Origin of the sequence: Rubrivivax gelatinosus IL144, assembly GCF_000284255.1 — a bacterium.
GTDB lineage: Bacteria > Pseudomonadota > Gammaproteobacteria > Burkholderiales > Burkholderiaceae_C > Rubrivivax > Rubrivivax gelatinosus_A.
The window spans coordinates 3,234,549-3,462,187 of the sequence record NC_017075.1; the positions used below are offsets into that span (position 1 = coordinate 3,234,549).

Below are 227,639 nucleotides of genomic sequence, written 5' to 3' on the forward strand. Positions count from 1 at the left end.
GGTTGCGGCCCTCCTGCGGGTCCAGCGTCTTGCCGGCTTCGGTCTGCGCCGACTGCGGCATGAAGATCGTCGTCCCGCTGGCGTAGAGCGAAACACGCTTGTCCAGGTCGTAGACCGCGCCCAGATAAGGCACGACCACGCCCGACTCGTCGATGTCCGGGCCGTCGTAGTTCAGCACGCGCGCGCCGCTGATCAGCTTCAGGTCGTCGCGCAGGTTCCAGCGCACGGCGCCGTACAGGCCGTTCTCGCGCGTGGTCTCGCGGTTGCGCGACGGCGTCAGCGCGTCCCAGTCGGGTTCGGGCAGCCGGCCGTTCCAGGCGTCGTAGTCGGCGATCTCGGTGCTGCCGGCCCAGTAGCCGCGGTTGGTCCAGCGGCGCTTGCTGAGGCTGCCGCCGGCCACCAGCTCGTGGCGGCGGCCGAGCAGCTGGAACGGGCCGCTGGCGTAGAGGTCGAGCGCGTCGGCCACCGTCTTGCCGACGTACTTGCCTTCCCAGGTGGACACGCCGCTGCCGTTCAGCGGATCGGGAAAGCCCGAGGCCGCCGAACCCAGCTCGGCGTCGTAGCCGTTGATCTGGTGGTTGAACTGCGCCTTGAGCACCCAGTCGTTGTCGAAGAAGTGCTCGACGGTGGCGAAGACGGTGCGCGTGTACTGGTCCCAGTGGCTCCAGTCGGCGCCGTTGTTGAACGACCGCGGCCGGTCGTTGAAGCTGCCGTCGGCCTTGAAGATCGGGATGCCGCCCCAGGTCGAGCGCGTCGGGTCGTTGTTCTGCAGGTCGGCGCCGACGGTCAGCAGCGTCGACGGCGTCAGGTCGGCCTCGACGACGCCGTAGAGCACCGCGGTCTTGCGTTCGTGGCCGTCGAGCTGCGAGTCCTTGTGCTGGTAGGCGGCGACGCCGCGGGCGCGCACGCGGCCGGCCTCGTCGATCGCACCGCCGACGTCGACCTGGCCACGCAGGTCGCTCCACGAGCCGAGGCCGAGGCTGGCCTGGCCCTGGAACTCGCGCGTCGGCTTCTTGCGGATCAGGTTGATCGTCGCACCCGGTTCGCCGCTGCCGGTGAGCAGGCCGGTCGCGCCCTTCAAGACCTCGACACGGTCGTAGATCGCCATGTCGCTGAGCGTGTTGCCGGCCGAGTACGAGGAGTCGCGGCGCATCGGGATGCCGTCGTACTGGAAGTTCTGGATCGCGAAGCCGCGTGCGAAGTACTCGGTGCGCTCGGTGTCGTAGGTGACGATGCTGACGCCCGGCGTGTGCGCCATGACCTCGTCGATCGTCGTCAGGCCGAAGTCGTCCATCTCCTGGCGCGTGACGACGCTGACGGTCTGCGGCGTCTCGCGCGGCGTCAGCACCAGGCGCGTGGCGGTGGCGATGGCGCCGGGCGTGTAGTGGCCGCTGCCTTCGGTGACCTCGCCGAGCTGGTTGGCGACCGCGGTGATCGTCGGCAGCGCGGCCGCATCGGCTTGCACCACCGCCGGCGCCTGCGCCGGCGCGGCACGCAGCAGCCAGCCGCCGCCGGCCTGGCCCACGGCCTGCAGGCCGCTGCCGGCGAGGATGGTCGACAGGCCGTCAGCGACGCCGTAGCGCCCGGCCAGCCCCGGGCTGGACTTGCCGGCGGTGAGCGCGGCGTCGATCGTGATCATGAAACCGGCGCGCGCGGCGAAGCGGTTCAGCACCTGGTCCAGCGTACCGGCGGGGATGTCCACCTGGACGGCGGCCGCCGGCGCGGCGGTCTGGGCGCGCGCCGCGGGCAGCGCGGCACAGGCAAGGCAGGCGAGCACGACGGCATGTGCCAGCGGATGGCGCACGAACGGGCGGTGCGCGGCGAGAGATGGGCCGGAAGACATCGGGTTTCCTTTTCGACGGGAGACGAAGCGGCCCGCTGTCGACGCAGGGGCCTCATCCTCATTCCCGGACGAGAGGAGAAAAGTGCTACGGCCGGCGCCAACTTTCATCGCCCGGCCCCGGAGATGCGGACCCAGTAGCGCGTGGCCAGCGTCACGCGCACCGGCAGCGCACGCACCAGCGAGCGCAGCACGGCGTCGGTATCTCCGGTCGGGAAGACGCCGGAGACGCGCAGTTCGGCGACCTCGGGGTCGCAGCGCAGCACGCCGCGGCGGTAGCGGCCCAGTTCGGCGGCGAAGTCGGCCAGGCGCAGGCGTTCGGCGATCAGCAGGCCACGCATCCAGCCCGAGGCGCTGTCGTCCAGCGTCTCCGGCGCATGCGCCGCCTGGGCGTCGAACACACCTTGCTCGCCGGCGGCCAGCCGGCGCGGCGCACCGCCATTGCGCGGGCGGACCTCGACCGCGCCGTCGAAGACCTGCACGCGCACGCCGGCGTCCAGCAGGCGCACCGTGAAGCGTGTGCCCAGCGCCTGCACGCTGCCTTCGCGCGTGTCGACGTAGAACGGCCTGTGCGCCGGGTCGGGCGCGGTGGCGACATGGACCTCGCCGGCACGCAGCAGGACGCGGCGCACGGCGGCGTCCAGGCGCAGGTCGAGCGCGGTCGCCGTGTTCAGCGTCAGCCGGCTGCCGTCGGCCAGCGTCAGCTCGCGGCGTTCGCCGGGCGCGGTGCTTTCGGCCGCGGCCGCCAGCTGCCACTGCGGGGTGCGGCGCACGACGGCTGCCGTGCCGCCGGCGCCCACCAGCAGCAGCAGGCCGCGCAGCACGCGGCGGCGGCCGGCGGGCGCGCCCGCCGCACGCAGCGCCGCGGCGGCGGCATCGCCCTGCAGCGCGTGCAGCCGGCCGCCGACGCGCTGCACCCGCGCCCAGGCCTCGCGGTGGCGAGGGTCGGCCGCGAGCCAGGCGTCGAAGGCACGCTGCTCGGCTTCGCCGGCCTGGCCCGACCAGAAGCTCACCTGCCACTCGAGCGCGGCGCGCTGCACCGGGTCGAGCCGGCTGTCGGCGGCCTCAGTCATCGCCGTCGAAGGCGAGAAAGCAGGCTTCCAGCGCCTTCAGCATGTACTTGCGCACCGTCGCCACCGCGATGCCCTGGCGCGCGGCGATCTCGGCGTAGGTCAGGCCGTCGAACTGCGACAGCAGGAATACCTCGCGCACCGCCGGTGCCAGCGCGCTGAGCGCGGCGTCGATGCGCAGCAGCGCCTGGAGCGCGATCGCACGCGCCTCGGGCGACGGTGCCAGCGCCGACGGCTGGGCCGCGATCGCATCCAGGTAGGCCTGCTCGACGAGCTGGCGCCGGTGGCGGTCGATCACCAGGCCCTTGGCGATCTGCATCAGGTGCGGCCGCGCCTGGCCCGGCGGCGGCGTGCGGCCGCTGACGAGCAGGCGCAGATAGGTGTCGTGCGCCAGGTCGGCGGCGTGGTCGGCACAGCCCAGGCGCCGGCGCAGCCAGCCGTGCAGCCAGCCGTGGTGCTCGCCGTAGAGCGCGCGGACTTGCTGTTGCAGGGCGGGTTCGGCGACGGCGTGCACGGATGGGAAGCGGCCGGCTGGGCTTGTTAATGGGAATTGTTCTCATTCTATGACAAGCCCCCTGCCCGGCCGCTGTGCACCTCAGAACCGGTAGGCCGCGCTCAGAGACGCCTTGCGCCGGCTGCCGTAGTAGCAGTAGCCGCTGCTGCAGTTGGTGATGACGTCCTTGTCGGCGAGATTGGAGACGTTGAGCGCCAGGCTCCAGGCGCGCCAGTCCCAGCCCAGCATCGCGTCGTACAGCGTGTAGCCGGGCACGTCGCGCGCGGCGGTCTCGCCGATGCCGCGGTGCGGGCCGACGAGGCGCGCACCCAGGCCGAGCTTCAACCCCGAGGTGAAACGCTGGTCGGCCCACAGCGACAGCCGGTGGCGCGGCACCGCAGTCGCCTGCTTGCCGACTTCGGCCGGGTTGGCGCTGCGCGTGACGTCGGCCTTGGGCGTGAAGGCGTAGGACGCCGTGAGGTTCATGCCGGCACGCGGTTCGGCCACCGCCTCCAGCTCCAGCCCGCGCACCGTGACCTCGCCGTCGGCCGAAGGCACGTAGTCCAGGTCGTAGCTGACGTAGTTGCGGCGGCGCAGCTCGAAGACCGCGGCGCTGTAGCTCGCGGCGTGGCCGGCGGGCTCGAAGCGCACGCCGGCTTCGAGCTGGCGCCCGGTCTCGGGGTCGAAGGGCTTGCCGGTCGCGGGGTCGACGACGGTCGACGGCGCGAACGAGCTGGAGTAGCTGGCGTACGGTGCCCAGCCGCCGGCGGCACGGTAGACGACGCCGGCGCGCGCGCCGGTGTGGTGGTCGCGCTGGCGTGTCGAGCTGCCGGCCAGGCGGTCGTCGGTGTCGACGCCGGCGCGGTCGTGGCGCGCGCCCAGCGTCAGCACCCAGGCGCCGTGGCGGATCTGGTCCTGCAGGTACAGGCCGGTCTGGCGCAGCACGGTGCGGGTGTCGACCGACGGGTCGTCCAGCACGACGTCGACGCCGTAGACCGGGGCGTAGAGATCCAGCGGCGGCACCGTGGCGCCGAAGACGCTGACCTGATCGGCACGGCTGCGCTGCAGGTCCAGCCCGGCGAGCAGCGTGTGGCGCCAGTCGCCGAACACGAACTCGCCCTGGATGCGGCTGTCGACCACCAGCGAGTGGATCTTCTCGCGGCTGGTGGTGGCCGTGCGGCCGAGCACGCGCCAGGACGCCGGGTCCAGCGGGTCGGCGGGGTCGGGGTCTAGGTAGCCGGTCTGGTAGGCGTTGCGCATGTCGGCGTCCAGGCGCGCCCAGCGCAGACTCTGCGAGAGCGTCCAGCGCTCGTCGAGCCGGTGCTCGATCTCGTAGCCGAGCATCGCCTGGTCCTGGTCGAAGCGGTTGAACCCGGGGTCCTCGGCGAAGACCGTCGCCGGCAGGTGCGTGCCGGCCGGCGTGGGCACCAGCGTGCCCAGCTCCGGGAACACACGCGCGTAGACGCCGGCACGCGTGCGCAGGAACTGCGACAGCAGCGTCAGCCGGGTGTCGGCGCCGAACTGCAGCGTCAGCGACGGTGCGATGTACTGGCGGTCGTCGCGCATGCCGCCGGCCGGCAGTTCGGCGTCGCGCAGCAGGCCGACGAGGCGCCATTGCGCTGCACCGCCCTCGCCGAACGCACCCGAGAGGTCGGCCGCGAGATCGCGCCGGGCGTCGCTGCCCAGCGTCAGCCGCAGCTCCTGCGGCAGGTCGGCGCCGGGTCGTTTGCTGACCATGTTGACCATGCCGCCGGGCCCGTTCTGGCCCCACAGCACCGAGGCCGGGCCGCGCTGGATCTCGATGCGCTCGACGCCGTAGTTCTCGGTCTGCCAGACGGCCCACCAGGCGTTGTTGCGCAGCTGCAGGCCGTCCAGGTAGTAGCCCGGCGTCAGGGTCTCGAAGCCGCGCACGGCGATCCAGTCGTAGCGCGAGTCGTTGCCGTAGATCGTGGCGTCGACGCCCGGCGTGTAGGCCAGCACCTCGCCCAGGCGCGTCGCGCCCAGCGCCTCGATGCGTTCGGCGCCGACGACCGAGACCGACTGCGGCGTGTCCAGCAGCGCGGTGTCGGTCTTGGTGGCGGTGGCGCTGCGGCGCGCGACGTAGCCGCGCACCGGGCCGGTGGCGGTCTCGGCGGCGGCGCGTGCGGTGATCGCGGGCAGCGCCTCGGCGGCGGCGCCGTCGGCGCCGCGCCGCACCAGCGCCCAGCCGCCCTGCGGCTGTTCGCGCGCCTGCAGCCCGGTGCCGCGCAGCAGCAGCTCCAGCGCTGCGCCGACCTCGTGGCGGCCGCGCAGCCCCGGGCTCTGCCGCCCGGCGACCAGTTCGCTGGGGAAGGACAGCAGGATGCCGGCCTCGCGGCCGAAGCGGTTGAGCGCCGTCTCCAGCGGCCCGGCGGGGATGTCGTAGTCGGCGCTGGCGGCCTGCGCCGCGGGCAGCAGCGTGGGCGCCAGCGGCAGCGCACAGGCCAGCGCGGCGGCCAGGGCCAGACTGGCCAGCGGCCGGCGGGGACGGTCGGTGATCGAAGACATGCGGTTCCTCTCGGACGTCAGGGGTTCGTCCTGCTTGTCACGCGAGAAACGAAAACGGCTCAGGTTTTGGCGTGCAGCGTCAGCCACCAGCGCGTGCGCCAGACGGCGCGCACCGGCAGCACCGCCGGCAACGTCGCCAGCACGCGGTCGACGTCGGCCAGCGGGTAGCTGCCCGACACCCGCAGCGCCGCGACCTCGGGCGCGCAGTCCAGCCGGCCGCGGCGGTGGCGGCCGAGTTCGGCGAGGAACTCGTCCAGCCGCAGGCCGCTGGCGACCAGCATGCCGTCGACCCAGGCCGCGGCGTCGGCATCGGCCGCCTGGCGCGGGCCGACGCCGGCGGCGTCGAAACGCGCCTGCTCGCCGGCGGCCAGCACCCGCGCGGCGCCGGTGGCCGGGCGCAGCTCGACCGCGCCTTCGTGGACCGCGAGCTCGAACTGGTCGCCGCGATCACGGACACGAAAACGTGTGCCCAGCGGGCGCAGCTCGCCGGCGCCGGTCTGCACGACGAAAGGCCGGCGCGCCGGGTCGGGCGCGGTCTCGACGAGGATCTCGCCGCGGCGCAGCACGAGGCGGCGCTCGGTGGTGCCATAACGCAGGTCGACGGCGCTGCCGCTGTTCAGCGCCAGCCGCGTGCCGTCGGCGAGCACGAGGCGGCGGCGTTCGCCGACGCCGGTGCCCAGATCGGCCAGACGGGCCTGCACGGCCGGGTCGCCGTGCAGCTCCCAGGCGGCACCGCCGGCCAGCACCGCCAGCAGCGCCGCACCCAGGGCCCGCCGGCGCGACGGCGCGGCTTCGGCAAGCGCCACCTGCACCAGCGCCGACGCCCCGGGCACGCCGGCCAGGCCCTGGTGCACGCGGCCGTTCAGGCGCGCGCCGACGGCTTCCAGCCGCGCCCAGGCGCGGCGGTGGACCTCGTCGCGCGCCAGCCAGCGCTGCCAGCGCCGGCGCAGCGCCTCGTCGGCGTCCTCGGACTGCAGGTCGACCCACCAGGCGACGGCGCGGCGCGCCACGGCCGGCGGGATCGGCGCCTCGGCGGCGTCCATCAGCGCAAGGCGAAGAAGCAGCGTGCGCCGGCGCGCTGCAGATGGCGTTTGACGGTCGCCAGCGACAGCCCCAGCTCGGCGGCGATCTCGGCCAGCGGCAGGCCGTCGAGCTGGGCCATCAGAAAGGCGCGGCGCACGACGGCGGGCAGGCCGTCGAGCAGGCGGTCGATCTCCAGCAGCGTCTCCAGCAGCATCGCGCGCTCCTCGGGCGACGGCGCGACGATCTCGGGGCGCGCCGCCAGCGCCTCAAGGTAGGCGCGTTCGAGCTGCTCGCGCCGCCAGTGGTTGCCCAGCACCCGCTGCGCCACCGTCGTGAGAAACGCACGCGGCTCCTGCAGCACCAGCGGCTCCTCGCGCGCTAGCAGGCGCACGAAGGTGTCGTGCGCCAGGTCGGCGGCGCGTTCGCCGCAGCCCAGGCGGCGGCGCAGCCAGCCGTGCAGCCAGCCGTGGTGCTCGGCGTACAGCGTCTGGACCTGCGGATGGAGCGCGGAATCGGTCGCCATGGCCACAACAAATGAGAATCACTCTCATTGTAAAGCCCTGGCGGACGCGCCTCAGTAGCGCAGGTTCAGCCCGACGTTGACGCTGCGCGGCGCGCCCCAGGTGTAGTGCAGCGCGCCCCAGTCGGTGACGCCGGCGAAGTACTTCTTGTCGAAGACGTTGGCGACGTTGGCGCTGACGCTCAGGCGGCGGTCGATCTCCCAGCGCGCCATCAGGTCCCAGACCCAGTAGGCGTCCTGGCGCAGCCGGGTGGCCTCGGTGCCGGCCGAGATCGTGCTCTGCCAGCGGGTCGCCGCGCCCAGCGTCAGGCCGTCGAAGGCGCCGCCGCTCCAGCGGTGGCTGCCGGCCAGCTTGAACTGGTGGCGCGGGCTGCTGCCGGCGCTTTCCAGGCTGCTGTCGTTGAGCACGTAGCTGCCCTGCGCCTGCCAGCCCGGCGCCGGCGACCCGGCAAGCTCGAACTCGTAGCCGTGGCGGCGTGCGCCCGAGACGGCGCGGTAGATGCTGTCGCCGCCCGGCGTCAGCCCCACTTCCTCGGCTTCGTTGTCGGTCTTCATCCAGAAGAAGGCGGCGCTGGCGATCAGGCGCTTGGCGAAGAACTCGCCCTTGGCGCCGATCTCGTAGGACAGGCCTTCCTTCGGCGGCAGCGTGCGTTCGGCAGCGTCCTTGGCGCTCTGGGCCTCGAAGATGCTGGCGTAGCTGGCGTACAGCGAGACCTGGCGCGAGACGTCGACGACGACACCGGCATACGGCGTCGTGACGCCGTGTTCGGTCATGCGGTAGTTGTACCAACCGATGTCGGTGACGTCTTTCTGGCCGTAGTCGGTGACACGCACGCCGGTGATCAGCTTCACCGGGTCGGCGAGGTTCCAGCGTGCGGCGCCGTAGGCGTAGCGGCGGTGGCGGCTGAAGAGGTCGTCGGACGCGGTGAAGCCGCTCCAGTCGGGCTGGGCGATCGCACCGCCGCCGGCGGCGTAGTCCAGCGCGCTCGACTCGTTGGCGTTGGTGCGCTTCAAGGTCGTCCGGCTGCTCGACGCGCCGGCGCCCAGCAGCAGCTCGTGGCGGCGGCCGAGCAGCTCCAGCGGCCCCTGGACGTCGAGCGCGATGCTCTTGTTGCGCGCCTCGACGTCGCGGTAACGCGCCAGCCCGACCGCCCCCGACGCGTCGCGCAGATAGCCGAAACGCACGTCGGGCGTGTCGACGCTCTCGTGTGCCAACTGCAGCCTGGCATTCCAGCCGCCGTCGAAGCGGTGTTCCAGGCGCGCGAACAGGTTCAGCGTCTCCTGCTCGTAGCCGGCCCAGGACGCCCCGAGGTTGAACGAACGCGGCTGCAGGCCGAGGTAGCTGCCGTCGTCGGTGTAGGCCTGGATCGGCGTCGTGCCGCCGGCGCCGCGCAGTTCACGCTGGCGCCAGCTGAGGCCCGCGGTCAGCAGCGTCGACGGCGCGAGGTCGAACTCCGCCGTGCCGTAGACCAGCGAGCTGCGTGTCTTCTGGCGGTCGCGGAACGAGCCGGCGTCTTCGTGCGAGGCGACCAGGCGCGCACGCAGCCGGCCCTCGCGGTCCAGCGGGCCGGAGACGTCGGCTTCGGCGCGGTAGCGGTCCCAGCTGCCGGCCAGCACGCCGGCCGAAGCCTGGAACTCGGCCGTGGGCCGCTTGCGCACGAGGTTGACCGTCGCGCCCGGGTAGCCGTCGCCGTTGACCAGGCCCGACGAGCCCTTCAGCACCTCGACGCGGTCGATCTCGGCCATGTCGTCGTTGGAGTAGAGGATGTGGGTGTTCCAGCCCCAGCCGTTGCGCGCCTGGCGCAGGCCGTCGGTCTGCAGGTTGACGTCGGCACCACGCACCGTGAAGGTCGTCATGTCGTTCTGGCGGCTGACGGTGACGCCGGGCGTCTGGTCCAGCACCGCGCTCAGCGTGTCCAGGCGGAAGTCGTCCATCAGCTGGCGCGTGACGACGGTGATCGACTGCGGCGTCTCGCGCGGCGTCAGCGCCAGGCCGGTGGCCGCGGCGCTGCGGCCCGGCGTGGCGTAGCCGGCGCCTTCGCTGCGGTCGTCGGTGATGGCTGCGGCACGCGCCTTCAGCGCCGGCAGCGCGGGCTGGTCCGGCGACATCGGCGGCACGGCGCGCAGGCCGTAAGCGCGGGCGCCCTGCGGCTGCAGCTCCAGCCCGCTGCCGCGCAGCAGGCGCTCGAAAGCCTCGTCCAGCGTGTGGCGGCCCTGCAGCCCGGCGCTGTGGCGGCCGGCGACCAGCGCCGGGTCGAAGGCCAGCTGCACGCCGAAGGCCGCGGCGCACTGCGCCAGCGCCTCGTCCAGCGGGCCGGGCGCGATGCGCAACTCCTGCGCGCCGGCCTCGGCGGCGAAAGCGGCCGGCGGTGCCGCGACCAAGACCGCGCCGCAGAGCAAGGCGATCGCCGCCTGGATGGCCACGCCGGCGGCGCCGGCCTTCAGGGCAAAGGCGCGCTGGCGGCGCCCGGAGGTCTGCTTCATGTTCTTCCTGTGCTTGGGATGCGGCGGCCCCGCGGCACGCCTTCAAGCACTACACCGGACGAGCGCCGGAAAGTGATCACCTGCGCTTCAGCGCGGCGCCAGGGTCACCCAGAACCGCGTGCGCCGCTCGACGCGCAGCGGCAGCGTGCGCGCCAGCAGCGCCAGCGCGGCATCGGTGTCGTCCAGCGACAGCGCGCCCGAGACACGCAGCGCGGCCACCGCCGGGTCGCAGCGCAGCAGGCCGCGGCGGTGGCGCGCCAGTTCGGCCGCCACCTCGTCGAGCCGGCGGCCACGCGCCAGCAGCATGCCGCGCTGCCACAGCGTGTCGTTCTCGTCGGCCAGGCCGACGCCGAGAACGCCGCCGGCGTCGAACTCGGCCTGCTCGCCTGCGTCCAGCCGCCGCGGCGTGCCGGCCGCCGGCTGCAGCTCGACCGCGTGTTCGTAGACCGCGACGCGACAGCGATCACCGTCCAGCCGCACCGAGAAACGGGTGCCCAGCGCCCGCACGCGGCCGGCCGGCGTCTCGACGACGAAGCGCCGCGGCGAGGCCTCGTGCCCGGTCGTCACCAGGATCTCACCGGCCCGCAGGCGCAATCGGCGCTCGCCGGTGCCGAAGAGCACGTCGACCGCGCTGGCGGTGTTCAGCACCAGCCGCGTGCCGTCGGGCAGCACGGTGTCGCGGCGTTCGCCGGTGGCGGTGGCCAGATCGGCGCGCCATTCGCGCCACGGCGCCTCGTGCCAGGCCAGCCAGGCGGCCGGCAGGCCGACGGCCAGGCCGCCGAGCGCGGCCAGCGTGCGCCGCCGCCCGGCCCGGCCCAGGGCATGCAGCGCCTGGCGGCCGGCGCCGTCGGGCACACGCCCGAAGACCTCGAACACCGCCTCGGCACGCGCCCAAGCCGCGGCGTGCGCCGGGCTGCGCTCGCGCCAGCGTTCGAAGGCTTCGTGTTCGGCCGCCCCGCCCTCGCGCAGCGTCAGCGCCCAGTCGGCGGCCTCGGACAGCAGCGCCGCGGACGGCTCGCCGGGCGCCATCAGACGCAGGCCATGCAGGCGACCAGCGCCTTGTGCACGTGGCGGCGCACGGTGATGACCGACATCGCCAGGCGTTCGGCGATCTGCGCCAGCGTCAGGCCGTCGAGCTGGGCGAGCAGGAAACACTCGCGTGTGCGCGGCGCGAGGCCGGCGAGCAGCGCATCGATCTGCACCAGCGTCTGCAGCAGCGCCAGCCGTGTCTCGGGCGACGGCGCCTGGGCCTCGGGCATCGCCGCCAGCGCCTCCAGGTAGGCGCGCTCGACCTCGCGCCGGCGCCAGTGGTCGACGACCAGCCCCTTGGCGACGTGCGTCAGCAGCGCACGCGGCTCGTCGCCGAAGTGCTCTCGCCGCCCGGCGAGCAGGCGCACGAAGGTGTCGTGCGCCAGGTCGGCGGCCTGCTGCGAGTCGTCCAGCCGGCGCCGCAACCAGGCCTGCAGCCAGCCATGGTGCTCGAGGTACAGCGTCTGGACCGGGTGGACGGAGGTGGCGGAGGCAGACATTGCAAAGGCGGGACGCCAGCGCTAATGAGAATGTTTCTCATTATAAAGAGAACCCCGCCCTGCCCGGCTCACCAGCGATAGGACACGCTGCCCGTCACCCGCCGCGGCTCGCCGTAGAAACACAGATAGGTGCAGGACGCGACGTAGGTCTTGTCGCCCAGGTTGGCGACGTTGAGCGCCAGCCGCCACGGGCCTTCGCTCCACGACAGCATCGCGTCGACGACGGTGTAACCCGGCACGTCGACATCGAGCCAGACACCGGGCGCCGAGCCGACGTAGCGCAGGCCGGCGCCGGCTTTCAGCGCCGGCAGGCCGAAGGCGCCAAAACCGTAATCGGCCCAGACCGAGGCCTGGTGGTACGGCACGGCGCCGGTGCGCCGGCCCTCGGCCTCGGGCGTCAGCGGGCTGCTCTTCAGCGTGCGTGCGTCGGTGTAGGCGTAGGCGGCGACGAGGTTGGCAGCGCCGACACGCGTGCGCGCCTCCAGTTCAAGACCGCGCGAGCGCACCTCGCCGAGCTGCACCGAGTAGTTCGTGTCGACCGGGTCGGTGACCAGCACCTTGCGCTGCGTGAGCTGGTAGAGCGCCGCCGACAGCAGCGTCTGGCCGCCTTCGGGCTGCCAGCGCAGGCCCAGCTCCCACTGCGTGCCGCGTGTCGGGTCGAAACGCTGGCGCTGGCGGTCGGTGCCGGTCTGCGGCTCGAAGGACTGGCTGAAGCTGACGAAGGGCGCCAGGCCGTCGGGCCCGAGGTAGACCAGGCCGGCGCGGCCGGTGGTCGCGCTGCTCTTCTCGCCGTCGGCGGCGACGTCGTCGCTGAAGACCGCGCTCTCGTCGTAGCGCACGCGGTCGTGGCGCAGCCCGGCGACGGCGACCCAGCGGCCGTCGATCTTGGCCCGCTCCTGCGCGTACAGCCCGACGCGGCGCAGCTCCGAGCGCGACGAGAACGAGGCCGGCTCGGGCGCGCCGAAGCCGCCGCCGTAGACCGGGTCGTAAAGGTCCAGCGGCTCGGCGCTGCGGTCGTAGCGCACGGTGCGCAGACGTTCGCGCACGAAGTCCAGGCCAACCAGCGCCGTGTGTTCGACGCTGCCGCTGCGCCAGGTCGACTGCAGCGAGGTGTCGGACATCAGCGCGCGCGAGCGGTCTTCGCGGTCCTGGGCGCCGCGGTAGGCCGTGGTGCGGCCGTCGGCTTCCAGGCCGGAGATCCAGACCGAGGGCATGTCGACGTCGGCGCGGTAGCTGCGCAGCGAATGGCGCAGCGTGAAGTGCTCGTCGAATCGGTGCTCGAACAGATAACCCAGCGAGCGCCGATCGAGGTCATAGCGGTCGTAACCCGGCTCGCCGACGAAGGTGTCGCGCGGCAGTCGGCCGTTGGGGTTGGCGAGCACCGTGCCTTCGGCCGGCAGGCCGTAGACGTAGGCCGTGTGGTCGTCCTGCAGGTCGGCCTGCAGCGTCAGCGAGGTCGCGGCGTCGGGCTGCCAGCGCAGCGAGGGCGCGAAGTAGCGGCGGTCGTCGTCGACGTGCTCGACAAAGCTGCCGCTGTCGCGCACCAGCGCGGTCAGCCGGTACGACCAGACGCCGGCGTCGTCCAGCGCGCCGCCGAAGTCGCCCGACAGCTGGCGCCGGTCGAACGAGCCCAGTTCCAGGTTCAGCTCGTGCAGCGCCTCGTTCGTCGGGCGCTTGCTGACGGTGTTGATGATGCCGCCGGGCGCCGAGTTGCCGTACAGCACCGAGGCCGCACCCTTCAGGATCTCGATGCGCTCCAGCCCGTAAGGCTCCTGGCGGCCGTCGTAGAGGTTGACGCTGTACTTGCTGCCGTCGCGGTAGAGGTTGCCCTGGCTGGCCGTGGCCTGGAAACCGCGCATCACGAAGCCGTCGCCGGTGCGGTCCACGCCTTCGGAGCGCAGCACCGACGCGGTGTAGCCCACCGCCTCGGCCAGGCTGTCGGACTTGCGCACCTCGATCTCCTCGGCGCCGACGACGGTCAGCGTCTGCGGCGTCTCGAGCATCGGCGTGTCGGTCTTGGTCGCGGTGGCGCTGCGCCGCGCCGCGTAGCCGGCGAGCGGCCCGGTGGCGCTCTCGCCGGCGGCACGCGCGGTGATCGCCGGCAGCGAATCGGCCGCGGCCTGCGGCCGGCGCTGCACGGTCCAGCTGCCGTTGGGCTGGCGCACGGCCTGCAGCGCGTGGCCGGCGAGCAGCGCGGCGAAACCGTCCTCGGCGCCGTAGCGGCCGTCGAGCCCGTTGCAGCGCAGGCCGTCGAGCAGCGCCGCGTCGACGCTGAGTTCGACACCCAGCGCCGCGGCGAAGCGGTTCAGCGCCGCGCCCAGCGGGCCGGGCGCGATCTTCAGCGCACGCGGTGCCTCGGCGGCCGGCTGTGCCGACACGGCGCGCGGTGCGAGCGGGGCCGCGGCGGCAAGCACGAGGGCCAGGCAGGCGGCGGCGGTGGGACGTTGGCGGAAGAAGGCGGTGTGCTGCATCGGAGGGCCGAAGTGGTGGGGGTTCATCCCGTCTTCCGGACGAGAACGCAAAACCCTCAATCGCCCGGCGGGCGGGCGTTCAGCGGCGCTCCGGGGCGGCCTCGACCGTGATCCACCAGCCGCCGACCCGGCGCAAGCGCAGCGGCAGCGCCAGCGTCAGGTTCAGCAGCGCACGGTCGGGGTCGTGCAGCGGGAAGACGCCGCTGACGCGCAGCGCGCCGACCGCCGGGTCGCAGCGCAGCACGCCGCGGCGGTAGCGCGCGATCTCGGCGACGAGCTCGTCGACCCGCCGGCCGTCGGCCAGCAGCAGGCCGCGGGTCCAGGCGGTGTCGGCTTCGTCGGCCGGGCCGCCGGGCGTGACGCCGTCGTCGGCCAGCCGCGCCGACTGGCCGGCGTCCAGCCGTTGCCCCGCCGCGCCGCCGGCCGGCTGCAGCTCGACCGCGCCTTCGTAGACCACGACCTGGCTTGCCGCGCCGAGATCGCGCACGAGAAAACGGGTGCCCAGCGCGCGCACCAGGCCGTGGCGGGTGCGCACGGCCAGCGGCCGCCGCGCCGCGTCGTGCGCGCTGGTGACGAGGATCTCGCCGGCGCGCAGCACGATCAGGCGCTGCCCGGCGTCGTAGTGCAGGTCGACGGCGCTGGCGCTGGCCAGCACCAGCCGCGTGCCGTCGGGCAGCACCAGCGTGCGCACCTCGCCGGTGGCGCAACGCTCGTCGGCGGCCCACAGCGCCCAGGCCTCGCTGCGGCGCGCGGCCTCGCCGCTGCCGAGCACCGCCACGGCCAGACCCAGCGTGCGCAGCACGCGGCGGCGCGTCGCCGCGGGCGCCTGCAAGGCGCGGCGTGCGGCCTCGCCGGGCACGCTGCGCAGCCGGGCGTCGAAGCCTTGCATCGCCTGCCAGGCGCGTTCGTGTTCGGGATGCGCGGCGCGCCAGCGCGCGCAGGCGGCGTGGTCTTCGGCGGCGGCGTCCTCGGCCCACAGCCGCGCCATCCAGCGCGCCGCCTGGCGCGCGACCTCGGCGTCTTCGGCGGCGGCGCTCACGGCTGCAGCGCCCGGTGGCAGGCCAGCAGCGCCGCGGCGACGTACTTCTCGACCGAGGACACCGAGACGCCCAGCCGCGTGGCGATCTCGCGGTAGCCCAGGCCGTCGAGCCGGCACAGCAGCAGCGCCTCGCGCGCCTTGGGCGCCAGCGACTGCAGCGCGGCGTCCAGCTGCACCAGCGCCTCGACGGCCAGCGCACGCTCCTCGGGCGAGGGCATCAGCGCCGGGGGCAAGGCCGCCAGCGCGTCGAGGTACGCGGCCTCGATCGCCCGCCGCCGGTACAGGTCGACGACGAGGCCGTTGGCGACCTGCGCCAGATGGCGGCGCGACGCGTCCTGCGGCGGCACGTGGCCGCTGCGCAGCAATCGCAGATAGGTGTCGTGCGCCAGGTCGGCGGCGTCGTGGGCGTTGCCCAGCTTGCGGCGCAGCCAGTCGCGCAGCCAGCCGTGGTGCTCGGCGTACAGGCGCTCGAACGGTGGCGGTGAGGCGAGGTCGGTGGCCGGCACGGGTGGGGAACCCGGGCGCGGCCGGGTGGGCTAGGGCAACGAATGAGAATCGTTCTTGATTGTAGCTTTGCCGCCCTGCCCCGCAAGCCGGGACCGCGGCCGCCAGCGGCGCAGCAGCGCCACGAGGCCCAGCGCCGCCAGCAGCAGCAAGGCCAGCCCGGCGTCCGGCGGCCAGGGCCAGGCCTCGCGCCCGGTGGCCGCGACCAGCGCCTCGGCACGTTCGCTGGTCCAGTGCCAAGCGACGTGCGCGGCCAGCGCGGCGACGACGATCGTGATCGCCCGGTCGGCCTGCGGCCGGCGCGCGCGCCAGGCCACGAGCAGCGGCAGCAGAAGGGCCAGCACCAGCAGCTGGCCGAGCTCGACACCGACGTTGAAGGCCAGCAGCGACAGCAGCAGGTTGGAGCCGGCGAACTGCAGCTGCGACTGCAGCAGGAACGAGAAGCCGAAGCCGTGCACCAGCCCGAAGGCGGCGCTCCAGATCCAGCGCCGCTCCAGCCGCGGCTGCAGCAGGTTCTCGATCGCCATCCAGAGAATCGACAGCGCGATGCCCGTCTCGACCAGCGGCGGGAACCAGGCGCCGGGCGGTGCCAGGCCGTAGGCCGAGCCGATCAGCGTCACCGAATGCGCGACGGTGAAGGCGCTGACGACGCCGACGAGGTAGCCGTCCAGGCGCCGGAACGGCAGCACCAGGCAGAGCAGGAACAGCAGGTGGTCGGGGCCGTCGAGGATGTGCGCGAAACCGGCCTTCAGGAAGGTCCAGGCCGCCTGGTGCCAGCGCGGGTCCAGCGTCACCGGGCCTTGCGAGGTGACGAGCTCGAAGCCGCGTTCGCCGCCGTCGGCCAGGCCGTAGCGCAGGTCCAGCCGCACGCGGTCGCCGAGCGCCGGCGCGACGCGGAAGTCCAGCGCCACCGAGGCCTGCGGCGACGGCAGCGCGTACTCGTAGTGCACGTCGACGTAGCCCTGGTTCCAGAAGACGTAGTTCGTCGGCGCAAGCGGCGGGCCGTGGATCAGCGCACGCGCCTGCTCGAAGCTGGCGAACGACGGATCGGCCGGCAGCGAGATGCGGGCACGCCGCGCCTCGGGCTTCAGCTCGCGGCCGTCGGCCGACCAGGCGACGCCGTCGGCGATGGCGTCGGCGGCACGCGCCAGGCCGTCGTCGATCTGCGCCAGCGCCAGGTAACCCGGCCCCTGCTTGGGCAGGTCGGCGTTGAGCAGCAGCGCCAGCGGCATGCGCACCAGCACCTGCAGCCGGTCGCCCTGCACGCGGGCGAAGGCGTGCACGCGGGTGTCGGTCGGCAGGTCGTGCGCGCCGGCGGCCGGCAGCAGCGCGGCCCACAGCAGCAGCCACGCGGCGGCACGCCCGAAGGCGGCCGCCGCGGCGGCGCCGGTCCCGCGGCGCGGGGCGGCGGCGCGCGGGCTCACGGCTGCTGCTGCCGGCGGCCCATCGGCACGAACTTCTGCGCCCGTTTGCCGGTGTCGACCTCGGCGGTATAGATGTTGCCCTTGGAGTCGACGGCGAGGTTGTGCACCCAGTGGAACTGCCCGGCCTGGCGGCCGTTGCGGCCGAAGGTGTCGGCATAGGCGCCGGTGGCGCGCTCGAGGATCCAGACGACGTTGTTCTCGCCGTCGGGGTTGTAGAGCCACTTCTGGCTGCCCGGCGACAGGTCGACGTCCCAGACCGAGCCATTGCCCAGCGTCGCGCGGTCGGTGAAGAACTCCTTCACGAACGTGCCGTTCTTCTGGAACACCTGGATGCGGTTGTTCAGCCGGTCGCAGACGTAGACCAGCCCGTCCTTGGCGATGCGCACGCAGTGCACCGGGCTGCGGAACTGCGGCGCCGGCGGCTGGCCGGCCTGGTAGGGGCCGGGGTCGACGTCGCTGGGCACCGAGCCGTAGGCGCCCCAGTGGCGCTTGTACTGGCCGGTCTGGCCGTCGACGACGACGACGCGCTTGTTCTGGTAGCCGTCGGCGATGTAGGCCTCGTTGTTCGCCGGGTCGACCTCGACGTCGGCCGGCTGGCCCAGCAGCGGCGTGCCGCCCAGCCCGCCGGTCGTCGCATTGCTGCCGCCGGTGCTGCCGGCCTTGCCGACCTGCAGCAGGAAGCTGCCGTCCATGCTGAACTTCAGCACCTGGTGGTTGACGGCGCCGTTGCCGGCGATCCAGACGTTGTCGTTGTGGTCGACGAAGATGCCGTGTTCGTTGGTCGGCCACTCGCAGCCCTTGGCCGGCGTGCAGCGCTCGGTGAGGAAGCCCGGGTCGGCCGGCCCGCCCCAGGCCATCAGCAGCCGGCCGTCCTGGTCGAAACGCATCACCGACGGCGCCGGCACGCAGCAGTTCGAGCGTGGCGGCGTCTGCGCCGCGCCGGCTTCGTCGGCGGTCAGCGACAGCGGGCGCTGGATGATCCAGATCGTGTCGTGGCGGTCCACCGCGACGCCGGCCACCTGGCCCAGCAGCCACTGGTTGGGCAACGGCTTGGGCCACTGGGCGTCGACGCGGAACTGCGGCGCACCGGCCATGCGTGCGAAGCGCGACGCCGGTTCGTGGTCCTGGGCCTTCATCTGCGCCAGCGCCGGCACGGCGCACACGGCAGCTGCGGCGCACACGAGGGCGCGCCCGAGGGTTGCATTCATCGTCTGTCTCCTGCGTTCGTGGTCTTGGTCGCGGCAGGGACGCTGGTGCCGCCCGGATCTGCCGCACTTTTGGCAGCTCCCGGAGGCGGGAGCCGGCTGCCGGGCCGCGGCGCGCGAGCCGTGGCGACAGCGGCGCCGGCGGGGCAAACGCATCGCCCGATGCACCGACGAACGTGGTGGCCTTGTGCGAATCGGTGTATTCGCGATATTCGCAATTGCAATTCCAGCGAATCCTCTTTGCGCCGGATCAGACGCCAGCAATTGCGTTTATTGCAATTCGATTTCGACGTGAATTAGTGCCGCACCGATGACCGACCTTTACACGCCGGAACCGCGCCGGCGCCTCACGACGGCTGCCGCGGGGCCGAAATCGGGACATCGGAATTCCTGCCATGCAACCCGCCATGACCCAACTGAGAATCGCCGTCCGCCTCGGCCTCGCGTTCGCCCTCGTGCTCGCGATCACCGTCGCCATCGCCGCCGTCGCCGTCTGGCAGCTGCAGGTGCATCGTGACGCCACGGCCTCGATGGTCGAGCGCGAGATGCAGCGCAACGAGTCGACGCAGCAGTGGGCCTCGCTGCTCCGCGTCAACCTCTTCCAGGTGACCTCGGCGCTGAAGACCAGCGACGCCGCCTACGCCGCGAGGCTGCAGGCCGACGCGCTCGAAGGCTCCAGGAGCGCCGCGCCGCTGCGCGAGAAGGTGGTGCAGCTCACCGACGACGACGAAGGCAAGGCGCTGATCGCGGCCATCAACGCCGAGCGCCAGAAGTACCTGGACGTGCGCGCCGATCTCTTCAAGCGCAAGGAGGCCGGTGGCGAGGTCTCGGCCGCCGTCGACCACGAGCTGCAGCCGCTGGCCGAGGCCTATCTCGCGCGGCTGCAGGAGGTCGTCGAGCACTCGCACCGCGTGCTCGACCGCAAAGTCGAGGCGCTGGATGCCGCCACCCAGCTCAGCCAGTGGGCGCTCGCCGCCGGCGCACTGGTCGCCGTAGCGCTGGGCGCGATGTTCGCCGCGCTGGTCAGCCGCTCGATCACGCGGCCGATCTCGCGCGCCGTCTCGGCCGCCGAAGCGATCGGCGCCGGCGAGCTGAACACGGCCATCGACGCGCGCGGCAGCGACGAGTCGGCGCGCCTGCTGCAGGCCCTGGCCGCCATGCAGGCCAATCTGGCGAAGACCGTCGCCGAGGTGCGCGGCTCGGCCGACAGCGTCGCCACCGCCAGCCATCAGATCGCGCACGGCAATGCCGACCTGTCGGCCCGCACCGAGCAGCAGGCCAGCGCGCTGCAGCAGACCGCCGCGTCGATGGAGCAGCTCAACGCCACCGTGCGCCAGAACGCCGACAACGCGCTGCAGGCCAACCAGCTCGCCGCCGCGGCCAGCGCCGTCGCCACCGAAGGCGGCCAGGTCGTCGCCCAGGTGGTGCGGACGATGGACGGCATCAGCGAGAGCTCGCGGCGCATCACCGAGATCATCAACGTCATCGACGGCATCGCCTTCCAGACCAACATCCTGGCGCTCAACGCCGCGGTCGAAGCGGCGCGGGCCGGCGAGCAAGGCCGCGGTTTCGCCGTGGTGGCCGGCGAGGTGCGCACGCTGGCCCAGCGCAGCGCCGAGGCGGCACGCGAGATCAAGGCCTTGATCGGCACCAGCGTCGAACGGGTCGACTCCGGCAACGCGCTGGTGCACAAGGCCGGCACCAAGATGGACGAGGTGCTGGCCTCGATTCGCCGCGTCGCCGACATCGTCGGCGAGATCAGCAGCGCCAGCGCCGAGCAGAGCGACGGCGTGACCCAGGTCGGCGAAGCCGTCGCGCAGATGGACCAGGCGACGCAGCAGAACGCCGCGCTGGTTGAAGAAAGCGCCGCCGCCGCCGACAGCCTGCGCACGCAGGCCCGCCAGCTCGTCGATGCGGTGGCCGTGTTCCGGCTCGGCAACGAAGGCGCGCGACGCGAGGCGGCGCCGGCGGCGAGCGTGGCCCCGGTGGCCGTGTCGGCGCCCAAGGCCCCGGCCCGCCCGGCAGCCCGCGCCGTGGCCCACCCGGCCAGCGCCGAAGCGGCCTGGGAAACCTTCTGAGGCCGGGCCGGCGCACGCCGGCTTGATCGCCCGCAAGGGCCCAGGGCGGGTGCCGGCCGAGACTGGGCCGACTTCCGCCAGCCAGCCTTCGCCAGCCAGCGCATCGTGTCGCGCGCCTCCGGTGCGCCGTACGTAGACGAGCGTTGGCGCCTGCCTCCCGGCAAGGCGGCCCCCGGCCTCGACGCCGGCGGGGCCCTGTCCAGCATCACGGTCTTCCACGTGCGGTACGCCGCAGCCGCGGCACACCGACCGGAGACCCGAGATGCTGCAACTCTTCCCCTTCGCGGCCGGCATTGCCGCCGGCGCACTCGCCGTGCGCTGGTTCCAGCGCCGCCGCGCTCCCGAGGCCCAGGCCGCAATGCCGGCCGCCGAACCCGCGCCCCCGCCGGCACCCGAGCCGGCGCCCGCTGCGGCAGCCAAGACGCCGCGCCGCCGCACACGCAAGACCGGGGACACGGCGTGAAACGCACGCGCATGGCGGCCGCCGACGGCAGCTTCACACGCGGCTTCGTCGCCGCGGCCTGTCTGTCGGCCTTCCAGGACCGGCCCGGCTTCGACGGCCGGCGCGTGCTGCGCCATGCGCTGCAGGGCGGCGCCGCGCTGACCGCCGGCACGCAGGCCGCGCACTCGCTGCAGCGCGGCCAGTGGGGGGGCGCGCTCGCCGCCGTGGTCGCCGGTGCGGCGGCCGTGCAGATCATCGAAACCCTGCTCGGCGACGCCGGGCGCGAGGAGAAGGACCTTGGCTAAGAAAACGAAGAAGAAGAACAAGCGGGCCTGCGCGGGCTGCCCGGCCTGCGGCTGGAACGGCGGCAATGCGACCAACACCGCCAACGCCGGCAACGGCGGCGGCCTGTTCGGCCATCTGCCGTCGTGGATCCCGGGCACGCCGGCGCAGCAGCAGTTCCTCGTCGGCCTGGCGCTGGGTGCCGGCGCGGCCTGGGTGCTGGGCGACGAAGACCGCCGCGCGGCGCTGCTGAAGACCGCGATGAAGCTCTATTCCGGCCTGGCCGGCGGTTTCGAGGAGCTGAAGGAACAGGCGGCCGACATCCGCGCCGAGATGGACGCCCAGCTGCACCAGAACCCGTGAGCGCCGGCCGCTGGATCGCGGCGCTCGAACCGGCGCACGCCTGTGCCGGCCGCGTGCGCTGGCGCTACCGCGTCGAACGCGGCGGCGTGCTCGACGCACGCGCGCTGCGCCGTGCCGCCGAGGCGCTGCGCGGCGTGCGCGAAGCCCGCGTCAACGCCGCGGTGCGCTCGCTGGCGCTGCGTTACGACCCGGCGGCGACCGACGCCGCGACGCTGGCCCGGCAGCTGCTGGCGCTGGCGCCGCCGGGGCGTGCGCCGGCCGCCGGCGCCGCGCCCGACCCGGCGCTGGGCAACGTGCTCGGCACCGGCGCCGCGCTGCTGCTCGGGCCGGCGCTGCCGCTGGCGCTGCGCGGCCCGGTGGCCGCCGCCAACGCCGTGCCGCTGCTCGGCGAGGCGCTGGAGGACTTCCTGCGCGCCGGCATCACCTCGCACGTGCTGGAAGCAGCGGCGGTGGCGATCTCGATCGGCCGCGGCGACCACGTCGCGGCCAACACCACGTCCTTCCTGCTGGCGCTGGGCGAGTACCTCGAGCACTCGATCGAACGCCGCTCCGACGCCCTGCTGTCGCAGCTGCTGCGCCCGGCAGACACCGAGGTCTGGGTCGAACGCCAAGGCCGCGAGACGCGCATCGACGCCGACGCGGTGCAGGTCGGCGACACGGTCATCGTCGCCACCGGCGCGGTGATACCGGTCGACGGCACGGTGCTCGGCGGCGAGGCCCTGGTCAACGAGGCGACGATGACCGGCGAGAGCGTGCCGGTGGCGCGCCGCCGCGGCGACCACGTGCTCTCGGGCACGCTGGTCGAAGAAGGCCGGCTGCGCGTCTACGCCGAACGGGTCGGCCGCCAGGCGGCGGCGGCGCGCATCGCCGACTTCGTCGCCCAGTCGCTGGAGGCCAAGGGCCAGACGCAGCTGGAAGCCGCGCGCCTGGCCGACCGCCTGGTGCCGATGGTGCTGGCGCTGGCCGCCGGCACCTGGGCGCTGTCGCGCGACGGCCGGCGCGTCGCCGCGGTGCTGCAGGCCGACTACTCCTGCGCGCTGAAGCTGGCGACGCCGGTGGCCTTCAAGTCGGCGATGGCCGAGGCCGGGCGCAGCGGCATGCTGATCAAGGGCGCACGCGCGCTCGAACGCCTGGCCGCGGCCGACACCTTCGTCTTCGACAAGACCGGCACGCTGACCACCGGCCGGCTGCGTGTCACCGACACCATCGCGCTCGACCCGGCGCTGAGCGCGGCCGACCTGCTGAACCTGGCGGCCTCGGTCGAGGAGCACTACATGCACCCGATGGCGCTGGCCGTCGTCGAGGCCGCGCACCGCCTGCCCGAACGCGAGCACTTCGACCACGCCGAGGTCGAGTTCATCGTCGCCCACGGCGTCGCCAGCGAGATCGACGGCCGGCGCGTCGTCGTCGGCTCGCGCCACTTCGTCGAGGACGACGAAGGCATCGCCGTCGCGCCGCACGCGCCGCGCCTCGAGGCGCTGGAGGCCGACGGCAAGACCCTGCTCTACATCGGCTGGGGCGGCGCGCTGATCGGCGTGCTGGCGATGCGCGACCAGCTGCGGCCCGACGCCGCGGCCACCGTCGCGCGGCTGCGCGAGCTGGGCGTGAGCCGCATCGTCATGCTGACCGGCGACCAGGCCGAACGCGCGCGCGAGACCGCCGCAGCGCTGGGCCTGGACGACTACCGCGCCGGGCTGATGCCCGAAGACAAGGCGGCGGTGCTGCGCGAGCTGGCCGCGTCCGGTGCCCGCATCGCCTTCGTCGGCGACGGCGTCAACGACGGTCCGGCGCTCAGCGGCGCGCACGTCGGCATCGCGATGCAGCGTGGCGCCGACGTCGCGCGGCTGGCCGCCGACCTCGTGCTGCTCGAAGACCGCATCGGCCACGTCGCCGACGCCAAGGCGCTGGCGCTGGCCACGCGTGCGCTGATCGACAGCAACTTCCGGCTGACGATGGGCCTGAACTCGACGATCCTCGGCGCCGCCGCGCTGGGCGCGCTGAGCCCGGTGGCGGCGTCGATGCTGCACAACGGCAGCACGATCGCGATCCTGCTGCGCGCGCTGGCCGGCGCCGGGCTGCCGCGAGGACAGCGCCGCAAACGCTGATCAGCGCAGCAGGCTGCGCCGGTGCGTGGCCAGGTGCACGCCCAGCAGACCGAGAAAGACCGTGCCGGTGGCGACGTGCGCGGCCTTCGCGCCGGCCGCGGCGAAAGCCAGCGAACCGCCCAGGCTGGCGAGCATGCCGAGGTTGTTGGCACGCGCGAACTGGCGCCGGCGGCTGGCGCGGCGCGGCTTGGGTGCCGCGGCCGGAGGCACGGCGGCAGCCAGCCACGGCGCGACGGCCTCGATCACCTCGCGGCACATCGCCGCTTCGTCGATGCGCGTGCCGTCGTACTCGACGACGACGCTGCCGGCCGCCGCATTGGCGCGCAGCCGGCGCAGCGCCGGCAGCGTGTCCAGCCGCGCCAGCACCGCCTCGCGCAGCGCCTCGCGGCGCAGCCGGGCGTCACGCAGGCGCAGGCGCCCGGGCAGGGAGTAGACGATCGGAGGGAAGCAGGCGGCGTCCATGCGGCTCTTGTACTGCGGCGCGGCGGGCAGACGGTGCGGCGGCGTCAACTGCCGGAAGGGCGGGCTGCGCGATGACACATAATAAGAACCATTCTTATCTAACGCACCACAGACCAGCCGCCGCCAGTCTTCCCGCCCGCCGGTGCCGGGCCCGCAGAAGAGTTCGGCCGTGCTGGAGCGTCATTACCGCGAGTTGCTCAACTTCCTCGTCCGCCTGGTCGGCGACCGCCATGCCGCCGCCGACCTGACCCAGGAGAGCTACGCCCGCGTGCTGGCGCTGCAGCAAGGCGGCGCCACCGTCTTCGACGGCCGCGCCCTGCTCTACCGCACGGCACGCAACCTCGTCGTCGACCGCCACCGCCGCGCTGCGCTGCGCCAGCACGACGCGCTCGAAGAACTGGCCGACGACGAACACCCGAGCGCGCCGCCGCGTTCGCAGCCCGAGGAGGCCCTGGCCTCGCGCCAGGACGCCCAGGCCTGCCTGGCGGCGATCGAGGCGCTGCCGCCGCGCTGCCGCGAGGCTTTCGTGCTGCACCTGTTCGACGAGCTGAGCCACGCCCGGATCGCCGAGCGCATGGGCATCTCGGTCAGCATGGTCGAGAAGCACGTCGCACGCGGGCTGCTCGCCTGCCGCGCGGCACAGGGCACGAGGTGAACGCCCCCGCGCCCCACGACGAAGAGGCGGCGCGCTGGGCGCTGCGCCGGCGCCAAGGGCTGGACGCCGAAGGCCGCGCGGCGCTGCAGGCCTGGCTGGACGCCGACCCGCGCCATGCGCAGGCGTTTGCCGAACTCGAGGCCACGCTGGCCCAGGTCGCGCGGCTGCCGCCCGCCGGGGTCCAGCGGCTGCGGGCCGGGCTGGCGCCGCGGCGGCCGGCGCGCCGTCTGCCGCATGTTTTGAGCGCGGTGGTCGCGGTGGCCAGCTTCGGCGTCGCCTGGACCGCCTGGGACCGCTGGTCGATGCAGCCACGCTTCGAGCAGCACTACGCGACGCAGCGCGGCGAGCAGCTCGCCGTCACGCTGCCCGACGCCGCCGACGACGGCAGCCGCGTGCGCCTGGACACCGCGACGCGGCTGGACGTGCGCCTGTACCGCGACCGGCGCGAACTGCTGCTGCACGAAGGCCGCGCCAGCTTCGCCGTGCACCACGATGCGAAGCGGCCGTTCCACGTGCGCGCCGGCACGCTGGACGTCGTCGTCACCGGCACACGTTTCACGGTGCGCCTGACGCGCGACGGGCTGGACGCCGGGCGCAGCGTCGTCGAGGTCGAACAAGGCCGGGTGCGGGTCTCCGCCGGCGACGGCGCGCCAGCCGTGGAGCTGCACGCCGGCGATCGCCTGGCCACCGATGCCGCCGGCGCGCCGGGCCCGGTGCAGCACGCCGCGGCGGCGGCCTGGCGCGAAGGCCGCATCAGCTTCGACGGCGTGCCGCTGGCGCAGGCGCTGGCCGAGTTCGAGCGCTACGGCAACACCGGCATCGTCGTGCGCGACCCGGCGGTCGCGGCGCTGCGCGTCGGCGGCAGCTGGCCGGCCGGCGACGCGCGCGGCTTCGCCGAGAGCCTGCCCGAGCTGCTGCCGGTGCGGCTGCTGCCGCGCGACGGCGTGCTCGAACTCGTCGCCCGGCCGGCGGCGACGGGTCACACGAAATAACGAGAAATATTCTCATTTGCATGTGAGGGTTCGGCGCGGTCGTGCGTCTGCATCGGCAGGAGCGGGCCGGCCACGAGGGCACCCGCGATGAAAACCCGATCGAGGACCCTGCGATGCGCCGAGCGCGATTCACCCCTGCCCCCCTGGCCCTGGCGGCTGCTGCCGTCGTCCTGAACCTGGCGAGCACCCTGCCCGCCCAGGCCCAGGCCAGCACCACCGCGGCCGCGCCGCTGACGCTGGACCTGCCGGCGCAACCGCTGGGCCAGGCGCTCAACGAACTGGCGCGCCGCGCCGACCTGCAGCTCAGCTTCCCGGCCGACGCCGTGGCCGGCAAGACGGCGCCGGCGGTCTCCGGCCGCCTGACGCCGGAACAGGCGCTGCAGCGCCTGCTGGCCGGCAGCGGCCTGGCCGCCACCGTCGACGGCCAGCGTGTCGTCGTCAAGCCGGCCGACGCGGCGCGCGAATCGGCGCTGCCGGCGGTCAAGGCCAGCGCCGGCGCGCTCGCCAGCGAGCTGCCGGCAGCGCACGCCGGCGGCCAGGTGGCACGCGGCGCCCGCGTCGGCGCGCTCGGCAACCTGTCGGTGATGGACACGCCGTTCAGCAGCGTGGCCTACACCGCCGAGCTGATCGCCGAGCAGCAGGCGCGCAGCGTCGCCGACGTGCTGGTCAACGACCCGGCGACACGTTTCACGACCTCGGCCGGCCACGCCTACGAGAACTTCCGCGTGCGCGGCTTCGACGTCAACGCCGGCGATCTGGCGATCGACGGGATGTACGGCCTGGCGCCGGTCGGCCACTCGCCGGTGGAATACCTGGAGCGGGTCGAGCTGCTGAAAGGCCCGAGCGCGCTGTTCAGCGGCATGCCGCCGGGCGGCGGCGTCGGCGGCGTCGTCAACCTGGTGCCCAAGCGTGCCGGCGACGAGCCGCTGACGCGCGCCACCTTCGGGGTGCAGTCGGAGTCGCAGGCCGAGCTCGCGCTCGACCTCGGCCGGCGTTTCGGCGAGCAAAAGCAATGGGGCCTGCGCGTCAACACCGCCTACGGCGACGGCGACACGACGCTGGACGAGCAGAGCAAGAAGCGCGAGTTCCTGTCGGCCGCGCTGGACTTCCGCGGCGAGGCGCTGACCGCGACGCTGGACGCCTACACCAGCACCGAGAAGTTCGACGGCGGCACGCCGGCGATGTACTGGTTCGCCACGACCGACATCCCCGGCGCGCCCGACCCGAGCACCAACCAGTTCCGCAACGGCTGGGGCGAACTGAAGAGCAAGGCCGTCATCGCGCGCGCCGAGTACGCGATCAACGAGCAGCTCGACGCCTTCGCCGGCCTCGGCCGGCGCAACCACGACTACTCCGGCTTCATCAACGGCACGCACGCGCGCCAGATCGCCGCCAACGGCGACTACACCGGCCGCATGGTCGGCCAGCTGGGCTACAGCGACTCGAGCTCGGCCGAGGCCGGGCTGCGCGCGCGCTTTGCCACCGCCGGCGTCAAGCACGAGCTGGTGCTGCACGCGACGCGGCTGACGCAGGAAGACGGCTCGGCGGTCAACATGGCCACGTTCGCCTCCAACATCTACCGCCCGGTGACGCCGACGATGGTGGCCGTGCCGGGTGCGGCGCCCAAGACCGGCGAGACGACGCTGGACAGCCTGGCGCTGGTCGACACGCTGTCGTTCCTGGACGACCGCCTGCGCCTGACGTTGGGCGCACGCCACCAGGGCGTCGAGACCAAGAGCTTCGCCAGCACCGGCGCGCTGACCGCGCACTACGACGAGAGTGCGCTGACGCCGGCCGTCGCCGTCGTCGCCAAGCCCTGGGGCCAGGCCATCTCGCTGTACGCCAACTACGTGCAGGGCCTCACCAAGGGCGACACCGTCACCGATACCGCGGCGACCAACTACCAGCAGGTCTTCGAGCCCTACAAGACCGAGCAGATGGAGCTCGGCGTGAAGTGGACGACCGGCACCTTCACCAACACCGTGAGCCTGTTCGAGATCACCAAGCCGACGATGATGGCCACCGGCAGCAGCGCCGCGCCGACCTACAGCGACGACGCCGAGAAGCGCGTGCGCGGCGTCGAGTGGAACAGCTTCGGCGAACTGGCCCGCGGCCTGCGCGTGCTCGGCGGCGCCAGCTGGAACCAGGGCAAGCTGACCAAGACCGCCTACGGCCAGTACGACGGCAACGACGCCGTCGGCGCGCCGCACTGGCAAGGCAACCTCGGCGCCGAATGGGACACGTCGTGGCTGCCGGGCCTGACGCTCAGCGCCCGCCTCGCCGCCACCAGCAAGCAGTACCTGGACGCGGCCAACACCCAGCGCATCCCCGGCTGGAGCCAGATCGACGTCGGCGCGCGCTACGCCACCCGGCTGATGGGCCGGCCGACGCAGTGGCGCCTGGGCGTGAACAACCTGTTCGACCGCCACTACTACGCCGGCAGCTTCAGCGACAGCACGCCGATCGCCACGCTGGGCCCCAAGCGCAGCGTCGCGGCGTCGATGACGGTGGACTTCTGAGCGCCGTGCCCGCCTCCACCCTGAGGCGCGCGCTGGGCGCGCTGGTGCTGGTGCTGGCCGCCGGCAGCGCGCCGGCGGCCGACGCGCCGGTGAAGCTGCCCGGCGCGCGCCAGTTCGAGCTGGCCTCCGAAGCCACCGGCCAGCGCTACCGGGTCTTCGTCTCCGAACCCGACGCGCCGCCGCCGGCCGCGGGCTACCCGGTGCTCTATGTGCTGGACGGCAACGCCGCCTTCCCGGTGGCCGCCTTCCTGGCGCGTTCGGTGGCGTCGCGGCGCGAGGTCACCGGCCAGCCGCCGGTGCTCGTCGTCGGCATCGGCTACCCGGGCGACGCCGACTTCGACGTCGCCGCACGGCGGCGCGACTACACGGTCGGCGTCGCCGAGCCCGGTGCCCAGGCCCTCGAAGGCGGCGCCGACCGTTTCCTCGACTTCGTCGAACGTGAGCTGAAGCCGCGCATCGCCGCCCGTCACGCGGTCGATGCACGACGCCAGGCGCTGTTCGGCCATTCCTTCGGCGGCCTGCTGGTGCTGCACGCGGCCTTCACGCGGCCGGCGAGCTTCACGACATTTCTCGCTTCCAGCCCGTCGATCTGGTGGAACGAGCGCCGTGTGCTCGACGGCCTGGCGCGCGCACCGGCTGCCGCGCCGCGGCTGCAGATCAGCGTCGGCGCGCTCGAAGACGCGCCGCCGCCGGGCCGGCTGTCGGCCGAGACGCTGGCGCTGCTGGCGCGGCGGCCGATGGTCAGCGAAGCGCGTGCGCTGGCCGCGCGGCTGCAGGCGCAGCCGGCCTGGCAGGGGCGCATCGCCTTCCACGAGTTCGAAGGCGAACACCATGGCTGGGTCTGGCTGCCGGCGCTGTCGCGCGGGCTGCAGTTCTTCCTCGATCAACCCGCGCAAGGCGAACCGACACGATGAGCTTCACGCTGCTGGGTCTGGCGACCACGTTCGCCGGCTGCACCTGCCTGTACCTGGCGTCGCCGCACCAGCGCTGGCGCGCGCGCCCCTGGCCCGCCGTGCCGGCGCGCGCCGCCGCGGCGCTGCTGTGGGCGCTGTCGCCGCTGCTGATGGCGCAGACGCTGCAGCCGCTGGCCGCGGCCTTCTGCTTCGCCACCGCGCTGATGCTGGCGCTGGCGCTGCTGCCCTACTCGGGCGCGCTGCTGACCGTGCTGCGGGGGGCGCCCGATGGCCCGCGCTGAACCGATGCGCCGCGACTGGCTGGCCAAGACGCTGGCCGGCAGCCTGCTCGGGCTGACGCTGGGCCTGGGCTGCAGCGCCGTCTTCAGCCTGCTCGCCACCGGTCTGCCGCTGGCCGTGCGCGCGCAGCTGGCGATGTGGATGGTGGCGCCGATCTGGCTGGGCACGCTGTCGGGCTGCTTCTGCTTCGCCGACGGCTGGCGCGCCTGGCGCACGCTGGGCCTGGCCAATCTCGCCGTCTTCGGCGCCTGGGCGCTGCTGCGCCTTGTTTCCTGAACCCCGATGCGAGCCGAGATCCTGCGTGTCTACAAGTCGGTCCACACCTGGACCGGCATCGTCTCCGGCATGGCGCTGTTCATCGCCTTCTATGCCGGCGCCCTCACCGTCTTCAAGGAACCGCTGGCACGCTGGGCCAGCCCACCGGCGCAGCAGGCCGCGGTGCCGCTGGCGCAGGCGCAAGACCTGATCGTGCGCACGCTGCGGGCCGAGCCTGCTGCCGCGCGCGACTTCACGCTGCACCTGCACGACGCCGAGAACCTGCCCGGCCGGCTGAGCTGGCAGGTGCGCGACCCCGGGGCCGACGACCACGACGGCCGCCACCTGCGCCACTTCGTCGCCACGCTGGACGCCGAGGGCCGTGTCGCCGCCCAGCCGGTGGCGCCGACGCAGCTCGGCGACTTCATCGACGTGCTGCACCGCGTCGTCGGCCTGCCGGTGGACAACGACCCCAACCGCTGGCTGATGGGCGTCGTCTCGGCGCTGTATGCGCTGGCGCTGGTGTCGGGCGTCGTCGTGCTGCTGCCCTCGCTGGTCAAGGACTTCTTCGCGCTGCGCGTCGGCCGCAACCTCAAGCGTTTGTGGCTGGACGCGCACAACGTCGTCGGCATTGTCAGCCTGCCTTTTCACCTCGTGATGGCGCTGACCGCGGTGGTCTTCGCCTTCCACGACGGCATCTACGCCCTGCAGGACCGGCTGCTGCACGAAGGCCGGCTGGCCGGCGCCTTCCAGCGCCCGGCGGCCAGCGCCGGCGCGGCGCCGCGCGACCCGGCGACGATGCGCGCGCCGGCCGAGCTGCTGGCTGCGGTGCGCGCCATCGCGCCCAGCTTCGTGCCGACGGCGCTGCAGTACCAGCAGGCGGCGGGGCCGCGTGCCATCGTGCGCGTCTGGGGCCAGGACGAGAGCGCGGTGGCGCCGCGCGCACGCGGCGGCTTCGTCGCCGTCGACCCGTACAGCGCGCGCATCGTCAACCACGACTCGCTGCCCGGCCACCAGTCCGCGGCCAACCAGCTTATCAGCAGCTTCTTCGCGCTGCACATGGCCTCGTTCGCCGGCGACCCGGTGAAATGGCTGTACTTCGTGCTCGGCCTGGCCGGCGCCTGGCTGTTCTACAGCGGCAACCTGCTGTGGATCGAGAGCCGGCGCAAACGCGGCGCCGAGCCGCCGCGGCGCACGCGCTGGATGGCCGCCGGCACGATCGGCGTCTGCCTGGGCAGCGTCTGCGGCATCTCGGCGACGATCGCCGCGGCCAAGTGGCTGCCGGGCCTGGTGGCCGACGTCGCGGCCGGCCACCGCGCGCTGTACTACGCGGTGTTCTTCGCCGCGATCGGCTGGGCCTTCTGGCGCGGCAGCGCACGCGGCTCGGTGCAACTGCTGTGGGCGGCCGTCGTGCTGACCGCGGCGATCCCGGCCAGCTCGCTGCTCGGTGTTCTCGCGCCCGGGCTCGGGCCGTGGCCGCCGGCCTCGGCCGCGGCGCTGGGCGTGGACCTGACGGCCGCCGTCGGCGCCGCCCTGCTGGCCTGGATGGCAGTGGCGACGGGACGCCGCGTGCGCCACGGTCCGGCGCCCAGCGTCTGGGCCGCGCCCGCGGCCGGCACGCTCAGCGGAACTGGGCGATGAACGGTTCCAGTTCCTGCTGCACCTGCGTGGCGTCGAAGACCAGGCGGCCGTCGGGCTGCGGGTCGGCCAGCAGCCGCACGCGGGCTCCGTACAGCAGCTTGTGCATCGGCATCGGCGCCTTCACGAGGTCGACCGGCTTGTCGAGGCGGAACCCGCGCGCGCCCTTCTCCAGCGCCAGCGTCGCACAGCGGTAGAGCACGAACTTGCGGCTGCGGTCCTCGGGGGTGCTTATGCCGGCCTCGTAGATGACACGGTAGTCGTCGGGACCCAGCTGCTCGACCTCGTAGCCGCCCTGGCGGAAGAGAAACAGCTCGCCGAGCGCGGTGCGCTCGTGGTAGCCGGTGCCCGTGCCGGCGCAGCCGGCCAGCGCCGCGCACAGCAGCAGCGCCGGCAGCGCGGCGCGATGGTTCCTGAAACTCATGGACTGGTGCCTCCCTCGCACGCCGATCGTCCACGCCGAGCATAAGGAGCACGCCGACAAAACGGCTGGCGTGGATCAAGCGGCCGAGGCCGCCCCCCGGAACCTCAGACCGGCTGCCAGCGCCCGGCGATGTTCTTCAGCAGCTGGTTCACCGCGGCGAGCTGGCGGTTGCGCAGCGCCAGCCAGCTGCTTTCGCTGGTGTAGGCCGCGGTCTGCGCCGTGACGACGGCGAGGTAGCTGGCGGTGCCGGCGCGGTACTGGTCCAGCGTGATCTCGCGGTTGCGCCGCGCCGCCTGCAGCGCCTGCTGCTGCCATTCGGCTTCCTGGCGCAGCTGGTCGGCGAGCACGAGGTTGTCTTCCACTTCCTGCAGCGCCGTCAGCACCGTCTGGCGGTAGCTGGCGGTCGCCTGGTCGGCGCCGGCACGCGCCTGGGCGCTGGCGAGCCGCTGTGTTGCTGCCGGCCCCCGATCGCGTCAGGCCGGGCGCCGCTGCACCAGGCTCAGGGCCTCTTCGAACGAGTAGGCGGTGTGGTGGTGGCGCTCGGACGACAGCGGGTCGCGCGGCGGCTGCGCCGCCATCTGGGCCGGCAGCAGCGCGACGACACGCGCCTGCGGCAGCTGCGCCAGGCAGACGTCGAGCGCACCGACGTCCTCGGCCGAGGCCTCGCCGCTACAGACCACGAAGACCACGCCGACGGCGTCGGCGCGTGCGTCCGGCGGCACCTCGGCGAGCTCTTTGACGGTCGCGTGGCGGGCGTCTAAGCGCTCGCTGCGCAGCACGCGCACCAGCAGCTCGGCGCTGAGCTCGGAGCCGGGGTCGGGCAGGCTGACGCAGAGCATCAAGGAGCCCGGCGGCACGTCCAGCGGGCCCTGCCAGCGCCCTTCGACGCTCTCGCGTTCGCGGCGCAGGCGCAGGCCCAGGCCGCTGCCGTCGAGCACCGCGGCGCGGCGGCGTGCCGGCAGCGGCGAGCGTGTCAGCTCGGCCAGCACCTGCAGGATCACGCGCTGCGCCGCGGCCTGCTGCTGCGGGCTGATCTGCTGGCGCTCGAAGTCCTGCCGCGCCAGCTCGAAGGCCGGCATCACGACCTTGTCGCAGTACGCCGCCAGCGGCTTGCGCTTCAGGAAGGCACGGGCGTCGGCCAGGATCTCCACCGCGTCGCCGCTGATCGAGCGCTGGTAGAAGCGCTGCGACAGGTCCAGCGCCGGCGCGTCGCCCAGCAGCAGGTCGAGGAAAGCCAGCGAGGGCACGTGGCGCCCGGCGACCACCAGGCACAGCGTCAGCGGCGTCGACAGCAGCAGCCCGACCGGCCCCCACAGCGCGCCCCAGAAGATCGCCGCGACGACCACCGAGAACGGCGACAGCCCGGTCGTGTGGCCGTAGAGCTGCGGCTCGACGACGTAGGCCGCGACCAGCTCGACGGCGAGGAACACGGCCAGCGTCTGCAGCATCAGCTCCCAGCCCGGCACCATCGCCGCGGCCATCGCGCCGGCCAGCAGCGCCGCCGCCGGGAAGCCGACGTAGGGCACGAAGCGCAGCAGGCCGCCGAGCACCGCCCAGACCGCCGCGTGCGGCACGCCCAGCAGCGCCAGCAGCCCGCCGATCGCGAGGCCGACGCCGGCGTTCACCGAGAACTGCGAGATGAAGTAGCGCGACAGGCGCTGGCCGGCGTCGTCGAGCGCGCTGGTCGCCGCACGCACGTCGCGCCCGCCGATGAGCCGGATGAGGCGGTCGCGCAGCGCGTCCTGCTCGAGCAGCGCGAACACCAGCACCAGCACGACGACACCGACGAAGCCCAGCGGCCCCCAGACGGCGGCGGCCAGCTGGCCGGCCAGCGAGACGCTGGCGTCGTCGGCCGTGGCCGGCGACGCGGGCTCGGCCGGTTGCGCCGGCGCCGGCCCGAGGTCGCCGACGAGGCGGCCGGCGCGGCCCTGCACCTCCTGCAGCGGCCGCAGCATCGTCTCGCGCAGCGTGCCGATCTTCTGGCGCACGTTGTTCTCGTAGCGCGGCAGCTCCTGCGACAGGTCGCCGAGCTGGCCGACGATGACGCTGCCGAGCGCGCCGACCACCGCGCCGACGAGCAGCAGCGCGACGATCGCCGCCGGCGCCTGGCCCAGCCCGAGACGGCGCATGCGGTGCACGATCGGCGCCATCACGAAGCCCAGCGTCATCGCCAGCGCGATCGGCTCCAGCACGTCGCGGCCCATGTAGAGCAGGCCCAGCAGCGCGACGCCGACCAGGATCTTCAAGGCCAGGGGCTGCGGTGTCGGCGAAGTCATCGAGGGAATCGGAACGGCATGGACGCGAGTATCCCAACAGATCGCGATGGCGTACGCTCGCCCGCGCCCGGCGCCGGCGCGCCGGCGGAGTGCCCGACCGATGCCACGCTTGATCCTCCCCCGCCCCGCCGCCTGGATGCTGGCGGCCTGCACCTGGCTGCTGGCGCCCCCCGCGATGGCGGCCACGCCGCCGCAGCACGTCGAGATCCCGGGCGCCGGGCTGTCCTCGTCACCGGCGCCGCTGAACGGTTTCGTCTTCGCACCCGACGGCGCCGGCCCGCACCCGGCCGTCGTGATGATGCACGGCTGCGGCGGCGCCTATGGCCGCGACGGCACGCTCAACCCGCGCCACCGCATGTGGGGCGAGTTCCTCGCCGCGCACGGCTACCTGGCGCTGATGCTCGACAGCTTCGGCCCGCGCGGCGTGCGCGAGCTCTGCACCCAGCCGATGAAGGAGCGCACGCTGAAGGAACACGACCGCGCCGGCGACGCCGACGCGGCGCTGGCCTATCTGCGCACGCGGCCGGAGGTGGCGGCCGGACGCATCGCGCTGCTGGGCTGGTCGCACGGCGCCGGCAGCGTGCTGGCGACGATCACCGGCCAGCGCCCCGGCGCGCCGCGCTACGACGCCGCGATCGCCTTCTACCCCGGCTGCAGCGCCCGCGCCCGCCATCCCGAGGACTTCCACCCGGCGGTGCCGCTGCTGCTGCTGATCGGCGAGGCCGACGACTGGACCCCGGCCGAGGCCTGCCGCGTGCTGGCCGCCAGCGCCAATGCGCGCGGCGACTCGGTGCGCCTGGTCACCTACCCCGACACCTTCCACGACTTCGACAACCCGGCGCTGAAGGCGCCGCACCGGCGCACCGAGGTGCCCAACGGCGTGCACCCCGGCCAGGGCGTCACGGTGGCGCCCAACCCCGCGGCGCGCGCCGACGCCCAGCAGCAGGTGCTGCGTTTCCTGGCCGACCGCCTGGGCAGCACGCCGACGCTGGCCGAGGTCGGCTTCGAGTTCCACCGCCACAGCGTCGTCGTCCAGGCGATGCTGGCCGGTTCCGGGCCTTACGAGGTGCTGCTGGACACCGGCGTCAACCCGTCGGGCATCGACGCCGCGACGGCCCGCGAGCTGGGCCTGCAGACCACCGGCCCGGCAGCCGAGGTGGCCGGCGGCGGCGCCGGCCGCAACCCGGCGCGCGAGACGCGCATCCCCAGCGTGGCCCTGGGCGCGCTGCAGGCCCGCGACGTGGACGCGCTGGCGCTGGACCTGTCCCAGGTGCGCGAGGCGCTGGGCCGCCCGATCCGCGCGGTGCTGGGCTACAGCCTGCTGGCCGGGCGCGTCGTGCAGTTCGACTACGCGCAGCGGCGCATCCGCTTCCTGGCCGCGATGCCGCCCGCGCTGGACGCGGCGGCGCTGCCGTTTCGCGACGAGGACGAGATCCTGATCGACGGCGCGCTGGTCGACGGCCACCGGCTGGTCGCCAACCTGGACACCGGCTCCAACGCCAGCCTGCAGCTGACGCCGCGCGCCGCCGCGGCGCTGGGCCTGGACGGGCGCCTGGACGAACTGCCCGCGGCGAGCTCGGTCGGCATCAACGGCGCGGCCACGCACCGCCGCACCGAGGTGGGCGAGTTCCGCCTGGGCCCGGTGGCGGCGCGCCGGGTGCCCGCCGTGCTCTACGCGCCGGGCTCGGGCCACGACGACGAGCGCTGGGACCTGCGCATCGGCAACGCCTTCCTGCAGGACTACATCGTCACGATCGACTACCCCCGGCGGCGCATCAGCCTGCAGCCGGCCGCCCCGGGCCGCTGAGATCCGGCGGCCCCGCGCCGCGTTTTCACGAGGAGACGAGATGCCATTCGCGGAGCTTCATCCGGTCGCGCTGGTCTGCACCGCGCTGCTCGGCCTGCTGCTGTTCGGGCTGGGCCTGGCGGTGTCGGGCGCCCGCGGCCGCAGCCGGCGGCTGATCGGCGTGGACGACGATCCCGACAGCCTGCTGAACCGGCTGGTGCGGGCGCACGGCAACACCGCGGAGTACGCACCCTTCCTCGGCCTGCTGTTCCTGCTGCTGGGCAGCCGCTCGCCTTCGGGCCTGGTGCTGGGGCTGATCGTCGCGGCCACCGCCGCGCGCCTGCTGCTGGCGCTGGGGCTGCTGACGGCCAGGACGCTGTCGCGGCCGTCGGCGCTGCGCTTCGTCGGCGCCGCCGGGACCTACGTCACCGGCGCCTGGCTGTCGCTGCTGCTGCTGACGGGCGCGTAGGCGGCGCGCGGCAAGGATCCGGCGCGCGGCTCCACGGCCTCAGGGCGCGGCACCGGGCCAGTAGTGACCGTCCGGCAGCGCACGGGCGCCGAAGATCGCCTGGCCGACGCGCACGACGGTGGCGCCCTCCTCGACGGCGATCTCGAAGTCGCCGGACATGCCCATCGACAGCTCGTCGAACACGAGCCCTGACGGGGCGTCCTGCCGCAGGCGCTCGCGCAGCCCGTGCAGCAGACGAAAGCACTGGCGCACACGCGCCGCGTCGCTGGAGAACAGCGCCAGCGTCATCAGCCCGCGCACGCGCAAGGCACTGAACGCCGGCAGCGCCCGGACGAAGGCCGGCAGGTCTTCGGGCGCCAGCCCGTACTTGCTCGCTTCGCCCGAGGTGTTGACCTGCACGAAGACGTCCAGCGCCCGCCCTTCGAGCTGCAGGCGGCGGTCCAGCGCCGCGGCCAGGTGCAGGCTGTCCAGCGCCTGGAACTCGCTGGCGAAACGCGCCACCAGCCCGGCCTTGTTGGTCTGCAGATGGCCGATGAGCGACCAGCGCAGATCGGCCAGGTCCTGCATCGCCTGCCATTTGAGATGCGCTTCCTGGACCTTGTTCTCGCCCAGCAGGCGGCAGCCCGCGGCATGCGCCAGGCGCAGGCGGCTCTCGGGTTGGGTCTTGCTCACCGGCAGCAGGCGCACGCCGGCCGGATCGCGGCCGGCACGCCGGCAGGCGGCGGCGATGCGCGCGCGCACCTCGGCGAGGTTACGGCCGATGTGCTCGACGCTCGTCGCCTCGGGATAGAGCCCGTGGCGGTCGTGGCCGGTGGGCGTGTCCATCAGACAGCCCGCCTGTCGGCCGGCAGTGCCACGGCGGCGGCCGGTTGCCGCTGCGGCCAGCGGCCGTTGAGCAGTGCGTGCGCGGCCAGCCCGATCACCAGGCCCCAGAAGGCGCCGCCGACGCCCAGCAGCTGGATGTTGGCTGCCGCCGCCAGGAAGGTGATCAGCGAGGCCTCGCGGGTGCGCGGCTCGGCCATCGCCGCGGCCAGGCTGCCGGCGATCGTGCCCAGCAGCGCCAGGCCGGCCAGCGTCGTGATGAAAGTCGACGGGAAGGCCATGAAGACCGCCGCCAGCGTCACCCCGAAGACGCCGACGAGGATGTAGAAGACGCCGGCGGCGATGCCCGCGATCCAGCGTTTGGACGGGTCTTCGTGCGCCTCGCGGCCGGTGCAGATCGCCGCCGTGATGGCGGCGATGTTGAAGGCGTGCGAGCCGAACGGCGCCATCAGCAGCGAGCCGAAGCCGGTCAGCGCGACGATCGGGTTGGCGCTGCAGCGGAAACCGTCGTTGCGCAGCACCAGCATGCCGGGCATGTACTGGCCGGTCAGCGTGATCAGGAACAGCGGCAGCGCGACGCTCAGCAAGGCGTTGAGCGAGAACGCCGGCATCGTGAACACCGGCCGGGCCAGCGTCAGGCTCAGGCCGCCGAGGTCGACACGCTGCTGCAGCAGCAGAAAGGCCAGCCCCAGCACCAGGATGCCGACCACCGCATACCGCGCGGAGAAACGTTTGAAGCCCACGTAGGCCAGGATCAGCAGGCCGGCGAGCAGCGGGTCCAGGCTCATGCCGCCGAAAGCGCCGATGCCGAAAGGCAGCAGGATGCCGGCCAGCAGCCCGGCCGCCACGCCCGGCGGGATCAGCCGGATGACACGCTCGAACCAGCCCGACAGGCCCAGCAGCACGAAGGCCGCGGCCGAGACGAGGTAGGCGCCGACCGCCTCGGCGTACGGCGTGCTCGCCAGCGCCGTGACCAGGAAGGCCGCCGCCGGCGTCGACCAGGCGGTGATGACCGGCTCGCGCGACAGCCAGCTGAGCACGATGCCGGTCACGCCGACGCCGATCGACACCGACCACACCCAGGACGCCGTCAGCTCCGGCCCCAGGCCCGCCACCCGGGCCGCCTGGAACACCAGGATGAACGTGCCGCCGTAGTTGACGATCACCGAGATCAGCCCGGCGACGACGGGATGCGCGACATCGCGCCAGCGAAACGGCGAAGAGGACGGGACGGACGGCATCGGGCGAAAGCTCCTGGCGGCGACATGCCGCGGCGGTGACGCCGTTTATAGTTTTGCAATGGCCGGATGAGCCCCGCCATTTTTTCAACACGCACCAGACCAATTGTTCAAACACGCCCAGCTCGAGTCGGTGAAAGCCTGGATCGGTGACCCGGCGCAGCGCGCGCTGCCGCTGCATGCACGGGTGCAGCGCGCGCTGCGCCAGCTGATCCTCGACGGCGTGCTCGACGTCGGCCGGCCGCTGCCGGCGTCGCGTGCACTGGCGCGCTCGCTGGGCGTGTCGCGCGACACCGTCGAATCGGCCTACGCGCAGCTGCATGCCGAAGGCTTCATCGAGCGGCGCGTCGGCAGCGGCAGCTTCGTCTCCGAACGCGCCCGCCGCCTGCCGGGGCGCGGCCAGCCGCGGCCCGCGCCTGCGGCCGCGGCGCCGGCGCTGCGCCTGAGCCGGCGCGGCCACGCGATGTTCGACGGCGGCGGCGTGCACGACTTCCCGGCGCCGCGCCCGTTCGCGCCCGGCGTGCCCGATACGCGCGGCTTCCCGCTGCAGACCTGGGAGCGGCTGGAGCGCCAGGTGCTGAAGGAACACGGCGCCCGCGCGCTGCTGCACAGCCCGCCGCAGGGCGTGGAAGCGCTGCGGCGCGCCATCGCCGACTACGTCAACCTCGAACGCGGCGCACGCGCCAGCGCCGAGCGCGTGCTGGTGCTGACCAGCTCGCAGCAGGCCCTGGCCTTGTGCGCCCAGGTGCTGCTCGACGCCGGCGACCCGGTCTTCATCGAGGACCCGGCCTATCACGGCGCACGCAAGGCCTTCGACGCCGCCGGGCTGGCCTGCGTGCCGGTGCCGGTGGACGCCGACGGCCTGTGCGTCGAGCGGCTCGTCGCCGCGCCCTGCCCGCCCGGCGGCGCGGCGCCGGCCGTGTTCCTGACGCCGTCGCACCAGTTCCCCACCGGGGCGACGCTGGCGCTGGACCGGCGCCTGGCGGTCATCGAATGGGCGCGGCAGCGGCAAGGCTGGATCATCGAAGACGACTACGACAGCGAGTTCCACTACGCCGGCAAACCCACGGCCTGCGTGCAAGGCCTGGACGCGCACGAGCGCACGATCTACATCGGCACCTTCACCAAGTCGCTGTTCCCGGGCCTGCGCATCGCCTACATGGTGCTGCCGCCGCCGCTGGTGGCGCCGATGACCGTGGCGCGCACGCTGATGGACGGCCACAGCGCGCCGATCCCGCAGCTGACGCTGGCGCGTTTCATCGAAGGCGGCCACTACGGCGCCCACGTGCGCACGATGCGCGCCGTCTACGCCGAACGGCGCGACGCGCTGGCGCGGCTGCTGCGCGAGCATCTGGCCGACCTCGTCGAAGCGCGTGTGCCGGCCGGCGGCCTGCAGATGCCCTGCGTCTTCGTGCGCGACATCCCCGAACGCGAAGCCGTGGCCGCGGCGCGCCGCGCCGGCATCGACGTTCTGGGGCTGACGGCGCTGCACGCGTCGGGCCGGCACGAGGCCGGTTTCCTGATGGGTTATGCGGCCCACGCCCCGCACGAGATGGAAGCGGCGGTGCGCACGCTGGCCGAGGTGTTGCGGCCGCTGTGCCAGCGCCCCGGCGCAGCGAGCGCGGCCGGTTCGTGAACGATGCCCGCCCGGCCGGCGAAAGCAGCTTGCCCATCGGGTTTGAGCACGCGCCGATCGTGTGATACGCACGGGCCGGACGATCAAGCGGACTGCGGATCGGCCGAAGAAACCGACGCCATCCGGAGGAGTAATAGATGAGCGTCCTGAATCGGTTCAGCATTTCCCAACGGCTTTACGCGGTCTCGGGGGCTCTGATCCTCGCGTTGGCGAGCCTGACGGTTTCCAGCTGGGTGCAGCTCGGGCAGGTGTCGGCCCTGGCCAAGGACGCCGGCGCGGTGAAGATGCGGCAGCTCGAACGCATCGCCAGCACCGAGCTGAGCGTGACCCAGGTGATGGCCGCGATCCGCCATGCGCTGCTGGTGAACACGCCCGCCGAGGTCGAGGCGGCCGCCAAGGAGATCGCCGAGAAGCGCGAGCAGATCACGCGCAACGACAACGCCTTCCTGGCCGACATCCCGACCGAGGAAGGCAAGCAGGCCTTCAAGCAGGTCTGGCTGGCGATGCAGGACCGCACCTGGCCGGTCGCACAGGCCAACATGGAGCTGGTGAACAAGGGACAGAAGGACGCGGCCTTCGAGATGCTGCTGAAGAAGACCGTGCCGACCTTCGCCGACATGCAGCGCTGGCTGAGCGAGGAACGCGCGCGCCAGAGCACGCTGCTGTCCGACGAAGTCTCGCTGGTCGAGCACAAGGCCGACGCGACGCGGCTGCAGTTCATCGTGCTGGTGGCGCTGATCACCGTCGGCCTGGTCGTCTTCTCGTGGAGCATCGCGCGCCGCCTGAAGACGCGCGTGGCCGCCGCCCGCGAAGTCGTCGAACGTGTCAGCGCCGGCGACTTCACGGTGCCGGTGAACGACGACGTGCGCGACGAGCTGTCGCCGCTGCTGCAGACCATGTCGCAGATGCAGGACTCGCTGGCCAAGGTGGTGCACAGCGTGCGCCAGAACGCCGACAGCGTGGCCACGGCCAGCGTGCAGATCGCGCAGGGCAACCAGGACCTGAGCCAGCGCACCGAGCAGCAGGCCAGCGCGCTGCAGCAGACCGCGGCGACGATGGAAGAGCTCGGCGGCACGGTGCGCAACACCGAAGGCAACGCCAAGCAGGCCAACCAGCTCGCCCAGGGCGCGGCCGACCTGGCCGGCCGCGGCGGCGAGGTCGTCACTCAGGTCGTCAGCACGATGCAGGGCATCAACGGCTCCAGCCGCAAGATCGGCGACATCATCGGCGTCATCGACGGCATCGCCTTCCAGACCAACATCCTGGCGCTCAACGCCGCCGTCGAGGCGGCGCGTGCCGGCGAACAGGGCCGCGGCTTCGCCGTGGTGGCCGGCGAGGTGCGCACGCTGGCCCAGCGCAGCGCCGAGGCGGCGCGCGAGATCAAGGCGCTGATCACCCGCAACGTCGAACAGGTGGAGCAAGGCAGCGCGCTGGTCGACAAGGCGGGCCAGACGATGGAAGACATCGTCGCGTCGGTGCGCCGCGTCAGCGACATCGTCTCGGAGATCACCGCGGCGACCGTCGAGCAGAGCAGCGGCGTGCAGCAGGTCAGCGGCGCGGTCGGCCAGATGGACCAGGCGACGCAGCAGAACGCCGCGCTGGTCGAAGAGAGCGCCGCCGCTGCCGAGAGCCTGAAGATGAAGGCCCAGCAGCTGGTCGAGGCGGTCTCGGTGTTCAGGCTGTCGGCGGGGACGATCGCCTGAGGCCCGCGGCCGGCGCCGCGTTCGGCGCCCGTCGGCGCGGCGTCACTCGCCCGCGGCGAGCGTCTGGCCGTGGGTCCGCATCCAGCCGGCCAGGGACTCCAGCGTCGGCCGCAGCGAGCTGCCCAGGGGGGTAATCTGGTACTCCACGCGCGGAGGCACTTCCGCGTAGACGCGACGCTGCTGCTGGCGATCCGTTGCGACGCCGGCAGCAGCGGCGCCCAGAGAGCTGCGGGTCGATGGTGGGTTGACGGGGTTGTAGGGCCGGTGGTTCACGAACAGCTTCGTCGTCCGTCGGCTGGGAAAGCGCGCGTCGCGTGGGGCAAGGGGCAAGCCGGGGGCGCGTCGAGGGCTAGGGGTTGGCGCGGTGGCGCGCTGCCTTCTTACTGCAGGCCGCGGGGCCTTGCGCCTGCACGGAAGGAACACGATGCCGCACACGTTCTCGTTTCGACTGGCGTGTCTCGTTGCTGCGGCGGCGATCGTGCCGACCGCAGTCAACGCCGAAACAGCCGTCGTCTGGTCGTCGTCGAACCCCGCGCTCGTCACCAACGCATTCGCGATCAGCCAGGTCGTCGATGGTGTCGAGGTAACGGCACGCGGCTACGTAGCGGAGTACGACGACACCGACCCGTCGAAGTCGACGATCATCGGGCCGTTCTCGACTTCGTTCGCGGACAACCACCAGATCTTCGGCCCCCGCACCGCGAGTGCCGGCGACAACGACTCCTACGGCTTGGGGCTGTTCGTCGCGCCGACGCCGGGCGTCGCGCCGACCGGCGTCGACTACGGCGGCTCGACGTACATCGCGGGCTTCGACAGCGGGCTCTGTTGCAGCGAGGCCTACCTCGGCGACAACCCCGACGTGCCCGGACCGCCGCGCCACCAGAAGACCGACTTCACGCTGATCTCGTTCAGCCAGCCCGTCGATGTCGCGCGGTTCAACACCGCGACCGCGAACGCGTGGTGGGCAGCAGGATGGACCGCGGCTCCCGACCTCTCGGGCGGGTTGCTGGCGGCACTTTCAAACGCCAGCGTCGTCCAGGGCAAGGGCACGCAGACCGATCCCTTCACGCACGAGCTCGCCGGCTTCGACGCGGTGAGCTGGCTCGCGATCGGTTATGCGCCGCGAGTCCCCGGCTACGAGGCGCTCGGCCCGTACTCGCCGGGCGACTTCTTCCTCTACAGCGTGACGATGTCGCCGGTGCCCGAAGCCGCGAGCGCGATCCTCGAAACGATCGGGCTGGCCTTCGTCGCCGCGGCGGTGCGGCGACGCTCATTGCCGACGGGCGGGCGTCGAGCGCTTGTGGTCCTTCGCTGACTCAGGCCGGCGACAAGCGATCGCTTCCTAAAGTCGACCTCGGCGCGGTGACTGTCGCTCTTGGGTCGACAGCGGCCCGAGGCGGGGGCAGATGACGGACCAGCGCCTCCTCCCTGCACCTCACCTCAACCTGACGCTTTCAGCCGGGACACCGCCAACGCGATCCGGTCCAAGGCCTTCACCAGCGACGCCTCATCCGCCGCGAACGACAGCCGGAAAAACGGCGACAGCCCGAACGCCGAGCCCGGCATCGTCGCCACGCCGGCTTCTTCGAGCAGGTACTCGGTGAAGTCGACGTCCGACGCGATCAGGCCGCCGTCGGGGCGCACGGTGCCGATCAGCCCGGCGCAGCCGGCGAAGGCGAAGAAGGCGCCGGCCGGCGCGGCCAGGCTGAGGCCGGGGATCGCGCGCAGCCGCTGGGTCACGATCTCGCGCCGGGCGGCGTAGGCGGCCAGGGCCTGCACGACGAAGTCCTGCGGCCCGGTCAGCGCCGCCAGCGCACCGGCCTGGGCGACGGTCGACACGCCGGCCGTGAACTGCGACTGCACCACCGTCATCGCGCGGATCAGCGGGCGCGGGCCGGTGGCGTAACCCAGCCGCCAGCCGGTCATCGCGTAGGTCTTGGACACGCCGCTCACCAGCAGCACACGCTCGTACAGGTCGGGCGCGACCTGCAGCAGGTGCGGCGGCGGCCGGCCGTAGCGGATCTGCTCGTAGACCTCGTCCAGCAGCACCAGCACGCCGGGGTGGCGGCGCAGCACCGCGGCCAGCGCCGCCCAGTCCTCTGCGCCGTAGTCGGCGCCGGTCGGGTTGCAGGGCGCGTTGAGCACCAGCCAGCGGGTCGCCGGGCCGAGCGCGGCGTCCAGGTCGGCCGGGGCCAGGCGGAAGCCGCGGGCTTCGGCACAGGGCACGAAGACCGGCGTGCCGCCGGCATAACGCACCGCGTCGGGGAACGAGGGCCAGTACGGCGCCGGGATCACGACCTCGTCGCCGGCCTCGACGGTGGCGGCGAAGGCGTTGGCGATCAGCTGCTTGGCGCCGTTGCCGACGAGCACCTGCGCCGGCTCGACCGCCAGGCCGGTGTCGCGCGCGACCTTGGCCGCGACCGCCGCACGCAGCGCGGCGACGCCTTCGGTCGGCGGATAGCGCGTGTCGCCGCGCGCCAGCACCTGCTCGGCCGCGGCGCGCACGTGTGCCGGGGTGTCGAAGTCGGGCTCGCCTATCGTCAGGTTGACGATGTCGCGCCCGGCCTCGCGCAAAGCCTTGGCGCGTGCGCTGGCCACCGCGTTGGGTGACATACGCACGCGGGCGACACGCGCCGAAGGGCGGAACTCGCTGGCCGGTGCGCTCATCGCGCCAACACCTTGCCGGGGTTGAGCAGCCCGTGCGGGTCCAGCGCGGCCTTGATGCGGCGCATCAGCGCCAGCTCCAGCGCCGGCTTGTACTCGTGCAGCACGCCGGCCTTGAGCTGGCCCACGCCGTGTTCGGCGCAGATCGAGCCGCCGCGCTCGGCGACGGCGCGCTGCACCAGCGCACGCACCGCCGTCTCGTGCGTCTGCCAGTACTCGGGGCCGGTGCCCAGCGGCCGGGCGACGTGCACGTGCAGGTTGCCGTCGCCGGCGTGGCCGTGCACGAAGAGGCGGATGCCCGGGAAGGCCGCGGCCAGCGCGGCCCCGGTCTCGGCGACGAAGTCGGGGATGCGCGAGATCGGCAGCGAGACGTCGTGCTTGGCGTTCCAGCCGTCGCGCCGCTGCGCCTCACCCAGGCCGTGCTCGCGGATGCGCCAGAAAGCCTGGCGCTGGGCGAGGCTCTCGGCCACCACGGCATCGTCGACGAGGCCGTCGTCGACCGCGGCGACGATCACCTCGGCCAGGCGATCGCGGGCCTCGGCTTCGCGGCCTTCGTCGGCGGTCTCGATCAGCACGTGCCAGACGTCGTCGTGCTCGTCGGCCGGGAACGGCAGGCGGTATTCGGGCGCGTGCGTGGCCACCAACTGCCAGATCGTCGGCGACATGATCTCGAAGCCGGTCAGCGACGCACCGAAACCCTGGCGCGCGCGGCGCAGCAGCGCGATCACGCCGGCGATGCCGCGCACGCGCAGGATGGCGGTCTGCAGCACCGCCGGCAGCGGGAACAGCTTCAGCGTCGCCGCGGTGATGATGCCCAGCGTGCCTTCGCTGCCGATGTAGAGGTCGCGCAGGTCGTAGCCGGCGTTGTCCTTGCGCAGGCCGCGCAGGCCGTCCCAGACCTCGCCTTCGGCGGTGACGACCTCGATGCCCAGCGTCAGCGCACGCGTGTTGCCGAAGCGCAGCACCTGGGTGCCGCCGGCGTTGGTGGCCAGGTTGCCGCCCACCGTGCAGCTGCCGCCCGAAGGCAGGCTGAGTGGGAACAGCCGGCCCTCGCGTTGCGCCGCCTCGCGCGCCGCGTCCAGCAGCACGCCGGCTTCGAGGGTCAGCGTGTCGTTGTCGAGGTCGATGGCGCGGATGCGGTCCAGCCGGGCCAGCGACAGCACGACGGCCTCGCCGCTGGCGTCGGGCGTCGCGCCGCCGGCCAGGCCGGTGTTGCCGCCCTGCGGCACGATGGGCACGCGGTGCCGGTGCAGCAGGCGCACGACGGCCGCCACCTCGGCGGTGCTGCCCGGTCGCACGACGGCGCGGGCACGGCCGCGGTACTGCTGCAGCATGTCCACCAGCGCCGCCGGGGCCGCGTCGCCCGGCACGGCGTGGGCGGCGCCGACGATGGCCCTCAGGTCCGCCAGCAGCGGGTCGCCTTCATGTTCGGCTGGGGGTGTCTCGCCCCGGGCCGCCGGGTTTGTGTCGGTATTCGCGACGCGGATCGCCTGGTCTTCGGAATCGGTAGCGGACATGGGATGGGGGATGCACAAAGCCCGGCAAGCGTAGCGACGGCGCGCCGTTTCCCGGCTCCGGCGCTTCGCAGGATTTCGAACTTCGATATCGGGAAGCCTTCGTTGGACGGAGCCGGCACACCCGGCCCAATGGCCGTCCGGTTCATCTCGGAGCAAGGTTTCGGCGTCCCGTCTCGACTTGGCACTGTCGTCGCCCCCGCACCGGGATCGGACCGTCCGGCCCGGAAGCCCGCCGCATCTTCCGCCGCCGTGTTCCAGCTGCGGAGGATGAGCGAATGATCATGTTGAAGACCTTGGGTCGGGTTCTGGCGGTTGCGGCGTTGCTCGTGGCCGGTGGCGTGCAGGCGGCGGAGCCGGTGCATCTGAAAGTGGGCATCCGCGGCGGCATCGGCGAAGACCTGTGGGCCGTGGCCGCCAAGGTCGGCGAGCGCTACGGCCTGAAGATCGAACCGGTGGTGTTCGGCGGCACGCTGAGCCCCAACGAGGCGCTGAACACCGGCGAGATCAACGCCAACGCCTTCCAGCACGTGCCCTTCTTCCGCGACCAGATCAAGCAGCGCGGCTACAAGCTGGCCGTCGTCGGCAACACCTACCTGTCGCCGGTGGCCTTCTATTCGAAGAAGTACAAGTCGCTGAAGGAGCTGCCGGCGGGCGCCAAGGTCGGCGTGCCCGACGACCCCAGCAACGAGAGCCGCGCGCTGATCATCCTGCGCGACGAGGGCCTGATCACGCTGCGCGACGGCCTCGACACCTACAACGAGATCGTCGGCCTCAAGGACATCAAGAGCAACCCGCGCAAGCTGGAGATCGTCGAGGCCAAGTCGGTCGTGCTGGCGCGCGCCTACCAGGACCTGGACGCCGCCGCGGTGATCTCCTCCTTCGGCTCGCAGGTCGGGCTGAACGCCGCACGCGACGGCATCGCACAGGAACGTTTCGAGCGCAACCCGAACGTCAACATCATCGTCGTGCGCGAGCAGGACAAGAACGCGCCCTGGGTGCAGCCGCTGGTGAAGTCCTTCCAGTCGCCCGAGGTGCGCAGCTACATCGAGACCCACCTCAAGGGCGTGCTGATCCCGGTGTTCTGAGCGGGGGCCAGGATGCTGCAACCCCTTGTCCCGGCGGCGCCGGCCGCCGCCCTGCCGCCGCACGCCGACGCGCCGCCGGCCGAGCCGCACCTGCGCTTCGAGCGCATCGAGAAGACCTACGCCGGCGGCGTGCGCGCGCTGCGCGGCGTCTCGTTCGAGGTCCGCCGCGGCAGCGTCTTCGGCGTCATCGGCCGCTCGGGCGCCGGCAAGTCGACGCTGCTGCGCGCGATCAACATGCTCGAGCGGCCCAGCGCCGGCACGGTGCGCATCGACGGCATCGACGTCGGCGCCCTGCCCGAGGCCGAGCTGCTGCGCCTGCGCCGGCGCATCGGCATGATCTTCCAGCACTTCAACCTGCTCGCGGCCAAGACGGTGCGCGACAACGTCGGCCTGCCGCTGAAGGTGGCCGGCGTCGGCGCGGCCGAGCTGCGGCGCCGCGTCGACGCGCTGCTGGAGCTGGTGGGCCTGGCCGACAAGGCCGAGGTCTACCCGGCCAAGCTCTCGGGCGGCCAGAAGCAGCGCGTGGGCATCGCGCGCGCCCTGGTGCACGAGCCCGAGATCCTGCTCTGCGACGAGGCCACCTCGGCGCTGGACCCCGAGACCACGCACGCCATCCTCGGCCTGCTGCAGGACATCAAGGCCAAGCTCGGCCTGACCGTGGTGCTGATCACGCACGACATGGCGGTGATCCGCGCGGTCTGCGACGAGGTGCTGGTGCTCGACGGCGGCGACATCGTCGAGCAGGGGCCGGTGTGGAAGGTCTTCGGCGACCCGCGCGCCGCGGCCACGCGAGCGCTGCTGTCACCGCTGCGCCATGGGCTGCCCGAGGACATCGCCGTGCGGCTGCAGCCCGAGCCGCCGCCACGCGGCGGCCGTGCCGTGCTGGCGCTGCGCTTCACCGGCCAGAGCCACGCCGACGGCGTCTCGCTGCCGGCGCTGCTGGCGCTGGCGCCCGAGGCCCGGCTGCTGCAGGGCAACATCGACCGCATCCAGGGCCATGCCCAGGGCGACCTGATCGTCGCGGTGCCGGTGGCGGCGATGCGCAGCGCGGTCGACGCGCGGCTGTCGCCCGATTCGTTCAAGGTGCTGGGTTATGTCGCAGACGATGTTTGACCGTTATGTCGCCGCCTTCTTCCAGACGCTGACGATGGTCGGCGTCTCGGTGGCGATCTCGATCGCCGTCGGGCTGGTGCTGGCGCTGGTGCTGGTGGCCACCGGGCCTGGCGGGCTATACCCGCGGCCGCGCTTCAACCGCACGCTGTCGGTCGTCGTGAACGTGTTCCGCGCGATCCCGTTCATCATCCTGCTGGTGGCGCTGCTGCCGTTCACGCGCTTCATCGTCGGCACGACGCTGGGCACCTGGGCGGCCATCGTGCCGCTGAGCATCCATCTCGTCGCGTTCTACACGCGCATCGCCCAGGTCAGCCTGAACGAGGTCGACCCCGGCCTCGTCGAGGCGGCACGCGCGATGGGTTTCCAGCGTCTGCAGATCGTGCGCCACGTGCTGCTGCCCGAGGCCCTGCCGGGCATCGTCGGCGGCATGACGGTGTGCGTCATCGCGATGATCAACTCGTCGGCGATGGCCGGCGCCGTCGGGGCCGGCGGCCTGGGCGACCTGGCGATCCGCTACGGCTACGAGCGCTACGAGACCGAGGTCCTGTTCCACATCATCGTCATCCTCGTCGTGCTCGTGAGCACCGTGCAGTTCGGCGGCGAATGGCTGTCCCGGCGGGTCGACCACCGCCGCTGATCCGGAGAACCCCATGACTTCCCCCACCGTGGCCATCGACGCCGCGCGCTACCTCGGCGTCGAACGCACGCAGCGCGTGAAGGACGAACTGGCGATCGTCGTCACGCCCAAGAGCTTCCCGCCCTATCTGGACGACCTCGCCGCCGACTGGGTGTCCAGCGTCGCCGTGCCCGCCTTCCGGCTGCTCGCGCAGCGCCGCGGGCCGGTGACCGGCTTCGCCTCGATCGGCACCGGCACCGGGCTGGACGCGCTCGGCGGCATCGAGGTCTTCGCGCCGCAACTCGTCGGCATCACCGACGTCGACGACGAGATCGTCGACTCGGCGCGCGCCAACATCCTGGCCAACCTGCGCGACGCCGGCGCCCTGCGCCTGCTCGCCGGCACCGGCGACCTGCTGTCGCCGCTGGCGGCGGCAGCGCCGCGTTTCGACGTCATCTACGAGAACCTGCCGAACGTGCCGAGCAACGGCAGCGCGGCGCTGGCCGGCGAGCGCGCCAGTTCCAGCTTCTTCGGCCCGCGCGCCGAAGCCGTGCCGCAAGCGGTGCAGTCGGCGCTGCTGACGCTGCACTACCTGGCGCTGCGGCAGGCGCACGAGTTCCTGGTGCCCGGCGGCGTCGTGCTGTCGATGCTGGGCGCACGCGTGGCGCTGCGCCATTTCCTCGAGATGTCGGCCGCGGCGGGCTACGAAGCGTCCTTCCTCAGCTACGGCTGGAAGCTGCAGGCCGAGGCGGTCGAGATCCTGAGCGGCCACGCCGAGTGGCAGCGACGCGGCCTGGGGCCGTTCCGCTTCTACCGCCTGGAGCCGCTGCAGGCGGCCTTCGCCGGCCTGCCGCCCGAGCAGGCAGCCCGGCAGGCGCTGGAGATCGAGGCCGGCCTGCTGCCGCACGCGCTGGACGCCGAGGCCGCGCTGGCGCTGCACCGCCAGGGCGTGACGATCGGCCACACCTACGCGGTGCTGCACTCCCGGCGGCCATGACGGCGCCCAACCCGCTCGCCGGGCTGCTGACGCTGATGCGCGAGCACTTCGCCGCCGGCGCGCGCAGCGGCAACGGCGAGGTGGCGGCGCTGAGCGCACAGGTGCTGCGCGAGCTGCCCGCCACCACAGCGCCGCTGGACCGGCCGCTGCCGGGCAGCCGCCACGCGCTGCTCGCCCAGGTGCCCGAGGCCGCACGCGCGGCCGGCGCGGCCTGGGAAGCGGCGCTGCTGCCGGTGGCGGCGCAGCTGCCCTGGCGCTACTCGTACGCCGCGCGCCGCGACGCCCCGGGGCTGGAGGACCGCATGGCCTGGGCCGAACTCGTCGGCCCCGCAGCGCCGATCCACAGCGATCGCGTCGGCTTCGGGCTCACCTTCCTGACGCGCGAGACCTTCTATCCGCCGCACCGCCATCCGGCGGTGGAGCTGTACGCGGTGGTCAGCGGCACCTCGCAATGGACGCTGGAGGGCCGCACACGGCTGTGCCAGGCGGGCGACTTCGTGCTCCACCCGGCCGACGCCGTGCACGCGATGCGCTCGCTCGGCACGCCGCTGCTGGCGATCTACTCCTGGACCGGCGACATCGTGTCGCCGACGGCCTACGTCTGAGGCCGGCACCCGCGCAGCGGGCGCCGGCCGCCGCCTTCAGCCCGGCGCTGCCAGCACTTCCAGCGTGCGCCGCGCCGGGTCCAGCCGCAGCGTCGCGCCGTGGGCCACCGCGGCGGTGACGTCGACGTCAAAGCCGGCCAGCAGCGTCACGCCGCCGAAGGCCGCGCCCTGGGCGAGGATCGGGTTCACCGTGTTCAGCACGATGGCACGCGGCACGACGCCGCGGCTTTGCATCTCGTGCAGCATCCAGGCGGTGGCAACGCCGCCCTTGGCGGTGTCCAGCACCAGGATGCGGTCGACGTAGGACTGGCCGGCCAGCGCGTGCGTCGGGCGCGAGAACACGCCGGCGATGCGGTCCAGGTCGTAGCGGGCCGAGAAGCCGTCGTGCGCCACCAGCGCCAGGCCTTCGACCACGCGCCCCAGCGCGTGCCGGGCGGTGAGGATGACGGCGCTCATGCCACCACCCCGGTCTCCGCCGCCTCGACGCAGGCCGCCATCGAGCGCAGCACCGGCGCATAGCCGTAGCCGCCGAGGATGTTGACCAGCTTGGCGCTGTTGGTCACCAGCCGCCGCCAGCCGCGCGCCAGGGCGATCTCGCGTGCATACGACTGGTAGAAGCACATGCCCGACAGCACGCTGCCGCCGGCGCCTTCGATCGCCGCGGTGAAGCCCAGCCGGTCGGACTCGGGCTTGACCTGCGGGCTGGTCACCGCCAGCAGCGGGCGCACGAAACGCCGGCCCTCGCACAGACCGGCCAGCGTGCGCAGCTCGAACAGGCTGAGCTGCGGTGCCGAGAAGACGACGACGTCGACGCCGCCGTCGCCGGCCCAGCTGCGGCGCAGCGCCCGCACCTCGTCCAGACCGAAACGCGCCGCCAGCGGCAGCCGCTCGCCGCCGACGTCGGCCAGCCGGCCGGCTTCGGGCGTCACGCCGACGAGGTGGAACAAGGCCGTCGAGCCGAAGCTGGCCATCGCCGCGGCGAAGTGCTTCAGCTCGTCGGAGCTCGGCGGCCGCTCCAGGCCTTCGAGCACCGGCACCTGCCAGTAGTGGCCGGCGTGGCGGCCGACGAGCGCGCCCAGCGCGCCCCAGTCGTCCAGCGTCGCCGGCGTCCAGTCGGTGCGCAGGCGCAGCGTGGCCTGGCGCTGGGCGTCCAGGTGGAAGCCGTAGCGCGGCGTGCGCCCGGTCAGCGCCGCGGCGATGGCCGACGGCCCGCCCTCGAAGTTGGAGCGAGCGCCGCAGACCGAGTTGGAGAACGACACGACGCCGGTGTCGCCGAAGGCGACGTGCTCGCCGCGTGTCGGCGCAGCGATGGTCTGGTAGTGGATGCAGGTGTCGGTCATCGTCACGCCCAGGCGGCGGAAGGCGGCGATCGCGCGCCGCTCCAGCGCCAGCATCCACTCGGCCTGGCCCAGCTCGGCGGCGCGCGCGAAGTCGGTGCCGCGCGGGTCGGTGATCGTCGGCACCCGCACCTGCGGCGGCGCGTGCGGGCCGGCCGAGAGCTGCTCCAGCCAGGCGACGCCGGCTTCGCCCAGGCTCTCGGTGTCGGCCATCACGTGGGCCTGGGTCACCGGCACGAAATCGGCGGCGCCGAAGAAGTCGCCGACGGCGATCTGGTGCTCGATGGCGCGGCGCACGGCCTCGCCGGCGGCGCCGGCGAGCAGCGCCTGTTCCTCGTCGTTCAGGCGCATCGTCAGTCCAGCGTCACGCCGGCGCCCTGCACCGCACGCGCCCATTTGCCGATCTCGGCCTTCTGGTAGGCCGCCAGCGCGGCCGGGCCTTCGGGCGCCGGGTGCACGCCCAGGTTGCCCAGCGCCTGGGCGAACTCGGGGCTGCGCGCGATGCGCTCGACCTCCTGCGCCAGCCGCGCGGCGACCTCGGCCGGCAGCCGCGCCGGCGCGAACACCGCCCACCAGGCGGTGGTCTCGAAACCGGGGTAGCCGGACTCGGCGACGGTCGGCACGCCCGGCAGCACGGCGGCACGCTGGCGGCTGCTGACCGCCAGTGCGCGCAGCTTGCCGGCGGCGATGTGCGGCAGCACCGACTGCACCGGGTCGAACATCAGCGGGATCTGGCCGCCCAGCAGGTCGGTCACCGCCGGGGCGCTGCCCTTGTACGGCACGTGCGTCAGCTTGAGCCCGGCGGCGCTCTCGAACAACGCGCCGGTCAGGTGGCCCGGCGTGCCGTTGCCGGCCGAGCCATAGGGTAACTTCTCCGGCGCGGCCTTGGCCTGGGCGACGAGCTCGGCCAGCGTGCGCACCGACGACGACGCCGGCACGACGATGGCCACCGGCGCGTTGGCGACCAGCCCGATCGGCGTGAAGTCGCGCACCGGGTCGTAAGGTAGCTGGCGGTACAGGCTGGGGTTGATCGCGTGCGTGCCGACGGTGGCGACGATCAGCGTGTAGCCGTCGGCCGGCGACTTGGCGACGGCATCGGCGGCCACCGAGCCGCCGGCGCCGCCGCGGTTCTCGACGACGACGCTCTGGCCCAGCGCGTCGCCGAGCTGGCGCGCCAGCGGCCGCGCGACGATGTCGGTCGGCCCGCCGGGCGGGAACGGCACGACGAGGCGCAAGGGGTGGGAGGGATAGCGCTCGGCGAAGGCGGCCAGCGGGGCGGCGAGCGCGGCGCCGGCCGCCGCGGCGAGCAGCCGGCGGCGGTGGTGATCGGGACGGGGCATCTTGTTGTCGGACGGCGGAGTCGGGGAGCACGCCGGCACGGCATGCCGACGCCGGCCCAGTCTGCCGAGCACCGCCTATCGGCGTTGCGCCGCTTGCGCATGTCGATCCACGGGCGGCGGATAAGGCCCGCCCCGCCGCGACGATCGCCAGCCCAGGCCGCCGCATGCCGCTCGCCGGGCGCACGCAGCGCAATCCGCAGGAGCTTATGCGCAGCGCTTCGTTGCAGGGCGCGGGCGCAACGCGGCAGCATCGCTCGCGTTATGAGCTTATTCCCAGCAGGAATTTCGAATTCCGGCCCTTTGCGTGTCGGCGTCGTCGGGGCCGGCTTCAGCGGCACCGCGGTGGCGGTCCACCTGCTCGCCGGGCTGCCCGCCGGCAGCCGGGTGGACCTGTTCGAGCGTGACGCCCGCTGCGGGCGCGGCCTGGCCTACGGCACCAGCTGCCCCAGCCACTGGCTGAACGTGCCCGCCGGCGGGCTGGCGCTCGATCCACAGCAGCCCGAGGGCTTCGTTCTGTGGCTGCAGCAGCGTTTCCCGGGCTTCGCGGGCGGCGACTTCGTGCCGCGCATGCTGCTGGGCCAGTACCTGGCCGACGAACTGGCGGCGGCGGAGGCCGCCGGCCGCAGCCGGGGCGTCTCGCTGCAGCGCCACCGCTGCGAGGTGCTGGACCTCGAGCGCGACGACGAGGGCTACCGTGTCTGCGGCCCCGGCGCACCGGCCACCACGCTCGACCGGCTGGTGCTGGCCACCGGCCACCTGCCGCCGCGGCCTCCGGTCTGGCCCGGCGCTGACTGGCAGCAGCCGGGTTTCGTCGCCGACCCCGGCGCCGCCGGCTGGCTGGACACGGTCGAACGCGAGGCCGAGCTGCTGGTGCTGGGCAGCGGGCTCAGCGCCGTCGACGTGGTGCTCGCGCTGCAGGACCGCGGACACCGCGGCGCGATCACGCTGCTGTCACGCCGCGGCCAGTGGCCGCAGGCCCACCGTGACCTCGCCGACCGGCCCGACCCCGGTGCGTCGCCCGCCCCGCTGCCCGACTGGAGCGGGCTGAACCGCGTGCGGCCGATGATGCGCACGCTGCGCCAGGCCGCCGCCGAGGCCGCCGCGCGCGGCTGCGACTGGCGCGACGTCATGGCCCGTCTGCGGCCCGAGATCCCGGCCGCCTGGCAGCGACTGGGTGAACGCGAGCGCCGCCAGTTCCTGCGCCACGTGCAGCCCTGGTGGGACAGCCATCGGCACCGCGTCGCGCCCGGCATCGCCGCCCGCCTGGCGGCCCTGCGCGCCAGCGGCCTGCTGCACAGCGCCGCGGGCCGGCTGCGCCAGACCGAGCACCGCGCCGACGGCCGCATCGAGCTGCTCTGGGACGCACGCGGCGGCGGCCCGGCCCGCATGACCGTCGACCGGGTGATCAACTGCACCGGCACCTCGACCGATCTCCGCGGCGGCGGCTCGCCGCTGCTCGCCCGCTTGCACGCCAAAGGCTGGCTGCAGGCCGATCCGCTGGGGCTGGGTCTGCAGATCGACGCCGACCTGTCGGTGCCCGGCCAAGCGGGCCTGTTCTACATCGGCCCGATGCTCAAGGCGCGCGACTGGGAGGCGATCGCGATTCCGGAGCTGCGCGTGCACGCCCTGCGGCTCGCCGGCGCACTGGCCGGCGCAGTGCCCGCCGTCACTCCCACTCGATCGTCGCCGGCGGCTTGCTGCTGACGTCGTAGGTGACGCGGTTGATGCCGCGGACCTCGTTGATGATCCGGCCGGAGACCTTCTTCAGCAGCGCGTACGGCAGCTCGGCCCAGTCGGCGGTCATGAAGTCGCTGGTCTGCACGGCGCGCAGCGCGACGACGTAGTCGTAGGTGCGGCCGTCGCCCATCACGCCGACGCTCTTGACCGGCAGGAAGACGGTGAAGGCCTGGCTGGTCAGGTCGTACCAGGTCTTGCCGCTGGCTTCGTCGCGGAAGTTGCGCAGCTCCTCGATGAAGATCGCGTCGGCGCGGCGCAGCAGGTCGGCGTATTCCTTCTTCACCTCGCCCAGGATGCGCACGCCCAGGCCCGGGCCCGGGAACGGATGGCGGTAGACCATCTCGTGCGGCAGGCCCAGCGCCACGCCCAGCTCGCGCACCTCGTCCTTGAACAGGTCGCGCAGCGGCTCCAGCAGCTTCAGGCCCAGCTGCTCGGGCAGGCCGCCGACGTTGTGGTGGCTCTTGATCGTCGTCGCCTTCTTCGTCTTGGCGCCGCCCGACTCGATGACGTCGGGGTAGATCGTGCCCTGGGCGAGGAAGCTCGCGCCCTTGTGGCCGCCGGTGCCGGCCTTGAGCTTGGCGGCCTCGGCCTTGAAGACGTCGACGAACAGGCGGCCGATGATCTTGCGCTTGGCCTCGGGGTCGGCCACGCCGGCCAGCTCACGCAGGAACAGCTCGCTGGCGTCGACGCGGATCACGCGTGCGTGCAGCTTGCCGGCGAACATGTCCATCACCATGTCGCCTTCGTTCAGGCGCAGTAGGCCATGGTCGACGAAGACGCAGGTCAGCTGCTCGCCGATGGCGCGGTGGATCAGCGCCGCGGCGACGCTGGAATCGACGCCGCCGGACAGGCCGAGGATGACTTCCTCGTCGCCGACCTGTTCGCGGATGCGGGCGACCGCCTCCTCGACGTGGTCGCGCATCACCCAGTCGGGCCGGGCGCCGGCGATCTGCAGCACGAAACGTTCGAGCAGCGCGCGGCCCTGCACGGTGTGCGTGACCTCGGGGTGGAACTGCACGGCGTAGTAGCCGCGTGCCTCGTCGGCCATGCCGGCGATCGGGCAGCTCGGCGTGCTGGCCATCAGCTTGAAGCCCGGCGGCAGCGCGGTGACCTTGTCGCCGTGGCTCATCCAGACCTTCAGCATGCCGTGGCCTTCTGCCGTGGCGAAGTCCTGGATGCCGGCCAGCAGCTTGGTGTGGCCGTGGGCGCGAACCTCGGCATAGCCGAACTCGCGCGTCTTGCCGCCTTCGACCGCGCCGCCCAGCTGCGCGGCCATGGTCTGCATGCCGTAGCAGATGCCCAGCACCGGCACGCCCAGGTCCCACACCGCCTGCGGCGCGCGCAGGTCCTCGGCCTCGTAGGTGCTGGCGTGGCTGCCCGACAGGATGATCGCCTTGGGCGCGAACTCGCGCACGAAGGCATCGCTGACGTCGTTGGGGTGGATCTCGCAGTAGACGTGCGCCTCGCGCACGCGACGCGCGATCAGCTGGGTGACCTGCGAACCGAAGTCGAGGATGAGGATCTTGTCGTGCATCGTCGGGCTCTGAAGCGAAGAAGGCCCGCCGCGCGCACCGCGTCTTGCATGACGTGGCGGCGAGGCAGGCGGGAGTCGGTCACGCGGCTTTGGCGGCCAGCCGCGCTCGGCGTTGTTTGCGGAAATGGGCGATCGCGAAGGCCAGCGCCAGGGCCTGCAGCGCCGCCGAGAAGAACATCGGCGTGCCGATGCGCCAGTCGCCGTGCGGCAGGTGCGACACCAGCCCCAGCAGCGGCGCGGCCAGCGTCGGCGCGACGACGGCCATCAGGCTGTTGAGCGAACTCACCGAGCCCATCGTCTGACCTTGGTTGTCGTGGTGCGCGGCACCCGAGACCAGGCCCTGAAGCGACGCGGTGATCGTGTTGCCCAGGATGTTGGCGGCGATCACGACGTACATCATCCAGCCCTCGGTGACGAGACCGAAGGCGACGAAGGACAGCGTCGACGACAGCAGCCCCATCACCGCCAGCCGCTTGGCACCGTAGTGCTTCAGCAGCCGGCCCAGCAGCCCGCCCTGCACGATCGCCGACACCAGGCCGATCGCGAACAGCGACCAGCCGTTCTGCGACGGGCCCCAGCCGAACTTGAAGGTCGTGTAGAGCACCCAGGTCGTGTACAGCGAGAACTGGGCGAGCGCAGCGCAGCCGAGCACGGCGACGAGCGCGCCGACACCCTTCAGCTGGGCCAGCTCCTTCAGCGCCGAGAACGGGTTGGCGCGTTTCCAGTCGAAGGCGCGGCGGCGCTCCAGCGGCAGCGACTCGGGCAGCACGAAGTAGCCGTAGGCCAGGTTCAGCAGCGCCAGCGTGCCGGCGACGAAGAACGGCAGGTGCGGGTCGATGCCGCCGAGGATGCCGCCGATCACCGGCCCGAGGATGAAGCCGATGCCGAACATCGCGCCCAGCATGCCGAAGCGCTTGGCGCGCTCCTGCGGCGGCGTGATGTCGGCGACGTAGGCGTTGGCGACCGCGGCGTTGGCCTGCATCGCGCCGCCGACGATGCGCGAGGCCACGAGCATCCACACCGAGGTGGACAGCGCGGTCATGAAGAAGTTGAACGCCAGGCCGCAGAAGCCCAGCAGCAGCACCGGGCGACGGCCGTAGCGGTCGGACAGCGCGCCCAGGACCGGCGCGCCGAAGAAACACGCCACCGCGTACGAGAACGCGACGACGCCGTACCAGTAGGTCTGCTCGGCCGGGCTGGTGGTGAAGACACCGACCAGCGCCGGCAGCACCGGCGAGATGACGCCCACCGCCAGCATGTCGATGAGCACGACCAGCATGATGAAACGCATCGCTGCCGGCCGGCCGCCGGGATGCACCGGCGCGGGGGACGTCTCCAAGCCGCTCACTCCATGCGGTAGTTCGGCGCTTCCTTCGTGATCTGCACGTCGTGCACGTGGCTCTCACGAATGCCGGCGGCGGTGATCTGGACGAACTCGGCCTTGCTGCGCATGTCTTCGATCGTCGCGCAGCCGCAGTAGCCCATCGACGCGCGCAGGCCACCGGCCATCTGGTAGACGATGGACAGCATCGAACCCTTGTACGGCACGCGGCCCTCGATGCCCTCGGGCACGAGCTTGTCGGCGTTGGGGTTCGCGGACTCGTCGTTCTCCTGGAAGTAGCGGTCGGCGGAACCCGCCTTCATCGCCCCGATCGAGCCCATGCCGCGGTAGCTCTTGTAGCTGCGGCCCTGGTAGAGGATGACCTCGCCCGGCGCTTCCTCGGTGCCGGCGAACATGCCGCCCATCATCACGGTGCTGGCGCCGGCGGCGATGGCCTTGGCGATGTCGCCCGAGTAGCGGATGCCGCCGTCGGCGATCAGCGGCACGCCGCTGCCGCGCAGCGCGGTGGCGACGTTGTCGATCGCGGTGATCTGCGGCACGCCGACGCCGGCGATGATGCGCGTCGTGCAGATCGAGCCCGGGCCGATGCCGACCTTGACGGCGTCGGCGCCGGCTTCGACCAGCGCGGTAGCCGCGGCGCCGGTGGCGATGTTGCCGCCGATGACGTCGACCTGCGGGAAGTTCTTCTTCACCCAGCGCACGCGTTCGATGACGCCGGCGCTGTGGCCGTGCGCGGTGTCGACGACGAGCACGTCGACGCCGGCCTTGACCAGCAGCTCGACACGTTCCTCGGTGCCCTCGCCGACGCCGACCGCGGCGCCGACACGCAGCTTGCCGTGGCTGTCACGCGCGGCGTTCGGGAAGTCGGTCTGCTTGGTGATGTCCTTCACCGTGATCAGGCCGCGCAGCTCGAAGGCTTCGTTGACGACCAGCACGCGCTCGAGCTTGTGGCGGTGCATCAGCTCCTTGGCTTCGTCCAGCGAGGCTTCCTCGCCGACCGAGATCAGGCGCTCGCGCGGCGTCATCACCTCGCGCACCGGGGCGTCCAGGCGGGCTTCGAAACGCAGGTCGCGGTTGGTGACGATGCCGACGACCTTCGGGCCTTCGAGCACCGGGAAACCGGAGAAGCCGTGCAGGCGCGACAGCTCGCGCACCTCGCGCACCGTCGTCTCGGGCGTCACCGTGATCGGGTCGCGCAGCACGCCCGACTCGTAGCGCTTGACGCGCGCCACTTCCGCCGCCTGCTGGCGCGGCGTGAAGTTCTTGTGGACGATGCCGATCCCGCCCTCCTGCGCGATGGCGATCGCCAGGCGCGATTCGGTCACCGTGTCCATCGCTGCCGAAACGAGCGGCAGGTTCAGGCTGATGTTGCGGGAGAGACGGGTCTTGAGGCTGGTGTCGCGGGGCAACACCTGGGAGTACGCCGGCACCAACAACACGTCGTCGAAGGTGAGCGCTTTGCCGAGTAGGCGCATGCTGAGGAAAGCTCCAGACGCAAAAGCGGATTATAGGGAAGAGTCGACAGCCGCCGCAGCGCGGTCGGTTTTGTCAAAAACGGCCGCAGCGCGCAGCACTACACTGATCCGATGCACATGCCATGCCTGTCGCCGCTGCGCCCGCTCGCCGTCGCCGCCTGCCTGCTGGCCCTCGTCGGCACGGCCCAGGCGCAATGGATCTGGCGCGACCGAAACGGCCAGATCACGGCCAGCGACCTGCCGCCGCCGCGCGAGGTCGCCGACAAGGACATCCTGCAGCGCCCGTCGAACGCGCGCCGCGTGCCGCCACCGCCCGCCGCCGCGGCCAGCGCCGCCTCGGCGCCGGCCAAGACCGAGCCCGAACTCGAGCAGCGCCGGCGCGCCGCCGAGCAGGAACAGCAGTCCAAGGCCAAGGCCGAGCAGGAGCGCGTCGCGCAGCAGCGTGCCGACAACTGCCGCCGGGCGCGTTCGCAGCTCGCCGGGCTGCAGAGCGGCCAGCGCATCGCGCGGCTCAACGAGAAGGGCGAACGCGAGATCCTCGACGACAAGGGCCGCGCCGAGGAATCGCGGCGCGCCGAGGGCATCATCGCCTCGGACTGCGACTGAACGCGCTTCAGCGCCCGCCGCGGTAGCGCTGGCGGCGCGCTTCCTTCGGGTCGACGGTCAGCGGCCGGTACAGCTCGACACGGTCGCCGTCGCGCAGCACGGTCTGCGGCGGCTGCACCCGGCCCCAGATGCCGGCGTCCAGCGCCTCGGCCGCCAGGCCGTGGCGTTCGGCCAGGCCGCTGGCGCGCAGCGCGTCGGCCAGCGTCGCGCCCTCGGCGAGTTCCAGCTCGATGCGCTCGCAGGCGTGCGGCGCCGGGCAGTAGACGAGTTCGACGCGCATCAGGAACCGACGGCGCTCAGCGCGCGCCGTAGACCGATTCGGCGCGTTTGACGAAGCAGTCGACCAGCGTGTTGGCGACGCGGTCGAAGACCGGGCTGACCACCGCCTCCAGCGTCTTGCCGGCGAAGGCGTAACGCAGGTCGAGTTCGACCTTGCAGGCCCGCGCCTCAGTGCCGGCGCCGCCCAGCGGGTGGAACAGCCAGGTGCCTTCGAGCAGCGAGAACGGGCCGTCGACGAGCTTCATCAGCACGCACTCGGGCGGCGTGTTCTCGTTGCGGGTGGTGAACGCGTGCTTCACCCCCATGTAGTGCATGCCCAGGCGTGCGGTGACGCCGTCCTCGTGCGTCTCGAGCACGTCGGCGCGGTCGCACCAGGGCAGGAACTGCGGGTAGTGGTGGACGTCCGTCACCAGGTCGTACATCTCCCTCGGGGAGTACCACAGCAGGACCGACTTCTTCACGTGCTTCATACAATGCTTCGATTGTAGGGGGCCACCCCTTCACGACGACTCCATGGCCAACATCGCAGAAAACCGCCGCGCCCGTTTCGAGTACCACATCGACGAGCAGTACGAAGCCGGCATCGTGCTGTCGGGCTGGGAGATCAAGGCCATACGCGCCGGCCAGGTGCAGCTGACCGACGGCTACGTGCTGATCCGCGACGGCGAGCTGTTCCTGATCGGCTGCCGCATCAACGCGCTGCGTTCGGCGTCGACCCACGTGCTGCCCGAGCCCGACCGCACGAAGAAGCTGCTGATGAAGAAGGACGAGATCCGTCGTCTCGTCGGCAAGGTCGAGCAGAAGGGCTTCACGCTGGTGCCGCTGAACCTGCACTACAAGGGCGGGCTGGTGAAAGCCGAGATCGCGCTGGCCAAGGGCAAGGCGCAGCACGACAAGCGCGACACCGAGAAGAAGCGCGACTGGGAGCGCGAGAAGGGCCGGCTGATGCGGCACAAGGTGTCGGGGCCGGCCAAGGACTGAGGCCGGGGTTCCCGCGCTGTCGGGAATCTTCAAGACGGCGCCGCGCCGCGCGGCTCAGACTGGCGCCTCACTCCACGACCGCAGGACACACCGCATGGCTTTCGCCTACACCATCCTCTACGTCGACGACGTCGCCCGCAGCCTGGCCTTCTACGGCGCAGCCTTCGGCCTGGCGCAGCGTTTTCTGCACGAAGGCGGCGACTACGGCGAACTCGACACCGGCGGCACGACGCTGGCCTTCTCGTCGCGCCGCTTGCTGCGCGAGATTGGGCACCACCCGCAGCGCGCCGACGCCGATGCGCCCTGCTTCGAGATCGCGCTCACCTTCGACGACGTGCCGGCGGCGATGCGCCGTGCCGTCGAGGCCGGCGCGCGGCCGATGCAGGAGCCGCGGCAGATGCCCTGGGGCCAGACCGTGGCCTACGTCGCCGACCCGGAAGGCGTGCTGATCGAACTCTGCACGCCCATCGCGCCTCTGGCCGCTCAGGCGTAAGCGGGTTCGGCCAGCAGCGCCAGCAGGTCGGCACGCCGGCGCAGCGCAGCCGGCGTCTGGCCGAACCAGGCGCGCAGCTCGCGCGTCAGGTGCGCCTGGTCGGCGTAGCCGTGCTGCGCCGCCAGGTCGGCCAGCGGCTCGGCGGTGGCGAGCGCGCGTGCGGCGCGCCGTGCACGCGCCAGGCCGTGCCAGTAGCGCGGCGGGCGGCCGGTGGCCGTGTGCAACAGGCGCTCCAGCGTGCGCTCGCCGACGCCGAGCTGGCGCCGCGCCGGCAGCACGCCGCCGGCCGTGGCCAGCGCCTGCAGTGCCTCGTCGAGCCGGGCATCGAGCCGCACATGCTCGGCGATCAGCGCCAGCGCCTCGGCTTCGTCGCGCTCCGGGCGCGCGCGCAGCGCGGCAAGCAGCGGCGCTTCGGCGATGCGGGCCGACGGGCGCAGGCGGAAACCGACGAAACGGTCCCCGACCTCGCTGCGGACCGTGTAGGCGCCGGTCGGCAGGTCCGAGACGAACCAGGCCGGCCGCGCCCCGTTCGGGCAGGACAGGATCAGGTCGCGGCAGCCGTCGGGCAGCACCGTCGCGTCGACGGCCTCGACGGCGTGCGAGCGCCAGCAGGCCAGGACCGCCGGCGCGTCCATGCGTCAGCCCGCCAGCGCGGCGAGCGCCTGCTCCAGGTCGGCCTTCAGATCGGCCACTTCTTCCAGCCCGATCGAGAAGCGCACCACCGTGCCGTCGTAGGCGGGCTTGGCGCGCATCTGCTTCATGTCGTAAGGCACGACCAGGCTCATCGGCCCGGCCCACGAGAAGCCGATGCCGAACAGCTGCAGCGCGTCGACGAAGCGGTCGACCTGGGCGCCGCTGAAACGCGGATCGACGACGACCGAGAACAGCCCGGCCGCGGCGCGGCAAGTGCTCTTCCAGTGCTCGTGGCCGGGCGCGCCGGGCAGCGCCGGGTGCAGCACACGCCTGAACTCGGACCGTGTGGCGCACCAAGCGGCGAGCTCGCGCCCGGCGGCATCGGCGGCGTGATAACGCAGCGACAGCGACGGCAGCGAACGCAGCATCGCCTCGGCGTCGTTGGCGCCGACGCCCTGCCCCAGCCGGCCATGCGTCATGTGGATGCGGTCGGCCAGCTCGGCGTCGCGCGTGACGACCGAGCCCATCAGCACGTCGCCGCCGCCCGAGGGGTACTTGGTCAGCGCCTGCATGACGACGTCGATGCCGAGATCGAAGCCGCAGAACGCGAGACCGGCGCCCCAGGTGTTGTCCAGCGCCGTCGTCACGCCGCGTTCGCGGCAGACGGCGACCAATGCGGGCAGGTCCGGGAACTCCATCGTCACCGAGCCCGGCGCTTCCAGCCAGACGAGTTTCGTCGCCGGGCCGATGGCCGCGGCCAGCGAGGCCAGGTCCATCGGGTCGTAGAGCTTGTGCGTGATGCCCCAGGCGGCGAGTTCCCGCCGCGCCAGTTCGCGGCTCGGGCCGTAGACGTTGTCGGGCAGCAGCAGCTCGTCGCCGGCCTTCAGCAGCGCCATGTTCACCAGCGCGATCGCCGCCAGCCCGCTGGGCACCAGCACGCAGTGCGTGCCGCCTTCCAGCGTCGCGATGCGCTCTTCGAGCGTGAAGGTCGTCGGCGTGCCGTGCAGGCCGTAGGTGTAGCCGCTGCGGTGGCGCCAGTCGCGCGCACGCATCGCCGCGACGTCGGGGAACAGCACCGTCGAGGCCTTGTACACGCCGACCTGCGGCGCGTCGAAGCCGGCCGGCGGCCGGTACGGGTGGTGGATCAGCTTGGTGGTCATGGAGCTTCGGGGGTCAGAGCGCCATGGCGACGAGGTCGTGGCCCTCGGCGGCGACGATGCGCGCGCGGACGAACTCGCCGACCTTCAGCGTGCGCGAGGCCTTCTGCGGCGGCAGCAGGCGCACGGTGCCGTCGATCTCGGGCGCGTCGGCATAGCTCCGCCCGACGCCGCCCTTGCGGCCCAGCGCCGGCGCGTGGTCGACCAGCACCTGCATCGTCTGGCCGACGCGGCGCTGCAGCCTGGCGACCGACACCGCCTCGGCGACTTCCATGAAGCGCGCGCGGCGTTCCTCGCGCACCGCGTGGGGCAAGGCGCCCGGCAGCTCGTTGGCCGGCGCACCGGCCACCGGCGAATAGGCGAAGCAGCCGGCGCGGTCGATCTGCGCCTCGGCGACGAAGTCCAGCAGGGTCTGGAACTCGGCCTCGGTCTCGCCGGGGAAACCGGCGATGAAGGTCGAGCGCACGACGAGCTCGGGGCACAGCTCGCGCCAGCGCGCCAGGCGTTCGAGGTTGCGTTCACCACTGGCCGGGCGCTTCATGCGCTTGAGCACGTCCGGATGAGCGTGCTGGAACGGCACGTCCAGGTACGGCAGGATGCGGCCTTCGGCCATCAGCGGCAGCACGTCGTCGACGTGCGGGTACGGGTAGACGTAGTGCAGCCGCACCCAGGCGCCGTGCGCCTCGGCCAGCGTGGCCAGCTGCTCGCAGAGGTCGGCGAAACGCGTCTTCACCGGGCGGCCGTCCCAGAAGCCGGTGCGGTACTGGGCGTCGACGCCGTAGGCGCCGGTGTCCTGGCTGACGACCAGCAGCTCCTTGACGCCGTTCTCGAACAGCGCACGGGCTTCGCTCAGAACCTCGCCGACCGGACGCGAGACCAGGTCACCTCGCATCGTCGGGATGATGCAGAAGCTGCAGCGGTGGTTGCAGCCTTCGCTGATCTTGAGATACGCGTAGTGGCGCGGCGTCAGCTTGATGCCGGCCTCGCCACGGAACTCGGCGCGCACCTCGGGCACGAGGTCGACGAAGGGGTCGTGCGGCTTGGGCACGTGGCGGTGCACCGCGTCCATCACCTCCTGCGTCGCGTGCGGGCCGGTGACGGCCAGCACCTTGGGGTGCACCTGCTGCACCATGTTGCCGCCGTCGTCGCCGGCGCGTGCGCCCAGGCAGCCGGTGACGATGACGCGGCCGTTCTCGGCCAGCGCCTCGCCGATCGTGTCCAGGCTCTCCTTGACGGCGTCGTCGATGAAGCCGCAGGTGTTGACGATGACGAGGTCGGCGCCGGCGAAGGACTTCGAGGTGCGGTAGCCCTCGGCGGCGAGCTGGGTGAGGATCAGCTCGGAGTCGGTCAGCGCCTTGGGACAGCCCAGCGAGGCGAAGGCGACGGTCGGAACGGTTTCTTGCATCGGCGGATTTTCCCAAATCCGCCGGGGCACCGGCCGTGAACGCTTATCGCTTTCCCGGCGGGAAGCGCCCGAACACCGCCATCTGGTCCTGCATCGCCTCGAAAACGGCGCGCGACTGGTCGAGGTAGCTGGTCATCAGGTTCGGGAACACCGGCGGCTTGCCACCGACGAACTGCTGCTGCAGCTCGACGAAGGCCTTCAGGTTCTGCTCGAGCATCGCGCCCATCGGCCCCTGCATCGCGCTGCCGTAGAAGCGGATGATCTGCGCCAGCATCTCGGTGCTGAACATCGGCACGCCGCCCGACTCTTCCTCGAGGATGATCTGCAGCAGGATGCTGCGTGTCAGGTCGTCGCCGGTCTTGGCGTCGCGCACCTCGAACTGCTCGCCGCCCATCACCATGCGCTTGACGTCGGCCAGCGTGATGTAGCTGCTGCTGCGCGTGTCGTAGAGGCGCCGATTCGGGTACTTCTTCAGCGTCCTCGGTCCGGGCTGGGCGTTGGCGTCGGCGGCCGGAGCACGGCGGGACGTGGGCATGCGGCAAGGCTCCTGTCGATGGGTCGAGCGTCGATTCTAGAAGCGCGCCGGGCCCGCACCGCCGCGGTTTACCCTGCGGCCGGCGGCGGCGTGAAGACCTCGGCCAGGAAGGCGTCGACGGCCTCGGTGGGCTGGCCGCCCTGCCCCAGGCGTTCGTTGAGCTCGGCGTGGGTCAGCGGCAGCGGCAGCGCCCGCGCGCGGCCGCCGCGCTCGACCAGCCGGGCGGCGAAACGTTCGGACTGGCGCACCGAATCCTCGCGCAGCGACGAGCACGGCAGCAGCACCGGCGGCGGCGCCGCGAGCGTCGCCGCGCGGTGCCAGGGCGAGGCTGCTTCCCAGCCTTCGCGCGTGTCGCCGAAGGCCCGGTCGTGCAGCGGCAGATGCGCGCCCTGCATCACCTCGACGACGTCCAGCGCCGCGCTGTCGACCAGCACCGCGGCCGCCGGCGGCTTGCAACCGGCGGCCGCGGCCAGCGCCGTGTCGGCCAGCACCAGCGCCGCCAGGTGCGCGCCGGTCGAGTGGCCGAGCACGACGATGCACGCGGGGTCGCCGCCCCAGCCGGCGCATTCGCGCTGAACGAAGGCCAGCGCACGCGCGACGTCGGCCGCCTGCTCGCGCGGGCCGGCCCAGGGCAGGCGCCGGTAGTTCAGCGCGACGACGATCCAGCCCTTGGGCCCCCAGTGCGCCAGCTTGTGACCGACGACCTGCGGCTGCTGCTTGTCGCCGGTGACCCAGGCACCGCCGTGCACGACGACGAGCAGCGGCGCGCGCTGCGCCTTGGCCGGGCGGTAGACGTCCAGGCGCTGCGCCGGCCAGCGGCCGTAGGCCAGGTCGGCCTCGAGCACGGTGCCCGGCGGCGGCGGCGGGAACTCGGCGCTGTCGCGCCGCCGCAGCCAGCCGCCGGTGTCGGGGCTCACGGCTTCAGGGCCTCGTTGGCGGCGAAATGGATCTCGCAGCCGCCGCGCGGGTTGGGCACGTAGCGGTCGCCACCCAGCGGCATGATCTTCGGCCCGAAGGGGTTGGCGGTGCCGCAGAACAGCCCGTACGGCGAGGACACCAGCGTGCGCAGGCCCATGTTGAACGGGTTGTCGAAGCCGTTGTTCGTCACCGGCACCCAGTTCTCGCCGTCGAAGCTGCGGTACAGGTCGAAGCCCGAGTGGTGGTCGAGGATGGCCTGCGCGCCGACGTGGTTGATGACGTTGGCGAAGGCCTCGGGCCAGCGGCTGCGGTTGGCGTAGCCGACCAGCGTGCTCCACTCGAAGGTGCTGAGGTAGAGCCAGCCGTCGTGCTCCACCATGCGCCAGAAGTAGCCGTTGAAGAAGTTGTTGAAGCCGGGCATGTAGCCCGACAGCGGGATCTTGTAGCCGTCGGGCGTGTCGCGTTCGTCGCCGACCAGCAGGTCCCAGGAGCCGTCGGGCCAGACCCGCACCAGTTCCGGCGGCGCCGGGCCGACCTTGTTGGCGGTGTCGATGCCGCCGCCCTGGATGCCGCTGCCGATGTAGAGCGCGCCCTTGAACGGCAGCATCGACAAGGTGCACTGGTTGAGCTTACCGCGGCCGGCGCCGCGCTCGATCACCTTCTCCCAGACGTAGGGCTTGTCGCCTTCGCAGGTGCTGCGCCAGACCTGGTAGCCCTCGAGGTTGAAGGTGCCGACGTAGAGATGCTCGCCGAAGCCGCACATCTCGAAAATCGTCTTGTTGCCCGGGTCGCCGAAGCCGAAGTCGCTGACCGGCTCCCAGCCGCCGTGCGAGGGGTCGGCGCTCTCGTAGACGACCGAGTGCGCGGAGATGTTCGGATTGCCGCCGCGCGAGCCCGCCGGCGTCGTGAACAGCCGCCCCTTGAACTCGGTGACGGTGCGGATCGTCGTCACCGGCAGGCCGGTGAGGCCGGGTTCGCAGGTCGGCACGAAGTTGCGGCCGTCTTCCGAGCGCAGCAGGTGCGGCCCCGGCCCGCGCGCCGGCGACCAGGTGCTGACGAACAGCGCCGGCGGCTCGACGCCGCGGCCCGAGTAGACGAGCATGCCGCGCAGCCCCAGCTCGCGCGGGATCGGCTTGCCGTGGCTGCCGATGATCGTCGGCGACTTGAACACGCGCTCCCACTCGTCGGTGAGCGGGTCGTAGCGCCAGATCTCGGCGTGCATGTCCAGGTCGAACGGGTTCTCCGGGCACTCGACCGGCCAGACGTCCATCGCGATCGGCAGCCGCGCCTTCATGAACGGGAAGTTGCCGCGTGTCGTGCCGACGTAGAGATGGCCGTTGAACCAGGCCATCGAGTGCGCGTAGGCGTTGTTGCCGTCGCCGAAACCGCCGCGAGCGACGCAGCGGAAGTCGCGCCGGTTGAGCCCGGGCCAGATCCCGAGCCGGTTGGCTTGAACCATCAGACCGTCACCGCCATGTCCGAGATGTAGCGTGCGAGCGCCTCGTGCGCCTCGTCGGGCGTCGCATACGGGCCGACGTGGCCGCGCTCGCGGGTGCTGAAGTGCCAGGCGCCGTCGATCTTGAAGACGCGGTCGCTGCGGAAGTGCCGGCGCTGTTCCTCGCCCGAGCGCACGATGGGCCGGCGCGCGTAGTCGCCGCGCCAGAAGCGTTCGCACTCGTGCATCACGTCGTCGGGGCGCGAAACGGGGAAGAAGTGGCCGGCGTCGCGCACGCGGCGGAACTCGCCGTGCGGCCAGACGTCGAGCAGGTCGCCGCCGGTCAGCCGCGCCTGCGAATGGTCGCCGTAGAGCGCGAGGATCGGGAACAGCAGCCGGCGCAGCGCGTCCAGCGCCAGGCCGTCGTCGCCCATCAGCTCGGTGCCGGCAGTGGTCTCGTCCATCAGCTTGACCCACTGCGACGCACTGCGTTTGCCGTGGCGGCCGAGGATCGGGCCGACGAGCTTCATCAGGTCCTCGCCGACGTGCTCGTGGCGCAGCTGCAGGTGCGCGACCTCGGTCAGCAACCGGCAGCCGAAGTACGGATCGTGCGTGTCCAGCGCCAGGCCGTGGCGGTCGAGCACCGACTGCACGTAGGCGCGCCGGCCCCATTCGCGCGGCGTCGCATGGCGGCGCGCGGCCGAGATGTGGCTGTCGCAGAGCACCAGGCTGGCCACGCGCGACGGCTCCAGGCAGGCGGCGTTGAGCACTACGACGCCGCCGAAGCTGTGCGCCACCAGGTGCGCGCGGCGGATGCCCAGCGCGTCCATCAGGCCGAGCAGATCCTGACCCAGCCCCTGCGGCGTGTAGCCGTCGGCGCTGAGCTCCGAGCGGCCGTGGCCGCGCAGGTCGAAGAGCGTGACGCGAAAGCGCTTGGCGAAGGCCTGCGCATAAGGCAGGTACCAGAACGCCATGTTCGCCGCGAGGCCGTGGACCATGATCAGGTCCTCGCGCGGCCCGCCGTGATGGTGGTGCGGCTCGTCGACCTGAAGGTAGTTCAGGCGCGCGCCACGCACCAGCGCGAACGGCATGCCTACTCCATGTAGCCCAGCAGCTGCAGCTGGGCCATGATCTGCGCCTTCTCGTCGTCGGCCATCGCGTCGCCGTCGCCGCCCTTGGCGCCGGTGGTCGGCGCGCCGATGACGACCGGCTGCGCCTCCTTGTGCGCCGCGGTGAACATCGCCTCGGGCACCTGGCCCTCGAAGTCGCTGGGCACCGGCAGGCCCAGGCTGTAGAGCAGCGTCGCGCCGACGTCCATGATGCGGCGGCGACCGATCTGCTTGCCTTCGGCGATGCCGGGGCCGCAGGCGATGAAGACGCCGTCCGGATGGTGCGTGCCGGCGGGCTCGGGGCGCTTCTCGACGACCGGCAGCTTGTTCTTGATCGAGACGAAGCCGAAGTCGCGCAGCACCAGCTGCAGGTCGGGCGCGTCGCCCATCGCCGAGCCGGGGAAGACGTCTTCGCGCTTGTGGATCTCGGTGACGATGCGCTCGCCGGTCTCCGGGTCGCGGAAGTCTTCGAGGTCGCGGATCAGGCGTTCGCGCGTGGTTTCGTACTCGGCCAGCGGGATGCCCGGCTGGCCCGGTTCACGCGCGACGCGGATGTTGATGCCGTTGCTCGACGGCGTGCGGCAGTAGGCCACCGTCTTGCTCCAGTCGAGGTAGGCGAACATGCTGTCCTCGCGGCGGCGGCCTTCCTCGGTGTCGGGCACCGGCTTCCACGCCAGCCAGCCCTTCTCGCCGAGGTAGGTGTTGATGCGCACGACCTCGGTCGTCGCGGTGAAGCCGTGGTCCGAGGCCATGAAGACCTGCACCTCGGGGCCGGCGGCGGTCACCAGGGCCTCGATGAAGCTGTCGAGCTGGCGGAAGTAGTCCAGGCACAGCGAGCGCATGCGGCGGTGGTACTCGCCGTCCTCAGGGCTCTGAAGCGCCGGGTCGAGGTACTGCCAGGCTTGGTGCTGCAGCTTGTCGACGCCGTCGAACATCACCGCCATCAGGTCGGGCGCTTCCTCGCGCATCAGGAACTCGGCGATGCGGAACCACTGCTTCTCGCGCGGCAGGTGGTAGCGCACCCAGTTCTCGCGGTCGTGGTCCGACAGGCTTTCCATCGCCTGCTTTTCCTGCTCGAAGTCCCAGGCGAGTTCCTGCGCGCTGAACTCGGGAATCGCCTTCAGGCGGTCGTACAGGTCGGCCGGCGTCGTGTTGCGGCGCAGGTGGCGCCAGGGCACGAAACCCGGGACCATGAAGCCGTTCAGGTCCTTCGGCGGCGGCGCGGTGAACGGGAAGTTCAGCGCCGCGACCTTCTTGCCCTGGCGGCTGGCGATCGACCAGATCGTCTCGACGCGGCAGTCGCGCGAGTCGTAGAGCGTGAAGAACACGTCTTCGCCACGCTCCTCGGCGCGGATGAAGTCGAAGACGCCGTGGTGGCCAGGGCTGCGCCCGGTCATCAGCGACACCCAGGCCGGCGGTGTCAGCGGGTTGGGCGTCGAACGCAGCTTGGAGCGCGTGCCGCGCTTGAACAGGCTGCCCAGGAAAGGCATCACCGGCGCGCCGTCGGCGGCCGAGGTGAGCTGGTCGAGGACGGTGAAGGTGGCCCCGTCCATCCCGATGAAAAGCGTCTTGACGGTCACGTCGCGGTTCCCCCGCCTGCGGCGATACGGGTTTCGATGAAGGCGGCGATCTGGCTCACGGACAAATCGCCGACATAACTGCCGTCGCGCATCAGGAGATTCTGGAAACCCAGTTTGCGGGAATAGGCTTCCTCGAGCGCGACGCAGAGCTGAATAATATCCACGGAGGCGAACTCGAGATTCGCCACGAGTTGCGTCGAGGGACCGACGCCGCCGTCGAGTTCGAGCCCCCAGTCCTGGATCAGATCCTCGATCACCGCGATCACGGTAGCTTCTGCGGTGGCCTTCAGCAGACTGCTCATGGGCTTATCCTGATACCTTTTCTTGATATTCGGCGAGAGCGATCACCGAATCCCCAACACGTCCAAGCAAAACCGGGACCATGATATCACCGGCCTTGACCCAAGCCCGGTCCGCGCCCCCCGATTCGAATGCCACGGCGAACGCCTCGGGCGCCCCTTGCAGGCCGCTTCCGAGAAATTTTGCCGCCGCCTCCTTGGCGCACCAGACGCGCAGCAGCGCATCGTCGCGCGCGGCGGCCGGCTGAGCCGCCAGCCAGGCGCGCTCGGCCGGCGTGAACGCGGCTGCGAGCAGCTCGGGGCGCTGCACGCGGCCGATCTCCTCGGCGTCGACGCCGACCGGCGCACCATCGTCGCGCAGCGCTGCGACATTCCAGCGCGCACCGTGCGTCAGCGACACCGCGGGCGCCGGCGCCAGGCTCTGCGTCCACCAGCCGTCGACATAAGGCGCGCCGCGTTCGTCATGGCCGATGACGACGTCCGACGGATAGACGAGCTGGCCGGTGCTTTCGTGCAGCCAGTGGCGCACCAGCTCCTTCAGCGCCAGACGGCCGTGCAGCCACTGGCGCCGCTGGCGAAGGTTGTCGGGCAGCGCGCGCCAGGCCTCGCGTTCCTCCCAGGCCAGCGTGGCGTGCGCCAGCATGCGCAGGAAGATCGCGTTCGACTGGGCGCAGAAGGCCTCGGGCAGGCTTTCCAGCTGCCACAGCCGCGCGTCGCCCAGCGGCGCCAGCGGCGCGCCGAGCCAGCCGCCCAGCGGGTCGCGGCGCACTTGGTAGAAGCGGTGCGGCACGTGGAAGAAGACGTTGACCAGGCCATCGACCCGCACCAGCGGCCGGCCGTCGGCGCCGCAGGCCTCGAACTGCCAGCGCCGCGCGGCGGCGATGTCGGCCGCCTGCGCCGGGTCCAGCGCCTGCTGGCGGCCGCGCAGCACGAGGCCGGCCTCGGCCGCCGGCTGCGGCGCCAGAAGCTCGATGCGCTCGATCGTCGACGGGAAGCAGTTGAAGTCGGTGCCGACGTGCTCGGCCACCCAGCAGGCGGCGAGCTGGCCCATCGCGTCCATCAGCACCGGGTTCAGCACCATCGAGGGCGTGCTCTCGCCGTCGAAGAAGCCGGCCAGGCTGCAGTCGCTCAGTTCGCAGTCGATGCCGCTCTCGTCCCAGCCGCGCACGTGCGCCAGGCTCTGGAAGATCGGCCCGTGGAACATGCCGACGTCGTAGATCGCCTGGCCGTCCCAGCGTGCGGCGCGCGGCGCGGCCAGCGCCGGCAGCGGCGCCAGGCGCGCGGTATCGGCGAGCCGGAACAGCGCCGTCACCGCCGGCGCGCCGGCCTGCGACAGCGTCGCGCGCCAGAGCCCGGCCTCGCCGGCCACCGGCTCGGCGACGACGTCCAGCGTCAGCGCCTCGTCGTCGAGCGCGATCCAGTCGAAGGCGCGCACCTGCTCGATGCTGGCGAAGTCGGCCGTGCCGGCCAGCGCCGCGGCGGCCTCGGCGAGGATCTCCAGGCTGGCCATCAGCGGCACGCAGGCCAGGCCGAAGAGCTCGGGGTCGGTGTCCGAACCGCGGCCGGACAGCACGTGGTCGCGCAGGAAGGCGTCGCGGTGCACCGCGAGGTGGCAGCGCGCGACCAGGCGCTCGGGCGAAGCCTCGACCAGTTCGTCGAGGAACGGCGCCCAGGCCAGCGGATCCTCGGCTTGCGGCGCCGGCTCGCCGGCTCCGGGCTGCCAGGCTTCGAGCAGCGACTGCTGCTGCGCCAGGAAGGCGCGCATCGTCGCGAAGTAGTCGGCCATCACCGCGGCGCGCGCGGCGGCGTCGCCGTCGGCGAGCGCTTCGGCCTCCGCCGGCTCCGGCATCGCGGGGCCCGCGGCCGGCGACGCCACCGGGACCTTCACCTCGACCACCGGCGCGCCGGCGGCACCGATGCGCTGCAGCAGCGCGCGGTCGGCGTCGCTCAGGCGCAGCACCGGCATCGTGTTGTCGAGCATCGGCCGCTCGCGCTGCACCGGCGCCGGTGCCGTCAGGTCGACGACGGCGACGCGGCGGCGCGCGTACAGCGCCTGCAGCGACATCGGCCGGCCGTGCACCCAGAGCTGGGCCAGCGTCGCCAGCAGCTGCTCCAGGCCGTGCTTGCGGCGCTGGTTGGAGGCCAGCGCCAGGTGCGGCTGGTCGGCCAGGATGTCGTCGACGAAAGCCGTCAGGTTGCCCGAGGGGCCGACCTCGACGAAGGCGCGTACGCCGTCGGCGACCATGGCCTGCACCGTCTCGCGGAAACGCACGGTCTGCGACCACTGCGCCCCGGCCAGCTTGCGCACCGCCGCCGGCGACGCCGGGAACAGCCCGGCCGACGCGCAGGAGTACAGCGGCACCCGCGGCGCGCCCAGCTTGATCGCCTTGTAGTGCTCGGCGAAGGCCGCGCTCATCGCGCCGAAGGACGGCGTGTGATAGCCGCGGTCGAAAGGCAGCGGCATGCAGATCGCGCCGATCGCGGTGAGCCGCGCCTGCACGGTGTCGATCGCCTCGCGCGTGCCGTAGAGCACGAGCTGGTTGGCGCAGTTGTCCATCGCGACGTCGATCGCCAGCCCGGTGGCGGCCACCGTCTCGTGCACCATCGCCGAGGGCAGCGCACCGACGGCCAGCAGCGCGCCGGTCGGGATCTTCCCTTCGGCCAGCACCTGGGCGTAGACGGCGTTCAGGTCGCGGATGAAGTCGGCCAGGCGGGCACGGTCCTCGGTGGGCAGCGCGCCGCTGGCGGCCAGCGCCGACGACTCGCCCGAGCTGTGGCCCAGCATCACGTCGGGCTCGACGCCCAGCGCACGCAGCAGCGAGTACATCGCCTGGCCGCCGATCATCACCGCCTCGCTGCCGACGTCCATGTCGTGCAGCCGCGCCTCGAGCTGCTTGCGGCGCTCGGGCGTCAGTTCGGTGGCTGGCGGGTAGACGATGTCGGTGCGCGTGTCGCCCGGCACGTCGTCGTACAGGCCGCGCCAGAGGTCCAGCCAGTCGCGCACCTCGTCGAAGCACTGCGCCAGGTCGGCGAACATGCCCAGGTACTGCGAGCCTTCGCCGGGGAACAGGAAGGCCAGCTTGCCGTCCAGCGGGCGCGGCGAAAAGAAGACGCCGCCGCGTGTCGCGAAAGCCTTGTCGCCGGCGCCGCGCAGCTTGGGCAGCGCCTGCGCCAGGCCCTTGGCCAGCGCCTCGCGGCTCTTGGCGACGATCGCCAGGCGGGCCTCGCCGCCGCGGTCGGCGGCGGCCAGCGCGGCGGCGATCTCGGCCAGCGTCCAGCGCGGTTCACGCGCCAGCGCCGCGGCCAGCGTCTCGACGGCGGCGGCCAGCGCCGTGGCGTCGGGCGCCGACAGCACGCACAGCTCGAACGGCCAGCGCGCCAGCAGCGGCGGGCGCGCGGCGGCGGCCGGCGCCTGCTCGACGATGGCGTGGGTGTTGATGCCGCCGAAGCCGAAGCTGTCGACGCCGGCGCGACGCGGCTGGCCCAGCGGCGCGATCCAGGGCATGGCCTCGGTGTTGACGAACAGCGGCGTGCGTTCGAGGCCGAGCTCGGGGTTGACCTGCTCGCACAGCGTCGGCGGCAGCACGCGGTGGTGCAGCGCCAGCGCGGTCTTGATCAGCCCGGCGACGCCGGCGGCCGGGATGCAGTGGCTGATCATCGACTTGACCGAGCCGATCGCGATGCTGCCGCCGGCGCCGCGGCGCGGGCCGAAGACGTTGGCGAGCGCCGCGATCTCGGTCTTGTCGCCCAGCGGGATGCCGGTGCCGTGGGCCTCGATCAGGCCGACGGTCGCCGGGTCGACGCCGCTGTGTTCGTAGGCGCGGCGGATCGACAGCGTCTCGCCGTCGACGCTGGGCGCCAGGAGCCCGGTGCCGCGGCCGTCGCTGGCCTGGCCGATGCCGCGCAGCACGGCGTAGATGCGGTCGCCGTCGGCCAGCGCGTCGGACAGGCGCTTGAGCACGACCATGCCCAGGCCTTCGCCGAGCAGCGTGCCGTCGCTGCCGGCCTCGAAGGGGCGCACGCGGCCGCGCGCGCTCAGCGCGCCGAGCTGGGTGAAGATCGTCGAGACGTCCGCGGGCAGCGAGGCGTTGACGCCGCCGGCGATCATCATGCGGCTGCGGCCGGCGCGCAGTTCGTCGACCGCGGCGCTCACCGCCAGCAGCGACGACGAGCAGGCGGCGTCGACGAGGTAGTTCGGGCCCTTCAGGTTCAGCCGGTTGGCGATGCGCCCGGTCATCACGTTGGGCACCAGGCCCGGCGCGGTGTCGGCGCAGTGCGGCGGCAGCTTGGCCAGCAGCGCGCGGCGCAGTTCGGCCTCGGCGGCGGCGTCCAGCCCGGGCAGCGCGGCCTTCAGCAGCTCCATCGTCTGGTCGAGCACGATGTTGTGCTGGATGACGGTGACCTGGCCGCGGTGCAGATAGGTGCTGTGGCCGAGGATGATGCCGGTGTCGCGGTGCTCGGCGTCGTTGCCGAGGTAGCCGGCGTCGGCGAGTGCGTCGCGCGCCACGCGCAGCGCGAGGTACTGGTCGGGTTCACCGCCGTCCATCGAGTTCGGCATGATCCCGAACTCGCGCGGGTCGAAGCGGTACAGGTCCTTCAGCCAGCCGCCGCGCGGCGTCTTGATGCGGCCGTCGGCCAGGTAGCGCTCGGCGTCCCAGTTCTCGACCGGGTCCCCGACCGCGTCGACGCCGTCGAGGATGTTGTTCCAGAAGGCCTGCAGGTCCGGCGCGTCCGGGAAGATGCAGGCCATGCCGATCAGCGCGATCGGCTCGGGCGCGGTGTTGGGCGGGTTGCGGCTCATGCGTCGATCGCCGTGCGTGCGGTGCCGCCCAGGCGGTTCAGCGCGGCGCTGGCGATGCTCTCCAGTTCCTCGATCAGCATCACCGGCTCGCCACGTTCGTCGCTGAACACCACGTTGGCGCGGATCAGCGTCGGGTCGTCGCTCGGGATGCGCTCGTACTCCATGCGCAGCCGCTCGGGGAAACGTTCGGCGTAGCGCACGACGCGGCCGAACTTCGCCGGCAGCGCCGATTCGTCGCGGAAGGCGCGTGCCCACAGCCAGGCCATCTGCGCCGCGGCGTCCAGCAGCGCCGGGTCGAAGACCCAGCCCGCCGCGTCGGCCGGCACGCCGCGCAGCCAGGCCGACGGATGCGTGGAGCGCACCGCCGTGCCCGCGCCCTGCTGCGACAGGCCGTCGAAACCTTCGATGACCTGGAAGCGCGGGCCGTGGAACAGCCACTCGCCGTAGGCGCGTTCGACGGTCAGGCTCTTCTCGCGGTGCGGGCGCGGCACGACACGTTCACCGGCCGGCAGCTGCTGCTCCAGCCGCACCACGCCCTTGTAGTGGGTGATGAAGCGGCCGGCGGCCAGCTCGCTCTGCAGCGCGGCGACGACCTCGAAGCCCTCGCTGCTGCCGTAGGGCGGCGGGCTGACCAGCACACGCAGCGCACGCGCCGGCTCCTTCAGCTCGACGCCCTTCATCAGCCGGAACTCGCGCATCTCGACGACCTTCCAGCCCGGCCACAGCGTGGCGGCGGCCTCGGCGGTGATCTCCAGCGCGGCGGCCGCCGGCAGCACCGGCGTCGCGTCGATCACGTGTTCCTGCAGATAGAGGTGGCGCGCCACGTCCAGGCGCAGCGCGACGACCTGCTCGCCGCGGCCGGCGTCGAGCACGCGCGCGGCGCCCAGCAGCGCGCCGAGCTCGGGGCCCTCGGGCGCCCGTTTGCGCCAGGCGCCGATCTCGGCTTCGTGGCGCTCCCAGGGGCCGGCGCCGCAGACCACCTCGACCGGGCCGCCGGCCGGGCGCGAGATCTCGTCGGCGAAGAGCTTGCGCCCCACGGCCGCGCTGACCAGCGTCACGCCCTTGGCGGCGAACTTGGCCTCGGTCTCGGCGGTCACCATGCCGGCGCCGAACTTGGTCGGCCCCCACGGGCCCCAGCACAGCGCGCTGACGGCGACACGGCCGTCCCAGCGCCCGCGCAGGTGCTCGCAGATGCGGTTCATCAGCTCGTTGGCGGTGGCGTAGTCGCCCTGCCCGCTGTTGCCGTAGCGCCCGGCGACCGAGCTGAAGACGGTGAGGAACTTCAGGCTCTCCGGGCGCAGCCACTTCTGCAGCAGCAGCAGGCCGACGACCTTGGTGTCGACGACCCGGCGCCAGCTCGCCGTGCTCTTTTCGGCGATCAGCTTGTCCTCGATGACGCCGGCACCGTGCACGACGCCGTCCAGGCGGCCGTGGCGGGCGTAGACGCCGTCGAGCAGCGCCCGCATCGAGCCCTCGTCGGTGACGTCCACCGCGTGGTACTCGACGGCGGCGCCGCTGGCGCGGAAGTCGGCAATGTTGGCGCGCATCTCGCGCAGGCCCAGCAGGGCCTGCACGTGGCGGTTGATCTCGCCCGGCTTCATCGCCAGCGCACCGCGGCGCACCTCGGCGATGAAGTGGGCACGCAGCGCCGCGGCGTCGGCCAGCGCCGCCAGCTCGGCGGGCTCGGCCTCGGGCAGCGTGCTGCGGCCGGTCAGCACCAGCGTGTTGCCGGGCCGCGCCAGCTCGCGCAGCAGCTCGGCGGTGATGCCGCGCGCGCCGCCGGTGGCGAGCACGACGACGCTGTGCAGGGCGACACGCGGCGCGTCGGCCGGCAGTTCGGCGACGACGCTGCGGAACACGGTGCGCTGGCCGCCGGGGTAGCCGACCTCCTGGCGGCCGCCGTCGAGCTCCAGCTCGTCGAACAGCGCCTGGGCATGGGCCAGCGCGGGTTGCGTGGGGTCGAGGTCGACGGCCTTGACGCGCAAGCTGGGCCGCTCCTCGCGCAGCGACTTCAAGAGGCCCGGCGCGCCGCCGGCCAGCGGCAGCGCCTCGGGTGCGCGGCCGCGGCCGTACAGGCCGCCCAGCGCGCTGGCGGCCAGCACATGGGCCTCGGGCACGAAGGCGGCGCTCAGTTCACGCAGCAGCACGAACAGCGCCTGGTCGCCGGCGGCCAGCGCCGCGCGCCATTCGTCGGGGCCGGCGTCGGCGCCGGGCAGCGGCGCGTCGACCGGGCTCAGGAAGACCAGGCCGGCGACGGGCGCGACGCGGTGCGTGGCGCACCAGGCGACGAGCGCCGCCTCGTCGGCGAGCAGCGCCGGATCCAGGCGCTCGACCGTGGCGCCACGTTCGGCCAGGCGCGTGGCCAGGCCGTCGGCGAGCGTGCCGCGGTCGGGCACGATCAGATAGCGCCCGGCGGCGAGACGGCGCGCGGCCGTCGCGGGCAGGGCTTCGGGTGTCGGTTCGATCAGATGCCGAGACGGGGCATGGTCGGCGACGACGGCGCCGGCCACCGGGGTGCCCGCCTCGGCACGATCAAAAGGGACGGCCGCCCCTTCCTTGGCCGAGCCGATCAGGTCCAGCATGCCGTTGAGCGTCGGCTGGGTGTTCAGCTTGCTGCGGCTGTCGACCAGCGCGGCGCGCCAGGCCTCGGGCAGCGCCTGCAGCATCGCGCCGACGACCTCGATGCGCTTGATGCTGTCGATGCCGAGGTCGGACTCGAGGTTCTGGTCGAGGCCGACCATGTCCTTCGGATAGCCGGTCTTCTCCTCGACGATGGCGAGCAGCATCTCGGCGAGCTTGTCGCGCGACAGCGCGGCGGCCGGAGCCGCGGCCGCCACCGGCGCGGCAGCGACCGGCGCAGGCTGCACCGGGGCCGGAGCGACCACCGGCGCGGCCGGGGCCACCGGCGGCACCGGAGCCGCGGCGACGACCGGGGCGGGCGGCACGACCGGCGCCACCGGCGCGGCAGGCACCGCGTCGGCGACACGCGGCAGCACCATCGTCGGCACCGGGCGGGCGCGCAGCGCACGCGCCGGCGCCGCCGGCTGCTGGCCGAGGAAGGCGGCCATCACGCGCTCCTGCGACTCCAGGAACTGGCGCATCGTCTCGAAGTACTCGGCCAGCACGGCGGCGTCGGCCGTGGCAGGCAGTGGTCGTCGTTCATCCATCGTTCGGACCCTCCGGGAAAACTGGGACGTGATCGGGGTGGCGGTGCGCGCCGGGGCGGCCGCGGGCAGCGTGGGCGCGACCGGGGCCGGGGCCGGGGCCGAGGCGACCGGGGCCGCAGGCGCGGCCGCCGGCACGGCAGGCGGCGCGGCCAGCGCGGCCTGGGCCTGCTCCAGCGTCACGCCGACCGGCTTGACCGGGTCGGCGAGGCGGCGCACGCCGGCGCCGTTGATGACCCAGGCGGTGCGCGCCGGCGTCTCGCGGCGGTCCAGCGAGGCCAGGCGCGCCGGGTCGCCGACGCGGCAGTCGCGGCCGGCGAACAGCGGCTCGACGTCCAGCGCCACGCCGGCCACCAGCAGCTGGCCGATGCCGGCCAGCACGCCGGCCAGGCCGCTGCCGTCGTCGAGCGCCACGGCGACGTGCGGCTGATCCTGCAGGATGCGGCCGACCAGGCGCGACAGCACCGCCTTCGGGCCGACCTCGACGAACAGGCGCGCGCCGTCGTCGTGCATCTGGCGCACCTGGGCGACGAACTCGACCGGCTTGACCAGGTGCTCGGCCATCAGCTGGCGGCTGCGCGCCGGCTCGGCCGGGTGCGGCCGCGCGGTGGCGTTGGCGTAGACGGGAATCGCCGTCGGCTGCCAGGGCGTGGCGTCGATCAGCGCCGCCAGCGGGCCTTGCGCCGGCTTGACCAGCACCGAGTGGAAGGCCGCGGCCACCGGGATGGCTTGCGCCTCGATGCCGGCCGCGGCGCACTTGGCGACGGCCGCCTCGACGCCGGCACGCGTGCCCGAGACGATGCTCTGCAGCGGTGCGTTGTGGTTGGCGACGATGACGTCGGGCAGGTCGGCGATCAGCTGCTCGACGACGGCACGCTCGGCGGGCACCGCGGCCATCGTGCCGAGTTCGGCACCGGCGTCCTTGGCAGCGTCGACGATGAAGCGGCCGCGTGCGGCCGACAGCGCCATCAGCGCGCCGAAGTCGATGGCGCCGGCGGCGTGCTGGGCGACGAACTCGCCGTAGCTGTGGCCGGCGGCCATGTCGGCCTGGAAGCCCAGCGACTGCAGCAAACGCCACAGGCCCACCTCCAGCGCGCCGAGCGCCGGCTGGGCGACGTCGGTGCTGGTCAGCGCGCGGCGCGCGCCCTCCTTGGCGGCGTCGTCGTAGGCGGCGCGCGGGAACAGGAACTCGCCCAGCGTCTTGCCGAAACGCTCGGTGAACGGCGAGCGCAGCGCGGTCTCGGCCTCGGCCAGCGCGTCGGCCACCGGCGGCAGGTACAGCGCCGCCTCGCGGCCCATGCCGGTGTACTGCGAGCCCTGGCCCGGGAACAGCACCGCGAGCTTGCCGCCGATCGGCGCGCCGGCACGGTGGAACACCCCCGGCGGCGCGGCCTTGGCCTCGCCACGCAGGAAGGCCGCCGCCGCGGCGAGCTTGGTCGCCAGTTCCTCGGGGCTGCGCGCGACCAGCGCCAGACGCTCGGCGGCGCCGGCCTGCCAGGTGCGCGCCAGGCTGGCGGCCAGGTCGCGCAGTTCCACCGGCGTCGCCGCCAGTTCGGCGTGCAGCGCGGTCAGGCGCGCGACCAGCGCCTCGCGGCTGTCGGCCGCGAACAGCAGCAGCTCGGCCGGCCAGCGCTGCGCCGTCGCGCTGCGCAGCCAGGGGCGGTACTCGCGCTGGTACTCCTCCATCACGACGTGGAAGTTGGTGCCGCCGAAGCCGAAGGCGCTGCAGGCGGCACGCCGCGGCTGCTCGGCCGGCAGCCAGGGCAGCGCGTCGGCGATGACGTGCAGCGGCGCGTCGGGGCGCTTCAGGGTCGGGTTGGGGTTCGTCACGCCCAGGTGCGGCGGCAGCACCTTGTGGTGCAGCGCCAGCGCGGCCTTGACCAGGCCGGCGACGCCGGCGGTGGCCTTGGTGTGGCCGATCATCGTCTTCACCGAGCCGACGACGGCGCCGTGGGCGCGTGCGCCCTCTTCCAGCATCAGCCGCGTCGTGCTCTCGAGCTCGGCGGTGTCGCCAGCGACGGTGCCGGTGCCGTGGGCCTCGAACAGGCCGACGGTCGACGGGCCGAAGCCGGCCATCTGGTAGGCGCGGCGCATCGCGCGCAGCTGGCCGGCCGGCAGCGGCGCGGTCAGGCCCTTGGCGTTGCCGTCGCTGGAACCGCCGACACCCTTGATGACGGCGTAGATGCGGTCGCCGTCGCGCTCGGCGTCGGCCAGGCGCTTCAAGGCCACCATCGCGATGCCTTCGCTGATGACGATGCCGTCGCCCGAGGCGTCGAAGGTGTTGCAGCGGCCGCGCGGCGACAGCGCCTGCGTCTTGCTGAAGCACAGGTAGCCGAACGGGCCCTGCACGGTGTCGACGCCGCCGGCGATGACGATGTCGCTGCGCCCGGCGGCCAGCTCGGTGACGCCCTGGTAGACCGCGGCCAGCGACGAGGCGCAGGCGGCGTCGGTCGTGAAGTTGACGCCGCCGAAGTTCAGCCGGTTGGCGATGCGCCCGGCGATGACGTTCAGCAGGATGCCGGCGAAGGAATCCTCGGTCCACTCGGGCAGGCGTTCGGCGACCTCGGCCGGCAGCTGGCCCGAGAAGCGCGGCAGCTCCGAACGCAGCCCGTACTGCGAGCCGACGTCGCCGGTGCCGCCGCTGGCGCCAACGATCACCGAGGCGCGTTCGCGGTCGAAGGGCTTGCGGTCGTAGCCGGCGTCGGCGAGCGTGCGGCGCGCGACTTCCAGCGCCATCAGCTGCATCGGGTCGACGGCCTCGATCGACTTCGGCGGCATGCCGTAGCGTGTCGGGTCGAAGACCAGGTCGTCGATGAAGCCGCCCCACTTCGAATAGATCTTGTCCGGCGCGTGGCGGTCGCTGTCGTAGTACAGGCGCCAGTCCCAGCGGTGCGGCGGGATCTCGGTGATCGCGTCGACCTTGGCGAGGATGTTGTCCCAGTAGGCGGCCAGCGAATCGGCCTTGGGCAGCAGCGTGGCCAGGCCGACGATGGCGATGTCGACCGGGCCGGTGGCGGCCACCGGCGCGGCCTGGCGGGCGTCGGCCGCGGCGGCGAGCAGCGCGGCGGCGCCGGCCGTCACTTCCTTGTGCAGCGAGGCGACGGTCGTGACGCCGTCGCGCAGCGTCGCCACCTGGCCGAGCATGTACATGCCCTCGGCGTGCTGCTGCTGCTCGTCCAGCGTCGTCAGCCGGCCTTCCTCGCCGATGCGCGTCGTGCCCTTGGAGGCGATGCGCAGTCGGCCCATGATCAGGTCGTCGAGCACACGCCGGCTCTCTTCGCCGGCCACCTTCTGCTCGCGCAGCTCGGCGCGCTTTTTGAAGAACTCCTGCGCGAACGGCGTGTAGCCGCAGCGGCTGGCGTGGCCCGGGCCGGACTCGAGGCTGACGGTGTGGCGGCAGGCGATGACTTCCTGCTGGAACTTGGCCACCACCGCGCCCGAGGCGACGATCTCCTCGGTGAACAGGTAGGCGCTGCCCATCAGCACGCCGACCTTGACGCCGCGCGCGACCAGCGGCGCGGCCAGCACCTGCACAAAAGCCGACGAGGCGGCGTCGTGGATGCCGCCGGCGAACAGCAGCTGCAGCTCGGCCGGCGCGACGCGGCGCGCGTCGATCTCGTCGGCGATTCGGTCGACCATCGTCGACCAGAGCACGAAGCTGGACAGCGGGCCGATGTGGCCGCCGCACTCGCGGCCCTCGAAGATGAAACGCCGCGCGCCTTCCTGGACGAACAGCGGGATCAGGTTGGCCGAGGGCACGTGCAGAAAGGTCGGCACGCCCGAGGCTTCGAGCTTGACGGCCTGGTCGGGCCGGCCGCCGGCGATCAGCGCGTAGGCCGGCTTGTACTGCGTCGCCAGCGCGAGCTGCTCGTCGAGCAGGGCCTGCGGCGCGAAGCCCAGCAGGCCGATGCCCCAGGGCTTGTCGCCCAGCAGCTGCTGGGTGCGCGCGAGCAGCTTGTCCAGCGGCGCGCCCTTCAGCAGCGCGAAGGCGACCATCGGCAGGCCGCCGCCGTCGGCCACGGCCTGGGCGAAGTCGGCGACGTCGGAGACGCGCGTCATCGGCCCCTGCACGATCGGGAAACGCAGCCCCAGCGCCTGCGCCAGCGGCGCGCCTTCGGCGACCGGCGGCTGGGCGGCGACCTGGCCGAGCTGGGTCGCGACCGCGCTGTCGAACGCCTTCAGCACCGCGGCCAGGTGGCCGTAGCGACGGCGCCAGTCGGCGGCGAAGCAGACGTCGTGGCCCACCGGCAGCAGGCCGGCGCGCGGGTCGTCCCAGTTCACGCGCCCGGCGACCTTGTCGCGCAGCGCGGCAAAGCCACAGCCGTCGCCCTCGGTGATCAGCGCCTTGGCCACGGCGTGGCCCGGGCGGCTCAGGATGCGGAAGTACTCGCCGTGCTCGCCGTCGCCGACGGCCACCGTCTCGTTGCCCGACAGGCCGGCGATGACGGCCTGGCCGGCGTCGCCCAGTCGCGCTTCGTCGAGCAGCAGGACTTGCGCGTCGAGCGCGCCGCCGGCCACGCCGAGCGCGGCGCAGCCCGCGGCCACGGCCGGCGTCAGGCCGCCGCGAACGTGCAGCGGCAGCGCCGTGCGGACGCGCCACTTCTGCAAGAGGATGAAGCTGGCGTCCTCGCCGACGAAGCCGCCGGCCTCGTTGCCCTTGAGCAGCAGCGCGTCGACCTCGGCGTCCAGCGCCTCGGCCGGCCAGTCCGGCGTCGTCAGCTCGGCCATCACGCGCAGGCCGGCGGCACGCAGCGCGGCCAGCGTCTCGCGTGCGGCGGGCACCGCGGCGGCGTCGATCAGCAGCCAGGCCAGGCCCGCGGCTCGCGCGGCAACCAGGTGCTCGGCGTCGCCGTCGGCCAGCGCCGGCAGCTTCAGCGCGTGGCCGCCGTCGGTGGCCGCGGCCACGGCGGCCAGCGCCGGGGCCCAGCGCGCCGGGTCGGCTTCGAGCTCGTGGTTGACGACGCCGACGGCGCCGGCTCGGCAGGCGGCGATCGCCAGCGACACGTCGGCGTGTCCGGCCGGGGTGAGGACGAAGGTCTGGAAGAGGCTCATCTCAGGGGCGGGACAAACCAAGGCCGACTGGCCGGGAGGCGCCACGCATCGGGGGATGCGCCAGCGTGGAGGTGTGCACGCGTCGTTCGCGTGAACAAAGGTGAAGAAACGGGAAGCGATCGGGTGCTGCGAACATCGTGAGCGCTGGTAACCCCGGTCCGGCCGGGTCGTGCCCCGAGCTCGTCTTCCCGTGCACCAAATTCGTTCTTAAGTTATCACGAGAACGCGTAAGTACCGGCACTGCATCCGCTCGCGTCACCCACCCGAGGGGGCCGCATTCAAGGCGTGCGCGCACGAGCGCACACGCTGCCGCGACGCCGCCGTCGGCGACGAACGACGACAGTGCATTGCATTGCCATAAACAGCGAAACAGACGTGACACAAACGGTGCGCGTGCAAATCCGGTGCCGATCCGGCGCAAAACGCGCGCCGATCCCGGGAACCGGGGGGAATGGCGCCCATAAAGCGGCCCGGAGAATGCTCGCGCCGCCAGCGCGGCGGGCCGCTCGCGGCTCACGCTCCACGACAGAGCCCGGAGGGAAACATGTCCATCGTCCCCGCGCGGCGAGAGCGCCGCGCCCGTCTTCGATCGACTGCCGTGGCGCTCGCTGCGGCGTGCACGCTGGCCGCGCCGGCCTGGGCCGGCACCCCGGTGCGTGCGGTCGAGACCGACCTCGCCAGCGACAACGAACGCGTCATCTCCTACCGACACCAGCAGCACATGTGGCTGACCGCCGACGGCGCGGTGCACCTGGTGATGAACCGCGGCAGCTACGCGCCCGGCGGCCTGGCGCTCTACAGCAGCCGCAACGGCGGCGTGAACTGGCAGCTCGCCTACGCATTCGCCGCGACCGACGACAAGTCGACGGCCGACACGCTGCCCGACGGCGACGCGGTGCACGTCGTCTATCACACCGCCGCCGGCAACGTGATGCACGAGCTGCTGCATTACGACGCGGCCTCGGGAAGCTGGACGCCGCTCGCCGCGGAAGCAGCCTTCGCCGCCGGCCGCATCTCGGCGCAGAACCCGGCCATCGCGGCCGACGAACGCGGCGGCCTGTGGGTCGGTTTCCTGGCCCGCAACAAGCTGTCCAACCAGGGCAACCTGAGGGTCGTCTACCGCCCGGCCGGTGGCGCCTGGACCGACCCCGGCCTGGTGTTCGGCCCGACCGACAACCGCGCCGTCGAACGCAGCGCTCGCCCGGTGGCGATTCCCGGCGGCATCGGCATGGTGTGGACGGTGCGCGAGGTGACCTACTTCTCGCGCCGCGGCCTGACCGAGGCGGCCAATGCGCCGTGGAGCACCGAGACGGTGTTCGTCGGCAGCGTCGACAGCACCGTGTCCGACCCTTACGCCAGCCACTTCAACGTCGTCACCGACGCGGCCGGCGGCGTGCACCTGATCACCGTCGAGAACTACGACATCCTGCATTTCCGCTGGGACCCGGCGACGCTGGCCTGGTCGGCACCGCAGCAGGTGGACGACTCGCGCAAGGTGGCCTACGCGCAGATGGGGCTGTTCAACGGCCTGCCGGTCGTCGGCTACAGCGTGCAGCGCGGCAAGGGCACGTTCGAGATCGGCGACGCGCCGGGCGTCAACTGGGACCCGACCTACGACCTGGCGATGGTGCCGGCGGTGCCCGGCATCAACTACAACACCGCGCGCATCGAGCTGCCGGCGCGGGCCGCCGGCACGATGCCGGTGCTGCAGCAGTACGACGTCTACGGCGTGCAGCGCCTGATGCTCTACACGGTGCCCTCGCCCTGAGGCGGCGCGGCCGGCGTCAGAGGCCGGGGTCGGCGTTCCACACGCCTTCGGAGCAGCTCGGCTTGCGGCAGGGCTTGTAGCGGCCGCTGTCGCTGACGTCGGGGATCAGCTTGTTGTAGTAGATGCGCGGGCCGGCGTCGGTGATGAAGACCTCGGGGTCGGTGCGCGTGCGCAGCGGCTCGGTCGGCGTGATGCGCTTGAACAGCGGCGCCGTCGCGTCGATGTTGGCGATCCAGATCTCCGAGCGGAACTTGTTCGGCTTCACCGACTGCGCCATGAAGATGTAGGACTTGCCGTTCCAGGTGAAGGGTTCGGGCGAGAAGATCTGGTTGCCCTTGGGCGCCGTCTGGCTGAACACCGGCGTCCAGCTGCCGGCGATCTTGCGGTAGACGCGCAGCTCGGTCTGGTCGACCAGCGTGAAGAAGACCGGCTCGTAGCCGTACTCCGGCGCGCACCACATCCAGACCTCGTACTTGACGCCGGCGTCGAAGGTCAGCTGCTGCGAGCGGTTGCCGTCGAAGTCGCGGTAGAAGACCTGGTCGACGCCGTTGACCGTCACCGGGTAGACGACGGCGTGCGTGCCGGGTATGTCCGGGCGCGCGCAGGCGACGTGGCGCACCGGGTAGTTGGAGTCGGGGAAGTCCTCGATGCGGCGCTCGGTCGACGGATCGCCGAGTTGGGCCCAGTAATGGACCTCGCGGTTGTCGACGTAGCTGATGCGCGCCGCGGTGTCGCCGACGACGTTGCTCCCGTACGGTGCCTTGCGCACCGCATCGGACAGGATGCTACTCGTCCAGCTGCCGTTGGGCCCCGGCACGGCGACGCCGATGCGCGAGTTGCCGTCGGTGTGGCGCCCGGCGTACTTGGTGTGCACGAGGATGTCGCCGGCGGCGGTCTGCACCCATTCAGGGCCGTTCTTGGTCTTCTGCGCGTCCTGGAAGCTCATCGAATCGGGGTCGACGACGACGCCGCGGCCGTCGGCCGGGACGAACTTGCCGGTGGCACGGTCGACGTTGGCGACCCAGAGCTTGCCCAGCGTGTCGTTCCAGGCGATCTGGGCTCGCGACTGGCTGAACTCGTAGTCGATCAGCTCGGCTTCGGCCGAGACCTGGGCCTCGTTCGGCATCCAGCTCTGCGCCGGTGCATTGGCGGACAGGGCGGCCAGCGCGGCAGCGAACGGCAGCGCGCGGGTCAGGACGGATGAAGGCATGGAACCTCGCGTGGTCGGACGATGGCAACGAAACAAGCAATCTCGAGACCGGACGGCTTGTCACGAAACCTTAACGAGCCCCCGATTCGCGGGCAACGCGCCCGTGCGCGAGGGCCCGCGAACACGGGGTGGGTCCGGCCCGCAGCTTTACACGCGAACCCCGCGATCCGAGGGGCACCCTGACGAAATGGGGCCGGAGCTTGCTTGCTAGGATGAATCGAACCGCCGGAGTCGCCATGAACGACCAATACTCTTTCCGCCGCCGGCGCCCGGCGGCCGGCGCGGCCCTGCTGGCCCTGGCCTGCCTGGCGCTGTCGCCCCTCTCGCGGGCCGCGACGACGCTGCCCGAGGTCCAGGTCACGAAGTCGCCGATACCGGACTACGAGTTCGACTCGGCACGCAACGGCAAGTACTGCGCAAGCTGCAACGGCGGCATGGGCAACTCGCTGTTCGCGTTCACCGGCGCCGACGGCAAGCTCTGGGTCGGCACGGTCGACTTCCAGACCGGCGCGTTCTATCCGCCCGACGGCCACGGCGTGCTCGTCGACACCGAGACCGCGCCGGTGGCCGACTTCGGCAACGGCCCGGAATGGATGTCCGGCGCCTCGGGTTCGCGCATCGTCTACACGCGCTACGTCACCGGCTCGACGCACAGCGAGAGCACGGCGCAGATCGGCATGGCGACGATGGTCAACGGTACCTGGACGCCGTCGGTGCTGCAGAACTCCCTCGGCCGCGCGACGCCCGACGGCTCCAAGGACGACAACGACACCAACCCGCGCATCAACTACATCTCGGCCGACAAGAGCGCGCTGTTCTGGCGCCAGATGTCCGCGCCCGGGGTCGAGGTGACGATGCCGATCGCCGACCTCACCGGCGGCAACTCGCGGCGCTGGGTGCCGGGCACGCGCAAGATCATCTTCCAGGGCCACAACCCGTCGGACGCGCGGCTCGTCGATCAGGTCTACACCTACGACACCGACAGCGGTGCCGTCGAGCAGCTGACCTTCGACGCGGTCGGCAAGTACGGCGCGTTCATGTGGAAGGCGCCCGAGTACGGCAACGAGTACGTCTTCTTCACGATGGCGGACTTCCGCCGCAAGATCCTCGTCTACCGCAAGATCGCCGGCACCGACGGCGTCAAACGCTGGACGGTCATCAAGACGATCACGCCGCCGACCAAGCTGCCCTACTTCTGGTCGCCCGAGGTCTTCACGCACAACGGGCGTTCGTACATCTTCACCGTGGTCAGCCCGTCCAACCAGTTCTGGGACAAGAGCTACCCGACGCACCTGGCGATCAGCGGCATCGACCCGCTGAAGCAGAACTTCAAGATGCTGACGAACGACACGACCAAGCCGCGCGTTCGGCTGGACCCGGAGTACTTCATCACCGCCAAGGGGCCGTTCATCTACTACAACCGCCTGGTGCCGGCGACGACCGAGTACCCCGACGGCGTCAACGACGGCGTCTGGTACGTCGACACCGGGCTGGGCGCGCCGCTGTCGAAGTAAGGCGCCCTCAGTCCAGGCGGAAACCGCCGACCAGCGAGGTCAGCCGGCGCGCCTGCTCGCGCAGGCTGGCCGCCGCCGCGGTCGACTGCTCGACCAGCGCCGCGTTCTGCTGCGTCGACTGCTCGATCTGCACGATCGCCGCGTTGACGCCGACGATGCCTTCGCTCTGCTCGGCGGTCGTCGCGCTGATGCCGTCGACGACCTCGCCGACACGCTGCACCGCGGCGACGATCTCGTCCATCGAGCGCCCGGCGTCGCCGACGCTGCGTGTGCCGAGCTCGACCTCGCGCACCGAGTCGTCGATCAGCGCCTTGATCTCGCGCGCCGCCTGGGCGCTGCGCTGGGCCAGCGTGCGCACCTCGCCGGCGACGACCGCGAAGCCGCGGCCCTGCTCGCCGGCACGCGCCGCCTCGACGGCGGCATTGAGCGCCAGGATGTTGGTCTGGAAGGCGATGCCGTCGATCGTGCCGATGATCTCGGCGACCCGCCGGCTGCTGCGGTGGATGGCTTCCATCGAGCGCACCAGGTCGCGCACGACGGTGCCGCCGTCGCCGGCGACCGTGCCCGCCGAACGCGCCAGCTCGTTGGCGCTGCGCGCCGATTCGGCCGTCTGGCGCACCGTGCCGGTGAGCGACTGCATCGTGCTGGACGTCTCCTCCAGGCTGGAGGCCGTGCTCTCGGTGCGCGCGCTCAGATCGGCGTTGCCGGCGGCGACCTCGCTGCTGGCGACCTCGATCGATTCGGCGACCTCGTGCACCTGGCCGACCAGGGCGCGCAGCGACTGCTGCATGCGCACGATCTCGTTGCCGAGCTGCACCGTCTCGACCTCGCCGGGCTGCAGCGCGATGTTCTCGGCCAGGTCGCCGGCCGCGATGCGGCGTGCCGTGGCCTGCAGCGCCGCCAGCGGCCCGGTGATGCCGCGCGACAGCGTCCAGCCCATCACGACGGCGGCGATGCTGGCCAGCAGCGAGACGACGACCGCCGTCCAGCGCAAGGCTTCACTGGCGGCCTGGACGCCGGCGCCGATCTCGCGCTGGCGCTGCTGCTGGTAGGCCAGCACCTGACGCGCCTGCTCGATGTACTCGGCGGTGACCTTCTGGAACGCCGCGCCCTCGGCCGCGACCCTGGCGGCGTCACCGCGCGCGGCCAGCAGCGCCTTGCGCTGGTCGAGGTAGCGCAGCCGCACCTGGCTCATCGCCTCGATGCCGCGGCGCCCTTCGTCGGTCGTCTCCAGCTCGGTGTAGCGCTTGACGATCTCGCTGGTGCGCGCCGTCACCGACTTCATCTTGTCGCCGAAGACCTGCTCCAGCACGTCGTCGGAAGACAGCCCGATCGCCAGCGCGCGCTGCGAGTTGACGGCGATGTTCTGGTACCACTCCTGCGCCAGCGACAGGCGCTCGGCCTGGGCCTCGACCAGCTCGGCGCTGAGGCGCTCGACGCGCCCGATCTGCAGCAGCACCGCCGCCAGCACGACCAGCATCAGCGCGACGATGAATCCGAACGCCAGCGCCATGCGGGCGCCGATGCGCAGCCGAAACAGAAATGACATGCAAAAACGGCGGGGTGTCAGATATGCAAAATGATATCCATGACACCGCCGCCGTCATGCGGAGGATTGCACGAACGGCCGCCACGCAGCGGCCGGCGTGCCGCTCAGGCCGTCAGGGCAGCCACGACCACACCTGGACGTTGACGAAGCGCACCACCGCCTGGCTGAAGGCCTGCCAGACCGGCATCGTGCCGGCGTCGACCTTGGCGTAGCCGGTCATGCCCGACTTCAGCTCGCCATAGTGGTTGTCGACGACGGCGATGACCTTGACGATGCGCCCGGTCGGCTTGACGGTGACGTTGCCGTCGATGCGGTCGACCTTGCCGACGAAGGTGCGGTCGTTGAACGCATTCGGCCGCACGCGCACCGAGGCGCCGACCTTGACGTAGCCGATCTCGCTTTCGGGCACCTCGATCTCGACGGTCATCGAACCGACGGCCTCGACGGTGGCGAAAGGCGCGCCCTTGTCGAGCACGCTGTTCAGCCGGTCCTTCAGGTGCAGCGACAGGATGGTGCCGTCGAAGGGCATGGCCATCACGGTGCGGCCGGCGCGGCCTTCGATCTCGGCGCGCTGCTGGACCAGCGACTGCAGCGTCGCCTCTTCGGCGGCGATGCGGTCCGGCGGCGTGCCGGCCTTGACCAGCGCCAGCGAGGCCTCGCGCGAGGTGACTTCGCGGCGATCGACCTCGGCTTCCTTGCGCGCGCTGTCGAGTTCCTCGAAGGAGATGGTGCGCTCCTTGTACATGCGCTCCAGGCGCGGCACGCGCTCGCCGCTGAACTGGGCGCGCTGGCGCGCGATGTCCAGGTCGCTCTGCGCGACCGCGACCTCTTCCTTGCGCGGCTTGGACTTCAGCTCGGCGACGACAGCCTTCTGCGCCGCGATGCGCGCGTCGAAGGTCTGCAACTGCGCCGTCAGGTCGGTGCTGGCGACACGCGCGATGACCATGCCCTTGGCGACCGACTCGCCGCCGTCGTAGTTGACTTCCTCGACGACGCCGCCGATGTCGGTCGTGATGACCTGGCGCGCCGCCGGGAAGATCTCGAAGTCGCCGCCGGCGTCGTACGGGTACGGCAGGAACAGCAGCAGGATGAAGGTGACGACCAGCGCCCGCTTCATGTAGTACCAGGTGCGGCTCTTGGGCGCCTCGGCCTGCGCGGCGTCGGCGGTTTCCGACGGCAGCGCGCGCTTGCGCCAGCGCTCGAACTGCTGCGAGCGCTCGTAGGCCCGCGTGATCATCTTGAAGCGGTTCGTCGTCCGCATCGCCAGGAAGACGCCGAGCGCGACGACGACGATCAGCGCCGCGCCGCCCAGGCGCATCTCCTTGATCAGGAAGTGGCCGCTGACGTAGACGATCAGCAGCACGACGAGGTAGGCGTAGACGAAGCTGGCGAGCGCGAAGGTCGTCAGCAGCATCTGGCCGCGCTCGGTGCTGGCGCCGCCGCGCACGCGGTCGAGGAAGGCGCGGTAGGCCTTGCCGCGCAGCTGCGGCTCGTCGACGAAGGCGGCCAGCAGGTGGTAGCCGTTGCCCTTGACCAGCGGGTTGCCGCCCTCGACGAGCAGGTTCACCGCGCACAGGAAGGTCAGGCCCAGACCGATGTTGGCCAGGCCCTCGTAGCGGCCGCGCGCGTTGTACCAGAGCAGCACGCCGATGCTGAACAGCAGCACGCGCGTGAGCAGCGGGCCGGCGTGCATCCACATGCGCTCGCGCCGCGACAGCTGCATCGTGTGCCGGATCGGCACCATGAAGCGCGGGAAGAAGCCGAAGCGCAGGCCGATGCCGAAGTCGCCCAGGCTGGCGCGGAACTTCTGCGCCACCAGCGACTGCGTCAGCACGACGGCCAGGTTGATCGTCACCAGGCTGAACAGCGCGTGCACGGCCAGCGTCGTCGCGCTGCGCAGCGAGTTGACGTCGCTCCACAGCGTGTCGAAGTTGCGCAGCGCCAGGATCAGCGCCACCAGCGCGACCAGCGGCAGCAGGTAGATCGCGTACTTGACGGGCTCGAGGATCGGCAGCAGCCGGCTGGCCAGCGGCTGCATCGGGAAGAACTTGAACAGCTGGCGCGTCTGGCGCGGGTCCAGGCTGTCGGCCTCGTTGACGCCGGCCGGCAGCACCGCGTCCTCGGGCAGCTCGTCGGGCGCGCCCGGCGTCGGGCCGGGAGCCGGCGCCGCGGCCGGCGCGGCCCCGGGCTTCGGTCCCTGCGAGGCCATCTTGACCGCCAGTTCCTCGAAGGACTTCGGCTTGACCAGGCCCTGCTCCAGCGCGTAGCCCTGGCGCGTGAACGGCTTGAGCAGCGGGTGCTTGGCGGCTTCCTCGTCGAGCAGCTTCTGGTCGGCCAGTTGCGCGAAGAAGGTCATCACCTCGTGCTCGCTGATCTCGCGGCCGAAGCGGTCGGCGAAGACCGACAGCAGCTTCTCGGCGGTCTCGCAGCCGGGCAGCACCTCGAGCACGAAGAACTGCCACTGCTCGACGTCGTAGGTCTTGTCGGCGAGCTTGTCGCGCAGCACGTAGCTCGTCTTGTCGCCCCGGACGATGCGGAAGGCCTGGAGGCGGCGCGGCAGGTAGGCGGGCAGCGCCACCAGCTTGGTTTGGTCACTCATCGGGAGGTCGCGGTCGTGGGGGCGGTGGAGGCGGTGACGGCCGGCAGCGACCAGCCGCCGCCCAGAGCCTTGTAGAGGGAGACCAGCGCGTCGGCGCGGGCGTAGCGGGTCTGGTTCTGCAGCTGCTCGCCCGAGGCCAGCGAGCGTTCGGCGTCCAGGACCTGGAAGTAGTCGTCGCGGCCCAGCTCGTAGCGGCGCTGGGCCACATCCCGCTGGCGCACGAGCACGGCGACGTTCTCGTCGCGCAGCGCCATCTGCGTCTCGATCTTCTGCCGGCTGACGAGCGCGTCCTGCACCTCGTGCAGCGCGGTCTGCACCGACTTCAGGAACTCGACGGCGGCCTGGCGCTGCTGCGCCTCGGCCTCGCGCACCTGGCCGGTCAGCCGCCCGCTGGTGAAGATCGGGCCGAAGAAGCTCAGGCCGAAGCTGCCGAAGTTGGAGGTCAGCTTGTCCAGCGTGCCCAGCTCGGTGCTGGCGAAGCCCGAGCTGCTGGTCAGCCCGATGGTCGGATAGAACTCGGCCTTGGCGACGCCGATGCGCGCGTTGGCCGAGATCAGGGCCTGCTCGCGCTCGCGCACGTCGGGCCGCTGGGCGAGCAGGTCCGCCGGCAGGCCGCCGGGAACGACCGGCAGCTTCAGCGCCTGCAGCGTGCCGCGCGGCAGCGCCCCGGGGTTGCGCCCGGCGAGCGCGCCCAGCGCGTTCTCCAGCGCCGCGATCTCGGCTTGCTTGGCCGGCACCTCGGCGGCACGCTGCTGCCATTGCGAGCGTGCGTGCAGCACCGGCAGCTCGGAGCTGCCGCCGTTGTCGTAGCGCGATTGCGCCAGCGCCAGCGTGTCGGCCTCGACCTGCACGCTGCGCTCGAGCAGCTCGAGCTCGCGGTCCAGCGACAGCAGGCGCAGATAGCCGGACGCGGCCTTGGCGACCATCGCCATCTCCAGCGCGCGCCGGCCTTCCTGGCCGGCCATCAGGTTGGCCACCGCCGACTCGTCGGCGCGCCGCAGCTTGCCCCAGACGTCCAGCTCCCAGCGGATCGCGCCGGAAATCGTGTAGTTGTTGTCCACCGGCAGCGTGCCGCGGTTCAGCGGCTGCTGGCGGTTCTCGCTCAAGGTGTCGCGCGTGCGCTGGCCTTCGTAGCCCACCTGCGGCATGCCCTCGGAGCGGCTGATCTGCAGATAGGCGTCGAGCTGCTCGACGCGGTGGGCGGCGATGCGGATGTCGGGGTTGTTCGCGAGCACGTCGCGCACCAGCGTGTCGAGCTGCGGGTCGCCGAAGGCCGACCACCAGGCGGTGTCCAGCACCCGGGGCGCCGCGGCCTGCGGCGCCGAAGCGGCGGCGGCGTAGCTCGCCGGCAGCTCGACCTCGGGACGGCGGTAGTCGGGGCCGGTGGTGCAGCCGGACAGCGCGGCGAGCGCCGCGAAGGCGGCAGCTGCGAGCGCGACGGGCGAACGGAGAGGACGGATGACGGGCATGGGGTCGGGATCTCTACTCGCGCTCGCTGCGCTCCAGGACGTCGAGCGCCAGCGCCTCGATCTCGCGCACGCGCAGGAGCCGCGTCTGCAGCTCCAGCAGCATCGCCTCGAACCAGCGCACCTGGTACTCGAGCTGGCGCCGCTCTTCGATGATGTCCTCGATCGGCGCGTTGGCCGGGGGCTGGCCGTGCTCGTCGAAGAGGATCTTGATCGACTCGGCGACCTGGCGGTTGCCGTTGATGTAGTGGACCTGCTTCTCGACGAACTTCTTCGCCTTGCGCGCCTTGAACTCGCGCAGCAGCGCGTCGCGCAGGCCACGCTGCGCCGGCGACAGCCGGCTCAGGTCGGGGTGCGTCGTGACCGGCTTGCCGTCGATCGGGCCGAGCTTGGGGCGCTGGCCCAGCGGGGGAGTGTCGGAGTCGCTCATCGCCTCAATAACCAAATTCGCGCGCGAGTTCGACGACCTCGGGCTTCAGGCTCTGGCCGTCCTCGCGCCAGGGCACCGGCTTGTCCAGCGACGGCACCTTCACCTTGTGCGGGCGGAAGGTCGGGCCGGAGAGGAAGTTCGGGTCGTTGCCGAACAGCGCGTCCAGCGGCCCGAAGCAGGCGAACGGCGAGCGTTCGGGATGCATCATCTCGTCGAGCGCGTCGGCGTCGTCGCGGATGCCCAGCCAGCGGCAGATCATGCCGAGGAACTTCGGAGGGTCGTTCATCACGTCCTCGCCGCGGATGCGCATCTGGCGCTCGGCCGGGATCGTGTCGAGGAAGTTCAGGATGTTGATGTTCAGGTCGTACCAGGCGAACTGCGGCTCGACGATCGCGCGGTCTTCGAGGAAGTCGATCGAGTTGACGAACAGCGCGAAGGTGCCGTCGTACAGGCTCATCACCGACTTGCACTGGCCCACCGGGTGGCGCGTCAGGTGCAGGTAGCGCGCGTCGGGGAAGGTCTCGCGGATGCGCAGCAGGCGCTGGATGTCCACCGTGTAGGCAGGGCTCTTCTCGACGGCGATCAGCGGGTCGATCTTGTCGACCAGCTCACGGTAGATCTGGCCGGTGGACAGGTTCTGGCGCGCGGCGCACCAGTGGTTGGCCATGCGCACGCTGTCCATCGTCTGCTCACCGCCGTAGATCTCGGCGACGGCGCGCAGCAGGCCGTGGCGCGTCTTGGCCTCGCTGCCCATCTCGTCGGTGGAGCGCACCCACAGGTCGACGAGGCGCTCGACGTTGAACAGGCACAGCTCCGGCAGGCCGAAGCACTGCGGATGCTGGCCGAGCATCGCGTTCATCAGCGAGGTGTAGGACCTCGGCGGCGCCAGCAGGAACAGCGGTGCGGCCATTCAGCCCAGCCGCCCCTCGACGAAGGGAACCTCGAAGCACTTCTCGTGCATGATCGGCCCGTGGCCGAAGAAGCCGTCCTCGCCGAACAGTTCGCCGTGGTCGGCGGTGACGATGAAGTGGGTGTTCGGCGGCGCCATGTCCATGATGCGGCCGATCTGCGCGTCGCAGTACTCGATGCATTTGATCTGCTGCAGCCGCAGCATCTCCATCTGGCCGGGCTCGAAACCACGCTTGCCCTGCGTCGCCTCGGCCACCGCGTCCATGCCCTTCAGCGCGCCGTGCAGCCCCGAGATGTGCGGCAGGTCGGCGCCCGACAGCATGTACGGGTAGTGCGTCTCGCCGACGTTGAAGAAGTAGTAGTGCGGCTCGTCGTCCGGGAACTCCATCTCCGCGACCATGCCCTTGAAGTCGTTGTGGTTGGGCATGAGCTTGTAGTCGTCGAAGTCGCGGCTGATCAGCGTGCTCTTGTTGAGCACCGGCATCGAGACCTTGGCGACGGTGCGGTAGCCGAGCTTGCGCAGCACCTTGGGCAGCGACAGGTCGGGCAGGAACTCCTTGAACGCGATGTCGGCGCAGCCGGTGCGCTCGCGCCACTGCGCGAACTCGTCCTTGTAGACCTCGGAGGCGAAGACGTCCTTCGGGCTGGTGTGCGGCAGCATGCCCATCGCGAAGGTGTGGTGCGACGGCGCCGTCCACGACGCGTACGAGTAGCGCTTCTGCGCCGCGCCCAGGCGGTCGACGTTGGGCGTTTTCGCGCTGACGAAGCTGTCGTAGCGGCAGCTGTCGAGGACGATGAAGACGATGTGGTTCAGGCTCATTCGGATTCCTTCCGGCGCGCTCAGGGCAGCGCGATCTGCAGCAGGCCGCTGAGGTTGGTGACGCTGCCCGAGACGAGCGGCGCGCCACCGACGATGACCAGCGGATAGTTCTGCAGCACCCAGACCGGCGAGCCGACGTACTGGGTGGTGAGTTCGGCGTAGAACATCGAGCCGGGCTGCTGGTTGCTGAGGTCGGCGCGCAGCACGCCCTGGTCGTTGAGCGCCGCGTCGACGACGTTGTAGGTGCCGGCATCGCCGTCCAGCGTGATCGTGGCCCACTGCACGCCGCTGGAGAGCAGGTCCGGCCCGACGAAGCTGCCCGGGAAGATGCTCGCCTGGCCGTCCTGCAGGCCGGCCATCCACTGCACGCGGCCGTCGCCCAGCGTGCTGTTGCCGACCGACAGCAGCACCTTGGACTCGCCGACGTAGGCGATGCGGAAGCTCAGGCCCACGCCGCCACTGGTCGTCGGCGTGGCGGTGAACACGCCGTCGGCGACCGTCAGCGCGTAGCTCTTCATGTAGCCGCTGCCGCAGGCGGTGGCGTAGAGCACCTCGTTGTCGTTCTCGCAGACCTGCAGCACGTTGCCCGAGACACGCGCCGTCGCCGGGTGCGTCGTCGCGCCGCTGCCGTCTGCGGCGACGCGGCGGAACATCAGGTCGTAGTTGCCGGCCGCGCCGGTGGTCGTGGTGAGGAAGCTGTTGGCCGCGATGTACGGCGTGGCCGTGCCGCCGAGCACGTGCACGCCGACGATGACGCCGTCGCCGCTGCGCAGCCGCTCCGGGCCGCTGCCGACGATGAAGCCGCCGTTGCCGTCGTCGGCGAAGCTGCGCGTGTCGGAGACGCCGTTGCCGCTGATCGTGTAGCTGCCGGCGTCGAAGTCGACCGTCATCTGGTAGGCCTTGCCGTCGGCGGCGTAGACCTCGTACGAGGCGTTGCGCGCGTCGTAGGCGGCGGTGGTCGCGCTGACCGTGTTGTCGCTGGTGTCCTCGTCCTGCGCGGTGGTGGCGACCGCGGTGGCGACGACGTTGCCGCGCGCGTCCGACGGCAGCGTCACCGTGTACTTGAAGATCAGCTGGCGCTGCGCCGGCAGCTTGTCGATCGTCGTGCTGGCGCCCAGCGTCGTCGGGCAGACGGCGCTGCCGGCGCTGGTGCAGCTGACCGTCGGCGTGCCGACGTCGACACCGGCCACCGACCAGGCCAGCGTCACCGGCGCCGAGTCGACCAGCGCGGTGTTCGCGACGATGACCGTGAAGGTGACCGGCGCGCCCGAGGCGGTGCTGGCCTGCACCGTCTGGGTGAGCGAAATGTCGGCCGTCTCGCGGCTCTCGCCGGTGCTGCGACCGCCGCCGCAGGCGGCCAGTGCAAACGTCGCGGCAAGGATCAGCCCCTTCGCGGCAATGGCCGCGAACTTCCCAACGCTTCTACGCATTCGTTCGACTCTTATGACTTTCGTGAACCCATTGTTAGCGAGCACCGACCGCAGGGAAACGGTCGGAATGCCCGCCAACCTCATGCAAGTGCGGGTCCATCCCCGCGACCGCGGGGGGTTTTCAGCGCTTCGCCGAAGCCACGAAATGCGGGTTGTCGAAACCGGGTTTGCCGTAATGCAAAGGCGCGCCGGCGACGGTGTCGACGCCGCCGCCGGCGGCGGCGAGGACGGCATGGCCGGCGGCAATGTCCCATTCCATCGTGCGCCCCAGGCGCGGATAGAGATCGGCCTCGCCGGCGGCGACCAGGCACAGCTTCAGCGACGAGCCGGCGTTGGCCAGCGCCGCCACCTTGCGCCCGGCGAGAAAGGCGTCGAGCGCCGCGGCGTCGCCGTGCGAACGGCTGGCGACGACGGTGAGCCCGGCCTCGGGCACCTCGCGGCAGCGGATCGGGCGCACCGCGCCCGCTTCCTCGACGCGCGCACCCTGCCCGCGTGCACCGGCGAAGAGCCGGTCCAGCGCCGGCGCGAAGACCACGCCCAGAACCGGTTCGCCGCGATGCACCAGGGCGATGTTCACGGTGAACTCGCCGTTGCGGCTGATGAACTCCTTGGTGCCGTCCAGCGGGTCGACGAGCCAGAACCACTCCCCCACTTCGGGGACGCTGCCGGCGGCGACGGCCTCCTCGGCGACCACCGGCACCTCGGGCGCGAGCGCGCGCAGCGCCGGCACGATCAGTTTCTCGGCACGTTCGTCGGCCTCGGTCACGGGCGACGCGTCCTGCTTGCCGCGCACCGCGAAATCGGTGGCGTAGATCTCCATGATGAGCGCGCCGGCCTGACGGGCGATGGCGGCAACGTCGTTCAACAGGCCGGGGGCGGCCACTCGATCTTCGGTCATCGGAATCCTCCTGCGGTCGACTTTAGCGGCGCAAAACGCGCGCCCGACTGACGCTGCCGACGCGCCGACCCCCTCATCCCCTGGGGCGGGCAGCCCCCGGGGCCTTGGGGGATACTCACGGCCCCGCGGCATGCAGCTTGCTGCGGCGCAGCACGCGAGACCATCCACACCACGCCTATGCACCCATCGATCAGCCTCACCCATCTGCAGCGCCTGGAGGCCGAGAGCATCCACATCCTGCGAGAAGTCGTCGCCGAAGCCGACAAGCCGGTGATGCTCTATTCGATTGGCAAGGACAGCGCGGTGATGCTGCATCTGGCGCGCAAGGCCTTCTATCCGGCCCCGCCGCCGTTTCCGCTGCTGCACGTGGACACGACCTGGAAGTTCCGCGACATGTACGCGATGCGCGAACGCATGGCGCGCGAACTCGGCATGGAACTGCTGGTCTACCAGAACCCCGAAGCCAAGGAACGCGGCATCAACCCGTTCGACCACGGCTCCCAGATCCACACCGACATGTGGAAGACCCAGGGCCTGAAGCAGGCGCTGGACCATTACGGCTTCGACGCCGCGTTCGGCGGCGCCCGCCGCGACGAGGAGAAGAGCCGCGCCAAGGAACGCATCTTCTCGTTCCGCACCGCGCAGCACCGCTGGGACCCGAAGAACCAGCGCCCCGAGCTCTGGCACCTCTACAACGGCCGCAAGCACAAGGGCGAGTCGATCCGCGTCTTCCCGATCTCGAACTGGACCGAGCTCGACATCTGGCAGTACATCTACCTCGAGAACATTCCCATCGTGCCGCTGTACTACGCGGCCGAGCGGCCGGTGGTCGAGCGCGACGGCACGCTGATCATGGTCGACGACGAGCGCATGCGCCTGAAGCCCGGCGAGCAGCCGATGATGAAGAAGGTGCGCTTTCGCACGCTGGGCTGCTACCCGCTGTCCGGCGCCGTGGAGTCCGAAGCCGAGACGCTGGTCGACATCATCCAGGAGATGCTGCTGACCCGCACCAGCGAACGCCAGGGCCGCATGATCGACCACGACACCGCGGCGTCGATGGAAAAGAAGAAGCAGGAAGGGTACTTCTGAGATGGCGCACGTTTCCGACCTCATCGCCACCGACATCGAGCGTTATCTCGAACAGCACGAGAAGAAGAGCCTGCTGCGCTTCATCACCTGCGGCTCGGTCGACGACGGCAAGAGCACCGTCATCGGGCGCCTGCTGTACGAGTCGAAGATGCTGTTCGAGGACCAGCTCGCCGCCATCGAGGCCGACTCCAAGAAGTGGGGCACGCAAGGCGGCGACATCGACTTCGCGCTGCTCGTCGACGGCCTGGCCGCCGAGCGCGAGCAAGGCATCACGATCGACGTCGCCTACCGCTTCTTCAGCACCGACCGGCGCAAGTTCATCGTCGCCGACACGCCGGGGCACGAGCAGTACACGCGCAACATGATCACCGGCGCGTCGACCGCCGACGTCGCGGTGATCCTCGTCGACGCGCGCAAGGGCGTGCTGACGCAGACCCGCCGCCACAGCTACCTGGTCTCGCTGATCGGCATCCGCAAGGTGGTGCTGGCGATCAACAAGATGGACCTGGTGGACTACTCGCAGCAGGTCTACAACCGCATCGACGAGGAGTACCGCGAGTTCGCCAAGCAGATCGGCCTGGCGGACATCACGACGATCCCGCTGTCGGCCCTGAAGGGCGACAACATGACCGAGGCCAGCACGCAAACGAGCTGGTACCACGGCCCGACGCTGATGGGCTTCCTCGAGACCTGCGAGATCGACGAGACGCGGCTGCAGGGCGATGCGCTGCGCCTGCCGGTGCAGTGGGTCAACCGCCCCAACCTCGACTTCCGCGGCTTCTGCGGCCTGATCGCCAGCGGCAGCGTGCGCCCCGGTGACCGCGTGCGCGTGCAGCCCTCGGGCCGCGAGAGCACGGTGGCGCGCATCGTCGCCTACGGCGGCGACCTGGCCGTCGCCGTCGCCGGCCAGTCGGTGACGCTGACGCTGGCCGACGAGGTCGACATCTCGCGCGGCGACGTGATCTCGGCGGCCGACGCGCCGGCCGAGGTCGCCGACCAGTTCGAGTGCACGATCGTCTGGATGGCCGACGAGCCGATGCTGCCCGGCCGCCCCTACCTGCTGAAGCTGGGCACGCGCACCGTCAGCGCCTCGGTGACCGAGCCCAAGTACAAGGTCAACGTCAACACGATGGAGCGTCTGGCCGCCAAGCAGCTGGAGCTCAACGAGATCGGCGTCTGCAACATCGCGCTCGACCGCGCCGTGCCTTTCGACGCCTACCAGGCCAACCGCGACACCGGCGGCTTCATCCTGATCGACCGGCTGACCAACAACACGGTCGGCGCCGGCATGCTGCACTTCGCGCTTCGCCGCGCGCACAACATCCACCTGCAGCACGTCGACATCGACAAGAGCGCCCGCGCGCTGCAGAAGGGCCAGAAGCCCGCGGTGCTGTGGTTCACCGGCCTGTCGGGCGCCGGCAAGTCGACGATCGCCAACCTCGTCGAGAAGCGGCTGCACGCGCTGGGCCGCCACTCGTACCTGCTCGACGGCGACAACGTGCGCCACGGCCTGAACAAGGACCTCGGCTTCACCGAAGCCGACCGGGTGGAGAACGTGCGCCGCGTCGGCGAGGTCGCCAAGCTGATGGTCGACGCCGGCCTGATCGTGCTGACGGCCTTCATCTCGCCGTTCCGCGCCGAGCGCCGGCTGGCACGTTCGCTGGTCGCCGACGGCGAGTTCATCGAGGTGCACGTCGACACGCCGCTGGACGTCGCAGAGAGCCGCGACGTCAAGGGCCTGTACAAGAAGGCGCGCCGCGGCGAGCTGCGCAACTTCACCGGCATCGATTCGCCCTACGAGCCGCCGGAGAATCCCGAGATCCGCATCGACACCACCGAGCTGACCGCGGAACGTGCGGCCGACCGCGTGATCGAAATGCTGCGCGCACGCGGCTTCATCGCCTGAGCGGTCGCTGCCCGTCCGCGAGCCGCGCGAGCCCTGTCCGGGGCCGCGCGGCTTTTTCATTTCAGGCCGGTTATAGCCGTGCTCAATGGTCCTGATTGAAACGATCGACTGCCAACATCAGCCCCGGCCGCTACAGTCTCTCCGTCGCGTTCTCCTTCACTCGCGTCTCTCCACCGACCCAACTTCAGAGGAGCCAAAACCCATGTCGCTGATCAACACCCAAGTCAAGCCGTTCAAGGCCAACGCCTACCAGACCGGCAAGTTCTTCGAAGTCACCGAAGAAACCTTCAAGGGCAAGTGGAGCGTCGTCGTGTTCTACCCGGCCGACTTCACCTTCGTCTGCCCGACCGAGCTCGAAGACCTGGCCGACACCTACGCCGAGTTCCAGAAGCTGGGCGTCGAGGTCTACGGCGTGTCGACCGACACCCACTTCGCGCACAAGGCCTGGGCCGAAACCTCGCCGGCCATCCAGAAGGTCAAGTACGCGCTGATCGGCGACCCGACCGGCACGCTGACCCGCAACTTCGACGTCATGATCGAAGAAGAAGGCCTGGCGCTGCGTGGCACCTTCGTCATCAACCCCGAAGGCCAGATCAAGCTCTGCGAGATCCACGACAACGGCATCGGCCGTGACGCCAGCGAGCTGCTGCGCAAGGTCAAGGCGGCCCAGTACGTCGCCTCGCACCCGGGCCAGGTCTGCCCGGCCAAGTGGCAGGAAGGCGCCGCGACGCTGACCCCGTCGCTGGACCTGGTCGGCAAGATCTAAGCCGCACGGCACCCCGGCCCGCCACGGCGGGCCTCGCGGACGCCCGGCTCGCCCGGGCGTTCTGCCGCCAGGGCCTGCACCGCAGGCCCCTGTCGCCAGCCCCCGAAGCGGGACGGGCGCTGACGACAGGGCGCGACACCCTCCCACCCCGCATCGTTTCCAGGAGCCACGCATGCTCGACGCCAACCTCAAGAACCAGCTCAAGGCCTATCTCGAGCGCCTGCAGCAGCCGATCGAACTGGTCGCCTCGCTCGACGACCGCCCGGCCTCGGCCGAGATGCGTGCGCTGCTCGAGGACATCGCGCCGCTGTCGGCGCTGATCAGCGTGCGCTACGACGGTTCGGACACGCGTCGGCCCTCGTTCTCGATCAGCCGCGCCGGTGCCGACATGGGTGTGCGTTTCGCGGCCATCCCGATGGGCCACGAGTTCACCTCGCTGGTGCTGGCGCTGCTGCAGGCCGGCGGCCACCCGCCCAAGCTCGACGCCGACACGATCGCGCAGATCCAGGGCCTCGAAGGCGACTTCGTCTTCGAGACCTACATGTCGCTGACCTGCCACAACTGCCCCGACGTCGTGCAGGCGCTGAACCTGATGGCGGTGCTGAACCCGCGCGTTCGCCACGTCGCGATCGACGGCGGCCTGTTCAAGGCCGAGGTCGACGCGCGCCAGATCATGGCCGTGCCGACCGTGTTCCTGAACGGCCAGCCCTTCGGCTCGGGCCGCATGGAGATCGGCGAGATCCTGGCCAAGGTCGACACCGGCGCGGCCGCGCGCGACGCCGCCAAGCTGGCGAAGAAGGAGCCGTACGAGGTGCTGATCGTCGGCGGCGGCCCGGCCGGCGCCGCGGCGGCGATCTACGCCGCGCGCAAGGGCATCCGCACCGGCATCGTCGCCGAGCGTTTCGGCGGCCAGACGCTGGACACGCTGGCCATCGAGAACTTCGTCTCGGTGATGGAGACCGAAGGGCCGAAGTTCGCCGCCGCGCTGGAGGCCCACGTGCGCGCCTACGCCGTCGACGTCAACGTCGGCCAGCAGGTCGCGGCCGTGATCCCGGCGCCGCAGCCGGGCGCCTACGCGACCGTCAAGCTGGTCAACGGCGCCGAGCTCAAGGGCCGCACGGTCATCCTGGCCACCGGCGCACGCTGGCGCAACGTCAACGTGCCCGGCGAGCAGGAGTACAAGACCAAGGGCGTGGCCTACTGCCCGCACTGCGACGGCCCGCTGTTCAAGGGCAAGAAGGTCGCCGTCATCGGCGGCGGCAACTCCGGCGTCGAGGCCGCGATCGACCTGGCCGGCGTCGTCGAGCACGTGACGCTGATCGAGTTCCTCGACCAGCTGAAGGCCGACGCGGTGCTGGTCAACAAGCTGAAGAGCCTGCCCAACGTCACGATCCACACCAACGCGCAGACGACCGAGATCACCGGCGACGGCCAGAAGGTCAACGGCCTGCGCTACAAGGATCGCGTCTCGGGCGCCGAGCAGCACGTCGAGCTGGCCGGCGTCTTCGTGCAGATCGGCCTGGTGCCCAACACCGAGTTCCTGAAGGGCACGCTGGAGCTGAGCCGCTTCGGCGAGATCGTCATCGACCCGAAGTGCGCGACCAGCGTGCCGGGCATCTTCGCCGCCGGCGACGTGACGACCGTGCCGTACAAGCAGATCATCATCGCCACCGGCGAAGGCGCGAAGGCGGCACTGTCGGCCTTCGACTACCTGATCCGCACGCCGGCCGTCCAGGCCTGAGCCCCGGCGCCCGTTCCCGCCCTGGGAACGGGCCTTGCCATCGGGGCCTGCCGGCCGAGGCCGGTGCCCCCGATGCAGCACGCTTCCCCCTCCCCCGCCCGCCCCGGCCCGCGCGACTGGCTGTCGCTGGCGCGGCGCGCTTTCGACGCCTGGCTGCAGGACTACGCCCCGAGCATGGGCGCGGCGCTGGCCTACTACACGGTGTTCTCGCTCGGCCCGGTGATGCTGCTGGTGATCTCGATCGCCGGTCTGGTCTTCGGGGAGGAAGCGGCGCAGCGTGCGCTGTTCGGCGAGCTGCAGCGGCTGATGGGCCACGACGCCGCCGAAGCCGTGCAGGCCGTGCTCGCCACCTTCCGCGACGGCAGCCGCGCCGGCACCGGCACCGCGATCGGGCTGGTGCTGCTGCTGGTCGGCGCCACCACCGTCTTCGCCGAGCTGCAGGACGCACTCGACCGCATCTGGCGCGCGCCGACACGCGGCCGGCCCTCGGGGCCCTGGGCGCTGGTGCGCGCGCGCTTCCTGTCCTTCGGGCTGATCCTGGGCATCGCCTTTCTGCTGATGGTCTCGCTGGTGCTGAGCGCCGCGGTCTCGGCGCTGGGCACCTGGTGGGGCACCTGGTTCGGCGCCTGGGAGCTGCTGGCGCAGGCGCTGAACCTGGTGCTGGGCTTCGCGATCACGACGCTGGTCTTCGCGCTGATCTACAAGCTGATGCCGCGCGTGAAGGTGCGCTGGCTCGACGTCTGGCTGGGCGCGGCGATCACCGCGGCGCTGTTCAGCCTCGGCCAGGTGCTGATCGGGCTGTACATCGGCAAGACCGGCGTCGCCTCGGGCTGGGGCGCGGCCGGTTCGCTGGTCATCGTCTTCGTCTGGGTCTACTGGGCGGCACAGGTCTTCCTGCTCGGCGCCGAGTTCACCTGGGTCTACGCCAAGACCTGGGGCTCGATGCGCGGGCTGGCGACGCCGCCGCCGGCCGAGGGCCCGGCGCCGGCGGCCGGCGAAGCCGCGACGGCGGCGCCGCGCACGGCGCTGGAGCCGCCCGGCGCCGCGCTGCCGCCCTTCGATGGCCGCGTCGGCGCCTCAGCGCTGGGCCGCCGCGGCGGCTGAGCCGGCGGGCGCCGCCAGGCGTTCGACGGCCTTCATCGTGTTCGTCACGTGCAGGTCCGGGTCCAGGCTCTCGTAGACGTAGGCCACGCGGCCGTCGCGGCCGATGACGTAGGACACGCGCTTGGCCATGCCCGGCATGAAGGCGATCTTGGCATCGTAGGCGCGGATCACGCGCGAGTCGGCGTCGGAGGCGACGGCGAACTTGTCGCGGCAGGCTTCGCTGGAGAAACGCTGCAGCGTCGGCAGGTCGTCGTTGGAGACGCCGATGACGGTGGCGCCGAGCTTCTCGAACTGCGGCGTCGCTTCGGCGAACTGGTGCGCCTCCACCGTGCAGCCCGAGGTGAAGGCCTTGGGGAAGAAGAACAGCACCACCGGCCCGCGTTTCAGCGCGTCGGCGAGCGCGAAGCGGAAAGGCTTGCCGGCCAGCGCGGCCTCGGTCGTGAAGTCCGGCGCCTTGGCGCCGACCTCGAGCGCGGCCAGCGCGGCCGGCGAGACGGCGGCCATCGTGGCGGCCGCGGCGAAGGAAACAAAAGTGGAACGCAGCATCGTGGACTCCTGAACCGGCCCAGTCTGCCAGCGCCGGGCGATTCCTGCTTTCACTCGGGCGAATCGGCACGTGCGACGCAGCGGCGCTGGCGTTCCTCGACGCGGCGCGCGAACCACTCGGTGGTCAGCTTGCGCTGGATCTTCGGCCCTTCGAGCGTGATGCGCGGCAAGGCGGCGCGCGGCAGCGTGCGGCCCTGGCGTTCGGCGAGCGTGAAGACCCGCTGCCACAGCCGCGAACCTTCGAAGCCCGGGCCTTCGCCGCGCGCCAGGTCGCGGCGGATGTCGTCGGCGTCCAGGCCCAGGCGCGACGCCAGCGAGCGGGCGGCGGTCTCGGTGGCGCCGGGCGGCGTGTCGCGGCCGGCATCGGGCGGCAGCAGGTCGCCGTCGGGCACCAGCGGGATGCCGGTCACCGCGGCCAGCGCGTTCTGGAACGCCGCGTTGCGGCTGGCCCAGCGGCCGGCGTTGAAGTCGGCGTAGCGGTAGATCAGCGCGTCGTACGGCGCCTCGTACTCCAGCAGGTGGGCGACGCCGAAGTACAGGCCGCCGCGGCGCGTGAACACCTCGTCGCGCACCGAGCCCTTCATCGGGTAGGGGTAGCCGCGCTCGGCCTGGCGCTCGGCGAAAGCCACCGACACCTGCATCGGCCCGCCGGTGCGCACCGGGTTGCGGCTGGCGAGGAAACGCCGGCCCAGCGGCAGCCGGTCGATCAGTTCCTCATAGAGATCGCTGAGCTCGTGTTCGGTCTTCACCGCGGCGATGCGCTCGTTCCACGAACGCCCGTCGGGTGACGGCAGAACCAGCGCCGCGGCCACCGCCAGGCGCGGCACACCGGCGCGTTCGGCCCGTTCGTCGAGTTCGCGGCGCGCGATCTCGCCCAGGCGCGGCACCGGCGGGTCGGCACGCAGGCCGGACTCCTGCTCGGCCACCGCGATCGCAGCGCAAAGCTGCTCGACGCTGGGCTCGAGGTTCAGCGCCGAGAAGGCGACCTGCAGGTCCTGCGCCCATCCGGCGCGGTCGGCCAGCGTCGGCGGCAGCAGCGACAGCACACGCGTGCGCACATCGGCCGGGCGTTCGGGCGCGCCGGACGGCTGCGGTGTCGACGTGCAGCCGGCGGCCAGCGCCGCCACGGCGAGAAGGCATCGGGAGCGGTTCATCGCCCCCGATGCTGCCGCAAAGCGCGTGTCTTCAGCGTGCCGGGCGGTACAGCGTGCGGCTGACGGCGGCGCGCTGGATCTCGGCCGCCGTGACGCGGAACGGGTAGGTTTCGTTGCTCAGCCAGCGGCCGAGGAAGTTGGCGTAGTCCTCGCTGCCCAGCACGCCGCTCTGCCCGCCGGGCAGGATCGAACGCGCCGGGATGCCGCCCGGGCCGGGCGCGCCGACGTAACGCCGGTTGGGCCCCGACGAGAACATGAACGCGCCGTCGTCGGCCGCGCGCGCCGCGTGGTTGGCGACGTCGACCGTGCCCAGCCCGCCGTCGACCGACAGCCCCGGCAGCCCGGCGACCGAAGGCTCGAAGCCCGGCGTCGCGCCCGGGATGCTCTCGTCGGCGAAGACGCCGGCCAGCACGATGCGGTGCAGCTTGCCCCAGCGCCAGTCGGCCTGGTTCGTCGAACGGGCGAACGCACGTTCGAACGCCGGGCCGGCGAGCAGCTCCAGCGCGTCCTGCAGCGCCTTCAAGAGCACGTAGTCGCGGCGCTGCGCGGCGTCGGCCAGGCCGGTCCAGGCGAAGAAATCGACGCCGGAGACGCCGATGCCGTCACGCTCGACGAGGTGGCGCAGCGACTTCATCGCCTCCTGGCTGCCCGGCTGCGGCAGGCCGTGCTGGGCCAGCGTTCGGTCCAGACCGAGCGCGATCGCCTGGCCGCGCCAGACGGCGTGGATCGTCGCGGCGACGCTGGCGTCGATCTCGCGCTGCGTCGGCGCGCGGCGCTGGCCGTTGACGTCGGACGCGTCGTAGCCGGTCTCGATGCCGGTCGGCGTGTCGAAGCCCCAGCGCCGCAGGCGTTCGGCGGCTTCGGCGACACGCGCATCAGCGGCCAGCGCCTGCAGTGCCGCCGGGGCGCCGGCGGCGCGTGCGCCGTCGTAGGCGCGCAGCAGCAGCGGCACGAAGACCTGGGCGTCGACGAGCACCGTGTCGGCCTGGATGCTGGCCATCTCGCGCCGCGCGACAGGACCGGCGGCGATGGCCGCCCGCAGCCGCTGCGTGATGCGCCCGGCGCGTGTGCCGAAGTCGAAGCCCGGCGCCAGGTAATAGAGGCCGCCGCCGACGCGACGCTGGTTCAGCGGGTTGTTGTCCAGCGTGAGCCCGGCGGGGTCGTTGTTGGCGTTGACGAAGAAACCTTCGGGCGGGTCGATGAGCTGCGGCATCTCGGCGAACGGCAGCGTCTCGTAGCCGCTGGCGTCGGTCGGCCCCGGCGAGGCCTTCTTCAGCCATTCGTTGCCGCCCTGGCCGTTGCGCACCAGGTAGGGCGGCGCGCCGGCCACGGCGCCGGCCTGCAGGTCCTCGCGCAGCGGCACCTCGCCGCTGGTGAACCAGGCCATTCGGCCGTCGACGTCGCCGACGACGAAGTTCTGCGAACCGACGTCGAAGTACTGCAGCGCGGCGCGCACGTCCTCCAGGCTGGCGGCGCGGTTGAGCAGCCGGTAGGCGTCGAGTTCGCGCGTCGGGCCGGCGCCGATCCACTGGATCGTGATCGCGCTGCCGGCGGCCGTGTCCAGCTGCACCACCGGGCCGTGGCGCGGCACCAGCAGCACCGCCGGCGGCACCTCGGCGCTCGGCGGCACGGTGTCCAGCGCGTCGCTGCGCGAGGGGTCGAGCGCGTTGACCTTGAACGTGATCGGGATCGGCACGATGGCCTCGTTGGCGCCCTGGTAGACCGAGGCCAGGCCGCTGGCGGTCTTGGCGGGCACGATCCGTTCGGCGTAGGCGTCGGTGACGTCGTAGGCGGTCGTCGTCGAGCCCCAGGCGATGCGCCGGTTCTGGCCGAGCACGATCCAGGGCACGCCGGGGAAGCTGCTGCCGATCGCGTCCAGCCCGTCGGCGCTGACGAGGTGCTGGTCGTAGAGGTTGGACGGCAGGCCCAGCGACAGGTGCGGGTCGTTGGCGACCAGCGGCCGGCCATCGGCCGTCAGCCGCGCGCTGACCGCCCATTCGTTGCTGCCGATCTGGTGCTGGCGGCGCGCCAGCACCCGTTCGAGCAGCGGCACGCGTTTCGTCTGCTCGAGCTGGCGCGACAGCAGCGGCGCCAGCGACGCCGGCACCGCGGCCGGGCGTGCCGCCGCCGCGGCCACGCCCACCCAGGGCAGGGGCGCGCCGGCGTCGGGCAGCGTCGACGCCGGATCGAAAGGCGCCGAGCGGTAGACGTCGCCGAAGAACAGCGCCTGCGCCAGCCGGTCGTCGCCCAGCGCCTGGCGGTAGGCCAGCCAGGCGCTGGTGAGGTCGGTGTCGAAGTCGAACGAGAGCTGGAAGGACACCAGCTTGCCGATCGCCAGGCTGTCCACCGGCGTCCAGGGGCTGAACTTCGTCAGCCGCAGCCGCGCGTAGTCGGCCGGCAGGGCGTGCGCGGAGACCCAGGCGTTGACGCCGGCGGCATAGGCCTCGAGCCCGGCGCGCAGCTCGGGCGAGGCGGCCGCCAGCGACTGCTCGGCGGCGCGGCGCAGGCCGATCGTACGCAGCTGCACGTCCTGCGGAAGCGCCGAGGCGCCGACCAGTTCGGCCAGCGTGCCGCTGGCGGTGCGGCGCAGCGTGTCGGCCTGGAACAGCCGGTCCTCGGCGTGCAGCCAGCCCTGCATGAAGAGCGCGTCGCGTTCGCTCAGCGCGCGCACGTGGGCGACGCCGTCGACGTCGCGCACGACGCTCACCGGGCCGCGCAGCCCGGCGACGGCGACGCTGCGCTCGTCGGCGGAGGCCGGCGGGGCGATGCACGCGAGACAGGCGGACAGGGGCAGGACGGCACAACGCAGCCATGAGCGCATGGGGTCTCCTCGTGTCGGGGCCGCGGCAGCGTAGGCCGGCCCCGGTGACGCGTCCATGAAGGCTCTCCCGGCCCCTACCCCCCGCGAATCCGGGGGCCCGCGCGCTTACATCTTGCGGCTCAACAGACGCACCGCCGCGCCGTAGAGCGGGCATCGCCGTCGAGGAGATCGCCGATGCAACGCCCGCAGCCCGCCCCCGCTTCCGGCCCCGCAGCCACGCGCTGCGACCACGTCGTCGCCTCGCACGCCGGCCGCCTGGTGACCGCCTCGGGCTGGTATCGCTTCGTCGGCGAGTACGCCGCGGCGGCGCACTTCCACCACCTGGCGCAGGCCGCGGTGCCGGGCCTGCCACCGCCGGGCGCGGTGCGCGCCCACGCCTTCTGCCTGGGCTGCGGCGCGCGGCTGGACGCCGCAGCCGTCGAGACCTCGACTCAGGACGCGCTGCTGCAGGCCATCGACGCGGCCGTCGGCAACGGCCACGAGGAGCCGCGCGGCTCGGCGCTGGACCCGGCGCGTTACCTCGCCTGGGTGGCGCCGCAGATCGCCGCGCGCTGAGGCGCCTGCACGCGTCAGCGGTGCACCAGCACCGGGATGCGCGTGTGCGTCAGCACCTTCTGCGTCTCGCTGCCCAGCAGCAGCGCGCTGACGCCGCGCCGGCCGTGCGAGGCCATGAAGATCAGGTCGCAGCCCAGGCGCTCGGCGCTGCGGATGATGCCCTCCCAGGGCTTGTCGGTGACCAGCACGACGCTGTCGGTCACCACGCCGGCCTCCTGCGCCAGCGCGTCGGCCTCGGCCAGGATGTCGTGCGCCGCGGCGTCCAGCCGTTCGTGCGCCTCGTGCAGCGCATGGGCGTTGATGACGACGCCGGCGCCGTCCATCGGCACCGGCGGGTGGCGCTCGGCGTGGAAGAAGGTGACGCGCGCGCTGTGGCGGCGGGCGAAGGCGATGGCCTGGACGACGGCACGCTGCGACAGCGGCGAGCCGTCGGTGGGCACGAGCAGGTGTCGGAACATCTCGGTTTCTCTCGTGAACGAAGGGGTCAGTGGCCGCCGGCGCCGGGTTCGACCGCGTGGGCGGGTTTGGGCGCCAGCCAGATGATCGCGGCGGCGAACAGGAAGATGACGGCGATGCCGGTCATCACCTGGTTCGTCGACAGCATCACGCTTTGCGAAGTCAGCATCAGGTCCACCGCCTGGTTCTGCGCGTCGGGCGGCATGCCGCCCTGGGTGAGCAGCGCGCGCACGCTGCCGTCGCGGTCGGCCAGGCCGACGAGCTCGGCGTGGTTGAGCGTCGTCCGGTCGCTCCAGACGGTCGTCACGATCGAGGTCGCGAAGGCGCCCGACAGCGTCCGCACGAAGTTCATCAGCCCGGCGGCCGAGTCCATCTCGTGCGGCTCGACGCTGCCCAGCGCCATGCCGGTCGACGGGATGAAGAAGAACGGCATGCCCAGCCCCATCACCGCCAGCGGGATGGCGATGTCCCAGAAGCCCATGTCGGTGGTGGCCACCGTGCGCCACAGCGTCGACAGGCCCAGCACCAGGATGCCGACGAAGACCAGCGGCCGCGGGTCGTGCTTGCTGGCCGCCTGGGCGACGAGCGGCGCGATGAACACCGCGGTGAGCCCGGTCCAGGCGGTCGCCAGCCCGGCGTCGGTGGCGGTGTAGCCCATGAAGCTCTGCAGCCACAGCGGCGTCAGCACGTTGACGCCGAAGAACGCGGCGAAGGCGAAGCAGATCGTCGCCACGCTGACCGTGAAGCCGCGGTGGCGGAACACGCGCAGGTCGACGATCGGGTGCGGGTCGTGCAGCTCCCAGATCAGGAAGGCGACGAACACGACCGCGGCGACGATGGTCAGCGCGACGATCTCGGTCGAGCCGAACCAGTCGAGGTTCTTGCCTTCGTCGAGCACCAGCTGCAGCGCGGCCACCCAGACGACGAGCATCGCCATGCCGACCAGGTCGATCGGGCTGCGCCGCGCCGCTTCCTGGTAGCGCTTGAGCAGGCCCCAGGTCCAGATGCCGAAGCCGATGGCGATCGGGGCGTTGATCAGGAAGGTCCAGGACCAGCTGTAGTCGTCGCACAGCCAGCCGCCGAGGATCGGGCCGACGACCGGCGCGACCAGCGTCGTCATCGACCACAGCCCGATCGCCGCGGCCACCTTCTCGCGCGGGAAGATGCGCATCAGCAGCGTCTGCGACAGCGGCATCAGCGGCCCGCCGCACAGCCCCTGGAAGACCCGCGCGACGACCAGCAGGCCCAGCGAGTTGGACAGCCCACAGATCACCGAGAAGATGCCGAACAGCAGCATCGACGCGACGAACACGCGCACCGAGCCGAAACGCGCGGCCAGCCAGCCGGTCAGCGGCACGGTGATCGCCTCGCCGACCGCATAGGAGGTGATGACCCAGGTGCCCTGGCTCGACGCCGCGCCCAGCGCGCCGGCGATGTTGGGCACCGCGACGTTGGCGATCGTCATGTTGAGCACGGCGATGAAGTTCGCCGAGGCCAGCATCAGCGCCGCCAGCCAGAGCTGGCCGCCGGCGAGCGGCTGCGGCGCGCCGGCCGCAGCAGGGTTAGCGGTCGCGCTCATCGCGTCAGTTCGAGCGGGTGTCGATCTCGGCCGTCATCGACAGGCCCACGCGCAGCGGGTTGGCCGCGAGCTCGCCGGCGTCGAGCTTCACGCGCACCGGCAGACGCTGCACGACCTTGATCCAGTTGCCGGTGGCGTTCTGCGCCGGGATCGCCGAGAAGGCCGAGCCCGAGCCGCCGGAGAAGCCTTCGACGACGCCGTGGTAGACGACGCTCTTGCCGTACAGGTCGGCGTGCAGCTCGACCGGCTGGCCGACGCGCACCTTCTCCAGCTGCCGCTCCTTGAAGTTGGCGTCGACGTAGATCTGGCCCACCGGCACCACCGACATCAGCGGCACGCCGGCGGCCACGCGCTGGCCGGCCTGAACCGTGCGCTTGGCGACGACGCCGTCGATCGGCGCGCGGATCACCGTGCGCTCGAAGTCCACGCGCGCCTGCTCGGCGCGGGCACGTGCGGCCAGCACCTCGGGGTTGGTGTCGGTCGTCGTGCGCACGATCAGCGTCGCGTTGGCCTCCTGGGCGGCGACGGCGGCGGCGGTGCCGGCGCGGGCCTGGGTCGCCGCGGCCTGGGCGGCGTCGAGCGCGGCACGTGCGGCGGCGTAGGCGTTCTGGGCGCGCGTCAGCTCGTCGCCCGAGACCGAGCCCGAGCCGACCAGCGCCTCGCGGCGCTTCAGGTCGATGCCGGCGCGCTCGAAGTCGGCCTGGGCCGCGGCCAGCTGCGCCGCGGCGCGCTTCTCGTCGGCGCTGTGGGCGGCGACCTGCTCGGCCAGCGAACGGTCGGTGGCCTGGTAGCCCTGCACGCGGCGGATCGTGCGGTCGAGCTCGGCTTCGGCGAAGGCCAGCGCCAGGCGGGCGTCGGTGGGGTCGATGACGACGAGCACGTCGCCCTTCTTCACCGTCTGCGTGTCGCTGACCTTGACCTCGGCGACGGTGCCGCCGACGGCCGGCGTGATCTGCGCCAGCTCGGCGGCGGTGTAGGCGTTGTCGGTGGAGACGAAATGCTGGCCGTGCAGCAGCCAGTAGGCGGTGCTCGCGCCGCCGATGGCGACGACGGCCAGCGCCAGCGCGGTCAGACGGTTGTTGCGGCGGCGGCGCGTGGCCGTGTCCAGGGTCGTGTCTTGGTTCATGGTCGGACTCTCGGGATTCGGGGGTTCAGCGGGCCTGGTCGCGCCAGCCGCCGCCCAGGGCGCGCTGCAGCGCGACGTCCAGCGCCAGCGAGCCGGCGCGCAGGTCGGCCTGGGCGTTGAGGCTGGCGAGCATCGTGTCCTCGGCGGACAGCACCTCGAGGTAGGTGGCGAGGCCGCCGTCGTAGCGTTCTCGGGCGACGCGGTGCGCCTCGTCGGCCGCGGCCAGCGCCTCGTCGGCCTTGGCCAGGCGCGGCGCCAGGGCCTTCAGGCTGACCGCGGCGTCGGCCACGTCCTGCAGCGCATGCGTCACCGTCGCGTCGTAGCTGGCCACCGCTTCGGCATAAGCCGATTGCGCACCGCGCAGCTGGCCGCGCAGCCGGCCGCCGGTGAACACCGGCAGCGAGATCGCCGGGCCGATCGAGCCCATCGTCGAGCCGCTGCGCGTCAGGTTGTCCAGGCCCAGCGACTGCAGCCCGACCATCGCGCTCAGATTGACGTTCGGATAGAAGGCCGCGGTCGCGACGTCGATGCGCTTGGCCTGGGCCTCGGCGCGCAGGCGGGCGGCGGCGACGTCCGGGCGCCGGCCCAGCAGCTCGGCGCCGAGTTCGGCCGGCAGGCCGAAGCCGCGGTCGAGCTTCAGCGCCGGCGGCGTGATCGACAGGCCGCGGTCGGGCCCGGCGCCCAGCAGCGCCGCCAAGCGGTTGCGCTGCAGCGCGATGCGTTCGTCGATCGCCAGCAGCGCGCCTTCGGCGGCGGCCCGGCCGGCGTCGGCCTGGCGCACGTTGCCGCGGGTTTCCAGGCCGTTGCGGAAGCGTTCGGCCACCAGCTCGGCGGTACGCGTGCGCACCTGCACCGAACGCGCGGCGCTGTCGCGGTTGGCGTAGAGCCGGCCCAACTCGGCGTACTGCGCGGCCACGGCGGATGACAGCAGCAGCCGCGCCTGGGCCAGTTCGGCACGCGCGGCCTCGGCCTCCGAGGTCGCGGCGGCCAGCGCGGCGCGGTTGGCGCCCCAGAAGTCCAGCTCCCAGCCGATGGTGAAGGTCGCCTGGCCGACGTCTTCCCAGCCGGTCGGCAGGATGGACGCCGGCGTGATGTGGTTCTTGCTGAAGCGGTCCTGCGTGGCGCTGGCGCCGACCGTCACCTGCGGCTTCAGCGCCGAGCCGGCGACCTGGCTGTACGAAGCCGCGCGCTCCAGCCGCGCGGCAGCCGCCGCGAGGTCGGGCGAGCCGGCCAGGGCCTCGTCGACGAGCGCGTCGAGCTGGGCGTCGCCATAAGCCTGCCACCAGCGCGACTCGGGCCAGGCGATGGCCGGTGCACGGAAGGACTCGGCCGCGGCATAAGCGCCCAGCGGCCGCGGATCGGGCGTCGTGACCGCGTCGGGCAGCTGGGCGCAGCCGGCCAGGGCCGCCGCGGCGGCCACGCCGAAGAGGGCCAGCCGGGGCCGCCAGCCGGGGCGCGGCGATGTGGGAGAGGTGGGGAACATCGCGGGTCTTAACTGAACTGGTCAGTACAGTTTAGCTTTGAGATCGCCCGATCCGCAAGCTAAACTGAACCAACTAGTTCACTTGACTTCCAAGTCCGGATGCGTACCAAGAGCGAAGCCCGCCGCCAGACCATCGTCGATGCCGCCTCGGCGGTGTTCCAGGAAACCGGCTTCGAGCGCGCCTCGATGGCCCAGATCGGCGAGCGCGCGAACTGCTCCAAGGCGACGCTCTACAGCTACTTCGTGTCCAAGGAGGAGCTGTTCGTCGAAGTCGTGCTGACCTCGACGCTGGCCGAGTTCGACGCCCTGCTCGGCACGCTGGACACCTCGTACCAGGACATCGCCCGTTCGCTCGACGGCCTGGGCCGCGGGCTGCTGGCGCTGCTGTACTCGCCGCAGGTGCGCGCCGGGCGGCGGCTGATCGTCGCCGACGCCGGCCGCGCCGAACTCGGCCGGCGGCTGTACGAACTCGGCCCGGCGCGCGGCGAGGCGGCGATCGCCGCCTACCTGGCCGGCGCGATGGAACGCGGCCTGCTGCGCCGCGCCGAACCGCGCGTCGCCGCCAGCCACCTGAAGGGTCTGCTCGAAGCGGAGTGGATCGACCGCTTCCTGTTCCACGTCGTCGACGAGGTCGACGAAGCCAGCCTCGCCGACACCGCGCGCCGCGCGGTCGAGGCCTTCTTGCGCGCCTACGCGCCCTGACGCGGCGCGATCAGCCGGCGATCTCGGCCGGCAGATCCTCGGCGCCGGGCACGAAGAGCTTGCGCGTCTTGGCGTTGAAGTCCATCAGCCCGGCGTAGCGGCCCCAGGCGACCATGGTCTCGAAGCTGCGCTCCGGGTTCTCGTAGGGCAGCGCGGTGGCGATCTCGTGGATCACCTGGTCGGCGTCCACCGCCTCGTGCTCGCGCAGCAGCGCCAGCAGCACGTGGAAGATGCGCAGCTTGAACACCTGCGCGGCGAAGATGCGCCGCCGTTCTTCGCCGCTGGCGGCGACGAAACGCCGGCCCAGTTCGGTGAAGCGCACCTGGTCCTTCGGCGTCTCGATCAGCTCCAGGATCTCGGCGGCCTTGACGATGGCGATGGTGTCGCCGAACTCGCGCCCGATCTCGTCGGAGATGTCGTAGATGTTGGACAGCTCCGGCGCGTCGTTGAGGATGCTCAGCAGGCCCAGGATCTGGCCCACCGCGACCAGCGGGATCGCCTCCATGCGCGGCCGCGCGCGCGAGATCGGCTGGCCGGCAGTCGCCGTCTCCGGCGGCAGGTCGGGCAGCGCGGTGCGCGTGATCGCGTCGTGGATCAGTTGCACCAGGCGCTGGAACTCCGGGTCGCGTGCGTCGCGCGGGTACGGCAGCTTGTTCTCCAGCACCAGGCCGATGCGCCCCGGGCGCGGGAAGACGACGACGATGCGCGTCGCCATCTCCACCGCCTCCTCGATGTTGTGCGTGACCATGAACACCGAGTCCGGGCCGCCGCCGGGCGTGCGCCACAGCGCCAGCAGCTCCTGGCGCAGGTTCTCGGCGGTCAGCACGTCCAGCGCGCTGAAGGCCTCGTCCAGGCACAGCAGCCGCGGCTGCGAGACCAGCGCCCGCGCGATGCCGACGCGCTGGCGCATGCCGCCGGACAGCTCGCGCGGATAGGCCGCGTGGTGGTTGCCCAGGCCGATCAGCTCGATCGCGCGGTCGATCGCGGCGTCGCGTTCGGCCAGCGCCATCGGCCGCGACATCAGGCCGACGGCGACGTTCTGCGCCACCGTCAGCCAGGGGTACAGCGCGAAGGTCTGGAACACGACCGAGGCGTCGCGGTTGACGCCCGCCAGCGGCCGGCCGCCGGCCAGCACCCGCCCGGTGCTGGGCTCGACCAGGCCGACCAGGCAGCGCAGGATCGTCGACTTGCCCGAGCCCGACTGGCCCAGCAGCGCGACGAACTCGCCGCGGCCGACGGCCAGGTCGATGTCGTCGAGCACCTTCAGCTCGTGGCCGCCGGCGGTCTTGTAGGACTTGCTGACCGCGCACAGCTGGGCCAGCGGCGTGGCGGTTTCGGGCAGGCGCAGATCCATCGTCTCACTCCAGCTTGAAGCGCCGTTCGGCGTAGGCGTACAGGGGCCGCCAGACCAGCTTGTTGGTGGCGACGACGAACAGGGACATCACAGCGATGCTGGCGACGATCAGCGGCGTGTCGCCGCGGCGCGTGACGTCGGCGATGAAGGCCCCCAGGCCCTGGGCGCGCAGCGTCGTGTCGCCCCAGCTCGCCAGCTCGGCGACGATGCTCGCGTTCCAGGCGCCGCCGGCGGCGGTGCAGGCGCCGGTCACCCAGGCCGGGAACACCGCCGGCAGGATCAGCGTGCGCCACAGCGCCCAGCCGCGCAGGCCGGACATGCGCGCGGCTTCCTTTAGGTCGTTGGGGATCGCCGAGGCCCCGGCGACGACGTTGAACAGGATGTACCACTGCGTGCCCATCGCCAGCAGCGCGATGCTGCCCCAGTCCAGCGACACCTGGTGGGCGACGAAGAAGCCGACCGCCCACGGGAAGGTCATGTTCACCGGGAACGAGGCGCCGATCTGCGCCAGCGGCTGGGCGAAACGTGCGACCGCCGGCTTGAGCCCGATCCAGACGCCGACCGGCGTCCACACCAGCGAGGCGAAGAGCACCATCGCCGTCACGCGCAGCGCCGTCAGCCCGCCCAGGCCGGCCAGCTGCAGCAGCGTCGCGCGGTCGAGCGCGCCGTGCAGCGCGGCCACCGCGGCCGCGATCCAGGACACCGCCTCGACCGCCAGCCACAGCAGCAGCACGACGCCGACGGCGCGTGCGGCCTGCCGCATCCAGGCCGGCGGCGGCGCGGCGGCGGCCACCGGCCGGTGCAGGCGCAGCAGGACGTCGGCCAGCGGCCGGCGCAGGTGCCGGTCCAGCCAGGTGAAGACGTAGGCGCCGCGCAGCAGCTCGTAGACCCAGGAGCTCGGCGCCGAGCCCGAGTCGGTCAGCTCGTTCTTGAAGCGCTCGGCCCAGGCCAGCAGCGGCCGCCAGACGAGCTGGTCGCTCACGAGGATCAGCACCAGCATCGCCGCGACCGCGTACAGCGCCGCGCGCGTGTCGCCGCGCTCCAGCGCCAGTGCCATGTACGAGCCCAGGCCCGGCAGCTTGATGTCGCGGTTCATCACGCTGATGGCCTCGCTCTGGGCGACGAAGAACCAGCCGCCGCCGAAGGACATCATGCCGTTCCAGATCAGGCTGTGCGCCGCCGACGGCAGCTCGACGATGCGCAGCCGCTGCCAGCGGTTCAGGCCCGAGACCGTGGCCGCCTCCTGCATCTCGCCGGGGATAGCCACCAGCGCGTGGTGGAAGCCGAAGGCCATGTTCCACACCTGGCTGGTGAAGATCGCGAAGATCGACGCGCACTCCACGCCCAGCAGGCTGCCCGGGAACAGCGCCATGAAGCCGGTCACCGTCGCCGACAGGAAACCGAGCACCGGCACCGACTGCAGCACGTCCAGCGCCGGCAGGATCAGCGCACGCGCGACGCGGTTCTTGGCCGCGAGGTAGCCGACGGCCACCGCGAACAGCAGCGAGAAGCCGAAGGCGATCCACATGCGCAGCAGCGTGCGCGCGGCATAAGCCGGGATCGCCGCCGGCGACGGGTCCAGCGCCGGCATCGTCGCGGCGTCGAAGTGCACCAGCATGCCGCGGCCGACGTGCAGCGCCGACCACAGCAGGCCGATGAGGGCGAGCAGCACCAGCGCGTCGACCCACCCGAAGCGGCGGCCCGGCGGCGTGACGGCCAGTTGTGCGGCGGTGGACTTCATCGGCGCCGGGAGAGGAAGGAGGACAGGACGAGAGCTCCCGGCACAACGCCTGGGCCGCGCCGCTCGCCGACCGCATCTTTCAGGTGTAACGAGAGGCGGCCCGGATAATGCGCGGACTGCGTTCACCGTCCCGACTGCCGCTCGTCATGCTTCGCCCCACCCTGCTCTGCGCCGCATTGCTCGCCGCCACCGTCCCGGCCCACGCCGAAAGCATCGCGATCTCGATCTCGGGCGCCGGCTCGGCCTCGTCGGCCAGCGTCTCCGAATCGATCGAGGCCTCCAGCCACGGCTCGAGCAAGGCGCGCGACGTGGTCGCCGGCGACTACCGCGTCGTCGAGATCGCCGAAGCGCCCGGCCGCCCCGGCACGCTGCGGCTGGCGCTGGAGCCGCTGGACGCGGCCGCCGGCCGCGCCTTCGTGCTCTACCTGCCGCCCGAAGCCGGCGCCGCCGCGGCCCTGGCCGCCGGCGACGTGGTGCGCGCGCGGGAACACGACTACGGCTACGAGTTCCAGCGCGCCGACACACGCCAGCCCTTCTTCCTGGCGCTGCACGACGACTGGCAGCAGCAGCTCGCGCCGCGCGCGGTCCTGCTCTGATGCGCAGCGCCGCCGCGGCGGCGCTGCTGGCCGGCGTCGCCTGCGGCGCCCAGGCCGGGCTGCCCGGCTTGTGCGACCGGCCGGCGACGCTCAGCGCCGCGCAGCAGCACCGGCTGCTGCAGCTGGCGGCGCTGATCCGGCGCGAACTCCAGGCCAGCGACGCCAGCGCGGCGCTGATCGCCCGCTCGGGCACCGACCTCGGCCGCTTCGGCATCCGCTACTCGCACGCCGCGCTGGCGCTGCACGACAACCCGCTGTCGCCCTGGGCCGTGCGCCAGCTCTATTACGCCTGCGACGAGGCGCGGCCGCGGCTCTTCGACCAGGGTCTGGCCGGGTTCGTCTCCGGCACCGACGACGCCGAACGCGGTTTCGTCTCGGTGCTGCTGCTGCCGCCCGAGGACGGCCGCGCCGTGCAGGCGGCGGCGCTGGACAAGCGGCGCGCGCTGCGCCTGCTGGGCGCCGCCTACAGCGCCAACGCCTACGCCTGGGCGACGACGTACCAGAACTGCAACCAGTGGGTCGCCGAGCTGCTGGCCGACGCCTGGCAGCCGTTGGCCGATGGCCCGGCGCCGCGCGCCGGGGCCCAGGCCTGGCTGCGTGCGCAGGGCTACGAGCCGACAGCGGTCGCGGTCGGTTCGCACGCGCTGGTCTTCGCCGCCCAGCTCGTGCCTTACGTGCACGCCGGCGACCACCCGCTGGCCGACCTACAGGCGCTGACGATGCGTGTCAGCCTGCCGGCCTCGATCGAGGCCTTCGTGCAGCGCCGCCTGCCGGGCGCGCAGCGGCTGGAGTTCTGCCACGCCGGCGGCCGGGCGGTCGTGCGCCGCGGCGGCCCGCCGCTGCCGGCCGACTGCAGCGCCGGGCCGGGCGACGAACTGGTGGCGCTGGACGACTGAGCGGCCGGCCGCGCCGTCGGATTCAGGGCCGCTCGCCGGCGGCCAGACGGCGCTCGATGTCCTCGGCCACCGCCGGCAGCGCCGCGATCGTGTCGATGACGTAATGCGGCCGCGCCGGCGCGAACTCGGCGGCGACGCGGCGGCACGCCAGTTCGCGCTCGGCTTCGCTGGCGGCGAGGTACTCGTCCAGCGTCCAGCCGCAGGGGCTGCCCGACAGCGCCAGGCCGACGGTCCACATGCCGGCGTTGCGGCCTTCCAGCAGGCCCGGCAGCGTGTCGTCCGCCTTCACGCAGTGCGCCACCGAGCCGAGGCCCAGTTCGAGCACGTTGGCCAGCGCCATCCACGGGCCCGGGCGCGCGCCGGCGCGCAGGTCGTCGGCGCAGACGGTGCAGTCGGGCACGTAGCCCTGCGCCGCCACCACCTCCATCAGGCGCTGCATCACCGCCCGCGGGTAGCCGGTCGTCGAGCCGATCTTCAGGCCGCGCGCGCGGAGCGCCTGCACGGCGTCCAGCGCACCCGGGATCAGCTCGCCGTGCTGGCCGACACGTTCGACCTGCAGCGGGATGAAGGTCTGGTACAGGTGCTCGACATCCTCGCGCCGCATCGCTGTGCCGAAACGCGATTGCCAGCGTGCGGCGATCTCGGGGTCGCGGCCCAGGGCCTCGATGTGCTGCCACTTGCCCAGGCCCATCGGCCGGCGCGCTTCGGCCAGCGTGATGTCGAAGTCGTAGGCCGCCTTGAAGGCGTCGACGAAGATCTGGGTCGGCGCGAAGGAGCCGAAGTCGACGACGGTGCCGGCCCAGTCGAGGATCACGGCTTCGAGGGTGTGCTGCATGGTCGGAGATTCTGAAGAGTTCAGCCGGAGGTCTTGCGCGAGCGCGCGGCGGCGCAGGCGGCGAGAAAGTCGGGGGCCTGCGGGTCGAAGTCGCCGAGGCGGCCGGGCGCGGCCGGCGCCGGGTCGACGAAGGGCGCGGCGCCGCGCACGAGTTCGCCGACCAGCCGCCCCACCCCGCCCGAGAACGTGATGCCCGAGCCGTTGCAGCCGGCGGCGACCACCAGCCCGGCCAGGCCCGGCGCCGTGCCGACGACGAGCTGGCCGTCGGGCGTGTAGGCGCTGGGCCCGCTGACGGCGTGCGCGATGCCCAGCGTCGGCAGCACCGGCAGGTGGCGGCCCAGGTCCTCGGCCGCGGCGGCCAGCGTCTGCCAGCCTTCGGCGTCCTCGGGCTCGAAGGCGAAGCCGCCCAGGTCGGCCGGCAGGCGGCGCGCGTCGACGACCGCCGGGCGCGGCTCGCGCACGCCGAACAGCAGGCCGCCGAGCTCGGGCCGGGCGTAGGCCCGGATCGCCGGCATCAGCACGATCGCGCCCTCGCGCGGGAAACACGGCGCCGGCGTGCTGATCCAGTACTGGCTGCGCACCGGCGCCAGCGGCAGCGGCAGGCCGGCCGGCGCGCTCAGCACATTGGCCCAGGCGCCGGTGGCGAGCACCACCATGTCCGCGCCGACAAACCCGTCGGCGGTCTCGACGCCGCGCACGCGGCTGCCGTCGACGACGAGGCGCCGCACCTCGGCGGTCTCGATGCGCACGCCGTGGCGCACGGCGACCCGCAGAACGGCGCTGGCGAGCGAATGCGGGTCCAGCCAGCCGTCGTCGGGGAAAAACAGCGCGTGCTCGAAAGCGCGCGGGTCGAGCCAGGGCGCGAGCGCCAGCGCCGCCTCGTGCGGGAGCCAACGCGAGGCGACGCCGTTGGCGGCGCCGATCGCCGCGCGTGCTTCGAGCAGCGGCCGCAGCGCCGCCGGCGCGACGTGCAGCGCGCCCGAGGCGTGCCAGCCCAGCGCCTCGCCCTCGGCCTGCAGCGTGGCGATCGTCGCCAGCGTCTGGCGCGCCAGCGCGATCTGGCCCGGGTCGTCGCGCACCGCGGTGACCAGCGCCGCCGCGCGCGCGGTGGCACCGGCGGCCGGCTGCAGCCGTTCGAGCACACGCACGCGCGGCCCCCAGCCGTGGCGCGCCAGCTCACAGGCCACCGCGGCGCCGAAGACGCCGGCGCCGACGACGAGCACGTCGCGTTCGGCCATTTCAGCGCGGCGTCGGGATGCCCATCGTGCGCAGCGTGCGCGCCACCGCGTCGACGACGCCGTCGACGTCGGCCGGCGCCAGCGCGCCGATGCAGCCGACGCGGAAAGTCTCGACCCGCGTCAGCTTGCCCGGATAGAGGATGTAGCCGCGCTCGCGCACGCCGCGGTAGAAGGTGTCGAAGTCCCAGGCCGGGTGGCGCGGTGCGTGGAAGGTGACGATCACCGGCGACTGCACTTCGGGCCGCAGAAAGGGCTGCAGGCCCAGCGCGCCCAGGCCGTCGACGAGGCGGCGACCGTTGGCGGCGTAACGCGCGCCGCGGGCGGCGACGCCGCCTTCTTCGTCGAACTGGCGCAGCGCCTCGGCCAGCGCGGCGACGACGTGGGTCGGCGGCGTGAAGCGCCACTGCGTCGTGCGCTGCAGATAGCGCCACTGGTCGTGCAGGTCCAGCGCCAGCGAATGGCAGCGGCCGGCGCTGGCCTCCAGCGCCGTGCGACTGGCGATGACGAAGCCCATGCCGGGCACGCCTTCCAGGCCCTTGCCCGAGGCCGCGACGAGGGCGTCGAAGGGCGTCGTGCGCGCGTCGATGGCCACCGCGGCGTAGGAGCTCATCGCGTCGACGATCAGCGCCCGGCCGCGTTCGGCGACGACCCGCGCGATGTCCTCGAGCGGGTTCAGGATGCCGGTGCCGGTCTCGCAGTGCACGACGGCGACGTGGCTGAGGCCGGGGTCGGCGTCGAGCGCGGCGGCGATCGCCGCCGGCGACATCGGCTGGTCCTCGGGCACCGTCAGCTCGACCGCGGCGCGGCCGATGGTCGCCAGGATGCGCAGGATGCGCGCGCAGTAGGCGCCGTGGTTGGGCACCAGAACCTTGCCGTCGCGCGGCACCAGCGTGCCCAGCGCGGCCTCGACGGCGAAGGTGCCGCTGCCCTGCATCGGCACCGCGACGTGGGTCTCGCCGGCGTGCACGATGTCGACGAGGCGGCGGCAGACCTCGGCGGTGATGCGGTTGAAGGCTTCGTCCCAGGAGCCGCGGTCGTGCAGCATCGCCTGCTTGGTGCGCAGCGAGGTGCTCAGCGGGCCGGGGGTCAGCAGCAGCGGGTCACGGTCGATCAGGGGCATGGTCGTGTCGGGTCAGCGGGGGGCGAGGCGCCAGGCCTGGCGGCTCCTCAGCAGTCGTTCGGCAAGCACGTGCAGCAGGCTGTAGGCGGCGGTGGTCGCCACCACCAGCGCGGCCATCGCCGCGGCCGGGCCCAGGTCGCCGGCTTCGTCGAGGTTGAGGATCGAGACCGAGGCCGGCAGCGTCTCCGGCGAGTACAGGAAGACCAGCGCCGAGACGGTGGTCATCGCGTTGATGAACAGGTAGCGCGCGATCTCCATCACCGCCGGCAGGCACACCGGCAGCGTCACGCGCCAGAAGGTGCGCCAGCGTGCGACCTTCAGCGACGCCGACACGGCCTCGAACTCGCGGTCCAGGCTCTTCAGCGCGGTCAGTGCCGTCAGGTGGCAGGCGCTGTAGTAGTGCACCACCGTCACCGCCACCAGCAGCGGAAAGCCGCGGTACAGCCCGCCCAGCGGGTTGCCGGGGTGGTTGAAGAACAGGATGCAGCCGATGCCCAGCACCAGCCCGGGCACGCCCATCGGCAGCGAGGCCAAGGCCTGCACCGCCGCCGCCAGGCGGCCGTCACGCAGCCCGGTCTTCTCGATCAGCCAGGCGGTGCCGAAGACGAAAGGCGTGCCCACCAGCGCGGTGGCCAGCGCCAGCCGCAGGCTGTTGAACCAGGCGTCGCCGACGCCGGCCTCGGCCAGGCCCCAGGTGTAGTGGCGCAGCGTCGGCGCCAGGTTGTAGGGCCAGAAGGTGATGAACGAGGTGGCGACCGCCATGCCCAGCACCGCCAGCAGCGCCGCCGCGACGACGGCGACGAAGGCCAGCAGCAGCCCGTCGCGCAGCGGCTCGGGCCGGGCGACGTAAGGCACGGCGCGCGCCGTGAGGCTCGCCTGCTGGCGGCGCTGCACGAGGCGGTCGACGCCGAAGGCCAGCAGCACCGGCGTCAGCAGCAGCAGCGCGACGACGGCGCCGCGGCCGAAGTTGTGCAGGCCCACGGCCTGCACGTAGATCTCGACCGCCAGCACCGGGAAGTTGCCGCCGACGACCTTCGGGATGCCGAACTCGCTGACCGAGTAGGCGAAGACGACCAGCGCCGCGCTGACCAGGCCGTAGCGCGCCGCCGGCAGCGTGACGGTGACGAAACGCCGCCAGCGCGAGGCGCGCAGCGCGTCGGCGGCTTCGTACAGCCGCGCGTCGGCGTGGGCCAGCGCGACGACGAGGATCATCAGCGCGTGCGGAAAGGCGGCGAACACCGTCGCCAGCACGATGCCCGGCGCACCGTAGATCGAGGCGCCGCCCATCCAGCTCTTGGCCAGGCCCTGGTTGCCGAACCACTGGATGACGCCGACCGCACCGATGAGCGACGGCCCGAGCAGCGGTGACAGCCCGAACACGCGCCACAGCGGCTTGGCCGGCAGCGTGCTGCGCTGCAAGGCGTAGGCGTAGACGAAGGCCAGCGGCACGGTGATCGCCGTCACCAGCGCCGCGATCCACAACGTGTTCCAGGCCGCGGTGGCGACGCCCGGCGTCGCCGCGAACTCGCGGAACCGCGCCAGGCTCCACTGCCCGGCGTCGTCGACCAGGCTCTGGCCCAGCAGCGCCGCCAGCGGCGCCAGCAGGAACAGCGCCAAGAGCGCCGCCGCGCCCAGCAGCAGCAGGCGCGGGCCGGTCTCGGCCGGTGCGATGCGCGGCCAGGGCGCGGCGACAGTATTCACACGCCCTCCGGCATCGGCAGCAGGTGTTCGGGCGGGATCGCGACCCGCAGCGTCGCGCCTTCGGCCAGCGCACGCCCGCCGAGGTAGTTGGCCGAGAACTGCGCCACCAGCGGCGCCGCGCCCGGCGGCTCCAGCGTCACCAGCGACACCGGGCCCAGGAACTCGCAGCGCCGCACACGCGCCCAGAAGGCGTTCTCGCCGCCGTCCAGCGTGTCCAGCAGGCGCACGTCCTCGGGCCGCACGCTGAAGCGGTAGCGCCGGCCGGGCTGCAGCGCCGCGCCGCTCTTCAGCGCCGCGCCGGCGAAGGCGACTCGGCCGCTTTCATCGGCCGCGGCTTCGACGAGGTTGCTGCGGCCGATGAACTCGGCGACGAAGGCGTTGCGCGGCTGGCGGTAGATCTCCTCGGGCGTGCCGACCTGCTGCAGCCGCCCGGCGCGCATGACGACGACACGGTCGGCCATCGCCAGCGCTTCTTCCTGGTCGTGGGTGACCATCAGCGTCGTCACGCCCAGACGCTGCTGCAGCGCACGGATCTCGCCGCGCAGGCGCACGCGTTCGATCGCGTCCAGCGCCGACAGCGGCTCGTCGAGCAGCAGCAGGTCGGGTTTGGTCGCCAGCGCCCGCGCCAGCGCCACGCGCTGCTGCTGGCCGCCCGAGAGCTGCGCCGGGTACTTGTGCTCGATGCCGGGCAGGCCGACCAACTGCAGCATCTCGGCCACGCGTGTGCGCAGCGCCCCGCGCGCCGCGCGCCGGCCGTCCAGCCCGTAGGCGACGTTGCGGCCGACGTCCAGGTTGGGGAACAGCGCGTAGGACTGGAAGACGATGCCGTAGTCGCGCCGTGCCGGCGGCAGCGCCGAGATGTCCTGCCCGGCGTGCACGATGCGCCCGGCGTCCTGGCGCTCCAGCCCGGCGATCGTGCGCAGCAGCGTCGTCTTGCCGCAGCCCGACGGGCCCAGCAGCACGACGAACTCGCCGCGCCCGACCGCCAGGTCCACGCCGTCGAGCGCGACGAAGCGCCCGAAACGTTTGCCCAGGCCCGAGACCTCCAGGTGCGCCATCGGCCGCGCTTACTTCTTCGGCTCGGACTTGGCGCCGTAACGCTTCTGCCACTCGGCCAGCACCGCGTCGCGGTTCCTGGCCATCCAGCCGAAGTCGTTCTTCACCAGGCGCTGCTCGTAGTCGGTCGGCACGTACTTCAGCCGCGTCGCGATGCCCGGGATCGCGGTGATCGCGAAGTTCTTCGCGTACAGCTCGTTGGCTTCGCGCGTGCTCGCCCAGTCGGCCAGCTTCTTGGCCGCCTCGAGCTTGGGCGTGCCCTTGACGATGGCGATCGCCTCCAGGTCCCAGCCCAGGCCTTCCTTGGGGAAGATGACGTCGATCGGCGCGCCCTTGCTGCGCACGGCGTTGGCGCGGTACTCGAAGGAGATGCCGACCGGGAACTCGCCGTTGCCGGCCAGCACGCAGGGCTTGGAGCCGGAGTGGGTGTAGACCGCGACGTTGTCGTGCAATCGGTCCATGTACTGCCAGCCGCCCTGCTCGCCGAAGAGCTGCAGCCAGGCGGTGACGTCGAGGAAGCCGGTGCCCGAGGAGTTCGGGTTGGGCATCACGATCTTGCCCTTGAACTCGGGCTTGAGCAGGTCCTTCCAGCTCTCGATGCGCGGCAGGCCCTGCTTCTGCGCCTCGACGACGTTGTAGCAGATGGCCGCGCCCCAGACGTCCATGCCGACCCAGGCCGGCGCCGCGCCGGCGGCGCGGAAACGCGTCTGCACGGCCTTCAGGTTGGCCGGCGCGTAAGGCTGCAGCATGCCTTCGCGGTCGAAGACGACCATGCTCGACGCGGCCACGCCCATGATGACGTCGGCCACCGGTTTGTCCTTCTCGGCCAGCAGCTTGGCGGTGACGATGCCGGTGGAGTCGCGTGTCCACTTCAGCTCGATGTCCGGGTAGGCCTTGTTGAAGCCTTCCTGGTAGGCCTTGAGCTGGTCGGTCTCCAGCGCGGTGTAGACGTTCAGCGTGGTCTTCTCGGCAAACGCCGGGAAGGCGGCGGCCAGCGCCAGCGTGGCCAGGATCGGGGCGAGAGCGAAACGCGTCATCGGGTTGACTCCGGGAAGTGGGACAACGGGAACCGGCCGCGAACGGCTTGTGGGCGGCACCTTAGGCAGGCTCGATGTCCGTTTGTTGACAATCTGCAGTCGACAGTCGGCAGTTGACGATCCGCCAGCGGCGTCTTTACGATCCGCGCCCGTCGACCCCTGCCGCGCCCATGAGCACCTCCACCGTCACCCGCGAAGCCGCCCTGGCGCTGATGCAGAGCACCTCGCTCGCGCGGCTGGCCGCCGAGTCGGTGGAGGCGCTGATCCTGGCCGGCGAGCTGGGCCCCGGCGCGCGCCTGAACGAAGCCGCGCTGGCGCAGCGCCTGGGCGTCTCGCGCGGGCCGCTGCGCGAGGCGTTGCGCCTGCTCGAAGAAGGCGGCCTGGTGCGCCAGGAGAAGAACCGCGGCGCCTTCGTGCGCGAGATCCCGCTGGCCGAGGCCGCCGAGCTTTACGAGCTGCGCGCCGGCCTGGACGCCACCGCCGGCCGGCTGCTGGCCACGCGCATCACGCCCGAGCAGCTGGCCGAGCTGCGTGCGCTGACCGCGGCGATGAGCGCCGTCGGCGAACACGAGGTCGACCGCTTCCACGAGCTGAACCTCGGTTTCCACGACCGCCTCGTCGTGCTCGCCGGCAACGCGGCGCTGCTGGAGACCTACCGCCGCACGACGCGGCTGCTGGCGCTGTTCCGCCGCCGCAACCTGCTGGCGCCGCGGGCGATCCCGCGTTTCGCCGAGGAACACGCGGCCATCGTCGAACGCCTGGCCGCCGGCGACGCCGCCGGTGCCGCCGAAGCGCTGTTCGCCCATGCCGACGGCGGCCGGCGGCGCATGCTGGCCGACGGCGAGCTGGGCTGACGATGAACCCCGCGCCCGACGCCTCCGAAGGCGATCTGAACCTCGGCCGGGCGCGCCAGGACTGGCAGGCCCGGCACCTGGACGAACCGACACGCGCGCTGCTTGCCGAAGACGCACGCTGGTTCTTCCACCAGGCGCTGTCCACGCCCTGCCTGAACGCGCTGGAGTCGGCGGGCGGCGGCTGGCTGACCGACACCGCCGGGCGGCGCGTGCTGGACCTGCACGGCAACAGCCTGCACCAGGTCGGCCACGGCCACCCGCGTGTCGTCGCGGCGATCACCGAGACGCTGGCGACACTGCCCTTCAGCCCGCGGCGCTACACCAACCGCCCGGCGGTCGAACTGGCACGCCGGCTCTGCGGCCTGGCGCCGATGCCCGACGCCAAGCTGCTGCTGGCGCCCGGCGGCACGGCGGCGATCGGCATCGCGCTGAAGCTGGCGCGCGTCGTCACCGGGCGCTTCAAGACGATCTCGATGTGGGACGCCTTCCACGGCGCCTCGCTGGACGCGATCTCCGTCGGCGGCGAAGCGGCGTTCCGCCGCGGCATCGGCCCGCTGCTGCCGGGCAGCGAACACGTGCCGCCGCACGCCCCGCAGGCCTGCGCCTTCGGCTGCGGCGGGCAATGCGCGCTGCGCTGCGCCGACTACGTCGAGTACGTGCTGCGCAAGGAAGGCGACGTCGCCGCGGTCGTCGTCGAGACCGTGCGCTGCACCGACGTGCAGGTGCCGCCGCCCGACTACTACCGCCGCCTGCGCGCCGCCTGCGACCGCCACGGCGCGCTGCTGATCCTCGACGAGATCCCGATCGCGCTGGGCCGCACCGGGCGCATGTTCGCCGTCGAGCACTACGGCATCGAGCCCGACATGCTGGTGCTGGGCAAGGGCCTGGGCGGCGGCTCGATGCCGCTGGCGGCGCTGGTCGCGCGCGGGCGCTTCGACGTCGCCCAGGCGATCTCGCTGGGCCACTACACGCACGAGAAGAACCCGGTGGCCAGCGCCGCGGCGCTGGCGACGCTGGACGTCATCGCCGACGAAGGCCTGGTCGAACGCAGCCGCGATCTGGGCGCGGCGCTGCTGGCGCGGCTGCGCGCCGAATGCGCTGGCCTGCCCTGGGTCGCCGAGGTGCGTGGCCTGGGCCTGCTGCTGGGCATCGAGCTGCGCGACGGCGGCGGCCTGGCGGCCGAAGCGCGCGCCGAGGCGCTGCTCTACCGCTGCCTGTCGGCCGGCCTGTCGTTCAAGCTCGGCCAGGGCCGTGTGCTGGTGCTGGCGCCGCCGCTGAACCTGCCGCAGGCCGACCTGGACTGGGCGCTGGAGCAGTTGCTGGCCGCGCTGCGCCTGGCCGACCCGCGCGCCTGACCTCAGGTCGCCGGCTCGGCCGGCCGCAGCGCCGTCAGCGGCGCCACGCCTTGCACATGGATCGACAGACCGGTCTGCTTGGCGGTCTGCTTGGCACGCGCGGCGGCGCTGGCGACGTCGGAGGCGCTGCGGAACAGCGTGCCGGCCGCGATCTCGACGATGCCCATGTACAGCGAGACGAAGCCGAAGAAACGTTCGACGCCGTGGCGGTCCTCGGCGCGGATGCCGCCGGCGGCCTGCGCGTCCTCGTCGTAGAGGCCGACCGCGGCGGCGTCGAAGTCGGCCACCATGCGCTCGCAGCGCGCGCGCCAGTCGCAGCTCTGGAACAGGATGACGAAGTCGTCGCCGCCGACGTGGCCGACGAAGTCGCGCCGCGGGTCGGCGTGGGCCTGGATCGTCGCCGCCAGCAGCTTGATCATGCGGTCGCCGCACCAGTAGCCGTAGTGGTCGTTGAAGGGCTTGAACTGCGCCAGGTCGGCGTAGCAGGCGACGAAACTCGCGCCGGCGGCCTGCAGGCGTTCGATGTGCTCGCTGATCGGGCTGTTGCCGGGCAGGAAGGTCAGCGGGTTGGCGTGGCGCGCGGCCTCGATGCGGCTCTCGGTCACCTGGCGCACCAGCTGCTGGCCGGTGCCCAGGCCGCGGTAGCGGCCGTTGTCGACGTAGACGAAACCTTCGCTCAGGTAGCGCTGGTCGGGCGAGGTCAGCAGCTCGGCGAGTTCGTCGATGCCGGCGTTGACGTCGACCAGCGTCGGCTCGGTGTTGGCGAAGGCCAGGCAGGGTTTGCGCCCGCAGACCTCCTTGAAGTAGAGCTTGGCGTAGCGGTCCAGGCACTGCTGGCGGCCGACCAGCGCCACCGGGCGATCGCCGTCGACCAGCGCGATGGCGTGCCACTCGGGGTGCGCGGTGAACATCGCGACGACCTGGTCGTTGGTCGCGTCCAGGCCCACCGGCGGCGCCTCGACGATCTTGGCCTGGCTCAGCCGGCGCGGCAGCGGCGCGGTGCGTTCGGTGGGCAGCACGGCGATCTGGCGGTCGTTCAGCACGGTCAGCGCCTCGGGCTCGGGCGCGGCGCGTGGCGAGGCCGCCGGGCGGCCGAGCAGATAACCCTGCACCAGCGGGCAGCCCAGGTCGCGCAGCACACGCAGGTCTTCCTGCGTCTCGACGCCTTCGGCGACGAGCATCGTGCCGAAGGTGTCGGCGATCTGCATCAGCGCGCGCAGCGTGCGCAGGCGTTTGGGCTGCTGGGCGATGTCGCGGCTGAAGTACTTGTCGATCTTGACGACGTCGGGGTTCAGCTCGGACCACAGGCGCAGGCTGGAGCGGCCGTCGCCGAAGTCGTCGAGCACGAAGCTCATGCCGGCGCCGTGCACGACGTCGGCGACCTCGACGAGCAGCGGGATGTCGGCGACCCGCTCGTGCTCGGTGATCTCGAAGGCCACGCTCTGCGGGTTGACGCCGCGCGACTGCACGCTGTGGGCGATGTCCTGCGCGCTGCGCCCGGCGAAGCAGCGCGCCAGCGCCGAGGCGCTGATGTTGACGAACAGCCGTCCGGCCTGGCGCATCGCGGCCCAGCGCTCCAGCGCCAGCACGACGCAGGCGACCTCGAACTCCTGCAACAGGCCCTCCTGGCGCGCCTGCGCCAGCAGCGCCTCGGCGCCGTGCAGCGCCGTGCCGCGTGGGCCGCGCACCAGCGCCTCGTGGGCGTGGATCGCGCCGTCGGCCAGCGAGACGATGGGCTGGAAGTGGATCTCCAGCGCCCGTTCCTGCATCAGGCGCGCCAAGGGCCGGGAGGTGTCACCGAGATCGAATTTCATCGGGTCGGATACCGGGTCGGAGTGAGCCTGGAAGTGCCGCAGCGCGCTCATGCGAGGACTCCTTCGCTGCCGCCGCCGGTGCGAAAACGCGCCACCGTCGCCACCAACTCCTCGGCCTGGCGCTCGAGCTCGGCGGTGGCGGCGGCGGTCTGCTCGACCAGCGCGCCGTTGTGCTGCGTGGCCGCGTCCAGCGCCTGCAGCGCGGCGACCACCTGGCGCACCTCGTGGCCCTGGCGCGCCGCGCCTTCGGCGATCGTCGCCACCAGCGCGCGCGCCTCGCCGGCCTCGCCGACGATGGCCTGCATGCGCTGGCCGGCGCTGCGCACGACGGCGCTGCCGGCGCGCACGCCGTCGACGTTCTCGCCGATCAAGGCCTTGATCTCGCGCGCCGCGTCGGCCGAGCGCCGCGCCAGCAGGCGCACCTCGGCGGCGACGACGGCGAAGCCGCGCCCCTGCTCGCCGGCCCGCGCCGCCTCGACGGCGGCGTTGAGCGCCAGCAGATTGGTCTGGAAGGCGATGCCGTCGATCGTGTCGACGATGGCCGCGATGCGCCCGGCCGAGGCGTCGACCCGGGCCATCGTGCGCACCGCCTCGTCCATCGTCTGCTGGCTGGCGCGCGCCGCCTGGACGTAGGCGTCGGCCACCGCAGCGGCACGGCCCGAGCGCTGCTCGCCGTCGGCGGCGTCGCTGCCGATGCGCTCCAGCGCAGCATGCGTCTGCTGCAGCCCGGCGGCGGCCTGTTCGCTGCGCTGCGACAGGTCGCCGGCGCCAGCGGCGATCTCGCGCCCGGCGCGCGCCACGGCTTCGGCCGCCGCGCGCACCTGGTCGACCACCTCGCGCAGCGACTCGCGCGCCTGGGCCGCACCACGCTGCAGCTCGGCGGCTTCGTCGCGGCCGGGCGGCAGCGGCGCCGGGCGCAGGTCGCCACGTGCGATGCGACCGAGCTCCTGGCCGACGGCGGCGAAGCCCGTTTCCAGCGAACGCGCGAAGCAGACGAAGAGGTAGGCCGCAAGCAGCAGCGCGCCGCCCAGCAGCGCCGCGTGCAGCGCGCTGCGGCGCGCCAGCTCGGCGCGGCGTTCGGCCAGCCGGGCATCGACCGGCGGCAGCGCCGCGGCGGCCTGCTGCCACAGCGTGTGCAGCGCCGCCCGGCCCTGGGCGTAGACCTCGTCGGGCGTGAAGGCGTCGCGCACCAGCGCCGAGACGTCGGCGGCCTGCACGAAAGCCGCGGCCGGCGAAGCGGCCAGGCCGGCGTCGGCCAGCGCCGCGCTGGCCCGCGCCTGCCAGGCCGCCTGGCGCTGGTACTGCGCCGGCTCGTCGAGCGCGCCGCGCACGACGCCGTGCACCGCCCAGCCCCACAGCGAGGCGCTGTCGGCCGCGGCGCGCGGCAGCGCCAGCAGCGCCCGGCGCACCGGGTCGGCGACCTCGGAGTCGGCGTCGTGCGCCAGTTCGCCCTGACCGAGCAGCGCCGGGATCGTCTCGGCGGCCGCCGTAGCGGCGGCGTCGGCCGCGTCGGCGCCCGCGGCGTCGGCGCCGGCCTCGGCCGGCATCGCGGCGAGCCGGCTGCGCAGCGTGTCCAGCGGCGGCGCGCCCGCCGTCTGGCCCAGCGCCGCGAGCGCGGCACGGGCGCGCGCCAGCGCATCGCGATAGTCGGCCGCCGCGGCCTCGTGGCCGGCGGCCGTGGCGCGCGCGGCGCCTTGTGCGGTCTGCACCGCCTCGGCCAGCGGCAGCAGCTGCGCGGCGACGGCCAGCGCATCGCGCTCGGCCTGCGCGGCCTGCGCCTGCTCGAACCCGGCACGCACCAGGACGCCACCGGTGACGAGCGCCGGCGCCAGCAGCACGGCACAGATGACGGCCGCCTTGGCGCGCAGGCGCAGCGGGCCGAACAGACGCATGCCAGGTGACAAGAGGCCACCGGTCGACGGCTTCGCGGCTCGCGGGCGGCGTGCGGACGGGAGGACGGAATCAGGGAACGAAGTCATGGCAGCCAGCCTTCGGGGCTGGTCCTCGGGAAAACGCCCGGAATATCGGCGTAAACCCCTAGAAAGTTAATCAGCGAAACTCAAGAAAACAGCTGAAATATCGCCCCGAGAGTCATCAAACGGTCACCGAGGAGCGATACAGCGCAATTCCAAACATAATCTTCAGAGTATCGTCACGAAACTGACACGGAAATATGCGAGGGGCTCACGCAGCAGGATTCGGTTCGGCCAGCACGAGTTCGACACGCTGCACGAAGAGCGCCGCCCGCTCCTGCCCGGCGGCTTCGGCGATGCGCCCGGCGCAATCGCCCAGCCAGCGCTGGAACGAGGCTTCGTCCTGCACCTCGCGCCAGGATTCACGCAGTTCCGCGTCGCGCCCGGCGAGCATGCGCGCCGCCAGGTCGATGGCGAACATGCGCGCCGCGGCGAGCCGGCGGCGCGCCGGCGTGGCCGGTTCCGGTGCCGCAGGGGGCGGGTCGGCATCGGCGATCCAGCCGTCGGCGGCCAGGCGCTCGATCAAGGCCGCGCCGTCCAGGCCCAGCCCGGCGGCCAGCGTCAGCAACTCGGTTTCGCTGCGCCGACCGTCGACGGTGATCAGCCACATGCGCCATGCCGGCGGCATGGCCGCGCGGTCATTCAACAAGCGGCGCGACAGTTCGGTCTTGCGCCAGCGGCGGCCTTTGCGTTCCATGGGCGTGGGACAGGCGGACCGGCGGAAAGCAGCCCGTGGCGCGAGTATTCCCGGCGATTCGTGTCAAATCGTGACAGCAGCCAGCGACCCCGCGATTTCAGTTCCGGCCGATGGCGGCCGATAACCGGACATGACGAACGGCAGCACGAGCCACGCCCGCGGGAGGGCACGATGAACGTCCAGATGTCCACGGCAGCCGCCGGCGCGAGCGGCGGCAGTTCCGATGCTTCGGTGAAGTCGCGCATCCAGGCGCTGGTCAAGCAGATCACGACGCTGTCCAAGCAGCTGCAGGAAGTCGCGCACTCCGACCTTCCGGCCAAGGACAAGCAGAAGCAGAGCGAGCTGCTGCAGGCCCGCATCCAGCTGGTGCAGGCGCAGCTGGCCGAGCTGTACCGCCAGCAGGCCGAGCAGGCGCAGCGCCGCCAGGCCGAGGGCAAGACGACGCCGGCCAGCGAGCTGGCGCCCATCGGCACGGCCAGCGAGCCGACGAAGATCCAGGTCGCCAGGGACCCGACGCTGCTCGCCGTCGCCTGACGCCTCCCGCGGCGGCCGATAATGTCGGCGCTTTCCGCCTCTCCATCTCTCCGATGCCCGCAGCCCGCGTCCACCGCCGCACGAGCCCGGCCCGCCTTCCGGCGGTTGCGGCCGGCTGCGTGACGCCCGGCACGATGCGGGTCGGCCGCGCACTCGCGGCCCTGCGCTCCTACGGATCTCCGGCCGTGCCCTCTTCGGCCGTGCGCGGACTCCGGGCGCTCGTCCAGGCCTGAAGTCCACGCACGGCGGGCCGGCAGGGCCAGGCCCTGCATCGAGACCGCAGGTCGAGGGGCGCACGGGCGTCCCGTCATCCGCTCCGGCACGCCCCCGCGCCGGGGCCGCCTCCCGACCTCCCCCGTCCGCACGCGGCGCCGCCGCGTGCTTCGCCACGAGGTTGTGCAGATGGAGATCTCCACGACGGCCCTTCGGGCCAAACGTTCCTGCGCCAGCGGCTACCGCTGGTTCGCCCGGCGCTTCAGCAGCGCCGCCGAGTACCTGCGGGTCGTCGACGCGCTGGTCGACGACGGCCGCATCGACGACGCCTGCTGGCTGATCGACCGCTTCGGCCCGGTGGACGCCGTGCGCTCGCTGGACGAGCTGTCGGCCGAGGCCTTCGTCTTCCCCGGCTCGCTGCAGGTGCGGCATGGCGTCGAGGTCGACACCGTGCTGCGCATCGGCGGCTCGCTCAGCACCGGCGGCGGCGTGCGCGCCGGAACGGTGCTGATGGTCGACGCCGACCTGCGCTGCGGCGCCGGGCTGCGCACCGAACGGCTGCGCTGCGGCGGCGACGTCGTCGCCGGCTGGAGCGTCGAGGCCTCGGGCAGCCTGGTCTGCGCCGGCGACCTGCGCGTGCAGGGCGACCTGGGCTGCGCCGGCGCGCTGAGCGTCGGCGGCACGCTGGTCCTCAGCGGCGACCTGCAGGTCGGCGGTGCGGCCGAATGCGGCAAGAGCCTGCGCGCCGGCGGCCACGTCGTCTGCGGCGAAGGGCTGAAGGTCGGCCACGGCGTGCAGGCCGCCGGCGACGTGCGCAGCGGCGTGCACCTGGACGCCGGCTGGGGCGTGGTGGCCGGCGGCGACATCGTCGCCGAGGGTGCGATCCGCGCCGGCGAGAGCCTGGTCAGCGGCGGCGAGGTGCGCAGCGGCGCCGGCTACGGCGTGCACGCCGGCTCCAGCGTGCGCCGCGAAGCCTGGTCGTCCTGCGGGCGCGTGGTTTCGCGCACCCGGCCGGGCGAGCTGCGCAGCGGTGCCTGGCTTCCGGCGGCGGAGGGAACGGCATGATCGCCGCGTGGGCCTGGCCGCCTTGGCCGCGGCTGGAGCTGCGCATCGACGTCGATCCCGACGAAGCACGGCTGGAGCAGGAGCTCGACACGCTGCAGCGCCGCCTGCGCCGCCCCGGCGACGTGCTGCACGGCCTCGATTGCGAACCGGCGCCGATGCCGGGTTTCCGTCTGCACTGGCGCGAAGCCGACGGCGAGCTCTACGTCTACGTCGAAGACGTGCTGCGCCAGCAGCTGGCCGGCTACACGGTCTTCAACCGCCTGATCGAGCTGGACGTGCGCGCCGACCGCCACCTGCGTGCGCCGCACTCCAAGTACCGCGCCGCCTACCGCCGCCGTGGCCTGGCCACCGCGGTCTACCGCCGCAGTCTGGACGCGGGCTGCTGCCTGGTCACCGGCGCGCGCCAGTCGGCCGGCGCGCACGCGCTGTGGCGCCGTCTGGCCCGGCACTACCCGCTGCGCTACGTGCAGCTTCGCGAGCGCGTGCTGCGCGCGCTGGGCGAGACGGTCGACGCCAGGCTGCACGACGAGCTGCACACCCGCATGCTGCTGCTGGGCCGCGGCTGGGACGAGGCGCGGCTGGCCGCCGAAGCCGGGCTGGTGCGCGAGAGGGCTTGAGGCCGTGGCCGCAATCCGGCACGCGCCGAGCGGTCAAACCTTGCCCCGGCGGGCAGGCCCGGCCGATACTGGGGCCATGGTCTCGCCTGCCCGCCACAACGCCCTCGCCGCCGCCGCCACGGCGCGGCAGTGCCGCGTCCGGGAGCCCTGGGCCCCGGCGGCACTTCCCCGGGCCCGGCGATAGCCCTCCTCTCTCCAGCTTCAGCACACCTCTATCGCCGGGCCGGACAGTGCGTCCCGCGGCCTCATGGCCGCGCCGTCGTGAGGTCGCCGATGCCATCCGCCGATACCGCCGAGCGCCGCGCCAGCGCGCTCGATTTCACCCGCTTGCCGAACCTGCGGCCGCCAGCGCCTGCCGCCGCAACCGACCCGTCGCGCCCGGTGGCGCTGCGCTCGATCGCCGTGCTCGGCGACCTGTCCGACGCCAGCGAAGTCGCGCTGCAGCGCGCCGCCGCGCTGGCCGGCGCGCACGACGCCTCGCTGAGACTGGTCGCCTGGGCTGGCCGCGGCGACGTCTCGGCCGGGCTGCTGCGCGCGCGGCTGAGCCGCATCGGCCGCCGCGTCGCGCGCCAGCACCAGCGGCCGATCCTGCTGGCCGAGACGCCGCTGCGGCGCGTCGGCGACGCCCGCGAGGCGCTGCGCCATGCCGACCTCGTCGTCGTGCCCAAGGCCTTGCACGCGGGCCTGGCGTCGTTCTGGCGGCCCGGCGTGGCCAGCCGGCTGGCCAGCGTGCTGCCGGTGCCGCTGCTGGTCGTCAACGAGCCCTGCGGGCTGGCCTACCAGCAGGTGCTGGCGGCCGTCGACCTGCAGGCCGAACCGGAACGGCTGGTGCGCTGGGCGCTGGCGCTGGCCGGCGACCGCGAAGTGGCGCTGCTGCACGTGCTGCGCCAGTGGCGGCCGAGCAAGCTGCGCGGCGGCCACGACGGCCTGCGCACGCTGGAGCTGGACCTGCGCCGTCGCGTCACCCAGCTCGAGCAGGTCGTCGACGCGCAGGGGCCGCAGGCCGAGCGCCTGCGCATGATGCTGGCGCTGGGCGACGACGTCGCCGCCGAGCTGCTCGCCCGGCGCCCGGGCGCCGGCAGCCAGCTGATCGTCATCGGCCGCTCCACCGAAGCGCCGTGGCTGGACGCGCTGCTGGGCAGCGTCACGCGCAGCGTGCTGCGCGCTTCGCCCTACGACGTGCTGGTGGTGCCTGTCGGCTCGGCGCTGATGCCGGCGACGCCGGGCCAGGCTTGAGGCCCGCGCCGCCGGCCTGCGCTCAGGACACGGTCAGCGTCAGCTGCGCCGACCCCGTCAGGCCGCCGGGATCGCTGACGGTGACGGTGAAGGTGTAGACGCCGGCCACGGGCTTGCTCCAGGCGAGCTTGCCCTTGCCGTCGATCGTGAGCCCGGCCGGCGCCCCCGAGACCGCGTAGCGCAGCTTGTCGCCGTTGGCATCGCGGGCCGAGACCTTGAACGACCACTTCTTGCCGGCCACGGCCGAGCTCGAAGCCGCGTCGACGACCGGGGCCACCGGCGGCGCGACGACCTTCAGGCTCATCTTCTTCGACACCGTGGCGCCGTAGCCGTCGTTGGCCTTGACGACGACCGAGAACTTGCCGGCCGTCGGGCTCGGCCAGCTGACGACGCCCGCCGCGGACACGGTCATGCCGGACGGCGCCTGGGTCAGCTCGTAGCTCAGCGCATCGCCGTCCGGGTCGCTGCCGGCGACCGTCACCTGGAACGGCTGTCCGGCCACCGCCGACCACGAACCGGCGGCCAGCGTCGGCTTGCGGTTGGCCGGGCCGATGGCGAAGCTCAGCGTGGCGGTGTTGCTCGCGCCCTTGCCGTCGGAAGCCTTCAGCCCCACCGAGTAGCTGCCGCTCGCCGGCTTGGGCCAGTTGAAGGTGCGCGTGCCGGCGTCGTAGCTCATGCCCTTGGGCAGGTTGCCGACCAGGCTCAGCGTGACGGCGTCGCCGTCGGGGTCGGACACCTGCACCGTGAACGACAGCGCCGACTTGACGCGCCCCGAGGCCTTGAGGCTGCCGAAGACCGGCGCCCGGTTGGCCGGGGTCGGCGGGGTGATCGGCGCGAGCTGCTCGAGCAGCGTGTCGACGTTGGGCGTGCCGATGCCGGTCGGATGGTCGTAGCCGACGGTGGCGATGCAACCGCCACAGCTGCCGTTGGCCCCCGACGTGATGTCGTTGAACGAACGGCTGCCGATCAGCTTGTACAGCTGGTCGTGGGTCTGCAGCTCCGATTTCAGGCCGCGCTGCTGGCGCTGGGCATTGGCCACCGCGAGGATGCCCGCCCACTGCGGGGTGCCGGCGCTGGTGCCGCCCAGCACCACCCACTGGCCGTCGTGGTAGACGTAGTGGCCGCTGAACGGATCGGCGTTGAACGACACGTCGGACGTGACGCGATAGGTGGTCATCCAGCCGTCGATCTTCACGCGGAACTGGTAGATAGGGCTGAAGAAGTAGCGGCTGGGGCCGCCGCCGCTTTGCGACCAGACGTTCTCCTGGCGCGGGTTGACGCCGTCGTAGCTCAGCGTCGTGCCGCCGACGGCCAGCACCTCGGGCGTCACCGCCGGCCACAGGCTCTGCGTGCCGTCGTCGCCGGCAGCCGCGACGTACTGCATGTTGCTGGTGCGGAAGCTCGACTGCAGCGACTTGGCCCAGCTTTCCTCCTCGGCGCCCCAGCTCATGCTGACGATGCCGGGGCCCATGCGGTTGGCCAGTTCGACGGCCTGCAGCATGTCGACCACCAGCTCGGTCGGCGACTGGATCAGCACCAGGCGGGCCTTGGGCGCCATCGCATGGGCCCACTGCAGGTCCAGCGCCGTCTCCAGGCCCCAGTCGCTGTCGTGCGTCGGCGCCTGGTCCGAGAGCTGGCCCGAGCTGTCGACGTTGGCGACGACCAGCGAACAGCCGCTCGAGGCCGACGCGGTGGCCAGCGGCAGCCGCGTGTTCGACGCGAGGCTGGAGCCGTCGCTGCAGCCCGGCAGGCCGAAGCGGCTGGCGAAGGCATTGAGTTCGGCGAGTGCCGCCGGGTGCTGGCCGGCGACGACGATGTAGATCGTCTGCCCGGCGCCCTGCGCGGCGGCGTCGGCCGAAGCGAGGTTGGGCAGGCGGTAGGCCTGGCGGATCTCGTCGGGGCCGTAGATGGTCGCGACCGTGGTGTCCGCCGGACGCACGCTGCCCGCGGCGGCGGCGCGCGCCGCGGTGCGGCGGGCCTCGAACTGGTCGGGCCTCAGCCGCTTGGTGTCGATGCGCGCGTCGATCGCGTCGAGCACGATGTGCTGCGGGCCGGCCGCAGCCATCGCCCCGACTTCGCCGGACGCCGAGCCGGCGCGCGCAGGCTCCGGCGGCAGCACCGGCAAGGTGTGGAACATCGGCCGCACATGGGCCGTGGTGCCGACCTCGGCCGCCGACGCGGCGGCCGGGGCGCTGGCCGCGGCGTCCGAGGCGCTGGCCTGGTCGGCCGCGGGTTCATCGCCCCCGCCGCAACCCGCCAGTGCGGCGGCGGCGATGGCGGTCACGGCGAGCCAGCTGCGTTGGCCGGCGCGATCGTGTCTCTTGAGTCCTCCCACGAGATCCCTTTCCGAATGAGTTGACGGTCACCCGGATTGTTTCGGCGTGTAAACCGATGCGACACGATGACCGTCGCCCGAAGACTGTGAAAGGTTTCTCGGACTTCCGGCGGCCGCTGGCAAGTCCTTGTTTCGACTCAATAAACCGGCGATTGACTGAAGCCGGCAGAGGCCGCCGCCGCTTACGGCGCGAGGCCGGGAAAATGAAGCCGAGGTTTCAGCCGAAGAGATGACGCCGGGATGGGCAACTCGTGGTCAAGAAAAAAGCCGCCGAGTCTTGAGACTTGGCGGCTTTCTCGTTGCAGCCTTGTTCAGGCGGCGATTGTTCGCTTGGCGGAGTCGGAGGGATTCGAACCCTCGATGCAGGTTTTGCCCACATACTCCCTTAGCAGGGGAGCACCTTCGGCCACTCGGTCACGACTCCGGCGAAGAGGCGGCATTGTAGCCGCACTTTTCAAGATTTTTTAAGCACCCTCTGCAGGCTGGTCGAGATCGAAGGCTTTGTGCAGCGCGCGCACCGCCAGCTCCATGTACTTCTCGGCGATCACGACGCTCGTCTTGATCTCGCTGGTGCTGATCATCATGATGTTGATGCCCTCTTCGGACAGGGCGCGGAACATCGAGCTGGCGACGCCGACGTGGCTGCGCATGCCGATGCCGACGATCGACACCTTGCAGATCTTCGGGTCGCCGATCACCTGCTCGGCGCCGGTGGCCGGAGCGACCTGGTTCTTCAGCAGGTCCATCGCCCGCGGGTAGTCGCCGCGGTTGACGGTGAACGAGAAGTCGGTCTTCCCGTCGTGCGAGACGTTCTGGATGATGACGTCGATGTCGATGTTGGCGTCGGCCACCGGGCCGAGGATCTGGTAGGCGATGCCGGGCTTGTCGGGCACGCCCATCACGGTGATCTTGGCTTCGTCGCGGGTGAACGCGATGCCGGACACGACGGCTTGTTCCATCTTCTCGTCTTCCTCGAAAGTGATCAGCGTTCCCGAGCGGGATTCTTCGGCGATGTCGATGTCCCAGGGCGTGAAGCTGGACAGCACGCGCAGCGGCACGCGGTACTTGCCGGCGAACTCGACCGAGCGGATCTGCAGCACCTTGGAGCCGAGGCTGGCCATCTCGAGCATTTCCTCGAAGCTGATGGTCGCCAGGCGGCGCGCCTCGGGCACGATGCGCGGGTCGGTGGTGTAGACGCCGTCGACGTCGGTGTAGATCAGGCACTCGTCGGCCTTCAGCGCCGCCGCCACGGCCACCGCCGAGGTGTCGCTGCCGCCGCGGCCCAGCGTCGTCACGTTGCCCAGGTCGTCGATGCCCTGGAAGCCGGTGATGATGACGACCTTGCCGGCGGCGAGGTCGGCGCGCACGCGCTGGTCCTCGATGCTGCTGATGCGCGCCTTGGTGTAGGCGGTGTCGGTGTGCACCGGCACCTGCCAGCCCGAGTAGCTGACCGCCGCCAGGCCCTCGGCCTGCAGCGCCAGCGCCAGCAGGCCGACCGAGACCTGTTCGCCGGTGGCGGCGATGGCGTCGAGCTCACGCAGCGCCTCGGGCGTCATCGTGGCCGGTTGCAGTTCCTTGGCCAGGCCCAGCAAACGGTTCGTCTCGCCGCTCATCGCGGACGGCACGACGATCATCTGATGGCCGGCACGGGCCCACTTGGCCACGCGCTTGGCGACGTTGCGGATGCGCTCGGTCGAGCCCATCGACGTGCCGCCGTATTTGTGAACGATCAGTCCCATGGATCGGTAACGAGCGAAAACCCGTGATTTTAGCGGGCCGGACGGGCTCTCCCTTGCGGGAAGATGACGCGCAGTTCAGGCCGGGCGCCAGGCCAGCGCCAGCTGTGCCTCGCCGGCCGCAGCGCGGCAGCGTGCGTCGATGCCCAGGCCGGGCACGAAGACGAGTTGCTCGCCGCTGAAGACCAACGGCCCGGCCCGGTCCCAGGCGGCGACGCGCCGGGCCTGGTACTGCTTCTTCAGCGCACGCGGCGTGGCACGCGGCGCGACCTGAAAAGACTCGCCGCCGCGGCGGGGGCGCAGCTCGGCGGCGCGCAGCCAGGACGGCGAGACGCCGCCTTCGCCGACGGCCTGTACTTCGAGCGCCCCGCCCCAGGCCGGCAGCTCGACGACGCCCGGGGACGACAGGTCCAGCGCCAGGGGCTCGGGCGCCAGCGTGGCCGCCGCCTGCGGCACCGCATAACTCAGCCGCGCGTCGTGCAGCCGCAGTTCGCCGCCCGGCGCCGGCCAGCGGGCGTGGCCAACCGTGGGCAGTTCGTCGGCCAGCCGCCGCACCAGCGACTCGGGCACCGGCTGGGCGATGACGGTCTGAAGCCAGCGGCGCAGCACCGGCGCCTGCTGCGGCCGCGGCAGCTGCGACCAGCCGGCGACGTCGAGCACGCCGTCGTCGGCCAGCGCCGCGAGTCCGGCCTCGGCCAGCGATTGCAGCGCCGTCGCCGCTTCAGCGGCGCGGCGGGCCGACGCGGCGAGCTGCTGCTCGGCGTCCGGGAAGGCCGCCAGCAGCGCCGGCCAGACCTGGCGGCGCAGACGGTTGCGCGCGAAGGCCTCGTCGTCATTGCTCTCGTCGTCGACCCAGCGCAGCCGGTGGCGGCGCAGATAGGCCTCGATGTCTTCGCGCGGACGCTCCAGCCAGGGCCGCGCCCAGACCAGGCCGTCGCGCTCGGCGCGGCGCGGCATGGCCGCCAGCGCCTCGGCACCGCCGCCGCGCAGCGCCTGCAGCAGCAGCGTCTCGGCCTGGTCGCGGCGGTGCTGGGCCAGCAGCACGACATCGCAGCCGGCGGCCTTGGCCATCCCAGCCAGCGCGGCATAACGCTCGCGCCGCGCCCAGGCCTCGACGCTCTCGCCGCGGGCCGGGGCGCCCTCGAGGCGCGTCGCGTGGAAGTGGATCGGCAGGCCGGCACGCGCCCAGCGCGCGCACTGCGCACGAAGCTGGGCGAGCCAGATGTCGGCGGAGGCCACGAGGCCGTGGTGCACGTGCAGCGCATGCACCTCGAGGCCGAGATCCCGCGCGGCGCGGGCCGTGGCGTGCAGCAGCGCGGTGGAGTCGCGGCCGCCGCTGGCGGCCACCGCCACCGCGGCGGGCAAGTTCAGCGCTCCTTGGTGTCGCTGAAGCGGCCGTAGGACTGCAGGCGCTCGTAGCGGCGGTCCAGCAGTTCCTTGGTCTTCAGGTCGACGACCTGGCGCAGCGCGTCGTTGAGGCCGCGCTTGAGCTGCGCCGCCATCCACTTGGGATCGCGGTGCGCGCCGCCGACCGGCTCGTTGACGATCTTGTCGACCAGGCCCAGCGCCTTCAGGCGGTGGGCGGTGATGCCCAGCGCCTCGGCGGCGTCGGAAGCGCGTTCGGCGGTCTTCCAGAGGATGGAAGCGCAGCCTTCGGGCGAGATCACCGAGTACACCGAGTACTGCAGCATCAGCACCTGGTCGGCGACGCTGATCGCCAGCGCGCCGCCCGAGCCGCCTTCGCCGATGATCGTCGTGATGATCGGCACTTCCAGGCGCGCCATCTCGAAGATGTTGCGGCCGATGGCCTCGGACTGGTTGCGCTCCTCGGCGCCGATGCCCGGGTAGGCGCCCGGCGTGTCGACGAAGGTGAAGACCGGCAGGCCGAACTTCTCGGCCAGCTGCATCAGGCGCAGCGCCTTGCGGTAGCCCTCGGGGCGCGACATGCCGAAGTTGCGCGCGGTGCGCTCCTTGGTGTCGCGGCCCTTCTGGTGGCCGATGACCATGCAGGCGTTGCCGTTGAAGCGTGCCATGCCGCCGACGATCGACTGGTCGTCGGCGTAGTGGCGGTCACCGTGCAGTTCCTGGAAGTCGGTGAAGATCTCCGAGACGTAGTCCAGCGTGTACGGCCGCTGCGGATGGCGCGCGATCTGCGTGACCTGCCACGGCGACAGGCTGGAGTAGATCTCCTTCGTGAGCTGCACGCTCTTGCCCGCCAGCCGGTCGATCTCTTCCGAGATGTCGACCGCCGACTCGTTCTGCACGAAGCGCAGTTCGTCGATCTTGGATTCCAGCTCGGCGATCGGCTGTTCGAACTCGAGGAAGTGGCGTTTGCTCATGCGTTGATCTCGCAGTCTGACGGACGACCCATCAAGCGGCCGCCGTGGGCCGGCTCTGCCGGACCACTGGCGGCGCCCCCTGGGGGGAGCGCCGAAGGCGCTACGGGGGGGTCCTAATAACTCACGGGAAGCGGATCCAGGCTCCGCCAAATATACCAAGTGGCCACCGAGCGGTACGGTGCCCACGCCTCGCCGACCTCGCGCGCCTCGGCACGCGACACCGGCTCGCCGCTGAAGTAGTTGAGGCTGATGCCCTTCAGCAGGCCGAGGTCGTCCAGCGGCAGGACGTTCGGTCGCATCAGGTGGAAGATCAGGAACATCTCGGCGGTCCAGCGGCCGATGCCGCGGATCGCAACGAGCTCGGCGATGATCGCCTCGTCGTCCATCTGCTGCCAGTCGGCGACGTGCACCGTGCCGTCGACGAAATGGCGCGCCAGGTCGAGCAGGTATTCGGTCTTGCGCGCCGACAGCCCTGCGGCGCGCATCGTCAGCGGGTCCAGCGCGTTGACGGCCTGCGGCGCGAGGTGCGTCGCCGGGCCTTCGACCAGCGCGGAGAACTTGTTCCACACCGACTGCGCGGCCTTCACCGAGATCTGCTGGCCGACGATCGAACGCGCCAGCGTCGTGAAGGCGTCGCCGCGGCTTTCCAGCCGGGCCTCGCCGAAACGCGGGATCAGCTTCTTCATCACCCGGTCGCGGCGCGACAGGTGGCGGCAGGCGTCGTCCCAATAGGCCGGCGTCACGGCGAGGACCTGGTCACGAGGGGACATGCGCTCAGGCCTTCACCCAGGTGGTGCCCTGCGGCGTGTCCTTCAGCACCACGCCTTGCGCGGCCAGCTCGTCGCGGATGCGGTCGGCGTCGGCGAAACGGCGCTCGCGCTTGGCAGCGGCACGCGCTTCGATCTGGCGCTGGATCTCGGCGTCGTCGACGCCGGCACCGCCCTGCAGGAAGGCGCGCGGCGCCTGCTGCAGGATGCCGAGCACGGCGCCCAGCGACACCAGCAGCCGGGCCGTCGCCGCGTCGCGGCTGCGGTTGAGCTCGTTGGCCAGCTCGAACAGCACGGCCAGCGCACCCGGCGTGTTGAAGTCGTCGTCCATCGCCGCCTTGAACGCGGCGGCACGCGGCTCGGCCCAGTCGATGTCGCCGGCCACGGCGTCCGAGCCGTCGAGCGCGGTATAGAGCCGGCGCAGCGCGGCACGCGCCTCGTCGAGCAGCGAGTCGGCGAAGTTGAACGGGCTGCGGTAGTGCGTGCGCAGCATGAAGAAGCGCACCGTCTCGCCGTCGAACTTCTTCAGCACGTCGGCGATGGTGAAGAAGTTGCCCAGGCTCTTGGACATCTTCTCGTTGTCGACGTTGAGGAAGCCGTTGTGCAGCCAGTAGTTGACGACCGGATGACCGAAGGCGCCTTCGCTCTGCGCGATCTCGTTCTCGTGGTGCGGGAACTGCAGGTCCATGCCGCCGCCGTGCAGGTCGAAGCGTTCGCCCAGCAGCGCGCAGCTCATCGCCGAGCACTCGATGTGCCAGCCCGGGCGCCCGGCGCCGAAGGGGCTGTCCCACTTGGCGTCGGCCGGCTCCTCGGGCTTGGCCGACTTCCAGAGCACGAAGTCCAGCGGGTCGTCCTTGCCGCCGGCGACCTCGACCCGTTCGCCGGCGCGCAGTTCGTCCAGCGACTTGCCGGAGAGCTTGCCGTAGCCGGGGAAACGCCGCACGGCGAAGTTCACGTCGCCGTCGTCGGCGCGGTAGGCCAGGTGGTTGCGCTCCAGACGGCCGATGATGTCCAGCATCTGCGGCACGTAGTCGGTGGCACGCGGCTCGTGGGTCGGCAAGGCCAGGCCCAGCGCGGCGAAGTCGCGGTGCATCGCGTCGATCATCTGGTCGGTGAGCGCGCGGATGGACAGGCCGCGTTCGAGCGCGCGGCGGATGATCTTGTCGTCGATGTCGGTGATGTTGCGGACGTAGGTGACGTCATAGCCGCTGGCCTTCAGCCAACGGTAGACGACGTCGAACGCCAGGTTCATCCGCGCGTGCCCCATGTGGCACAAGTCGTACACCGTGATGCCGCACACGTACATGCGCACGTGGCCGGGCTCGAGGGGAACGAAGGTCTCGAGGCGGCGCGTCAAGGTGTTGTGGAGGCGGAGCGTCATGCAGTCGGAATTCTTCGGTGGGGCGCGCCGATACAATCTTTCAGTATAGCGGGCCGCCTTTCGCGGCCTGCCTGTCCTGCCCCCCGATGCCGATGCTCCGTCTCCTGATCGCCGCGCTCGCGCTCTGCGCCGCCACCCTCGCGCACGCCGACGACGCCGCCGACGCGCAACGGCTGCTGCAAGGCGGCCATCCCGACGCCGCGCTGGCGCGCGCCGAGGCCTCGCTCGCGCAGCGCCCGAACGATGCCACGCTGCGCTTCACGCGCGCCGTCGCCCTGATGGACCTGGGCCGCGACGCCGAGGCACTCGACGCCTTCCAGCGCATGACGCAGGACTACCCGGAACTGCCCGAGCCCTACAACAACCTGGGCCTGCTGTACGCCCGCGGCGGCCAGCTGGAAGAAGCGCGCGTGGCGCTGGAGACGGCGCTGCGCAACGACCCCTCGCACCGTGTCGCGCGCCGCAACCTCGGCGACGTGCTGCTGCGCCTGGCGCTGCAGGCCTGGGAAGCGGCCGACGCCGCGCAGCCCGGCGACCCCGAGCTGCAGCGCCGCATCCGCGTCGGCCGCGAGCTGGCGACGAGCCCCCGCTGACGCCGGGGCGCGGGCGCCGGCACGCCGGCCGCCGCTAGACTTCCCGCACCCGCAACACGAGGCCTTTCATGCTCCGTCACGCCAAGCTGCTCGCCTTCGCCGCCGCCGCGGCCCTGGCCGCCCTGCCCGCCTTCGCGCAGACCGTGCGCCTGAACACCAGCGCCGGCGACATCGTCGTCGAGCTCGACGCGGCCAAGGCGCCGAAGTCGGTCGAGAACTTCGTCCAGTACGTCAAGGCCGGCCACTACGACGGCACGATCTTCCACCGCGTGATCCCCGGCTTCATGGTCCAGGGCGGCGGCATGAAGCCCGACATGAGCGAGAAGCCGACGCGCAAGCCGATCCCGCTGGAAAGCCGCAACGGCCTGTCCAACACGCGCGGCACGCTGGCGATGGCGCGCACGATGGTGCCCGACTCGGCGACCTCGCAGTTCTTCATCAACGTCGCGGACAACACCTTCCTCGACCAGCCCAACGCACGCGACGGCAACGGCTACGCCGTCTTCGGCCGCGTGACCGCGGGCATGGACGTCGTCGACAAGATCGTCGCGACGCCCACCACATCGTCGGGCCCGCACCAGAACGTGCCGGCCACGCCGGTGATCATCCGCAAGGCCACCCTGGAGAAATGACATGAGCAAACAAGTGCAGTTCGAGACCACCGCCGGCACGATCGTCATCGAGCTCGACGCCGAACGCGCCCCGGTGACGGTGGCCAACTTCCTCGACTACGTGAAGAAGGGCCACTACGACGGCACGATCTTCCACCGCGTCATCAAGGGCTTCATGATCCAGGGCGGCGGCTTCGAGCCGGGCATGAAGCAGAAGCCCACCGGCGAAGGCATCGAGAACGAAGCCAAGAACGGCCTGCGCAACCAGCGCTACACGCTGGCGATGGCCCGCACCTCCGACCCGCACTCGGCCAGCGCCCAGTTCTTCATCAACACCAGCGACAACGGCTTCCTCGACAACGACCGCGCCCAGGACGGCTGGGGCTACGCCGTCTTCGGCAAGGTGGTGTCGGGCACCGAGGTCGTCGACCTGATCGAGCGCGCGCGCACCGGCCGCAACGGGGGCCACAACGACGTGCCGCTGGAAGACGTGCGCATCGACCGCGCGACCGAGGTCGTTTGATGCCGGCCGGCAGCGCCTCAGGCGTGGCGGCGCTGCCCGCGTTCTTCGAGTTCGAGGCGCCACGCGAGTGGCGCACGATCGACTTCATCTCCGACATCCACCTCGCGCCGTCGCTGCCGCGCACCGCGGCGGCCTGGCGCGAGCACCTGCTGCACACCCGCGCCGACGCCGTCTTCATGCTCGGCGACCTGTTCGAGGCCTGGGTCGGCGACGACATGCGCAGCCGGCCCTTCGAGGCCGAATGCGCCGAGGTGCTGGCCGAAGCCGCCAGCTGCCGCAGCCTGGCCTTCATGGCCGGCAACCGCGATTTCCTCGTCGGTGCGCGCCTGTTGCGCGAGACCGGCGTGATGGGCCTGGCCGACCCGACGGTGCTCGACGCCTGGGGCCGGCGCGTGCTGCTGACGCACGGCGACGCGCTGTGCCTGGACGACCGTGACTACCTCGCGTTCCGCGCGACGGTGCGCGACGAGGCCTGGCAGCGCGAGTTCCTCGCCCGGCCGCTGGACGAGCGCCTGCTGATCGCCGCCGACATCCGCCGCCGCAGCGAAGCGCGCCAGGACGACGCCGCGCGCTACGCCGACGTCGACACCGCGGCCGCGGTCGCGTGGATGCACGCCGTCGGCACCGCCGAGCTGGTGCACGGCCATACCCATCGCCCGGGCAGCGAAACGCTGGCGCCGGGCTACCGCCGCCACGTGCTCACCGACTGGGACCTCGACGACCCGCGCGCTCCGCGCGCCGAGGTGCTGCGTCTGACACGCGACGGCTTCCAACGCGTGCCGCCGGCCACGGCGGACGGCGCCTGATGTGGCAGCGCCTGCTGGGGCGGCTGCGCGAACGCCGCGACGACGCGGCCGTCGCACGCCGGCCGATCCCGGACGACCTGTGGAAACGCACCCTGGGGCGCTATCCCTTCCTCAAGCGCCGTGACCCCGAGACCGCGGCCACGCTTCGCCGCCTGACCAGCCTGTTCCTGGACCGCAAGGAGTTCAGCGCCCAGCCCGGCGTGCGCCTGACCGACCACGTCGCGGTGGCGGTCGCGGCCCAGGCCTGCCTGCCGATCCTGCGCCTGGGGCTCGAGGCCTACGACGGCTTCGTCGGCATCGTGCTGCACCCGGACCAGGTCGTCGCGCGACGCTCCACCGTCGACGAGGACGGTGTCGTGCACGAGTACGACGAGCTGCTGTCCGGCGAGGCGATGGAAGGCGGCCCGGTGATGCTGTCCTGGCAGGACGTGCGTGCCGCCGGCCGCAGCGCCGCCGACGCCTACAACGTCGTCATCCACGAGTTCGCCCACGTGCTCGACATGGCCGACGGCGTCGCCGACGGCGTGCCGCTGCTGCCGCACGATCTGCCGCGCAGCGAGTGGATCGCCGTGCTGGACGCCGACTACGAAGCCTTCTGCCGTCGCGTCGACGCCGAGGAGGACACCGCGCTGGACCCCTACGGCGCGCAGTCGCCCGACGAGTTCTTCGCCGTCGCCAGCGAGGCCTTCTTCGTCGCCCCCGAGGCGATGAAAAAAGAACACCCCGCGTTGTACGGGGTGTTCGTTCGTTACTACCGGCAGGATCCGGCGGCCGAAGCCGCCTGACGGCGCCTGGCGCCGCGGCTTCAGGCCGGCGTCGCCTCGGTGCGCGGCTTGTCGCTGCGCTTGGGCGGCTGGATGTCCAGCTGCACCTCGTCCTTGTCGTCGAGGTCCACCGTCAGGCGGCCACCGTCGACCAGGCGGCCGAACAGCAGTTCGTCGGCCAGCGCGCGGCGGATCATGTCCTGGATCAGGCGCTGCATCGGCCGCGCGCCCATCAGCGGATCGAAGCCCTTCTTCGCCAGATGCTTGCGCAGCTTGTCGGTGAAGGTGACCTCGACCTTCTTCTCGGCGAGCTGGCTTTCCAGCTGCAGCAGGAACTTGTCGACGACGCGCAGGATGATCTCTTCGTCCAGCGCGCGGAAGGACACGATCGCGTCGAGCCGGTTGCGGAACTCGGGCGTGAACAGGCGCTTGATGTCGGCCATCTCGTCGCCCTGCTCGCGCCGGGTCGTGAAGCCGATCGTCGACTTGTTCATCGTCTCGGCGCCGGCGTTCGTCGTCATGATGATGATGACGCTGCGGAAGTCGGCCTTGCGCCCGTTGTTGTCGGTCAGCGTGCCGTGGTCCATGACCTGCAGCAGAACGTTGAAGACGTCGGGGTGAGCCTTCTCGATCTCGTCGAGCAGCAGCACCGCGTGCGGCTTCTTCGTGATCGCCTCGGTCAGCAGGCCGCCCTGGTCGAAACCGACGTAGCCCGGAGGCGCGCCGATCAAACGGCTGACCGCGTGGCGCTCCATGTACTCCGACATGTCGAAGCGGATCAGCTCGATGCCCAGGATGTAGGCCAGCTGCTTGGCGACCTCGGTCTTGCCGACGCCGGTCGGGCCGCTGAACAGGAACGAGCCGATCGGCTTGTCCGGCTTGCCCAGGCCCGAGCGCGCCATCTTGATCGCCGCGGCCAGCGCCTCGATCGAGGCGTCCTGGCCGAAGACGACGCTCTTCAGGTCGCGTTCCAGCGTCTTCAGCTTGTCGCGGTCGTCGCTGGACACCGAGGCCGGCGGGATGCGCGCGATCTTGGCGACGATCTCCTCGACCTCGTTACGGGTGATCGTCTTCTTCTGCTTGCTCTTGGGCAGGATGCGCTGCGCGGCACCGGCTTCGTCGATGACGTCGATCGCCTTGTCGGGCAGGTGGCGGTCGTTGATGTACTTGGCCGACAGCTCGGCCGCGGCCTGCAGCGCGCCGAGCGCGTACTTGACGTTGTGGTGGTCCTCGAAGCGCGACTTCAGGCCCTTCAGGATCTCGATCGTCTGCTCGACCGAAGGCTCGACGACGTCGACCTTCTGGAAGCGCCGCGACAGCGCCGCATCCTTCTCGAAGATGCCGCGGTACTCGGTGAAGGTGGTGGCGCCGATGCACTTCATCGAACCGCTGGACAGCGCGGGCTTGAGCAGGTTGCTCGCGTCCAGCGTGCCACCCGACGCCGCGCCGGCGCCGATCAGCGTGTGGATCTCGTCGATGAAGAGGATCGCGTTCGGCTGGTCCTTGAGCTGCTTGAGCACGCCCTTCAGGCGCTGCTCGAAGTCGCCGCGGTACTTGGTGCCCGCCAGCAGCGCGCCCATGTCGAGCGCGTAGACGGTCGACTCGGCCAGTACCTCGGGCACGTCCTTCTCGGTGATGCGCCAGGCCAGGCCTTCGGCGATCGCGGTCTTGCCGACACCGGCCTCGCCGACCAGCAGCGGGTTGTTCTTGCGCCGGCGGCAGAGCACCTGGATGACGCGCTCGACTTCCTGCTCGCGGCCGATCAGCGGGTCGATCTTGCCGGCCAGCGCCAGGGCGTTCAGGTTCTGCGTGAACTGCTCGAGCGGCGAGCCCTTGCCTTCGCCACCGGCCTCGTCACGCTCGCCCTCGCCGCTGCCGGCGCTGTTGTCGCTGGACTTGGCGGGTTCGGGCGGGTCGCTCTTCTTGATGCCGTGGGCAATGAAGTTGACGACGTCCAGGCGCGTCACGCCCTGCTGGTGCAGGTAGTAGACGGCGTGCGAGTCCTTCTCGCCGAAGATCGCCACCAGCACGTTGGCACCAGTGACTTCCTTCTTGCCGCTGCCCGTGCTCTGCACGTGCATGATCGCGCGCTGGATCACGCGCTGGAAACCGAGGGTCGGCTGGGTGTCGACTTCCTCGCTGCCAGAGACCGTCGGCGTGTTCTCCTTGATGAAGGTCGCCAGGCTCTTGCGCAGGTCCTCGATGTTGGCGGCGCAGGCGCGCAGCACCTCGGCGGCGCTCGGGTTGTCGAGCAACGCCATCAGCAGGTGCTCGACGGTGATGAACTCGTGCCGCTGCTGGCGCGCTTCGACGAACGCCATGCGCAGGCTGACTTCCAGTTCTTGCGCAATCATGCGGCCTCCATAATGCACTGAAGCGGGTGACCGTCGCGGCGGGCCGCGGCGAGCACGAGTTCGACCTTCGTCGCGGCAACGTCCTTGGGGTACACCCCGCACACGCCGCGACCCTCGTGATGGATCTTCAGCATGATGTGCGTGGCGGTCTCCAGATCACGCTGGAAGTAGTGCTGCAGCACCATGACGACGAACTCCATCGGCGTGTAGTCGTCGTTGAGCAGCACCACCTGGTACAGGCTCGGCGGCTTGACCCGTTGCGCCTTGCGCTCGGCGACGACGGCGCCGCCCGCACCACCATCCCGGGCGGGCTGGGTCGGCGGCTTCACCGGGGGGACGGGCGGTTCGTCGGGCATGAATTCATTCTATCGACGTTGACGGGGCGTGCTGGCGGCAACTTTGCATGACCCGTGCCATGGTCATGTTGATGCGCTTCTCCCGCGTTCAAGCCCCGGCCGTCAGCCCGCGCGCGCATCCTCCCGCTGGGCGATTTGACCAATGTTTGTCGAGTCCACGAGACAGCCAAGCGTCACATCGCCTTGACACTCTTCCGACGGCATCGCGAGAATCATTTTTGATATTCGCGCGCAGTTAAGCGAGGTGAAAACAATGGCGGTCGGTACGGTGAAGTGGTTCAACGATGCCAAGGGCTTCGGTTTCATCGAACCCGAGGGCGGTGGTGCGGACGTCTTCGCACACTTCTCGGCGGTGCAGATGGACGGGTTCAGGACCCTGAAGCAAGGCAGCCGGGTGGAGTACGAACTGGTTCAGGGCCCCAAGGGCAACCTGGCGCAGAACATCCGGCCGGTCGCCGCCGCGGCGGCACCGGCGCAGCGCACGCCGGCCTGAGCCCGGCGCTGGCCTTGTCGAGCGGCCGCCGGCACGCGTCGGCGGTTTTGCTGGATGCCCCGACGCGTATCGCTTGATATTAATCAAGCAGTAACGGCGTCGGTTTCCAGCTTTTGCCTGGAATCTCTGCCGACGCCGTCATGCGGGCCCGGGCGATAACCGGTCGCCGCAGGCCCGATACCGCTCAGTTGGCGGCCGGCGGGGTTTGCGGCTTCTTCGCCTTGGTGTGCTTGTGCGCCGCCTTGGCATTCTTGTGCTTGGCCTTGACGACCTTCTTCGCCGGGGCGGCCGACTGGGTCGGCGTCGCAGCGGCGTCGGCCGGCGCGGCGGGTGCGGCCGGGGTGGCGGCGAAGCTGAGCGCGGTGGCACCGGCCAGGACGGCAGCCAGGAGGCCGGAGCGCAGGAAGGTTCGGGTGGAAGCCATGGATGTTTCTCCGTTCGGACCCCGTAGAGGGCTCAGGTCCATCGAGCAGGTCCGGCACGCGCCGGACTTGCCTGCTCAACGGCCGGCCTGAAGCCGGCGACGACGCCAACGGCCGGGCGCCGTGTTTCATCTGTCATCGCCGACCGGGTGCCCGTCATCAGGGTTGACAGCGGCGGCCCCAAGCTTCTCCTGCCCAAGCTCATCCGCACGGAGACGCCCGATGCCCCTCGCCGCCACGTCAGCCCACCCGGCGCCCCGACGCCGCGCGACATGATGCGGCGCGACCTGCCGCACGACGGCAGCGGCGAACTGCCGCGGGCCTTGCGCGACCCGATGCTGACGGTCGTCATGCCGGCCTACAACGAAGCGCGCAACCTCGGTGCGACGCTGGGCCTGGTGTGCGCCGCACTGCGCCGTCTGGCCACACGCTGGGAAGTCGTCGTCGTCGACGACGGCAGCCGCGACGACACCGCGCAGCTGATGTCGCCACCGCCGAGCGGCGTGCGTTACCTCCGGCTGGCCCGCAACTTCGGCAAGGAGGCGGCACTGACCGCCGGGCTCGTTCACGCCCGCGGCGACGTCGTCTGGCTGATGGACGCCGACGGCCAGCATCCGGTCGATCTGATGCCCGAGATGCTGCAGGCCTGGCGCGACGGCGCCGACCACGTCTGCGCGGTGCGCCAGGCGCGTGACGACGAGACCTGGCTCAAGCGCCTGGGCACCACGTGGTTCTACCGCGTCGTCAACATGGGCTCGCCGGTGCCGATCACGCCGGACGCCGGCGACTACCGGCTCTTCGACCGGTGCGTCGTCAATGCGCTCAACGCCCTGCCCGAACGCAACCGGTTCATGAAGGGGCTGTATGCCTGGGTCGGCTTCGAGCCCCGCGCCATCGCCTACCAGCCGCTGCCGCGCGCCCATGGCAAGAGCAGCTTCTCGACGCTGCGCCTGGCGCGGCTGGCGATGACCGGCATCACGGCCTTCTCCAACCTGCCGCTGCGGCTGTGGAGCGGCATCGGCGCCATCGCGGCGCTGGGTGCGCTGGCCTATGGCTGCTGGGTCGTCGTCGAGCACTTTGCGGCCGGGCACCCGGTGCCCGGATGGCCGACGATCGTCGCCGGGCTGATGTTCACCGCCGGCGTGCAACTGCTGTCGATCGGGGTGCTGGGAGAGTACGTCGGCCGCATCTTCGACGAGGTCAAGCAGCGCCCGGTGTTCCTCGTCGCGCACGACAGCGGCGCACCGGCCGAACAACCCGCGGCCATGGCAGTGGCCCGGCCGCTGGGGCTGGCCGGGGAGCGCGCATGAGCCGCCACGCACTGGCGCTGTGCGCCGACGACTACGGGCTCGCCCCCTATGTCGACGAAGCCATCGACCGGCTGGCGCACAGCGGCCGGCTGGCCGCCGCGAGCATGCTGGTGCAGCGCGCGCGCTGGCCCGATGCAGCGCGCCGCAGCCATCTCTGGCCGGTGGGGGTCAAGCGCGGCCTGCACTTCAACCTGACCCACGGCTTTCCGCTCAGCCGCGAACTGCGACGCCACTGGGACGCGCTGCCGACCCTGCCGGCGCTGATCGCGCTGGCGCACGCCCGGGCCCTGCCGCTGGCGGCGATCGGCGCCGAGCTCGAGGCGCAGTTCGAGCGCTTCGAGGACCACGTCGACGCCGTCCCGGCCTTCGTCGACGGCCACCAGCACGTGCACCACCTGCCCGGCGTGCGCGACCTCGTGCTGCGGTTCGCGCGCGAACGCGGGCTGGCCGTGCGCAACACCGGCCGGGTCGAAGGCCCGAACGACCCGCTGAAGCGCCGCCTGATCGAGTTCACCGGCGGCCGTGCGCTGCAGCGCGGCCTGCGCCGGCTGGGCATCCGCCACAACGACGTGCTGCTCGGCGCCTACGACTTCGAGTCGCCCGACTATCGCGCGCGCATGCAAGGCTGGCTGAAGGCGCTCGGCCAGGAAGACACCAACGCCCGCGCGCTGCTGTTCTGCCACCCCGGCGACGCCGCGAACGACGGCGCCGGCGACGAGATCGCCGCCGCACGCCAGCGCGAGGCGAGCTACCTGGAGAGCGGCGCGTTCAGCGAGGATCTGGCGGCGGCCGGCGTGGCCCTGGGCCCGGCCTTCGAGCCGGCGGCCGGAAGCTCCAGTGCCGGTTGACGAGATAGCCGCAGACGAACACCACGCCCGTCGCCAGCACCTGCGCCAGCAGGTAGTACACGCCCAGCGCGACGCCGGCCGCGACGATGGCCATGCCGAGCGCGCCGCCGGCGGCAGCGGTCAGCTGGAAACGCCACCAGCTCGCCAGCAGCGGCAGCTGCCGCGCGCCGGCGAAGGTGAAGCTGCGGTTGCCGGCAAAAGCGACCTGCGCCCCGAGCGCGGCGCCGGCCCCGCTGGCCGTCCAGGCGGCCCAGCCGGCGGCCTCGACCAGCACGGCCAGCGTCAGCCAGTGCGCCACGGTCGCCAGCGCGCCGACGACGGCGTAGCGCAGCGGCTCGGCGCGGCTCAACGACATGCGGCGGGCGCGTCGGCGCGCCACAGACGGCCACGGCGGCCTTGCGCGACCAGGACCGCGTCTTCGAAACCCGCGGGCGGCGGCGTCGCGCCGGAGATCACCAGCCACGACCGGCCGTCGCAGCGCCGGCGCACAAGCTCCTGCGGCGACCACAGCACCTCGGCCGCCGCCGCCGGGTCGAAACGCCCGGCGTCGCGCAGTTCGCGCCGCCAGTCGTCGCGCCGGTCGCGCTCGGCCGAGCTCCAGTCGCCGATGACGGCAGGCGGCGACTCCAGCCGCGCCAGCAGGCGCAGATCGAAGAACGGGTCGCCGAGGAAGACCACCCGCTCGCCCGGGGCACGCGCCGCGGCCAGCGCCGCCGCCAGGTCGGCGTCGCCCGCGGGCCCTTTGACGAACACCGCAGTCCAGGCCAGCAGACAGGTCGCGGCCCCCGCGACCAGCGTCGCCACGACGATCGCCGGCCGGCGGCCGCGCAGCGCACGCGCCAGCAGCCACGCCATCGGCGCGGCGGCCGGCAGCACGTAGCCCACCAGCTTGGACGCCGGCGCCGAGAAGAACAGCAGCACCGCAGCGATCCACCAGGCCGCGAACACCGTGTCGGCATGCGCCCCCGCGCGGCGCCAGGCACGCCGCAGACGCCCGGCCGCAGCCGGCAGCCACAGCGCGGCCGGCAGCATCGCCAGCGGCAGCACGGCGAAATAGAACCAGAACGGTTCGCGGTTGTTGAAGCTGGTCTGCGTGAAGCGGCGGAAGTGCTGCTCGACGACGAAGTAGTCGACAAAGCCCGGGTGCGCCTGCTGCGCGAGCACGAACCACGGCGCGGCGATCAGCAGGAAGAGCGCCAGCGCCAGCGGGTCGAGCAGCGCCAGGATCCCGCGCCAGCGCCGCGTCGCCGCCAGCCAGGGCAGCAGCACCAGCGCCGGCAGCACGACGCCGATCAGCCCCTTGGCGAGCACCGCGAAGGCCGCGGCCACCCAGGCGGCGACGATCCAGCGCCGTGCTGCGGTTTCGTGCCGTTCGAAAGCCCGCCGGGCGCAGGCGACGGCCAGCGACACCGCGCCGGCCACCAGCATGTCGCAGTCGGCGTACTGCGCACCGAGGAAGACGAAAGGCGTCGTCACCAGCAGCGCCACGGCCAGCGCCGCTTCGCGCCGGCGAGCCGAGCCGGCCGGCGACGCCCCGGCCACGGCGCACCACAGCGCCAGCACCATCGCCATCGCCCCCAGCAGCGGTGCGGCCCGCATCGCCCAGCCCGTCGGGCCGGCGAGCTTCATCGCCGCCGCGGTGATCCAGTACATCAGCGGCGGCTTGTGGAAGTACGGCAGGCCGTCGAGCGTCGGCGTGACGAACTCGCCGCGCTGCAGCATCTCCCAGGCGACGCCGACGTAGCGCCCTTCGTCGGGCAGCATCAGCGGGCGCCAGGCGGCGGTCGCGGCCAGCCACACGAACACCAGCATCAGCAGACGGCCCGGCGAGGCCCACGATCCTCGGGCCGCGAGCGGCGGCGAAAGCTCGGTCGCGAGACTCATCGGCCGGCTCCATCGCCGGGGCGCCGCGACGGGCGAACGGGGTGCAGGCGGCGACGGGCGGTCATCCGCACATGGTCGCATCCGACTCGCCGCCGCCGATGACGGCGCCGACGGGCCGCATTGCAGCTGTAACCGCTTCAGCGGCCCAGTGCCCGCGCCAGCGCCGCCGCCAGCTCGGCCCGCGTCAGCGGCTTGGCGACGACGACGGCGACGCCGGCCTGGGCCGCACGGCGCTCGAGCTCGGGGCCGCCCCAGCCGCTGGCCAGCACCACCGGCAGGTCCGGGCGCAGCGTGCGCGCGGCCGCCGCCAGCGCGGTGCCGCTGACCGCCGGCATGCGCTCGTCGGTCAGCAGCAGGTCGAAACGCTGCGGCGCCTCGCGCAGGCGCTCCATCGCGACGGCGGCGTCGGTGCAGCCGAACGGCTCGTAGCCCAGGCCGGCGAGCAGGTCCTCGGCCAGCTCCACCAGCGCCGGCTCGTCGTCGACGACGAGCACGGCCTCGCCGCGTCCTTCGGCGACCGGCGCATCCGCTGCCGCGGCCGGCGCCGCAGCCTCTTCGCACAGCGGCAGGTAGAGGTCGAAACGTGCGCCGCGCCCCGATTCGCCGGCGCCGACGTCGATCGCACCGCCGGCACCGAAGACGACGCCGTGCACCACCGACAGCCCGAGGCCGGTGCCGCGCGGCCCGCCGGGCCCCTGGCCGGTCTTGGTCGTGAAGAAGGGCTCGAACAGCCGCGGCAGCACCTCGGCGGCGACACCCGGACCTTCGTCGACGACACGCAGCCGCAGGTGCCGGCCGGGGCCGACGCGGCCTTCGAACACGCTGCGCTCGACGTCCAGCCGCAGCTCCTCGAGCGTGACGGTCAGGCAGCCGCCGCCGGGCATGGCCTGCAGGCCGTTGCTGCCCAGGTTCATCACGGCCTCGAAGAAGGCCGTGGCGTCGATGCGCACCGCGGCTCGGGGCGCCTGCAGCCGCCGCCGGATCTGCAGACCGGGCGCCAGCGAGCCGCCCAGCAGGTCCAGCACTTCCTCGACGACCGCCTGTACGGCGACCGCCTGCGCCGGCCGCGGCGTCGCACGGCTGAAGGCCAGCACACGCTCGACCAGCGCCTTGCCGCGCTGGCCGGCCTGCAGCACCTGGTCCAGGCGCCGCGCCTGGGCCGAACCTTCCCGGGCCTCGCCGCGCGCCAGCTCGCCGTAGCCGACGACCGCCGCGAGGATGTTGTTGAAGTCGTGCGCGACGCCGCCGGCCAACGTGCCCAGCGCCTCCAGCCGGCTCGCGCGCGCGAGCTGCTCCTCGAGCTGCCGCCGCTGCTCGCGCGAGCGCACGTCCTCGCTGACGTCGGCCGCCGAGCCGCAGAACACGATGCCCTCCTCGCCCTGCAAGGCCAGGCCGCGCGAGCGCACATGGCGCCAGCTGCCGTCGGGCCGGCGCACGCGGAACACCTGGTCGAACTGGCCGGTCTGGCCGCGCTGGTGGGCGAGAAAGGCCTGGCGCAGCGGCTCGACGTCGTCGGGGTGCAGCGTCGGGTGATCGTAGAGCGCGCCTTCGGCCGGGGCGTCGCGCGCCAGGCCGAGCAGTTCCTTCATGCGCGGCGACAGATAGGTGCGGCCGCCGGCCGGGTTCCACTCCCAGGCGCCTTCCTGCGCCGCCTGGAAGGCGCGCAGCGCCCGGCCCTGCTCGGCCGCCATGCGCGCCTCGGCCGCGCGGCGCAGCGCGCCTTCACGCGCCGAGCGCAGCGCGAGCATCAGCGTGACGCCGAACGCAAGGCCGACGAAGGCGGCCGCCAACGCGGCCTGGCCGGACCAGGCGGCCAAGGCCCGGTCGCGGTCGCGGGAGACGACCAGCAACAGCCGGCCGCCGTCGAGCTGGCGCGACGCGACGAGACGCGTGGCAGCGTCGCCCGGGTGGCCGGACCAGAGTCCGGCCAGATCCGCCGCCGGCACCGGCTCGCCGCCGAGCGCGCCCGGACCGTCGGCCAGCGGGCTGAGGTCCTCGCGCCGGTACAGGCCCAGGCGCGTGTCGGCCGTAGGCGCGAGCTGCGGGAAGTCGCGGTCCAGGAACTCGGCGTCGGCCATCAGCAGCACCGCGCCCCGCAAGCGGCGCTGGCCGTCGCGCCAGTCGGTGGCGACGGCGATGGCCGGCGGCACCACGCCCTCGCCGGCATCGGCTCGGCCCAGGTACAGGCGCCCGGGCGGCGCCGTCCCGACGGCGGCGAGCGCTTCGCGCTGCTGCGGCGACAGCGTCGGACGGTCGACGTCGGAGTCGGCGAGCACCTGGCCGCCCCGGTCGACGACGACCAGCGAGCGGAACCGCGGCAGCGCGGCGATGCGGGCCCGCAGCAGCGCGTCGGCCGAGCGGGTACCCGGCGTCAGCAGGCCTTCGGCGAGCTCGTCGCGGGTGGCCATCAGCGCCGCACCGGCGGCGTCGAGCGTCGCTTCGGCCTGCGCCGCCATCGCGCCGGCCAGCGAGGACAGATGGCGCTGCTCGGCGTCCAGCGTCTGCCGGCGCAGCGTCCACAGCCCCAGCGCGACCGCGGCGGCGACCAGCAGCTCGACCAGCAGCACGACGAGCACCAGCCGCGTCGCCAGCAAGTCGCGCCAGCCCGTAGGGGGAGGCGCCGTCGCCGCTGTCGGCGCAACCGGCGGCTCGAACGCTAATGTGTTGTCGGCCCCATTCACGGCGACAGTCTGTCATGCCCATCGCCCAAGACCTCCCGGTTCCTCACGTTCTCGTCGTCGACGACGACCCGGCGCTGCGTGAACTGCTCATCGACTATCTCGGCGAGAACGAGATCCGCGTCACCGCGGTGGCCGACGGCGCAGCGATGCTGGGCACCTTCGCCGACGAGCCGATCGACCTCGTGGTGCTGGACCTGCGCCTGCAGGGCGAGGACGGGCTGGACCTCGCCCGCCGCCTGCGCGAGCGTGCCGAGGTGCCGATCGTGCTGCTGACCGGGCGCTCCGAGGAGGCCGACCGCGTGATGGGGCTGGAACTGGGCGCCGACGACTACGTCACCAAGCCCTTCAGCCCGCGCGAGCTGCTGGCGCGCATCCGCTCGGTACTGCGCCGCAGCCGCATCTCCGCACGCGCCGCCGCCGAACAGCCGGTGCGCGAGGAGCGCCGGCGCGCCTTCCGCTTCGCCGGCTGGGAGCTGAACCTGGGCACGCGCCGGCTGACCGCGCCCGACGGGCGCCGTGTCGAGCTCAGCAACCAGGAGTTCAACCTGCTGGTCGCCTTCTGCAGCGCGCCGCAGCGCGTGCTCAGCCGCGACCAGCTGCTGGGCCTGTCGCGGCTCAACAGCGCCGAGGTCTACGACCGCACGATCGACGTCCAGGTGCTGCGGCTGCGGCGCAAGATCGAACCCGACCCGTTCAATCCGAGCCTGATCGTCACCGAACGCGGCGTCGGCTACGCCTTCAACACCAGCGTGCAGACCCTGGTCTGAGGCGTCAGCGCCGCGGCAGCACCAGGGCCAGCGCGCCCAGCAGCGCCGCCAGCCCCAGCCCCGCGGCCGAGGCGGTGGACGGCAGGCGCAGCACGTCGGGCTGCACGTCGAAGCTGAAACGCGCCAGCGCCACGAGCTGCTCGGCCGGCAGCGCCATCGCGTCCTCGAAACGCACCTGGACCTGGCTCCAGTGCTCGCGCCCGACGTAGGCCGCGAACGCCCCCGAGGCGACCGCCGCACGCGCCAGCGGCCCCAGGGGCTGCAGCAGCCGCGCCAGCAGCGTCACCCGGTCGGGCGGCGGCGCCGCGTCCCAGGCGGCTTTCACCGCCGCCAGATCCCGAGGGCCGTCGCCGTACTGCACGTCGTCCATCGCATCACCCCGATCGGCTGTCATGCGGCCAGCTTGCCCGCCCAAGGTGACGGCTTCGTTTCACCCGCGCCGCCACGATGTTTCGATCTGCAAGAACGACAAAGGCGCCCCGAGGGGCGCCTTCGTCAGGGTTGCGGCAGGCGCGGGCTCAGCCCATCTGCTCGATCATGACCTTGCCGAAGCCCGAGCAGGAGACCTGCGTCGCGCCGTCCATCAGGCGCGCGAAGTCGTAGGTGACCTGCTTGCTGAGGATGGACTTCTCCATCGCGCTGATGATCAGGTCGGCAGCCTCGGTCCAGCCCATGTGGCGCAGCATCATCTCGGCCGAGAGGATCTCGGAGCCCGGGTTGACGTAGTCCTTGCCGGCGTACTTGGGCGCGGTGCCGTGGGTGGCCTCGAACATCGCGACCGAGTCCGACAGGTTGGCGCCCGGGGCGATGCCGATGCCGCCGACCTGCGCGGCCAGGGCGTCGGAGACATAGTCGCCGTTCAGGTTGAGCGTCGCGATCACCGAGTACTCGGCCGGGCGCAGCAGGATCTGCTGCAGGAAGGCGTCGGCGATCGAGTCCTTGATGACGATGTCCTTGCCCGTCTTCGGGTTCTTGAACGAGCACCACGGGCCGCCGTCGATCGGCTGGGCGCCGAACTCGCGCTGCGCCAGCGCGTAGGCCCAGTCACGGAAGCCGCCTTCCGTGAACTTCATGATGTTGCCCTTGTGCACGATGGTCACGCTGGGCTTGTCGTTGTCGACCGCGTACTGGATCGCCTTGCGCACCAGACGCTCGGTGCCTTCCTGCGACACGGGCTTGATGCCGATGCCCGAGGTCTCCGGGAAGCGGATCTTCTTGACGCCCATTTCCTCGATGAGGAACTTGATGACCTTCTGCGCCTTCTCGCTCTTGGCTTCCCACTCGATGCCGGCGTAGATGTCCTCGGAGTTCTCGCGGAAGATGACCATGTTGGTCTTCTCCGGCTCCTTCAGCGGCGTCGGCACGCCCTTGAAGTACTGGATCGGGCGCAGGCAGACGTAGAGGTCGAGTTCCTGGCGCAGCGCGACGTTCAGGCTGCGGATGCCGCCGCCGACCGGCGTCGTCAGCGGGCCCTTGATCGAGACGACGTAATCGCGCACCGCGTGCAGCGTCTCTTCGGGCAGCCAGACGTCGGGGCCGTAGACCTTGGTCGACTTCTCGCCGGCGTAGACCTCCATCCAGTGGATCTTGCGCTTGCCGCCGTAGCTCTTGGCGACCGCCGCATCGACCACCTTCAACATCACCGGCGTGATGTCGAAACCGGTGCCGTCGCCCTCGATGTACGGAATGATGGGCTGGTCGGGGACGTTCAGCGAGAAGTCGGCGTTGACCGTGATCTTCTGCCCGCCCTCGGGCACCTTGATGTGCTGGTACATGAAAAAGGTCTCCACAAACCGCGAATGCGGTGGGTCGTCGGGGATGAATTCGCGGGAATTGATTCTAGGTCAACGACTGTCGCCCGACTGACGTGCAAGGGCCTTCGAAGGACAAACGCTGGACACGGCGCCGCGATGCGCGGCGGCATTCAGGTGGCGCAGTAGGCCTGCCACTGCATCCACAGGCCGTGGCCCAGAGCCCAGCCGGAGGCGACGACCAGCAGCGCGCCCGCGGCGCGTGTGGCCCAGACTGCGGCCGACGCCGACTGCGACACGCCGAGCTTGAACCACAGCATCGGGCCGAGCACCAGGCCCGCGCCGCTGGCGATCGCGAAGGCGCCCATCACCGCGGCGCCGGCGGCGGCCGTGTTGGCCAGCGCGGCGACGACCAGCGCCGACTGCAGCAAGCCGCAAGGCCAGGCGACCCACAAGGACCCGGCGGTGGCCGCGCGGGCCGGCCCGGCGATGCGCCGCCAGCCGGCGGCGTCGGCCTGCGGTGCACGTCGCTGCGCGCTGCGGCCGATGTTCTCCAGCCAGGCCGGTTGCCGGCCCTTCCACAGCAGCCACAGGCCGAGCCCGAGGGCCGCAGCGTGCGCCAGCGTCCACAGCGGCCGCAGCGCGGGGCTGAGTTCGCCGACGGCCGACAGCAGGTTGACGCCGGAGGCGACCAGCGCGCCGCCGGCCGCGTAGCCGGCCACGCGGGCGAGATGGAAGCTCCAGAGGGCGGCGCGCTGGCCGGGTGGCAGCAGCGCCGTGCAGGCGGCGCCGCACATCGCGATGCAGTGCGGCGCGCCGGCCAGCCCGAGCATCAGCGCGCTGACGACGAGCGCGAAGTCCACGCGGGGGCCCGAAGAGTCATGCCCGGATTATCCCGTCGCGGGATAACCCGTGCCGGCTCAGATGATGCGCGAGAAGCGCTCGCGGTTGCCGCTGGCGCGCAGGTGCTTGTCGAAGACCGCCGCGACGCCGCGCACGTAGTACCAGCCCAGCGCGGTGATCTGGATCGAGTCGTCGTTGATCTCCAGCAGCCCACCTTCGGCGAACGGCGTCAGATCCTCGAGTTCCGCCGCGAAGTACTCGGGGAACTTGATCAGGTGCGCAAGTTCGATCGACTCGTACTCGACGCGCCCCTGGCACATGATGGCCATGATCACCGCCCGGCGCAGCAGGTCGTCGCGCGTCAGCGTCAGGCCGCGCACGATCGGGAATTCGCCCTTGGCGATGGACTCGTAGTACTCGGGCAGCGTCTTCGCGTTCTGGCTGTAGGTCGCGCCCATGCGGCCGATCGAGGACACGCCCAGCGCGATCAGATCGCAGTCGGGCTGCGTGCTGTAGCCCTGGAAGTTGCGGTGCAGGCGGCCCTGGCGGCGTGCGGCCGACAGCGCGTCGCCCGGCAACGCGAAGTGGTCCATGCCGATGTAGGTGTAGCCCGCGGCGATGAAGCCGGCGATGGCGCCGCCCAGCATCTTGATGCGCTGCTCGCCCAGCGGCAGTTCCTCGGCGAGGATGCGGCGCTGCGGCTTGAAGCGCGTCGGCAGGTGCGCGTAGGCGTACAGCGCGATGCGGTCCGGGCGCAGCTCGGCGATCTGCTGGATCGTGCGCGCGAACGAGTCCGGCGTCTGCTTGGGCAGGCCGTAGATCAGGTCGGCGTTGATCGACTCGAAGCCGTTGGCCCGCGCAGCGACGACGAGGTCGCGCACGCTGTCGTACGACTGCACGCGGTGCACCGCTTCCTGGACGTCGGGGTCGAAGTCCTGGATGCCGAAGCTGATGCGGTTGAAGCCCAGGCCGGCGAGGCTCTTCAGGCGTTCGGGCGTCGCGGTGCGCGGGTCGACCTCGATCGAGATCTCGGCGCCGGCGACGATCTTGAACGACTCGCGCAGCCGGGTCATCAGCCGGCCGATCTCCTCGTCGGTCAGGAAGGTCGGCGAGCCGCCACCGAAGTGCAATTGCGACACCGACTGGCCCTTGCCCAGTTCGGCGACGTGCAATGCGATTTCGGCTTCGAGCGCGTCAAGGTACTCGGCACTGCGCTCGTGGTGCTTCGTGATGATCTTGTTGCAGGCGCAGTAGTAGCAGACCGATTCGCAGAACGGAATGTGGATATAAAGCGACAGCGGTGGCGTGCCGCCCACCGTGCTGCCCTCCGCTCGTTGTCGCAAGGCCTGCCGGTACTCAGCAGGGCCGAAGGCTTCGACGAAGCGGTCCGCGGTGGGGTACGAGGTATAGCGGGGACCGGGCACGTCGAGGCGCCTCAGCAGTGCTTCAGGAACAATCGTGTCCATAATTCATCCGGCCGTCATGCGGTACGGGCTGGACTGTGCCAAACACTCACCCAATCGGCTTGATCTGTCTCAAGCGCCCACCCGAGACGCAAGCAAAGAATTGACCATGCCCTTGAGCGACGTCATGAGCGATACTCGGGTCTGCCCCGCCACGCCGGACCGAACTGACTCCAATCGTCGAACCCCTATGAACAACACGTCTTCCGGCATCCGGCTTGAACCGTTCAAGGTCGCCTGCTCGAGCTGTAACCTGCGTGAACTCTGTCTGCCGGTCGGCATGTCCAACGACCAGCTCGAGCGGCTCGACACGATGGTGGCGACGCGCCGTTCGGTTCCGCGTGGCGAGACCTTGTTCCGTGCCGGCGATCCCTTCCTGTCGCTCTACGCGGTTCGCACCGGCTTCTTCAAGACCTGCGTGTCCTCCGAAGACGGCCGCGATCAGGTCACCGGCTTCCAGATGGCGGGCGAACTTCTGGGCCTCGACGGCATCGGTACCGACCGTCACACCTGCGACTCGGTGGCGCTCGAAGACTCGCAAGTCTGCGTCATCCCGTTCCAGCAGCTCGAAGACCTGTCGCGCGAGTTCAGCGACCTGCAACGCCAGCTGCACAAGATCATGAGCCGCGAGATCGTGCGCGATCACGGCGTGATGCTGCTGCTTGGCAGCATGCGCGCCGAAGAGCGCCTGGCGGCCTTCCTGCTGAACCTGACCCAGCGTCTGCAGACGCGCGGCTTCTCGCCGCACTCGCTGATCCTGCGCATGACGCGCGAGGAGATCGGCAGCTACCTCGGCCTGAAGCTCGAAACGGTCAGCCGCACGTTCTCGAAGTTCCAGGACGACGGCATCCTGGAGGTCAAGCAGCGCCAGATCCGCGTGCTCGACCCGCAGGCGCTGCAAAAGCTCGTCAACGGCTCCTCCGCCGCCTGCTGACCCGAACCCCGGTGCAAACAAAAACGCCGCGCATTGCGCGGCGTTTTGTTTTCTTCAGCTGCGAAATGTTCGGCTGTTGATTTCGTGCTCGCTGCGCGACAGCAGCAGCGTCATGCCTGCGGCGGCCGCCGAAGCGGCCCAGAAGACGAAGAAGGCCAGCGTGTAGACGGCTGCGGGATCGAGTTCGATCGCCCCGCCGCCGAACCAGCGCAGCGCCGCCGGATCCAGCACCGAGAACAGCGCAAGCTCCAGCACCACCGCGGCCAGGAACGCGGGCCAGAGCACCGCACTCCAGTCGCGCGCACGCCGCCTCATCGAATGCCTCGCGGGAGTAGCCGCTCAGGGCGCCGCGGTGGCGGCGTGGTTGCGCGCAGCCATCGCCGGCGTGTCGGCCTGGACTTCGCCGGACTGCGGCACCGACGACGGCACCTCGGTGATGACGAGGTCGGCTCCGCGGATCGCGATGACGGCGGTCGCGACGGCCGCGATGACGACGATCAGCGGGCCCGACACCACCAGCCAGACCATGCCGATGCGCCACCAGGGCGTTGCGTCGCGGGAAACGGGAAGAGTGCTCATCAGGGGCTCCGGTCGAAGCAGCGTCATCGGGGGACGACGAACGTTGATTTCTCGCTGGCGACCACCGGCGTCGCGTCGTTCGCGTCGGGCAGTCGTTCGATGTGGAACTGTATCGCGTGGGCTCCAGGCCCTGCCTGGCTGGCGGTATCCGGCGGCACCCGCAGGGCGATCGTCACCCAGCGCGCATCGGCCGGCTCGACCTCGAAGTCCTTCGGGGCGTCGACCACCATCGGCGTCAGGCCGTCGGCGCTGATGCGGTAGCGCTGCGTCGACTCGGTCGCGTTCATGACCTGCAGGCGGTACAGGTTCTCGATGTAGCCTTCGTCGACGATGCGCGCCAGCGAGGCGCGGTCGCGCACGACGTCGACACGGAACGGGCTGCGCATCGCGAGGCTGGCCGCGAAGGCGCCGACGATGATGATCAAGATCGCCGTGTAGACCAGCACCCGGGGGCGCAGCACACGCTGCAGCATCTGGCCGCGCGTCTGGTGCTGAGCCATGCCGTTCTCCGTCGCGTAGCGGATCAGCCCGCGCGGGTACTTCATCTTGTCCATGACGCCGTTGCAGACGTCGATGCAGGCGGTGCAGCCGATGCACTCGTACTGCAGGCCGTTGCGGATATCGATGCCGGTCGGGCAGACCTGCACGCACAGACCGCAGTCGATGCAGTCGCCCAGGCCCTGGCTGCGGGCGTCGATCTTGCGCGAACGCGTGCCGCGCGGGTCTCCCCGCTCGGCGTCGTAGCTGATGATCAGCGTGTCCTTGTCGAACATCGCGCTCTGGAAGCGCGCGTACGGGCACATGTACTTGCAGACCTGCTCGCGCATGTAGCCGGCGTTGCCCCAGGTCGCGAAGCCGTAGAACAGCACCCAGAAGGTTTCCCAGGGCCCCAGCGACATCGCCATCGCCGAAGGCAGCAGCTCGCGGATCGGTGTGAAGTAGCCGACGAAGGAGAGGCCCGTCCAGAGCGCGATCGCGATCCAGACGAACTGCGTCGCGCCCTTGCGCCAGACGCGTTCGAAGGTCCAGGGTCCGGCGTCCAGACGCATGCGGGCGTTGCGGTCGCCTTCGAAGCGGCGCTCGACCCACATGAAGATCTCGGTGTAGACCGTCTGCGGGCAGGCGTAGCCGCACCACAGCCTGCCGGCCACCGCGGTGAACAGGAACAGCGCGTAAGCCGAGATCATCAGCAGCGCCGACAGATAGATCAGGTCCTGCGGATACAGGACCAGGCCGAAGATGTAGAAGCGCCGCGTGCCGAGGTCGAAGAGCACGGCCTGGCGGGAGTTCCAGTCCAGCCACGGCAGCCCGTAGAACACCAGCTGCGTCGCCCAGACCAGCGCCCAGCGCCAGCCGTTGAACCAGCCCGATACCGAGCGGGCGTAGATCTTCTTCTGCTTCGCATAAAGCGAAACGACCGCCTCGGGCGCGGCGCCGGCTTTCGCCGGTTCCGCGCCCGAGGCGGCCCGTGCCGCGGCGGGCCGGTCTTCGAGGTCGACCCGCACTTGGCTCATGTCGTGAAACTCCCGATCAGCGCGACGCGACCGTCGTCCGGTGCGACAGGCTCCAGACGTAGGCGCCCAGAACGTGGATCTGCTCCGGGCTCAGGCGGGCCGCCTGCGACGGCATGACGTTGACCTTTCCGTTGTTGATCATGTTGATGATCGCCTGCTCGCCGTAGCCGTGCAGCCAGATCTTGTCGGTCAGGTTGGCCGAACCGACCGCCTGCATGCCCTTGCCGTCCGGGCCGTGGCACGCGGCGCAGACCACGAACTTGGGCTTGCCGAGCTGCGCCGCGACTTCGTTGTGCGGGCTGCCAGACAGGCTCAGCACGTACTGGGCGACGTTCTTCACGTCTTCCGGCGTGCCGACCGCTGCGGCCATCGGCGGCATGTTGCCGACGCGGCCGAGGGTGATCGTCTCCTTGATCTTGTCGAGCGTGCCGCCGTGCAGCCAGTCGTCGTCGGTCAGGTTCGGGAAGCCCTTGCTGCCGCGCGCGTCGGCACCATGGCACTGGGCGCAGTTGTTGGCGAACAGGCGCTCACCGATAGCCATCGCCTGCGGGTCCTTGGCCAGGTCCTCGGCGGACTGGGCGACGAACTTGGCGTACAGCGGCGCCATCTGGGCCCGCGCCTTGTCCATCTCGTTCGAGTGCTGGCCGGTGCTGGTCCAGTTCAGCGCGCCCTTGTTGCTGCCCAGACCCGGGTACAGGACCAGGTAGATCACCGCGAACGCGATGGTCACGAGGAACAGGCCGGCCCACCAGCGCGGCAGCGGGTTGTTCAGTTCCTGCAGGTCCTCGTCCCAGACGTGACCCGTCGTGTTGTCGTCGGCCATGACCTTGCGGCGGCTGGCCACGATCAGCACGACCAGACAGAAGATCAGGCTGACGACGGTGATGCCGGCCACATACAGTGACCAGCCCGAGTTGAAGAAATCGCTCATTTCCGTTCTCCTGAGGCTTCGGCGCCGTCCTTCTCGATGAAGGGAAGCATCGCCGCCTCGTCGAAATGTCCGCGGCGGCGCCGCGACCAGGTCCAGACCACGATCCCGATGAAGAGCGCGAAGCTCACCACCGTGACGACGGTACGGAGGGTGTTGATGTCCATGGTCGGTTGCGGCGTCACTTGACGGCCGTGCCCAGCACCTGCAGGTAGGCGATGACGGCATCGATCTCCGTCTTGCCCTTCACTTCGTCGGCGGCCTTGGCGATCTCGTCGTCGCTGTAGGGAACACCGACCGTGCGCAGCGCCTTCATGCGCGGCGCCAGGCCTGCCGCGTCCACCTCGTTCTTGGCCAGCCACGGATAAGCCGGCATGTTGGACTCGGGCACCAGGTCACGCGGGTTGTTCAGGTGGATGCGGTGCCACTCGTCGCTGTAGCGACCGCCGACACGCTGCAGGTCCGGGCCCGTGCGCTTGCTGCCCCACTGGAACGGATGGTCGTAGACGAACTCGCCGGCCATCGAGTAGTGGCCGTAGCGCAGCGTCTCGGCGCGGAACGGGCGCACCATCTGCGAGTGGCAGCCATAGCAGCCTTCGCGCAGATAGATGTCTCGCCCGGCCAGTTGCAGCGGGGTGTAGGGCTTCAGGCCCGCGACCGGCTGGGTCGTGGAGCGCTGGAAGAACAGCGGCACGATCTCGACGAGCCCGCCGACGGCGACCGTCAGCAGGATCAGCACGATCATCAGGAAGTTGCTGGTCTCGATCTTCTCGTGACCGCCGACGGCATGGTTGTGTGCCATGGTCTTGTATCTCCTAGGGTTCTGGCGGTCAGGCGTGGGCCGGGACCATCGGGATCGGCGCCGGCACGACCTTGCCGCTCTTGATCGTCATGACCGTGTTCCAGGCCATGATGACCATGCCGGTCAGGTACAGCAGGCCACCGCCGAGACGGATCACGTAGAACGGGTACGTGGCCTTGACGCCTTCGACGAAGCTGTAGACCAGCGTGCCGTCGGGGTTCACGGCACGCCACATCAGGCCTTGCATCACGCCGGCGATCCACATCGCGGCGATGTACAGGACGATGCCGATGGTGGCGACCCAGAAGTGCAGCTCGATGGCACGGGTGCTGTACATCGTCTGACGCCCGAACATGCGCGGGATCAGGTGGTACAGCGAGCCCATCGAGATCAGGCCGACCCAGCCGAGCGCACCGCTGTGCACGTGGCCGACGGTCCAGTCCGTGTAGTGGGACAGCGCGTTGACCGTCTTGATCGACATCATCGGCCCTTCGAAGGTCGACATGCCGTAGAACGACAGCGAGACGATCAGGAACTTCAGGATCGGGTCGTCGCGCAGCTTATGCCAGGCGCCCGACAGCGTCATGATGCCGTTGATCATGCCGCCCCAGCTCGGCGCCAGCAGCACCAGCGAGAAGATCATGCCGATCGACTGGGTCCAGTCGGGCAGCGCGGTGTAGTGCAGGTGGTGCGGGCCCGCCCACATGTACGTGAAGATCAGCGCCCAGAAGTGCACGATCGACAGCCGGTAGCTGTAGACCGGGCGGCCGGCCTGCTTCGGGATGTAGTAGTACATCATCCCCAGGAAGCCGGCGGTGAGGAAGAAGCCCACCGCGTTATGGCCGTACCACCACTGGACCATCGCGTCCTGAACGCCCGCGTAGACCGAGTAGCTCTTCGTCAGCGAGACCGGCACTTCGGCGCTGTTGACGATGTGCAGCAGCGCCACGGCGATGATGAACGCGCCGAAGAACCAGTTGGCCACGTAGATGTGGCGCACGGTGCGCTTGCCGATGGTGCCGAAGAACACGATCGCGTAGGACACCCAGACGACGGCGATCAGGATGTCGATCGGCCATTCGAGCTCGGCGTACTCCTTGCCGGTCGTGAAGCCCAGCGGCAGCGAGATCGCCGCCAGCAGGATGACGACCTGCCAGCCCCAGAACGTGAACATCGCCAGCTTCGGCAGGAACAGCGAGGCCTGGCAGGTCCGCTGCACCACGTGATACGAAGTCGCGAAGAGCGCGGAGCCACCGAACGCGAAGATCACCGCGTTGGTGTGCAGCGGTCGGAGACGGCCGTAGGTGATGTAAGGGATGCCCAGGTTCAGTTCGGGCCATGCCAACTGGGCGGCGATGATCACCCCCACCAGCATGCCGACGATCCCCCACAGCACCGCCACCACGGAGAAATATCTCACCGGGGTGTCGTAGTACACCGGGGTCGCCGGTGACGATTCATGAGCCATACGGCTTCTCCTCGCGTCGTTCAGGAAGCAAATTTGACGATTGTTCAGGCTTGATCTGGGACAGGGCTTGATGGCTGTCAACCGGGCCATCGTCGTCCTGGAGAATGCGCTCGCCCTCGTACTCGAGATCCTCGAACTGGCCGCGATGCAGGGCCCAGCCGAAGACGCCGAGGATGATCAGCACCAGCACCGCCGACAGCGGGATGAGCAGGTACAGGATGTCCATTCGAGCCTTCAGCGCCCTGCCCGCAGCGCGTTGAGCACCACGAAGAGCGAACTACCCGCCATGCCCAAGCCAGCAGCCCATGGCGGAAGCCAGCCGATCAAGGCCAGCGGAATGCACGCGGCGTTGTACGCCGCGGCCCAGATCATGTTTTGGCGCACGATGCGCATCGCCCGCGCCGAGCTGCGGCGCGCCCGCACCAAGTCCAGAGGACGGTTCGAGGCCAGCACCGCGTCGGCCTGAGCGCGAGCGACCAGCGCCCCCTGGCCCATCGCGAGCGAGACGTCGGCACGCGCCAGCACCGGCGCGTCGTTGACCCCGTCGCCGACCATCGCGACACGCTCGCCGGCCTGCTGAGCGGCGGCCACGGCCGCCAGCTTGTCTTCGGGGCGGGCCCCGCCGACGAATGAATCGAGACCGAGGCGCCGCGCGAGCCGCGCCGCGCGCTGTGGCGCGTCGCCGGACAGCAGCGTCACGCGCACGCCGTCGGCCCGCAGCTCGCGCACGGCTTGCTCCGCGCCGTCCCGCAGCAGCTCATCGAAACCGAAGCCGGCCACCGGCCGACCGTCCCGCGACAGCCAGACCTGGACGTCGTCGCGCTCGGCAGCCCCGGCGAAGCTGGCACGGCCCAGCCGCCATTGCGCGCCGTCGGCTGCGGTGGCCCGCATGCCCTCGCCCGCCACCTCCTCGATCGCCTCCCAGGCCAGCCCGGATGCCGGCAGCGCCGCGGCCAGCGCCTGCGACAGCGGATGACGCGACCAGGCCGCCAGCGAGGCCGCGTGGCCGAGCGCATCGACGCCCTCGTCGAGCACCAGCGTCGTCGCCAGCACCGGCCGGTCTTCGGTCAAGGTGCCGGTCTTGTCGATGAACAGATGGTCGGCACGGGCCAGATCCTCCAGCGCATCGAGCCGCTGCACCAGCACGCCGCGGCGCGCGAGACCTCCGGCGGCGGCGATCATCGTCGCCGGCGCCGCCAAAGACAGCGCGCACGGGCAGGTGACGATGAGGACCGACACTGCGACCCAGATCGCCCGCGACGGGTCGATCAGGCTCCAGACCGCCGCAGCCCCCGCGGCCAGCAGCAGCACGGCCCAGAGGAAGGGCACGGCCCAGCGGTCGGCGACGCGGGCCAGCGCCGGACGCTGCGACATCGCGTCGCGCATCATCGAGACGATGGCTTCGTAGCGCGTGTCCGCACCGGCGCGCTCGACGCGCATCGTCACCGGCGCCCCGAGGTTCACGCTGCCGGCGACGACCGCGGCGCCGCAGGCCTTGTCGACGGCCACCGACTCGCCGGTCAGCAGCGACTCGTCGGCCTGAGTCGAGCCCTCGATCAGCGTGCCGTCGGCCGGGAAGGCCTGGCCGAGCGCGACGCGCACGCGGTCGCCGGCCATCAGGCGCTGGACGCTGATCTCGCTGATGCTGCCGTCGGCTTCCAGGCGCTGCGCGGTTTCCGGCAGGCAGGCCAGCGCACCTTCCAGCGCCGTGGCCGCGCGGTGACGGGCCCGCAGCTCGAGGTAGCGGCCGGCGAGCAGGAAGCTGACGAACATCGTCAGCGAATCGAAATAGACCTCGTGGCCGAAGACGCCGCTGGGATCGAAGGTCGCGCCGGTGCTGGCCACGAAGGTGACAGCGACGCCGATGCTGACCGGCACGTCCATGCCGATGCGCCCGGCGCGCAGGCCGCGCCAGGCCCCGCGGAAGAACGGGCCGGCGGAGAACAGCACCACCGGAATGGAGAGCACCCAGCAGCCCCAGTTCAGGAGCTGGCGCATCTCCATCGTGAGATCACCATGGGCCACGTAGCTCGGCGTGGCGAACATCATCACCTGCATCGCGCAGAAGCTGGCGACGAACAGGCGCCACAGCGCCGCACGGTGCTCGGTGCGGCGCATCTCGCGCGCCGGCGCGGCGGCGTCCGGAACCGCGTCGTAACCGGCGGCGCGGATCGCCGCGATCAGCGCCGAGGGCTGCGTCTTCGCCGGATCCCAGCGCACCGTGGCGCGCTGCGCCGCGGCGCTGACGCGCGCCTCGCGCACGCCGTCGACGGCGCGCAACGCGTTCTCGAGGATGCCCGTGCAGGCCGCGCAGTACATGCCGGAGATCTGGAGCGCCGACTCGCCGAGCCGAACGCCATCGCTTTCCTGCACCCAACGGGTGTAGCGAGCGAGCTCCAACGGGTCGTCGACGGCGGCCAAGGAAGGTGCCGCTTGCTGGAGGGGGGCGAAGCCGGAGAGACTCATGGAAGCTGACGATCTGGGGCGGCGGTCACCGTCGCCGGGATATGTAGTTTCGCTTCCTGCCTCGAACATGACGACCTATATCAAAGTTTATAGCTATCCGCGTTTGACCGGAGTACTTGCGCTCCTTGTCTCTTTTGCGCTACCCACAGCCCATGCTCAGGGGGGGCCGCAGCCGAAGCTGCCCACCGTGCCGCTGACGGCGGGCATGTACGTGATCCAGGCCGAGGTCGCCCAGACCCCGGAGCAGCAGGCCACCGGGATGATGTACAGGCGCGAGATCGGCCAGAACGAAGGCATGCTGTTCTTCAACCGCGAGGCGGGCGTGCGCTGCTTCTGGATGCGCAACACCTTGTTGCCTCTGTCGATCGCTTTCATCGCGGACGACGGCACGATCGTCAACACGGCCGAAATGCAGCCCCAAAGCGACGAATCGCACTGCTCGGCGAAGCCCGTCCGCTTCGCCCTTGAGATGCATCAGGGCTGGTTCGCCAAACGCGGCATTAGTGCCGGGTTCAAGCTCCGCGGCGTGCCATTTGGCAACTGAGCCGCACTGATTTACTCCAACAAAAAACCGACCGCGCCGGTTGGGCTTGCGGTCGGTTCTCATGAACGCCCGCTCAGGGCGTGATCGACACCGATCAGGCGGCGTAGTTCGCCTCGGCGAACGACCAGTTCACGAGCTTGTCGAGGAAGGTCTCGACGAACTTCGGGCGCAGGTTGCGGTAGTCGATGTAGTAGGCGTGCTCCCAGACGTCGACCGTCAGCAGCGGCGTGTCGCCGGTGGTCAGCGGCGTGCCGGCCGCGCCCATGTTGACGATGTCCAGCGAGCCGTCAGCCTTCTTGACCAGCCAGGTCCAGCCCGAACCGAAGTTGCCGACCGCCGACTTCACGAAGGCTTCCTTGAAGGCAGCATAGGAGCCCCACTTGGCGGCGATCGCCGCGGCCAGCGCGCCGGACGGCTCGCCGCCGCCTTCGGGCTTCATGCAGCTCCAGAAGAAGGTGTGGTTCCAGATCTGCGCGGCATTGTTGTAGATGCCGCCGGACGACTTGCGCACGACGTCCTCGAGCGGAAGGCTCTCGAACTCCGTGCCCTTTTGCAGGTTGTTCAGGTTCACGACATACGCGTTGTGATGCTTGCCGTGGTGGTACTCCAGCGTCTCGCGGCTGTAGTGCGGCGCCAGGGCATCGAGGGCGTACGGCAGAGGAGGCAGCGTGCGTTCCATTGAATCGTTCCTGTGGGTGGATGAAAGCTGAGAAGGATTGTAGGCATCGGCTTCGTTTGATGCAGACCCCTTCCGTTCGACCCCGAAGACGCGTATAGATGCCGCACCGTCGGCCCAGACCGCCCGCAGGTCGTCGCCGGCCCGCAGCCCCGCCGCCTGCAGCACCGGGCGCCCGGAAGGCGTCTCGATCCAGGCATAGCCGCGCTGCAGCACCCGCGCCGGGTCCAGCGCCGAAAGGCGCTGGGCACCGAGGTCCAGGCCCGACCTGAGGCGCGCCAGCCGCGCGGCCATCGCCGCACGCAGCCGCAGCGCCAGCGCCATCGAACGCTGGGACCGCTGCGCCAGCTGAGGCGCCAGCGCCTGCTCCAGACGAAGCTCGAGCGCCGCCAGCCGCTGGCGCTGCTGCATCAGGCCGGCCGCCGGCCGTCCGAGCCGCAAGGCCGCGGTGTCCACACGCTGGGCCTGGCGGTCGAGCTGGCGGCGCAGCGCGCGGCGCAGCGCCTCGGCACGCGCCTGGAGCGCCGCGACGAGTTCGACCCGCGCCGGCGCGGCCAGCTCGGCGGCCGCGGTCGGAGTCGGCGCCCGCAGGTCGGCGGCCAGGTCGGCCAGCGTGATGTCGGTCTCGTGGCCGACGCCGCAGACCACCGGGATCGGCGAGGCCGCGACCGCACGCACGACGCGCTCGTCATTGAAGGCCCACAAGTCCTCGAGCGAACCGCCGCCGCGAACCAGCAGCAGCGTCTGCACCTCGGCGCGCTCGGCGGCCGTGCGCAGCGCCGCGACGATCGCCGGCGGCGCCTCGCCGCCCTGCACCGGGGTCGGGTAGATGACCACCCGCACCTGCGGTGCCCGCCGCGCCAGCGCCGTCAGCACGTCGCGCAGCGCCGCCGCACCGGGCGAGGTGACGACGCCCAGCGTGCGCGGGTGCGGCGCGATCGGCCGCTTGCGCGCGGCGTCGAACAGCCCCGCCGCCTCCAGCCGCGCTTTCAGGCGCAGGAACTCTTCATACAGCGTGCCGGCGCCCAGGCGCTGCAGCGACTCGACGACAAGTTGCAGTTCGCCGCGTGCGTCGTAGACACCCAGCCGGCCGCGCAGCTCGACCTGCAGACCGTCGCGCGGCGCGAAGTCCAGCAGCGCCGCAGCGCGACGAAACATCGCGCAGCGCAGCAGTGCCGGCTGGCCGTCGTGGTCCTTCAGGGAGAAATAGCAGTGGCCGCTGGCGGCGCGCGTGAAACCCGAGATTTCGCCGCGCACGGCGACTGCGCCGAAACGCGCAGCGATGGCGTCGCCGGTCGCCAGCAACAGCGCCGCGACACTCCACACCTGGCGCGGCGACGCCACACCGAACGCCGGCTCAAGGCCGCTCATGCACCGCCCCCAAGGCGTGGAACTCCACAGATCCCGGCATGCCGCCAGGGCTTCGCGTATACCACGACCACAACCCGCAACCGCCTCGCAAGTGCTTGATTTCGCAGAAGAAAATTTTGCTGAAAATTGGAGCAATCCAAGCCCGGGCCAATCCTGACGCGGGTTTGGCGCGACTGTCGGCGCCTTCTCCACAAAGTTATCCACAAATGGCGTGGATACGTGGAAGCGGGTCGGCGCCTTGCGCCAGAAGGGCGGATCGCAGCGCCCCTTGGGACATAATCCGCCGGCCGCGGCGGGCCCTGCCGCTCACCTCGAACATCCCCTTGCTGTCGATCATACAAGCGGCCGGTTGGCCGATCTGGCCCCTGATCCTGTGCTCGGTCGTGGCGCTGGCGCTGATCCTGGAACGGCTCTATCACCTGCGTGCGCCGCTGATCGCGCCGCCGACGCTGCTCGACGAAGTCATCGGCGTCTCGCGCAACAGCCTGCCCACGCCCGACGTCGTCAGCAAGCTCGCCGAGAACTCGCTGCTGGGCGGCGTGCTGGCCGCCGGCCTGCAGGCCGTGGCCGCCGACGCGCGCATCACCGAGCCGGCGCTGCGCCAGGCGATGGAAAACGCCGGCCGCACCGCGGTGCACACCACCGAGCGCTATCTGAACACGCTGGGCACGATCGCCGCCGCCGCGCCGCTGCTGGGCCTGTTCGGCACCGTGGTCGGCATGATCGAGATCTTCGGTTCGCAAGCCCCGACCGGCGCCTCCAACCCGCAGCTGCTGGCCCACGGCATCTCGGTGGCGCTCTACAACACCGCCTTCGGCCTGATCATCGCGATCCCCTCGCTGATGTTCTACCGCTATTTCCGCGGCAAGGTCGACGCGTTCCAGCTGACGATGGAACTGGCCGCCGAGCGCCTAGTGCCGCACCTGATGCGCTTCGTCGTGCGCACCGCCTGAGCCTGCCGGAACGCCGATGCGCTTCAGCCGCCGCCGCCCCGAGGAACCGGAGATCAACCTGATCCCGTTCATCGACGTGCTGCTCGTCGTGCTCATCTTCCTGATGCTGTCGACGACCTATTCGCGCTTCACCGAGCTGCAGATCACGCTGCCGGCGGCCGACGCCGAGAAGCTGCGCCAACGTCCGGCCGAGATCATCGTCGCCGTGGCCGCCGACGGCCGCTACGCGATCGACCGCCAGCCGGTCGACGGCCGCAACGTCGACCAGCTCGTCGCCGCGCTGACCGAGGCGGCCAAGGGCCGGCAGGACGTCGTCGTCATCATCTCGGCCGACGCGATGGCCGCGCACCAGTCGGTGATCAACGTGCTCGACGCGGCGCGCCGCGCCGGGCTCCCGCGTCTGACCTTCGCCTCGCAGACGCCGAACGGCGCGCGCTGATGTCGCTGGCCGCGCGGCTCGAGGCGCTGCTGCTGCGCCACTGGTGGCAGCCGCGGCGCACGGCGCTGGCGGCGACGCTGGCGCCGCTCGAGTCGCTCTACGCCGGCCTGTCGCGCCGCGCCGCGGACGTCGAGCCGCAGCGCGCGCCGGTGCCGGTGGTCGTCGTCGGCAACCTGATCGTCGGCGGCGCCGGCAAGACGCCGACCGTCATCGCGCTGCTGCGCGCCTTGCAGGCCGCGGGCTACACGCCCGGCGTCATCTCGCGCGGCTTCGGCCGCGACGGCGACGGCGTGCACGAAGTCCGGCCCGATGCGTCGCCGGCCGAAGCCGGCGACGAGCCGCTGCTGATCCGCCGCCGCAGCGGCGTGCCGGTCTGGGTCGGCCGCGACCGGGTCGCCGCCGCGCGCGCGCTGTGCGCCGCGCATCCGGACGTCGACGTGCTCGTCTCCGACGACGGCCTGCAGCACCGCCGGCTGGCACGCGACGCCGAGATCGTCGTCTTCGACGAACGCGGCATCGGCAACGGCCGCCTGCTGCCCGCCGGCCCGCTGCGCGAGCCGCTGCCGGCGCGGCTGGCGCCCGGCCGCTTCGTGCTCTACAACGCGCCGGCGCCGACGACGCCGCTGCCGGGCGTCTGCGCGCAACGCTCGCTCGGCCCGGCGCTGGCGCTGGAGGACTGGGCGGCCGGCCGCCAGGACGGCGCGGTCGCGCTGGCCACGCTGCGCGGCCGCCGCCTGCTGGCGCTGGCCGGCATCGCGTCGCCGGAACGCTTCTTCTCGATGCTCGAGGCCGCCGGCCTGCAGATCGAGCGCCTGCCGCTGCCCGACCACCACGATTTCGCCGCCCTGCCCTGGCCCGCCGGCACGCCCGAGGTGCTGGTCACCGAGAAGGACGCCGTCAAGCTCGTCGGCCGTGCGCTGGGCGGGACGCGCGTCCGGGTCGTGGGGCTAGACTTCGCGCTTCCCGATTCACTCGTTCAGGACGTGCTGCGCCTCATCGCGCCGCCGCGAACCCGATGACGCTCGACCACCGTCTGATCGACCTGCTCGTCTGCCCCGTCTGCAAAGGCCCGCTGGAACTCTCCCGCGACGACCTGCAGCGCCCGACCGACCTCGTCTGCAACGCCGACCGCCTGGCCTTCCCGATCCGCGACGGCATCCCGGTGATGCTGGAGACCGAGGCCCGCAGCCTGGACCTGCCGCCGGCGCCGTGAGCTTCACGGTCCTGATCCCGGCGCGCCTGGCCTCCACGCGCCTGCCGCGCAAGCCGCTGGCCGACATCGGCGGCCTGCCGATGATCGTGCGCGTCGCGCGCCGCGTCGCCGATGCCGGCGCCGAGCGCATCGTCGTCGCCTGCGACGACGCCGACATCGCCGCCGCCTGCGCCGCGCACGGCGTCGAGGCGGTGCTGACACGCGCCGACCACCCGAGCGGCAGCGACCGCCTGGCCGAGGCCTGCACGCGGCTGGGCCTGGACGGCTCGGCGCGCATCGTCAACGTGCAGGGCGACGAGCCGCTGATCGACCCGGCGCTGGTGCGCCGCTGCGCCGAGCTGCTCGACGAGCGGCCCGACTGCGTGATGAGCACCGCGGCGCACGCCATCGCCTCGGCCGAGGACTTCGCCAACCGTAACGTCGTCAAGGTCGTGCTCGACGCCGCCGGACGCGCGCTGTACTTCAGCCGCTCGGCCATCCCCTGCTGGCGCGACGGTGCGCCGGGCACGCTGCCCGACCCGGCACCGCTGCGCCACGTCGGCCTCTACGGCTACCGCGCCGGCTTTCTGCGCCGCTTCCCGACGCTGGAGCCGGCACCGCTGGAACGCCTGGAGTCGCTGGAGCAGCTGCGCGTGCTGTGGCACGGCGAACGCATCGCGGTGCACGTCGCCGAACATGCTCCAGGCACCGGCGTCGACACGCCCGAAGACCTGGAACGCGTGCGCGCGCTCTTCGCCTGAACGCCGGCGCACGTCGCCCGCGCGTCAGCGTGACGCGACGGTGCGCGTGTTACGCTCTTTTCAATCGCGCCCGGCAGCGCCGGCCGCAGCACGCATCACCACAAAGCTCGAGGAAGCGATGAGACTGATCCTGTTGGGGGCGCCCGGCGCCGGCAAAGGCACGCAGGCGGCCCAGATCTGCCGCAAGTACGGCATCCCGCAGATTTCCACCGGCGACATGCTGCGCGCCGCCGTCAAGGCCGGCACCGAGCTGGGCCTGGCGGCCAAGAAGGTGATGGACGCCGGCGGCCTGGTCAGCGACGACATCATCATCGGCCTGGTCAAGGAACGCATCGCCCAGCCCGACTGCGCCGGCGGCTTCCTGTTCGACGGCTTCCCGCGCACGATCCCGCAGGCCGACGCGATGAAGGCCGCGGGCGTCAAGCTCGATGTCGTGCTCGAGATCGACGTGCCCGACGAGGCGATCATCGAACGCATGAGCGGCCGCCGCGTGCACGTCGGCTCGGGCCGCACCTACCACGTCAAGTACAACCCGCCGAAGACCGAAGGCGTCGACGACGAGACCGGCGAGCCGCTGATCCAGCGCGAGGACGACAAGGAAGAGACGGTGCGCAAGCGCCTGGACATCTACCAGAGCCAGACGCGCCCGCTCGTCGACTACTACTCCGCCTGGGCCGCCAACGGCGACGCGCAGGCCCCCCGTTACCGCCGCATCAGCGGCACCGGCACGGTCGAGGAGATCACCGGGCGCGCGTTCGCGGCGCTCGAGAGCTGATCCTCCCGGCCCTTTCTTTCCCCCGCACGCCCGTCAGAGGCGAAGGAGACAACGGATGGAAATCCAGGGCAAGGTGTTCATCGTCACCGGCGGCGCGTCGGGCCTCGGAGAAGGCACGGCACGCCGGCTGGCGGCACACGGCGCGAAAGTCGTCGTCGCCGACCTGCAGGTCGAACGCGGCGAGACCGTCGCGCGCGAGATCGGCGGCGTCTTCGTGCGCTGCGACGTCAGCCAGGAGGCCGACGCGCAGGCGGTGGTCGACGCCGCGGTCGCGGCCGGCAAGCTGGCCGGCCTGGTGAACTGCGCCGGCATCGCGCCGGCCGTGAAGACCGTGGGCAAGGACGGCGCGCACCCGCTGGCCAGCTTCACGAAGACGATCCAGGTGAACCTGGTCGGCTCGTTCAACATGATCCGCCTGGCCGCTGCGGCGATGGCGAAGAACGAGCCTGAACCGACCGGCGAGCGCGGCGTGCTGATCAGCACCGCCAGCGTCGCCGCCTACGACGGCCAGATCGGCCAGGCGGCCTACGCCGCGAGCAAGGGCGGCATCGTCGGGATGACGCTGCCGATCGCGCGCGACCTGGCGCGCAACGGCATCCGCAACATGACGATCGCGCCGGGCATCTTCGGCACGCCGATGCTGTTCGGCATGCCCGCCGAAGTGCAGCAGGCGCTGGCCGCCGGTGTGCCCTTCCCCAGCCGCCTCGGCACGCCCGAGGACTACGCCAAGCTGGTGCAGCACATCGTCGAGAACGACATGCTCAACGGCGAGGTGATCCGGCTGGACGGGGCGATCCGGCTGGCACCGAAGTAAGCGCTTCGGCGCCGGCGGAACTCACTCGACGCGTCGAACGCGGATGAGCTGGGAGACGCCCTCGATCTCCATCAGGAAGCTGCCCAGCAGGCCCCGCCGCACCCGCACGCCGGGGCTCTGCAAGGTGTAGCTGCCGCGGCTGCCGTCGACCACCTTCCACAGCTGGCCGTTCTCCAGCCGGAAGCGCGACTTCGCATCCCAGCCGTCGAAGCTGCCGACGATGCGGCTGTCGATCTCTTCGAGGCGATCCGCCCGGGGCTGGTTCTCGAGGCCGAACTCGGCTGAGGGCTTGACCGCGGCCACGGCCGGTGCCGCGGCGGCGCCCGTGGCCGCCGCGGGGGCCTTCGCGGCCGCGGGCGGCAGCGGGATGGCGTCATAGCAGGCCAGACGCTGGCCGCTGTCTTGCATGGCACGGCAGCGTGCGATATCGGCAGTCTGTGCCTGCGCAGCACCACAGGCGAGCGCACAAACGGTCAGAAGAAGGTGTCGGGTCATGAAAATGCTTCCTGCAGCCAGGCAGCGGTCCGCCAAAGAATCAGGCTTCATCGTACCGCGGCGGCGCCGTCGATTCCGGGCTTCGCCAGCCGTCATCATCGCCCTGCGCATTGCCTGCGAGTTGCCCGGCCATGACTGGCGGTGACGATCACTGGGCGCGCCTGTGGTCCGCCGGCGCGGCCGACTCCTTCGGCCACGGCAGCGACGCGGCGGCGCTGCCGGCCGACAGCACGAGGCCGTCGAAGTCCTTGCGGGTGATGATGTTGACCACGCCGCCGATGGCGTCGGAGCCGTAGATGGCCGAGGCGCCGTCGGTCAGGATTTCGATGCGCTCGACGGCGGCCATCGGAATCGAGTTCATGTCGACCGAGTCGCCGACGTTCGGCGCCTTGGCGACACGGCGGCCGTCGATCAGGACCAGGGTGCGGTTGCTGCCGAGACCGCGCAGGTCGACGCCGGCGAAGGCCTGGGCGCTCGAGCCGCTTTGCGGACGGAAGTTACCCGCGCCAGCGAACGTCGTGTTGCGGACGAATTCGGCAACGGTGGTGGCACCGCTGGTGTCCAGTTGCTCGCGGGAGATGACGGTCACGGGCAGCGCGCCTTCGGAGGCGGCACGCTTGATCCGGGAACCCGTGATCTCGATGCGCTCGGCGTCCTGGGCGGATGCCGGCATCGAGGTGAGCACCAGCGCGCCGCCGAGGGCAGCCAGCACTCCCATGCAAACTTTCGTTCGCTTGAACATTAACTTCACTCCTGTGGTGAGTTGATCGAAAGACCGTTGCCCCCGAGCAAGCCCTGTGCCGCGTTAACGCTTTGCAAGTCCGACCCGGAGATCCGTGAACCGATTGTCAAGGCGGGTCATGGCCCCAAATGCACGGGAAAGCCATGATTCGCCCCGACCCTCGTGTTCACGAGGCCGTGCCCGCAACCCACCGTCCGTTGAACTTACCTCGGACGAGCGCAGCGCCGGCACGAAAAAGCCATCGCGCGACGATAGCGTTTGCGTGCGTGAAACCTGTCTGACACACCCCCGCAACCGTGCACCGCTGTAGGGCGGCCGCAACACTTCGCGACAAATCGTTCTGCAGGATGAGGGATCCGCATGAAACGCGACCCCCCGGCCGATGGACGGCAGGGCCAGGAGTGCGATAGATCGCCGGCCCCGCGGGGGCCGGCGGCGGTCACATGCCGTCTCAGGCCGTGACGAGACGCGGCACGGCCGCCAGCAGCGTGCGCGTGTAGTCGCGCTGCGGATGCGCCAGAACGTCGGCGCATTCGCCCTGCTCTTCGATACGTCCGGCCTGCATCACCGCGATGCGATCGGCGATGTATTCGACAACGCCGATGTTGTGCGTGATGAACAGGTAGGACACGCCGAGTTCGCGTTGCAACTCGCGCAGCAGGTTGAGGATCTGCGCCTGCACCGAAACGTCGAGCGCCGAAGTCGGCTCGTCGCAGACGATCAATTGCGGCTGCACCGCCAACGCACGGGCGATCGCGATGCGCTGGCGCTGGCCGCCGGAGAACTCGTGCGGGTAACGTTCGAGCGCATCGCGACGCAGGCCGACCTGGTCGGTCAGGCGCTCGACGCGTGCGCGCCGCGCCGCCGCATCCAGGTCCGGATGCAGCGCCATCAGGCCTTCTTCGAGCAGGTCGACGACGCGCATGCGCGGGTTCAGCGACGCGAACGGGTCCTGGAAGATGATCTGCACCTTGCGGCGCGCATCCAGCAGCGCCGGGCCGTCGAGCTCGAACAGGTTCTGGCCGTCGAGCACCGCACGGCCTTCGGTCACCGCGACGCGGCGCAGCAGCTGCACGATGGCCTTGCCGGTGGTCGTCTTGCCGCAGCCCGATTCTCCGACCAGCGCCAGCGTCTCGCCGCGCGCGACCTGGAACGAGATGCCGGCAACGGCGTCGAAGTGGCCCTTCACCCGCTGCAGCAGGCCGCCGCGGATCGGGAACCGCACCTTCAGGTCCTGCACGTCGAGCAGCGGCCCCGCCTCGCGCACCGGCGCGGGGGGCGGCGGCACCGGAACGACCGGCGCCGCGACCCTCTCCGGTGCAGCCGGCACACCGGGCTTGTGCAGCAGGCACCGCACCTGGTGCGTGGCGCTGGCATCGACCATCGCCGGCAGCGTCGTCGCGCAGTGCGGCATCACCGCGGCGCAGCGCGGCGCGAAGCGGCAGCCCTCGAACTGCAGCCACAGCGGCGGCACGGTGCCGGGGATGGCCTCGAGCGCGACGCCGCGGCGGTCGCTCGCCGGCAGCGCGCGCAGCAGCGCCTGCGCGTAAGGGTGCAGCGGGCGCGAGAAGAACTCGGCCGCCGGCGCCACCTCGACGATCTGGCCGGCGTACATCAGCGCCACGCGCTGCGCCATGCCGGAGACGACGGCCAGGTCGTGCGTGATCAGCAGCATGCCCATGCGCTGCTCGCGCTGCAGGTCCTTCAGCAGGTCGAGGATCTGCGCCTGGATCGTCACGTCGAGGGCGGTCGTCGGCTCGTCGGCGATCAGGAAGTCGGGCTCGGTGGCCAGCGCCATCGCGATCATCACGCGCTGCTTCTGGCCGCCGCTCATGCGGAACGGGTAGTCGTCGATGCGGCGCTCGGGCTCGGGGATGCCGACGCGGCGCAGCCAGTCGATGGCCTTCGCGCGCGCGGCCGCGCCGCGCAGCGCCGTGTGCGTCTCGATCGCCTCGACGATCTGGTCGCCGACCTTCATCACCGGGTTCAGGCTGGTCGACGGCTCCTGGAAGATCATGCCCAGCCGCCCGCCGCGCACGGCACGCATGCCGGCTTCGGGCAGGTCCAGCACGTCGACGTCGCCGACGCGCACCTGGCCGCCGGTGACGCGGCCGTTCTCGGGCAGCAGGCGCATCAGCGCCAGCGCCGTCATGCTCTTGCCGCAACCGGACTCGCCGACCAGGGCGAAGGTCTCGCCGCGTTCGATCGCGAGCTTCAGCCCGTCGATCGCCTTGACGAGGCCGGCGTCGGCGTCGAGCACGACCTCGAGGTCCTGGATCTTCATCATGCCGAGACTCGCTTCTTGAAGCCCAGGCGCGGGCGGAAGGCGCGCGCGCGCGGGTCGAAGGCCTGCTGCACGCCGTCGGCGAACAGGTTGGCGGCCAGCACCAGCACGACCATGAAGCTGAACGCCGCGGCGAAGCTCCACCAGACCACCGGGTCGCGGCTCATCTCGCTGCGCGCGAGGTTGATCATGCCGCCGAAGCTGGAGGTCGTCGGGTCGACGCCGACGCCGACGTAGGTCAGCACGGCCTCGTAGAGGATCAGGTCGCTGAAGCTGAGCACGGTGGTGATCAGCACTAGGTGCACGACGTTGGGGAAGACGTGCCGCGCCATGATGCGCGAGGGCTTCACGCCGAAGGCCATCGCCGCCTGCACGAAGTCGAGCTCGCGCAGCTTCAGCGTCTCGGCGCGCACCAGGCGGCACAGCGTCGACCAGCCGGTGAGGCCGAGGATCACGCAGAGCATGAAGATCTTCAGGTCGCCGCGCTCGACGCCGGTCTCGAACCAGTCCGGGTGCTTGTCGAGCCAGACCTGGACCATCAGCACGCAGGCCGCGATCAGCAGCACGCTGGGCACCGAGGACAGCGTCGTGTAGAGGTACTGCACGACTTCGTCGACCCAGCCGCGGAAGTAACCCGCCAGGATGCCGAGCACGATGGCCACCGGCAGCGTCGCCAGCGTCGCCAGCGTGCCGATGACGAAGGCCGTGCGCACGCTCTTCAGCGTCTGCACCAGCACGTCGTTGCCGGTGCGGTCGGTGCCGAACACGTGGTAGTGGCCGGCCAGCGCGGCGATGGCGCCGGCGAGCACGCAGAGGATGGCCAGGGTGACGACCGCGGCGCGCCAGGGCAGCTCGGTGCGGTCAGCCGCGAGGTCGGCCAGCGCGTTGCCGAAGCCGCCATGGCTGCGCGCCAGCGCCGCCGACAGCAGCAGCACCGCGGCCAGCGCAACGACCAGGCCGCCGCCGGCGCCGGCCAGCGTGCGCGAGGTGACGTCGCCGGCCCACTGCGTCTCGGGGTCCTTCAGGTGCGCGCCGCCGTGTTCGAGGCGCGGGAACTCGCGCAGCGTGACGCCGTCGCGCGTGACGCTCTGCTTGTTCAGCGCGCGGAAGGCCAGCGGCTTGGAGTAGCTGGACTCGCGCATCGCGAGCTGGTGCGACAGCGCCAGGTCGAGCAGCGACTGGGTGCGCGTGTCGTAGAAGACCTGGCCGTTGGCCTGGCCCTGGGCGTCGCCGAGCTGGCGGCGGAAGTGCACGCTGTCCAGCGCGGTGATGCACAGAAAGACCAGCAGCACCAGCACCGAGCACAGCGCCGCCGGGTCGCGGAAGACCTTCTTCCAGGTGGCGCGCAGCGGCTCGCTGCGCAGCACGCGGATCGTGTAGCCGGCGAGCGCGGCGAACAGCGCCCACAGCGCGATGTCGGTCCAGAGCAGGACGAACTTGAATCCCATGGCGTTCCCCGGCTCAGTTCAGACGGACCCGCGGGTCCACCCAGGTGTAGGCGATGTCCAGCAGGATGTTGGTGGCGATGTACAGCGCCGAGCCGACGAAGACCATCGTGCGCACGATCGCGAAATCCTGGCCGCCGATCGCGTCGATGACGAAGGCGCCCAGACCCGGGATGCCGAAGAAGCTCTCGAACACCAGGCTGCCGAGGAAGACGTAGGGCAGGTAGCCGGCGGCGCTGGTGATGATCGGGATCAGCGCGTTGCGCAGCACGTGGCGGAACAGCACCACCTGCTCGGCCAGACCCTTGGCGCGCGCGGTGCGCACGTAGTCCTTGCCAATCTCCTCGAGGAACATCGCGCGGTACAGCCGCGCCTCACCGCCCAGCCGCGCCAGCAGCGACAGCACGATCGGCAATGCGAGGAAACGCACCGCGTCCAGCCCCGGCGCGTAGCCCGAGATCGGCACCAGCCTGAGCAGGCGCGAGAACAGGAACTGGCCGACGATGATGTAGAAGAGGCTGGAGATCGACAGCATCAGCACGCAGAGCACGACGCCCCAGAAGTCGATCTTCGAATGCCTGAAGAACACCAGCATCAGCGAGAAGCTGACGCTGACGATCAGCTGCAGCAGGAACAGCGGCAGCGCCAGCTGCAGGCTGACGCCCATGCGCGAGGCGATCTCGTGGCCGATGTCGACCGAACGCGCCGAATCGCTGCGGCCGAAGTCACCCTTCATCAGCGAGATCGAGCGCTCCCAGAGCACGGTCTTGGTGACCTGCTCGGCACCCTCGGCCTGTGCGTTCCAGTACAGCGGCTTGTCGTAGCCGCGTTCGGACTTCCACTTCTCGATCTGCTCCTGCGTCACGCGCTTGCCGCCGATGTTCAGCCGCGCCATGTCGTCGGGCGTGTTGACGGTGAAGAACAGGAAGAAGGTCAGCAGGTTGACGCCGATGAGGATCAGCAGGCCGTAGCCGAGACGGCGGACGATGTAGGCACCCATCTCAGTTCGCCTCCACCGCGACCGTCGTGCCGCGGGCCGTCGCCGTCTCGCGCGCCTTGAAGCTGCGCCGTCCGACCCAGATCAGCGCCGCGAAGGCCAGCACCAGCAGCGCCACCGGCCAGACGATCGGGCGGTTCCACTCGGCCTGTTTCTGCGCCCGCAGTTCGGGGTCGAGGCGGTAGTACTTGGCCATGTCGCGGATCAGGATCGAGGGCTTGCCGTTGTGCACCCATTGCTGGAACGCCAGGCCGCCCCAGGGGAAGTAGCCGAAGCACCAGGGCGAGTCCTGCTGCACGATGGCGACCATCTTGTCGATGACCGCCTGCTTCTCCGGGCCGTCGTCCAGCGACTGCAGCTTGCGGTACAGGCCGTCGTACTCGGCGTTGTCGTAGTTCGAGTAGTTGTCGCCCTGGCTCTTGGAGCGGCCCAGCGGGCCGTAGAGCAGGAACAGGAAGTTCTCGGCGTCCGGGTAGTCGGCCAGCCAGCCGCCCCAGAAGATCTGGTGGCGGCCCTGCAGCGTCTTGTCCTGGTACTGGTTGAAGTCGGTCGCGCGGATCTCGAGCTGGATGCCGAGCTTGGCGAACTGCTTGATCATCCAGTCGTTCTCGCTCTTGCTCTCGGGCGTCGGCGCACGCTGGAAGTCGTAGTTCAGCACCAGCGGCTTGCCGGTCTTCTCGTCGCGGCCGCCGGGGTAGCCGGCTTCGGCGAGCAGCTTCTTCGCGTCCTCGATCGGCCGGCGCACGACCTTGCCGTCGACGAGTTGGTGCGTCACCGGGTTGTAGAAGCCGGGCTGGCCTTCGCGCGAGCCGAACAGGCCGGGCGGCACCGGCGAGTGCGCGGCGACGCCGCCCTTGGACTTGAAGATGCGGCCGTAGCCTTCCTCCCAGTCGATGGCGATGGCGATCGCCTGGCGCAGCTTGCGGTTCTTCTCCTGCTGCTCGCGCGTGTCGCCGCGGCCGACGACCGGGTCGAGCATGTTGAAGCCGAGGTACCAGTTCGAGATGTCGGTCATCAGCGGGAACTGGAATCCGCGGTCCTCGTAGAGCTTGCGCACCTCGTCGGAGTCGTCGGCGTCGTTGCGGAAGTCCACGCCCCACTCGGGACGCTCGATTTCCGGCACGTCGAAGTAGCCCTGCTTGAACTTCTCCTTGCGCGGCACCTTCTCCTTCTCGATCGTCACGTAGAGCTTGTCGATGAAGGGCATCGGCTTGCCGCAGTCGGCCAGCAGGCCGGCGGCCTTGTCCTCGGCCGAACCTTCGCAGGGATAGGTCTCGCCGTGGTAGTTCGGGTTGCGCTGCAGCACGTGGCGGCGGTCGCGCACGAAGTCGACCATCATGTACGGGCCCGTGCCCACCGGCCACTGGTTCAGCGACAGGCCGTTCTCGCTCATGCCCGGCTGGGCGTAGAAGGCGTCGGCTTCCCAGGCCATCGGTGCCAGGAAGGGCATCGCCATCCAGTAGCTCCACTGCGGGTACTTGCCCTTGATGCGGATGCGCCAGGTGTACTTGTCGACCGCGTAACTGCCCGCCAGCGGCCACTTGCGGAAGTCGAGGAAGGGCTTGTCGCGCGCATCGCGCGGCAGGCCGGCGAGCAGCTTGGCGTCCTCCTTCTTGACCTGGTCGGCGTACTCGCGCAGCCCGATCACGTACTCGGAGAAGATGGCGAAGATCGGCGCCTCGATGCGCGTCGTCGCATGGCGCTTGAGCGCGTAGACGAAGTCGTCGGCGACGAGCTCGCGCGTGCCCTGGTACTGGAAGTCCAGCGGCGAACGCTTGTCGCCGAGCTGGTCGCGCGTCAGGTTGAGGTAGCGGTAGCGACCCTGCTCGTCCTTGGCGAAGGCCGGGTGCGGCTGGAACATGACGCCCGGCCGGATCTTGACGTCGTAGACGCTCTCGGCGATCTGCTCGGCCGGCGCGTTGTCGGGCAGCGCGTGGCCGTCGCGGTCGAGGTAGTGCGGCTTGGCGACCTCGGCGGCGGCCTTCGGGATCAGCGTGTACGGCCGCTTCAGGTAGTGGTACCCGTAGGGCGGCTCGTAGATCTGGTAGGTGTACGCCGACTCGGGGTTGGCGTAGGAGGCCACCGGATCCAGGTAGCGCGGCGAGCGCTCGTCGAACGAATAGAACATCGTGTTCTGTCGTTCGGCGCCGGCGGGGTACGGACTGTTGTTGCAGCCTGCGGACAGCAGGGCCGCGGCCAGGCTCAGGGCCAGCCCGATACGGACGACGATCGAATTCCCGCGCATGCGGTCGCACTCCTCGCGGCGCCGGCCACGGGCCGGATGGGCCCCGCCGCCGGCGGCATCAATTCCAGATCCGCGTTCAGGCCACGCTCGTGACGGGCACCGGCGGAAAAGCCCGCGATTCTAGGGGCCAGCGCGGGCTTACCAACCGACGAGTACGTCGCGACCTTGCACGACGAGTTCGACTTTGGCCCCCACCGGCAGCGTCACCATCGTCGGCACGTGGCCGATCGGCAGCCCGGTGAGCACCGGCACGCCGGTCTGCGCGCGCAGGTACTCGACGACGGTCTTCAGCTTGTAGCCACGGTCGGACTTGACCGGTTTCCAGTCGCTGAAGCTGCCCAGCAGCACGGCCTTCTGCGCCCCGAGAACGCCAGCCTGCAGCAGTTGCAGCAGCATGCGCTCGACGCGGTAGGGGTGCTCGGCGACGTCTTCGAGGAACAGCACGCCCCCCCGGATGCGGGGCCAGTGCGGCGTGCCCAGCAGCGAGCACAGCACCGTCAGGTTGCCGCCCCACAACGTGCCGTTGGCCGACAGGCCGTCAAAACCGGCCTCGGTGCGGAAACCCACGGCCTCGAGCTCGCCGCTCATCGCCTCGACGAAACAGCCTTCGGTGACCTCGTCGACACCGCCGGCGGCCTCGTCGCGGCCGAAGTCGTTGGCCGCCATCGGCCCGGTCCAGCTGCGCGCGCCGCCGTGTGCCAGCATGCCCAGCTGCAGCGCCGTCAGGTCGCTGTGGCCGACCCAGCGCGTACCCTGCTCGACGCTGCGCGCCAGCAGCGCCCAGTCCAGCCGGTCGAGCAGCCGCGTCATGCCGTAGCCGCCGCGCGTGGCCAGCGCGATCGACGGCGCGGCCTCGGCGACACGGTGGATGGCCGCCAGCCGCGTCTCGTCGTCGCCGGCGAAACGCTGCTGCCGCGCCAGCGCCGAGGCGTCGGTCGTGACTTCGTAGCCCAGCCTGGCCAGGCGTTTGGCGGCGCGGCGAAGTGCCGGGGCCGACTGCAGCGCGCCGGCCGGCGTGTACAGCCACAGCGTCTGCGCTGCGGGCGCTTCGTGGCCGCAGTCGCAGCCGGGGCCGTGTTCGTGATCGGTATGGGGGGTCATGAGTTCGTGGGGGGCCAGCTGTCGAGCTCGCGCGTCTCGCCGGCCGGAATCGCGCGGGCGGCGCGCGCCTCGCGGGCGAGCGCACGGCGTTCGGCGAAGAAGCGGCGCAACAGGTCGCCGCATTCGGCGGCCATCACGCCGCCGACGATCTGCGTGTGGTGGTTCAGGCGCTTGTCGGCGAACAGGTCGACGACCGAGCCGGCGGCCCCGGTCTTGGGGTCGGGCGCGCCGTAGACGATGCGCTTGAAGCGCGCGTGCATCAGCGCCATGGCGCACATCGCGCAGGGTTCGAGCGTCACGTAGAGCTCGCACTCGGGCAGGCGGTAGTTGCCCAGCAGCGTGGCGGCGTGGCGCAGGGCGACGATCTCGGCGTGCGCCGTCGGGTCGTGCGTCGTGATCGGGCGGTTGTAGCCGGTGGCCACGACCTGCGGGCCTTCGGGCCCCGGGCGCACGATGACCGCGCCGACCGGCACCTCGCCGACCAGCCAGGCGTTCTGCGCCTGGTCGAGCGCGATCGCCATCGCGCGCAGGTCGCGCTCGTGCTGCAGCTCGGTGTCGGTCACTGGGTATTGGGTTTCAGCCAGGCGGCGCGGATCTCGCGGCCGCAGCGCACCGAGTCGACGGCCACCGAAACGTCGGAATCGGACACCAGCGACACGCGCGCGACGACACCGTACCAGGTCTTGGAATTGTCGATCCAGGGATAGAAGCCGAAGGCGCCCGGGCTGCTGAAGGCGCCGTCGCCGACCGTCGGATCGTCCTCGACCCAGTGGCCGATCGAGTAGTGCCACTGCTCGCCGTCCGGCGAGGGCGTGAACTTGGCTTGCGGGCAGGTCGCCGGGTCGACGCAGACCGGGTGCGCGCCCAGCGCCGCGCGCTCGTAAGGCAGCGTGCCGTTCAGGATCTTGCGCAGGAAGCGCGCGTAGTCGCTGGCGCTGGTCTCGACGCCACCGGCCAGCTGCGGGCCGGAGTAGGACATCGTGATGTCGGTGCCGAGCACGCGGCGCATCTCGGTGGCCAGCCCCGCGGCATCCAGGCCGGCCAGCGCCGGGTTCGTCGACGCATGCTTCTGCATGTGGCCGCCGCTGTAGACGAAGTAGCCGTCGTTCTCGGCGACGTAGTCGCCGTTGGTGCCGCCATTGCGGCCCTCGACGTCCAGGCAGCTGGCGACCGTCGTGTCCGAGCCGCAGTGGCTGAAGTTGGTGTAGCCGCTGCGGAAGTTGAGGAACTTGATGTCCTGGTCGCTCAGCACGCCGGCCTGGGACTGCACGACGTAGCTGCCGTAGATCCACTTCGACGCCGACGCGATCGGCAGCGTCGTGTCGGCCTCAATCGTCAGCAGCGGCCCGGCGAAGCTGCCGGACACCAGGGCGCCGGTGCCGTCGCCGATCTCCCAGTAGAACGGGCGGATCTGCTGGCAGTCGGTGGACGTCTGCGCCACCGACTGCGCCGCGGCGATGCGCTGGGCCAGCGTCGGCGTGCCATCGGAACTGCCACCGCCCCCGCCACCACCGCCCCCGCAGCCGGACACGGTCACCAGGATCGCCAGCGCGAGCGGGCGGCGGATGCGAAGCGTGGTGGTGTTCATGGCGGCGCGATTATCGCGGCCGGGCACGGTCCTGCAGGGCCCCCGGCTTGCGTGCCGGCCACGCCGACGCGGCGTCAACGCGGCCCGACGAAACGCCGTTCGGAGGCCTCGACGCGCAGCGTCCCGGGGCATTCCAGCCGCATCGCACCGCCCTCCAGCACGATGCCCGCGCCGCCTTCGACCGCCAGCACCAGACGACGGGCGGCGCGCAGTTCGACACCTGCGGACTCGGACTGCAGCACCAGCGCGTCGCGCGACTCCAACGCGGCGTCGCCCGCCTCGGCCCGCAGCTCGAAGCCGCCGGCCGCCGAGACCTCCAGCCCCGAGGCCCCATCGTCCGCCCCACCCGCCGTCGCACCGGCGACGACGGCGATGCGGCCGTGGGCCTGCACGCCGCCGGCCGCCGCGCAGGCGAGCGCGAGGTCCTGGCCCGCTGCCTGGGTCAGCGTGCCGGCCGCGACCTCGACCTGGGACGCGGCGGTGGCCGTCACGCCGCCCGGCGCGTAGGCGGCGATCGCCGCGGCATGTTCGCCGCCGGCCCCGGGCTGCAGGGCGTCGCAGGCCGGCTGCAGACCTCGTCCGCCAGCCGGTTCCTGCGCGCCGAGGGCTGCGGCGCGATGGGTGCTCGCGGCCTGGGCCAACGTCTGCGCCAGGCGCAGCAGCGCTCGTGCCGACGCCCCGCCGGCGGCGTTGTCGGCCGCCGCCGCGGACGGCGGCGCCAGGCAGGCGCTGAGCAGCAGCCCGTGCGCGGCGCGCAGCGCGCCGGCGGCATCGGTGCGCAGCTCGAAGCCGCGGCCACGCAGGCTGCCGCGCCGATTGCCGGCCTGGTGCACGAGCGAGCCCAGGTTGAGCTGCGTTCCGGCCTGCGAGCTCACGAGTTGCACGCGCAGCGCGCCATCGCTGTCGTCGAAGACGAGCTGGTTGCCACCCTCGCCGCCCAGCTCGCGGCTGCACCAGCCGGTCATCGCCGCGGCGTTGGCCTGCCCCCCGGCGTCCAGCGGCGCCGGCGAGCCACCGTGCCAGGGCGGCGCGTGCGCACCGGCAACCAGGTTGCCCTGCCCCGCCGCCCGGTGGTCCTCGCCGGCGGGCGGCTTCGACTGCGGCGCCGCGGCCCGCCCGCCCGGAGTCGGCGGCACACCGCCTTCGCCGATGCCGTCGTGCACGCCGGCCAGCACGACCGGCCGCCGGGCGTCACCGTCCAGGAAACCGACGACGACACGCTGGCCGACACGCGGCAGCCATTGCGCCGCGACACCGGCCCCGCCCCAGGGCTGCACGACACGCAGCCAGCCGGTCGCCGCGCCGGTCCAGGTGGCATCGGCGGACACGCCGGCCACCTGGAAGTCAAGCCGCACACGCAGCCGGCCGTGGGCGTCGGCCGCCAGCGCGCCCGGCGGGTCGCCGTCGCGGCCGACGACCTCGGCCTGCAGCAGGCCCGGCACCCGGGGCGACGGCGGCACCGCCGGGCGCCACGGGCGTGCTCGTTCAACGGCGTCGAATGCGTTGGCATAGCCGCCGGCCCAGGCGGCTTCGCGCAGCGGGGCATCCAGCCAGGGCACCTCCAGCGGCCAGGCCAGCGGATCGGCTCGCAGCCGGTCGTTGATGCCGGCCTGGCGCACCCGCGTCACGAGCAGCGGCGGCAGCGCCTCGCCGCCGTCCAGACGCATCCAGGTGCCGGGCGCCAGGCTGCGCACCGTGCTGCGGCCCTGCCAGCAGCGCTGCTGCGCACGGGCGGCCTCGAAGGCCAGCACGAGACGCCGCTGCGCCGCGTCACCGTCGTGGAACTCGGCTTCACCGGCCATCCAGCGTGACGGAGGCAGCGGCCCACCCGTCGCCAGGGCGGCACCCAGCACACGTGCCGCCAGCGGGTCGGCGGCCGACGTCACCAGGCCGCGGGGCGGCAGGCGCGTCGTGCGCGACAAGGCCGTCACCGCCTCGTCGCCGCAGAGCGGGCCGGGCCGGCGCTGCGGCAGCGCGCCGCGGCGTGCCGAGCGGGTGTCCTGCGGGCACTGGGCTTCGTCCGTGGTGTCGGTCAGCACATGCACGGTGTCGGTCGCGGCATCAAGGCGCAGCACCCTTCCCTGGGTGGCGAGCAGGCGCAGCACGAAGTCGAGGTCGCGCTCGCGGTACTGGACGACGACGTCCGCGCGCGTGTCGTCCGATTCCGTGCCCCCGGACATCTGCCAGCGCGCCAGCGCCCGATAAGGCCGGAACACGTCGGCCAGGATCTCGCCCAGGCTGCGCTGCAGCCACAGGCGGCTGTGCAGGCCGTGCTCCAGCAGCGCCAGCCAGCCGCACGCCCGCAGGCGGTAGTGGAAGAGGCCACCGTCGCCGTCTTCGGCGCGCGCCTGCACGACATGGCCACAGCGCCGCCAGGGCGGGCCGTCCAGGCCGGTGCCGACCAGGGCGAGCGGGCGTCCGAGCATCGCCGCCGGGTCCAGCCCAGGGTCGGACGCCAGGCACAGCAGCTCCATCTCGCCGGGCCGGCCCAGCGCGTCGTCGGCCGCCCAGGCCTCGACCTCGAGACCGGCGGGCAGCTGCGGTGCGTCCAGCCAGAAGCGCGGCATGGCGGCGTTCACCGCGCCACAGCAGCGGCGGCCTGCGCCGGGGCGGGCCCCCGGTCGGCACGCGCCGCCACCTGTGCCGTGCCACCGACCACGACGACGAGGGCCAGCAGCCAGGCGGCGAGCACCGCCAGGCTCTCGCCGCGCGAAGGCTCCGCGGCGGCGAACTCGCGCAGCGCCGGGCCACGCGCGGGCCCTTCGTCGCCCGTCAGCAGGGTCGGCACACAGGACCGTTGCGGCGACAGGACGACAGACATGGCCGGGCTCCTGGCAGGCGACGCGGCCGATGCAGGCCGCGCCGAGCATCCTAGGCCGCACGCCGCGCGCGGGCAGTGCCGGCGGCCCCCTCCGAGGAGGCGCCGCCGCGGGTCCCCTCCGCGGAGGGATGGTTGTGACCGGGGCCGTCGGCAAACTGCCCCGGCCTTCGCCCCTCCCACCTCGGAGTCGCCATGTCCAGTCCGGTCGTCCTCGCCGCGGTCCTGCTGTACTTCGCCTTCGTCAGCCTCGTGCTGGGGCTGATCATGCTGCCGAGCTGGCAGGACCGCGCGGCCGACCTGCTGGCCCGTGTCCGCCGACGGCCGCCGCCTCCGCCGGCCGCGCCCCGCCCGCCCAACGTCCTGCAGGCGGCGCTGGACGCCGAGCCGCTGAGCCCGCGCCTGGGCCTGCTGGCGCTGCTGACCGCGGCGGTCGTCGCCGCAGGGCCGATCACGACGCTGATGCTGCACGAGCCCCCTGCCGAGACCGCGCCGGCGCCGGCTGCCACGGCCGGGGTCGCGCCGGCCGCCCTGGCTGACGCGGCAGCGCCGCGGGCAGTGCCGACGCCGACGCTCTGGATGCGCGAGCCCTTGCCGCCGCCGGCGGGCACGAGCACCGACATCGACCGCGACTGGGCCCGGCTGCAGCCGCAGTTCCGCCACCGCCTGCTGACGCTGCTGGACATCGCCCGCGAACGTCACGGCTACGAGGTCGTGCTGCTGGAGGGCTACCGCAGCCCGGCGCGCCAGGCGCAACTGGCCGCGCTCGGCCCGGCGACGACGCTGGCGACGCCCGAGCGCAGCCGGCACCAGGCGGGCCTGGCCGCCGACCTCGCCTTCGTGCGCGAAGGCCGGCTGCTGCTGTCCGAACGCGACCCGTGGACGCTGCAGGCCTATCGCCATCTCGGCGAGATCGCCACCACGCTCGGGCTGCAGTGGGGCGGCGAATGGAGTTCGCTGCGCGACCTCGGCCATGTCGAATGGCGCGGGCCGGCACGCCCGGCCGAGCCACCGGCTGCCGTGCCGGTGCTGGCCTCGGCCCGTTGAGCGCCGGAGAACCCCGATGCCACGCGCCTACGTTCTCGTCGGCGACCGCACGAGCCATGGCGGCATCGTGCTCGCCGGCAGCCCGGCGACGAGCCGCGACGGCCGTGCCGTCGCCCGGCTCGGCGACGCCGTCAGTTGTCCGCGCAAGGGCCACGGCCCGCGCACGAGCATCGTCTCCGGCGACGCCAGCCTGCTGATCGACGGCCGGCCGGCGGCACGCGAGGGCGACCGCTGCGCCTGCGGCGCACGCTTGCTCGCCTCGCAGGCGACGACGAGCGACTGAAATGGCGGCGATCACGCGCATCGTTTGGCGTCGGCTGGCCGCGACTGCCGCCGTGCTGCTGCTGGCCGCCGGCGCCGGCCTGGCGGTCCACGCCGCGGGCTTCGGCGCCATCGCCGTCGCCGCCGTGATGGCCGCGGTGCTGGCAGCGTCGGCCCTCGTCTGGATGCTCGCTCGGCGGCGCAGTCTCCGCGGCGCCGAAGGCCTGGAGCAGGCCCTGCTGCCGCCCGGTCAAGACACCGACCACGACAGCGGCCGCGACGCGCTGGCCCGAGGGCTGCACGACGCCGTGCGGCGCTTGCGCGCCTCGCCGCTGGGCCAGGCGCACGGCCGGGAGGCGCTCTACGCCCTGCCCTGGTACGTGCTCGTGGGCGAGTCCGCGGCCGGCAAGAGCAGCGCGGTGCGCGCGGCCGGGCTGGGCCTCGGGCCCGAGGACACCGGCCTGCACGGCGTCGGCGGCACGCGCCACTGCGACTGGTTCTTCGGCGCCGAAGCGATCGTGCTCGACACCGCCGGCCGCTACGCCGTCCAGCGCGAGGACCGCGGCGAATGGCTGGCGTTCCTCGACCTGCTGCGACGGGCGCGGCCCCGAGCGCCGATCGACGGCGTCGTCGTCGTCGCCAGCGCCGCCGAGCTGGCCACGCAGCCCGCCGACGCCTTGATCGCGCTGGCACGCCGGCTGCGCGAGCGCGTGCACGAGCTCGGCGAACGCCTCGCGGTGGCGATGCCGGTCTACCTCGTCTTCACCAAGCTCGACCGGGTGGCCGGATTCGAGGCTTTCTTCGCCGACGCCGAACCCGGCGAACGCGAGCGCGTCTGGGGCGCGACGCTGTCTTGCCGCGACGCCGGCGGCGCCGACGCGGCCACACGTTTCGAGCTGGCCTGCACCGAGCTCGAGCACGGCCTGCGCGACCGGGCGCTGGCCCGGCTGGGCGGCAGCGCCGGCCCGGCGGCACCCGAGCTGCTGGGCTTCCCGCTCGAGTTCGCTGCGCTGCGGCCGGCGCTGCGCAGCTTCGTCGCCACGCTGTTCGACGACGACCCGTACCACCTGCGCCCGCTGCTGCGGGGCTTCTACTTCACGAGCGCCGAACAACCCGGCACGGCCGCCCCGCGGGCGACCGAAGCGGCGGCACGCCGCTTCGTGCTGCCGCCGCCGGACACGGCCGCCGCCGGCACCCCGGCGTCACGGTCGGCGTCGCGTCCCTTCTTCCTCGCCCAGTTCTTCGCCCGCGTGCTGGGCGCCGACCGGGGCCTGGTGCGCCGCCAGATCTCGCCCCGCCGCCGCCGGCTGCAACGCGCCGGCTACGCGCTGGCGCTGGTCGCGGTGGCCGGCACGCTGGGCGCGCTGAGCGCGGCCTACCTGGAGGAGCGCCGCCTGGTCGCCCGCACCGCCACCGAACTCTTGCAGGCGAGCGCGTCGCAACGCAGCGCCGAGGACCTCGGTTCGCGTCTCCAGGCGCTGGAAGGGCTGCAGCGCCAGCTCCAAGCGCTGGCCGCCGAACCCGGTCTGGGTCTGGGGCTGCAGCAGCGCGGCGCGCTCGAACGCCGGCTGCGCGCCGACTACTACGCCGGGCTGAAGGTCCTGATGCTCGACCCCGTGGGCGCGTCGCTGGAGCAGGACCTGGAGGCCCGGCAGCGCGCTTCGGCACCCGACGGCGACACGCAGCCCGCCTACGACACGCTGAAGGCCTACCTGATGCTCGGCGACCCGACCCACCGCGAACCGGTGGCGCTGGGCGAGGCCATCGCACGCCACTGGCGTTCGTGGCTGGAGGCCCGGCGCGGCGCCCTGCCCGAGGACGAACTGCTGAAGCGCTCGCAGGCCATCGCCGCCTTCGCCGTCGCCCAGGCCGGCGATCCGGCGTTCCCCCGCCTGGAGCCGCGCGCCGCGCTGGTCGACGCCACGCGGCGCCAGCTGCGCACGGCACGGCAGCAGCGTCCGCCGCAAGAGCGTGTCTTCGACGAGATCCGCGCGCGCGCAGCGGCACGTTTCGCGGCCATCGGCCTGGACACGATGGCCGGGCCCGACGCCGCCAAGGCCGGCCTCCAAGGCGGCACGCTGGTGTCCGGAGCCTTCACGCTCGAAGCCTGGCGCGGCAGCATCGAACCCGCGATCCGCGAAGCCGCAGAAGGTGCGCTGCAGCGCCGCGACTGGGTGCTCGACGCCGGCACCCAGGACGACCTGACGCTGAGCGGCAGCCCGCAACAGATCCGCCAGGTTCTGGCCGAGCGCTACCGGCGCGAACACGCCGCCGCCTGGCAGCGCTTCGCCGAGGGCGTGTCGGTGCCACCGTTCCGCGACCTGGCCGACGCCGTGCAGCGCCTGGAGCGGCTGGCCGATCCCTCGGCCTCGCCGCTGGCCCGGGTGGTCAGCGAGATCGCCCGCCAATCGGCGCTGGACGAGCCAGGCCCGGCCGCCGCGCCCCAAGACGGGCCGGGAGGCTGGATGCGCTCGGTCTGGGCGGCCACCACCACGCCGGCGTCCACCAGCGCAAGCTCGCCCGACGGGGCCGCATCCGTTCTGGCGGGCTTCGCCGGGCTTCAGCGCGGCGGCGACGCAGCGGCACCGTTGGGGCGTTATCTGCAAGCCCTGGCCCAGGTGCGCAGCCGCCTGCAAACCCTCGTGCGCCAGGGTGATGCCGGCCCGGGGGCGCGTGCGATGCTGGCCGCCACCCTCGCCGACAGCCCGGAGTCCGAGCTGGCCACGGCACTGCGGCTCACCGACGAGTTGCTGGCGGCCGTCCCGGCCGGGCCGCGCGCGACGCTGCGGCCCCTGCTGCTGCGCCCGCTGCAGGCCAGCGCCGCCGTGCTCGTCGCCCCGGCAGAAGCCGAACTCAACCGGCGCTGGATGCAGGAGGTGCACGAGCCCTTCGTGCGCGGCCTGAGCGGCAAGTACCCCTTCGACCCGGCCTCGCGCGTCGAGGCCGGCGCCGACGAGATCGCGCGCATCTTCGGCCCCGAAGGCAGCCTCGCGCGCTATGTCCAGACCACGCTCGGGCCGCTGGTCACGCGCCGCGGCGACGGCTACGAAGCGCTGCGCCGGGGCGAACTCGGCATCCGGCTGAGGCCGGAACTCGCGCGCGGGCTGCCGGCCTGGCAGGCGGCCGCCGCCGCGGTGGGCGGCCCGTCGGCCGGCGCAGCGACGGCCTTCCAGATCAGGCCGCTGCCCAGCGCCGGCCTCGTCGAGTACACGCTGGAGATCGACGGCCAGGCGCTGCGCTACCGCAACGCGGCCGCCGGCTGGGCCGATTTCGTCTGGCCGCATGCCGGGGCGCCGGCGGGCGTGCGCATCCGCGGCACCACGGCCGACGGCACGACGGTGAGCTTCGTCGACGCTGCCGGCAGCTTCGGCCTGGACCGCGCGTTCGAGCTGGCGCAGCGCACGCGGCTGCCCGACGGCGGCACCGAACTCGCCTGGACGCAGGACGGCCACACGCTGCGTGTGCGGCTGCGTGTCGTGCGCGCGGCCGACCCCGCCGCCGCACCCGGCGCCTGGCGCGGCCTACGGCTGCCGGCCCTGGTCGCCGGGGACTCTTCGGCCACGCCCGGCCCCGTGAACTCCGTCGCGGCGGCGATGCGATGAACGCGCGCCTGAACCTCGTCGCCGAGGCCGGCACGCTGCAGGCCGTGTGCTTCGGCAAACTGCCGTCGCTGCCCGACTTCGTGCCCGGCGCACGCCGACCGCGGCTGTCGGCCTGGATCGACCGCTGGGTCAGCCCGGCGCTGGATGCGGCCGCCGACGATCCGCACTGGAAGCGCCTGTACGACGACGCGCCGGGGCTGGACTTCGCCGTGCTCGGACCGGGCACGCCGGCCGCGGTGGCCGGCCACCTGCGGCCCAGCGTCGACGCCTGCGGCCGCCGCTTCCCCTTCGTCGTCGCGGTGCAGTGCGACAGCGTGACGCCGCGGCAGCGGCTGGCGCGCGCGCCGCTGGTGTTCGCGCGGCTGTGGGCGCGCTGTGCCGACGCGGCGCAGCGCGCCGCCGGACCGGCCGGGCGCAGCGCCGCCAGCGCCAGCGAAAACGAACTCGAGACACTGCGCCTGCCCGCGCCGTGCGACTACGACGCCGCCTGCGCCGACCACGCGGCGCTCGAAACACTCGCCGGCCTGGAACGCCGCCTGCGGGCGGCGCACCCGGCGGTGGACCTGCGCGCGGCGCTGCTCGCGCTGGGCGCGCTGCTGCAGCCGCTGGCACGGCGCGGCAGCCCGCCTCCGGCACGTGGGCTGAGCCTGCCGCTGCCTGCCGCGGCGGCCGATCAAGCGGTCGTCGCCGCCTGGTGGACCACGCTGGTCGCCGACCTGCTCGCCCCCGCCGGTCAGGACTGGCTGCTGATGCGCCCAGGCGGCGGCCGCGGGCCGGCGCCGCGCCTGCTGGTCGAGCTGGCCGGCGCCACGCCGGCGGCGCTCTCGGCCTGCTGGGACCCGCAGCGCCTCGCCGCTCGCTACATCGACCTCGCGGCGCCCGACTGGGCCGAGGCGGTGGCCGGGCGGGACGAGCGCACGCGCCGGCTCGGCGCCTACCTCGCGCACGACTCGCTGTCGCTGGCGCTGGCCGCTGCGAGCTGGCGCGAGGCCTTCGAGGAGGCCCGCTGGTGAAGCGCACCGTCTTGACGACAGTCTTGCTCGTCGCGGGCGGCCTGGGCTCGGCCTCGGCAGCTCCGGTGCTGCTGGAAGGCGTCGTGCCCGACGAAGCCACCCGACAGGCCATCGTGACCCGTGCGACGGCGGTCTTTGGCGCCGTGGCGGTCGAGGACCGGCTGCGCGTCGGCCCAGTGGCTGCGCCTCCCGGCGGGCGCGACGGGCTGCTGCGGCTGCTGGACCCGGCGCTGCGTCAGGTGCGCGACGGCCACCTGGAATGGCGCCCCGGTGCGCTGCGCATCGAAGGCGTGGTCGCCGACGAGGCCGCGCGGCGCGAGCTGCTGCAGACACTCGCCGCCGCGGGCGTGACGCCCACCGACGGGCTGCGCCTGCGCGGCAGCGACGCCGGCGTGGAGTTCGAGCCAGGCAGTGCGCGTCTGACCGCCCCGGCGCAGCGCCAGCTCGACGCCGTCGCGGCGCGGCTGGCCGCGATGCCGGCGCAGCGCCTGGCGATCGTCGGCCACACCGACGATGCCGGCAGCGCCGAGGCCAACCTCGCGCTGTCGCTGCAGCGCGCCGAAGCCGTGCGCAGCTACCTCGCCGACCACGGCGTCGAGCCCCGGCGCCTGGACGTCCGAGGTGCCGGCGCCGCCGAGCCGCGCGCCGACAACACCACGCCCGAGGGCCGGGCGCGCAACCGGCGCATCGAGCTGCGCGCGGTGGACTGAAACCGTTTGCCGGAGCCGCCGATGCACCCTGCCGACCTCTGCGCCCCGCTGCCCGGCGTGCCGGACCCCGCAGACACGGGCCCGGACCTGGCCTTCAGTGCCGAGTTCGACGCGATTGCCCGCTGGCGCGAGGAGGACGACACCCGCTTGGCCCAGGGCGAATGGCGCAGCCCGCCGCGGCGCGCCGACTGGGACGCGGTACGCCGCGAGACCGAGGCCTTGCTGCGCACGCGCTGCAAGGACTTGCGCGTCGCCGGCTGGTGGGGCGAGGCGTCGGCGCAGCTTCACGGGCTGCCGGGCCTGGCCGACGGCATGGAACTGCTGGCCACGCTGTGCGAGCGCTGGTGGGCACGGCTGCACCCGGCGATCGACGGCGGCGACGCCGAAGCGCGTTCCGGCGTGCTGCGCTGGTGGCTGGCGCGCACCGAACGCCTGGTCGGCACGGTGGCGGTGCTGCGGCTCGGGCGCCAGTCGCTCGGCCTGGCCGAGATCGAGCAGACCCGCCTGCGCTCGCTGGCCGAGGCCGACGCGGCGGCCGCGGCCGCCTGGCACGAGGTCCGCTGCGCGCCGACCGAGGGGGCCGGCAGCGCGCTGGTGGAGGCCGCGGCGGCGCTGCCGCGCGCCTTGCGGGCGCTAAAGCGCCTGCAGGCCTGCTGCGACGCCGGCCTGGGGCAGGCCGCGCCCTCGTTCGACGCCGCGCGCGAACAGCTGGAACAGGCCTGTCGCACGCTGGCCAGGCTGCAGCAGGACGCCGCGCCGGCCACCAGCACGGGTGACGGCGAGACGGCGCCCGTCGCGGCAACGGCGCCACTCCCGCCTCGCCCGAAGCCGACGCCAGGCGGCCCGGGTCAAGCCGCGCTCGCCGCGAGCGACGAGGCCGACTTGGGCGCGTGCGACGCGACGCCGATCGGCCGCGACGAAGCGATCGCGCAGCTGAGGCGCATCGCCGAGTTCCTGCGCCGCACCGAGCCGCACAACCCGGCGGCCTATCTGGCCGACAAGGCGGCGCGCTGGGCCGGGCTGGCGCTGCACGCCTGGCTGCGCGAGGTGATCGCCGACGAACAGGCGCTGGCGCGCCTGGAAACGACGCTCGGCGTCGCACGCGACGCCGAGTCTGGGCGCTGAAAGCACGACGGGCGGCCGCAGGGCCGCCCGTCGCAAGCGATCAGCGGGCGATCAGCGCGCTGCGCTGGCCGCCGGAGCGGCCGCTGCGGTGGTGGCCTCGGCCTGGCGCCAGCCACCCCCGAGCACGCGGTACAGCGTGACCAGGTTCTGCGCCTGCAGCGCCCGCACCTGCACCTCGTTCTGCTGGGCCGCGAACAGCGAGCGCTGCGCGTCCAGCAGGTCGAGGTAGCTGGCCGCGCCGTTGCGATAGCGCAGATCGGCCAGCTCGAAGCGGCCCTGCTCGGCCTTCACCTGGGCCTGCAGCGCGGAGAGCTGCTCGCCCAGCGTCGCGCGGCCGGCCAGTGCGTCGGCGACCTCGCGGAACGCCGACTGCACCGCCTTCTCGTACTGCGCGACGGCGATGTCGCGCCCGGCCTTGGCCGAGTCCAGGTTGGCGATGTTGCGGCCGGCGTCGAAGATCGGCAGCAGCAGTTGCGGCGCGAAGGTCCAGCCGGTGCTGCCGCTCTTGAACAGGCCGCTCAGCTCGCTGCTCGCGCTGCCGGCGGTGGCCGTCAGCGTGATCTGCGGGAAGAACGCGGCCCGCGCGGCGCCGATGCGGGCGTTGGCCGCGATCAGCTGCTGCTCGGCCTGCACCACGTCGGGCCGGCGCGTCAGCACCTCCGACGGCAACCCGGCGGGCAGTTCGGGCAGCGCGGCCTGTTCCGACAGCGCCAGGCCCGCCGGCAGCTCGGCCGGGATCGGCTGGCCCAGCAGCAGCACGAGCGCGTTCTCGTCCTGGGCGCGCTGGCGCACCAGCTGCGCATAGGTCGCACGCGCCGACTCGTACAGCGACTGCGCCTGGCGCAGGTCGAGCTGCGACGAGGCGCCGACGTCGAAACGCAGCTGCGTCAGCTTCAGCGACTCGGCACGCGTGTTCAGCGTGTCGCGCGTCACGCGCAGCAGCTCGTCGTCGGCCTGCAGCGTCAGGTAGCCGTTGGCCACCGACGCGATCAGGCTGATCTGCACCGCCTTGCGCGCCTCCTCGGTCGCCAGGTAACTGGCCAGCGAGGCGTTGCTCAGACTGCGCACGCGGCCGAACAGGTCGAGCTCGTAGCTCGACACCGCCAGGCCGGCCTGGTAGGTGCTCTTGATGCTGGTTTCGGTCGACACACGGTCGCCGCTGACGCCGACTCCCACCGTCGGGAACAGGTCGGCACGCTGCACGCGGTACTGCGCCCGCGCCTGCTCGATGTTGAGCACGGCCACGCGCAGGTCGCGGTTGTTGGCCAGCGCGATGCCGACCAGCGCCTTCAGGCGTTCGTCGCGGAAGAACTGCTGCCACGGCAGGTCGGCCGCGGCGACGGCGCCCGCCGGTGCGGCGGCGTCGGGGAACGCCGCGGCCACCGGGGCGGCCGGGCGCTGGTAATCGGGCGCCAACGTGCCGCAGCCGGCGAGCACCGCCGCGGCGACGAGCGTCAGGCCCGGGAACAGACGACGCGCGGCCATCACTTCTTCTCCTCGTTGGCGGCGGCCTGTTCGCCGTCGCTGGTCTCGTGCGCGTACATGCGCCGCTGCCGTTCGCTGCCCTTGAACAGCTTGCGCACCAGCACGAAGAACAGCGGCGTGAAGAACACCGACAGCATCGTCGCGGTGACCATGCCGCCCATCACGCCGGTGCCGATCGAGTTCTGGCTCGCCGAGCCCGCGCCGTGCGAGATCGCCAGCGGCAGCACGCCCAGGATGAAGGCCATCGAGGTCATGATGATCGGCCGGAAGCGCAGGTGCGCCGCTTCCAGCGCCGACTCCACCAGGCTCTTGCCCTGGGCGTGAAGATCCTTCGCGAACTCGATGATCAGCACCGCGTTCTTCGCCGACAGGCCGATGATCGTGATCAGGCCGACCTTGAAGTACACGTCGTTCTCGAAGCCGCGCAGCATCGTCGCCAGCGCGACGCCGACGACGCCCAGCGGCACGACGAGGATCACCGACAGCGGGATCGACCAGCTCTCGTACAGCGCCGCCAGGCAGAGGAACACCGCCAGCAGCGAGAACGCGAACAGGATCGTCGCCGTCGAGCCCGAGAGCTTCTCCTCGCGCGAGGTGCCGGTCCACTCGTAGGCGAACCCGGGCGGCAGCTGGCCGGCCAGGCGCTCCATCTCGGCCAGCGCGTCGCCGGTGCTGTAGCCGGGCGCCGCAGCGCCGGCCAGGCGCATCGCCGGGTAGCCGTTGTAGCGCACCGTCTGCATCGGGCCGGAGATCCACTCGGTCGTCGTGAACGCCGACAGCGGCACCGGCTTGCCGGCGCTGTTGACCGCGTTGATGCGCAGCAGGTCCTCGGGCTGCATGCGCGCGGGCGCATCGGCCTGGACGACGACACGCTGCATGCGGCCGGCGTTCGGGAAGTCGTTGACGTAGGACGAGCCCAGCGAGGTCGACAGCGCGCTGTTGATCGCCGAGAAGCCCACGCCCAGCGCCGCCGCCTTCTCGCGGTCGATGTTGAGCTTGAGCTGCGGCGCGTCTTCCAGGCCTTCGGGGCGCACGCCGGCGAGCACCTTGCTCTGCGAGGCCATGAACAGCAGCTGGTTGCGCGCCGCCAGCAGGGCCTCGTGGCCGTTGCCGCCGCGGTCCTGCAGCCGGAACGCGAAGCCGCTGGCCGTGCCCAGTTCAGGGATCGGCGGCGGGCTCACCGGGAAGATGAAGGCATCGCGGATCTGCGACAGCGCGCCGAACGCGCGGCCCACGAGCGCCTGCGCCGAGCCGCTCTTCAGGTCGCGGTCCTTCCAGTCCTTCAGCGTCACGAAGCCCAGCGCCGCGTTCTGGCCGCTGCCCGAGAAGCTGAAGCCCAGCACGCTGACCATGCTGTTGACCTCGGGCTGCTTGAGCATGAAGTCCTCGACCTGGCTCATCACCGCGCTGGTGCGCTCGGTGGTCGCGCCCGGCGGCAGCTGCACGTTGACGATCAGCGTGCCCTGGTCCTCGTTCGGCAGGAACGAGGTCGGCAGCCGCGCCATGAACAGCGCCAGCGCGCCGGCGATCGCCGCGTAGATGATCAGCATGCGGCCGCCGCGACGCAGCACCCAGGCCACGCGGCCTTCGTAGCCGCGCGCGGTGCGCGCGAAGGTGCGGTTGAACCAGCCGAAGAAGCCGCCCTTTTCCATGTGGTGGCCGGCTTCGACGGGCTTCAGGAAGGTCGCGCACAGCGCCGGCGTGAACGACAGCGCCATGAAGGCCGAGAACAGGATCGAGGCCACCATCACCGCCGAGAACTGGCGGTAGATGTTGCCGACGGCACCGCTGAAGAAGGCCAGCGGCACGAACACCGAGACCAGCACGACGGTGACGCCGACGATGGCGCCCGAGATCTGGCCCATCGCCTTGCGCGTCGCGGCGCGTGGCGGCAGGCCCTCGGTACTCATGATGCGCTCGACGTTCTCGATGACGACGATCGCGTCGTCGACGACGATGCCGATGACCAGCACCATGCCGAACATCGTCAGCACGTTGATCGAGAAGCCCAGCCCCAGCAGCACCGCGAAGGTGCCCAAGAGCGAGATCGGCACGACCAGCGTCGGGATGATCGTGTAGCGGATGTTCTGCAGGAACAGGAACATCACGAGGAACACGAGGAACACCGCCTCGACGAGGGTCTCGACGACCTGCTTGATCGAGATGTCGACGAACTTCGAGCTGTCGTACGGGATCGTCGCCTTCACGCCCTGCGGGAAGTACTTCGACAGCTCGTCCAGGCGCTGCTTGACGGCCTTGGCCGTGGCCATCGCGTTGCCCGACGGCGAGAGCTGCACGCCGATGCCGGTCGAGGCCTTGCCGTTCAGGCGCGCCTGCGTGGCGTAGCCCTGGGCGCCGAGCTCGACGCGTGCGACGTCCTTCAGCCGAACGGTCGAGCCGTCGGCGTTGGCGCGCAGCACGATGTTGCCGAACTGCTCGACGGTCTTGAGCTGGCCGTCGACGACGACGGTGGCGAAGATCGGCTGGCCCGGCACGTTCGGCCGGTCACCGATCGTGCCCGAGGCGACCTGCGCGTTCTGCGCCGAGATCGCCGCGTTGACGTCGGCGGTCGACAGCTTGTAGCCGACGAGCTTGGCCGGGTCGATCCAGATGCGCATCGCGCGTTCGGTGCCGAACAGCTGCGCCTGGCCGACGCCGGGCACGCGCTGCAGTTCGGGCAGCACGTTGCGCGAGGCGTAGTCGCCCAGCGCCACCGGATCGTAGGCCGGGTTGTCCGAGGACAGGATCGTGAACAGCAGGAAGTTCGAGCGCGACTTGTCGACGCGCACGCCCTGCTGCGTCACCGCCTGCGGCAGCCGCGGCGTGGCGCGGCTCAGGCGGTTCTGCACGTCCACCTGGGCCAGGTCGGGGTTGGTGCCCGGCTCGAAGCTCAGCGTGATCGAGCCGCTGCCGTCGGCCTGCGCGACCGACTCCATGTAGATCAGGCCCGGCGAGCCGTTCATCTCGCGCTCGATGACGCTCAGCACGCTGTCTTCCAGCGTCTGTGCCGAGGCGCCCGGGTACGAGGTCTGGACGACGATCGACGGCGGTGCGACCGGGGGGTACTGGGAGATCGGCAGCTGCGTGATCGCGACGCCGCCGAAGACCAGGATGAACAGCGCGATCACCCACGCGAAGACGGGGCGGTCGATGAAGAAACGTGCCATCTAGACGCCCCTCACTTGGCCGCGGAGGCCGCCGACGCCGGGGCCGCCGACGCGGCAGCCCCTGGCGCGGCACCCGCCGGCTGCGAGGCCGCCGGGTTCCACGGCACCGGCTTCACGGCGGTCACGCCGCGCAGCTTCTGGAAGCCGTCGACCATGATCTTGTCGCCCGCGGCCAGGCCTTCGAGCACGACCCACTGGCCGTCGCGGCCGCCGGCGATCTTCACCGGGCGCGGCGCGAACTTGCCGTCGTTGCCGACGACCAGCACCGTGTCGCCCTGGTTGCTGCGCGTCACCGCCTGCTGCGGCACGAGGATCGCGTCGGACGCCGAGGCCTGCTCCAGGCGCACGCGCACGTACATGCCCGGCAGCAGCGCGCCCTTGGGGTTGGGCACTTCGGCGCGCAGCGTGATCTGGCCGGTGGTCTCGTCGACCGTCAGGTCCGAGAACAGCAGCTTGCCGGCCGTCGGGTAGACGCTGCCGTCGTCGAGCACGACACGCACCGGCACGGCACCGCCGACGCTCTTGAACTTGCCCGCGGCGATCGCCTGGCGCAGCCGCGTCACGTCGGCCACCGGCTGCGTGAAGTTGACGTAGACCGGGTCGATCTGCTGCACGACGGCCAGCTGCGTCGCTTCGCCCTGGCCGACCAGCGCGCCTTCGGTCACCAGCGCACGGCCGATGCGGCCGGAGATCGGCGAGGTGACGGTGGCGTAGCCGAAGTTGATGTTCGCGGTCTGCACCGCGGCCTGCGCGGCGGCGACGTCGGCCTCGGCGGCCTTGGCCGACGCGACGGCGTCGATGTAGTCCTGCTGGCTGATGGCGTTGGCCTTGACCAGCGGCTCGTAGCGCTGGGCCTGGGCGCGGGCCTGGGTCAGCGACGCCTCGGCACGCGCGAGCTGGGCGCGCGCGCTGGCCAGCGTCGCCTCGTACGGCGCAGGGTCGATGCGGAACAACACCTGGCCGGCCTTGACGTCGCTGCCTTCGGTGAAGCGGCGCTCGACGAGGATGCCGGCGGCGCGGGCGCGCACCTGCGCGACGCGCGAGGCCTCGGTGCGGCCGGGCAGCTCGGTCACGACGGGCACCGTCTGCACCGTCGCGGTGACCACGCCGACCTCGGGCGGCGGCGGCGCCTGACCACCGGCCTGTGCCGGATCCTGCTTGGAACAGGCGGCCAGCATCACGGCCACCGGCACCGCCAGCAGCGGCCACACGAAGGCGCGGCCCGGCGACTTCACGACACGACGCGTCGAGGACATGCGGAAAACCTTTCTTGTTCGCGAACCGGGGGACAAAGACCCCCAACGGCCCGTTGGATGGAGCAACCCCCGGGCCAAAAGCCGCCGACTATACATACAATCGCGTATGTATGTTTAAGCCAGCCTGAAGCCATGGCCCGACGCACCAAGGAGGAAGCCGAGGCGACCCGCGCCCGGATCCTCGATGCGGCAGAACGCGAATTCCACAACAACGGCGTTTCCGGAACGTCGCTGGAGGACATCGCGCGCGCGGCGGGCGTGACACGCGGCGCAATTTACTGGCATTTCCGTGACAAGGCTGCGCTCTTCGAAGCCATGATGGAGCGCGTCGTGCTGCCGCTGGAGACCGAGATGCTGCGCGCCGGCGACCCCGAAGTCGCCGATCCGCTGACCTTGGTGCGCCAGGCGACGCTGGGCGCCTTGCGCGCCGCCGTCGAAGACGAGCAGGCGCGACGTGTGCTGGAAATCGCGCTCCACAAGGTGGAGTACGTCAACGAGATGCAGGGCGTGCGCGAGCGCCGCATCGCCTGCCTGGTCGAGCGCATCGGCCACCTCGCGGCGATGTTCGAACGTGCCCAGGCCGCCGGGCAGATCCGATTGGCGATGCCGGCGATGACCGCCGCCGGCGGCCTGCATGCGCTGATCGACGGCCTGCTGCACAACTGGATGCTCGACCCCGGAGCCTTCGACCTCGTCGCCTGCGGCGAAGCCCTGCTCGACGCCTACTTCCGCGGCCTGAACGCCCCGGCCTGATCCCCGCCGCCGGCACCGGGATTGCCCGGCGCGCGCGGGCCCGGGCCCTAGACTGGGCCGATGCCGCACGAAACCTCGCTGATCGCGACGATCGCCGCGGGGTTCGGCCTGGCGCTCGTGCTCGGCTACCTCGCGGTGCGCCTGAAGATGCCGCCGCTGGTGGGCTACCTGCTCGCCGGCATCGCGATCGGCCCGGCGACGCCGGGTTTCGTCGCCGACGTCGCGCTCGCCGGCCAGCTCGCCGAGATCGGCGTGATGCTGCTGATGTTCGGCGTCGGCCTGCACTTCTCGCTGGCCGACCTGCTGGCCGTGCGCCGCATCGCCGTACCGGGCGCGATCCTGCAGATCGCCGTGGCCACCGCGATGGGCATGGCCACCGCCAGCTTCTGGGGCTGGCGTCCGGCGGCGGCCTTCGTCTTCGGGCTGGCGCTGTCGGTGGCCAGCACCGTCGTGCTGCTGCGCGCACTGGAGGCGCGCGGCCAGGTCGACACCGTCAACGGCCGCATCGCGGTCGGCTGGCTGGTCGTCGAGGACCTGGTGATGGTGCTGGCGCTGGTGCTGCTGCCGCCGGTGGCGGCGCTGCTGGACGGCCAGACGCCGGTCGGCGAGGAGCTCGGCCAGGCGCTGCTGTGGACCTTCGCCAAGGTCGGCGGCTTCATCGTGCTGATGCTGCTCGTCGGCCGCCGCCTGCTGCCCTGGCTGCTGTGGCTGGCCGCACGCAGCAACTCGCGCGAGCTGTTCACGCTGGGCGTCGTCGCCGCGGCGGTCGGCGTGGCCTACGGCTCGGCCAAGCTGTTCGACGTCTCGTTCGCGCTCGGCGCCTTCTTCGCCGGGATGATGATGCGCGAGTCGGAGTTCGCGCACCGCGCCGCCGACGAGTCGCTGCCGCTGCGCGACGCGTTCTCGGTGCTGTTCTTCGTCTCGGTGGGCATGCTCTTCGACCCGGCGATCCTGCTCGCAGAGCCGCTGCGCGTGCTCGCTGTCGTGGCCATCGTGATGCTGGGCAAGACCTTCGCCGCGATCGCGCTGGTACTCGCCTTCCGCTACCCGCTGGGCAGCGCGATGACGGTCGGCGCCAGCCTGGCGCAGATCGGCGAGTTCTCGTTCATCCTCGCCGGGCTGGGCGTCGCGCTGGGCGTGCTGCCGGCCGAAGGCAACAGCCTGGTGCTGGCCGCGGCGCTGATCTCGATCGCCGCCAACCCGCTGCTGTTCGCCGCGATCGAGCCGGCGATGGCCTGGCTGCGCGAACGCTCGCCGGCGCTGCGCCGCTTCGAGGCCCGCGAGGACCCGCTGGCGGCGCTGCCCGAACACGTCGACACGCGCCGCCTCGAAGGCCTGGTCGTCGTCGTCGGCCACGGCCGCGTCGGCCGCGCGGTGACCGACGCGCTGCACGTGGCCGGCGTGCCCTTCATCGTCATCGACCAGAACCGTGAGCGTGTCGAGGCGCTGCGCGCAGCCGGCCTGCACGCCGTCTGGGGCGACGCCGCCGAGCCCCTGGTGCTGGTGCAGGCCCACGTCGCACGGGCCAGCGTGCTGGTCGTCGCGACCCCCGACACCTTCGACGTGCGCCGCGTCGCCGAGACCGCGCTGACGCTGCGCCCGGGCCTGGAGATCGTGGCGCGTTCGGCCGGGGCCGACGCCGACGCGCTGCTGCAGACCGCCGGCGTGGCGCGGGTCTTCGTCGCCGAGGCCGAGCTGGCCCACGCAATCGCGGCGCACACGGTGGCGCGCTGGCGCGGCGTCGGGCCGGCCTGAACGTGGCCCCCGGCCCGGGGGGTGCGCAACGCTTCTTTACCGGCGGCGCGGCAAGACCTCATCCGGGGCTCGGCCAGAATTTGCCGACACGCCTTTCCGAGAACCCACCGCGATGCCCGCCTTCCGCCGCCCCGCCCTCCCCGTCCGTGCGTCGTGGCCGGCGCGCCGCCAGGCGCTGGCGCTGCTGATGGCCGGGGCCGCCGGCGCCGCGCACGCCGAAGGTGCCGGGCTGATGGGGCTGATGCGCCGGCTGCGCGGCCCGCAGGGCGGCGAAGGCGAGCTCGACCGCGACGACGACGCGCCCGGCGGCGTCGTGCTGCCGGCCGGCGCGCGCTCCGAACTCAACCTGGCCTACGGCGACGACCCGGCGCAGAAGCTCGACGTTTTCATCCCCGCCGCTGGCGGCGAGCGCCGCCCGGTGCTGCTGATGGTGCACGGCGGCGCCTGGATGGTCGGCGACAAGGCCAACCGCGGCGTCACCGCGGCCAAGGTGGCGCGCTGGCTGCCGCGCGGCTGGATCGTCGTCTCGACCAACTACCGCATGGACCGCCAGGCCCCGAACCCGCTGCAGCAGGCCGACGACGTCGCGCGTGCGCTGGCCTTCGTGCAGCAGAAGGCCGCCGGCTGGGGCGGCGACGGCGAGCGCGTGCTGCTGATGGGCCACTCGGCCGGCGCCCACCTCGTGGCGCTGCTGGCCGCCGACGCGCGCATCGCCGAGCGCCGCGGCGCACGCCCCTGGCTGGGCACGGTGGCGCTGGACAGCGCGGCGCTGGACGTGGTGCAGATCATGGAAGGCTCGCACTACCGCTTCTACGACCGTGTCTTCGGCAAGGACCCGGCGGTCTGGCGCGACAACTCGCCCTACCACCGCCTGGCCGGCACGCCGCGGCCGATGCTGCTGGTGTGCTCGTCGCAGCGCAAGGAGAGCTGCGGCCAGGCCGAACGTTTCGCCGCCAAGGTGCAGGCCGCCGGCGCGCGCGCCCAGGTGCTGCCGGTGGATTTCAATCACGGCGGCATCAACGCCGAACTGGGCAAGGACACGCGCTACACCGAGCAGGTCGAAGCCTTCATGAAGTCGCTCGGCTTGCCCTGAAGGCCCGCCGACGGCGGCACGGGTACACGGCTTGCCGTCGCGGCCTGCCGTGAAGATCGCCCAAGTCGCCCCGCTGATCGAACGTGTGCCGCCCGAAGCCTACGGCGGCACCGAGCGCGTCGTCTCCTACCTCACCGAGGCGCTGGCGGCCCAGGGCCACGAAGTCACGCTGTTCGCCAGCGGCGACTCGCGCACCGCCGCGACGCTGGTGCCGATGTCGCGCCGCAGCCTGCGCGGCGACCCGGCGCGGCCGGACTGGCTGATGCGCCACGTGATGATGGTCGACCGCGTCTTCGAGCAGGCCGCGCGCTTCGACGTCATCCACTTCCACATCGACTTCCTGCACTACCCGCTGGCCCAGCGCTCGGCGACACCCAGCGTAACGACGATGCACGGCCGGCTGGACCTGCCCGAGCTGCGCCCGCTGCACGCGCACTTCCGCCGCCACCCGCTGGTGTCGATCTCGCATCACCAGCGCCTGCCGCTGCCCGACGCCCACTGGTGCGCCACCGTGCACCACGGCCTGCCGCACGATCTGTACCGCTTCCACGAGCAGCCCGGCGACTACTTCGTCTTCCTCGGCCGGCTGTCGCCTGAAAAACGCGTCGACCGCGCGATCGAGATCGCCGTGGCCTGCGGCGTGCAGCTGCGCATCGCCGCCAAGGTCGACCCGGTGGACCGCGCCTACTTCGAGCACGACGTCGCGCCGCTGCTGGCGCACCCGCTGGTGCACTTCATCGGCGAGGTCGGTGACCGCGAGAAGAACGACCTGCTGGGCAACGCCCGCGCGCTGCTGTTCCCGATCGACTGGCCCGAGCCTTTCGGGCTGGTGATGATCGAGGCCTTCGCCTGCGGCACGCCGGTCGTCGCCTACCGCTGCGGCTCGGTGCCCGAGGTGCTCGACGAGGGCGTCACCGGCTTCATCGTCGACGACCAGGCCGGCGCCGTCGAGGCCGCGCGGCGCATCGGCGAGATCGACCGCCGGCGCTGCCGCGACGAGTTCGAACGCCGCTTCACCGTCGAGCGCATGGCTTCGCGCTACGTCGAGGTCTATCGCGCGCTGATCGCCGAGCGCGCCGGGAGCCTGGCATGACCGGTCCGATCCGCATCGGCGACGAGTGGTACGTCACGGTGGCCGCCGCACGCGCCGACAACAACCCGTACGTGCTCAAGAGCGACGACAGCTTCGCGCTCTTCGACCGCGTGGGCGACATCCGCGCCTGGGGCGAAGGCGAACAAGGCCTGTACCACCGCGACACGCGCTACCTCTCGCGCATGGAGCTGCTGGTCGACGGGCTGCGGCCGATGTTCCTCGGCGCGACGGTCAAGGAGCGCAACAACCTGCTGATCGTCGAGGCGATGAACCCCGACCTGCTGGCCGACGGCGCGCTGCGCGTGCCCAAGGGCGAGATCCACCTGTTCCGCGCCAAGCTGCTCTGGGACGACGCCTGCTGGGAGCACCTGCGCCTGACGCACCACGGGCTGGAGGCGGTGGACCTGGAGCTGACGCTGCAGTTCGACGCCGACTTCCGCGACCTGTTCGAGGTGCGCGGCACGGCGCGGGCGCAGCGCGGAACGGCGCACCCGCCGCGGCGCCAGGGCGACACGCTGGAGTTCGCCTACGACGGCCTGGACGGCCTGCGGCGCACCAGCCGCGTGACGCTGCAGCCCTCGCCCGACACCTGGGGCGAGCGCGAGGTGCGCTACCGGCTGCACCTGACGCCCGGCGCCGAGCTGCACCTGTACTGCACCGTCGCCTGCGACGTCGGCGAAACGCCGCGCACGCGCGCCCCGGGCTACGACGCCGCGTTCCGCGCCAACGCCCAGGCACGCGAGCACCAGGCCCGCGGCGCCGGCCGCATCCGCAGTTCCAACCCGCTGGTCGAACGCTGGCTGGAGCGCTCGGTGGCCGACGTCGCGATGCTGACCACCGAGCTGCCGACCGGCCCCTACCCCTACGCCGGCGTGCCCTGGTACTCGACGACCTTCGGCCGCGACGGGCTGATCACCGCGCGCGAGCTGCTCTGGCTGGACCCGGCGCTGGCGCGCGGCGTGCTCGAATGCCTGGCCGCCTCGCAGGCCACGGCCGTCGACGACGAGCGCGACGCCGAGCCCGGCAAGATCCTGCACGAAGCGCGGCAGTGCGAGATGGCGCGCACGCGCGAGGTGCCGTTCGAGCGCTACTACGGCACGATCGACGCGACGCCGCTGTTCGTCGCGCTGGCCGGCGCCTACTGGCGCCGCACCGCCGACCTGGCCTTCGTGCGCCGGCTCTGGCCGCACGTGCTGGCGGCGCTGCAGTGGATCGACCGCTGGGGCGACCGCGACGGCGACGGCTTCGTCGAGTACGCGCGGCGCAGCAGCCGCGGCCTGGCGCAGCAGGGCTGGAAGGACTCGCACGACTCGGTGTTCCACGCCGACGGCCGCCTGGCCGAAGCGCCGATCGCGCTGTGCGAGGTGCAGGCCTACGTCTACGAAGCCAAGCGCTACGGCGCCGAGCTCGCCGCCGCGCTCGGCGAGAGCACGCTGGCGCAGCAGCTGGAAGACCAGGCCGCGACGCTGCGCCGCGCCTTCCACGCGCGCTTCTGGTGCGAGGAGCTGGGGCTGTACGCGATCGCGCTGGACGGCGACAAGGCCCCCTGCCGCGTCGCCACCTCCAACGCCGGCCACACGATGTGGACCGGCATCGCCGCGCCCGAGCACGCCGCGCGCATGGCCCAGCGATTCGGCGAACCCGACTTCTGGACCGGCTGGGGCATCCGCACCGTGGCCGCGGGCCAGGCGCGCTACAACCCGATGTCCTATCACAACGGCTCGATCTGGCCGCACGACAACGCGCTCGTCGCGATGGGCCTGGCGCGCTACGGCCACACCGACGCCGCGACCCGCGTGATGGACGGGCTGTTCGAGGCCACGCTGCACTTCGCCCAGCACCGCATGCCCGAGCTGTTCTGCGGCTTCCACCGCCGCGACGGCGAAGGGCCGACGCTGTACCCGGTGGCCTGCGCGCCGCAGGCCTGGTCGGCGGCGGCGGTGTTCGGCATGCTGCAGGCCAACCTGGGGCTGGAGATCGACGCCCCGGCTGGCGTGCTGTCGCTGCGCTCGCCGCGGCTGCCGTCCTTCATCGACTGGCTGGCGCTGCACGACCTGCGTGTCGGCGAGGCCAGCGTCGACCTGCTGCTGCGCCGCTACGACCGCGACGTCGGCGTGCAGATCACGCGCAAGGACGGGCCGCTGGAAGTGCGCGTCGCGGTCTGAAGGCCCGGCGCGCTACAGCAGGCGCCGGACGACGCGCCCCGCGTGGTCGGCGATGTAGAGCCGGGTGGCCGTCGTGCAGCGCGCGACGAAGTCGGCGTGGCGCTGCACGCGTTCGAGGTCGGGGTGGTAGGCGGCGAACACCTTCTCCAGGCGACCGTCGGCGCCGCGCCGCACTTCGACGACGCGGTAGAGGGTGGTATGCGAAACGGAATCGGGATTCATCGGCTGACGGGCCGGATGCGTCGTGACGGGCGCGCAACCGGTCGATTGTTCTGCATCCGGCGGGCCGCGGATTTGACGCGGCCCGGTGCCGGGGCCGATCAGCGGCAGCACAGAAGGCCCGCAGGGCCGGGCAGACGCCTGTGCGCCGGAGCTGCCGGCAGCTCGCGAGCCGGGTAACTCGCCAGTAATTCCGCCGGCCATAAGGTCGGTTCGAGCACGTGTCGTGTTCGACGAACCCAAAGGGAGTTGCGATGTCCAGTTTGATGTTGATGCGGCTGACCGCCGTGGCGGCCCTGGTGTGTTTGACCGCGTGCGGCGGCGGAGGAGGCAGCAGCGACAGTGCCACCAGCGGTGACGGCGGTGGCGGCAGTACGGGCGGCGGTGGCAACACCGGCGGTGGCGGCAACACGGGCGGTGGCGGCGGCGACACCGGCGGGGGTGGCAACGGCGGCGGCGGCGGCAGCGGCGTCAGCCTGCAGGACTCGATCTCCGCCGGCGTCGACTTCACCGTCGCCTTGCGCGCCAACGGCCTGCCCATCGCCTGGGGCGACAACGCACTGGGGCAGTTGGGCGGCGGCGCCCCGTTGGACGGCAGCTCGGCCCGGACGGTGGACACCGTGCCCTCGGCCTCCGTCTCGGCCGGCATCTACGGCGCCCAGGCGCTGACCTCCGCCGGCACGGCGACCGGCTGGGGCCGCAACGCCACCGGCTGGCTCGGCGGCGAGGTTCCGCTGATGGGCGACAGCACGGTGAGCGTGCCGCGTTCGGTGCCTTGGGGCGACAAGATCAAGCAGGTGCAGGCGGACCCGGCCGGGCTGTCGATGGCGCTGCGCACCGACGGCAGCGTCTGGTTCCTGCCCGGCATCAGCGAGGCCGGCACGACGCTCGGCGTCACGGTCGTGAGCCCGCAGCGGGTGGCCGGGCTGTCCGACGTCATCCAGCTCAGCACCGGCCCTGGCCTGCACCACGCGGTCAAGTCCGACGGCACCGTCTGGCGCATCGACACGACCTGGGGGTCCGGGTCCGCCACCCAGGTGCTCGGTGTCACCGGGGTCATCAAGGCCGCTTGCGCGCCGGCGCACTGCCTCGGGCTGCGCGCGGACGGCACGGTCCTCGAATGGGGCACCAACCTCAACGGGACGTTGATCGACGGCACCCCTTACAACGACCAGCCGGTGGTCGTCGACGGGCTGTCCGGCGTCACGCAGGTCGCCGTCGCCGGCACCGGGTCGGTGGCGCTGACGAGCAGCGGCCAGGTTCTGACCTGGGGCGAAGCCGAGGTCACCGGCCGCGCCGGAACGACCGCGCCCGAGGCGACGCCGACGGCTTTGCCCGGCCTGTCGGGCGTGCAGGCCGTCAGCTGCGGGCCCAGCCACTGCGTGGTCAGACGCGACGACGGCAGCGTGTGGGGCTGGGGTGCGAACAACAAGGGCCAGCTGGGCACCGGCACGCTGAACGCCGTCGAACTGGCCCCGGTCCAGGCCGTGGGCGTCAACCTCAACTGAGCCCGGGCGCGGCCACCGGGGCCGGCCGGTCACTCGACCTGCGCCGGGTCGTGGCGCGCCGTCACCTTCTCGAAGGCGACGGCGGCGCCGCGCAGCGCTTCGGCCACGGCGTCCTGCCACACGCCGGTCACGGCCTTGTTAAGAGCGGCCCGAAGAATGCGCGGCTCCAAGAGCAATCCACAGGAGCCGGCATTGTCCCGAGAGCCCACAAGCGCGCGTCGCGTCCGCTTCGCTGCCCACAACATCCTGCTGATCGGCACCCTGCTGGCGCTGACGGCCTGCGGCAGCGACGATGACCCGGCGCCGACGCCGGACGCCGCCGCCGAGCTGGCGCTGCTGGAGACGACGGACCTGCACTACTACGCCCGCAGCTACAACTACTACGCCGACAAGGCCGACAACGGGGTCGGCCTGGAGCGCACGGCGACGCTGATCCGCCAGGCGCGCCAGGAGTTCGCCAACACCCTGCTCGTCGACAACGGCGACACCATCCAGGGCACGGTGCTGGGCAGCTACGAGGCCCAGGTGCAGCCGCTGGCGCCCACCGAGCAGCTGACGATGTACAAGGCGATGGCGACGCTGAAGTACGACGCCGGCACGCTGGGCAACCACGAGTTCAACTTCGGCCTGCCCTACCTCAGCCAGATCCTGGGCGGCGGGCTGCAGGTCGACGGCGTCGACCCGAAGATCGGCAGCAAGGACAAGGGCCCGGGCTTCCCGATCGTCGCGGCCAACGTCACCAGCCTGAAGACCGGCAAGCCGCTGGTCGAACCCTACGTCATCCTCGAACGCCAGCTGACGGCCAAGCAGGCCGACGGCACGACCGTCACGCATCCGATCAAGATCGGCGTGCTGGGCATCACCACGCCCGGCATCCTGAACTGGGACAAGGACAAGCTCGAAGGCAAGGTCAGCACCCAGGACGGGCGCGACACCGCCGCCAAGTACGTGCCCGAGATCCGCCGCAAGGGTGCCGACCTGGTGTTCGTGCTGCTGCACGGCGGCATGAACGCCGGCGGTTATGCCGCGAACATGGAGAACCCCGGCTACTACATCACGAAGGACGTGCCGGGCATCGACGGCATCGTGATGGGCCACGAGCACAACACCTTCCCCGACCGCGGCACCAAGCCGGTCTACACCTTCGACGGCGCGGACAACACCAAGGGCACCGTCAACGGCGTGCCGGCGGTGATGGCCAGCTCCTGGGGCAAGGCGCTGGGCGTCATCAAGTACGCGCTGAAGTGGGACGGCAAGGCGCACAAGTGGTCGCTCGACACCGCCAACACCGCGGTCGAGGTTCGCACCATCCAGACCGGCAGCAACCCGAGCACCTACGTCGCCAGCGACAGCGCCGTCGTCGAGGCGGTCGCCACGCTGCACGAGAAGACGCGCGCCTACGTGGCCTCGCCGATCGGCAGCAGCGACTTCCGCATGAGCTCGATGTTCGCCGAACTCGGCGACTCGACAGCGCTGCAGGTCGTCAACCAGGCGCAGCAGGAGCACGTGGCGAACTACGTGAAGAAGAACCTGCCGCAGTACGCCGCGCTGCCGGTGCTGTCGGTCACCGCGCCGTTCAAGGCCGGCTACGGCAGCAGCAGCGACTACACCGACGTCAAGGCCGGTTCGCTGACCGTCGCCGCCGCGGCCGACCTCTACCTTTACGACAACAACACGATCAACGCGGTGAAGGTCACCGGCGCGCAGATCAAGCTGTGGCTGGAGAACGCCGCCGGGCGCTTCAACCGCATCGACCCGGCGAAGACCGAGGACCAGTGGCTGCTCAACGACAGCAAGACGGGCGTGCAGACCGGCTCGTCCTTCCCGGGCTACAACTACGACGTCTTCACCTCGCCGGACATCAGCTACGAGATCGACGTCACCCAGGCGCGCTACAACGTCAACGACCCGAGCCAGGGCGGCGAGCGCATCAGGAACCTGCGCTACAAGGGCCAGCCGATCGACCCGGCGCAGGAGTTCATCGTCGCCACGAACAACTACCGCGCCAACTCCAGCGCCCCGTACATCCTGGGCAGCGGCAAGAAGTTCGACATCGTCTGGGCCGCGCCCGACGCCAACCGCGAAGTGGTGCTGAACTACGTCAAGGCGCGGCAGAACCTGGTGCGCGCCAGCGACGGCGCGGCTCGCAGCTGGCAGTTCACGAAGGTCGCGACCGCCGGCAACGTGCTGTTCAAGTCGGGCAAGGACGAACTGGCGCTCGCCCAGGCCGCGGGCCTGGCCAACGTCAGCGTCTACCGCGCCGACGACAACGGCATCAACAGCGGCACCGGCAGCTACACGGTCTACCGCGTCGATCTGAGCCAGTGATCGAGAAGAACGTCTGATGCGACGGACGAGGCCACCTTCGGGTGGCCTTTTCGTTTTCGCAGGGAAGGCCGGGCCGAGGCGGGCGCGGGCCGCAGCACCCGCCCGTGCGACGCGCCCGCTGCCATCGTGCAGCAGCTAGAAGCCGAGCTCGTGGACGAAGACCGCGCGCGTGGGCACGAGCACGGAGAAAGCCCTGGAACACGAAGTACGGTCTTCGGTGGGCCGGTCGAAGTGCGCCGTTCATGTTCCCGGCTTGCATGCGCGGGGGGTGGCTGGCGACGCCGAGTTCATCGTGTCGGGAGACCACGGCTCGCTTGCGTGCCTCAGCGACTGATGACGAGCGCCAGCAACATGACGGCGGCAGCCAACAGCAGGAAGATCGCCCGAACCGTCCATCGGGCAGCGCGAGTGCGATCACCGCCAAGCAGGTGAATCTGACCCCAACGACCAACGGAGAACTTCTTCATGTTCCGCCTGGCGAAGCGATTCGCCTGCTCCGTCGGAAGAATCCGATCCCGTTAGAAGGCTGCACAAGAACGTTGCAGCTGCCGCGGAGCGATTTCCGCAACGGAATCAAAGAGTTGGATGGTCGGGGTGACACGATTCGAACGTGCGACCCACTGCTCCCAAAGCAGTTGCGCTACCAGGCTGCGCTACACCCCGAAGCTGTCGATTGTAGCCGTCGCCCCTTGCGCGGCCGCTCGCCGCCCTGGGGGGTCAGATCAACTCGGCGGGCGCCGGCAGCTGCAGCTGCCGCGCGACGTCCATGCACTGGCGGATGTGCTGTTCGCAGACGATCTTCAGCGCCGAGAACGTCAGCGCCGCCGACACCGCCTGGCCGGCCAAAGGCACGACCTTGGCGGCCTGCTTGGTCGTCAGCCGCACGCCGACGGTGCGCACGATGCGCAGCACGACGTCGCGCGTGACGAGGCGGCCGACGAGCACGCCGCCGCCGACGCTGATCGCCTTGTAGACGACGAGGCGCCGGTCGGGCGCCAGGCGTTCGACCTGCTCGGCGCTGAGGCCGAACTCGGCGTTGATCTCGGGCAGCAGCTTGACCAGCGTGCCGACGTCGGTGATCCAGTCGATGCCCGGGATCGGCACCGCGGCGACGCCGGCGGCCACCAGCGCCCGGCGGGTGACGAGGCGCCGTGCGCGTGCCGCGGCGGCTTCGATCTCGGCCTCGCTGCCGGGCACCACCACCCAGTCGCCGGGGGCGGCCATCGTCAGGGCCTCGCCGGCATCACGACGATGCCGTCCTCGTCGGCGACGACCCACTCGCCCGGCGCCACACGCACGCCCTGCACCTGCACCGGCAGGTCGCGCTGGCCTTCGTTGCGCTTGACGGTGGGCATCGGCATCGCGGCCAGCGCACGGATGCCGACGTCGCAGGCGGCCAGTTCGGCCAGGTCGCGCACCGCGCCGTCGACGACCAGGCCGGCCCAGCCGTTCCTGGCCGCCGCGGCGGCCAGGTTGCCGCCGACCAGCGCGCGGCGCCGCGAGCCCCCGCCGTCGACGACGAGTACGCGCCCGCGGCCCGGCTCGTCGAGCGCGGCCTTCACGAGGCTGTTGTCCTCGTGGCACTTGACCGTGCTCGCCGGGCCGGCGAAACGCACGCGGCCGCCGTAGCTCGTGAACACCGGCGGCAGCACGCGGAACTCGCCGCCGTCGCCGGCGTCCTTGTGTGCGTCGCAGAGGTCGCAAGTGGAGAAGTCGTCCATCGTCGGTCTCCCTGGGAAGAATCCTAAGCGCGCCGCGCAGGCCGCGGCCAAAGCCCCACGCCGGCCATCTAACGCGCCGGCTCGCGCGGCGCCGGCGGCAGCATCACGCGGTGCTCGCGCACCGTCTTCAGGATGATGGACGTGGACGTCTCGGCCAGCAGGCACAGACGCGACACCACGGCGTCGAGGTGGGCGACGTCGGTGACCGCGATCTCCAGCATCCAGCTGTCCTCGCCGGTGATGTTCCAGCCGTTGACGACCTCGGCCGTCTGCTCGATCAGTTCGAGCATGCGCGCGTAGTCGGTGCGGCCGACGCGCACCAGCGCGCGGATGCCGTAGCCCAGCGCGCCCAGGTCCACCGTCGCGCGGTAGCCGGTGATGACGCCGGCGGCTTCGAGCTTGCGCACGCGCTCGGCCACCGCCGGCTGGCTGAGGTGCACGCGCCGGCCGAGTTCGGCCAGGCTCAGGCGGGCGTCGGCCTGCAGTTCGGCGAGCAATCGGGTGTCGTAGGCGTCCAAGGCGTAGCTCATTCAGAACCTTTGTTTCCACGGCGAAGCGTCGCGACGAGCTTTGATTCTGCATGGATCTGCCGCGTTTGCCTTCTTATGATCTCGCCCCATGCCCACCGTCGCCCTGACCCCGACCACCACCCGGCTGTCGCCGCTGCTGCTGGCCTGCCTGGCCTCGACCTGGTTCGTCTGGGGCTCGACCTATCTGGCGATCAAGTGGGCGCTGGTGAGCTTCCCCCCCTTCTTCCAGATGGGCACGCGCTTCGTCGCCGCCGGGCTGGTGCTGGGCGCCTTCGCACGCTGGCGCGGCGCGCGCTGGCCCGACCGCGCGCAATGGACCAGCGCCTTCATCCTCGGCGCGCTGATGCTCGGCGGCGGCTACGGCGCCACCGCGTTCGCCCAGCAGAGCATCAGCTCGGGGCTGGTCGTGGCCTTCATCGCCGTCGTGCCGGCGGTGGTCGCGCTGTTCGAGCTGCCTTACGGCGTGCGGCCGTCGCGGCTGGAAACGGCCGGCATCGCGCTGGGCCTGGTCGGCATCGTGCTGCTGACGCAGGGCGAAGGTTTCGGCGCCTCGGCGGCCGGGCTGGTGTCGATGGCGATCGCCTGCACCGCCTGGTGCGCCGGCAGCGTCTGGGCCAAACACGGGCTGCCGGGCGGGCGGAAGCTGGAACTGGCGCCCGGCGCCGCCGGCTACGCCAGCCAGATGCTCGCCGGCGGCGTGCTGCTGCTGGCGCTGTCCTGGGGCGCGGGCGAACAACCGACGCTGCCGCCGGACCCGCGCTCGCTGGCCTGCTGGTTCTACCTCGTGGTCGCCGGCTCGCTGATCGGCTTCAGCGCCTACATGCTGCTGCTGCAGCGCACCAGCACCGCGCTGGCCTCGAGCTACACCTTCGTCAACCCGGTGATCGCGATGGTGCTGGGCGTGACGGTCGGCGGCGAAGTCGTCGGCGCCGGCGAGATGCTGGCCGCCGGCATCGTCACCGCCAGCGTCGTGCTGCTGCTGGCCGGACGGCGCTGAGTCAGCGCCGGGCGGCCGCGGCGCGGATCTGCGCCAACGTCGCACGCGAGGTGCTGACCTCGACGTCGAGCAACAAGTGCAGCAGCGCCGGCTTGCCGGCCGCCAGCGCGCGCTCCAGCGCGGCCTCGAAGTCGGCCGTCTTCGCTACCGTCTCCCCGGCCCATCCGTAGGCCCGCGCCAGCGCGGCGAAATCGGGGTTGCAGAGCTCGGTGCCGCTGATGCGCCCCGGGTACTCGCGCTCCTGGTGCATGCGGATCGTGCCGTAGCTGCCGTTGTCGACGACGACGACCAGCAACCGCTCGACACCCGCGGCACGCGCCGTCGCCAGCTCCTGGCCGGTCATCAGGAACTCGCCGTCGCCGAGGAAAGCGACCGCCTGGCGCCCGGGCTGCAGCACGGCTGCGGCCACCGCCGCCGGCAGGCCGTAGCCCATCGCACCCGAGGTCGGCGCCAGCTGCGTGCGGCCGTGGTGCTGCAGGCCGGGGTAACGCAGGAAACGGTGCAGCCAGCCGCTGTAGTTGCCGGCGCCGTTGGTCCAGACGGTGTCCTCGGGCAGGCGGCGCTGCAGCATCTGCACGACGGCCGCCAGGTCCAGCGGCTCGACCGGCGTCGGCACCTGGTTGGCCTCGTAGTCGGCACGCGCGGCCTCGGCCCAGGCGCCGTCGCGGCCCGGCGGCGCGGCGAGCGCCTCCAGCGCCTTGGCAGCGCTGCGCATCGAGGCCTGCAGCATCAGGTCGGCGGCGTAGACGCGGCCCAGTTCCTCGGGGCCGGCGTGCACGTGCACCAGCTTCTGGGCCGGGCGCGGTGCCTGCAGCAGCGTGTAGCCGCCGGTCGTCATCTCGCCCAGGCGCACGCCCAGCGCGATGACGAGGTCGGCGTCGCGCACCCGCGCGGCGAGCTTCGCATTGATGCCGATGCCGACGTCGCCGGCGTACAGCGGGTGGGCGTTGTCGAAGGTGTCCTGGAAGCGGAAGCCGCAGGCCACCGGCAGGCGCCAGTTCTCGGCGAAACGCTGCAGCGCCGCGGCGGCCTCGGCATCCCAGCCGCTGCCGCCGGCGATGACGATCGGCCGCTCGGCCTCCAGCAGCAGCCGGCGCAGGTCGCGCAAGGCGCCGGGCGCCGGCCAGGCCAGCGCCGGCTCGACACGCGGCAGCACCGGCGCGGCGGTCTCGCGCGTCAGCATGTCCTCGGGCAGCACCAGCACCACCGGGCCGGGCCGCCCCTGCATCGCGGTGTGGAAGGCGCGCGCGACGTACTCGGGCAGGCGGTCGGCGTCGTGCACCTCGCCCACCCACTTGGCCATGCCCAGCGTGCCGGGGCCGAACATCTGGCGGTAGTCGACTTCCTGGAAGGCTTCGCGGTCGCGCTGGTCGCCGGCCACCTGGCCGATGAGCAGCAGCATCGGCGTCGAGTCCTGGAAGGCCGTGTGCAGCCCGATCGCGGCGTTCGACGCGCCGGGGCCGCGCGTGACGAAGCAGACGCCGGGCCGCCCGCTCAGCTTGCCCTGGGCCTCGGCCATGAAGGCCGCGCCGCCTTCGTGGCGGCAGGCGACGAAGCGGATTTGCTCGCGGTGCTCGTGCAGGCCGTCGAGCACGGCCAGATAACTCTCGCCGGGCACGCCGAAGCAGGTGGTGACGCCCTGGGCGACGAGGGCCTCGACGAGCGCATGGCCGGCGAGGCGGGAACGGGTGCTGTCGTTCATGGCGGCGACTCTAACGCCGCCGCGGCCGCGCTCAAGCCAGCGCCAGCCGCCGGCGGTGCACCGCCAGGCCGACGAAGGACGCCGACAGCACGCCCAGCGCCATCGCCACGGCCGAGCCGCCGAAGACGGCCTGTGGCAGGCCGGCGTCCATCAGCGCGCCGAACACCGGCGCGGCCATCGCGTTGCCGGTGTCCAGCCCCGAATAGACGGTGCCGTAGACACGCCCGGTGGCGCCCGGCGGCGCGGCGCGCTTGATCAGCATGTCGCGCGAGGGGCCGGCCAGCCCGGTGCCGAAACCGGCCAGCGACGCCACCGCCAACGCCACCATGCCCGGCAGCCAGCCGCTGGCCACCAGCAGCAGCATCGCCGCGGCCAGCGCCATCGCCGCGGCGATGATGCGTTCCAGGCGTTCGGTGCGGTCGATGAGGAAGCCGCCGACGATCATGCCGGCCGCGCTGGCCAGCATGTAGCCGGTGACGACGAAGGCCGTGGCTTCCAGCGGCAGGCCGTACATGCGGCCCAGCGCCGGGCTGGCGAAGCTCTGGATCGCCGCCAGCGCCACCGTCGTCCAGAAGAAGAACGAGAAGCACAGCCAGACGCTGGGCAGCTTCAGGAAAGCCATCGGGTGCTCGCCGCCGCCGGCCGCGGCGCTGCGCGTGGCGGCGACGTGGGCCTCGTGGTGGTCGTCGATCAGGTCGCGGCGCAGCACCAGCAGCGCCAGCACCACCGCGGCCAGCACGGCGCAGCCCAGATAGGCGGCACGCCAGGAGCCGAACGCCGTGTTCAGGCCGATCAGGAACACCGGCGCCAGCGCCCAGCCGAGGTTGCCGCTGATGCCGTGCACCGAGAACGCATGGCCCAGGCGCTGCGGCGAGACGCGCCGGTTGAGGATCGTGAAGTCCGCCGGGTGCAGCGGCGCGTTGCCCAGCCCGGCCAGCACCGCCGCCACCGCCAGGCCGCCGAAGCCCTGCGCCGAAGCCGCCGCCAGCGAGCCGGCGACGAAACAGGCCATCGCGCCGTAGAGCACCGGGCGTGCGCCGATGCGGTCGACGACGAAACCCGCCAGCGCCTGGCCGATGCCCGAGACGACGAAGAACACCGTCACCAGCAGCCCGAGTTCGGAATAGCTGAGCCCGAAGTCGCGGATGAACGCCGGGAACATCGGCGGCAGCAGCAGGTGGAAGAAGTGCGAGCTGCCGTGCGCGAGGCCGATCAGCGAGATCGTCGCGACGTCGCGGCGGGCGTCGCCGGCGGGCGTGGAGGCGGTCGTGGTCATGAAAAGCAGCGTAGCGGCGCGCTTCGCGGCGCAGTTACGATGGTCGGCCAACTTCTGTCGAATCCGTGCCACGCCCTGCCCGCCCCCGCGCCTCGCGCAGCGAATTGCCGCTGGACCCGGCGGTGCACGCCCCCAGCGCCGCCCACCCGGTCTGGGTGCGCAAACGCGCCTTGCGCGCGGCGACACGCATCGTGCCGCACCGCCACCCGTGGGCGCAGGTGGCGTTCTCGGCCACCGGCGTCGTGCGCCTGACGGTGCCCGACCACACCTTCATCGTGCCGCCGACGCGTGTCGTCTGGGTGCCGCCCGACGTCGAGCACTTCGTCTCGGTCGTCGAGGACGCCGAGCTGGTGACGATGTACGTGCTGCAGGACCAGCCCCGCGGCCCGCAGCCGCTGGCCGGCAGCGCCGCCGGCGACTGGAGCCGCTGTCGCGTGCTCGAAGCCTCGCCGCTGCTGCGTGAGCTGGTGACCGAACTGGCGCGCGAAGACGTGGTGCAGGAACCGGCGCGCGAACACTGCCTGGCCGCGCTGCTGCAGGACGAGCTGGCACGAGCCCGGCCGCTGCCGCTGGGCGTACGCCTGCCGGCCGACAAACGATTGCGCGCGCTGTGCGACGCCGTGCTCGACGACCCGGCGCGCCACGACAGCCTGGAGGGCTGGGCGCAGGAAGCCGGCGCCAGCGTGCGAACCGTCGCACGCCTGTTCCGCCAGGAGCTGGACACGAGTTTTGCCGCCTGGCGCCAGCAGGTGCTGCTGGCCAAGGCGCTGTCGATGGCCGCGGCGCGCCGGCCGATGAGCCACATCGCCGCCGAACTGGGCTACGCCAGCCCCAGCGCCTTCAGCGCGATGGTGCGGCGCGCCGTCGGCATGCCGCCCAGCCGTTTCTTCAACGCGGGCTGATCAGGCCCCGGCGGGTTGACGCCTTGCCTGCGGCCACAATCTGGGGCTGCAGCGGCCGCAGGCCGCACGAGAGACATCGATGGACACCGACGAGATCGTCTACGACTACACCCGCCAGGACGCCAGCGGCGCGAGCTGCACCGCGCACGCCTGGGCCAAGGTGCCCGCCGCGCTGCCGCCGGCCGAACGCGAGGCCGCCAAGGCGCGCATCGCCGAGCTGCTGAAAGCCCGCGACGCGGTGCTGGTGGCCCACTACTACGTCGATGGCGACTTGCAGGACCTGGCGCTGGCCACCGGCGGCATCGTCGCCGACTCGCTGGAGATGGCGCGTTTCGGCCGCGACCATGCGGCGAAGACGCTGGTCGTCGCCGGCGTGCGTTTCATGGGCGAGAGCGCCAAGATCCTGTCGCCCGACAAACGCGTGCTGATGCCCGACCTGGACGCCACCTGCTCGCTGGACCTGGGCTGCCCGGCCGACGAGTTCGCCGCGTTCTGCGACGCCCATCCCGACCGCGAGGTCGTCGTCTACGCCAACACCAGCGCCGCGGTGAAGGCACGTGCCGACTGGATGGTGACCAGCTCCTGCGCGCTGGCGATCGTCGAACACCTGAAGAACCAGGGCCGCAAGATCCTCTGGGCGCCCGACCGCCACCTCGGCCGCTACATCCAGGAGCAGACCGGCGCCGACATGCTGATGTGGAACGGCGCCTGCATCGTGCACGACGAGTTCAAGGGACTGGAGCTGGACCTGCTCAAGCGCGAGCACCCCGGCGCGATGGTGCTGGTGCACCCCGAGTCGCCGGCCTCGGTGGTCGCGCAGGCCGACGTCGTCGGCAGCACCTCGCAGCTGCTGAATGCCGTGATCCGCGGCGACGCGCCGGCCTACATCGTCGCCACCGACAACGGCATCCTGCACCGCATGCGCCAGCTGGCGCCGGGCAAGACGCTGATCGAGGCGCCGACCGCCGGCAACAGCGCCACCTGCAAGAGCTGCGCGCACTGCCCGTGGATGGCGATGAACGCGCTGCAGGGCGTGCTCGCCTGCCTGGAGCACGGCGCCGGCGAGATCACCGTGCCCGAACCGACCCGCGCCCAGGCGCTGGGCTGCATCGAACGCATGCTGGACTTCGTGCAGCGCCATCCGGCGGCCGTCGCGAAGCCGGCGCAAGGGTTTGTTCCGAACGTGGGGGTTGCATGAACGAGACGCTGGAGATCGCGCGCGAGCGCAACGTGCGCGACGCGATCGCCGAGGACCTGGGCGACGGCGACTGGACCGGGATGCTGGTGCCGGCCGAACGCCGCGTGAAGGCACGCGTCATCGCGCGCGAACGCGCGGTGCTCTGCGGCCGCGACTGGTTCGACGCCGTCGTGCGAACGCTGGACCCCGCCGCGCGCATCGCCTGGCGGGTCGAGGAAGGCGAATGGATGGTGCCCGACGCACCCGTCGTTGAGATCGAGGGCCAGGCGCGTGCGCTGCTGGCCGCCGAACGCCCGGCGCTGAACTTCATCCAGCTGCTGTCCTGCACCGCCACCGAGGCCCGCCGCCACGTCGAGGCGGTGGCCGGCGCCTCGCCGCTGCCCGAAGGCTGCGCGATCCTGGACACGCGCAAGACGATTCCCGGCCTGCGCCAGGCGCAGAAGTACGCGGTACGCGTCGGCGGCGGCCGCAACCAGCGCCTGGCGCTGTGGCACGGCATCCTGATCAAGGAGAACCACATCGCCGCGGCCGGCGGCGTCGGCCAGGTGCTGGCCAACGCGCGGGCGCTGAACGCCGGCGTCGAGATCCAGATCGAGGTCGAAACGCTGGAGCAGCTGCGCGAGGCGCTGGCCGCCGGCGCGACCAGCGTGCTGCTGGACAACTTCGACCTCGAGCGCATGCGCGAGGCGGTGGCGATCAACGCCGGCCGCGCGCTGCTGGAGGTCTCGGGCAGCGTGCAGCTCGAGCAGCTGCGTGCCATCGCCGCCACCGGCGTGCACCGCATCTCGATCGGCAAGCTGACCAAGGACGTCAAGGCGGTCGACTTCTCGATGCGGGTCGTCGAGGAGTTCTGAGCGCCGCGGCCTCAAGTCCGGCGTGCCGCGGCCGATAAACCGCAAGCACGAAAACCCGCGCGAGGCCTAGCGATGAGCATCGATTTCACGTCG

At 72.0% G+C, this 227,639-nt stretch carries 194 protein-coding genes, 2 tRNA genes and 2 pseudogenes (2 of these 198 cut by a window edge); 79 read left to right on the top strand and 119 right to left on the bottom strand.

From position 1 onward, the window contains the following. The 14 genes from RGE_RS14815 to RGE_RS14880 form a co-directional block, all read right to left on the bottom strand. Positions 1–1,843 carry the 5' portion of a TonB-dependent siderophore receptor gene (locus tag RGE_RS14815; RefSeq protein WP_014429245.1) on the bottom strand. The gene continues 581 nt to the left of window position 1, outside the view, so the window shows 1,843 of its 2,424 coding nt (coding positions 1–1,843); its start codon is at positions 1,841–1,843; its stop codon lies off the left edge, out of view. 104 nt (positions 1,844–1,947) lie between these two features. Further along, complete coding sequence (locus tag RGE_RS14820) at positions 1,948–2,913, bottom strand: FecR domain-containing protein (protein WP_014429246.1); 966 nt, start codon at positions 2,911–2,913, stop codon at positions 1,948–1,950. Beyond that, complete coding sequence (locus RGE_RS14825; RefSeq protein ID WP_014429247.1) at positions 2,906–3,424, bottom strand: sigma-70 family RNA polymerase sigma factor; 519 nt, start codon at positions 3,422–3,424, stop codon at positions 2,906–2,908. The genes RGE_RS14820 and RGE_RS14825 overlap by 8 nt, the downstream gene beginning before the upstream one ends. Before the next feature lie 81 nt (positions 3,425–3,505). After that, positions 3,506–5,929, bottom strand: coding sequence for a TonB-dependent siderophore receptor (locus RGE_RS14830; RefSeq protein WP_014429248.1), 2,424 nt, complete (start codon positions 5,927–5,929; stop codon positions 3,506–3,508). Between the two features lie 59 nt (positions 5,930–5,988). Further along, a complete protein-coding gene (locus RGE_RS14835) occupies positions 5,989–6,972 on the bottom strand; it encodes a FecR domain-containing protein (protein WP_014429249.1) in 984 nt (327 codons plus the stop codon). Then, positions 6,972–7,475: a sigma-70 family RNA polymerase sigma factor gene (locus RGE_RS14840; protein ID WP_014429250.1), complete on the bottom strand. Its 504-nt coding sequence runs from the start codon at positions 7,473–7,475 to the stop codon at positions 6,972–6,974. The genes RGE_RS14835 and RGE_RS14840 overlap by 1 nt, the downstream gene beginning before the upstream one ends. Positions 7,476–7,526: 51 nt before the next feature. Continuing rightward, entirely contained in the window at positions 7,527–9,956 is a 2,430-nt protein-coding gene (locus RGE_RS14845) for a TonB-dependent siderophore receptor (RefSeq protein WP_014429251.1), read from the bottom strand. 87 nt (positions 9,957–10,043) lie between these two features. Next, positions 10,044–10,985 (bottom strand): FecR domain-containing protein, encoded by a 942-nt coding sequence (locus RGE_RS14850; protein ID WP_014429252.1) that lies wholly within the window; start codon positions 10,983–10,985, stop codon positions 10,044–10,046. Further along, positions 10,985–11,485, bottom strand: a complete 501-nt coding sequence (locus tag RGE_RS14855; protein ID WP_014429253.1) for a sigma-70 family RNA polymerase sigma factor — start codon at positions 11,483–11,485, stop codon at positions 10,985–10,987. The genes RGE_RS14850 and RGE_RS14855 overlap by 1 nt, the downstream gene beginning before the upstream one ends. 68 nt (positions 11,486–11,553) lie before the next feature. After that, entirely contained in the window at positions 11,554–13,956 is a 2,403-nt protein-coding gene (locus RGE_RS14860; RefSeq protein ID WP_043785495.1) for a TonB-dependent siderophore receptor, read from the bottom strand. Positions 13,957–14,035: 79 nt separating this feature from the next. Then, positions 14,036–14,995: a FecR domain-containing protein gene (locus RGE_RS14865; protein ID WP_014429255.1), complete on the bottom strand. Its 960-nt coding sequence runs from the start codon at positions 14,993–14,995 to the stop codon at positions 14,036–14,038. After that, positions 14,992–15,501 (bottom strand): sigma-70 family RNA polymerase sigma factor, encoded by a 510-nt coding sequence (locus tag RGE_RS14870; protein WP_014429256.1) that lies wholly within the window; start codon positions 15,499–15,501, stop codon positions 14,992–14,994. Before RGE_RS14870 ends, RGE_RS14865 begins: the two co-directional genes overlap by 4 nt. Before the next feature lie 30 nt (positions 15,502–15,531). After that, a complete protein-coding gene (locus RGE_RS23315; protein ID WP_014429257.1) occupies positions 15,532–16,923 on the bottom strand; it encodes a HupE/UreJ family protein in 1,392 nt (463 codons plus the stop codon). Further along, complete coding sequence (locus tag RGE_RS14880; RefSeq protein ID WP_198408829.1) at positions 16,920–18,131, bottom strand: NHL repeat-containing protein; 1,212 nt, start codon at positions 18,129–18,131, stop codon at positions 16,920–16,922. The genes RGE_RS23315 and RGE_RS14880 overlap by 4 nt, the downstream gene beginning before the upstream one ends. A 404-nt stretch (positions 18,132–18,535) precedes the next feature. Between RGE_RS14880 and RGE_RS24925 the strand changes: the two genes are divergently transcribed. The 5 genes from RGE_RS24925 to RGE_RS14905 all read left to right on the top strand — a co-directional run bounded on the left by RGE_RS24925 (position 18,536) and on the right by RGE_RS14905 (position 23,398). Beyond that, positions 18,536–20,206 (top strand): methyl-accepting chemotaxis protein, encoded by a 1,671-nt coding sequence (locus RGE_RS24925; protein ID WP_014429259.1) that lies wholly within the window; start codon positions 18,536–18,538, stop codon positions 20,204–20,206. Between the two features lie 262 nt (positions 20,207–20,468). Beyond that, complete coding sequence (locus RGE_RS14890) at positions 20,469–20,669, top strand: hypothetical protein (RefSeq protein ID WP_014429260.1); 201 nt, start codon at positions 20,469–20,471, stop codon at positions 20,667–20,669. Further along, complete coding sequence (locus tag RGE_RS14895) at positions 20,666–20,953, top strand: hypothetical protein (RefSeq protein ID WP_043784152.1); 288 nt, start codon at positions 20,666–20,668, stop codon at positions 20,951–20,953. Before RGE_RS14890 ends, RGE_RS14895 begins: the two co-directional genes overlap by 4 nt. Next, a complete protein-coding gene (locus RGE_RS14900) occupies positions 20,946–21,293 on the top strand; it encodes a hypothetical protein (RefSeq protein ID WP_014429262.1) in 348 nt (115 codons plus the stop codon). Before RGE_RS14895 ends, RGE_RS14900 begins: the two co-directional genes overlap by 8 nt. After that, positions 21,290–23,398, top strand: coding sequence for a heavy metal translocating P-type ATPase (locus RGE_RS14905; RefSeq protein WP_014429263.1), 2,109 nt, complete (start codon positions 21,290–21,292; stop codon positions 23,396–23,398). Before RGE_RS14900 ends, RGE_RS14905 begins: the two co-directional genes overlap by 4 nt. On the opposite strand, the gene RGE_RS14910 is transcribed toward RGE_RS14905, so the two are convergent. Continuing rightward, positions 23,399–23,860, bottom strand: a complete 462-nt coding sequence (locus RGE_RS14910) for an HMA2 domain-containing protein (RefSeq protein WP_043784154.1) — start codon at positions 23,858–23,860, stop codon at positions 23,399–23,401. 169 nt (positions 23,861–24,029) lie between these two features. Here RGE_RS14910 and RGE_RS14915 point away from each other — a divergent pair, with 169 nt between their 5' ends. The 7 genes from RGE_RS14915 (at position 24,030) to RGE_RS14945 (ending at position 31,115) form a co-directional block, all read left to right on the top strand. After that, a complete protein-coding gene (locus RGE_RS14915; protein WP_014429265.1) occupies positions 24,030–24,515 on the top strand; it encodes a sigma-70 family RNA polymerase sigma factor in 486 nt (161 codons plus the stop codon). Further along, entirely contained in the window at positions 24,512–25,507 is a 996-nt protein-coding gene (locus tag RGE_RS14920) for a FecR family protein (RefSeq protein WP_014429266.1), read from the top strand. The genes RGE_RS14915 and RGE_RS14920 overlap by 4 nt, the downstream gene beginning before the upstream one ends. Positions 25,508–25,620: 113 nt before the next feature. Continuing rightward, the gene (locus tag RGE_RS14925; RefSeq protein ID WP_014429267.1) at positions 25,621–28,026 is read left to right on the top strand and encodes a TonB-dependent receptor; all 2,406 of its coding nucleotides are present in this window, start codon (positions 25,621–25,623) and stop codon (positions 28,024–28,026) included. A gap of 5 nt (positions 28,027–28,031) precedes the next feature. Further along, complete coding sequence (locus tag RGE_RS14930; protein WP_014429268.1) at positions 28,032–28,940, top strand: alpha/beta hydrolase; 909 nt, start codon at positions 28,032–28,034, stop codon at positions 28,938–28,940. After that, positions 28,937–29,221 (top strand): hypothetical protein, encoded by a 285-nt coding sequence (locus tag RGE_RS14935; protein WP_014429269.1) that lies wholly within the window; start codon positions 28,937–28,939, stop codon positions 29,219–29,221. The genes RGE_RS14930 and RGE_RS14935 overlap by 4 nt, the downstream gene beginning before the upstream one ends. After that, a complete protein-coding gene (locus tag RGE_RS14940; protein ID WP_014429270.1) occupies positions 29,208–29,495 on the top strand; it encodes a hypothetical protein in 288 nt (95 codons plus the stop codon). The genes RGE_RS14935 and RGE_RS14940 overlap by 14 nt, the downstream gene beginning before the upstream one ends. A 6-nt stretch (positions 29,496–29,501) precedes the next feature. Further along, positions 29,502–31,115 (top strand): PepSY-associated TM helix domain-containing protein, encoded by a 1,614-nt coding sequence (locus RGE_RS14945; protein ID WP_014429271.1) that lies wholly within the window; start codon positions 29,502–29,504, stop codon positions 31,113–31,115. Here RGE_RS14945 and RGE_RS14950 read toward each other — a convergent pair. The 3 genes and pseudogenes from RGE_RS14950 to RGE_RS14960 form a co-directional block, all read right to left on the bottom strand. Continuing rightward, positions 31,096–31,536 carry a CC0125/CC1285 family lipoprotein gene (locus RGE_RS14950; protein WP_014429272.1) on the bottom strand — a complete coding sequence of 147 codons (441 nt, stop codon included), beginning with the start codon at positions 31,534–31,536 and terminating at the stop codon, positions 31,096–31,098. The genes RGE_RS14945 and RGE_RS14950 overlap by 20 nt on opposite strands. A 104-nt stretch (positions 31,537–31,640) precedes the next feature. Beyond that, positions 31,641–31,970: pseudogene (locus RGE_RS14955) on the bottom strand (TolC family protein); the annotation flags it as partial. Positions 31,971–32,009: 39 nt separating this feature from the next. Beyond that, positions 32,010–33,782: an AI-2E family transporter gene (locus RGE_RS14960; RefSeq protein ID WP_158443098.1), complete on the bottom strand. Its 1,773-nt coding sequence runs from the start codon at positions 33,780–33,782 to the stop codon at positions 32,010–32,012. 139 nt (positions 33,783–33,921) lie between these two features. On the opposite strand from RGE_RS14960, the gene RGE_RS23320 reads away from it, so the two are divergent. Together RGE_RS23320 and RGE_RS14970 are read left to right on the top strand one after the other, a co-directional pair. After that, positions 33,922–35,619, top strand: coding sequence for an aspartyl protease family protein (locus RGE_RS23320; protein ID WP_158443099.1), 1,698 nt, complete (start codon positions 33,922–33,924; stop codon positions 35,617–35,619). A 40-nt stretch (positions 35,620–35,659) separates the two neighbouring features. Next, positions 35,660–36,067, top strand: coding sequence for an MAPEG family protein (locus RGE_RS14970; RefSeq protein ID WP_014429276.1), 408 nt, complete (start codon positions 35,660–35,662; stop codon positions 36,065–36,067). A 39-nt stretch (positions 36,068–36,106) separates the two neighbouring features. On the opposite strand, the gene RGE_RS14975 is transcribed toward RGE_RS14970, so the two are convergent. After that, the gene (locus tag RGE_RS14975; protein ID WP_014429277.1) at positions 36,107–36,892 is read right to left on the bottom strand and encodes a YggS family pyridoxal phosphate-dependent enzyme; all 786 of its coding nucleotides are present in this window, start codon (positions 36,890–36,892) and stop codon (positions 36,107–36,109) included. Next, positions 36,892–38,130 (bottom strand): benzoate/H(+) symporter BenE family transporter, encoded by a 1,239-nt coding sequence (locus RGE_RS14980; protein WP_014429278.1) that lies wholly within the window; start codon positions 38,128–38,130, stop codon positions 36,892–36,894. Before RGE_RS14980 ends, RGE_RS14975 begins: the two co-directional genes overlap by 1 nt. A 103-nt stretch (positions 38,131–38,233) precedes the next feature. On the opposite strand from RGE_RS14980, the gene pdxR reads away from it, so the two are divergent. Both pdxR and RGE_RS14990 read left to right on the top strand, forming a co-directional pair. Continuing rightward, a complete protein-coding gene (pdxR, locus tag RGE_RS14985; RefSeq protein ID WP_014429279.1) occupies positions 38,234–39,763 on the top strand; it encodes a MocR-like pyridoxine biosynthesis transcription factor PdxR in 1,530 nt (509 codons plus the stop codon). A gap of 137 nt (positions 39,764–39,900) precedes the next feature. Further along, positions 39,901–41,466: a methyl-accepting chemotaxis protein gene (locus RGE_RS14990; RefSeq protein WP_014429280.1), complete on the top strand. Its 1,566-nt coding sequence runs from the start codon at positions 39,901–39,903 to the stop codon at positions 41,464–41,466. 42 nt (positions 41,467–41,508) lie between these two features. Here the strand turns inward: RGE_RS14990 and RGE_RS23760 are convergent, their stop codons facing one another. Continuing rightward, positions 41,509–41,739 carry a winged helix-turn-helix transcriptional regulator gene (locus RGE_RS23760; RefSeq protein ID WP_232504937.1) on the bottom strand — a complete coding sequence of 77 codons (231 nt, stop codon included), beginning with the start codon at positions 41,737–41,739 and terminating at the stop codon, positions 41,509–41,511. 151 nt (positions 41,740–41,890) lie between these two features. Between RGE_RS23760 and RGE_RS15000 the strand changes: the two genes are divergently transcribed. Continuing rightward, complete coding sequence (locus tag RGE_RS15000; protein ID WP_014429282.1) at positions 41,891–42,781, top strand: hypothetical protein; 891 nt, start codon at positions 41,891–41,893, stop codon at positions 42,779–42,781. Positions 42,782–42,906: 125 nt separating this feature from the next. Here the strand turns inward: RGE_RS15000 and RGE_RS15005 are convergent, their stop codons facing one another. Both RGE_RS15005 and RGE_RS15010 read right to left on the bottom strand, forming a co-directional pair. Then, on the bottom strand, positions 42,907–44,133 hold the full coding sequence (locus tag RGE_RS15005; RefSeq protein ID WP_014429283.1) for an aminotransferase class I/II-fold pyridoxal phosphate-dependent enzyme: 1,227 nt from the start codon (positions 44,131–44,133) through the stop codon (positions 42,907–42,909). Next, positions 44,130–45,647, bottom strand: coding sequence for an FAD-binding oxidoreductase (locus tag RGE_RS15010; protein ID WP_081528255.1), 1,518 nt, complete (start codon positions 45,645–45,647; stop codon positions 44,130–44,132). The genes RGE_RS15005 and RGE_RS15010 overlap by 4 nt, the downstream gene beginning before the upstream one ends. A gap of 275 nt (positions 45,648–45,922) precedes the next feature. Here RGE_RS15010 and RGE_RS15015 point away from each other — a divergent pair, with 275 nt between their 5' ends. The 5 genes from RGE_RS15015 to RGE_RS23325 are packed head-to-tail and all read left to right on the top strand — an operon-like array spanning position 45,923 to position 50,063. Then, positions 45,923–46,732, top strand: coding sequence for a MetQ/NlpA family lipoprotein (locus RGE_RS15015; protein WP_014429286.1), 810 nt, complete (start codon positions 45,923–45,925; stop codon positions 46,730–46,732). A gap of 12 nt (positions 46,733–46,744) precedes the next feature. After that, entirely contained in the window at positions 46,745–47,845 is a 1,101-nt protein-coding gene (locus RGE_RS15020; protein ID WP_014429287.1) for a methionine ABC transporter ATP-binding protein, read from the top strand. Continuing rightward, a complete protein-coding gene (locus RGE_RS15025; protein WP_014429288.1) occupies positions 47,826–48,482 on the top strand; it encodes a methionine ABC transporter permease in 657 nt (218 codons plus the stop codon). The genes RGE_RS15020 and RGE_RS15025 overlap by 20 nt, the downstream gene beginning before the upstream one ends. Before the next feature lie 13 nt (positions 48,483–48,495). Then, the gene (locus RGE_RS15030; RefSeq protein ID WP_043784159.1) at positions 48,496–49,458 is read left to right on the top strand and encodes a class I SAM-dependent methyltransferase; all 963 of its coding nucleotides are present in this window, start codon (positions 48,496–48,498) and stop codon (positions 49,456–49,458) included. Continuing rightward, positions 49,455–50,063 carry a dimethylsulfonioproprionate lyase family protein gene (locus tag RGE_RS23325; RefSeq protein ID WP_014429290.1) on the top strand — a complete coding sequence of 203 codons (609 nt, stop codon included), beginning with the start codon at positions 49,455–49,457 and terminating at the stop codon, positions 50,061–50,063. Before RGE_RS15030 ends, RGE_RS23325 begins: the two co-directional genes overlap by 4 nt. Positions 50,064–50,099: 36 nt before the next feature. Here RGE_RS23325 and RGE_RS15040 read toward each other — a convergent pair whose 3' ends face one another. Genes RGE_RS15040 through RGE_RS15050 form a run of 3 tightly spaced genes read right to left on the bottom strand, consistent with a single transcriptional unit; the run spans position 50,100 to position 52,740 of the window. Further along, a complete protein-coding gene (locus tag RGE_RS15040) occupies positions 50,100–50,519 on the bottom strand; it encodes an aconitase X swivel domain-containing protein (protein WP_014429291.1) in 420 nt (139 codons plus the stop codon). Beyond that, positions 50,516–51,751 (bottom strand): aconitase X, encoded by a 1,236-nt coding sequence (locus RGE_RS15045; protein ID WP_014429292.1) that lies wholly within the window; start codon positions 51,749–51,751, stop codon positions 50,516–50,518. Before RGE_RS15045 ends, RGE_RS15040 begins: the two co-directional genes overlap by 4 nt. A gap of 2 nt (positions 51,752–51,753) precedes the next feature. Beyond that, positions 51,754–52,740 carry a Bug family tripartite tricarboxylate transporter substrate binding protein gene (locus RGE_RS15050; RefSeq protein WP_014429293.1) on the bottom strand — a complete coding sequence of 329 codons (987 nt, stop codon included), beginning with the start codon at positions 52,738–52,740 and terminating at the stop codon, positions 51,754–51,756. A gap of 300 nt (positions 52,741–53,040) precedes the next feature. Here RGE_RS15050 and RGE_RS15055 point away from each other — a divergent pair, with 300 nt between their 5' ends. Next, the gene (locus RGE_RS15055; RefSeq protein ID WP_014429294.1) at positions 53,041–54,444 is read left to right on the top strand and encodes an FAD/NAD(P)-binding protein; all 1,404 of its coding nucleotides are present in this window, start codon (positions 53,041–53,043) and stop codon (positions 54,442–54,444) included. On the opposite strand, the gene guaA is transcribed toward RGE_RS15055, so the two are convergent. The 3 genes from guaA to guaB form a co-directional block, all read right to left on the bottom strand. Further along, on the bottom strand, positions 54,407–56,011 hold the full coding sequence (gene guaA, locus RGE_RS15060; protein ID WP_014429295.1) for a glutamine-hydrolyzing GMP synthase: 1,605 nt from the start codon (positions 56,009–56,011) through the stop codon (positions 54,407–54,409). The two genes, RGE_RS15055 and guaA, sit on opposite strands and share 38 nt — an antisense overlap. Before the next feature lie 79 nt (positions 56,012–56,090). Beyond that, on the bottom strand, positions 56,091–57,359 hold the full coding sequence (locus RGE_RS15065; protein WP_409077215.1) for an MFS transporter: 1,269 nt from the start codon (positions 57,357–57,359) through the stop codon (positions 56,091–56,093). Continuing rightward, a complete protein-coding gene (gene guaB / locus RGE_RS15070; protein WP_014429297.1) occupies positions 57,356–58,828 on the bottom strand; it encodes an IMP dehydrogenase in 1,473 nt (490 codons plus the stop codon). The genes RGE_RS15065 and guaB overlap by 4 nt, the downstream gene beginning before the upstream one ends. A 111-nt stretch (positions 58,829–58,939) precedes the next feature. Between guaB and RGE_RS15075 the strand changes: the two genes are divergently transcribed. Beyond that, complete coding sequence (locus RGE_RS15075) at positions 58,940–59,434, top strand: DUF4124 domain-containing protein (RefSeq protein ID WP_014429298.1); 495 nt, start codon at positions 58,940–58,942, stop codon at positions 59,432–59,434. Positions 59,435–59,441: 7 nt separating this feature from the next. On the opposite strand, the gene RGE_RS15080 is transcribed toward RGE_RS15075, so the two are convergent. Both RGE_RS15080 and RGE_RS15085 read right to left on the bottom strand, forming a co-directional pair. Beyond that, complete coding sequence (locus RGE_RS15080) at positions 59,442–59,714, bottom strand: RnfH family protein (protein WP_014429299.1); 273 nt, start codon at positions 59,712–59,714, stop codon at positions 59,442–59,444. Positions 59,715–59,730: 16 nt separating this feature from the next. After that, complete coding sequence (locus tag RGE_RS15085) at positions 59,731–60,183, bottom strand: type II toxin-antitoxin system RatA family toxin (protein ID WP_014429300.1); 453 nt, start codon at positions 60,181–60,183, stop codon at positions 59,731–59,733. A 43-nt stretch (positions 60,184–60,226) separates the two neighbouring features. Between RGE_RS15085 and smpB the strand changes: the two genes are divergently transcribed. Next, on the top strand, positions 60,227–60,694 hold the full coding sequence (gene smpB / locus RGE_RS15090) for an SsrA-binding protein SmpB (protein ID WP_014429301.1): 468 nt from the start codon (positions 60,227–60,229) through the stop codon (positions 60,692–60,694). Between the two features lie 94 nt (positions 60,695–60,788). Then, the gene (locus RGE_RS15095; protein WP_014429302.1) at positions 60,789–61,187 is read left to right on the top strand and encodes a VOC family protein; all 399 of its coding nucleotides are present in this window, start codon (positions 60,789–60,791) and stop codon (positions 61,185–61,187) included. Here RGE_RS15095 and RGE_RS15100 read toward each other — a convergent pair. The 11 genes from RGE_RS15100 to RGE_RS15150 form a co-directional block, all read right to left on the bottom strand. Then, positions 61,178–61,822: an AraC family transcriptional regulator gene (locus RGE_RS15100; RefSeq protein ID WP_014429303.1), complete on the bottom strand. Its 645-nt coding sequence runs from the start codon at positions 61,820–61,822 to the stop codon at positions 61,178–61,180. The genes RGE_RS15095 and RGE_RS15100 overlap by 10 nt on opposite strands. A 3-nt stretch (positions 61,823–61,825) precedes the next feature. Then, on the bottom strand, positions 61,826–62,980 hold the full coding sequence (locus RGE_RS15105; RefSeq protein WP_014429304.1) for a PLP-dependent transferase: 1,155 nt from the start codon (positions 62,978–62,980) through the stop codon (positions 61,826–61,828). A gap of 13 nt (positions 62,981–62,993) precedes the next feature. Next, positions 62,994–64,382 (bottom strand): 30S ribosomal protein S12 methylthiotransferase RimO, encoded by a 1,389-nt coding sequence (gene rimO, locus RGE_RS15110; protein ID WP_014429305.1) that lies wholly within the window; start codon positions 64,380–64,382, stop codon positions 62,994–62,996. A gap of 43 nt (positions 64,383–64,425) precedes the next feature. Continuing rightward, positions 64,426–64,917 (bottom strand): polyhydroxyalkanoate synthesis repressor PhaR, encoded by a 492-nt coding sequence (phaR, locus tag RGE_RS15115; protein ID WP_014429306.1) that lies wholly within the window; start codon positions 64,915–64,917, stop codon positions 64,426–64,428. 68 nt (positions 64,918–64,985) lie between these two features. Beyond that, on the bottom strand, positions 64,986–65,834 hold the full coding sequence (locus tag RGE_RS15120) for an alpha/beta hydrolase (protein ID WP_014429307.1): 849 nt from the start codon (positions 65,832–65,834) through the stop codon (positions 64,986–64,988). Further along, on the bottom strand, positions 65,831–67,294 hold the full coding sequence (locus RGE_RS15125) for a hypothetical protein (protein WP_014429308.1): 1,464 nt from the start codon (positions 67,292–67,294) through the stop codon (positions 65,831–65,833). Before RGE_RS15125 ends, RGE_RS15120 begins: the two co-directional genes overlap by 4 nt. Beyond that, complete coding sequence (locus RGE_RS15130; protein WP_014429309.1) at positions 67,294–68,361, bottom strand: alpha/beta fold hydrolase; 1,068 nt, start codon at positions 68,359–68,361, stop codon at positions 67,294–67,296. The genes RGE_RS15125 and RGE_RS15130 overlap by 1 nt, the downstream gene beginning before the upstream one ends. A 2-nt stretch (positions 68,362–68,363) precedes the next feature. After that, positions 68,364–69,959 carry an alkaline phosphatase family protein gene (locus RGE_RS15135; RefSeq protein ID WP_014429310.1) on the bottom strand — a complete coding sequence of 532 codons (1,596 nt, stop codon included), beginning with the start codon at positions 69,957–69,959 and terminating at the stop codon, positions 68,364–68,366. Beyond that, positions 69,956–70,261, bottom strand: coding sequence for an acyl carrier protein (locus RGE_RS15140; protein ID WP_014429311.1), 306 nt, complete (start codon positions 70,259–70,261; stop codon positions 69,956–69,958). The genes RGE_RS15135 and RGE_RS15140 overlap by 4 nt, the downstream gene beginning before the upstream one ends. A 4-nt stretch (positions 70,262–70,265) precedes the next feature. Next, positions 70,266–75,059 (bottom strand): type I polyketide synthase, encoded by a 4,794-nt coding sequence (locus RGE_RS15145; protein WP_014429312.1) that lies wholly within the window; start codon positions 75,057–75,059, stop codon positions 70,266–70,268. Beyond that, positions 75,056–83,275, bottom strand: a complete 8,220-nt coding sequence (locus RGE_RS15150) for a type I polyketide synthase (RefSeq protein ID WP_014429313.1) — start codon at positions 83,273–83,275, stop codon at positions 75,056–75,058. Before RGE_RS15150 ends, RGE_RS15145 begins: the two co-directional genes overlap by 4 nt. A gap of 544 nt (positions 83,276–83,819) precedes the next feature. On the opposite strand from RGE_RS15150, the gene RGE_RS15155 reads away from it, so the two are divergent. Continuing rightward, entirely contained in the window at positions 83,820–85,043 is a 1,224-nt protein-coding gene (locus RGE_RS15155; RefSeq protein ID WP_148280202.1) for a hypothetical protein, read from the top strand. A 16-nt stretch (positions 85,044–85,059) separates the two neighbouring features. On the opposite strand, the gene RGE_RS15160 is transcribed toward RGE_RS15155, so the two are convergent. Beyond that, on the bottom strand, positions 85,060–86,253 hold the full coding sequence (locus RGE_RS15160) for a hypothetical protein (protein WP_014429316.1): 1,194 nt from the start codon (positions 86,251–86,253) through the stop codon (positions 85,060–85,062). 236 nt (positions 86,254–86,489) lie between these two features. Between RGE_RS15160 and RGE_RS15165 the strand changes: the two genes are divergently transcribed. Further along, a complete protein-coding gene (locus RGE_RS15165; protein ID WP_014429317.1) occupies positions 86,490–87,767 on the top strand; it encodes a TolB-like translocation protein in 1,278 nt (425 codons plus the stop codon). A 7-nt stretch (positions 87,768–87,774) separates the two neighbouring features. Here the strand turns inward: RGE_RS15165 and RGE_RS24930 are convergent, their stop codons facing one another. The 8 genes from RGE_RS24930 to cysQ all read right to left on the bottom strand — a co-directional run bounded on the left by RGE_RS24930 (position 87,775) and on the right by cysQ (position 97,868). Beyond that, complete coding sequence (locus RGE_RS24930; protein WP_014429318.1) at positions 87,775–89,316, bottom strand: methyl-accepting chemotaxis protein; 1,542 nt, start codon at positions 89,314–89,316, stop codon at positions 87,775–87,777. Positions 89,317–89,428: 112 nt separating this feature from the next. Then, a complete protein-coding gene (locus RGE_RS15175; RefSeq protein WP_014429319.1) occupies positions 89,429–91,915 on the bottom strand; it encodes an HlyD family secretion protein in 2,487 nt (828 codons plus the stop codon). Then, a complete protein-coding gene (locus RGE_RS15180; RefSeq protein ID WP_014429320.1) occupies positions 91,912–93,384 on the bottom strand; it encodes an efflux transporter outer membrane subunit in 1,473 nt (490 codons plus the stop codon). Before RGE_RS15180 ends, RGE_RS15175 begins: the two co-directional genes overlap by 4 nt. 13 nt (positions 93,385–93,397) lie before the next feature. Then, a complete protein-coding gene (locus RGE_RS15185; RefSeq protein ID WP_014429321.1) occupies positions 93,398–93,811 on the bottom strand; it encodes a hypothetical protein in 414 nt (137 codons plus the stop codon). A 4-nt stretch (positions 93,812–93,815) separates the two neighbouring features. Then, positions 93,816–94,721: a sulfotransferase family protein gene (locus tag RGE_RS15190; RefSeq protein ID WP_014429322.1), complete on the bottom strand. Its 906-nt coding sequence runs from the start codon at positions 94,719–94,721 to the stop codon at positions 93,816–93,818. Further along, the gene (locus RGE_RS15195; RefSeq protein WP_014429323.1) at positions 94,722–95,540 is read right to left on the bottom strand and encodes a sulfatase-like hydrolase/transferase; all 819 of its coding nucleotides are present in this window, start codon (positions 95,538–95,540) and stop codon (positions 94,722–94,724) included. A gap of 20 nt (positions 95,541–95,560) precedes the next feature. Then, positions 95,561–96,970 (bottom strand): DUF11 domain-containing protein, encoded by a 1,410-nt coding sequence (locus RGE_RS15200; RefSeq protein ID WP_148280203.1) that lies wholly within the window; start codon positions 96,968–96,970, stop codon positions 95,561–95,563. A gap of 121 nt (positions 96,971–97,091) precedes the next feature. Then, on the bottom strand, positions 97,092–97,868 hold the full coding sequence (gene cysQ / locus RGE_RS15205) for a 3'(2'),5'-bisphosphate nucleotidase CysQ (RefSeq protein ID WP_043784164.1): 777 nt from the start codon (positions 97,866–97,868) through the stop codon (positions 97,092–97,094). 177 nt (positions 97,869–98,045) lie between these two features. On the opposite strand from cysQ, the gene cysD reads away from it, so the two are divergent. The 5 genes from cysD (at position 98,046) to RGE_RS15230 (ending at position 104,474) form a co-directional block, all read left to right on the top strand. Beyond that, a complete protein-coding gene (cysD, locus tag RGE_RS15210; RefSeq protein WP_014429326.1) occupies positions 98,046–98,957 on the top strand; it encodes a sulfate adenylyltransferase subunit CysD in 912 nt (303 codons plus the stop codon). Between the two features lies 1 nt (position 98,958). Further along, a complete protein-coding gene (gene cysN / locus RGE_RS15215; protein WP_014429327.1) occupies positions 98,959–100,863 on the top strand; it encodes a sulfate adenylyltransferase subunit CysN in 1,905 nt (634 codons plus the stop codon). A 202-nt stretch (positions 100,864–101,065) separates the two neighbouring features. Continuing rightward, positions 101,066–101,629 (top strand): alkyl hydroperoxide reductase subunit C, encoded by a 564-nt coding sequence (gene ahpC, locus RGE_RS15220; protein WP_014429328.1) that lies wholly within the window; start codon positions 101,066–101,068, stop codon positions 101,627–101,629. Positions 101,630–101,801: 172 nt separating this feature from the next. Next, positions 101,802–103,370 (top strand): alkyl hydroperoxide reductase subunit F, encoded by a 1,569-nt coding sequence (gene ahpF / locus RGE_RS15225; RefSeq protein WP_014429329.1) that lies wholly within the window; start codon positions 101,802–101,804, stop codon positions 103,368–103,370. Positions 103,371–103,442: 72 nt separating this feature from the next. Continuing rightward, positions 103,443–104,474: a YihY/virulence factor BrkB family protein gene (locus tag RGE_RS15230; protein ID WP_014429330.1), complete on the top strand. Its 1,032-nt coding sequence runs from the start codon at positions 103,443–103,445 to the stop codon at positions 104,472–104,474. On the opposite strand, the gene RGE_RS15235 is transcribed toward RGE_RS15230, so the two are convergent. Genes RGE_RS15235 through RGE_RS15245 form a run of 3 tightly spaced genes read right to left on the bottom strand, consistent with a single transcriptional unit; the run spans position 104,448 to position 108,995 of the window. After that, a complete protein-coding gene (locus tag RGE_RS15235) occupies positions 104,448–105,020 on the bottom strand; it encodes a peroxiredoxin (RefSeq protein WP_014429331.1) in 573 nt (190 codons plus the stop codon). The two genes, RGE_RS15230 and RGE_RS15235, sit on opposite strands and share 27 nt — an antisense overlap. 50 nt (positions 105,021–105,070) lie before the next feature. Further along, entirely contained in the window at positions 105,071–106,174 is a 1,104-nt protein-coding gene (locus RGE_RS15240; RefSeq protein ID WP_014429332.1) for a DUF1615 domain-containing protein, read from the bottom strand. A 31-nt stretch (positions 106,175–106,205) separates the two neighbouring features. After that, positions 106,206–108,995 (bottom strand): penicillin acylase family protein, encoded by a 2,790-nt coding sequence (locus tag RGE_RS15245; RefSeq protein WP_014429333.1) that lies wholly within the window; start codon positions 108,993–108,995, stop codon positions 106,206–106,208. Positions 108,996–109,169: 174 nt separating this feature from the next. Here RGE_RS15245 and RGE_RS15250 point away from each other — a divergent pair, with 174 nt between their 5' ends. Next, entirely contained in the window at positions 109,170–109,550 is a 381-nt protein-coding gene (locus RGE_RS15250; RefSeq protein ID WP_014429334.1) for a hypothetical protein, read from the top strand. A 14-nt stretch (positions 109,551–109,564) separates the two neighbouring features. On the opposite strand, the gene RGE_RS15255 is transcribed toward RGE_RS15250, so the two are convergent. The 4 genes from RGE_RS15255 to RGE_RS15270 are packed head-to-tail and all read right to left on the bottom strand — an operon-like array spanning position 109,565 to position 114,194. Then, entirely contained in the window at positions 109,565–110,008 is a 444-nt protein-coding gene (locus tag RGE_RS15255; protein WP_014429335.1) for a universal stress protein, read from the bottom strand. 26 nt (positions 110,009–110,034) lie between these two features. Continuing rightward, positions 110,035–111,585 (bottom strand): DHA2 family efflux MFS transporter permease subunit, encoded by a 1,551-nt coding sequence (locus RGE_RS15260; RefSeq protein WP_014429336.1) that lies wholly within the window; start codon positions 111,583–111,585, stop codon positions 110,035–110,037. A gap of 4 nt (positions 111,586–111,589) precedes the next feature. Continuing rightward, positions 111,590–112,711, bottom strand: a complete 1,122-nt coding sequence (locus RGE_RS15265) for an HlyD family efflux transporter periplasmic adaptor subunit (RefSeq protein WP_014429337.1) — start codon at positions 112,709–112,711, stop codon at positions 111,590–111,592. Positions 112,712–112,736: 25 nt separating this feature from the next. Next, positions 112,737–114,194, bottom strand: coding sequence for an efflux transporter outer membrane subunit (locus tag RGE_RS15270; RefSeq protein ID WP_014429338.1), 1,458 nt, complete (start codon positions 114,192–114,194; stop codon positions 112,737–112,739). Positions 114,195–114,293: 99 nt separating this feature from the next. Here RGE_RS15270 and RGE_RS15275 point away from each other — a divergent pair, with 99 nt between their 5' ends. Next, complete coding sequence (locus RGE_RS15275; protein ID WP_014429339.1) at positions 114,294–114,896, top strand: TetR/AcrR family transcriptional regulator; 603 nt, start codon at positions 114,294–114,296, stop codon at positions 114,894–114,896. 10 nt (positions 114,897–114,906) lie between these two features. Here the strand turns inward: RGE_RS15275 and RGE_RS15280 are convergent, their stop codons facing one another. Further along, positions 114,907–116,250: an ABC transporter ATP-binding protein gene (locus RGE_RS15280; RefSeq protein ID WP_014429340.1), complete on the bottom strand. Its 1,344-nt coding sequence runs from the start codon at positions 116,248–116,250 to the stop codon at positions 114,907–114,909. A 4-nt stretch (positions 116,251–116,254) separates the two neighbouring features. After that, the gene (locus tag RGE_RS15285; RefSeq protein WP_014429341.1) at positions 116,255–117,991 is read right to left on the bottom strand and encodes an ABC transporter permease; all 1,737 of its coding nucleotides are present in this window, start codon (positions 117,989–117,991) and stop codon (positions 116,255–116,257) included. Positions 117,992–118,137: 146 nt separating this feature from the next. Between RGE_RS15285 and RGE_RS15290 the strand changes: the two genes are divergently transcribed. Together RGE_RS15290 and RGE_RS15295 are read left to right on the top strand one after the other, a co-directional pair. Next, the gene (locus tag RGE_RS15290; RefSeq protein ID WP_043784167.1) at positions 118,138–118,587 is read left to right on the top strand and encodes a hypothetical protein; all 450 of its coding nucleotides are present in this window, start codon (positions 118,138–118,140) and stop codon (positions 118,585–118,587) included. Then, on the top strand, positions 118,587–119,483 hold the full coding sequence (locus RGE_RS15295) for a DUF2145 domain-containing protein (RefSeq protein WP_014429343.1): 897 nt from the start codon (positions 118,587–118,589) through the stop codon (positions 119,481–119,483). The genes RGE_RS15290 and RGE_RS15295 overlap by 1 nt, the downstream gene beginning before the upstream one ends. A 22-nt stretch (positions 119,484–119,505) precedes the next feature. Here RGE_RS15295 and phnX read toward each other — a convergent pair whose 3' ends face one another. The 6 genes from phnX to RGE_RS15325 are packed head-to-tail and all read right to left on the bottom strand — an operon-like array spanning position 119,506 to position 126,470. Then, positions 119,506–120,318, bottom strand: a complete 813-nt coding sequence (gene phnX / locus RGE_RS15300; RefSeq protein ID WP_014429344.1) for a phosphonoacetaldehyde hydrolase — start codon at positions 120,316–120,318, stop codon at positions 119,506–119,508. A gap of 20 nt (positions 120,319–120,338) precedes the next feature. Next, positions 120,339–121,556 (bottom strand): NAD(P)/FAD-dependent oxidoreductase, encoded by a 1,218-nt coding sequence (locus tag RGE_RS23330; protein WP_014429345.1) that lies wholly within the window; start codon positions 121,554–121,556, stop codon positions 120,339–120,341. Between the two features lies 1 nt (position 121,557). Then, the gene (locus RGE_RS15310) at positions 121,558–122,676 is read right to left on the bottom strand and encodes a 2-aminoethylphosphonate--pyruvate transaminase (protein WP_014429346.1); all 1,119 of its coding nucleotides are present in this window, start codon (positions 122,674–122,676) and stop codon (positions 121,558–121,560) included. A 12-nt stretch (positions 122,677–122,688) separates the two neighbouring features. Beyond that, entirely contained in the window at positions 122,689–124,377 is a 1,689-nt protein-coding gene (locus tag RGE_RS15315; RefSeq protein WP_014429347.1) for a putative 2-aminoethylphosphonate ABC transporter permease subunit, read from the bottom strand. Beyond that, entirely contained in the window at positions 124,374–125,435 is a 1,062-nt protein-coding gene (locus RGE_RS15320; RefSeq protein WP_014429348.1) for a putative 2-aminoethylphosphonate ABC transporter ATP-binding protein, read from the bottom strand. Before RGE_RS15320 ends, RGE_RS15315 begins: the two co-directional genes overlap by 4 nt. A gap of 9 nt (positions 125,436–125,444) precedes the next feature. Further along, on the bottom strand, positions 125,445–126,470 hold the full coding sequence (locus tag RGE_RS15325) for a putative 2-aminoethylphosphonate ABC transporter substrate-binding protein (RefSeq protein WP_014429349.1): 1,026 nt from the start codon (positions 126,468–126,470) through the stop codon (positions 125,445–125,447). 170 nt (positions 126,471–126,640) lie between these two features. Between RGE_RS15325 and RGE_RS15330 the strand changes: the two genes are divergently transcribed. Together RGE_RS15330 and pbfA are read left to right on the top strand one after the other, a co-directional pair. Beyond that, positions 126,641–127,324 carry an FCD domain-containing protein gene (locus RGE_RS15330; RefSeq protein ID WP_014429350.1) on the top strand — a complete coding sequence of 228 codons (684 nt, stop codon included), beginning with the start codon at positions 126,641–126,643 and terminating at the stop codon, positions 127,322–127,324. Between the two features lie 2 nt (positions 127,325–127,326). Further along, on the top strand, positions 127,327–128,679 hold the full coding sequence (gene pbfA / locus RGE_RS15335; protein WP_014429351.1) for a (R)-1-hydroxy-2-aminoethylphosphonate ammonia-lyase: 1,353 nt from the start codon (positions 127,327–127,329) through the stop codon (positions 128,677–128,679). A 2-nt stretch (positions 128,680–128,681) separates the two neighbouring features. Here pbfA and RGE_RS15340 read toward each other — a convergent pair whose 3' ends face one another. The 3 genes from RGE_RS15340 to RGE_RS15350 all read right to left on the bottom strand — a co-directional run bounded on the left by RGE_RS15340 (position 128,682) and on the right by RGE_RS15350 (position 133,163). After that, entirely contained in the window at positions 128,682–130,544 is a 1,863-nt protein-coding gene (locus tag RGE_RS15340) for an EAL domain-containing protein (RefSeq protein ID WP_014429352.1), read from the bottom strand. Continuing rightward, positions 130,541–132,385 carry a methyl-accepting chemotaxis protein gene (locus RGE_RS24420; protein ID WP_014429353.1) on the bottom strand — a complete coding sequence of 615 codons (1,845 nt, stop codon included), beginning with the start codon at positions 132,383–132,385 and terminating at the stop codon, positions 130,541–130,543. Before RGE_RS24420 ends, RGE_RS15340 begins: the two co-directional genes overlap by 4 nt. 292 nt (positions 132,386–132,677) lie before the next feature. After that, entirely contained in the window at positions 132,678–133,163 is a 486-nt protein-coding gene (locus RGE_RS15350) for a hypothetical protein (RefSeq protein WP_014429354.1), read from the bottom strand. Positions 133,164–133,334: 171 nt separating this feature from the next. Here RGE_RS15350 and RGE_RS15355 point away from each other — a divergent pair, with 171 nt between their 5' ends. The 4 genes from RGE_RS15355 (at position 133,335) to RGE_RS15370 (ending at position 136,828) form a co-directional block, all read left to right on the top strand. Beyond that, positions 133,335–133,697 carry a FlxA-like family protein gene (locus RGE_RS15355; RefSeq protein ID WP_148280205.1) on the top strand — a complete coding sequence of 121 codons (363 nt, stop codon included), beginning with the start codon at positions 133,335–133,337 and terminating at the stop codon, positions 133,695–133,697. 402 nt (positions 133,698–134,099) lie between these two features. Continuing rightward, on the top strand, positions 134,100–134,975 hold the full coding sequence (locus tag RGE_RS15360; protein ID WP_014429356.1) for a hypothetical protein: 876 nt from the start codon (positions 134,100–134,102) through the stop codon (positions 134,973–134,975). Further along, entirely contained in the window at positions 134,972–135,592 is a 621-nt protein-coding gene (locus tag RGE_RS15365; protein WP_014429357.1) for a hypothetical protein, read from the top strand. Before RGE_RS15360 ends, RGE_RS15365 begins: the two co-directional genes overlap by 4 nt. Before the next feature lie 273 nt (positions 135,593–135,865). Then, the gene (locus tag RGE_RS15370; protein WP_014429358.1) at positions 135,866–136,828 is read left to right on the top strand and encodes a universal stress protein; all 963 of its coding nucleotides are present in this window, start codon (positions 135,866–135,868) and stop codon (positions 136,826–136,828) included. Positions 136,829–136,850: 22 nt separating this feature from the next. Here the strand turns inward: RGE_RS15370 and RGE_RS15375 are convergent, their stop codons facing one another. The 7 genes from RGE_RS15375 to cysS form a co-directional block, all read right to left on the bottom strand. Then, positions 136,851–139,112: a S53 family peptidase gene (locus tag RGE_RS15375; protein ID WP_052311011.1), complete on the bottom strand. Its 2,262-nt coding sequence runs from the start codon at positions 139,110–139,112 to the stop codon at positions 136,851–136,853. A gap of 382 nt (positions 139,113–139,494) precedes the next feature. Continuing rightward, positions 139,495–139,587, bottom strand: a tRNA-Ser gene (locus tag RGE_RS15380). Between the two features lie 40 nt (positions 139,588–139,627). Next, on the bottom strand, positions 139,628–140,902 hold the full coding sequence (locus RGE_RS15385) for an aspartate kinase (protein ID WP_014429360.1): 1,275 nt from the start codon (positions 140,900–140,902) through the stop codon (positions 139,628–139,630). A gap of 75 nt (positions 140,903–140,977) precedes the next feature. Next, on the bottom strand, positions 140,978–142,264 hold the full coding sequence (tilS, locus tag RGE_RS15390) for a tRNA lysidine(34) synthetase TilS (RefSeq protein ID WP_014429361.1): 1,287 nt from the start codon (positions 142,262–142,264) through the stop codon (positions 140,978–140,980). Positions 142,265–142,266: 2 nt separating this feature from the next. After that, positions 142,267–143,238: an acetyl-CoA carboxylase carboxyltransferase subunit alpha gene (locus RGE_RS15395; RefSeq protein ID WP_014429362.1), complete on the bottom strand. Its 972-nt coding sequence runs from the start codon at positions 143,236–143,238 to the stop codon at positions 142,267–142,269. A 113-nt stretch (positions 143,239–143,351) separates the two neighbouring features. After that, positions 143,352–144,008: a DNA-3-methyladenine glycosylase family protein gene (locus RGE_RS15400; protein WP_014429363.1), complete on the bottom strand. Its 657-nt coding sequence runs from the start codon at positions 144,006–144,008 to the stop codon at positions 143,352–143,354. Between the two features lie 4 nt (positions 144,009–144,012). Next, positions 144,013–145,386 (bottom strand): cysteine--tRNA ligase, encoded by a 1,374-nt coding sequence (gene cysS, locus RGE_RS15405; protein WP_014429364.1) that lies wholly within the window; start codon positions 145,384–145,386, stop codon positions 144,013–144,015. A gap of 92 nt (positions 145,387–145,478) precedes the next feature. Here cysS and RGE_RS15410 point away from each other — a divergent pair, with 92 nt between their 5' ends. The 5 genes from RGE_RS15410 (at position 145,479) to RGE_RS15430 (ending at position 148,704) form a co-directional block, all read left to right on the top strand. Beyond that, positions 145,479–145,979 (top strand): tetratricopeptide repeat protein, encoded by a 501-nt coding sequence (locus RGE_RS15410; RefSeq protein WP_014429365.1) that lies wholly within the window; start codon positions 145,479–145,481, stop codon positions 145,977–145,979. 68 nt (positions 145,980–146,047) lie between these two features. After that, positions 146,048–146,611, top strand: coding sequence for a peptidylprolyl isomerase (locus RGE_RS15415; RefSeq protein ID WP_014429366.1), 564 nt, complete (start codon positions 146,048–146,050; stop codon positions 146,609–146,611). A gap of 1 nt (position 146,612) precedes the next feature. Next, a complete protein-coding gene (locus RGE_RS15420; protein ID WP_014429367.1) occupies positions 146,613–147,113 on the top strand; it encodes a peptidylprolyl isomerase in 501 nt (166 codons plus the stop codon). After that, positions 147,113–147,919, top strand: a complete 807-nt coding sequence (locus RGE_RS15425; RefSeq protein ID WP_014429368.1) for a UDP-2,3-diacylglucosamine diphosphatase — start codon at positions 147,113–147,115, stop codon at positions 147,917–147,919. The genes RGE_RS15420 and RGE_RS15425 overlap by 1 nt, the downstream gene beginning before the upstream one ends. Then, positions 147,919–148,704 carry a M90 family metallopeptidase gene (locus RGE_RS15430; RefSeq protein ID WP_014429369.1) on the top strand — a complete coding sequence of 262 codons (786 nt, stop codon included), beginning with the start codon at positions 147,919–147,921 and terminating at the stop codon, positions 148,702–148,704. Before RGE_RS15425 ends, RGE_RS15430 begins: the two co-directional genes overlap by 1 nt. Before the next feature lie 20 nt (positions 148,705–148,724). Here RGE_RS15430 and clpA read toward each other — a convergent pair whose 3' ends face one another. After that, a complete protein-coding gene (gene clpA / locus RGE_RS15435; RefSeq protein WP_014429370.1) occupies positions 148,725–151,037 on the bottom strand; it encodes an ATP-dependent Clp protease ATP-binding subunit ClpA in 2,313 nt (770 codons plus the stop codon). Then, positions 151,034–151,393 (bottom strand): ATP-dependent Clp protease adapter ClpS, encoded by a 360-nt coding sequence (gene clpS, locus RGE_RS15440; protein ID WP_014429371.1) that lies wholly within the window; start codon positions 151,391–151,393, stop codon positions 151,034–151,036. Before clpS ends, clpA begins: the two co-directional genes overlap by 4 nt. 253 nt (positions 151,394–151,646) lie before the next feature. Between clpS and RGE_RS15445 the strand changes: the two genes are divergently transcribed. Next, the gene (locus RGE_RS15445) at positions 151,647–151,886 is read left to right on the top strand and encodes a cold shock domain-containing protein (RefSeq protein ID WP_014429372.1); all 240 of its coding nucleotides are present in this window, start codon (positions 151,647–151,649) and stop codon (positions 151,884–151,886) included. Positions 151,887–152,070: 184 nt separating this feature from the next. Here the strand turns inward: RGE_RS15445 and RGE_RS15450 are convergent, their stop codons facing one another. Further along, positions 152,071–152,310 (bottom strand): hypothetical protein, encoded by a 240-nt coding sequence (locus tag RGE_RS15450; protein ID WP_014429373.1) that lies wholly within the window; start codon positions 152,308–152,310, stop codon positions 152,071–152,073. Positions 152,311–152,580: 270 nt separating this feature from the next. On the opposite strand from RGE_RS15450, the gene RGE_RS15455 reads away from it, so the two are divergent. Then, entirely contained in the window at positions 152,581–153,618 is a 1,038-nt protein-coding gene (locus RGE_RS15455) for a glycosyltransferase family 2 protein (RefSeq protein ID WP_014429375.1), read from the top strand. After that, positions 153,615–154,466: a ChbG/HpnK family deacetylase gene (locus RGE_RS15460; protein ID WP_014429376.1), complete on the top strand. Its 852-nt coding sequence runs from the start codon at positions 153,615–153,617 to the stop codon at positions 154,464–154,466. The genes RGE_RS15455 and RGE_RS15460 overlap by 4 nt, the downstream gene beginning before the upstream one ends. On the opposite strand, the gene RGE_RS23340 is transcribed toward RGE_RS15460, so the two are convergent. The 3 genes from RGE_RS23340 to RGE_RS23345 all read right to left on the bottom strand — a co-directional run bounded on the left by RGE_RS23340 (position 154,387) and on the right by RGE_RS23345 (position 158,944). Continuing rightward, a complete protein-coding gene (locus tag RGE_RS23340) occupies positions 154,387–154,821 on the bottom strand; it encodes a GtrA family protein (protein ID WP_148280206.1) in 435 nt (144 codons plus the stop codon). The genes RGE_RS15460 and RGE_RS23340 overlap by 80 nt on opposite strands. Beyond that, complete coding sequence (locus RGE_RS15470; RefSeq protein ID WP_158443100.1) at positions 154,812–156,350, bottom strand: ArnT family glycosyltransferase; 1,539 nt, start codon at positions 156,348–156,350, stop codon at positions 154,812–154,814. The genes RGE_RS23340 and RGE_RS15470 overlap by 10 nt, the downstream gene beginning before the upstream one ends. A gap of 137 nt (positions 156,351–156,487) precedes the next feature. Next, positions 156,488–158,944: an ATP-binding protein gene (locus tag RGE_RS23345; RefSeq protein WP_014429379.1), complete on the bottom strand. Its 2,457-nt coding sequence runs from the start codon at positions 158,942–158,944 to the stop codon at positions 156,488–156,490. A 101-nt stretch (positions 158,945–159,045) separates the two neighbouring features. Here RGE_RS23345 and RGE_RS15480 point away from each other — a divergent pair, with 101 nt between their 5' ends. Next, a complete protein-coding gene (locus RGE_RS15480) occupies positions 159,046–159,798 on the top strand; it encodes a response regulator transcription factor (protein ID WP_014429380.1) in 753 nt (250 codons plus the stop codon). 4 nt (positions 159,799–159,802) lie between these two features. Here RGE_RS15480 and RGE_RS15485 read toward each other — a convergent pair whose 3' ends face one another. From RGE_RS15485 to hemN, 4 genes are all read right to left on the bottom strand, one after another. After that, entirely contained in the window at positions 159,803–160,168 is a 366-nt protein-coding gene (locus tag RGE_RS15485; RefSeq protein WP_014429381.1) for a hypothetical protein, read from the bottom strand. A gap of 148 nt (positions 160,169–160,316) precedes the next feature. Further along, complete coding sequence (gene icd, locus RGE_RS15490) at positions 160,317–161,573, bottom strand: NADP-dependent isocitrate dehydrogenase (protein ID WP_014429382.1); 1,257 nt, start codon at positions 161,571–161,573, stop codon at positions 160,317–160,319. Between the two features lie 149 nt (positions 161,574–161,722). Beyond that, on the bottom strand, positions 161,723–162,412 hold the full coding sequence (locus RGE_RS15495) for a sulfite exporter TauE/SafE family protein (RefSeq protein WP_014429384.1): 690 nt from the start codon (positions 162,410–162,412) through the stop codon (positions 161,723–161,725). 57 nt (positions 162,413–162,469) lie between these two features. Further along, on the bottom strand, positions 162,470–163,858 hold the full coding sequence (gene hemN / locus RGE_RS15500; protein ID WP_014429385.1) for an oxygen-independent coproporphyrinogen III oxidase: 1,389 nt from the start codon (positions 163,856–163,858) through the stop codon (positions 162,470–162,472). A 187-nt stretch (positions 163,859–164,045) separates the two neighbouring features. Here hemN and fnr point away from each other — a divergent pair, with 187 nt between their 5' ends. Further along, positions 164,046–164,789, top strand: a complete 744-nt coding sequence (fnr, locus tag RGE_RS15505) for a fumarate/nitrate reduction transcriptional regulator Fnr (RefSeq protein WP_014429386.1) — start codon at positions 164,046–164,048, stop codon at positions 164,787–164,789. A 54-nt stretch (positions 164,790–164,843) separates the two neighbouring features. Here fnr and RGE_RS15510 read toward each other — a convergent pair whose 3' ends face one another. From RGE_RS15510 to RGE_RS15550, 9 genes are read right to left on the bottom strand one after another with little or no spacing between them, the layout of a single operon-like run. Further along, a complete protein-coding gene (locus tag RGE_RS15510; RefSeq protein WP_014429387.1) occupies positions 164,844–165,104 on the bottom strand; it encodes a hypothetical protein in 261 nt (86 codons plus the stop codon). A 24-nt stretch (positions 165,105–165,128) separates the two neighbouring features. Then, on the bottom strand, positions 165,129–165,368 hold the full coding sequence (locus RGE_RS15515; RefSeq protein ID WP_043784173.1) for a hypothetical protein: 240 nt from the start codon (positions 165,366–165,368) through the stop codon (positions 165,129–165,131). A 23-nt stretch (positions 165,369–165,391) separates the two neighbouring features. After that, positions 165,392–166,882 carry a cytochrome c oxidase accessory protein CcoG gene (gene ccoG, locus RGE_RS15520; protein WP_014429389.1) on the bottom strand — a complete coding sequence of 497 codons (1,491 nt, stop codon included), beginning with the start codon at positions 166,880–166,882 and terminating at the stop codon, positions 165,392–165,394. A gap of 16 nt (positions 166,883–166,898) precedes the next feature. Continuing rightward, a complete protein-coding gene (ccoP, locus tag RGE_RS15525; RefSeq protein WP_014429390.1) occupies positions 166,899–167,813 on the bottom strand; it encodes a cytochrome-c oxidase, cbb3-type subunit III in 915 nt (304 codons plus the stop codon). After that, on the bottom strand, positions 167,810–167,977 hold the full coding sequence (locus tag RGE_RS15530) for a cbb3-type cytochrome oxidase subunit 3 (protein WP_014429391.1): 168 nt from the start codon (positions 167,975–167,977) through the stop codon (positions 167,810–167,812). Before RGE_RS15530 ends, ccoP begins: the two co-directional genes overlap by 4 nt. Positions 167,978–167,991: 14 nt before the next feature. Beyond that, positions 167,992–168,612, bottom strand: coding sequence for a cytochrome-c oxidase, cbb3-type subunit II (gene ccoO / locus RGE_RS15535; protein ID WP_014429392.1), 621 nt, complete (start codon positions 168,610–168,612; stop codon positions 167,992–167,994). Positions 168,613–168,640: 28 nt separating this feature from the next. After that, positions 168,641–170,080 (bottom strand): cytochrome-c oxidase, cbb3-type subunit I, encoded by a 1,440-nt coding sequence (gene ccoN / locus RGE_RS15540; protein ID WP_014429393.1) that lies wholly within the window; start codon positions 170,078–170,080, stop codon positions 168,641–168,643. Beyond that, complete coding sequence (gene ccoS, locus RGE_RS15545) at positions 170,070–170,306, bottom strand: cbb3-type cytochrome oxidase assembly protein CcoS (protein ID WP_014429394.1); 237 nt, start codon at positions 170,304–170,306, stop codon at positions 170,070–170,072. Before ccoS ends, ccoN begins: the two co-directional genes overlap by 11 nt. An 8-nt stretch (positions 170,307–170,314) precedes the next feature. After that, positions 170,315–172,501 carry a heavy metal translocating P-type ATPase gene (locus tag RGE_RS15550; protein WP_232504938.1) on the bottom strand — a complete coding sequence of 729 codons (2,187 nt, stop codon included), beginning with the start codon at positions 172,499–172,501 and terminating at the stop codon, positions 170,315–170,317. 112 nt (positions 172,502–172,613) lie between these two features. On the opposite strand from RGE_RS15550, the gene RGE_RS24660 reads away from it, so the two are divergent. Beyond that, positions 172,614–173,090 (top strand): DUF192 domain-containing protein, encoded by a 477-nt coding sequence (locus RGE_RS24660; protein ID WP_014429396.1) that lies wholly within the window; start codon positions 172,614–172,616, stop codon positions 173,088–173,090. Positions 173,091–173,184: 94 nt separating this feature from the next. Here the strand turns inward: RGE_RS24660 and RGE_RS24665 are convergent, their stop codons facing one another. Further along, positions 173,185–173,769 (bottom strand): superoxide dismutase, encoded by a 585-nt coding sequence (locus tag RGE_RS24665; RefSeq protein WP_043817365.1) that lies wholly within the window; start codon positions 173,767–173,769, stop codon positions 173,185–173,187. A gap of 99 nt (positions 173,770–173,868) precedes the next feature. After that, positions 173,869–175,137 (bottom strand): annotated as a pseudogene (xseA, locus tag RGE_RS24670) (exodeoxyribonuclease VII large subunit); the annotation flags it as partial. 323 nt (positions 175,138–175,460) lie between these two features. On the opposite strand from xseA, the gene RGE_RS15565 reads away from it, so the two are divergent. From RGE_RS15565 to RGE_RS15595, 7 genes are all read left to right on the top strand, one after another. After that, positions 175,461–176,090, top strand: coding sequence for a MotA/TolQ/ExbB proton channel family protein (locus tag RGE_RS15565; RefSeq protein ID WP_014429398.1), 630 nt, complete (start codon positions 175,461–175,463; stop codon positions 176,088–176,090). Positions 176,091–176,106: 16 nt separating this feature from the next. Continuing rightward, positions 176,107–176,529, top strand: coding sequence for an ExbD/TolR family protein (locus RGE_RS15570; protein WP_014429399.1), 423 nt, complete (start codon positions 176,107–176,109; stop codon positions 176,527–176,529). After that, positions 176,529–177,548 (top strand): tetraacyldisaccharide 4'-kinase, encoded by a 1,020-nt coding sequence (gene lpxK, locus RGE_RS15575; RefSeq protein WP_014429400.1) that lies wholly within the window; start codon positions 176,529–176,531, stop codon positions 177,546–177,548. Before RGE_RS15570 ends, lpxK begins: the two co-directional genes overlap by 1 nt. Beyond that, on the top strand, positions 177,545–177,742 hold the full coding sequence (locus RGE_RS15580) for a Trm112 family protein (RefSeq protein ID WP_014429401.1): 198 nt from the start codon (positions 177,545–177,547) through the stop codon (positions 177,740–177,742). The genes lpxK and RGE_RS15580 overlap by 4 nt, the downstream gene beginning before the upstream one ends. Beyond that, positions 177,739–178,482, top strand: a complete 744-nt coding sequence (kdsB, locus tag RGE_RS15585) for a 3-deoxy-manno-octulosonate cytidylyltransferase (protein WP_014429402.1) — start codon at positions 177,739–177,741, stop codon at positions 178,480–178,482. Before RGE_RS15580 ends, kdsB begins: the two co-directional genes overlap by 4 nt. Positions 178,483–178,600: 118 nt before the next feature. Beyond that, the gene (gene adk / locus RGE_RS15590) at positions 178,601–179,257 is read left to right on the top strand and encodes an adenylate kinase (protein WP_014429403.1); all 657 of its coding nucleotides are present in this window, start codon (positions 178,601–178,603) and stop codon (positions 179,255–179,257) included. Between the two features lie 55 nt (positions 179,258–179,312). Further along, complete coding sequence (locus RGE_RS15595; RefSeq protein WP_014429404.1) at positions 179,313–180,071, top strand: 3-hydroxyacyl-CoA dehydrogenase; 759 nt, start codon at positions 179,313–179,315, stop codon at positions 180,069–180,071. Between the two features lie 21 nt (positions 180,072–180,092). Here the strand turns inward: RGE_RS15595 and RGE_RS15600 are convergent, their stop codons facing one another. From RGE_RS15600 to RGE_RS24325, 11 genes are all read right to left on the bottom strand, one after another. Beyond that, positions 180,093–180,566, bottom strand: coding sequence for a hypothetical protein (locus RGE_RS15600; RefSeq protein WP_043784179.1), 474 nt, complete (start codon positions 180,564–180,566; stop codon positions 180,093–180,095). A 148-nt stretch (positions 180,567–180,714) separates the two neighbouring features. Beyond that, positions 180,715–181,308 carry a TonB-dependent receptor plug domain-containing protein gene (locus RGE_RS15605; protein WP_081528258.1) on the bottom strand — a complete coding sequence of 198 codons (594 nt, stop codon included), beginning with the start codon at positions 181,306–181,308 and terminating at the stop codon, positions 180,715–180,717. A 451-nt stretch (positions 181,309–181,759) separates the two neighbouring features. Then, a complete protein-coding gene (locus RGE_RS15610; protein ID WP_014429408.1) occupies positions 181,760–183,595 on the bottom strand; it encodes an ABC transporter ATP-binding protein in 1,836 nt (611 codons plus the stop codon). Next, entirely contained in the window at positions 183,592–185,040 is a 1,449-nt protein-coding gene (locus RGE_RS15615) for an ABC transporter permease (protein WP_014429409.1), read from the bottom strand. The genes RGE_RS15610 and RGE_RS15615 overlap by 4 nt, the downstream gene beginning before the upstream one ends. Positions 185,041–185,053: 13 nt before the next feature. After that, positions 185,054–186,037: an ABC transporter permease gene (locus RGE_RS15620; protein WP_014429410.1), complete on the bottom strand. Its 984-nt coding sequence runs from the start codon at positions 186,035–186,037 to the stop codon at positions 185,054–185,056. A gap of 1 nt (position 186,038) precedes the next feature. Beyond that, the gene (locus RGE_RS15625; RefSeq protein WP_014429411.1) at positions 186,039–188,279 is read right to left on the bottom strand and encodes an ABC transporter substrate-binding protein; all 2,241 of its coding nucleotides are present in this window, start codon (positions 188,277–188,279) and stop codon (positions 186,039–186,041) included. Between the two features lie 138 nt (positions 188,280–188,417). Beyond that, positions 188,418–189,380, bottom strand: a complete 963-nt coding sequence (locus RGE_RS15630) for an LD-carboxypeptidase (protein ID WP_014429412.1) — start codon at positions 189,378–189,380, stop codon at positions 188,418–188,420. Further along, positions 189,377–189,943 carry a tRNA adenosine(34) deaminase TadA gene (gene tadA / locus RGE_RS15635; protein WP_014429413.1) on the bottom strand — a complete coding sequence of 189 codons (567 nt, stop codon included), beginning with the start codon at positions 189,941–189,943 and terminating at the stop codon, positions 189,377–189,379. The genes RGE_RS15630 and tadA overlap by 4 nt, the downstream gene beginning before the upstream one ends. After that, complete coding sequence (locus RGE_RS15640) at positions 189,940–190,968, bottom strand: serine hydrolase family protein (protein WP_014429414.1); 1,029 nt, start codon at positions 190,966–190,968, stop codon at positions 189,940–189,942. The genes tadA and RGE_RS15640 overlap by 4 nt, the downstream gene beginning before the upstream one ends. 74 nt (positions 190,969–191,042) lie before the next feature. Continuing rightward, positions 191,043–193,547 (bottom strand): type VI secretion system Vgr family protein, encoded by a 2,505-nt coding sequence (locus RGE_RS15645; protein WP_052311012.1) that lies wholly within the window; start codon positions 193,545–193,547, stop codon positions 191,043–191,045. Further along, positions 193,544–193,789, bottom strand: a complete 246-nt coding sequence (locus tag RGE_RS24325) for a hypothetical protein (protein WP_014429416.1) — start codon at positions 193,787–193,789, stop codon at positions 193,544–193,546. Before RGE_RS24325 ends, RGE_RS15645 begins: the two co-directional genes overlap by 4 nt. A gap of 192 nt (positions 193,790–193,981) precedes the next feature. Between RGE_RS24325 and RGE_RS15655 the strand changes: the two genes are divergently transcribed. The 6 genes from RGE_RS15655 to tssA are packed head-to-tail and all read left to right on the top strand — an operon-like array spanning position 193,982 to position 201,544. Further along, the gene (locus RGE_RS15655) at positions 193,982–194,833 is read left to right on the top strand and encodes a M15 family metallopeptidase (protein ID WP_014429417.1); all 852 of its coding nucleotides are present in this window, start codon (positions 193,982–193,984) and stop codon (positions 194,831–194,833) included. A 16-nt stretch (positions 194,834–194,849) separates the two neighbouring features. Continuing rightward, on the top strand, positions 194,850–195,116 hold the full coding sequence (locus tag RGE_RS15660) for a PAAR domain-containing protein (protein WP_014429418.1): 267 nt from the start codon (positions 194,850–194,852) through the stop codon (positions 195,114–195,116). A 1-nt stretch (position 195,117) separates the two neighbouring features. Then, a complete protein-coding gene (tssM, locus tag RGE_RS15665; RefSeq protein ID WP_014429419.1) occupies positions 195,118–198,696 on the top strand; it encodes a type VI secretion system membrane subunit TssM in 3,579 nt (1,192 codons plus the stop codon). Then, positions 198,693–199,709 (top strand): type VI secretion system-associated protein TagF, encoded by a 1,017-nt coding sequence (gene tagF, locus RGE_RS15670; protein WP_014429420.1) that lies wholly within the window; start codon positions 198,693–198,695, stop codon positions 199,707–199,709. Before tssM ends, tagF begins: the two co-directional genes overlap by 4 nt. Then, the gene (locus tag RGE_RS15675) at positions 199,706–200,419 is read left to right on the top strand and encodes an OmpA family protein (RefSeq protein WP_232504940.1); all 714 of its coding nucleotides are present in this window, start codon (positions 199,706–199,708) and stop codon (positions 200,417–200,419) included. Before tagF ends, RGE_RS15675 begins: the two co-directional genes overlap by 4 nt. A gap of 21 nt (positions 200,420–200,440) precedes the next feature. Continuing rightward, entirely contained in the window at positions 200,441–201,544 is a 1,104-nt protein-coding gene (gene tssA / locus RGE_RS15680; RefSeq protein WP_014429422.1) for a type VI secretion system protein TssA, read from the top strand. Between the two features lie 51 nt (positions 201,545–201,595). Here tssA and RGE_RS15685 read toward each other — a convergent pair whose 3' ends face one another. From RGE_RS15685 to RGE_RS15695, 3 genes are read right to left on the bottom strand one after another with little or no spacing between them, the layout of a single operon-like run. After that, positions 201,596–203,029, bottom strand: a complete 1,434-nt coding sequence (locus tag RGE_RS15685; RefSeq protein ID WP_014429423.1) for an efflux transporter outer membrane subunit — start codon at positions 203,027–203,029, stop codon at positions 201,596–201,598. Beyond that, positions 203,029–206,196, bottom strand: coding sequence for an efflux RND transporter permease subunit (locus RGE_RS15690; protein WP_014429424.1), 3,168 nt, complete (start codon positions 206,194–206,196; stop codon positions 203,029–203,031). Before RGE_RS15690 ends, RGE_RS15685 begins: the two co-directional genes overlap by 1 nt. Positions 206,197–206,207: 11 nt before the next feature. Beyond that, a complete protein-coding gene (locus tag RGE_RS15695; protein WP_014429425.1) occupies positions 206,208–207,452 on the bottom strand; it encodes an efflux RND transporter periplasmic adaptor subunit in 1,245 nt (414 codons plus the stop codon). 132 nt (positions 207,453–207,584) lie between these two features. On the opposite strand from RGE_RS15695, the gene RGE_RS15700 reads away from it, so the two are divergent. From RGE_RS15700 to RGE_RS15720, 5 genes are all read left to right on the top strand, one after another. After that, positions 207,585–208,205, top strand: coding sequence for a TetR family transcriptional regulator (locus RGE_RS15700; RefSeq protein WP_014429426.1), 621 nt, complete (start codon positions 207,585–207,587; stop codon positions 208,203–208,205). A gap of 60 nt (positions 208,206–208,265) precedes the next feature. Then, positions 208,266–209,960: a cation:proton antiporter domain-containing protein gene (locus tag RGE_RS15705; protein ID WP_014429427.1), complete on the top strand. Its 1,695-nt coding sequence runs from the start codon at positions 208,266–208,268 to the stop codon at positions 209,958–209,960. 112 nt (positions 209,961–210,072) lie between these two features. Continuing rightward, entirely contained in the window at positions 210,073–211,053 is a 981-nt protein-coding gene (locus RGE_RS15710) for an alpha/beta hydrolase (protein ID WP_014429428.1), read from the top strand. 49 nt (positions 211,054–211,102) lie between these two features. Beyond that, positions 211,103–212,146: a glycosyltransferase family 4 protein gene (locus RGE_RS15715; RefSeq protein WP_014429429.1), complete on the top strand. Its 1,044-nt coding sequence runs from the start codon at positions 211,103–211,105 to the stop codon at positions 212,144–212,146. Continuing rightward, on the top strand, positions 212,143–214,311 hold the full coding sequence (locus tag RGE_RS15720) for an amylo-alpha-1,6-glucosidase (protein WP_014429430.1): 2,169 nt from the start codon (positions 212,143–212,145) through the stop codon (positions 214,309–214,311). The genes RGE_RS15715 and RGE_RS15720 overlap by 4 nt, the downstream gene beginning before the upstream one ends. Before the next feature lie 12 nt (positions 214,312–214,323). On the opposite strand, the gene RGE_RS15725 is transcribed toward RGE_RS15720, so the two are convergent. After that, complete coding sequence (locus RGE_RS15725; RefSeq protein WP_043784182.1) at positions 214,324–214,533, bottom strand: hypothetical protein; 210 nt, start codon at positions 214,531–214,533, stop codon at positions 214,324–214,326. A gap of 251 nt (positions 214,534–214,784) precedes the next feature. Between RGE_RS15725 and RGE_RS23350 the strand changes: the two genes are divergently transcribed. Beyond that, positions 214,785–216,038, top strand: a complete 1,254-nt coding sequence (locus RGE_RS23350) for an RCC1 domain-containing protein (RefSeq protein ID WP_148280208.1) — start codon at positions 214,785–214,787, stop codon at positions 216,036–216,038. Positions 216,039–216,194: 156 nt separating this feature from the next. Beyond that, positions 216,195–218,366, top strand: a complete 2,172-nt coding sequence (locus RGE_RS15735; protein ID WP_052311013.1) for a bifunctional 2',3'-cyclic-nucleotide 2'-phosphodiesterase/3'-nucleotidase — start codon at positions 216,195–216,197, stop codon at positions 218,364–218,366. 323 nt (positions 218,367–218,689) lie between these two features. Here the strand turns inward: RGE_RS15735 and RGE_RS24330 are convergent, their stop codons facing one another. The 5 genes from RGE_RS24330 to RGE_RS15755 form a co-directional block, all read right to left on the bottom strand. Beyond that, positions 218,690–218,833, bottom strand: a complete 144-nt coding sequence (locus RGE_RS24330) for a hypothetical protein (RefSeq protein WP_014429434.1) — start codon at positions 218,831–218,833, stop codon at positions 218,690–218,692. A gap of 119 nt (positions 218,834–218,952) precedes the next feature. Then, positions 218,953–219,029, bottom strand: a tRNA-Pro gene (locus RGE_RS15740). Between the two features lie 54 nt (positions 219,030–219,083). Continuing rightward, positions 219,084–219,590 carry a hypothetical protein gene (locus RGE_RS15745; protein WP_014429435.1) on the bottom strand — a complete coding sequence of 169 codons (507 nt, stop codon included), beginning with the start codon at positions 219,588–219,590 and terminating at the stop codon, positions 219,084–219,086. A gap of 2 nt (positions 219,591–219,592) precedes the next feature. Further along, positions 219,593–220,087 (bottom strand): ribonuclease E activity regulator RraA, encoded by a 495-nt coding sequence (gene rraA / locus RGE_RS15750; protein ID WP_014429436.1) that lies wholly within the window; start codon positions 220,085–220,087, stop codon positions 219,593–219,595. A 68-nt stretch (positions 220,088–220,155) separates the two neighbouring features. Beyond that, positions 220,156–220,617, bottom strand: coding sequence for an Lrp/AsnC family transcriptional regulator (locus RGE_RS15755; protein ID WP_014429437.1), 462 nt, complete (start codon positions 220,615–220,617; stop codon positions 220,156–220,158). An 88-nt stretch (positions 220,618–220,705) separates the two neighbouring features. On the opposite strand from RGE_RS15755, the gene RGE_RS15760 reads away from it, so the two are divergent. Continuing rightward, positions 220,706–221,614 (top strand): EamA family transporter, encoded by a 909-nt coding sequence (locus tag RGE_RS15760; protein ID WP_014429438.1) that lies wholly within the window; start codon positions 220,706–220,708, stop codon positions 221,612–221,614. 1 nt (position 221,615) lies between these two features. On the opposite strand, the gene RGE_RS15765 is transcribed toward RGE_RS15760, so the two are convergent. Both RGE_RS15765 and RGE_RS15770 read right to left on the bottom strand, forming a co-directional pair. After that, complete coding sequence (locus RGE_RS15765) at positions 221,616–223,316, bottom strand: thiamine pyrophosphate-binding protein (protein ID WP_014429439.1); 1,701 nt, start codon at positions 223,314–223,316, stop codon at positions 221,616–221,618. A 31-nt stretch (positions 223,317–223,347) separates the two neighbouring features. Further along, a complete protein-coding gene (locus RGE_RS15770; RefSeq protein WP_014429440.1) occupies positions 223,348–224,592 on the bottom strand; it encodes an MFS transporter in 1,245 nt (414 codons plus the stop codon). Between the two features lie 65 nt (positions 224,593–224,657). On the opposite strand from RGE_RS15770, the gene RGE_RS15775 reads away from it, so the two are divergent. From RGE_RS15775 to RGE_RS15790, 4 genes are all read left to right on the top strand, one after another. Then, positions 224,658–225,494 carry an AraC family transcriptional regulator gene (locus RGE_RS15775; protein ID WP_014429441.1) on the top strand — a complete coding sequence of 279 codons (837 nt, stop codon included), beginning with the start codon at positions 224,658–224,660 and terminating at the stop codon, positions 225,492–225,494. Positions 225,495–225,573: 79 nt separating this feature from the next. Continuing rightward, complete coding sequence (gene nadA / locus RGE_RS15780; protein WP_014429442.1) at positions 225,574–226,692, top strand: quinolinate synthase NadA; 1,119 nt, start codon at positions 225,574–225,576, stop codon at positions 226,690–226,692. Further along, a complete protein-coding gene (gene nadC, locus RGE_RS15785; RefSeq protein ID WP_014429443.1) occupies positions 226,689–227,546 on the top strand; it encodes a carboxylating nicotinate-nucleotide diphosphorylase in 858 nt (285 codons plus the stop codon). Before nadA ends, nadC begins: the two co-directional genes overlap by 4 nt. A gap of 72 nt (positions 227,547–227,618) precedes the next feature. After that, positions 227,619–227,639, top strand: partial view of a late competence development ComFB family protein gene (locus RGE_RS15790; protein WP_014429444.1) — the start only. 270 nt of this gene lie beyond the right edge of the window; 21 of the gene's 291 nt are visible here — the first part of the coding sequence; the start codon lies at positions 227,619–227,621; the stop codon falls past the right edge of the window.

Bases quoted from the DNA above. Each gene is read 5' to 3' on its own strand.
- RGE_RS14820 (WP_014429246.1), bottom strand. From the start codon at position 2,913: ATGACTGAGGCCGCCGACAGCCGGCTCGACCCGGTGCAGCGCGCCGCG.
- RGE_RS14830 (WP_014429248.1), bottom strand. From the start codon at position 5,929: ATGTCTTCGATCACCGACCGTCCCCGCCGGCCGCTGGCCAGTCTGGCC.
- RGE_RS14835 (WP_014429249.1), bottom strand. From the start codon at position 6,972: ATGGACGCCGCCGAGGCGCCGATCCCGCCGGCCGTGGCGCGCCGCGCC.
- RGE_RS14840 (WP_014429250.1), bottom strand. From the start codon at position 7,475: ATGGCGACCGATTCCGCGCTCCATCCGCAGGTCCAGACGCTGTACGCC.
- RGE_RS14845 (WP_014429251.1), bottom strand. From the start codon at position 9,956: ATGAAGCAGACCTCCGGGCGCCGCCAGCGCGCCTTTGCCCTGAAGGCC.
- RGE_RS14850 (WP_014429252.1), bottom strand. From the start codon at position 10,985: ATGGCGCCCGGCGAGCCGTCCGCGGCGCTGCTGTCCGAGGCCGCCGAC.
- RGE_RS14855 (WP_014429253.1), bottom strand. From the start codon at position 11,485: ATGTCTGCCTCCGCCACCTCCGTCCACCCGGTCCAGACGCTGTACCTC.
- RGE_RS14860 (WP_043785495.1), bottom strand. From the start codon at position 13,956: ATGCAGCACACCGCCTTCTTCCGCCAACGTCCCACCGCCGCCGCCTGC.
- RGE_RS14880 (WP_198408829.1), bottom strand. From the start codon at position 18,131: ATGAATGCAACCCTCGGGCGCGCCCTCGTGTGCGCCGCAGCTGCCGTG.
- RGE_RS24925 (WP_014429259.1), top strand. From the start codon at position 18,536: ATGACCCAACTGAGAATCGCCGTCCGCCTCGGCCTCGCGTTCGCCCTC.
- RGE_RS14890 (WP_014429260.1), top strand. From the start codon at position 20,469: ATGCTGCAACTCTTCCCCTTCGCGGCCGGCATTGCCGCCGGCGCACTC.
- RGE_RS14910 (WP_043784154.1), bottom strand. From the start codon at position 23,860: ATGGACGCCGCCTGCTTCCCTCCGATCGTCTACTCCCTGCCCGGGCGC.
- RGE_RS14925 (WP_014429267.1), top strand. From the start codon at position 25,621: ATGCGCCGAGCGCGATTCACCCCTGCCCCCCTGGCCCTGGCGGCTGCT.
- RGE_RS14935 (WP_014429269.1), top strand. From the start codon at position 28,937: ATGAGCTTCACGCTGCTGGGTCTGGCGACCACGTTCGCCGGCTGCACC.
- RGE_RS14940 (WP_014429270.1), top strand. From the start codon at position 29,208: ATGGCCCGCGCTGAACCGATGCGCCGCGACTGGCTGGCCAAGACGCTG.
- RGE_RS14945 (WP_014429271.1), top strand. From the start codon at position 29,502: ATGCGAGCCGAGATCCTGCGTGTCTACAAGTCGGTCCACACCTGGACC.
- RGE_RS14950 (WP_014429272.1), bottom strand. From the start codon at position 31,536: ATGAGTTTCAGGAACCATCGCGCCGCGCTGCCGGCGCTGCTGCTGTGC.
- RGE_RS14970 (WP_014429276.1), top strand. From the start codon at position 35,660: ATGCCATTCGCGGAGCTTCATCCGGTCGCGCTGGTCTGCACCGCGCTG.
- RGE_RS14975 (WP_014429277.1), bottom strand. From the start codon at position 36,892: ATGGACACGCCCACCGGCCACGACCGCCACGGGCTCTATCCCGAGGCG.
- RGE_RS14980 (WP_014429278.1), bottom strand. From the start codon at position 38,130: ATGCCGTCCGTCCCGTCCTCTTCGCCGTTTCGCTGGCGCGATGTCGCG.
- RGE_RS14990 (WP_014429280.1), top strand. From the start codon at position 39,901: ATGAGCGTCCTGAATCGGTTCAGCATTTCCCAACGGCTTTACGCGGTC.
- RGE_RS15000 (WP_014429282.1), top strand. From the start codon at position 41,891: ATGCCGCACACGTTCTCGTTTCGACTGGCGTGTCTCGTTGCTGCGGCG.
- RGE_RS15005 (WP_014429283.1), bottom strand. From the start codon at position 44,133: ATGAGCGCACCGGCCAGCGAGTTCCGCCCTTCGGCGCGTGTCGCCCGC.
- RGE_RS15010 (WP_081528255.1), bottom strand. From the start codon at position 45,647: ATGTCCGCTACCGATTCCGAAGACCAGGCGATCCGCGTCGCGAATACC.
- RGE_RS15015 (WP_014429286.1), top strand. From the start codon at position 45,923: ATGATCATGTTGAAGACCTTGGGTCGGGTTCTGGCGGTTGCGGCGTTG.
- RGE_RS15020 (WP_014429287.1), top strand. From the start codon at position 46,745: ATGCTGCAACCCCTTGTCCCGGCGGCGCCGGCCGCCGCCCTGCCGCCG.
- RGE_RS15025 (WP_014429288.1), top strand. From the start codon at position 47,826: ATGTCGCAGACGATGTTTGACCGTTATGTCGCCGCCTTCTTCCAGACG.
- RGE_RS15030 (WP_043784159.1), top strand. From the start codon at position 48,496: ATGACTTCCCCCACCGTGGCCATCGACGCCGCGCGCTACCTCGGCGTC.
- RGE_RS23325 (WP_014429290.1), top strand. From the start codon at position 49,455: ATGACGGCGCCCAACCCGCTCGCCGGGCTGCTGACGCTGATGCGCGAG.
- RGE_RS15040 (WP_014429291.1), bottom strand. From the start codon at position 50,519: ATGAGCGCCGTCATCCTCACCGCCCGGCACGCGCTGGGGCGCGTGGTC.
- RGE_RS15045 (WP_014429292.1), bottom strand. From the start codon at position 51,751: ATGCGCCTGAACGACGAGGAACAGGCGCTGCTCGCCGGCGCCGCCGGC.
- RGE_RS15050 (WP_014429293.1), bottom strand. From the start codon at position 52,740: ATGCCCCGTCCCGATCACCACCGCCGCCGGCTGCTCGCCGCGGCGGCC.
- guaA (WP_014429295.1), bottom strand. From the start codon at position 56,011: ATGCACGACAAGATCCTCATCCTCGACTTCGGTTCGCAGGTCACCCAG.
- guaB (WP_014429297.1), bottom strand. From the start codon at position 58,828: ATGCGCCTACTCGGCAAAGCGCTCACCTTCGACGACGTGTTGTTGGTG.
- RGE_RS15075 (WP_014429298.1), top strand. From the start codon at position 58,940: ATGCACATGCCATGCCTGTCGCCGCTGCGCCCGCTCGCCGTCGCCGCC.
- RGE_RS15080 (WP_014429299.1), bottom strand. From the start codon at position 59,714: ATGCGCGTCGAACTCGTCTACTGCCCGGCGCCGCACGCCTGCGAGCGC.
- RGE_RS15085 (WP_014429300.1), bottom strand. From the start codon at position 60,183: ATGAAGCACGTGAAGAAGTCGGTCCTGCTGTGGTACTCCCCGAGGGAG.
- smpB (WP_014429301.1), top strand. From the start codon at position 60,227: ATGGCCAACATCGCAGAAAACCGCCGCGCCCGTTTCGAGTACCACATC.
- RGE_RS15095 (WP_014429302.1), top strand. From the start codon at position 60,789: ATGGCTTTCGCCTACACCATCCTCTACGTCGACGACGTCGCCCGCAGC.
- RGE_RS15100 (WP_014429303.1), bottom strand. From the start codon at position 61,822: ATGGACGCGCCGGCGGTCCTGGCCTGCTGGCGCTCGCACGCCGTCGAG.
- RGE_RS15105 (WP_014429304.1), bottom strand. From the start codon at position 62,980: ATGACCACCAAGCTGATCCACCACCCGTACCGGCCGCCGGCCGGCTTC.
- rimO (WP_014429305.1), bottom strand. From the start codon at position 64,382: ATGCAAGAAACCGTTCCGACCGTCGCCTTCGCCTCGCTGGGCTGTCCC.
- phaR (WP_014429306.1), bottom strand. From the start codon at position 64,917: ATGCCCACGTCCCGCCGTGCTCCGGCCGCCGACGCCAACGCCCAGCCC.
- RGE_RS15125 (WP_014429308.1), bottom strand. From the start codon at position 67,294: ATGGTTCAAGCCAACCGGCTCGGGATCTGGCCCGGGCTCAACCGGCGC.
- RGE_RS15130 (WP_014429309.1), bottom strand. From the start codon at position 68,361: ATGCCGTTCGCGCTGGTGCGTGGCGCGCGCCTGAACTACCTTCAGGTC.
- RGE_RS15140 (WP_014429311.1), bottom strand. From the start codon at position 70,261: ATGAGCAGTCTGCTGAAGGCCACCGCAGAAGCTACCGTGATCGCGGTG.
- RGE_RS15145 (WP_014429312.1), bottom strand. From the start codon at position 75,059: ATGAGCCGCAACCCGCCCAACACCGCGCCCGAGCCGATCGCGCTGATC.
- RGE_RS15150 (WP_014429313.1), bottom strand. From the start codon at position 83,275: ATGAGCCTCTTCCAGACCTTCGTCCTCACCCCGGCCGGACACGCCGAC.
- RGE_RS15155 (WP_148280202.1), top strand. From the start codon at position 83,820: ATGTCCATCGTCCCCGCGCGGCGAGAGCGCCGCGCCCGTCTTCGATCG.
- RGE_RS15160 (WP_014429316.1), bottom strand. From the start codon at position 86,253: ATGCCTTCATCCGTCCTGACCCGCGCGCTGCCGTTCGCTGCCGCGCTG.
- RGE_RS15165 (WP_014429317.1), top strand. From the start codon at position 86,490: ATGAACGACCAATACTCTTTCCGCCGCCGGCGCCCGGCGGCCGGCGCG.
- RGE_RS24930 (WP_014429318.1), bottom strand. From the start codon at position 89,316: ATGTCATTTCTGTTTCGGCTGCGCATCGGCGCCCGCATGGCGCTGGCG.
- RGE_RS15175 (WP_014429319.1), bottom strand. From the start codon at position 91,915: ATGAGTGACCAAACCAAGCTGGTGGCGCTGCCCGCCTACCTGCCGCGC.
- RGE_RS15180 (WP_014429320.1), bottom strand. From the start codon at position 93,384: ATGCCCGTCATCCGTCCTCTCCGTTCGCCCGTCGCGCTCGCAGCTGCC.
- RGE_RS15185 (WP_014429321.1), bottom strand. From the start codon at position 93,811: ATGAGCGACTCCGACACTCCCCCGCTGGGCCAGCGCCCCAAGCTCGGC.
- RGE_RS15190 (WP_014429322.1), bottom strand. From the start codon at position 94,721: ATGGCCGCACCGCTGTTCCTGCTGGCGCCGCCGAGGTCCTACACCTCG.
- RGE_RS15195 (WP_014429323.1), bottom strand. From the start codon at position 95,540: ATGAGCCTGAACCACATCGTCTTCATCGTCCTCGACAGCTGCCGCTAC.
- RGE_RS15200 (WP_148280203.1), bottom strand. From the start codon at position 96,970: ATGCGTAGAAGCGTTGGGAAGTTCGCGGCCATTGCCGCGAAGGGGCTG.
- cysQ (WP_043784164.1), bottom strand. From the start codon at position 97,868: ATGACCGAAGATCGAGTGGCCGCCCCCGGCCTGTTGAACGACGTTGCC.
- cysD (WP_014429326.1), top strand. From the start codon at position 98,046: ATGCACCCATCGATCAGCCTCACCCATCTGCAGCGCCTGGAGGCCGAG.
- cysN (WP_014429327.1), top strand. From the start codon at position 98,959: ATGGCGCACGTTTCCGACCTCATCGCCACCGACATCGAGCGTTATCTC.
- ahpC (WP_014429328.1), top strand. From the start codon at position 101,066: ATGTCGCTGATCAACACCCAAGTCAAGCCGTTCAAGGCCAACGCCTAC.
- ahpF (WP_014429329.1), top strand. From the start codon at position 101,802: ATGCTCGACGCCAACCTCAAGAACCAGCTCAAGGCCTATCTCGAGCGC.
- RGE_RS15230 (WP_014429330.1), top strand. From the start codon at position 103,443: ATGCAGCACGCTTCCCCCTCCCCCGCCCGCCCCGGCCCGCGCGACTGG.
- RGE_RS15235 (WP_014429331.1), bottom strand. From the start codon at position 105,020: ATGCTGCGTTCCACTTTTGTTTCCTTCGCCGCGGCCGCCACGATGGCC.
- RGE_RS15240 (WP_014429332.1), bottom strand. From the start codon at position 106,174: ATGAACCGCTCCCGATGCCTTCTCGCCGTGGCGGCGCTGGCCGCCGGC.
- RGE_RS15245 (WP_014429333.1), bottom strand. From the start codon at position 108,995: ATGCGCTCATGGCTGCGTTGTGCCGTCCTGCCCCTGTCCGCCTGTCTC.
- RGE_RS15250 (WP_014429334.1), top strand. From the start codon at position 109,170: ATGCAACGCCCGCAGCCCGCCCCCGCTTCCGGCCCCGCAGCCACGCGC.
- RGE_RS15255 (WP_014429335.1), bottom strand. From the start codon at position 110,008: ATGTTCCGACACCTGCTCGTGCCCACCGACGGCTCGCCGCTGTCGCAG.
- RGE_RS15260 (WP_014429336.1), bottom strand. From the start codon at position 111,585: ATGAGCGCGACCGCTAACCCTGCTGCGGCCGGCGCGCCGCAGCCGCTC.
- RGE_RS15265 (WP_014429337.1), bottom strand. From the start codon at position 112,711: ATGAACCAAGACACGACCCTGGACACGGCCACGCGCCGCCGCCGCAAC.
- RGE_RS15270 (WP_014429338.1), bottom strand. From the start codon at position 114,194: ATGTTCCCCACCTCTCCCACATCGCCGCGCCCCGGCTGGCGGCCCCGG.
- RGE_RS15275 (WP_014429339.1), top strand. From the start codon at position 114,294: ATGCGTACCAAGAGCGAAGCCCGCCGCCAGACCATCGTCGATGCCGCC.
- RGE_RS15280 (WP_014429340.1), bottom strand. From the start codon at position 116,250: ATGGATCTGCGCCTGCCCGAAACCGCCACGCCGCTGGCCCAGCTGTGC.
- RGE_RS15285 (WP_014429341.1), bottom strand. From the start codon at position 117,991: ATGAAGTCCACCGCCGCACAACTGGCCGTCACGCCGCCGGGCCGCCGC.
- RGE_RS15290 (WP_043784167.1), top strand. From the start codon at position 118,138: ATGCTTCGCCCCACCCTGCTCTGCGCCGCATTGCTCGCCGCCACCGTC.
- RGE_RS15295 (WP_014429343.1), top strand. From the start codon at position 118,587: ATGCGCAGCGCCGCCGCGGCGGCGCTGCTGGCCGGCGTCGCCTGCGGC.
- phnX (WP_014429344.1), bottom strand. From the start codon at position 120,318: ATGCAGCACACCCTCGAAGCCGTGATCCTCGACTGGGCCGGCACCGTC.
- RGE_RS23330 (WP_014429345.1), bottom strand. From the start codon at position 121,556: ATGGCCGAACGCGACGTGCTCGTCGTCGGCGCCGGCGTCTTCGGCGCC.
- RGE_RS15310 (WP_014429346.1), bottom strand. From the start codon at position 122,676: ATGCCCCTGATCGACCGTGACCCGCTGCTGCTGACCCCCGGCCCGCTG.
- RGE_RS15320 (WP_014429348.1), bottom strand. From the start codon at position 125,435: ATGGCGCACCTGGAGGTCTCGGGCCTGGGCAAACGTTTCGGGCGCTTC.
- RGE_RS15325 (WP_014429349.1), bottom strand. From the start codon at position 126,470: ATGACGCGTTTCGCTCTCGCCCCGATCCTGGCCACGCTGGCGCTGGCC.
- RGE_RS15330 (WP_014429350.1), top strand. From the start codon at position 126,641: ATGAGCACCTCCACCGTCACCCGCGAAGCCGCCCTGGCGCTGATGCAG.
- pbfA (WP_014429351.1), top strand. From the start codon at position 127,327: ATGAACCCCGCGCCCGACGCCTCCGAAGGCGATCTGAACCTCGGCCGG.
- RGE_RS15340 (WP_014429352.1), bottom strand. From the start codon at position 130,544: ATGAGCGCGCTGCGGCACTTCCAGGCTCACTCCGACCCGGTATCCGAC.
- RGE_RS24420 (WP_014429353.1), bottom strand. From the start codon at position 132,385: ATGCGTCTGTTCGGCCCGCTGCGCCTGCGCGCCAAGGCGGCCGTCATC.
- RGE_RS15350 (WP_014429354.1), bottom strand. From the start codon at position 133,163: ATGGAACGCAAAGGCCGCCGCTGGCGCAAGACCGAACTGTCGCGCCGC.
- RGE_RS15355 (WP_148280205.1), top strand. From the start codon at position 133,335: ATGAACGTCCAGATGTCCACGGCAGCCGCCGGCGCGAGCGGCGGCAGT.
- RGE_RS15360 (WP_014429356.1), top strand. From the start codon at position 134,100: ATGGAGATCTCCACGACGGCCCTTCGGGCCAAACGTTCCTGCGCCAGC.
- RGE_RS15365 (WP_014429357.1), top strand. From the start codon at position 134,972: ATGATCGCCGCGTGGGCCTGGCCGCCTTGGCCGCGGCTGGAGCTGCGC.
- RGE_RS15370 (WP_014429358.1), top strand. From the start codon at position 135,866: ATGCCATCCGCCGATACCGCCGAGCGCCGCGCCAGCGCGCTCGATTTC.
- RGE_RS15385 (WP_014429360.1), bottom strand. From the start codon at position 140,902: ATGGGACTGATCGTTCACAAATACGGCGGCACGTCGATGGGCTCGACC.
- RGE_RS15395 (WP_014429362.1), bottom strand. From the start codon at position 143,238: ATGAGCAAACGCCACTTCCTCGAGTTCGAACAGCCGATCGCCGAGCTG.
- RGE_RS15400 (WP_014429363.1), bottom strand. From the start codon at position 144,008: ATGTCCCCTCGTGACCAGGTCCTCGCCGTGACGCCGGCCTATTGGGAC.
- cysS (WP_014429364.1), bottom strand. From the start codon at position 145,386: ATGACGCTCCGCCTCCACAACACCTTGACGCGCCGCCTCGAGACCTTC.
- RGE_RS15410 (WP_014429365.1), top strand. From the start codon at position 145,479: ATGCTCCGTCTCCTGATCGCCGCGCTCGCGCTCTGCGCCGCCACCCTC.
- RGE_RS15415 (WP_014429366.1), top strand. From the start codon at position 146,048: ATGCTCCGTCACGCCAAGCTGCTCGCCTTCGCCGCCGCCGCGGCCCTG.
- RGE_RS15420 (WP_014429367.1), top strand. From the start codon at position 146,613: ATGAGCAAACAAGTGCAGTTCGAGACCACCGCCGGCACGATCGTCATC.
- RGE_RS15425 (WP_014429368.1), top strand. From the start codon at position 147,113: ATGCCGGCCGGCAGCGCCTCAGGCGTGGCGGCGCTGCCCGCGTTCTTC.
- RGE_RS15430 (WP_014429369.1), top strand. From the start codon at position 147,919: ATGTGGCAGCGCCTGCTGGGGCGGCTGCGCGAACGCCGCGACGACGCG.
- clpA (WP_014429370.1), bottom strand. From the start codon at position 151,037: ATGATTGCGCAAGAACTGGAAGTCAGCCTGCGCATGGCGTTCGTCGAA.
- clpS (WP_014429371.1), bottom strand. From the start codon at position 151,393: ATGCCCGACGAACCGCCCGTCCCCCCGGTGAAGCCGCCGACCCAGCCC.
- RGE_RS15445 (WP_014429372.1), top strand. From the start codon at position 151,647: ATGGCGGTCGGTACGGTGAAGTGGTTCAACGATGCCAAGGGCTTCGGT.
- RGE_RS15450 (WP_014429373.1), bottom strand. From the start codon at position 152,310: ATGGCTTCCACCCGAACCTTCCTGCGCTCCGGCCTCCTGGCTGCCGTC.
- RGE_RS15455 (WP_014429375.1), top strand. From the start codon at position 152,581: ATGATGCGGCGCGACCTGCCGCACGACGGCAGCGGCGAACTGCCGCGG.
- RGE_RS15460 (WP_014429376.1), top strand. From the start codon at position 153,615: ATGAGCCGCCACGCACTGGCGCTGTGCGCCGACGACTACGGGCTCGCC.
- RGE_RS23340 (WP_148280206.1), bottom strand. From the start codon at position 154,821: ATGTCGTTGAGCCGCGCCGAGCCGCTGCGCTACGCCGTCGTCGGCGCG.
- RGE_RS15470 (WP_158443100.1), bottom strand. From the start codon at position 156,350: ATGAGTCTCGCGACCGAGCTTTCGCCGCCGCTCGCGGCCCGAGGATCG.
- RGE_RS15480 (WP_014429380.1), top strand. From the start codon at position 159,046: ATGCCCATCGCCCAAGACCTCCCGGTTCCTCACGTTCTCGTCGTCGAC.
- RGE_RS15485 (WP_014429381.1), bottom strand. From the start codon at position 160,168: ATGGACGACGTGCAGTACGGCGACGGCCCTCGGGATCTGGCGGCGGTG.
- icd (WP_014429382.1), bottom strand. From the start codon at position 161,573: ATGTACCAGCACATCAAGGTGCCCGAGGGCGGGCAGAAGATCACGGTC.
- hemN (WP_014429385.1), bottom strand. From the start codon at position 163,858: ATGGACACGATTGTTCCTGAAGCACTGCTGAGGCGCCTCGACGTGCCC.
- fnr (WP_014429386.1), top strand. From the start codon at position 164,046: ATGAACAACACGTCTTCCGGCATCCGGCTTGAACCGTTCAAGGTCGCC.
- RGE_RS15510 (WP_014429387.1), bottom strand. From the start codon at position 165,104: ATGAGGCGGCGTGCGCGCGACTGGAGTGCGGTGCTCTGGCCCGCGTTC.
- RGE_RS15515 (WP_043784173.1), bottom strand. From the start codon at position 165,368: ATGAGCACTCTTCCCGTTTCCCGCGACGCAACGCCCTGGTGGCGCATC.
- ccoG (WP_014429389.1), bottom strand. From the start codon at position 166,882: ATGAGCCAAGTGCGGGTCGACCTCGAAGACCGGCCCGCCGCGGCACGG.
- ccoP (WP_014429390.1), bottom strand. From the start codon at position 167,813: ATGAGCGATTTCTTCAACTCGGGCTGGTCACTGTATGTGGCCGGCATC.
- RGE_RS15530 (WP_014429391.1), bottom strand. From the start codon at position 167,977: ATGGACATCAACACCCTCCGTACCGTCGTCACGGTGGTGAGCTTCGCG.
- ccoO (WP_014429392.1), bottom strand. From the start codon at position 168,612: ATGGCACACAACCATGCCGTCGGCGGTCACGAGAAGATCGAGACCAGC.
- ccoN (WP_014429393.1), bottom strand. From the start codon at position 170,080: ATGGCTCATGAATCGTCACCGGCGACCCCGGTGTACTACGACACCCCG.
- ccoS (WP_014429394.1), bottom strand. From the start codon at position 170,306: ATGGACATCCTGTACCTGCTCATCCCGCTGTCGGCGGTGCTGGTGCTG.
- RGE_RS24660 (WP_014429396.1), top strand. From the start codon at position 172,614: ATGACGACCTATATCAAAGTTTATAGCTATCCGCGTTTGACCGGAGTA.
- RGE_RS24665 (WP_043817365.1), bottom strand. From the start codon at position 173,769: ATGGAACGCACGCTGCCTCCTCTGCCGTACGCCCTCGATGCCCTGGCG.
- RGE_RS15570 (WP_014429399.1), top strand. From the start codon at position 176,107: ATGCGCTTCAGCCGCCGCCGCCCCGAGGAACCGGAGATCAACCTGATC.
- lpxK (WP_014429400.1), top strand. From the start codon at position 176,529: ATGTCGCTGGCCGCGCGGCTCGAGGCGCTGCTGCTGCGCCACTGGTGG.
- RGE_RS15580 (WP_014429401.1), top strand. From the start codon at position 177,545: ATGACGCTCGACCACCGTCTGATCGACCTGCTCGTCTGCCCCGTCTGC.
- adk (WP_014429403.1), top strand. From the start codon at position 178,601: ATGAGACTGATCCTGTTGGGGGCGCCCGGCGCCGGCAAAGGCACGCAG.
- RGE_RS15595 (WP_014429404.1), top strand. From the start codon at position 179,313: ATGGAAATCCAGGGCAAGGTGTTCATCGTCACCGGCGGCGCGTCGGGC.
- RGE_RS15600 (WP_043784179.1), bottom strand. From the start codon at position 180,566: ATGACCCGACACCTTCTTCTGACCGTTTGTGCGCTCGCCTGTGGTGCT.
- RGE_RS15605 (WP_081528258.1), bottom strand. From the start codon at position 181,308: ATGTTCAAGCGAACGAAAGTTTGCATGGGAGTGCTGGCTGCCCTCGGC.
- RGE_RS15610 (WP_014429408.1), bottom strand. From the start codon at position 183,595: ATGATGAAGATCCAGGACCTCGAGGTCGTGCTCGACGCCGACGCCGGC.
- RGE_RS15615 (WP_014429409.1), bottom strand. From the start codon at position 185,040: ATGGGATTCAAGTTCGTCCTGCTCTGGACCGACATCGCGCTGTGGGCG.
- RGE_RS15620 (WP_014429410.1), bottom strand. From the start codon at position 186,037: ATGGGTGCCTACATCGTCCGCCGTCTCGGCTACGGCCTGCTGATCCTC.
- RGE_RS15625 (WP_014429411.1), bottom strand. From the start codon at position 188,279: ATGCGCGGGAATTCGATCGTCGTCCGTATCGGGCTGGCCCTGAGCCTG.
- RGE_RS15630 (WP_014429412.1), bottom strand. From the start codon at position 189,380: ATGACCCCCCATACCGATCACGAACACGGCCCCGGCTGCGACTGCGGC.
- RGE_RS15640 (WP_014429414.1), bottom strand. From the start codon at position 190,968: ATGAACACCACCACGCTTCGCATCCGCCGCCCGCTCGCGCTGGCGATC.
- RGE_RS24325 (WP_014429416.1), bottom strand. From the start codon at position 193,789: ATGTCTGTCGTCCTGTCGCCGCAACGGTCCTGTGTGCCGACCCTGCTG.
- RGE_RS15655 (WP_014429417.1), top strand. From the start codon at position 193,982: ATGTCCAGTCCGGTCGTCCTCGCCGCGGTCCTGCTGTACTTCGCCTTC.
- RGE_RS15660 (WP_014429418.1), top strand. From the start codon at position 194,850: ATGCCACGCGCCTACGTTCTCGTCGGCGACCGCACGAGCCATGGCGGC.
- tssM (WP_014429419.1), top strand. From the start codon at position 195,118: ATGGCGGCGATCACGCGCATCGTTTGGCGTCGGCTGGCCGCGACTGCC.
- tagF (WP_014429420.1), top strand. From the start codon at position 198,693: ATGAACGCGCGCCTGAACCTCGTCGCCGAGGCCGGCACGCTGCAGGCC.
- tssA (WP_014429422.1), top strand. From the start codon at position 200,441: ATGCACCCTGCCGACCTCTGCGCCCCGCTGCCCGGCGTGCCGGACCCC.
- RGE_RS15685 (WP_014429423.1), bottom strand. From the start codon at position 203,029: ATGGCCGCGCGTCGTCTGTTCCCGGGCCTGACGCTCGTCGCCGCGGCG.
- RGE_RS15690 (WP_014429424.1), bottom strand. From the start codon at position 206,196: ATGGCACGTTTCTTCATCGACCGCCCCGTCTTCGCGTGGGTGATCGCG.
- RGE_RS15695 (WP_014429425.1), bottom strand. From the start codon at position 207,452: ATGTCCTCGACGCGTCGTGTCGTGAAGTCGCCGGGCCGCGCCTTCGTG.
- RGE_RS15700 (WP_014429426.1), top strand. From the start codon at position 207,585: ATGGCCCGACGCACCAAGGAGGAAGCCGAGGCGACCCGCGCCCGGATC.
- RGE_RS15705 (WP_014429427.1), top strand. From the start codon at position 208,266: ATGCCGCACGAAACCTCGCTGATCGCGACGATCGCCGCGGGGTTCGGC.
- RGE_RS15710 (WP_014429428.1), top strand. From the start codon at position 210,073: ATGCCCGCCTTCCGCCGCCCCGCCCTCCCCGTCCGTGCGTCGTGGCCG.
- RGE_RS15720 (WP_014429430.1), top strand. From the start codon at position 212,143: ATGACCGGTCCGATCCGCATCGGCGACGAGTGGTACGTCACGGTGGCC.
- RGE_RS15725 (WP_043784182.1), bottom strand. From the start codon at position 214,533: ATGAATCCCGATTCCGTTTCGCATACCACCCTCTACCGCGTCGTCGAA.
- RGE_RS23350 (WP_148280208.1), top strand. From the start codon at position 214,785: ATGTCCAGTTTGATGTTGATGCGGCTGACCGCCGTGGCGGCCCTGGTG.
- RGE_RS15735 (WP_052311013.1), top strand. From the start codon at position 216,195: ATGCGCGGCTCCAAGAGCAATCCACAGGAGCCGGCATTGTCCCGAGAG.
- RGE_RS24330 (WP_014429434.1), bottom strand. From the start codon at position 218,833: ATGAAGAAGTTCTCCGTTGGTCGTTGGGGTCAGATTCACCTGCTTGGC.
- RGE_RS15745 (WP_014429435.1), bottom strand. From the start codon at position 219,590: ATGGCCGCCCCCGGCGACTGGGTGGTGGTGCCCGGCAGCGAGGCCGAG.
- rraA (WP_014429436.1), bottom strand. From the start codon at position 220,087: ATGGACGACTTCTCCACTTGCGACCTCTGCGACGCACACAAGGACGCC.
- RGE_RS15755 (WP_014429437.1), bottom strand. From the start codon at position 220,617: ATGAGCTACGCCTTGGACGCCTACGACACCCGATTGCTCGCCGAACTG.
- RGE_RS15760 (WP_014429438.1), top strand. From the start codon at position 220,706: ATGCCCACCGTCGCCCTGACCCCGACCACCACCCGGCTGTCGCCGCTG.
- RGE_RS15765 (WP_014429439.1), bottom strand. From the start codon at position 223,316: ATGAACGACAGCACCCGTTCCCGCCTCGCCGGCCATGCGCTCGTCGAG.
- RGE_RS15770 (WP_014429440.1), bottom strand. From the start codon at position 224,592: ATGACCACGACCGCCTCCACGCCCGCCGGCGACGCCCGCCGCGACGTC.
- nadA (WP_014429442.1), top strand. From the start codon at position 225,574: ATGGACACCGACGAGATCGTCTACGACTACACCCGCCAGGACGCCAGC.
- nadC (WP_014429443.1), top strand. From the start codon at position 226,689: ATGAACGAGACGCTGGAGATCGCGCGCGAGCGCAACGTGCGCGACGCG.